Origin of the sequence: Streptomyces sp. NPDC020379, assembly GCF_044387105.1 — a bacterium.
GTDB lineage: Bacteria > Actinomycetota > Actinomycetes > Streptomycetales > Streptomycetaceae > Streptomyces.
The window spans coordinates 1-165,825 of the sequence record NZ_JBIRVR010000011.1; the positions used below are offsets into that span (position 1 = coordinate 1).

The window sequence follows — 165,825 nt, forward strand, 5'->3', positions numbered from 1 at the left end:
CACTGCGGGCAAGACGCTTCATCTCCACCACAGTCAGGGCGACCGGCTGACCGGGGGCAGCGGTCTTGATCTCCCGTGCCAGCGTCAGGGCCTTCTCCAGTTCCGGACGTTCCTTGACGCGGGTGCTGATCTTCTCCGAGAAGACGCGGGTGCACTGAGCACCCGACAGCACGTCCAACTGACTCTGGAGCTCCTGGCCGACCGTGGAGCAGCGGGCGTATCCGATCCGGATCGCTGCGCCCGGCGTCGCCTCGCTCGCCTCCGGCACGGCCTCACCCTCCACCCACGGCTTCCCGGGGTTGCGGTCCGCTGGAGTCTTCACGGCCAGTTCCGCCTTGAGCGCGGGCACCAGAGTGAAGCGGCCCGTGTGGTAGTTCACGGCCACCCTGCCCGTGGACGTACGGCAGGGGCTACCAGCAGGGACACCGCACTTCGGGCAGCCATGGCGCTCCGTCAGGTCGGCAGGTGTAGCGGTGGTCGTCGTCATGACCAGAACGTCTCATAAACGTGTCTCTAAAGATAGATCCGAGACGAATCTTTTGAGACGAGTTTCGAGACGGTGAAGCAGGGGTGAAACGGACACGCCTGCGTCTCACCTCCGGCGTCTCATTAACGATGGTTTCTGAGACACCCTGGCTCGCTCACGCTGTGCCACGCGCACCTGTCCCGGCCTCCGTGTCGGCACGGCCTGCGCGCTCCCCCTGGGGGTAATGCCTGCGTCGGTCCCGCCAGGACCCACCGGGGGTGCCTTCCCCGGACCCTGTACGGGTTTGGGTTTTCTTCCTACAGGGCCCCACGAGAGGGCCTCTTCTGCTCTCGCGGGCTCCTCTGTCGCCACCGCTCGCTCAGGCCGTCCCCCGCTATGGCCTGGACCGATGGATTGCCTGGGCCGGATGACTCCCCCAAGGAGTCAAGACGGACCAACTTGCTATGAGCACTGAGAAAGCCCCCGGGCTTCTGGCCCAGGGGCTACTCACAACTTCATACTCAGCTCTTCAAACTCACTTCTAAGAGCTCCTTACTCCGCTCTTAGAGCTCAAAACTTATTACTTACAGCTTAGTCCCCGCTCCAGCGGGGGAATGAGGTCCCCAGGGCCCTTGAGCAAGCCGGTTCCTGCGGCAGTTCTGCAAGTCCCACGGCGACGCCGCCGAGAAGGGGTCGTTGCCGAAGGGATTGCCGGGGTCCGGGCAGTCTCCATCGGGGTGCACCGGGCACCGATCAGCCTTGACTTGGGGAGGGGCTGGTGCGGCAGGCTCCCGCTTCGGCTCGGACGGCACGGGCCCCGCTTCCTTGGTCGCCTGCCTGGGATTTCCGGGCTTCGTGTCGGCCGTGGTCAAGGTCTCCCCTATGACGGCATCCTCAAGCCCCTCGTACTTGCCTTCCAAGGCCACAGGGAACGACAGCCTCAGTCGGGCGGCACGACCCTGCTTGCCCTGCTGTGTGAAGAAGACAAGCCGGGTCAGGGTGTCCCGGGCCTGCTTCCCTGGGACGTCCTTCGTGTTGTAGCCCAGCAACTCGGCAACCTTCGCGTCTCCGATGAACGTCATACCGTCCCGGCCGTTCACGTGCCGGAGCAGCACAAGGGCCCAGAGAAGGTGTTGGCGCTGGAACTTCGGCGCCTGCTCAGCTATCAGGCCGCCGGGGCCAAATTCATTTATGAGGGCCCGGGACCACGCCTCCTTGACGTCGTGGGTAGCCACGAGGAACCGGCGCGGGTACACAGTGTTAGACATGCTTTCCTTTCCACGCATCGACCGCTAGATAGCCTGCTTGTGGCCGAATGCCTGAACCTTGACATCCAGGTTCTCGGGTATGTGTTGAATGATTCCGTCGGGGCTCATGTACACCCGCACACCTGCATCCATCAGTAGTGCTCGTCGGCCCTGATCGTCCATTCGGTAATACGCTTCGGCGTAATACTCGCCTGTAGGTTCCTCGACCCACTCCGCCGCACGTTGCGGCAGGGCGGCGAGGATCTTTCGCTGAGCCGCTAGGGCCTGAATGCGCTGCTGGTACTCGTCTTCGCCCCCGGGGTAGTCGTAGTACCCCTGGTCCTTTTCGGCGCGGACGTCAGTCATTCCCTTCACAACCACGGCCAGTTCCTCGGAGTGGTCCTCACCGGGGATGAACTTTCGAGTCGTCACAGGAACGTCACCGAGGTAATCAATCGCGGTGACATAGACGACGCGTTCCACGTACGCGGCTTTGAAGGTGAACCCTGCGCAGGCAGGCTTGCCGGTCTTACGCACGCATCGGTAGTACTCGTATTCCTTCCCCTTGGACGTGTTGACCACTCGATAGAGCCTGTCCTGGCATCCTCCGCAATACACGATGCCCAGCAGGGGCGCGGCATTATGCGAACGCTCCTTAGTGCGGGAGCGCTTGTCCAGGGCCACCTGAATCTGTGTCCATTCTTCCGGGGTGAAGATCGGGTCCGCGATGCGGATCGGCTTACCGTCCTCACCTCTGGCTACCCGTCGCGTCTTAATGCTTCGCCCGGCGAGCTTGAACCCTTGCGTCGCCTCGGAGCGCATTATCTTGCCGATGCTGGATTGATTCCATTCGTTGCGCGGCGGAGTCTTTCGCTTGCTCCGAGAGTCTGGCCCCTGGTTCTCATAAACATGCGTTGCGGGAGCGGGGGCCCACACCTTCGTGAGAGTGTCGGCAATCTCCCACAGGCTCTTGCCGTCGAGCAGTAGCTTTCCCATTGCTCGGACCACGGCTGACGACACGGGGTCGATTGCCAGTTTCTTTCCGCCCTCGGGGTGCGGAACTACCTGGAAGCCGTAGGGGGGCTGGCCGCCAGCCCAACGATCGCGGGTTCGCAGGTACCTGTGCGCTCCGCTCGTCCGGTTCTTGATGCGCCGTAGCTCCATCTCTGCGAAGAGGGAGGCCAGCATCAGGAAGACCTTGGCCATCATCGTGGCGAAGCTGTCCGCGTCCCCCTGGAAGTCCAGGGTGATGCCGTCGTCAGTGAAGACCAGGATCTTCCGTTCCTGTTCGGCCCAGTGGGCAACATCGGCACAGTCTTTGGCCGAACGGAAGGCGCGATCCACCTTGGCGAAGATCATGGCGTCCCACTCGTGAGAGCGCTCCTTGAGCCACGGCCCGAGGTCGGGGCGGTCCCAAGGGCTGATCGTGGCGGACACGTCGAGGTCTTGGAACTCGCCGACGACTTCCCACCCCGCCTCCAGGGCGTGGCGCTCGCCCGACTCCCACTGAACCTTGTGGGAGACCTTCCCCTTGCCCTTCATCTCAGAGACTCGGGCCCCAACGACGGCGCGCACCTTCGCCGGACTGTCGATCTTGATCATGTGATCATGCTCCACGCTGGCCATGGCCACGGCATGGGCCGGAAGTCCCTGGTTGGTAAATCCGGCTCGATGCGGTGGCGGATCGACTATCACGTGGCGACGCCGGGGCTGGCGGAGCGGGCGTTGAAGGCTGTGGTGGAGCGGGCCGCGAGCCATGATCTTCGGTGGTCGGACCATGCGCCTGTCACGGCGGTGTACGGGCTCTAGCCCGGCGAGAGGGTGCGCCCGCGCCGTGCGCCATGGGGGGCGGTGCGCGGACGGGGCTCAGCTCGATTCACCTTCTGCGCCCTCGCTCACGACATGTCTGCCGAACCCGCCAGGGCCGGCGATCCGAAGGGTCCTCGCATGCCGCACTTCGACACCGGGCACGGCTGGTTGAGGTACACGTTCGCGCGGCGGGCCGAGGACCCGCGGATTGTTGTGGAAGAGGTCTTCCGGCAGTGACCGGTCCACACGCGGGACGGTGAGTGTTTCTGTGCTCGCGCCGCAGACCGGGGCTGGCTGGGCGGGGCTGGGGAACAGGCCCGCCGCCGGGGGCACCCCCCGGACGGAGTCCGGGGCAGCCACTCACCCGCACCCCTCAGCCGTCTCCGCCGCCCACCCCGCCAATTCCGCCCGTACCCCCCGGTCCATCGCCAGGGAGACCTCCGCCTCCACCACCGCCTTGGCGATCGGGCGGAGGCGGTCCAGGGCCTCCGTCACCCGGGCGGTGTCGCCCGGGGGCGCCCCGGCGAGGACATGGGTCCGGATCAGGGCCGTGAACGTCTCGGCGAGTGCGTCCGCGTGGGCGCGGACCTCGCGGCCGGCGGCGAGGATCGCGGAGAGGGGGACGCCATGGCGGATCAGGGCCGTGGAGGCGTCGAGGAGGCGGCGGCTGACGTGGACGAGTTCGTCGCCGTCGACGCTGAGATAGCCGATGTCGAGGGAGGCCGCGAGGTTCTCCGGGGTGACCTCGCCCTCGAAGCGGCCCGCGAGTTCCTCGGGCGTGAGCCGTACGGGGGTCTCCTCGGACCACGGCGTGCCCAGCGCGCCGCCCAGGCCCGGGAGTTCACCGGCGTGGCGGCCGTGCTCGAAGGCGGTGAGCAGCTCCGCTATCCCGCCGAGGGTGTGGCCCCGCTCCAGCAGGGCGCCGATCGTGCGCAGCCGCGCGAGGTGGTGCGGGCCGTACCACGCGATGCGGCCCTCGCGGCGCGGCGCGGGGACGAGTTTCTTCTCGCGGTAGAAGCGCAGGGTGCGTACGGTGATGCCGGCGGCCTCGGCGAGCTCCGCCGTGCGGTATTCGCGCTGCGCGCTGTCGTCCGTGGTCACGCGGGCAGCCTAAGCGCTCCAGGCCCGGATTTCCGGAGGTGCGACCGTCGGTAACTTCCTTGCCACGCACCCCTATCGCTCACGCGGGCCGCTACCTTACGCTCACGACTGCGCCAGTGAACGCTGGCGCGATGGAGCGGCTTGGGGAGGCGGCGGCATGGCCGAGCACGAGCGCCAGCGCGAACACGTACGGGTGGCGGTGATCGGGTCCGGATTCGGCGGGTTGGGTGCGGCGGTGCGGCTCCGCCGCGAGGGCATCACCGACTTCGTGGTCCTGGAGCGCGCCGGTTCCGTCGGCGGCACCTGGCGGGACAACACCTACCCCGGCTGCGCCTGTGACGTGCCCTCCCACCTCTACTCCTTCTCCTTCGCCCCCAACCCCGCCTGGCCGCGCAACTTCTCCGGCCAGCCCCACATCCGCGCCTATCTGGAGCGGGTCACCGACACCTTCGGCATCCGGCCCCATCTGCGCTTCGACTCCGAGGTGCGGAGCATGCGCTGGGACACCGGCCGCCTGCTGTGGGAGCTCGACACCGCCTCCGGTCCGCTCACCGCCGACGTCGTGGTCTCCGCGGCCGGCCCGCTCTCCGAGCCGCGGATCCCGGACGTGCCGGGCCTGGACACCTTCCCTGGCAAGGTCTTCCACTCCGCCCGCTGGGACCACGACTACGACCTGCGGGGCAAGCGCGTCGCCGTGGTCGGCACGGGCGCCTCGGCCATTCAGATCGTGCCCGAGATCCAGCCGGACGTACGGCGGCTGACGCTCTTCCAGCGCACCCCGGCCTGGGTCGTGCCGCGCGCCGACCGCAGGATCAGCGGGGCCGAGCGGTGGCTGCACGCCAAGGTGCCCGCCAGCCGCGTGCTGCGCCGCGGAGCGCTGTGGGGGATAAGGGAGCTACAGGTCGGCCTGTTCACCAAGTGGCCCTCCGAACTCCGCTTCGTGGAGCGGCTCGCGGCCTCCCACCTGCGCAAGGCCGTCAAGGACCCGGCGCTGCGGGACGCCCTGACCCCCCGTTACCGCATCGGCTGCAAGCGCATCCTGCTCTCCAACGACTACTACCCCGCGCTCACCCGCCCCAATGTGGACGTGGTGACGTCCGGGCTCGCCGAGGTGCGCGGTTCCACGCTGGTCGCCGCCGACGGCACGGAAGCGGAGGCCGACGCGATCGTCTTCGGCACCGGCTTCCAGGTCACGGAGCAGCCCATCGGCAGGATGGTCACCGGTGCCGACGGCCGTACGCTCGCCGAGGCGTGGAAGGACGGGATGACCGCGCTGCGCGGCGCCACCATCGCCGGCTTCCCCAACTTCATGATGGTCATCGGCCCCAACACCGGCCTCGGCAACAGCTCGATGATCCTCATCATCGAGTCGCACCTGAACTATCTCATCGACTACCTGCGGCAGTTGGAGATCCTCGGCGGTCCCTCGCACAAGGCGGCGCTCGACGCCCGCCCGTCCGCGGTGGGCGCCTGGAACCGCAGGCTCCAGGCGCGGCTTGCGCGTTCGGTCTGGAACACCGGCTGCGACAGCTGGTATCTCGACGCGGCCGGGCGCAACACCACCGTCTGGCCCGGCTCCACCGCCGAATTCCGCAAGGTGACCCGTCAGGTGGACCTCATGGAGTATCAAGTGCTGCGCGTCCCCGACACCGCAGGCCGCACCCGCGCCGTCGCGGAGGCCGCCCGATGAGCCGCGTGTCGCTGGAGGGACAGGTCGCCGTCGTCACCGGAGCCGCGCGGGGCATCGGCGCCCAACTGGCCCGCAAGCTCTCGGCCCGTGGCGCACGGGTGGCGCTGGTGGGCCTGGAGGAGGGCGAGCTGCGCCGCGTCGCGGACTCGCTCCACGAGGACGCCGCCCACTGGTACGCCGACGTCACCGACCACGCGGCCATGACGTCGGTGGCCCGTGAGGTCAAGGCCCGCTTCGGCAAGGTCGACATCGTGGTGGCCAACGCCGGGGTCGCCACCGGCGGCCCGCTGGAGGACTCCGACCCCGACGCCTGGCGGCGCGTGGTCGAGGTCAACCTCGTCGGCAGCGCCGTCACCGGCCGCGCCTTCCTGCCCGTACTCGCCGAGAGCCGCGGCTATCTGCTCCAGATCGCCTCCGCGGCCGCCTTCTTCCCGGCGCCGATGATGACCGCCTACTGCGCGTCGAAAGCGGGCGTCGAGGCATACGCCCACTGCCTGCGCGCCGAGGTCGGCCACCGCGGCGTACGGGTCGGGGTCGGCTATCTGACCTGGACGGACACCGACATGGTGCGCGGCGCCGACCAGGACGAGGCGATGCGTGAGATGCGCTCACGGCTGCGCGGGCCCGCGGGCCGCGTCCACCCCCTGGGCCCGGCCGTCGACCGGCTGGTCGCGGGCATCGAGCGGCGCTCCGCGCACATCTACGCACAGGGATGGCTGCGCGCCATGCAGCCCGCGCGCGGCCTGCTGCCCGGCCTGATCGCGACGTTCGCCTCCCGCGAGCTGCGCCGCCTCGGAGAGCGGACTCCCCTGCCGCGCCAGGGACTTGTGGGCGCCGGGGGCGCGGCCGACGAGAAGGCCCGCGCGGGCCGTAGCGGAGGGTAGTCGTACGATATGCGGCGCGTGAGGGGGCGTGCCACGCTGTTCCGGGGGCGGATCGACGCCCTCCCACACCCCCCACGAGGAGTGAACAGCATGGGCATCAAGGACGAGATGCAGGAGAAGGCGCAGCAGGCGAAGCAGAAGATGCAGGGCAAGCAGGACGCTGCGCGGCAGCGGGGGCAGAGCGAGCAGGAGCAACTGCGTCAGCGGGCGGAGCAGGCCAGGCAGCAGGGCCAGCAGTCCTTCGACGACATCCAGGACGATCTGGATGACCGCACCTGACCGCTGCGCGCTCGGCGAGGCGGGTTCCAGGGGTTCGCCCCTGGGGCTCGCTTTCGCCTTTCTCGCCTGCGGCGGGCTTTGTTCCCCTACCCCGCCCCTTCCCGAAACCGGGGAGACCCCCGGACCCCCAGCGCCCTTCGGGCGCGTCCTCAAACGCCGGACGGGCTGAATTGTGCGGACCGTAGCCAGCACATTCAGCCCGTCCGGCGTTCGGGAAGGGGCGGGGCTGGGGAAAAGCCCGCCGCAGGCGCACCCCGCCCCCCCTACCGCGGCGGAAGATCAGGCCGTCGCAGATCCGGCGCTCCCGAATAATCCGGCGGCTCCGCGCAGCCATGGCGTTCCAGCAGGTCGAGAGCCAGCCGCACCGCGTCGTCCATCTGCTTGTGGCGGCCCTCCGCCCAGTCCAGCGGGGTGCGGTCGATCTCGATGTCCGGTTCCACGCCGTGGTTCTCGATGCCCCAGCCGTACGCGTCGAACCAGGCCGCGTTCATCGGGACGGTGATCGCCGAGCCGTCGCCGAGGCGGTGGCGGCCGGTCATGCCGACGACGCCGCCCCAGGTGCGCAGGCCCACGACCGGGCCGATGCCCTGGAGCTTGAAGGCGGCGGTGATCATGTCGCCGTCGGATGAGGTCATTTCGTCGGCGATGGCGACGACCGGGCCGCGGGGCGCGTTGCTCGCGTACGAGACGGGCTGGGCGTCGCGTGTGAGGTCCCAGCCGACGATGGTGCGGGTCAGCTTCTCCACGACCAGCTCGCTGATGTTGCCGCCCGCGTTGCCGCGGACGTCGACGATGAGCGCCGGGCGGGACATCTCCATCCGCAGGTCGCGGTTGAACTGCGCCCAGCCGGAGCCGCCCATGTCGGGGATGTGGAGGTAGCCGCACTTGCCGCCGCTGAGTTCGCGCACGACCGCGCGCCGCTTGGCCACCCAGTCCTGGTAGCGCAGGGGCCGCTCGTCGACGAGCGGCACGACGGCGACCCGGCGGGCGGGGCCCTCGCCCTCGGCGGGCCGGAAGGTCAGCTCGACGGTGGTGCCGCCGGCCGCCGCCAGCAGCGGGTACGGGCCCGCCACCGGGTCCACGGGCCGCCCGTCGACGTGGGTGAGCGCCGAGCCCTCCCGGATGCCGGAACCGGCCAGCGGGGAGCGGGCCTTGGAGTCGGAGGAGTCGCCGGGCAGGATGCGCCGGACGGTCCAGGAGCCGTCCTTGTCGTGCACGAGGTTGGCGCCGAGCAGGCCGATGGCGCGCTGGTAGTGCGGCGGGCCCTCGTTGCGGCGGGCGGGGACCACGTAGGCGTGCGAGGTGCCCAGCTCGCCGAGGAGCTCGCGCAGCAGGTCGGCGAACTCGTCGGGGGTGGCGACGCGTTCGACGAGCGGGCGGTACTGGTCGAGGACCGCGTCCCAGTCGATGCCGCACATCTTCGGTTCCCAGAAGTACGCGCGGACGATCCGGCCCGCCTCCTCGTACGCCTGCCGCCACTCGGCCGCCGGGTCCACGTCGTGCAGGATGCGCCGCATGTCGATATAGACGGTCGAGTCGGGGTCGCCGACGTCCCCCGAGGGCACGGCCCGCAGCTCGCCCTCGTCGTTGACGACCAGGCGGGTGCCGTCGCCGCTGACCGCGAACCAGTCGAGGGAGCTGGTGAGTTCGGTGCGCTTGGCCTTGGCCAGGTCGAAGTGTTCGAGCGTGGGGCGGCCCGAGGTGTCGGCGGGGTTGGCGAAGGTCTCGCCGAGGGCGCCGGAGATCGGCCAGCGCAGCCACACCAGGCCGCCGCCGCTGACCGGGTTGAGCGCGGAATACTTCGACGCCGCGACCGGGAAGGGCGTCACCCGGCTCTCCAGCCCCTCCACCTCGATGAGCGTCGAGCCGTCGCCGCTGCCGCCGTTGTCGTCGGAGTCGAGCCCGCCGGCCGCGGGCCTGCCCTCCGTCGTCAGCGCGAAGGGCGAGGGCGTCGCCGAGGACAGCGGCACCAGATAGGGGCGGCAGCCCAGCGGGAAGGAGAGGTCGCCGGTGTGCACGTCGTAGACCGGGTCGAAGCCGCGCCACGACAGGAAGGCCAGATAGCGGCCGTCGCGGGTGAAGACGGGCTGCTCGTCCTCGAAGCGGCCGTTGGTGACGTCGACGACGGTCCGGTCGGAGAGCCTGGCGATCCTGATCTGGCGCAGCGAGCGGCCGACGCCGGGGTGCGACCAGGTCAGCCACGCGGAGTCGGGGGAGAAGGCCAGGTCGCGGACGGGGCCGTTGGCGGACCGGACGAGTTCGAGTACCTCGCCCTGCCGTTCCGGGGCGTCCTCGGCCGGGACGTCCACCAGCAGCAGCCGCCCGTCGTGCGCGGCCACGGCCAGCCGCTCGCCGTCGGGGGAGGCGATCAGCTCGTGCACCCGGCCGATCCGGCCCGCCGCCAGCCGCCGCGGCTCGGCGGGGCCGGCGGCGCGCGGGAGCTGGGCGATCTCGATCGCGTCCTCGCCCTCGGCATCGGTGACATAGGCGACCTGGCCGGTCGAGCCGAGCATCTCCGGCAGCCGGACCCGCACGCCCGGGGTGTCGGCGATGGTCCGCGCCGGGCCGTCGCGGTGCGTCAGCCAGTAGAGGCTGCCGCGGACCTCGACGGCGCTGGCGCGGCCGGTGGTGTCCACGGCGAGCGCCTCGACATTGCTGGCGGCCTGCACCTGGTACGGCCGCCGCCCGGCCCGCGGCCCGCCCAAGCGCACCGCCAGCTTGCGCGGGACGCCCTCCGGGCCGAGGTCGTCCACCAGCCACAGCTCGCCCGCGCACTGGTAGACGACGCGCGAGCCGTCGGTGGCGGCGTGCCGGGCGTAGAAGTCGGCGTGGTCGGTGTGGCGGCGCAGCCCGGTGCCGTCGGGCAGGCAGGAGTAGAGGTTGCCGACGCCCTCGTGGTCGGAGAGGAAGGCGACGCGGTCGCCGACGAACATCGGCGAGTCCAGGTGGCCGCGCAGGTCGGGCACCAGTCGGGTGCCGTGCAGCCACAGCCGTCCCGTGGCACCGCCGCGGTAGCGCTTCCAGGCGGCGGGCTCGTGCGGTGGCTTGCCCGTCAGCAGCAGCGTGCGCTGCCCGGCCCCGCCGATCGCGATGTCCGAGGCGGGCCCCCATGGCAGCCGTCCGCCGGGGCTGCCGTCGGTGGGCAGCCGGTAGGCCCAGGAGAAATAGGAGAAGGGCTGGCCGTGCGAGGAGACGGCGAGGATGTCGCACCGGCCGTCCTGGTCGGGGGGCGCCCAGCCGCAGACGCGCGCGTCGCCGCTGCCCCAGTAGGTGAGCCGCCGCGCGGGCCCGCCGGCCACGGGCGCCAGGTGGATCTCGGGGTCGAGGCTGCGCCAGGTCGTGAAGGCGATGTGCCGGCCGTCGGGGGAGAAGCGGGGGTGCCCGACCCGGGTCCGGTCGACGGTCAGCCGCCAGGCGCGGGCGGCGTCCCGCGCGCCGTCGGCGCCGAGGGGGGCGATCCAGAGGTCGTCCTCGGCCGTGAAGCAGAGCAGATCTCCGTGCAGATGAGGGAACCGCAGATACGCATCACTCACCTCCTCATCGTTTCGGCCCCGGGAGGCCACGGCAACTCGGTCCGGGACACGGTGCCCGCCGGCGGCTTCGCCGGAGGGGCCGCGCCGCCTCGGGGCCGCGCCCCGGGCCCCTCGGCACGCTTCGCGCGTCGTCCTCGATCGCCGGACGGGCCGATATACGCGGACCGCAGCCGCTCATCCGCGGGCCCCGGGCGGTGGCCGGGGAAGTCCGAGGACACGCACGCGCCCGGAGTGACGGAGAACACCATCGAAACGACGTCGTTTCGATGAGGCGGCACGTACGCTCGTGGTGTACGAAACCGTTTCGTTCCGGCACGCCCGGGACCGGGGCGGCTTACGTATCCGCGAGTCGGACACCCACGTGAGCCCGGAGGGAGTGACGCGAGCCGATGGACAGACCCGAGCCGACGGCGCAGCGCCGCACCCGGCTGACGCCCGAACGCGAAGGCGAGCTCTACGGCGCCGTCCTGGAGATCCTGCGTGAGGTCGGCTACGACGCCCTCACCATGGACGCCGTGGCGGCCCGTACGCGCTCCAGCAAGGCGACCCTCTACCGCCAGTGGAGGGGCAAGCCCGAGCTGGTCGCGAGCGCGCTGCGGCACCAGAAGCCGGTCGAGGTGTCGGCCATCGACACCGGCACCGTGCGCGGTGACCTCCAGGCCATGCTGTGCGTCGCCGACGACGCGCAGATGGAGAAGGACGCGGCCCTCATGCGGGGGCTGGGCCACGCCGTCCACACCAACCCCGATCTGCGCCGCGCGCTGCGTGAACTGCTGATCGAGCCCGAGCTCGAGGGGCTCCACGCGATGATGCGGCGCGGCGTCGAGCGGGGGGAGATCGCCGCCGACAATCCGGCGCTCGACTACGTCGGGCACATGATGATCGGCGCGTTCGTCACCCGCCCCCTGATCGAGGGCCGGACGCCGGACTGCGTGTATCTGGCCGACTACATCGACGCCGTGATGGTCCCCGCACTCGGCCTCTGATCCCCACCACCTCTCACCTGACGCGCCGCTCTCGTCGTCGGGCCGATACCTCACGCCCTGTTCCGCCCCATCTCGACACGACGGGAGCACAACGCCTCGTGGCCACGTTCCTCTACAGACTCGGCCGGCTCGCCTTCCGGCGCCGCTGGTACGCGGCACTCATATGGGTGCTGCTGCTGGTGCTCGCCGGCACGGGCGCCGCCACCGCCTCCAAGTCCACCAACAACGACTTCTCCATCCCCGGCACCGAGGCGCAGGCCGCCTTCGACCTGCTGGAGCAGCGCTTCCCCGGCCAGACCCCGGACGGGGCCGCGGCCCGTGTCGTCTTCAAGGCCCCCGACGGCCAGAAGATCACGGACGTGAAGAACCAGGCCGCGGTCGAGAAGGCCGTCGCGGAGCTCGCCGGCCCCCAGGTGGGCTCGGCCGCCAACCCCTTCAAGGCGAACGCCGTCAGCAAGGACGGCACGACCGCGTACTCCTCGGTCAGCTACAAGGCCAAGCCGCAGGACCTCACCGACGCCTCCCGCGACACCCTCAAGGACGCGGCCCAGCACGGCCGCGACGCCGGGCTGACCGTCGAGATCGGCGGCAGCGCGCTCCAGACCATGCCCGAGGGCGGCTCGGAGATGATCGGCATCGCGGTGTCCGCGGTCGTCCTGCTGATCACCTTCAGCTCGCTGGTCGCCGCGGGGCTGCCGCTGCTCACCGCGATCATCGGCGTCGGCATCGGCGTCTCCTCGATCACCGCGCTCGCGCCGGTGCTCGACCTCTCCAGCAACACCTCGACGCTGGCCATGATGATCGGCCTCGCGGTCGGCATCGACTACGCGCTGTTCATCGTCTCCCGCTACCGCGCGGAAGTGGCCGAGGGCCGCGAACGCGAGGAGGCGGCGGGCCGGGCCGTCGGCACCGCGGGCTCCGCGGTGGTCTTCGCCGGCCTCACCGTGGTGATCGCGCTGGCCGGCCTCGCGGTCGTCAACATCCCGATGCTCACCAAGATGGGCCTGGCCGCCGCCGGCACGGTCGCCATCGCCGTGCTCATCGCGCTCACCCTCATCCCCGCGCTGCTGGGCTTCGCGCCCCGCAAGGTGCTGGCCCGCAAGGACCGCAAGCGCGACGGCCGCCCGGCGGCCACCGACAAGCCGAACATGGGCACCCGCTGGGCCCGCTTCGTGCTGCGCAAGCCCGTCTGGGTGCTGGCCGCCGGTGTGCTCGGCCTCGGCGCGATCGCCGTGCCCGCGGCCTCGCTCCAGCTCGGCCTGCCCGACGACGGGGCGCAGCCCAGGAGCAGCACCCAGCGCAAGGCGTACGACATGCTGGCCGACGGCTTCGGCGCCGGGTTCAACGGCCCGCTGATGATCGTCACCGACGCGGCGAAGGCGAGCGACCCCAAGGCCGCCGCCGACACCGTGGTCAAGACCATCAAGGGCATGGACGACGTCGCCATGGTCACCCCGGCCGCCTTCAACAAGGCCGGTGACACCGCGACGATCACCGTGGTGCCCAAGTCCAAGCCGACCGGCACGGAGACCGAGGACCTCGTCCACGCGATCCGCGACAAGGGCGGCAAGATCACCGCCGACACCGGCGCCAAGGTGCTCGTCACCGGCTCCACGGCGATGAACATCGACGTCTCGCAGAAGCTCAACGACGCCCTGCTGCCCTATCTGGCACTCGTCGTCGGCCTGGCCTTCCTGCTGCTGATGGTCGTCTTCCGCTCGGTGCTCGTCCCGCTCAAGGCCGCCCTCGGCTTCCTGCTGTCCGTGGTCGCCGCCCTCGGCGCGGTCGTCGCGGTCTTCCAGTGGGGCTGGCTCGGCTCGCTCTTCGGCGTCGAGGAGACCGGCCCGATCATGAGCATGATGCCGATCTTCATGGTCGGTGTGGTCTTCGGTCTCGCGATGGACTACGAGGTCTTCCTCGTGACCCGCATGCGCGAGGCGTTCGTCCACGGCGAGCGCCCCGGCCAGGCGGTCGTGACCGGCTTCAAGCACGGCGCCCGCGTCGTCAGCGCCGCCGCCGTCATCATGATCAGCGTCTTCGCCGGCTTCATCGGCTCCTCGGAATCGATGATCAAGATGATCGGCTTCGGCCTGGCCATCGCCGTCTTCTTCGACGCGTTCGTCGTCCGCATGGCCATCGTCCCCGCCGTCCTCGGCCTGCTCGGCAAGGCCGCCTGGTGGCTGCCCGGCTGGCTCGGCAAGATCCTCCCGAACGTCGACGTCGAGGGCGAGCAGCTCCAGAAGCAGCTCTCCACCCCCTCCGGCGACCCCGACGAGAAGCGCGAGCTGATCGGCGTCTGACCGCCCGCCGCGCACGCGAGGCCCGGCGCGGGCCCCCGACCCCAGGGGCCCGCCGCCGGGCCTTTCGCGCCCCCGGAACACCCCCGCCCGCCTGTGGGCTGCGCCATGCGAGGGAACCGTTGGTCCCCGTACGGGCGTTTTCTCTAGTCCACACACCGTGTGGGCGCGATAGGGGGCGCGTGTGATGGAAAGGGCTCCGCGTTGAACCTGCTCGATGTGCTTCTCATGCTGATCGTCGTCGCCTACGCCGTATCCGGATTCCGGCGTGGCCTGATCGCCGGCCTCGTGCTGTTCGCGGGCTTCCTCGGGGGCGCCGTCCTCGGCGTCTGGGCGCTGCCCTATGCCCTGGAGCCCTTCGAGGCCGGCACCTCGGCCGCGGCCGTCGTCGCCGTCCTGGTCGTCCTCCTGCCCGCCGCCCTCGGGCACGCGCTCGCCGGGCGGCTCGCCTGGCGCCTGCGCCGCCATCTGACCTGGGCACCCGTGCGCGGCGTCGACGGCATAGGGGGCGCCGCCGTCAACTCCCTGGCCGTCCTCCTCGTCGGCTGGGTCGCCGCGAGCGTCCTCGTCTCGGCGAACTCCACCCTCCTCACCCGCGAGATCAAGGACTCCGCCCTGCTCGGCGCCGTGCAGAAGGCCATGCCCGAGCAGGCCCCCACCTGGTTCAGCCGCACCACCGACGCCCTCGCCGGGGCGGGCTTCCCCCAGGTCTTCAACCCCTTCGAGAACGAACCCGCCACCGGCGTCGCCAAGCCCTCCGGCGACGCGGTCACCCCCGCCGTCGGCCGCGCCGCCCGCGAGAGCGTCGTCAAGGTCGAGGGCGTCGCCGACGTCGGCGACGGCCGCCGCGGCCAGGAGGGCAGCGGCTTCGTCTACGCCTCCCACCACGTGATGACCAACGCCCACGTCGTCGCCGGGGTCGGCAGCCCGACCGTGCGCGTGGGCGGCGTCGGCCGCTCGTACCAGGCCAAGGTCGTCCTTTTCGACCCCCGCACCGACGTCGCCGTCCTGGACGTGCCCGGCCTCGACGCCCCCGTCCTGCCCTTCGACAAGAGCGCCAAGCGCGGCGACGCCGCCGTCGTCGCGGGCTTCCCCGAGAACGGCGGCCTCGACCTGCGCGCCGCGACCGTGGCCAACGAGGTCCGCGCCAAGGGCCAGGACATCTACGGCGACGGCGTCACCACCCGCACCGTCTACTCCCTGCGCTCCACCGTCCGCCCCGGCAACTCCGGCGGCCCCCTCCTCACCCCCTCCGGCAAGGTCTACGGCGTCGTCTTCGCCCGCTCCACCTCCGACCCGGAGACCGGCTACGCCCTCACCGCCGGCCAGGTCGCGGCGGCCGCGGACCAGGCGCGCACGGCCACGGCCCCGGTGAGCACCGGCACCCGGGCGGCCCTGTGAGTCAGACCGCCGTGCGTTCGAGCAGCTGCTCGTCCTCCTCCAGCAGCCGGGCCGCCATCGCGTCCAGCGCCCGGTCGAGGAGGGCGCGGTCCTCGGGGTCGCCGACGTCCCAGTCCTCCAGCCGGCTCGACAGCCAGGACCGCCACGCCGCGCCCAGCCGCTCGATCTCGGCCTCGCCCGCGGCCGTCAGGAACAGCCGGTCGCCCTCGGCACGCGCGTAACCGGCACCGGCCGTACGGGCGAAGGCCGGTTCGAGGACCTCGGGCGGCATGCGGTGCGCGAGCGCCACCGAGGAGAGCGTCGCCTCGCCGCGCACCCGCAGCCGCCAGTGGATCTGGCCCAGCGTCCACGCCTCGGCGGGCCCCAGCGGGCTGCCCGACTCGGCCAGGACACGGCGGCTCACCGGCGGGCCGTGCTCCTTGCGCATCACGCTCGCCACGGCCCGCTCCAGCTGCCGCTCCGCCTCGGCGGAGTCCGGGGCCGCGAAGCCCTCGCCCATGTCGGAGGCCCCGGCCCGGGCGCTGTCCCGCAGCGGCACCTCCTTCAGGAACCACGCCACGACGAAGCCCGCGAGGGCGACCGGCACGACCCAGAAGAAGACGTAGTTCACGGTGTCCGCGTAGGCGTCGATCACCGGCGCCGCCTGGGCGCGGGTCAGCTGCCCCAGCCCCTGCGGGCTCTGCACCGCGGCGGGCGGCACCCCCGGGGACCGCAGCAGCGCCTGCGCCAGGTTGGGCCGCAGCTGGTTGGCGTAGAGCGTGCCGAAGACGGCCGTGCCGAAGGAACTGCCGAGCGTACGGAAGAAGGTCACGCCCGAGGTCGCCGTGCCCAGCTCGTGGTACGCCACCGTGTTCTGCACGGCGATCGTCAGCACCTGCATCGCCAGCCCGATGCCGACGCCCAGGACGAACATATAGAGCGACTCCAGCCAGGGCCCCGACGACGCGTTCATGGTCGACATCAGGAAGAGGCCGAGCGCCATCACGGCCGTACCCGCGATGGGGAAGGCGCGGTAGCGGCCGGTGCGGCTGACCACGATGCCCGAGAGCATGGACGCGCCCAGCAGCCCGGCCACCATGGGCAGCGCCCGGACGCCGGACATGGTGGCGGAGACCCCGTCGACGTACTGGAGATAGGTCGGCAGATACGTCATCGCGCCGAGCATCGCGAAGCCGACGATGAAGCTGAGCACGGAGCAGACGACGAAGACGGGGTTGCGGAAGAGGTGCATGGGCAGCATGGGCTCCCGGGCCCGCAGCTCCACCAGCACGAACAGCCCCAGCAGCACCAGCGACCCCGCGAACAGGCCGATGATCACGGCCGAGCCCCACGCGTACTCGTTGCCGCCCCACTCCAGGCCGAGCACCAGCCCCGAGGCGCCGAGCGCGACCAGCACGATGCCGAGGTAGTCGATCACCGGCCGGACCGCCGAGCGGACGACCGGGATCGTACGGGCCGCCATCGCGACCATGACGATCGCGACGGGCACATTGACGTAGAAGCACCAGCGCCAGGTGGCGTGGTCGGTGAAGATGCCGCCGAGCGTCGGCCCGACGACCGTGGTCACACCGAAGACGGCGCCGAGCGCGCCCTGGTACTTGCCGCGCTCGCGCAGCGGGATCACATCGGCGATCAGCGCCATGGCCGTCACCATCAGCCCGCCGCCGCCGATGCCCTGGAGCGCGCGGGCGGCGATCAGCATGAGCATGGAGTTCGCGGCGCCCGCGAAGACCGAGCCGCCGACGAAGACCACCGCGCTCAGCTGGAAGACGACCTTCCGCCCGAAGAGGTCGCCGAACTTGCCGACCAGCACGGTCGAGACCGTCTCCGCCAGCAGATAGGCGGTCACCACCCACGCCATGTGCCCGCCGCCGCCCAGGTCCGCGACGATCGTCGGCAGCGCGGTCGAGACGATGGTCTGGTCGAGGGCCGCGAGCAGCATGCCGAGCACGATGGTGACGAAGACCAGATTGGTGCGGCGCCTGCCGAGCTCCGGCGGCGCCGGGACGTCCGCCGTGGGCTGCGCGGTGGCCGTGGGCATCGGCGGGCCTCCTTGGGATCTCCCCGATCTCCCCCGGAGCTTCAGCATTCGGCCATCCGCGCGCTCCCGCCACCGCTGACGGCGCGCGGGTGACGGCGGCGTGGGTGCCGCCTCAGCCGGTGGTCACCTCGGCGGCCGCCTCCGCGGGCTGGACGTTCCCACTCCACTTCTCCTCGACGCGGGCCGTCTTCCAGATGACCAGGGCGAGCACCCACGTGGCGAAGAACAGACCGACGATCACGAAGCCGACCGTGTTCAGGTCCAGGCCGCCGATCCAGTCCCAGAACGCCCCGTGCAGGCCGAGCTTGTCGGCGATCAGGCCGAGCAGCTCGACCGTGCCGATGATCAGCGCCACGGCCACGGACAGCGCGGTGATGGTGAGGTTGTAGTAGACCTTGCGCACCGGCTTGGAGAAGGCCCAGCCGTAGGCGAAGTTCATGAACGAACCGTCGATGGTGTCCAGCAGCGACATCCCCGCCGCGAACAGGACGGGCAGGCACAGGATCGCGTACCACGGCAGGCCGGACGCGGCGCCGGAGCCGGCCAGGACGAGGAGCGCGACCTCGGTCGCGGTGTCGAAGCCGAGACCGAAGAGCAGGCCCAGCGGGTACATCTGCCACGGCTTGGTGATCGACTTCATGACCCGGCCGAGCAGCCGGTTCATCAGCCCGCGGTTGTTCAGCTGCTCCTCCAGCGCCGCCTCGTCGAAGTGCCCGGCGCGCATCTTGCGGAAGACCTTCCAGATCCCGGCCAGGACCACGAGGTTGAAGATCGCGATGAGGTAGAGGAAGGCGCCGGAGACGGTGGTGCCGATCCAGCCGGTGACCTCGTGCAGCCCGGAGTTCTCGTCCTGCACGGGCCCGGCCAGCGCCTTGACGCCGAGCGACAGCAGGAAGGCCAGGGCGAAGACGACGCTGGAGTGCCCGAGCGAGAACCAGAAGCCGACGGACAGCGGACGCTTGCCCTCGTGCATCAGCTTGCGGGTGGTGTTGTCGATCGCGGCGATGTGATCGGCGTCGAAGGCGTGCCGCATGCCGAGCGTGTACGCGGTGACGCCGATGCCGATCCCGAAGGACTTGGTGCCCAGGCTGTAGTGCTCGGGCGCGACGATGGCCACCAGGACGAACCACCCGACGACGTGCAGCGCGAGGATGAAGGCGGCCATGCCACCCATCCGCCGCCACTCGGCGCCCGTCATCACACCGGTGATTCGCTGCCAGCGGGACAGCGCTGGGTCCTGGGCGACGGCGGTGGTGGAGACCATGGTGGCCCCTTCCTGATGGTGCGCAAATGACGGCACACGGTAGGCGCACCAGATCAGTAGCTGCAACCTTTGTGCAGCAGCGGACGGAAGCGCGGCGCCCCGTCAGGGGCGCGGGGCCGTGACATCGCGCGGCTCCACCGCGTGGGCGCGAGCACCCCTACCGGGCGGACGGCCGATGTGGGACGCGCCCCACCAGGGGCGCGGGGAACTGCGCGCCAAGCCCCCACCGGGCGGGCGGCCGAACGACGAACCCGCCCCGTCAGGGGCGCAGGGCTCAGCCCCCGGACGACCCGCAGCCAAAGGCAAACCCGCCCCCACCAGGGGCGCGGGGAACTGCGCGAGCAACCCCCACCGGGCGGGCGGCGAACGATGAACCCGCCCCGTGAGGATCCGCACCCGACGGCAAACCTGCCCCCACCAGGGGCGCGGGGAACTGCGCGACAAGCCCCCACCGGGCCGGCGGCCGACGATGAACCCGCCCCCGTCAGGGGCGCAGCGCTCAGCCCCGGACGACCCGCACCCGACGCCAACCCCAAGGGGCCTGGGAGGCGAAGCCCCCGGAAAGCAGGGAGCCCGGAAGAACGCCCCGATCCACCCCGGTCTACGCGCATTGAGCACGGCACGGCACCATGGTGGGAGCCCTTACACAGATCAGACGGTGGAGCAGGAGACAGCGGTGGACGCCCAAGGCACGGTGGCGGACGGTTTTGAACCGGTCCGGGACGCCTTCGCGGAGAACTTCGCCCGGCGCGGCGAGCGCGGCGCCGCCGTGACCGTCTACCGGAACGGACACAAGGTCGTCGACCTCTGGGGCGGCACCAAGGACGCCGACGCCGACCCCGACGACTCCTCCGCCCAGCCGTGGGAGCAGGGCACCGCCCAGATCGTCCGCTCCGCCACCAAGGGCGTGGCCGCCGCCGTCCCCCTGCTCCTGCACCAGCGCGGCCTGGTCGACCTGGACGCGCCCGTCGGCACGTACTGGCCCGAGTTCAAGGCGGAGGGCAAGGAGCGCGTCCTCGTCCGCCACCTCCTCTCGCACCGCGCCGGCCTGCCCGTCCTCGACACCCCGCTCACCCCGGCCCAGGCCATCGACGGCGTCAGCGGCCCGGCCGCCCTCGCCGCGCAGGCGCCCGCCTGGGAGCCCGGCACCGCGCACGGCTACCACGCGCAGACGTACAGCTGGCTGCTCGGCGAGCTCGTCCTGCGGGTCACCGGCCGGACCGTCGGCGCCTGGGTCGCCGACGAGATAGCCGCGCCCCTCGGCGCCGGCCTGTGGATCGGCCTGCCCGCCTCCGAGCAGGCGCGCGCCGGGCGGATCGCCGACGTCGGGCCGCCCGCCGACCCCGCCACGGCGGGCCTGCGGATGCGCCCCAAGAAGGCCGTCTCCGACGCCTACGGCGACCCGGCCTCGCTCACCCGTCGCGCGTTCGCGGCCATCGAGCCCCAGGCCGACGAGAACGACCCCGCCTACCGCGCCGCCGAGCTCCCCGCCTCCGCGGGCGTCGCCACCGCCGACGGCCTGGCCCGCTTCTACGCCTCGCTCCTCGGCGACCTCGACGGCGCGCGGCGGCTGTTCGCCCCGGCGACGCTGACCCTGGCCCGCACGGAGGAGTCGGCCGGCCCGGACCGCGTCCTGGTGGTGGGCACCCGCTTCGGCCTGGGCTACATGCTGCACGGCGCGGCCTCCCCGCTGCTGGCCCCCGGCTCCTTCGGCCACCCGGGCCGCGGCGGCTCCCTCGGCTTCGCCGACCCCGAGTCGGGGATCTCCTTCGGCTACGTCACCAACGGCATGCAGAAGAACGTCACCGCCGACCCGCGCGCCCAGGCGCTCGTCCGCGCGGTGGCGCTGAGCCTGGATCCCGGACCGCGGGCCGATGAGCGGGCGCGCGCCCTTTCCTTCTCAGAGGCCCGATCTCTGAGGCCCGGCCTCTGAGGCTCAACGGCAACTCCGAGGACAACGCGGCGTCGCTGCGCCGAGGGTCCGCCGCCGGCCGGAAGCGAATGCCGCACCCCCCAGCGGGTAGCGATCCCGCATGGCAGCAGCACGCTTCGACGGCTACGCCGTACTGATCACCGGCGCGGGCCGCGGCATCGGCGCGGCGGCCGCGCGCCGGTTCGCGGGCGAGGGCGCGCGGGTCCTCGTCACCGACCTGGACGGCGAGCGCGCCGCGAAGGCGGCCGCCGCCCTGCGCGCCGACGGGCTGGCCGCCGAGTCCTCCCCCTGCGATGTCGCCGACCGTACGGCCGTCGAGGCCGCCGTCGCCACCGCCGTCGACCGCTTCGGCCGGCTCGACGTCCTCGTCAACAACGCCCTGTCCTGCCACCCCGACGAGCGGTACGTCGAGGACACCTCCGACGAGGACTGGTTCCGCGACCTCGACATCACGCTGACCGGCGCCTTCCGCTGCGTACGTGCCGCGATGCCGCACCTCGCGGCGGCGGGCGGGCGCGGCTGCGTCGTCGGCGTCGGCTCGGTCAACGCCGAGCGGGACTTCGGCAACCACGCCTACAGCGCCGCCAAGGCGGGCCTCGCGAGCCTCACCCGCACGCTGGCCGGGCACTGCGCCGCGCGCGGCGTACGCGTCAACCTCGTCGCACCGGGCACCGTCCACACCCCCAACTGGGACGGCCGCGAGGACGTGTTGGAGCGCGCCGCCGCGCACTATCCGCTGGGCCGCGTCGGCCGCCCCGAGGACATCGCCGCCGCCGTCGCCTTCCTCGCCTCGCCCGACGCGTCCTGGATCACGGGCGTCACCCTGCCGGTGGACGGCGGCCTGCTCGCGGCCGACCCGGGCCTGAAGCGGGCGATCTGCGGCGGGTAGGCCGTTGCCACGGCATCGGCCAGGGCGCCTTAGGGAGCGGCCGCCCGGTCTCCGGGAACGTCTTCCGATCGGACAGCACAGCCGCCCAGCCCCTGGCGGCCTCGGCGCGCTCGGCCCCGTCCGCGAGATTCTCGTGGGTCAGGAGCGGAGATGTCCGGCCGCCCGGCGGGAGAACGGGGGTTCGTCGAAGTACGCCACGGCGGCGAGCGCTTGCGCGCCGCGCTCGGCCAGCGGGTGGGGAGGGTGGGAAGTCTTCTCCTCGTTCTTTTCCTGGGAACGGCCGACGGCCCGAACGGTCGGCTCACCGACGGACGGTTCCTCGGCAGTCGGTCGTCCACCGTGCACCGCTGCTGCCGCCTCGTCCGCCGTCAGCGGCACGTTCGACACCAGCTGCGGCCGGGACCACCGCCCGTCCGCCCCCTGGCGGCGCCACTCGTGGACATACCCCTCGGCGATCAGCTCCCGCTTGGCCCGCATGAACGCCGTCTTCTTGATCCCGGCCCGCTTCGCCGTCTCCGACAGCGGCTGATCCACGCCGTCGGGCAGCGACAACTGCCAGGTGAGCAGCCGCACGGCTTCGGCGGACAAGCCGGGGATGAGGGATGATGTCGTTCGACACCTGGGTGAGGAAAGGAAGGCACCCGCCGCCCGGAGAACCCCGCCTTCGCCCTCTCGGACACACCCCCGATGCAGACGGCCCACTGGCTCCTGAAACCGGCCCGGCTCATCCAGGGGACCTGGACCGGACACCAGGGCGCCGCAGGGTGGCTGGCCGACCGGCTGGCGGAGCACGCGGCCCGGTTCTTGTCCCCGCAGGACAGATACGACGTCTCCGCCGTCGCGGAACGGCTCGCACGGGGCGGCGACGTCTCGTGCGGCCACTATCTGACACGCCCGTCGTTCTTGTCGGTGGCCCTGGTGACATGCTCCCCGAACCGCGCCGTCCCCGAGCTGGCCTGCCCGGCGCGGGCGCCCGAAAGCAGCAGGCTCGCGCTCCCCCGGCTGTCCCCGGGACGAGGGGATGACGAGGGGATGAGGGGTCCTGGGCGGGCCTCCCCCCAAACCCCCCGCGCGCCGTCCCCAGCACTCCCACAGGCCCGTTCCCTACGATGGCGCGGTGACCAGTGACACCGCTACCCAAGCCCGGCAGGGCCCGACCGCAGACGAGTGGCAGCCTCCGTGGCAGCGCAGACTCGGGCGGTTCGGCTATGCGCGCGGGCCGCAGCCGGACGTGCGGGAGCGGCTCGTGCCGGCGTTCCCCGAGCCCGGTACGCGGGTGTGGGAGCGGCTCGGCGCGGGGCCGGGGAAGGCGCGGCTGCTCGCGCGCTGGTCGGGGTGGACCGGGCCGCTGGCCGTCGCCCTGTTCGCCGGAATCCTCCGCTTCTGGAACCTCGGCAGCCCCAAGGCGGTGATATTCGACGAGACGTACTACGCGAAGGACGCCTGGGCCCTGTGGAAGTACGGCTACGAGGCGAAGTGGCCGGACAATATCAACGACCGGATCATCGCCGGTCACGACCAGATCGCCGACGCCCCCGGCTATGTCGTGCACCCGCCGATGGGCAAGTGGGTCATCGGCGTCGGTGAGTGGCTGTACGGGCTGAACCCTTTCGGCTGGCGTTTCATGGTCGCGGTGCTCGGCACGCTGTCGGTGCTGATGCTGTGCCGCATCGGACGCCGCCTCTTCCGCTCCACCTTCCTCGGCTGCCTCGCGGGCGCCCTGCTCGCCGTCGACGGCCTGCACTTCGTGATGAGCCGCACCTCGCTGCTCGACTCGGTGCTGATGTTCTTCGTGCTGGCGGCCTTCGGCTGCGTCCTGGTGGACCGCGACAAGGCGCGGGCCCGCCTCGCGGCCGCGCTGCCCGTGGACGAGGACGGGCTCGCCCGCCCGGACGCGGGCGTCGGCGGCGGCCTGCGGCTCGGGTGGCGGCCGTGGCGGATCGCCGCCGGTGTCTGCCTCGGGCTGGCCTGCGCCACGAAGTGGAACGGCGCCGTCTATCTGGCCGCCTTCGGCCTGCTGACCGTGCTCTGGGACATGGGCTCGCGCCGCGTCGCCGGCGCCCGCCACCCCGCCCTGGCCGCGCTCCGGCGCGACACCCCGTGGGCGTTCCTGGCGACCGTGCCGGTGGCCCTGGCCGTCTACCTCGCGTCGTGGACCGGCTGGTTCGCGGGCAGCGGCACGTACAGCGAGAAGGAGGGCTGGCAGCACAGCGGCTTCTACCGGCACTGGGCGGAGACCAGCGGCGGTTACAGCACGGACGGCTTCCTGGCCGGTGTCCTCAACCCGCTGCGCAGCCTGTGGCACTACGAGCACGAGGTGTGGAGGTTCAACACCAACCTCTCCTCGCCGCACACCTATCAGTCCAACCCCTGGAGCTGGCTCGTCCAGTCCCGCCCCGTGTCGTACTTCTACGAGTCCCCGGCGCCCGGCACCGACGGCTGCCCCAAGGACGCGGCCGACAAGTGCGCCCGCGAGGTGCTCGCGCTGGGCACGCCGCTGCTGTGGTGGGCGGCCTGCTTCGCGCTGCTGTATCTGATCTACCGGTGGGGGTTCCGGCGCGACTGGCGCGCGGGCGCGGTGCTGTGCGCGGTCGCGGCGGGCTATCTGCCGTGGTTCATGTGGCAGGAACGCACGATCTTCGTCTTCTACGCCGTCGTCTTCGTGCCGTTCCTGTGTCTGGCCCTGGCGATGATGATCGGGGCGATCCTCGGGCCGCCGGGCTCCACGGAGCGGCGCCGGGTCCTCGGTGCGATCGGCGCGGGCACGCTGGTCCTGCTCATCGCCTGGAACTTCGTCTACTTCTACCCCCTCTACACCGGCCGCCCCATCCCCATCGAGGCATGGCGCAACCGGATGTGGTTCGACTCCTGGATCTGACGGCGGTCCGACGGCGGTCCGACAGCGATCCGACGGCGCCGTACATGACGGAGTGTCAGACACGGAGCGGTGGATTCCGGCCATCCCCGCCCCTGCTGTCACCGCAGTCCCGTAGAGTCCCCATGCAGAGGTTTTAATCACCTGATTAAAACTGTTGGGTGGGGACCTGTAGGGGGATGGGACATGCACAAGGGAGCGAAGGTCGCGATCGGGGTCGTGGCCGCGGCGATGGCGGGGGCCGCCGGGCTCGGCGCGTACAACGTCGTCAGCGCGGTGACCGACGCCTCGGGCGGCCAGGCCGAGGCGGCGCCCGTCAGGACCGGGCCGCCCACGGACACGGAGGTCGACAGAACGGCGCGCGACTTCCTCGCGGCCTGGGAGTCGGGCGACGCGAGCAAGGCCGCGGCCCTGACCGACAACGCCGCGGCGGCCACCACCGCCCTCACGGGCTACCGCGAGGCCGCCCACATCGAGAAGGTCAGCTTCAGGCAGGGCAGCGCGACGGGCACCAAGGTGCCCTTCTCCGTCACCGCCGAGGTCGTCTACGGCAAGCAGCGCTCCACCTGGACCTACGACTCCTCGCTCGCCGTCGTCCGCGGCCGGTCCACCGGAGCCCCGCTCGTCGACTGGCAGCCCACGGTCGTCCACCCGCGGCTCGCCCAGGGCGAGTCGCTCGCCACGGACACGAGCTCCGCCCCGCAGATCACCGCCGTCGACCGCGACGGCACCACGCTGGACGCCAAGGACTATCCCTCGCTCACCTCCGTACTGCCGGAGCTGAGCAAGCGGTACGGGCAGAAGGCCGGCGGCGAACCGGGCGTCGAGGTACGCGCCGTGGGCCCCGTCGGCTCCGGCGCCGCCCCCAAGACCCTGCACGTCGTCTCCAAGGGCAAGCCCGCGCAGCTGCGTACGACCATCGACGCGGCCGCGCAGCGCGCCGCCGAGAGCGCCGTCGACCGGCAGACCGACGCCTCGGTCGTCGCCGTCAAGCCCAGCACCGGCGAGATCCTGGCCGTCGCCAACTCGAAGAAGACCGAGTTCAACGCGGCCCTCATGGGCCAGACCCCGCCCGGCTCCACGATGAAGATCATCACCGCGGCGATGCTGCTGGAACAGGGCAAGGCCACCCCGGACAAGCCGGTGCCGTGCCCGAAGTACGCCACCTACGGCATGAAGTTCCACAACGTCGAGGAGAGCGAGAACCCCGGCGCCACCTTCGCCCAGGACTTCGCCGCCTCCTGCAACACCGCCTTCATCTCCTTCGCGGGCGAGGTCCCCGACGGCGCCCTCAGCGCCGAGGCCAGGGACGTCTTCGGCCTCGGCCAGGAGTGGAAGACGGGCCTGCCCAGCTACGACGGCAGCGTCCCCGCCGACCCCGACTCCGGCAAGGCGGCGGCGATGATCGGGCAGGGCCGGGTGCAGATGTCACCGCTGAACATGGCCTCGGTCGCCGCGACCGTACGCGCCGGATCCTTCCGCCAGCCCTACGTCGTCGCGCCTTCTCTGGACGACCGCCGCCTGGCCCAGGCTGCCCGCCCGCTGCCGGCCACTGTCGCGCGGCAGCTGCGGTCGATGATGCGCCTCACCGCCGTCTCCGGGACGGGCCGCCGGGCGATGTCGGGGCTGGGCGACGACATCGGGGCGAAGACGGGGTCGGCGGAGATCGATGGTCAGCCGAAGCCGAATGGCTGGTTCGCGGGGTATCGGGGGGATGTGGCTGCGGCGGCGGTCGTTCCGCAGGGTGGTCATGGCGGGGATTCGGCGGGGCCGATCGTGGCGGCGGTGCTCAGGGCTGGTTGATCTTTTGTTTTCGGCTTTCCGCCCGCGGCGGGCTTTTCCCCGGCCCTGCCCCTTCCCCCGCAACACGGCTTCGCCGCGTTGTCCTCAATCGCCGGACGGGCTGATATCCAGCCCGTCGGGGGCACCTCTGGGGGAGGTAGCGGGGGGAGGCGACGGCGGGTCAGCCGGGGGCTGGGGCACGCGCCCCCACGCGGCGGAGCCGCACATCAGATGCAGCGGGAAGGGGCGGGCAGGGGAAAGCCCGCCGCAGGCGCCGGCCGACCCGCGGTCGACAACGCCCGGGCCCCCCGACCGTGACCCGGACAACAGCGGCACCCCCACCCACCCCACTAGCGTCCCCCACATGAACCCCCCGCCTCAAACAACCGCATGACCCCCGCCGTAGCCACAGCGGTCCTCATCGCGGCGATCGCACACGCCAGTTGGAACGCCATAGCCCACGGCATCCGACAACAACTCCTCGCCTTCACCCTCGTGGGCACCGGCGGCGCCGTCTGCGGCCTCGCGATGCTCCCCTTCGTGCCGACGCCCGCCGCGGCCGCGTGGCCGTACCTCGCCGCGTCCGCCGTCCTGCACGTCGTCTACCAACTCCTGCTCATGCGGTCCTTCACGCTCGGCGACTTCGGGCAGATGTACCCGATCGCCCGCGGCAGCGCCCCGCTCGCCGTCACCGTGCTCGCGGCGGCCTTCGCCGGTGAGGTGCCCGGCGGGTGGCAGCTCGCCGGGGTCGCCGTCGCCTCGGCGGGGCTGGTCGGGGTCGCCCTGTGGGGCATCCGCGGCAGCGGTACGCGGCCGCACTGGCCGGCGATCACCGCGGCCCTCGCCACGGGCCTGGCGATCGCCTCCTACACGGTCGTCGACGGTCTCGGCGTCCGCGCCTCCGGCTCGTCCCTGGGCTACATCGCCTGGCTGATGATCCTCGAAGGGCTCGCGATCCCCGCCTACGCGCTGTACGCCCGCCGCGACCTGCTCACCGCCCTCCGCCCTTACGCGGTACGGGGGTTGCTCGGCGGCCTGCTGTCCGTCTTCGCGTACGGCCTGGTGCTCTGGGCCCAGACCCGCGCCGAACTCGCCCCCATCGCCGCCCTCCGCGAATCCTCGATCATCGTGGGCGCGGCCATCGGCACGATCTTCCTCAAGGAACGCTTCGGAGCGCCACGCGTCGCGGCGGCGGGCCTGATGGTCCTGGGCATCGGCTTGATGCTCACGGGCTAGCCGTTTCAGCCCGCTGGGGGCACCCCCGGACGGAGTCTGGGGGGAGGCAATGGCGGGTCAGCCGGGGGCCTGGGGCACGCGCCCCCACGCGGTGAAGCCGCACACCAGATGCGGCGGGCAGGGGCGGGCAGGGGAAAAGCCCGCCGCAGGCGCAACCCACCCGCACCTCCCGCCGCGGACGGCCGCCACCCACCCCGCCCCACCCCTGAGAGGATGGACGCGTGACCGGAACGCTCGTACTCGCAGGTACCCCCATCGGTGACGTCACAGACGCACCCCCCCGCCTCGCCCAGGAACTCCTCGCCGCCGAAGTGATCGCCGCCGAGGACACCCGCCGGCTGCGCCGCCTCACCCAGGCGCTCGGCGTGCACACCACCGGCCGCGTGGTGTCGTATTTCGAGGGCAACGAGTCGGCCCGCACGCCCGAGCTCGTCGAGGCGCTGGCCGGTGGTGCGCGGGTGCTGCTGGTGACCGACGCGGGGATGCCCTCCGTCTCCGACCCCGGCTATCGCCTGGTCGCCGCCGCCGTGGAGCGGGACATCAAGGTCACGGCCGTGCCGGGGCCCTCCGCGGTGCTGACGGCGCTGGCGGTGAGCGGGCTGCCGGTGGACCGGTTCTGCTTCGAGGGGTTCCTGCCCCGCAAGGCGGGCGAGCGGCTCGGGCGGCTGCGCGAGGTCGCGGACGAGCGCCGGACGCTGGTCTATTTCGAGGCGCCGCACCGGCTGGACGACACCCTCGCCGCCATGGCCGAGGTGCTGGGCGCCGATCGCCGCGCCGCGGTGTGCCGCGAGCTGACGAAGACCTACGAGGAGGTCAAGCGCGGCCCCCTGAAGGAGCTCGCCGCCTGGGCCGCCGAGGGCGTGCGCGGCGAGATCACCATCGTGGTCGAGGGCGCCGCCGAGCCCGGCCCGCAGGATCTCGACGCGACCGAGCTGGTGCGCAGGGTGCGGGTGCGGGAGGAGGCGGGGGAGCGTCGCAAGGAGGCCATCGCGGCTGTGGCCGCGGAAGCAGGCCTACCCAAACGAGAGGTGTTCGATGCCGTCGTGGCGGCAAAGAACGCCGCCCGGCCGGGCCCATCGGCGGGTAAAGGACTATCGTGAAAAGCAAAGCTTAGGCCGCGTGGCCAGGCACTTTGGATAGTGCGCCGCCAAGTTTGCCCCAATTCGGGACAGGGCTGCTGCGTTACCGCCGGGATAGGCGTTCCCTGTACGTGGGACGTCCGATCCCGGAGATAACTTGTCCTCAGGACAAGAGGAGCTGCCATGAGCGAGATCGCAGGAACCTCGAACGGTGTCCGGCCGATAGCCACCCGGCCCCCGGTGCCCGCGCAGGGTGCGGCCGAGCCTGCCCACGAGTCGTATTCCTTCGCGTGCATGCGATGCGGGCACGGCTGGGAGCAGTCGTACGAGATCCAGCACCACACCGACGCCGAGGGCCGGCCCTTCGTGGTCTATTACGCGGACGGCGCGCGCGTTCCGTCGCCGCTGACCAACCCCACCTGCGAGAACTGCGGCGAGCACGTCGTGCGCATCATGCGCTCCGGTCGGGTGTCCAAGATCGCTGACGTGCTGCACACGCCGGCGAAGTCGGCCGTGCCGGCCGGCGGCCAGGCCCCCGCGGGCCCGCTCGCGGCCGCGCCGGGTGAGTCCTCCGGGACGCCGGAGGACGGGCACGAGCACCACTGGCACCTGTCGGACCTGCTGCACCCCTTCCACCACCGGAAGTGAGCGCTCCCCGCCGCGATCTCTAGAATCGCGTGCATGGCGGCAACAGCATCGAACAGCGGCAACTCCGGCGGCAAGCGGAATCAGAACGACAAGGACGTCCCTCCGCCGCTCCCGGAGCCGCTGGCGGTGCCCGTCGCCGACTCCCACACCCACCTGGACATGCTCCCCCAGCTGCCGCTGGGAAGCGCCGCCAGGCCCGTCGAGGAAGCCCTGGCCAAAGCCGCGTCCGTCGGCGTGACCACGGTCATCCAGGTCGGGTGCGACGTGGCGGGCTCCACGTGGGCGGCCGAGACGGCCGCCGCGCACGAGAGCGTCTGGGCCGCGGTGGCCCTGCACCCCAACGAAGCCCCCCGGATCGTGCTCGGCGACCCCGACGGCTGGTCCCGGCAGGGTGCCCGCGAGCCCGGCGGCGACGCCGCCCTGGACGCGGCCCTGGAGCAGATAGACGCGCTGGCCGCGCTGCCGCACGTCCGAGGCGTGGGCGAGACGGGCCTGGACTACTTCCGCACCGGCCCCGAGGGCATGGCCGCCCAGGAGCGCTCCTTCCGCCGCCACATCGACATCGCCAAGCGGCACGGCAAGGCCCTGGTCATCCACGACCGCGAGGCTCACGACGACGTCCTGCGGGTGCTGCGCGAGGAGGGCGCGCCCGAGACGGTCGTCTTCCACTGCTACTCCGGCGACGCCGAGATGGCCAAGGTCTGCGCCGAGGCGGGCTACTACCTCTCGTTCGCCGGGAACGTCACCTTCAAGAACGCCCAGCACCTCCGTGACGCGCTCGCCGTGGCCCCGCTCGACCGGATCCTGGTGGAGACCGACGCGCCCTTCCTGACCCCGATGCCGTATCGCGGACGGCCCAACGCGCCGTACCTCATTCCGGTCACTTTGCGCGCGATGGCCGGCTACCGCGGCATCGCGGAGGACGCCCTGGCCACGGCGGTCGCCCAGAACACCGCAAGGGCGTTCGGATACTGACGCATGAGTGTGCGACACAGTGTGATGATCTGACTTTGGAGAGTGACCGCTCCTCCGCTACAGTCCCGGGCCGATAGCTCGACCCAGGGGAGTGTCGCGTGACTCATGCACCGGGCAGCCCCCGTGCCGCACGTCGCGGTGCGCCGGAAGCACCGCCGCTTTACGACCTGTACAACCCGTACGAGTCCGCCACGCCGTACGGCGCCTACGCCCCGTACGTGCCCTACGACGTGCCCGACGACGACCGCTACGGGATATACGAGCCGCCGGTCACCGGCCCCTACGACCCCTTCCTGCCCGAGCCCCGGGAGGCCGGGCCGTACGAGCCGCAGGACCTCCACGACGTCCAGGACCTGCCGCACCTGCCCCGCCAGCCGCTCGCCCCGCAGGCCCCCGACGAGCCCGCGGCCGACGCCCAGGACGCCCCCGAGGCCCCCGTCGCCTCCGGGCCGTCCCGCGGGGCCTCCCGGCGGGCCGCCGGGAGGCGCAAGCGGGCCGGTGAGCGCCCCGACGCCCTGCGCAAGCTGCTCCCGCAGGCCCTCGTGGTGGCCTTCCTCGCCGGCGGCACGTCCTCCTTCATCGCCGCCGACAAGACCGTCCGGCTCGACGTCGAGGGCAAGACCCGCACGCTGCACACCTTCGCCGACAACGTCGACGAGCTCCTCGCCGACCAGCACGTCCCCCTCGGCGAACACGACGCCGTCACCCCCGGCCACCACCACGGCCTCACCGGCGGCGACGAGATCTCCGTCCGCTACGGCCGCCCCGTCGCCCTCACCCTCGACGGGCAGCACCACCAGGTGTGGACCCACGCCCGCACCGTCGACGGCGCCCTGCGCGAACTCGGCGTACGGGCCGAGGGCGCCTACCTCTCCACCCCCCGCACCGCCCCCATCTCCCGCCACGGCCTCGACCTCGACGTGCGCACCGAGCGCACCGTCACCTTCATGGCCGACGGCCGCGAGCGCACCATCCGCACCAACGCCGCCACCGTCCACGAGGCCCTTGAGGCCGCCGGCATCACCCTGCACGGCCAGGACACCACCTCCGTGGACCCCGACAGCTTCCCCCGCGAGGGCCAGACGATCTCCGTCATGCGGATCACCGGCACCGAGGAGGTCCGCGAGACCCCCATCGACTTCGACACCGAGCGGCACGACGACGCCACGCTCTACAAGGGCACCGAGGTCGTCTCCCAGCGCGGCGAGAAGGGCGTCGAGCGCACCACCTACGCCCTGCGCATCGTCAACGGCGTCAAGCAGAAGCCCACCAAGCTCTCCTCCGAGACCGTCCGCGAACCCCGCACCGAGATCATCAGGGTCGGCACCAAGCCCCGCCCCACCAGCGTCCAGGGAGCCGAGGGGCTCAACTGGAGCGGCCTCGCCCAGTGCGAGGCTGGCGGGCGGCCCGACGCCGTCGACCCCTCGGGCACCTACGGCGGCCTCTATCAGTTCGACGTCCGCACCTGGCAGTCCCTCGGCGGCAACGGCCGCCCCCAGGACGCGCCCGCCTCCGAGCAGACCCTCCGGGCCAAGAAGCTGTACGTCAGCCGGGGGGCGACCCCGTGGCCCGTGTGCGGCCGTAAACTTCACGGGTGAGCTCCAGCCCCAGCACAGACGACTCCGGCGCCCTGCTCGGTCCCGCGGACATCCGCGAGCTGGCCGCAGCCTTGGGGGTACGCCCCACCAAGCAGCGCGGCCAGAACTTCGTGATCGACGCCAACACCGTCCGGCGCATCGTCCGGACCGCCGAGGTGCGGCCCGACGACGTCGTCGTCGAGGTCGGCCCCGGACTCGGGTCCCTGACCCTCGCCCTGCTGGAGGCCGCCGACCGGGTCACCGCCGTCGAGATCGACGACGTCCTCGCCGCCGCCCTCCCCGCGACCATCGCCGCCCGGCTGCCCGCCCGCGCCGATCACTTCGCACTCGTGCACAGCGACGCCATGCACGTCACCGAACTCCCCGGCCCCGCGCCCACGGCCCTCGTCGCCAACCTGCCGTACAACGTCGCCGTGCCCGTCCTGCTCCACATGCTCGCCCAGTTCCCCACCATCGAGCGCACCCTCGTCATGGTCCAGGCCGAGGTCGCCGACCGCCTGGCCGCGGCCCCCGGCTCCAAGGTCTACGGCGTGCCGTCCGTGAAGGCCGCTTGGTACGCCCATGTGAAGCGGGCCGGGTCCATCGGGCGCAATGTCTTCTGGCCGGCGCCGAATGTCGACTCCGGGCTTGTGTCCTTGGTGCGGCGTGAGAAGCCGATCGAGACGACGGCGAGTCGGGCTGAGGTGTTCGCGGTGGTGGACGCGGCGTTCGCGCAGCGGCGTAAGACGCTGCGGGCGGCTCTGTCCGGTTGGGCGGGGTCCGCGGCGGCGGCGGAGGCGGCGTTGGTCGCGGCCGGTGTTTCGCCGCAGGCGCGGGGGGAGTCGCTGACGGTGGACGAGTTCGTGGCGATCGCCGAGCACAAGGTTTAGCGGTTTCTTCTGCGGGTTGTGTGTGGCTGGGGTTCGGGTGGCCTCAATCGCCGGCCGGGCTGGTTTGTGGTGCCGGTCTTTTCTTTTCAGCCCGTCCGGCGCTTGAGGACAACGCGCGAAGCGTGTTGCGGGGGTCTGGGGCGCAGCCCCCCCACGCGGCGGAGCCGCATATCAGATGCAGCCGGGAAGGGGCGGGGCTGGGGAACAAACCAGCCCGTCCGGCGTTTGAGGACGCGGCCGCAGGCCGCCCCCGCCGCAGGCGGCAACGAGCATGATGAGGCACCCCCCCAACGCGGCGGAGCCGCAGACGCACCCGGCCGCACCCCGGGGCGCGAGCCCCAGCCAGGAACCCGCCGATAGCATCGACTCCCACACCGACCCGAGGAGCCAGCCGAAGTGACCGCCGTCACCGTCCGCGTACCCGCCAAGGTCAACGTCCAGCTCGCAGTGGGCGGCGCCCGCCCGGACGGATTCCACGGCCTGGCCAACGTCTTCCTCGCCGTCGGCCTCCACGACGAGATCACCGTCGAGGAAGCCGACACCCTGAAGATCACCTGCGCGGGACCGGACGCGGCGCAGGTCCCCCTGGACGCCACCAACCTCGCGGCGCGCGCGGCGCTCGCACTCGGCGCGCGATATGGACGCGAGCCCCGGGTCCACATCCACATCGCCAAGGACATCCCCGTCGCGGGCGGCATGGCCGGCGGCAGTGCCGACGGCGCGGGCGCGCTGCTCGCCTGCGACGCGCTGTGGGGTACGGGCGCCTCCCGCGAGGAGCTGCTCGACATCTGCGCCGAGCTCGGCAGTGACGTGCCCTTCAGCCTCGTCGGCGGGGCCGCGCTCGGGCGTGGCCGGGGCGAGATCCTCACGCCGCTGCCCGTCGGCGGCACGTTCCACTGGGTCTTCGCCGTCGCCGACGGCGGGCTCTCCACGCCCGCCGTCTACGCCGAGTGCGACCGGCTGCGCGTCGCCTCCGGTACGGGCGCCACCTCCGCCGACGTACCCGAACCCGAGCCCACGCCCGCCCTCCTCGAAGCCCTCCGCACCGGCGATCCGCTCGCCCTCGCCGCCTCGGTCTCCAACGACCTCCAGGCCGCCGCCGTCTCCCTCCGCCCCTCCCTCTCCGCCACCCTCGCGGCCGGTACGGACGCGGGCGCCCTGGCCGCCATGGTCTCCGGCTCCGGCCCCACCACCGCATTCCTGGTACAGGACGCCGAATCCGCCGAGAAGGTCGCCGACGCCCTCCGCGCCTCCGGCACGTGCCGCGCCGTACGCGTGACCTCCGGCCCGGTCCCGGGTGCGACCGTGCTGTAGCCCGTTCACCCGTGCGGGCAGAATTCCTTCGAATTGGTCCTGTATGCGGCTTGCCCGTGCCTAGCCTCCGTTGGTACCGACGAGGTACGAAGGGCAAGGGTGCTGGCATGGGTGATCACTCGCAGCCGCCGATGGCATGGCGGCTGTCCGGAAACCAGGTCAAGCTGTGGCGGGTCGAAGCGAACATCTCCCGTGAGGAGTTGGCGGAAGAATCCGGCTACGGCGCCGAAACCGTGAAGTCCATGGAGCAGGGGAGGCGTCGGCCCACTCAGCATCTCCTGGAGATCGCCGACGAGTTGTGCGGTGCCAAAGGGAAGTTGGCGGCTGTCCATCCGTACCTGGAGCCGGAGAAAGTCGCCAGCCGCGCGCGTGAGTACATGGAGATCGAGGCGGAGGCGATCGCCTTCCACTGGTACGAGGTGCTGCTCATCCCCGGCCTCTTGCAGACCGAGGATTATGCGCGAGCGCTCCTGTCCGGTCGCTATCCCCCTGTGAGTGACGAGCTCGTCGAGATGCGCGTAGTGGCTCGCTTGGCGCGCCAAGACCTTCTGCGTAAGCCGACCACGGTGTTCAACTTCGTGATCCATGAGGTGGCTTTGCGGGCCGCGTTCGGTGGGCCAGATGTGATGAAGCGTCAGCTCGCGCGTCTGGTGGAGGAGGGGATGGCGCGCAACATCTGCATCCAGGTGGTCCCCATCGGTTCCACCATCGGGTGCGAAGGCTCGTTCACCGTGCTGGAGACCGCCGAGCATCGGTATTACGGGTATCAGGAAGCACAGCTGATGAGCAATCTGCATGCCGACCCAGAGATGGTGAGTGTCCTCATCAAGCGTCATGCACTGCTTCGTGCGCACGCGCTCAGCCCAGAAAAATCGGCCCAATTGATTAGAAAGGTGTCAGAGGAACTGTGAGCGCATGGTTCAAGTCCAGCTACAGCGATAACGACGCCGCAGCATGCGTCGAAATCTCGACCCTCTCCCACACCGTCCACATACGTGACTCCAAGCGCAAGGACGGACCCAGAATCACCATAGGCGCCCACGCCTGGGCAACCTTCATCACGTACGCCGCCGCGAGTGACGGGTAGGGCTACCCCCACCCTCACTCACCTGCTGTTCCCATGGGCCGGAACCCCGCCGCTCCCTAGCGTGGATCCGTAACCAGGACAGTGAGCGAAAAGGGGCGTGGCCGTCGATGATGGGGAAGCTCGCAGCGAGATCGCTGCGGTATCGAATAGGCGGATTCACCGCCACCTTCCTCGCTCTCTTCATCGGCGCCACGCTCGTCATGGCGTGCGGCGGGCTGATGGAGACCGGTATCCGGAACAACGTCCCGCCGCAGCGCCTCACGGGCGCGGACCTGCTCGTCACCGGTGACCGTACGCACGAGGTGCGGACGGGCAAGAAGCACAAGAAGAAGACCACGGTTCTCCCCGAACGGGTCGGAATTCCCGCCGAGTTGGCCGAGCGAGTACGGGCCGTGCCCGGGGTCCGTACGGCCGTCGGGGAGCGCACCTTCGACGCGGCGGTGCTCACCAAGGAGGCCCCCGCGAAGGCGGAGGCGCACGGATGGGAGTCGGCGGCGCTCACGCCGTACGCGCTGACCTCCGGCAGCGCCCCGGCCGGGAACGAGGTCGTCCTCGACGCGGGGCTCGCGCGGCGGGCGGGGGCCGGCGTGGGGGACCGGGTACGGATCGCGGCGCACGGCGGCTCCGCCGCGTACCGCGTGAGCGGTGTGGCCACCGCGCGGGACGTGCCCCGGGCCACGCTGTTCTTCTCCGCGTCCGACGCGGTGACGCTCTCCGGGCGGCCGGACACGGTCGCCGACATCGCGGTCACCCTCGCGCCGGGCGCGGACCGGGACACCGTGCGCAAGGGCGTCGCCGAGGCCCTCGCGGGGCAGCGCGTCAGCCTGTTCACCGGCGACGACCGCGGCGCGGTCGAGCACCCGGAGGTGCTCCAGGGCGGCGAGGACCTGGTCGCGCTCTCGGGGCCGGTCGGCGGGCTGGTCGTGCTGGTGGCGATGTTCGTCGTGGCCGGTACGGTCTCGCTCTCCGCGCAGCAGCGCGGCCGCGAACTCGCGCTGCTGCGGGCGATCGGCACGACCCCGCGCCAGCTGCGGCGCATGCTGCTGGGCGAGACCCTGATGGTCATGCTGCTCGCCGCGGCGGCGGCCTGGCCCGCGGGGCCGGTGGTGGGGCGGTGGCTCTACGGGGCGCTGGTCGACAGCGGCATGATCGCGGACACGGTCGAGTTCAGCCAGGGCTGGATCCCGGCGATGCCGGCGTACGGGGCGCTGCTGCTGACGGCCGTGGCCGGCAGCCTGCTCGGCAGCGCGCGGGCGGTCAAGGCCAGGCCCGTGGAGGCGCTGGGCGAGGCGGCCGCGCCGAAGGACCGGCTGCATCCCGTACGCATCGCCGCGGGGCTGCTGTTCCTCGCGGGTACGGTCGCGCTGGCGCTGGTCACCGCGCTGGTCCTGCGCGGCCCGATGGCCGCGAGCACGGCGGGGCCGACGGTGATGTGCTGCGCGATCGGGCTGGCACTGCTGGGACCGTGGTTCACCAAGGCGGTCACCGTCCTGCTCCACTGGCCCGTACGCCTCCTCGCCGGCGCCTCCGGCAGGCTGGCCGTCCTCAACTGCCGCGCCCGCGCGGCCAGGACGGCGGCGATCGCGACCCCGGTGATGCTGGCCAGCGGCATCGCGACCGGCATGCTCTACCTCCAGACGACCACGGCGGCCGCGACGGACAAGGCGTTCACCGAGAACCTGCGGGCCGACGCGGTGATCACGACGGCGGCGGGCGGCGTGGACCCGGGACTCCTCGCCCGCGTACGCGCCCTGCCGGGCGTCACGGCGGCCGGCGCGTACGTCACGAGCACCGGCTACACCGGCGGCGACCCCAAGGGCCTGCCCTTGCAGGGCGTCAGCGCGGACGCCGTCACCCGGACCCTCGCGACCGAGGCGACGGCGGGCAGCCTGCGCGACCTGCGCGGCGCGGCGGTCGCCCTGCCCGAGAGCGTCGCGCGCCACATCCACCGCACGGTGGGCGACAGCATGCGGCTGCAACTCGGCGACGGCTCCGTGGCGGACGTACGCGTCGCCGCCCTCTTCACGCCCCGCGAGGGCTTCGAGACGCTGCTCACCAGCGCGGAACTCCTCGCTCCGCACACGACGGCGGGCCTGCCCTCGCAAATCCTGGTCCGAACCGCTCCGGGCACGGACCTCTCCGCTGTCGCGGGTCCCGGCGTGAAGATCAGCGGCCGCGACGCGGTAGTGGCCGCGCACGCGCGCGGCGGCCGGACGCAGGCGTCGGTCAACTACCTGGTCATCGCGATGCTCGTCGGCTACACGGTGCTGTCCGTGGTGAACACCAACGCCGTCTCCGTGGGCAACCGACGGGGTGAGCTGGCGCTCCAGCGGCTTGTGGGAGCCACGAGGCTCCAGGTGCTTCGGGTGATGGCGGTGGAGGCGTTGTTCGTGGCGGGGGTGGGGCTGGTGCTGGGGGGTGTCGCGGCGGCGACGGCGCTGGTTCCTTTCGGGGCGGCGGTCTCTTGTGGGGTGGCCGGTCCGGCGGCGATCTGGCTCGCGGTGGTGGGCGGGGGGCTCGCGGTGACCCTGCTTTCTGTTCTTGGGCCGACGGTCTGGGTGCTGCGTTCTCGGCCGGTGGAGGCGGTGGGGTAACGGTGCGGCGGGAGCGCTCTGCGGGCGCGTCCTCAAACTCCCCCAGCTACCTCCCCAGACTCCGTCCGGGGGTGCCCCCAGAGGTGCCCCCGACGGGCTGAGTGCGAACCCTGATGCGGATACGTCCCGCACTCGCTCTCCGGTGGGAGGGGGTGGGGCTGGAGGGTGGGGTTCTGGAACGCGGTGCGAATTCGGGGCACTCCATACGCGAAACGGCACCCGCACCGCGTTCCAGGTCCCCAGCCCGGAAGACCCACCCCCGGCACCCACCACAAACCAGCCCGGCCGGCGCTTGAGGCCACCCCACCGAAAGCACAAACAACCCGCACCCGGCAACGGACCCGCACCCAGAAGCAGGGGCAGCAGCCTGCCCAACCCGCTCCGACTACCCTGGAAAGCCGATCACCCAAAGGAGCGGAATGGCCACCAACCTCGTCAATCTGGAAGCCGTCGAAAAGGTGTACGGCACACGTGCCCTCCTCGACGGCGTCTCCCTCGGGGTCAACGAGGGCGACCGGATCGGCGTCGTCGGCCGTAACGGCGACGGCAAGACCACGCTCATCCGCATCCTCGCCAAGCTGGAGACGGCCGACAAGGGCCGGGTCACCCACGCCGGCCACCTGCGCCTCGGCGTGCTCACGCAGCACGACTCGCTCGACCCGAAGGCCACGGTCCGGCACGAGGTCATCGGCGACATGGCCGATCACGAGTGGGCGGGCAACGCCAAGATCCGGGACGTGCTGACGGGCCTGTTCGGCGGCCTGGACCTGCCCGGTTTCGAGGGCGGTCTGGACACGGTCATCGGCCCGCTGTCGGGCGGTGAGCGGCGCCGCATCGCGCTCGCGAAGCTGCTGATCGCGGAGCAGGACATGATCGTCCTGGACGAGCCGACCAACCACCTCGACGTGGAGGGCATCTCCTGGCTGGCGGCCCACCTGCGGGCGCGCCGCTCGGCGCTGGTGTGCGTGACGCACGACCGCTGGTTCCTGGACCAGGTCTGCACCCGCATGTGGGACGTGCAGCGCGGTGACGTGCACGACTACGAGGGCGGGTACAGCGACTACGTCTTCGCCCGGGCCGAGCGGGAGCGGATCGCCGCGACCGAGGAGGCCAAGCGGCAGAACCTGATGCGCAAGGAGCTCGCCTGGCTGCGGCGCGGCGCCCCGGCGCGCACGAGCAAGCCGCGGTTCCGCATCGAGGCGGCCAACGAGCTGATCGCGGACGTACCGCCGCCGCGCGACACCGCGGAGCTGATGAAGTTCGCGAACAGCCGGCTCGGCAAGACGGTCTTCGAGCTGGAGAACGTCTCCGTGCAGGCCGGCCCCAAGGAGCTGATCAAGCACCTGACCTGGCAGCTCGGTCCGGGCGACCGCATCGGTCTGGTCGGCGTGAACGGCGCGGGCAAGACGTCGCTGCTGCGCGCGCTCGCCGAGGCGGCCCGTACGCAGGGCGAGCAGCAGCCGGCGGCCGGGAAGATCGTCGTCGGCAAGACGGTCAAGCTCGCGTACCTCTCGCAGGAGGTCGGCGAACTCGATCCCACGAAGCGGGTCCTGGAGGCCGTCCAGCAGGTGCGGGACCGGGTCGACCTCGGCAAGGGCCGGGAGATGACCGCCGGGCAGCTCTGCGAGAAGTTCGGCTTCACCAAGGAGAAGCAGTGGACGCCCGTCGGCGACCTCTCCGGCGGTGAGCGCCGCAGGCTCCAGATCCTGCGCCTGCTGATGGACGAGCCCAACGTCCTCTTCCTCGACGAGCCGACCAACGACCTCGACATCGAGACCCTGACCCAGCTGGAGGACCTCCTCGACGGCTGGCCCGGCTCCATGATCGTCATCAGCCACGACCGCTACTTCATCGAGCGCACCACCGACCGTGTCTACGCCCTCCTCGGCGACAAGGCCCTGCGGATGCTGCCGCGTGGCCTCGACGAATACCTTGAGCGGCGGCAGCGGGTCATCGAGGCTGCTGCGCCCGCTGCCGCTCCGGCTGCCGCCGCGGCTCCCGCGAAGTCCGCGAAGTCCGCGAAGTCCGCGAAGTCCGCGAAGTCCGCGGGGGACGCGCGGGCGGCGAAGAAGGAGCTTCAGAAGATCGAGCGGCGGCTTGACCGGATCTCGGACCAGGAGACGAAGCTGCACGCTTCGATCGCGGAGCGGGCTACTGATTTCGCCGCTGTGGCGAAGCTTGACGCGGAGCTGCGGGAGTTGGCGGGGGAGCGGGAGGAACTGGAGCTGCGCTGGCTGGAGTTGGCTGAGGACGCGTAGCGGTTGCTTGCGCCTTGCGGTGGTTCGCCATTGTCTTCTGCGGGTCCGTTGTGCTTTCGGTGGGGTGGCCTCAAGCGCCGGCCGGGCTGGTTGGTGGTGGGTGTCGGGGGCGGGTCTTCCGGGCTGGGGACCTGGAACGCGGTGCGCTGCGGGTCATGCGCATGGAGTGCCCTGAAATCGCACCGCGTTCCAGAACCCCACCCTCCAGCCCCACCCCCTCCCGCCGGAGGGCAAGTGCGGGGCCTCCCACCGGAGGGCGAGTGCGGGACGTGTCCGCTTCAGGGTTCGCATTCAGCCCGTCCGGCGCTTGAGGACGCGCCCGCAGGGCGCTCCCGCCGCAGGCGGCAACGGACCCGCAGTCGGGGGTCTGGGGCAGCGCCCCAGTTTCGGGAAGGGGCGGGGTAGGGGAAGAAGCCCGCCGCAGGCGCCGACCGGCCGCGCCCGGGGGGCTGAGGCACGTGCCCCCCCCCACGCGGCGGAGCCGCACATCAGACGCAGCCGGGAAGGGGCGGGGTAGGGGAAGAAGCCCGCCGCAGGCGCCGACCGGCCGCGCCCGGGGGGCTGAGGCACGTGCCCCCCCACGCGGCGGAGCCGCACATCAGACGCAGCCGGGAAGGGGCGGGCAGGGGAACAAGCCCGCCGTAGGCGACAACCGGTCCACACCCAGAGGCCGGGAGCCCGCCGCACGGCGCATGGCCGGAAACCGCCCCGGCGAAAGACCTCGCAACGGTCTCGTCACGGCAGACCCCGAACCCCGGTAACCGCACCTGAGCCCCCGGAATCGGGTGATACAAAAGACATCCGCTCGCCTGCCGCCCGACTGGCGGGATGCGCGCCCGATTCGCTCCTTCCCGGTGGAATTTCGGTCGTTTTCGGCCATGGTCACCGGGAGCGCGGGGGAGAACGGACGGGTGCCGCACCCGCGTAAAGAGGAAAGCTGATGTCACAGCCGCCCCAGCCGCCCAACCAGCCGCCAGGGGTTCCCCCGGCGCAGCCAGGCGGAGGCTTCGGAGCGCCGAACCCCTCGTACGGCTACCCGCCGGCGCCGCCGCAGGGCGGGCCGGGCTACGGCTACCCACCGCCGGCCGCCCCACAGGGCCCGCCGCAGACACCTCCGCCCCCGCCGCCGAGCGCCCCGCAGGGCCCGCCGCCGGCCGGCTACGGCTACCCCGGCCGGCCTGGACCGCCCCCCGGTGCGCCGCAGGGATTCGGCGCCCCCCAGCCGCCGCAGGGATTCGGCCAGCCCGGCACGGGACAAGGCCTCGGCGCGTACCCTCCCGGCCCTCCCGGCCCCGGCAACGGCAACGGCAATGGCGACGGCCGCGGAAAGCAGCGCATGGCGGTCATCGTCTCCGCCGCCGTCGCCCTCGTACTCGTCGTCGGCGGTGGCATCTGGTACGCCGCTTCCGGCAGCGGCGGCAAGGACGATCAGGCCAGGAAGGGCAGCGACAGCTCCCAGACGGGCGGTGGCGGCAACAGCGGGCCCAAGCCCAAGACCGTCGACGGGAAGCTGCTGTTCAGCGTGCCGTCGCAGGACGTCAAGGACATGGTCCACGCCCAGGGCATGTGGGCCACCGACCAGGTGGTCGCCAAGTCGGACGTCTACAAGGTCACCGGCTACGGCCTGTCCGGCGGCAAGAAGTGGGAGATCCCGGTCGACGGCGCGATCTGCTGGGCCAATCCGCAGGCCACGGCCGACGGCAAGGCCGTCATCTTGGTCAGCGACGGCAAGCAGACCGATGACAAGCCCTACGGCGGTCCCTGCACGCAGGTCGTCGCCCTCGACCTCAACAAGGGCACCAAGCTCTGGCAGAAGACCGCCAAGACCGGCGACAAGGACATGACCTTCAGCGAGGTCACCATCGGCGGCGGCACCGTCGCTGCGGGCGGTCCCACCGGTGGCGCCGCCTGGACGCTGGACGGGGGCAAGGAGCTGTGGAAGCCCAAGGACGGTGACGACTGCAAGGACGCCGGTTACGGCGGCGGCGACAAGCTCGTGGCCGTACGCCGCTGCGGCGACTACCAGCGGCCGCAGCTGAGCATCCAGACCCTCGACCCCAAGTCGGGCGGGGTCAAGTCCGAGTTCAAGATGCCGATGGGCCTGGACTACCCGCACATCGCGTCCACCGATCCGCTGGTCGTGGCCGTCTCCGCGGGCGACTCCACCGGCAACGGCGCCTCGGACTTCATGGTGATCGACGACAGCGCCAAGGAAGGCAGGCTGAAGTCGAAGATCTCCACGGGCAACGGCGAATACGAGCCCAAGTGCCCGGCCACGGAGGCGGAGGGCTGCACGAAGATCTCCGTCACCAAGGACACGCTCTACCTCCCGACCAAGCAGCACTCCTCGGGCGACTCCGACCAGCCCGGCCAGGTCAACGAGATCATCGCCTTCGACCTGAACTCCGGCCAGACCAAGGGCAAGACCGAGGGCGTACCCGGTGCCCAGCTGATGCCGCTCGGTGTCGACAAGGACGGCTACGCGATCGCCTACCAGAACGCCACCTACAAGGGCGGCGGGCAGGTGCTGCGCATCGACCCCAAGACGTACAAGGCCGATGTGCTGCTGAAGAACGGCGACGATTCGGCCAAGGTCGAGCAGGACCTCTCCCCGCAGTTCAAGCAGGGGCTCTGGGTGCAGGGCCGGCTCTTCCTCGGCTCGGACTTCGTCCACAAGCCGACCCCCGGCCTGGACCGCGAGAACCTGATGGCGGTGTTCGGCGGAAGCTGATCCCACCGGGCGGAACGGCCGGTACCGGAAGTTGACGCCGGGGCCGGCCGGACCTCCTGGCGTAGCGCCCGTGCCGTAGTCGTTTCCGATCGCTTGACGCACGATGAAGCACGCTGAAAGTCGTATCCCTGCCCGTCACGCCTCCGTGCCTGAACGATCCGTTTCAGTCTCGAAGTACACGTGATTGGCAGGGATTTCGGCATTCCGGGGGACTTCTCACCGGTAAGGGGCGCGGAACGTCGAACAAGCGTGTAGCTTCCGGGGGACAAGAGGGCCGACGAGAGACGTACGCGGGCGACAGGGGGCAAGCGCATGGGCGTGCGGCTCATGGTGGTCGACGACCACCGACTGCTGGCCGAGGCGCTTGCCTCGGCCCTGAAGCTGCGCGGACACCGGGTGCTGGCCGCGGCGGCACCGAGCGCGGGCGCGGCCGACCTGGTGGTCAGCCGCGCGCCCGAGGTGTGCCTGCTGGGCACCGCCGCGCCCGCCGAGCCGGGGGCCTTCGACCCGGTCGTGCGGATCAAGCGCGAGCGGCCGCAGGTGGCCGTCGTGGTGCTCGGCCCGGTGCCGAGCCCGCTGGGCATCGCCGCCGCCTTCGCCGCGGGCGCCTCCGGCTACGTCCGGCACAACGAGCGCATCGAGGGCGTCGAGCGGGCCATGATGAAGGCCCGCGCGGGCGAGGCCGCGGTCGACCCGCAGTTGCTCCAGGGCGCCTTCGCCGAGCTCCTCAACCCCGCCGCCCAGCCCGACGACGAGGGCGCCCGGCTGCTCCAGCTGCTCACCCCGCGCGAGGTCGAGGTGCTCGTGCGGGTCGCCGAGGGCGAGGACACCCGGCTGATCGCGGCGGGCATGGGAATAGCTCCCAGCACCGCGCGCACCCACGTGCAGCGCGTCCTGATGAAGCTGGGCGTGGGCTCCCGGCTGGAGGCGGCGGCCCTCGCGGCCCGTACGGGTCTCCTGGACCGCGCGGCGGGCGCCACCGCCGCCGCCCCCGGGGTCACGGGCCGCGTCATCCCTCCGCGTCCTCAGGCGGGGCCGCGGGGCGGAGCCTGAACCACACCAGGAAGAAGACCCCGAGCGCCAGCATGCCCAGGCCCGTCCAGAGGTTGATGTTGATGCCCTGGGCCTTGTCCAGGTCCGCGTCGGAGGCGGCGAGCCCGGCGCCGGTGACGATCACGCCGTACACCGCGAACAGGGCCCCGATGATCAGCCGCAGGTCGAACAGCCGTTGTTTGCGCTTCACGACAACTCCTCGGGCGGGTCAGAAGGAGAACGGGACGTAGCAGGCGGCGGCGAGGACGACGGCGCCCCAGCCGAGCAGGGCGGGCCTGCGGTACCACGCGTCGTCGCCCTCGGCGGGCGGCTCGGGTACGCCGGGCGCGGTCGTGCCGTAGACGAACCCCGCGAGCGACGCGAGGGGCGCGGGCTCGGTGGCGTAGGAGACGGCCACCGTCACCACCGCGCCGACCGCGAACGCGACGATCGCGGAGACGAAGTTGGCGCCCTGGTCCGAGGGGATCGAGACGACGCCCTGCTTGTACAGCCAGAAGTAGTTGAGCATCGCGGCGGCCGTGCCGGACAGCAGCCCCCAGAAGCCCGCCGCGGCCGTGGCCCGCTTCCAGAACATGCCGATGATGAAGACGCAGAACAGCGGCACGTTGAAGAACGAGAAGAGGGTCTGGAGGTAGTTCATGATGTTGCTGAACGACGAGGCGATGAAGGCCGTCCCCATGCCCGCCAGCACCCCGATCGCGGTCACCCACCGTCCGGTCGCCAGATAGTGCGCGTCGGGGCGGTCCTTGCGGAGGTAGGCGGCCCAGATGTCGTTGGTGAAGACGGTGTTGAAGGACGAGACGTTGGCCGCCATGCCCGCCATGAAGGCCGCGAGCAGCCCGGTGACCGCGAGCCCCAGCACGCCGTTCGGCAGCAGGTCGCGCATCAGCACGGGGATCGCGTCGTTGTAGCTCAGATCGCCGCCGGGGCGGCCCAGGGCCGGCTCCATGGCCGCGGCTATCAGGCCCGGCAGCACCACGGCGAGCGGGATGAGGAGCTTGGGGAAGGCGGCGATGAGCGGGGTGCGCCGGGCGGCGCCGAGGTTCTTCGCGGACAGCGCGCGCTGCACCTCGGCGAAGTTGGTCGTCCAGTAGCCGAAGCTGAGCACGAAGCCCAGACCCAGCACGATGGTCAGCCAGTTGGCGCCCAGCGGATTGGAATGGCCGATTCCCGTACCGCCCCAGGCGCTCAGGTAGTCGTCGCCGTGGCCGGCCTTGAGCGTGTGGGACAACCCGTGCCAGCCGCCCACCCGTTGCAGGCCCACGACCGTGAGCGGGATCAGCGCGGCGAGGATGACGAAGAACTGGAGCACCTCGTTGTAGATCGCCGAGGAGAGCCCGCCCAGCGTGATGTACGCCAGCACGAACAGGCCCGCCACCACGATCGCCACCCACTGCGGCCAGCCCAGCAGCGCCTGGAGCACCAGCGCCAGCGCGTAGAGGTTGACCCCGGCGATCAGCACCGACGACACCGCGAAGATCGCGGACGACAGCAGGTGTGAGGACGGCCCGAAGCGGTGCAGCAGGAACTCCGGTACGGAGCGCACCTTCGAGCCGTAATAGAAGGGCATCATCACCAGGCCCAGGAAGACCATGGCCGGTATCGCGCCGATCCAGTACCAGTGGACCGTGTACGCGCCGTACTGTGCGCCGTTGGCGGCCATGCCCAGGATCTCGGTGGCGCCGAGGTTGGCGGCGACGAAGGCCAGGCCGGTCACCCAGGCGGGCAGTGAGCGGCCCGAGAGGAAGAAGTCCAGGCTGGTGCGGACCGAGCGGCGGGCCGCGAAGCCGATGCCCAGGACCACGGCGAAGTACAGGGCGAGGATCGTGTAGTCGAGTCCGTTGACGGGAAGGCGCAGCCCTTCGGCCAGTTCGCGCATGGGTCACCTCAATCACTCGCTGTTGACGGCGTTGTTGGGTCATGCTTCCTTGTGTTGAGTTGTGTGTGAAGGTGTTCGGACTGTTCGGTGAGAGAGGTTCCGGATGAAGCGGACGGCCACCCGGCTCGCGGACGGGCGCGAGCTCTTCTACTACGACCTCCGCGACGACACCGTGCGCGACGCCCCCGACCGGCGCCGCCTCGACGCCGTCGCCAGCGCCTCCGAGGTCCGCCGCGACCCCTTCCTCGGCGACAGCGTCGTCATCGCCTCCCACCGCCAGGGCCGCACCCACCACCCGCCGCCCGACGCCTGCCCGCTGTGCCCCTCGCGCGACGGCCGGGACACCGAGATCCCCGCGGCCGACTACGACGTCGTCGTCTTCGAGAACCGCTTCCCCTCCCTCGCCGGGGACTCCGGCCGCTGCGAGGTCGTCTGCTTCACCCCCGACCACCACGCCTCGTTCGCCGGCCTCGACGACGAACGGGCCGCGCTCGTCCTCGCCGCCTGGACCGACCGCACCGCCGACCTCGCCGAACTCCCCGCCGTCGCCCAGGTCTTCTGCTTCGAGAACCGCGGCCGCGAGATCGGCGTGACCCTCGGCCACCCGCACGGCCAGATCTACGGCTACCCCTTCACCACCCCGCGCACCGAGCGCGTGCTCGCCTCCGTGGCCCGGCACCACGACGAGACCGGCGGGCAGAACCTCTTCGACGCCACCCTGGCCGCCGAGCGCGCCGACGGCCGCCGGATCGTCCTGGACACCGAGCACTGGACGGCCTACGTGCCGTACTCCGCCCACTGGCCGTACGAGGTCCACCTCCACCCCCGCCGCCGCGTCCCCGACCTGCGCTTCCTCGACGACGCGGCGCGCACAGAGTTTCCACAGGTCTATCTGGAACTGTTGCGGCGCTTCGACCGGATCTTCGCCGGGCGGGAAGGCGGGGAGAACACGGCACAGGAGCCCACGCCGTACATCTCCGCCTGGCACCAGGCTCCGTTCCGCCACCCCCGCAGGAGTGAATTCGCCCTGCATCTGGAGCTCTTCACCGTCCGCCGGGCTCCCGGCAAGCTGAAATTCCTCGCCGGTTCCGAATCCGGCATGAGTGTGTTCATCAACGACGTGCCGCCCGAGGCCGCGGCCGAGCGACTGCGAGAGGTAGCGAGCACATGAGCACATACCTGGTCACGGGCGGCGCCGGATACGTCGGCAGCGTGGTCACCGCCCACCTGCTGGCCGCCGGCCACGGCGTGACCGTCCTCGACGACCTCTCCACCGGCCACCGCGCGAGCGTCCCCGACGGCGCCCGCTTCATCGAGGGCCGCGTGCAGGACGCCGGGCGGTGGCTGGACAGCTCCTACGAGGCGGTGCTGCACTTCGCCGCGTACTCCCAGGTCGGCCAGTCCGTCGCCGACCCCGAGCCGTACTGGCGCAACAACGTCGGCGGCACCGCCGACCTCCTCGCCGCCATGCGCGACGCGGGCGTGCGCACCCTCGTCTTCTCCTCCACCGCCGCGGCCTACGGCGAGCCCGCGGCCGTCCCGATCACCGAGGACGCCCCCACCGCCCCCACCAACCCCTACGGCGCCACCAAGCTCGCCGTCGACCACATGATCAGCGGCGAGTGCGCGGCCCACGGCCTGGCCGCCGTCTCCCTGCGCTACTTCAATGTCGCGGGCGCCCACGGCCACCACGGCGAGCGGCACGCGCCCGAGACCCACCTCATCCCGATCGTCCTCCAGGTCGCCCTCGGCGAGCGCGAGTCCGTGGCCGTCTACGGCGACGACTACCCCACCCCCGACGGCACCTGCGTCCGCGACTACATCCACGTGGCCGACCTCGCCGAGGCCCACCTCCTCGCCCTCTCCGCCGCCCGCGACGGCGAGCACCTGATCTGCAACCTCGGCAACGGCAGCGGCTTCTCCGTCCACGAGGTCATCGAGACCGCCCGCAAGGTCACCGGCCACCCCGTCCCGCAGACCGCCGCCGCGCGCCGCCCCGGCGACCCCGCCGTCCTCGTCGCCTCCGCCGAACGGGCCGCCGAGACCCTCGGCTGGCGCCCCCGCCGCACGGAACTGGCCGAAATCATCAAGGACGCCTGGGAGTTCGCCCGGCGGGCGGCCGCCGAATGAGCGCCCACACCACGGCCGAAGCCTTCGAGCGGGCCTTCGAACACCCGCCCGCCGGGATCTGGGCCGCCCCCGGCCGGGTCAACCTCATCGGTGAATACACCGACATCAACGAGGGGTTCGTGCTCCCGCTCGCCCTCCCGCACACCGTACGGGCCGCCGCCGCGCCCCGCGCCGACGGCCGGCTGCGCCTCCACCGGGGCGACGACCCCCGCGCCGGCTGGGCCGAACTCGCCCCCGCCGAGCTGGAACCGGGCCGCACCACGGGCTGGGCCGCCTACCCCGCCGGGGTGCTGTGGGCCCTGCGCGAGGCCGGACACGAACTCGGCGGCGCCGACGTCCAGATCGACGGCGACGTCCCGCAGGGCGCCGGCCTCTCCTCCTCGGCGGCCCTGGAGTGCGCCGCCGCGCTCGCCCTCGCGGGGACGGCCGGGATCGCCCTCACCCGGCAGGAGACCGCCCGCGTCTGCCAGCGGGCGGAGAACGCCTTCGTCGGCGTCCCCTGCGGGATCATGGACCAGACCGCGTCCGTGAGCTGCGTCGCCGGACACGCCCTCCACCTGGACACCCGCGACCTCACCCACCGCCAGGTGCCCTTCGACCCGGAGGCCGCCGGACTGCGGCTGCTCGTCGTCGACACCCGCGTGAAGCACGCGCTGGCCGACGGCGCGTACGCGAAGCGGCGCGCCGGTTGCGAGGCGGGGGCCCGCGCGCTGGGCGTACGCGCGCTGCGCGATGTGCCCCACGACCGCCTGAAGGACGCCCTGGACCGGCTGCCGGACCCGGGGATACGGGCGCTGGTGCGCCACGTCGTCACCGAGAACGAGCGCGTCCGGCAGGTCGTCGCGCACCTCGACGCGGGCGACGTCCGGGCCGTCGGACCGCTCCTCGACGCCGGGCACGCCTCGCTCCGCGACGACTTCCGGGTCTCGTGCCCGGAGCTGGACCTGGCGGTCGCGGTTGCGAATTCCGCGGGCGCGCTGGGCGCGCGGATGACCGGCGCGGGGTTCGGGGGATCGGTGGTGGCGCTGGCGCCGGCGGAGCGGGCAGCGGATGTGGAACGCGCCGTTCTGGATGCCTTCGCGCGGGCGGGCCACGCCCGGCCGCGGGTGTTTGCGGTGGTGGCGGGGGCGGGCGCCCGTCGCCTGGCGTAGGCCGGGTGCGAAAACCGGCGGGTAGATGGACAACATCGAGTCGTTCCATGTCGTTCGCTGCCCCAATACCGAACAGAAAGCTCACCATAAACACGCGGGTCAGGCAGTTTTGCCAATCGGCTTCCGTCGCCGGACCCCGGCCGTACGCTGATGCACAGCGCCGGTGGGGGCCGACGCTGATCAGGGGGCGAGACAGTCAGGTACGACGCCCGGGGGCGGGGTAGTAGTCATGGCACGGCGGCGGCCGTGCGCGCGTGGCGACCCCGGCACCGGGCGCCGTACCCGCACTGCCCGCCTACCCGGGACATGGGGGTGGCTGTGGCACGAATTCGGGTTCTGGTGGTCGACGACCACCGCATCTTCGCCGAGTCGCTCGCCGCTGCCCTCGCGGCCGAGCAGGATGTGGACGTCTCGGCGGCCGGCAGCGGTCCGGCGGCGATGCGCGCCCTGGAGCGCGCGGCGGGCGAGGGGCGTCGCTTCGACGTGCTCCTGATCGACGCCGATCTGGGCACGGTGGCGGCGGACGGCGTGCCGGGGCAGCGCGTGCCCGGCCAGGAGGGCACGCCCACGGAAGGCGCCGTCGACGGGATCTCCCTGGTGGCGGGCGTCCGCAGCGGCCAGCCCGCCGTGCGGACGGTGGTGCTCGCCGAGCGGGACGACCCCAGACGGGCCGCCGCCGCGCTCCAGGCGGGCGCGGGCGGCTGGGTGGCCAAGGACTGCTCGCTGTCCCGGCTGCTGGCCGTCATCAGGGGCGTCCTGCGCGACGAGACGCACCTGCCGCCGGCCCTGCTCACCGGGGTGCTGCGGGAGCTCACGGCCGCGCGCAAGCACCGCACCGAGAGCGAGCGGCTCGTGGAGTCGCTGACCCCGCGCGAGCGCGAGGTGCTGCGCTGCATGGTCGCGGGGCTGGGCCGCAAGGCCGTGGCCGAGCGGCTCTACCTCTCCCCGCACACGGTGCGCACGCACATGCAGAACGTGCTGGGGAAGCTGGGCGTGCACTCCACGCTCGCCGCGGTGGCGCTGGCCCGGCGGGCCGGGGTGGGCCCGGTCGACCTAGCCGGGCACATTGTCGAACGGGGCGGTCAACTGACGTAGCAGATCGGCCAGTTCGCGGCGCTGTCCGCCGGGCAGCCGGGCGAGGATGGCGCGCTCCTGGGCGAGCAGCCCGGCGAGCGCCTCGTCGGCGTGGTCGCGGCCCTCGGCGGTGAGCCGCACCAGCACGCCCCGGCGGTCGTTGGGATCGGGCAGCCGCTCGACGAGGCCGCGCTTGGCGAGCCGGTCGATGCGGTTGGTCATGGTGCCGGAGGTGACCAGCGTCTGGGTGAGCAGCTGGCCGGGGGAGAGCTGATAGGGGTCGCCCGCGCGGCGCAGGGAGGTGAGCACGTCGAACTCCCACGGCTCCAGCTGGTGCTCCGCGAAGACCAGTCGGCGGGCCCGGTCGAGGTGACGGGCGAGCCTGCTGACGCGGCTGAGCACCTCGAGCGGTTCCACGTCGAGGTCCGGGCGCTCGCGGCGCCACGCTGACACAAGTCGATCGACCTCGTCCTCCATGACGATCAGTGTAGTTGGTCTGTCGACATGAAGTCTCTTGACGTCAAGAGACCTCGGGGCGGATGCTGGATTCATCGGCGTACGGAACCCGTATGTACGGGGCGCCTCGCGCCCCCTGCCCCGTACGCGCGCCCCTGTCTGGAGGCTTCACCCATGACCAGCGCACCCACCTGGGACCCGCGGCAGTATCTCCGCCACGCAGGCCACCGCACCCGCCCCAGCCACGACCTCCTCGCCCGCGTCCCCGAGCTGCCCGGCGACCCCGCCCGCATCGTGGACCTCGGCTGCGGCCCCGGCAACATCACCGCCCTCCTCGCGGAACGCTGGCCCGGCGCCCGGATCACCGGACTCGACAGCTCCGCGGAGATGCTCGCCGAGGCGGAGCGCGTCGCCGGCGGCGGCCGCGTCGACTTCGCCCGCGTGGATCTCGCCGACTGGACCCCTTCCGGGCCCTACGACCTGATCTTCTCCAGCGCGACCCTCCAGTGGCTCCCGGGCCACGCGGACCTCTTCCCCGCCTGGGCGCACGCCCTCGCCCCCGGCGGCACCTTCGCCTTCACCGTCCCCGGCAACTTCACCGCCCCCAGCCACGTCCTGCTCCACGAACTCTGCGAAAGCCCACGCTGGCGCGACCGGCTGGGCGGCCTCCGCCGCGCGGGCCACGTCCTGGAGCCGGGCGCATACCTGAACCGGCTCGCGGGTCTCGGTCTGTCCGTGGACGCGTGGGAGACGACGTACGTCCAGCTCCTGTCCGGCCCGGATCCCGTCCTCGACTGGACGAAGGGGACGGCGCTGCGGCCGGTCCTGACGGCGCTGGGCGACGACGCGGAGTCGGTGGAGGAATTCCTCCGGTCGTACGGGGCGCTGCTGCGCGAGGCGTATCCGGTGGGGGAGCGGGGCACGGTCTTCCCGTTCCGGCGGATTTTCGTGGTGGCGCGGCGGGAGGGCTGAATTTTCTCCCCCGGCCCCGCCGGGAAGGGGCGGGGCCGGGAAAAAGCCCGCCGCAGACGCGAACGCACCGCACCCGGCAGCGCCCGCCGCCCGCTACGCCCTCCGATGCCCCACAAGCCGAGGCTTCGGCTCCAGCCCATCCAGCCCGTGCCACGCCAGATTCACCAGATGCGCCGCCACCTCCGCCTTCTTCGGCTTGCGCACGTCCAGCCACCACTGGCCCGTGAGGGCGACCATGCCCACCAGGGCCTGGGCATAGAGCGGGGCCAGCTTCGGGTCGAAGCCGCGGGCCTTGAACTCCAGGCCCAGGATGTCCTCGACCTGGGTGGCGATGTCGCTGATCAGGGAGGCGAAGGTGCCCGTGGACTGTGCGACGGGCGAGTCGCGGACGAGGATGCGGAAGCCGTCCGTATAGGTCTCGATGTAGTCCAGCAGGGCGAAGGCCGCCTGCTCCAGCAGCTCCCGCGGGTGCCCGGCCGTCAGCGCGCCCGTCACCATGTCGAGCAGCTGCCGCATCTCGCGGTCCACCACCACCGCGTAGAGCCCCTCCTTGCCGCCGAAGTGCTCATAGACCACCGGCTTGGAGACCCCGGCCTTCGCCGCGATCTCCTCCACCGAGGTGCCCTCGAACCCCCGCTCGGCGAAGAGTGCGCGACCGATGTCCAGCAGCTGCTCGCGGCGCTCCGCGCCGGTCATCCGCACCCGGCGGGTGCGCCGGGTTCCCGGAGCAGGGGTCCGGGTCTTGCCACTGGTGGAATTGCTGGAATCGCTGTCGGTCGCCACGCTGTCAATCATGCCGCGTGAACGGCGCTTTCCTTCCGCCGGGAGTCGATGCGGTCCGCGTCGGGCCAGCGCACGTCGTACGCCCAGCCCGCCTTCTCCAGCCAGCGGATGATGCGGGCGCTCGAATCCAGCTGGCCCTTCAGCACGCCGTGGCGGGCCGAGGTCGGGTCGGCGTGGTGCAGGTTGTGCCAGGACTCACCGCAGGAGAGCACCGCCAGCCACCACACATTGCCCGACCGGTCACGCGACTTGAAGGGGCGCTTGCCCACCGCGTGACAGATGGAGTTGATCGACCACGTCACATGGTGCAACAGCGCCACCCGCACCAGTGAACCCCAGAAGAACGCCGTCAGCGCACCCTGCCATGACCACGTCACCAAGCCGCCGACCAGCGGCGGGATCAGCAGCGACACCGCCGTCCACAGCACGAACTGCCGCGACACCCGCCGGATCGCCGGGTCCTTGATCAGATCCGGCGCGTACTTCTGCTGCGGCGTCTGCTCCTCGTCGAACATCCAGCCGACATGCGCCCACCACAGACCCTTCAGCAGCGCCGGCACGGTCTCACCGAACCGCCACGGCGAATGCGGATCGCCCTCGGCATCCGAGAAACGGTGATGTCTGCGGTGATCCGCCACCCAGCGCACCACCGGACCCTCCACCGCCATCGACCCCATGATCGCCAGGGCGATCTTCAGCGGCCGCCTCGCCTTGAACGCCCCGTGCGTGAAATGCCGGTGGAAACCGATCGTGATGCCATGGCAGCCGATGTAATACATCACCACCATCAGCCCGAGATCGAGCCAGCTCACCCCCCAGCCCCATGCCAGCGGGACGGCGGCCACCAGGGCCACGAACGGAACGGTGATGAACAGCAACAGCGCGATCTGCTCCACCGAGCGCTTGCTGTCACTGCCGAGAGTGGCGGACGGGAGCGGCGTTTCCTGGGCCTTCGGCGCGTCTTCGATCACGTCGGGGCTTGCGGTCATCAGATCCCTTAAGGGGGCTCGGGGCAAGGCTACGGGTCCGTAACCTACGGCTACGTAAGTATCGCAGGGCAGGGCCTGGGAGCAAGAGGGCTGTGGACAACCGCGCGTCGGGCGGCGACCTATGCTGGTCACCGTCGGACAGCGCGGTCCGCAAACCCTCCAGACGTGCCAGAAACTCTGCAAGGAGCCGCACCTGTGAGCAGTGCCGACCCCACCAGCATCGCCGCCGAGGAAACCCCGCGGAACGACGCCGAAGCACAGCGCAGCGCCGCCCTGCGCGCCGACATCCGGCGCCTCGGCGACCTCCTCGGCGAAACCCTGGTCCGCCAGGAGGGCGAAGACCTCCTCGACCTCGTCGAGCGCGTCAGGGCCCTCACCCGCACCGACGGCGAAGCCGCCGCCCGGCTCCTCGGCGACACCGATCTGGAGACCGCGGCCAAGCTGGTCCGCGCCTTCTCGACCTACTTCCACCTCGCCAACGTCACCGAGCAGGTGCACCGCGGCCGCGAGCTCCAGGCCAAGCGCGACGCCGAGGGCTCGATACTCGCCCGCACCGCCGACCAGCTCAAGGACGCCGACCCCGAGCACCTCCGGCAGACCGTCGACCACCTCGGCGTACGCCCCGTCTTCACCGCCCACCCCACCGAAGCCGCCCGCCGCAGCGTCCTCAACAAGCTCCGCCGCATCGCCGAACTGCTCGACACCCCCACCGGCGCCACCGGCGACAAGCGCCGCACCGACCTGCGCCTCGCCGAGAACATCGACCTGCTCTGGCAGACCGACGAACTCCGCGTCGCCCGCCCGGAGCCCACCGACGAGGCCCGCAACGCCATCTACTACCTCGACGAGCTCCACGCGGGCGCCGTCGGCGACGTCCTGGAGGACCTCGCCGCCGAGCTCGACCGCGTCGGCCTCGCCCTGCCCGCCACCACCCGCCCCCTCACCTTCGGCACCTGGATCGGCGGCGACCGCGACGGCAACCCCAACGTCACCCCCCAGGTCACCTGGGACGTCCTGATCCTCCAGCACGAGCACGGCATCACCGACGCCCTCGAACTCGTCGACCTCCTCCGCAGCGCCCTCTCCAACTCCATCCGCAACAGCGGCGCCACCGAGGAACTCCTCTCCTCCCTCCAGCGCGACCTCGAACTCCTCCCCGAGATCAGCCCCCGCTACAAGCGCCTCAACGCCGAGGAGCCCTACCGCCTCAAGGCCACCTGCGTCCGCCAGAAGCTCATCAACACCCGCGAACGCCTCGCCCGCGACACCCCCCACCAGGAAGGCCGCGACTACCTCGGCACCGGCGAACTCCTCGCCGACCTCCAGCTCATCCAGGACTCCCTGCGCGCCCACCGCGGCGGCCTCATCGCCGACGGCCGCCTCGAGCGCGCCCTGCGCACCCTCGCCGCCTTCGGCCTGCACCTGGCCACCATGGACGTCCGCGAACACGCCGACGCCCACCACCACGCCCTCGGCCAGCTCTTCGACCGGCTCGGCGAGGAGTCCTGGCGCTACGCCGACATGCCCCGCGACTACCGCCGCAAGCTCCTCGCCAAGGAACTCCGCTCGCGCCGCCCGCTCGCCCCCACACCCGCACCCCTGGACGCCGGCGGCCGGAAGACCCTCGGCGTCTTCCGCACGATCAAGAAGGCCCTGGAAGGCTTCGGCCCCGAGGTCGTCGAGTCCTACATCATCTCCATGTGCCAGGGCGCCGACGACGTCTTCGCCGCCGCCGTCCTCGCCCGCGAGGCCGGACTCCTCGACCTCCACGCCGGCTGGGCCAAGATCGGCATCGTCCCGCTCCTGGAGACCACCGACGAGCTCAAGGAAGCCGACCGCATCCTCGACGAGATGCTCGCCGACCCCTCCTACCGGCGCCTCGTCGCACTGCGCGGCGACGTCCAGGAGGTCATGCTCGGCTACTCCGACTCCTCCAAGTTCGGCGGCATCACCACCTCCCAGTGGGAGATCCACCGCGCCCAGCGCCGCCTCCGCGACGTCGCCCACCGCTACGGCGTACGGCTGCGCCTCTTCCACGGCCGCGGCGGCACCGTCGGCCGCGGCGGCGGCCCCACCCACGACGCGATCCTCGCCCAGCCCTGGGGCACCCTCGAAGGCGAGATCAAGGTCACCGAGCAGGGCGAGGTCATCTCCGACAAGTACCTCATCCCCGCCCTCGCCCGCGAGAACCTGGAGCTGACCGTCGCGGCCACGCTCCAGGCATCCGCCCTGCACACCGCGCCGCGCCAGTCCGACGAGGCACTCGCCCGCTGGGACGCCGCCATGGACACCGTCTCCGACGCCGCCCACGGCGCCTACCGCCGCCTGGTCGAGGACCCCGACCTGCCGGCCTACTTCTTCGCCTCCACCCCCGTCGACCAGCTCGCCGAGCTCCACCTCGGCTCCCGGCCCTCCCGCCGCCCCGACTCCGGCGCCGGCCTCGACGGCCTGCGCGCCATCCCCTGGGTCTTCGGCTGGACCCAGTCCCGCCAGATCGTCCCCGGCTGGTACGGCGTCGGCTCCGGCCTCAAGGCCGCCCGCGAGGCCGGACTCGACAACGTCCTGGAAGAAATGCACGAACACTGGCACTTCTTCCAGAACTTCCTCTCCAACGTCGAGATGACCCTCGCCAAGACCGACCTGCGCATCGCCCAGCACTACGTCGACACGCTCGTCCCCGACGAGCTCAAGCACGTCTTCGACACGATCCGCGCGGAGCACGAGCTGACGGTGCAGGAAGTCCTGCGCATCACGGGCGAGCGCGAACTGCTCGACTCCAGCCCGGTGTTGAGGCAGACCTTCCACATCCGCGACGCGTATCTCGACCCGATCTCCTACCTCCAGGTCACGCTGCTGCACCGGCAGCGGCTCGCCGCGGAACGGGGGGAGCCGGCGGATCCGACGCTGGCGCGGGCGCTGCTTCTCACGGTGAACGGGGTGGCGGCGGGGCTGCGCAACACCGGCTGAGGCGGCGGGGTTTTCCCCCGGCTGCGGGTTTCGTTGCCGCCTGCGGCGGGAGCGGCCTGCGACCGCGTCCTCAAACGCCGGACGGGCTGGAGATCCAGCCCGTCCGGCGTTTGAGGACAACGCGGCGAAGCCGTGTCGCGGGGCCTGGGGCGCAGCCCCAGGCAAAAGAGTGCCCCGCTACGAGTTGTACGTCCCCTGCGCGCGCTCCAGACCGTCGACGATCAGCGTCTCCACCGCATCCGCCGCCCGATCCACCTCGAACGCCAACTCCTTGCGCTCAGGCGACGAGAAATCCTTCAGCACGAAATCCGCCACCTGCATACGACCCGGCGGCCGCCCGATGCCGAAACGGACCCGGCAGTAATCAGGGCCCATCGCCTTCGTGATCGACTTCAGGCCGTTGTGGCCGTTGTCGCCACCACCCAGCTTCAGCCGCAGCTGGCCGAAATCGATGTCCAGCTCGTCATGGACCGCGACGATCCGCTCCACCGGCACCTTGTAGAAGTCCCGCAGCGCCGCCGTCGGCCCGCCCGACAGATTCATGAACGACATCGGCTTCGCGATGACCACCCGGCGGCTCGACGGCCCCGGCGCACCCAGCCGGCCCTCGACCACCTGCGCCCGCGACTTGTGCGCCTTGAACTTCGCCCCCAGTCGCCCGGCCAGCAGGTCGGCCACCATGAAGCCGACATTGTGGCGGTTCGCCGCGTACTCGGGGCCCGGGTTGCCCAGCCCCACGATCAGCCAAGGGCTCGTGTCGTCCGTCATCCGAACATTCTCCTCCACAGCCGACCGCCGCCCCACTCGAGGGGAGTGGGACGGCGGCGGGAAAAACGAGGGAAGGGCCTGGATCAGGCCTCGTCGCCCGCGGCCTCGACCGGGGCCTCGGTCTGGGCGGCCAGCACCTGGAGGACGACGGTGTCGGCGTCGACGGCCAGGGAGGTACCGGCCGGCAGGACGACGTCCTTCGCCAGGACGGAGGCACCGGCCTCGAGGCCCGCGATGTTCGCGACGACGGCCTCGGGGAGGTGGGTGGCCTCGGCCTCGACGGGCAGGGTGTTCAGGACGTGCTCGAGCAGGTTGCCGCCCGGGGCCAGCTCGCCCTCGGTGTGGACCGGAACCTCGACCGTGACCTTCTCGCCCTTGGCGACGACCAGCAGGTCGACGTGGACCAGGAAGCCCTTGAGCGCGTCACGCTGGACGGCCTTGGGGATGACCAGCTCGGTGCGGCCCTCGATGTCCAGGGAGAGCAGGACGTTCGGGGTCTTGAGCGCCATCATCATGTCGTGGCCCGGCAGGGTCACGTGAACCGGCTCGCCACCGTGACCGTAGACAACAGCCGGAACCTGACCGGCGACACGGGCGCGGCGGGCGAAGCCCTTGCCGAACTCGCGGCGGATCTGTGCGGGGATCTTGACCTCGGACATGCGCACTCCTCGTAGAAAAGCAAAAGGATCTGACGGCCGTTACCCGGCCCACGACAGACCTGCTACGAAGAGCGCGTCGATAACGGACCGCCGCACCCAGAAAAGTGCGGCCTCCCTCGCCGAGCAACTTGTGCAGTGTACCCGGCGGGGAGGCCGCCCAGAAATCGATCAGTCAGCGCGTGACTTACGCCTGCTCCTCGAAGAGGCTCGTCACCGAACCGTCCTCGAAGACCTCACGCACCGCGCGCGCGATCGTCGGCGCGATCGACAGCACCGTGATCTTGTCCAGCTCCAGCTCACCCGGCGTCGGCAGGGTGTTGGTGAAGACGAACTCGCTCACCTTGGAGTTCTTCAGCCGGTCCGCGGCCGGACCCGACAGCACACCGTGCGTCGCGGTCACGATGACATCCTCCGCACCGTTCGCGAACAGCGCGTCCGCGGCGGCGCAGATCGTGCCACCCGTGTCGATCATGTCGTCGACCAGGACACACACCCGGCCCTTCACATCACCGACGACCTCGTGCACCGTGACCTGATTGGCGACATCCTTGTCACGGCGCTTGTGCACGATCGCCAGCGGCGCGCCCAGCCGGTCGCACCAGCGGTCCGCCACGCGCACCCGGCCGGCGTCCGGGGAGACGACCGTCAGCTTGTCGCGGTCGACCTTGGCGCCCACGTAGTCCGCGAGGATCGGCAGCGCGAACAGGTGGTCCACCGGGCCGTCGAAGAAGCCCTGGATCTGATCCGTGTGCAGGTCGACCGTCAGGATCCGGTCCGCACCCGCCGTCTTGAACAGATCGGCGACCAGACGCGCCGAGATCGGCTCACGGCCGCGGTGCTTCTTGTCCTGGCGCGCGTAACCGTAGAAGGGCACGACCACGGTGATGCTCCGGGCCGAGGCCCGCTTCAGAGCATCGATCATGATCAGCTGTTCCATGACCCACTTGTTGATGGGAGCCGTGTGGCTCTGCATCAGGAAGCAGTCGGCGCCACGCGCCGACTCCTGGAAGCGGACGTAGATCTCGCCGTTGGCGAAGTCGAATGCCTTGGTCGGGACCAGGCCGACGCCCAGCTGGTGCGCGACCTCCTCGGCAAGCTCGGGGTGGGCGCGGCCGGAGAAGAGCATCAGCTTCTTCTCGCCGGTCGTCTTGATCCCGGTCACAGCACAGTCTCCTTGGATGTCGCTTTGTGTGCGCTTATCACGGTACGCCCCGCACGACGCGCCCGTGTCACGGTCACTGTTCGGCGTCGGTCTCCCGACCGTCCTGCTGAGCGGCGGAAGCGGCCTGTGCGGCTGCGCTTCCCGGGCGCTTACGAGCCACCCAGCCCTCGATATTCCGCTGCTGTCCACGTGCGACGGCCAGCGAACCCGGGGGCACATCCTTGGTGATGACCGAGCCGGCCGCGGTGTACGCGCCGTCCCCGATCGTGACCGGAGCCACAAACATATTGTCCGAGCCGGTCCGGCAGTGCGAGCCGATCGTCGTGTGGTGCTTGTTCACACCGTCGTAGTTCACGAAGACGCTCGCCGCGCCGATGTTGGTGAACTCACCGATCGTGGCGTCCCCGACGTAGGAGAGGTGCGGCACCTTGGTGCCCTCGCCGATCACGGCGTTCTTCATCTCCACATACGCGCCCGCCTTGGACTTCGTCCCCAGCCGGGTGCCCGGACGCAGATACGCGTACGGGCCGACGTTCGCGCCCTCGCCGATCTCCGCGCCGTCCGCGACGGTGTTGTCCACGACCGCGCCCGCACCGACCGCCGTGTCCTTCAGCCGGGAGTTCGGGCCGACCTCCGCACCGGTGGCGACACGCGTCGCGCCCAGCAGCTGGGTGCCCGGGTGCACGACCGCGTCACGCTCGAAGGTCACCGTCACGTCGACCAGCGTCGACGCCGGATCCACGACCGTCACGCCGTCCATCATCGCCACACGCAGCAGCCGCTCGTTGAGCAGCTTGCGCGCCTCGGCGAGCTGGACGCGGTTGTTGATCCCCAGGATCTCCCGGTGGTCACCCGCCACGGCCGCACCCACCCGGTGCCCGGCCTCGCGCAGGATGCCCAGGACGTCCGTCAGATACTCCTCGCCCTGGCTGTTGTCCGTACGGACCTTGCCCAGGGCGTCGGTCAGGAGCTGCGCGTCGAAGGCGAACACACCGGAGTTGATCTCCCGGATCGCGCGCTGCTCCTCGGTGGCGTCCTTGTGCTCGACGATCGCGGTCACGGCGCCGGTGGCCGCGTCGCGGACGATGCGGCCGTAGCCGGTGGAGTCCGGGACCTCGGCGGTCAGCACGGTGACGGCGTTGCCGTCGGCGGCGTGGGTGCCGGAGAGGCGCCGCAGGGTCTCACCGGTCAGCAGCGGGGTGTCGCCGCAGACGACCACGACGGTGCCGTCGAGGGCGATGCCGCTGTTCGACAGCTCCTCCAGGCCCATGCGCACGGCGTGGCCGGTGCCGTTCTGCTCGTGCTGCACGGCGGTGCGGACGGCGGGGTCGATCTCGGCCAGGTGCGCCGAGACCTTCTCGCGCTCGTGCCCCACGATCACCACGAGGTGCTCGGGGTCCAGCTCGCGGGAGGCGGCGACGACGTGCCCGACGAGGGAGCGGCCGCAGATGGCATGGAGGACCTTGGGGGTCGCCGACTTCATGCGGGTGCCCTCACCCGCTGCGAGGACGACGACGGCTGCCGGGCGGTTGGCGCTCACGGGTGTGCCCTTCGGCTTCGGGTGGTGGACATCCGAAGGATACCGGTGTGTTTGAAGGCCGAAACGCGGGCGGGTCCTGACCTGGGGGTCAGGACCCGATGTCGTCCAACTTGTGAGCTCCCGGGGAAGGAATCGAACCCTCATTCAATGGACCAAAACCATTTGTCCTGCCATTAGACGACCCGGGATGGTTCGTCCGTTATGTCCGACTCTCTGGATCGGGCACACGCGCAGCCACCACTATGCCGTACCACCAGCCTTCGATGCGACGGTATAGGTCAGCACTTCCCAGCACGCGGACCGCGAGGCATCCCCGGTCGTCCTCCCCGACGTTCTTGCGGACGGTCTTCGGGTTGTGCTTTTTGAGGGTCGTTTTGCCGAAGGTTCCGATGCCGTTGCCGACGCGCTCGGCCCAGAAGTGCTCCGTGCCTGTGATGTCGGCCGACTCGTGGACCATCACGTGTGAACCGGAGGCGGTCGTCGTCGACGCCGAGCAGGCGAAGCCAGGCCAGGTAGAGGTCGATCATGTCGGGGTCGCTGTTGACGAAGATGACGCGCTCGCTCGGTCGGTGGGTCTTTCGCTTGGAGCCCTCGGCCCAGTAGAGGCCGACGCCGATCAGGAAGAGCTCGCGATCCGAGAGTCTGCCTATCTCGCCCCTCGCGGCGTTCTGGGTCTCTTGGCGTTCCAGGTCCCGGGCCTGGCGGATCGGCCCCCACCGTGCTTCGGCCATCGCGCGGCAGTGCTCCTGCACTCGCCGCGTCGGCTTCGGCAGATCCCTCACCCAGAGCGACACCGAGCTCTTCGCCACCCCCGGCTCCGCGACGATCTCGTCGTACGTCCTGCCCGCCAGCCGTAGCTCCCGGGCGCGTGCCTGCGGTTCCTTCTTCGCTTGCGTCATGCACCCAGCGTCATCGCTCATACGCGCATATATGGCGAAAGCCCATCCCATTCAGCGGTTCGAGGGAAACCTGTGCCTTTCGCCTTCGATCGCGCGCCCCCCGTGCTCCCGCGCGGGCAGGAAAACCGGTGGCGGGCGCCCGTAGTCTGGGTGGTATGACCACAACGGGGGCAATCGCGGAGGCGGGCGCGCGGGGCGCGCCGGAGGGGCCGTGGTGGTGGGGGCGGCGTCGGGGTTTCGTGCTGGACGTGACGCTCGCGCTGTTGTCGGCGCTGGAGTGCGCGCTGGAGGGGATCGGTTTCGCGCGTGACGCGGGGCTGCCCGCGGCGGTCGGTTTGGCCATCGGGCTGCCGGCCGGGGCGTCGCTGCTGCTGCGGCGGCGGTGGCCGATAGCCGTGGTGCTGGTGTCGATCGCGATCACACCGGCCGAGATGGGTTTCCTGCTGAGCGTCGTCGGGCTCTACACCCTGGCGGCGTCCGACGTGGCGCGGCGGCTGACGGTGGTGCTGGCCGGGGTGTCGGTGGCGGGCACGTTCGCGGTGACGTTCGTGCGGTTCGACCAGGACATGTCGCAGGACGGCTATCACCCGGGCCTGTGGCTGACCGTGTTCTTCTCGGCGCTGATGGCGCTGGGGCTGTGCGCGCCGCCCGTGCTGCTGGGGCTGTACGTGAGGGCGCGCCGCCGGCTGGTCGAGAGTCTGCGGGAGCGGGCCGACGGTCTGGAGCGGGAGCTGGCGCTGCTGGCGGACCGGGCGGAGGAGCGGGCGGTGTGGGCCCGTAACGAGGAGCGCACGCGGATCGCGCGGGAGATGCACGACGTGGTGGCGCACCGGGTGTCGCTGATGGTGGTGCACGCGGCGGCGTTGCAGGCGGTGGCGCTGAAGGATCCGGAGAAGGCGTCGAAGAACGCGGGTCTGGTCGGTGACATGGGGCGGCAGGCACTGACGGAGCTGCGGGAGATGCTGGGGGTCTTGCGGACGTCGTCGGACGGTTCGGTGGCCGCGCAGTCGTCGGCGGCGGATTCGCAGCGGTTGGCGGAGGTCGCCGCGGTGGCTTCGGCGCGGGTGTCGGAGAGTGTGGCGGTCGCCGGGGCGGTGGAGGAGGCCGTGGCCGGTGAGGGTCCGTGTCTGGACGGGCTCGAGGATCTGGTGGGTCTGTCGAGGGCGGCGGGCATGGTGGTGGAGCTGTGTGTGGAGGGTGAGGAGCGTTCGCACGGCGCGCGGGTGGAGAGCACGGCCTATCGCGTGGTGCAGGAGGCGCTGACGAATGTGCACAAGCACGCGCCGGGTGCGAAGGCGGTCGTGCGGCTCGCCCACCGGGAGGGTGAGGTGGCGCTCCAGGTGGAGAACGGGCCTTCGGACGGTGGCGCGGATGTCGGTCTGCCGAGCGGTGGCAATGGCCTGGTGGGGATGCGTGAGAGGGTGTCGGCGCTTGGTGGGGTCTTTGTGGCTGGTGTGACGGATGTGGGTGGTTTCCGGGTCTCGGCGGTGATCCCGTCGGGGGAGGGCCGGATGGCGGCCTGAATCAGGCCGGATATCGCCCTGCTTTTGGCTGGATGTCGACCCCGGTGAGGGTGGTGTGGCGCGCCTGTGCCGGGCTCTACGCGCGCGGTCCCGCCGACAGGCGGGAGGGGCGGGCGCCGGTGACGAGGGTGCCGATGGCGCGGTCGATGTCCGAGCCGAGATACCAGTCGCCGCTGTGGTCGAGGCTGTAGACCCGCCCGTGGGTGTCGATGGCGAGCAGCGCCTGCCCGTCCGCCTCCTGGCCGAGGGGGCACACCTCGGCGCCCAGCGCGCGGCCGAGGTCGGCGACGGTGCGGGCGAGGTGCAGGCCGTGCAGCGGGTCGATGTGGAAGGGCGTCGGCGCGATGTGGCGCCCGGGTCCGGGGGCGGTGATGTGCAGCCCGCCGAATTCGGCCCACGCCTCGACGGCCGCGGGGAAGACGGTGTGCCGGTGGCCGGCCGGGGAGGTGTGGGCGCGCAGCGCGTCGGCCCAGTTCTCGGCGGCCTTGATGTCCCAGCGGCCGGGCTGCCAGCCGGCCTCGCGGAGAGCGGCGTCGACGGCGACGGGGAAGCGGGTGGCGGCGGTGCGTTCGAAGGCGCGCATGGGTCAGCCCTTGCCGTTGGTCGGGGCGGCGGGGTCCACACTCCGTACGCCGAAGTGGGCGAGGAGGGCCGTGCAGGAGCGGCAGGGGGCGGCGTAGCCGCCGTGCCGGGGGTCGCCGTCCTCGCGGATGTGGCGGGCGGTGAGCTTGGCGTGTTTCAGGGCGCGTTTCGCCTCGCTGTGGGTGAGCGGTTTGCGGGCGGCGCGTTTGCTCCGGCCCGCTTCGAAGACGCCGAGGTAGCGGGTGAGGAGCACGGCCTCGGGGCAGCGGCCGGTGAAGCGTTCGCGGCGGTCGCTGGTGAGCGTGTCGAGGAAGTCCTGGACGAGCGGGTGGAGCGTCGGCGGCTGGTCGGCCTTGCCCGCGGTGCAGGTCAGGGTCTCGCCGCGGACGGAGAGCGCGGCGGCGACGGCGGGCAGGATGCCGTCGCGGCGGTGGAGCAGCGCCGGCGGTCTGTCCGCGTCGTCGGTGGCGCTCCAGCTGAGCCGGGGATCTCCGGGTGCGGAGGCGCGTTCGTCCACGGGCTGGCGGTCCTGAGTCGTGTGCATGGTGGTTCTTCCCTCCCGTGCAATCCCCCTGTTGCGGGGATCAGCCTGCCAAATGGGATGGCGGGTGTGGAAGTCAGGTCGGGGTTGGGTGCGTGCCGTGTGGTGTTCATGTGTCGTGTGATCACTATGGGATGCGGTGCCGGGGGACGGCCGCCGGGGCGGGGGCGGCGTGGCGCGGTGCGTGCGGTCCGCTGCGCGGTGCCCGCCTCGCCGCAGCGCATAGGCTGTGCCGAACGGGGTGTTCTCGGCCATGGGGACACCGACCGGCCGGGCCGCCCCGTGGCGCGGCCGGTGGCCCGGTGGCCCGCGGTGTCCGCCGCACGTGTCCTGGGCGTCAGGTGACAGAGTCAGCAGGGGGCATCCGCCATGACGACAGGTCGGCTCGGGCAGCACGCCGCGCCACCGAACACGGCCTATGCCGGGCAGGTCGTGCACTTCCCGGATCCGGTCCGTGCCGCGCGCTATCCCAAGGGCGTACGGGTGGACGAGGACGGTTTCCCGGATTTCTCGCCGTACGCGCGTGCGGCCGCTGAGATCGCGGAGCCGCCGGAGGGCTTCGGTGTCGACGAGCTGCGGCTGACGGACTATGTGTCGGCGAACGCCGCGCAGCACGCGGCCGGGCACGAGTTGTGGGCGAGTCTGCCGAGCGTGGCGACGCCGCACGGCTGGACGTGGCACCACGTGGCGGGCACGCGGCGGCTGGAGCTGGTCCCGGTCGAGGTGAAGGCGCTGTTGCGGCATCACGCGGGGCTGGCGACGGCGGCGGTGGACCAGGACAAGCGGGGCACGCGGCCGTTGCAGGAGACGCGTCCGGTGCACTTCGCGCTGCCGCAGCGGGATCTGGCGGTGACGGAGGAGCAGGTCCAGGGCGTCGAGGAGGATCTCGGTTACCGGCTGCCGGGGGCGTACCGCGCTTTTCTGAAGGCGGCGGGCGGCTGTGCGCCGGTGGGTGCCGCGCTGGACGCGGAGCTGGGGCTCCTGATCGACCAGCCGTTCTTCACGGTGCGCGACGACGCGGCCGTCAACGACCTGGTCTATGTGAACAAGTGTCTGCGTGACCACTTCACCAAGGACTATCTGGGTGTCGGCTTCGTGCAGGGCGGTGTCCTCGCGGTGAAGGTGAAGGGCGAGTCGCCCGGCACGGTGTGGTTCTGTCCGTTCGACGATGCCCGTGACCGGGACGGCTGGACGGTGCAGGAGCGGGTGGAGCGGTTGCTGCTGCCTTGTGGTGAGGACTTCGACGCGTTTCTCTCCCGGCTGGCCGGTGGCCCGCCGGAGCTGGAGACGGTGGCGAACCTGATGGTCGACGGTGGCTTCGCGTACGCCGTCCCGGTGGAGGGGTGAGCGCGGGATGGTGACGTTCGCGCAAGCACAGGAGCGCGCGGAGCGCTGGGTCAACGGCGGTGTGCCGGCGTATCAGCACCGTGAGGTGCGGGTGCGGGAGTTCGACCTGGGCTTCGTGGTGTGGGCGGAGGACCGCGAGGACGGCCCGACGTCGGACGGCGGCCGGGCCCGTCTGGTGATAGCCCGGGACAGCGGCGAGACGACGCTGTGGCCGGGGCTGCCGGTGGGTGAGGTGATCCGCCGGTACGAGGAGGAGTACGGGGCCGTGGACGAACAACTGCCGCCGCCGGACGGGGCGCCGCCGAAGCGGCTGGACCTGGAGGCGACGTCCTTCCTGCTGAGCCCGCCGCAGTGGCTCCAGGACGCGGCGGACGCGATCGGCATCCCGGACCGGCGGGCGTCGGCTTCGGGCACGGCGTCCGGTACGCGGGGCGACCGGCCGGCCTCGGCCTGGTCGGACGCGACGTCGGCGCCCGGGACGGATTCGTCCGAGGGCAGGGGAGTGGCGTCGGGGGCCGCGGGTCCGCCTGCGGCGGGCGTGGGCCAGGGTGGCGCCGCTGTGGCGCAGGGTTCGCCGGATGCGGTCGTGCCTGCGGTGGCCGCGACGGATGAGGCCGGTGCTTCGGGCGCGGGTGCGAACGGCGCTGCTGCGACGGCGGGTTCCGGTGGGTCGGCCGGTTCGTCGGCCGGCGCGTCGGCTTGGCCGGATGCTTCTGCTGCGTCAGGGGCGGATGCGCCTGCGGTGGGTACGGCCGGCACGTCGGGCACGGGCGGTGGCGCCGCGGGTGCGGCTTCTGTACCGGGTGCCGGTGCGGCGGCGGCCGCTGCGGGGCCGGACGGTGCCGGCAGGGCTGGGGCCGGTGCGTCCGCATGGCCGGATGCTCCCTCCGCGCCGGGTGCGCCTGCGGCTGCTTCGGGCCCGGAGCGTGGGGCTACGGGCAGCGCGTCCGCTTGGCCCGACGCTCCCTCCGCGTCGGAGACGGATTCCGCTTCCGTGTGGCCGGACGCGGGCGCGTCCTCGGCCACGGGCGGGGCCGCCGACGCCTCGGCGCCGCCTTGGGCCGACGCGAACGCGGACGAGGACGACGGGGACCGTTCCGTCGGGCTGCCCGCCACGGTGCTCGCCCCCGCCCTGTCGGGCGCGGACGAGGACGACTTCCCGGCGCCCGCGGTGGGGCCCGAGGCCAAGACGGCGCTGATGCCGGCGGGCAGCGCGCTGCCGCGTACGGCGATCGCCCCGGCGCTCGAGGACCCGGCGGGTCCGGGGGCGTCGGCCACAAATGGGCCGGCTCCGGCCGCTCCGCCGGCTCCGGCCGCTCCGCCGGTTCCGGCCGCGGGGCCGCGGCCTCCTGGTGTGCCCGGCCAGCCGCCCAACGCCCCGGGTGCGCCGGGCACTCCGGGCACCGGTGCGCCCGTACCGCCCGGTCCTCCTGGTGTGCCCGGTGCGCCTGGTGCGCCTGGTGCCGGAGCGGCGCACGCGGCGGCCACGATGCTGGCCGAGCCTGGTGTGCCCGGTGCTCCGGGCGTGCCTGGTGCCCCCGCTGCTCCGGGTGTTCCGGCAGCCCCTGGTGCCCCTGGTGCTTCGGGGCGGGCGGGTGCGCGTGGGGCGCACGTGCCGCATGCTCCTGGCGCTCCCGGTGTTCCGGGGCAGCCTCCTGGGCCGCCTCGGGCTCCTGGTGCCCCGGGCTCCGCTCAGGGCCCGGCCGCCCCGCAGCCTCCGGGTGCCCCCGGAGCTCCCCAGCCCCCGGGCGCCCCGCAGGGCCCCGGTGCCGCGTACGCCGCGACGATGCTGGCCGGTCCGGGCACTCCCGGCATGCCCGCCGCCCCGGGCGCTCCCGGTGTTCCGGCGGCTCCCGGCGCACCCCAGCATCCCGGCGCCCCGCAGGGACCCGGTGGGGTGCACCACGCGGCCACGATGCTCGCCGGGCCCGGTACGCCGGGCGTCGGCGTGCCGCACGCTCCCGGTGCTCCGGGCGTTCCCGGGCAGCCGCCCGGTGTGCCCGGCGCGCCCGTGCACCACGCGGCGACGATGCTCGCGGGCCCCGGCGCTCCCGGTGCCCCGCAGGGACCCGCCGCCCCGCGGGGTTACGGCTATCCGCCGCAGCCCGCCGGGGTGCCCACCGTGGGGCCCGGCTATATGGCCGTACTGCGCTACCGCGCCGCCGACGGTTCGGAGCAGCAGCTGATCCGGCGCAGCGCGCCGGGGACGCCGCACCCCGAGTGGCAGATCTTGCACGAGCTGCGGGCGATGAATGTGCCGCCGCAGCAGGTGCTGGAGCTGCACACGGAGCTGGAGTCCTGTGATCTGCCGGGCGGTTACTGCGCGCGCATGGTGCGGGAGACCTGGCCGCAGGTGCGGATCAGCCACACCGCCGCGTACGGCCGGGACCTGCCGACCCGGCAGCAGGGCATGCGGCATCTGATTGAGCATCAGGGCGAGCTGCACCAGGTGGCCGACGGCCCGGCGCGGCCGGCGCCGAACCGGGTGCCGCTGTCGGGCTCGGCCCAACTGCCGCCGGTCGGGCCGGATGTCATCGCCCGGGAGCTGGCGGAGTCGTTCGGTCCGCAGGGTGTGTTCCGGTTCGAGCAGCGCGCGGTCTCGCGGCAGGGCGTGCCGGACGTCGTGGCGCAGACGCTCGTGTGGGCGGGCCTGCCGGTGGACCTCGGCCCGTTCTTCTGGGGCCAGGCGCAGCCCGGCCGCCCGGTGCCGACGCTGGCGGAGCTGGCGGCGGAGCGCGGGGTGCGCCCGGCGCCGGACGCGGGCTCGTATCTGGTGGTGGGCAGTGACTACGGCCGTCAGCTGTGTGTGCAGTACGGCACGGCGCACATCGTGGCCGTGCCGATGGAGGCGGGGGCGGACGGTGGTTCCGTGGCGCCGCAGTTCGTCAACACGAGCCTCCCTCAGTTCGTTCGCTCTTTGGCGCTGCTCGGCAAGATGTGGCGCTGGCGCTACGGTCTGACGCCGGAACAGGCCGGCCGCTGGACCGTGGACTTCCAGGAGCAGTTGGCGGCGCTCGACCCGGCCGCCCTGGCGGCGCCGGAGAATTGGTGGGCGGTGCTGGTGGAGCAGATGTGGGACGGTCTCTTCTAGGGGCCGGCCGATGTGTCGACGGCGCGGGGCGTTCGACCCTTGGACGAAGGGGCGGGCGCCCCGCGCCGTCGGTCGGCACAACCTTGCGGGAGGAAGCGGGCGGAGTGTCGGGTTCTGGGCACTCGCGCCGTACAGGAATGATGTGCGCCGGACCGCGTCATTCGGTTGTCCGGGATATGAGGGGCTTCGAGGATGAGTTCATCGGTATCTCCTGACGGTTTCACCGTGGTACGGGGCCGTGGTTACCGCCCTGAACAGGTGGACCGTGCCCTCGTCGAGTGCGAGCGGCGCCGTGACGAGGCGTGGGAGCGCGCGGCGCGGCTGACGGTGCTCGCGCGCGAGATGGAGGACGAGGTCGCGCGGCTGCGGCAGTTGGTGCAGCAGCTGCCGCCGCAGACGTACGAGTCGCTGGGCCACCGCGCGCAGGGCCTGCTGTTCACGGCGCAGGCCGAGGCGGCGGGCCTGCGCGAGCGGGCGGAGGCGGAGGCGACGTCCCTGATGGACGCCGCCGACGCGCACGGGCGGGCGGTGCGGGACGCCGCGCACGCGTACGCGACCGAGGTCCGCGCCGAGGCGGAGGACTGGGCGCGGCAGGCCGGGCTGGCCGCGCTGTCCGTCGCCGACGACGTGCGCGCCGTCGCCCAGCGCGAGGCGAAGGCGCGCCGCGTCGAGGCGGTGACCTCGCTGAAGGAGATGCGCGAGCGCACCGCCGACGCTCTCGCCGAGCAGGAGAAGGACCACGCGGAGCGCTGGGACGCGGCGGGCCACGAGATCGCCGAGCACGAGGCCGCGCTCGACGTCCGCGTCGCCGCCATGGAGGAGTACGGCCGCAACGCCCTCGCCGAGGCCCAGCGCCGCTACGCGGAGGCGGAGGAGGCGGCTCGCCATGGGCAGGAGGACGCGGAGGCCCAGGCCGCCGCTCTGATCGCGCAGGCCCGTGTCCGCGAGGAGCGGATTGTCCGTGACACGGAGCGGGTGCTGCGTGAGCATGAGGAACGGCGGGAGGAGTTGCGATCGCATATGGCGCATGTGCGGCATTCTTTGGCGGCGCTTACGGGTAAGCCGGTGGCTGACGCGGCGGATTGATGTGGGTGCGGGTGCGTTGCCGCCTGCGGCGGGGGCGCCGCGCCGGGTTCGCCGTTGTCGGGTGCGGGGTGTTTGTGCCTTGCGGTTCGGGTGGCCTCAATCGCCGGCCGGGCTTGGTTTGTGGTGGGTGCCGGGGGTGGGTCTTCCGGGCTGGGGACCTGGAACGCGGTGCGCTGCGGGTCATGCGCATGGAGTGCCCTGAAAACGCACCGCGTTCCAGAACCCCACCCTCCAGCCCCACCCCCTCCCGCCCGGAGGGCAAGTGCGGGCTGTATTTCAGCCCGTCCGGCGATTGAGGACAACGCGGCGAAGCCGTGTTGCGGGGGCCTGGGGGCTTGCCCCCAGTTTCGGGAAGGGGCGGGTAGGGGAAAGAGCGCCGCAGGCGCCACGGGCCCGCACCCGGAAGACCGGTGGGGCCCGTGTCGCTCGCGGCTAGGACGCCTTCACCGTCAAGTGGATTATCAGCTCCTGCCCGTCCGCCGTCGCGATCCGCAACGTATAGGGCCCAGGGTTCGCGTCCGCGAACAGCTCCGGCAGGGTAACCGACCCCTTCTCGTCCGTCGGCCCGAGAGTGATCGTCCGTACCGCCTTGCCGTCCTTCTTGAAGTAGGGCCCGATGGCCCTCGGCGTCTTCTCGTCCGCCGCCAGAACGGTCGCCGTCATGCCGGTGACACCCGCGAGCGGCGTCTTGTCCTTGGCGAGCGTCCGGACCTGGATCGCGCCGAAGGTGCCGGAAGGTGCGGGCATGGGCGGCTTGTCGCCCACGAGCACCACGGACTGCACAGGCATCGGCTTGACCGTCGCCGAGAAGTCGATCGGTGTGATGTCCCGGCCCTCGACGGTGGCGCGCACGAAGAACTGGCCCGTCTGGTCGTTCGCGATGACCACCGGTGCGATGGCGGTGCCGTCCGGGCCCGTGGTGGCGGTGGCGAAGACAGCGTCTTTTCCGTCGAAGTGGGCCTTGGCGGGGGCCAGGATCTCGAAGCGCACGTGCGCCCCCGCCACCGGCTTTCCGCCGTCGGTGAGAGCCCGTACGCGCGCCCGCTCCGTGAACGTCTCGCCCACCGTCGCCGACCACTGCGCGGCCCCGACCCGCTCCAACTGGGCGGCCGTGGGCGCAGGAGGCGTCGGCTTCGTCGGCTCCGAGGGCTTCGACGGCTTGCTCGGTTCGGACGGCTTCGGCTTGCCCGGGGTGCTGGGAGCGCTCGGCTTCTGGCTGTGCTGCGGCGAAGGCCGCGACGTGCCAGGAGTGCTGGGCGAGCTGGGTGCGCTCGGCGAGCTCGGTGTGTTGCCCCCCGGGAACCGCGGAGCGGAAGGGCTGCCCGAGGGGTCCGGCAGTGCCGCGACATCGCCGTTCTGGTACGCGCGCATCCACGCGACGACGCTCTTGACGTACGCGCGTGACGGGTTGTAGCTGAGGATCGCCTTGTCGAGATCCCCCGGCTTGTTCATGTCCCGGCCGCCCGCGCACAGATAGCGGGCGGTGCCGAGGGCGGCGTCGTAGATGTTGTTGGGGTTCTTGTAGCCGCCGTTGCCGTCCGCGCCGATGTGCTTCCAGGTGGACGGTATGAACTGCATGGGGCCGACGGCGTGGTCGTACTGCGTGTCGCCGTCCCAGAAGCCGCCGTCGGTGTCCCGGACCAGGGCGAATTCGCGGCCCGTGAGCGCGGGGCCGAGGATCGGCTTGTCGGTGGTGCCGTCGGGGAGGAGGTGGGTGCCGTAGATGGTGCCGTGCTCGGACTCGACCTTGCCGATGCCGGCGATGAGCTGCCAGGGGATGTGGCAGTCGGGCAGCTCGGTGCGGGCCTGGGCCTCGGCCTTCTTGTAGGCGTCGAGGGCGGTCGCGGGGATGCCGGTGGAGCCGTCGGGTTTGTCGCCGCCCGCGCCGGGCGTGCCGGGGAGGCCGCCGGGGGAGTGGGGTCTGAGGTCGGGCAGCGTGAGGTTGGGGGTGCCGTGGGGCAGCGACTGGGGGTTGTCGGGGCCCGGGGTCGGCTCGTCGGCATCGGCGGTGTGGTGCGGGGGGCTGACGCCGACCGCCGCGGTCAGGCTGGCGACGAGCAGGGCCGTGCACAGGCCCTGCCGGGAGACGCTCGCGGCGCGCGTGGGAAGAATCTTCACGGGCTGCTTCCTTCGAAAGACCGGCGGCCGGTTCGAAGGGGTGGCACGTCGCCCCCCTCGACCATCAAAGCCGAACACTAATTCCCTCTGACCGCAATTGTCTTGCCGCGGGCCAGGCTTCACGCATTCTCCGCGCTTCGTTTCCCCCCGGTGATCTCCCGATGAGCGAAACCGCCCGTATTGCGTATGCTTCGTCCGCTTATATGCGGTTGTCGACCCTGAGGGCGGGGGCGGGCGCAACGGAGCGACCCCTAGGGGATGTTCCCGCACGCCTCCTCCTCGCCCCCGCCCCGCGGTCGTACCGCAGCAGGAGGAACGCCTCCAGATCGCTCCCTAGCCTTTTCCTGACGGCCGGAGCGCGGAGGTGGGGGTAGCCCCACCTCGAAGACACATACAGCCACCAATGTGGCCGTGGCCGGATTCCAGCAGGCTGAGCAGGTACCTCAGTGACGCGCGCAGCAGGGCGCAGCGGACACCGCAGACATAGGAGATCCACCGTGACAACCGCCGTATCGATTCCCAGGACCGGGGGCAGTGGAGGGCATGCGGCCGTCGCGGCGAGGGCCCGTCAGGTCGTCAAGGCGTACGGCGCGGGGGAGACCCGGGTCGTGGCGCTGGACCATGTCGACGTGGACATCGCCCGTGGGCAGTTCACCGCGATCATGGGCCCGTCCGGCTCGGGCAAGTCGACCCTGATGCACTGTCTGGCCGGTCTCGACACCGTCACTTCCGGCCAGATCTTCCTCGACGAGACCCAGATAGTGGGGCTCAAGGACAAGAAGCTCACGCAGCTGCGCCGGGACCGGATCGGCTTCATCTTCCAGGCGTTCAACCTGCTGCCGACCCTGACGGCGCTGGAGAACATCACGCTGCCCATGGACATCGCGGGCCGTAAGCCGGACCGCGCGTGGCTGGACCGGGTCGTCGAGACCGTGGGTCTGGCGGGGCGTCTGAAGCACCGGCCCAACCAGCTCTCCGGCGGTCAGCAGCAGCGGGTGGCCGTGGCGCGTGCCCTCGCGGCCCGCCCGGAGATCATCTTCGGTGACGAGCCGACCGGGAACCTCGACTCGCGGGCCGGTGCCGAGGTGCTCGGCTTCCTGCGTCAGTCGGTGGACGAGCTCGGCCAGACCATCGTCATGGTCACCCACGACCCGGTCGCCGCCTCCTACGCGGACCGGGTGCTGTATCTGGCCGACGGCCGGATCGTCGACGAGATGTACAGCCCGACCGCCGACGCGGTCCTGGAGCGCATGAAGCACTTCGACGCCCGCGGACGGGTGTCGTGACCATCTTCAAGACCTCCGTGCGCAACTTCCTCGCGCACAAGGGACGCATGGCGCTGTCCGCCGTCGCCGTCCTGCTGTCGGTGGCGTTCGTGTGCGGCACGCTCGTCTTCACCGACACCATGAACGCCACGTTCGACAAGCTCTTCGCCTCGACCGCCTCGGACGTCTCGGTCAGCCCCGAGAAGGACGACGACGCGCAGCAGACCGGCAAGCCGCAGACCCTGCCGGCGTCGCTCCTGGGGAAGCTCTCCAAGGTCGACGGTGTCGCCGGGGTGGAGCCGCACGTCACCAGCCAGCAGATCACCGTCGCGAACCGCGACAACGAGAGCCTGAGCCCCAGCTCCGGCGCCCCCACCGTGGGCACCAACTGGGACGAGGGCCAGAAGAAGTCCGTCGAGATCACCAGCGGCCATGAGCCGCGCGGCGCGGGCGAGGCCGTCCTCGACTCCGACACCGCCGACAAGCACAAGGTCAAGACCGGTGACACGCTCCGCGTGATCGCCGCCCCGGGCGACTTCACCGTCAAGGTCGTCGGCATCGCCACGTACCGGTCGACCAACCCCGGTGCCGCGGTCCTCTACTTCGACACCGCGTCCGCCCAGGCCCGGCTGCTGGGCAGCACCACCGTGTACAGCGGCTACGGCCTGACCGCCGCCTCCGGCGTCAGCGACGAGCAGCTCAAGGAGCGCGTCACCGCGGCCATCGGCACGGGCTACACCGTGCACACCGCCGCGGAGACCAAGGAGGAGAACAAGAAGGACATCGGGTCCGTCCTCGACGTGCTGAAGTACGCGCTGCTCGGCTTCGCCGGCATCGCCGTCCTCGTCGGCATCTTCCTGATCGTCAACACCTTCTCCATGCTGGTCGCCCAGCGCACCCGGGAGATCGGCCTGATGCGGGCCATCGGCTCCGGCCGCGGACAGGTCCTGCGGTCCGTGCTGGCCGAGGCGCTGCTGCTCGGCGTCGTCGGCTCCGTCCTGGGCATCGGCGGTGGCATCGCGCTGGCCGTCGGCCTGATGGAGCTCATGGGCTCCCTGGGCATGAAGCTCGACATGGGCGAGCTGACCGTGAAGGCCACGACGCCGGTGGTGGGCCTCGCGCTCGGTGTGATCGTGACCGTGCTGGCCGCCTTCCTGCCCGCCCGCCGGGCCGGGAAGATCTCCCCGATGTCCGCCCTGCGCGACGCGGGCACCCCGGCCGACGGCAAGGCGGGCAAGGTGCGGGCCGCCATCGGCCTGGTCCTGACCGGCCTCGGGGCGCTCGCGCTCGTCGCCGCGGCGAACGCGGACAAGGCGACCGCCGGCGGCGGCCTCATCGCCCTCGGTATCCCGCTCACCCTGATCGGCTTCGTGGTGGTGGCCCCGCTGCTGGCCGGGCTGGTCGTCCGCGTGATCAGCGCGGTCGTGCTGCGGGTCTTCGGCCCCGTAGGCCGGCTCGCCGAGCGCAACGCGCTGCGCAACCCGCGCCGTACGGGCGCCACCGCCTCCGCCCTGATGATCGGCCTCGCGCTGGTCGCCGCCCTGTCGGTCGTCGGCTCCTCGATGGTCGCCTCGGCCACGGACCAGCTCGACAAGTCGGTCGGCGCGGACTTCATCATCCAGGACCAGGGCGGCAACCCGATCACCCCGGCGACGGAGAAGGCCGTCACCTCGGCCGGTCACGTCGACCACTTCACCCGCTACGTCGGTGTGGTCGCCAAGATCACCACGCCCGACGGGAAGACCGGCACCGAGCGGCTCAACGCGACCGACCCGACCTACCCGGACGACCTCCGCTCGGAGACCGTCCAGGGCAGGCTGAAGGACGCGTACGCCAAGGACGCCATGTCCGTGCCCGAGGGCTACGCCAAGGACCACGGCATCAAGCTCGGCGACCGGCTGACCGTCGTCATGACCGGCGGCCGGCCCGCCGAGCTCAGGGTCCGCGCGATCACCTCGGACGACACCAGCATCGACAAGGGCGCGATGTACCTCGACATCGCCACCGCGAAGAGCTACCTGCCCGCCGACAAGATGCCGCTGACCGGCATGATCCTCGCCAAGGCCGCCGACGGGCAGACGAAGGAGGCCGCCGCCTCCCTCAAGGCCGCGGTCGAGGGCTACCCGCAGATCAAGGTCCGCGACCAGTCCGACTACAAGAAGCTGATCAAGGACCAGATCGGCCAGCTGCTCAACATGATCTACGGGCTCCTCGCCCTCGCGATCATCGTGGCCGTCCTGGGCGTCGTGAACACCCTCGCCCTGTCGGTCGTCGAGCGGACCCGGGAGATCGGCCTGATGCGCGCCATCGGCCTCTCCCGCCGTCAGATGCGCCGCATGATCCGCCTGGAGTCGGTGGTCATCGCCCTCTTCGGCGCCCTCCTCGGCCTCGGCCTGGGCATGGCCTGGGGCACCGTGGCCCAGAAGCTCCTGGCCCTGGAGGGCCTCGGGGTGCTGGACATCCCCTGGCCCACGATCATCACCGTGTTCATCGGCTCCGCTGTGGTGGGCCTGCTGGCCGCGCTCGTCCCGGCGTTCCGGGCGGGCCGGATGAACGTCCTGAACGCGATCGCGACGGACTGACCGACGGGCAGACCTCTGCCCCTTCCGCCGGGCCCGGCCCGAACGCGCCACGGGGGTGCGCGTTCGGGCCGGGCCCCCCCTTTTTCCGAGGGGGGACAAGCGCACAAGTGCCCGCCCCAGCAGGGTGATTCGCGCTCGGAAGGGTCAATCGGCGGCGCGGGAGCGGCTAGGTCGTCGACAGGCGCACCGCGGTGCGCTCCCCTCCACGAGGAGTCCCCTTTGAGTCTCGGGCTTCTCGCCCAGGGGGCCCGATCCGGGTCTCCTCCGGAGCGGCCACCGGCAACGGCCGCACCTGTAGGCGGGGAGCGTCCGTGGGACGCCACCGCAAGAAGCCCCTGCACGAGCGGATCACCGCGGTGATCCGGGAACTGTGGAGGTGGATGCGGGGTGGGTGACCGTCCGAACCAGTCCGCCCCCAGATGTACTAGGGGCGGACTGACGGTTCCCGACTCGGTCCTCGTCCGCGGACTTGCCCTCCGTGGGCGGGGACCACTCCACAGTAGCGCTCCGCGCTCCGCCGCGTCAGCCCACCGGCCCGGGCGGGAACCACGCGTCCCCTAGGGAGGACCTCGTCCCGCGGGCCGAGACCCCGGCGGTGATGTCGCGCCGACAATGGACTTCTTCACCTGATCGTGTCTCGGCAGAAGTCCCAGCAGAAGGAGCCCCCAACCGCCATGGCCCGCCGCCTCGTTCCCCTCGTCGTTCTCTCCTGCGCGGCAGCGGCCGTGCTGACCGCCGGCTGTTCGGTGATCGACGGGCCGACGAAGAGGGCCGAGCGGACGTACACGCTCGACGGCGAGGTCAAGGTCGTCGACGCCGCGACCAACGGCGGGAGCATCACCGTCGTCCCCATGGAGGGGAGCGGGCCGGCGCGGGTGACGGAGAAGTACGAGTACAGCAGCCAGGAGCCCGACCCCCGGCACAGCCTGAAGGACGGCCGCTTCACGCTGGAGCGCGACGACTGCGGCGGGTCGGACCACCGGTGCACCGTGAACGTCGAGGTGCTCGTGCCCCGCACGGCCGCCGTCGACCTGCGCACCAGCGGCGGGAACATCACCGTGCGCGGCACGTCCGGTGAGATCGCCGCGCACACCAGCGGCGGTGACGTGATCATCGAGGACTCCGCGGCGCGGAAGGCGACGGCGCGGACGAGCGGGGGGAACGTCACGGCGACCTTCACCCGCGTGCCGGACTCCGTGGACGGCCGCACGCAGGGCGGCGACGTCAGGATCCACGTGCCCCGGGACTCCTACGCGGTGGAAGCCTCGACACAGGGCGGCACGCGCAAGGTCACGGTCCCCACGGACGACCGCTCCGCGCACGGGATCAAGGCGCACACACAGGGCGGGGACGTCACGGTCTCGCCGTCGTAGCGCGCCCGGTACCTGACGGTCGTCCGGCAGCAGCGGCTGTACAACGTCCAGGTCACCGCCTGGCCCCTTTGACCGGGCGTGCGGTCCGGCCGCGGCTGTCAGCCCCCCGTCGTACGCTGGGAGCCAGCCCCGGCCCGTCATCCACGCGTCGGGCCGTTCGCGTTGCCCACCCCCGGGACGGAAGCCCTTCATGAGTCTGCACGGTCTGCTCGACGCCGTCGTCAATGATCCGGCGCTCGCCGAAGCGGTGAAGGCCGCCTCCGACGGCCACCGGCCGCACGTCGATCTGGTCGGTCCGCCCGCCGCGCGGGTCTTCGCCGTCGCCGCGCTCGCGCGGGAGGCCCAGCGGCCCGTGCTGGCGGTGACCGCCACCGGGCGGGAGGCGGAGGATCTGGCGGCGGCCCTGCGCTCGCTGCTGCCGCCGGACGGCATCGCGGAGTATCCGGCCTGGGAGACGCTGCCGCACGAGCGGCTCTCGCCCCGTTCGGACACGGTCGGCCGGCGGCTCGCCGTGCTGCGCCGGCTGGCGCACCCGAGCGCGGACGACCCGGCGGCGGGCCCGGTCAGCGTGGTCGTGGCGCCCGTGCGCTCCGTGCTCCAGCCGCAGGTCAAGGGGCTCGGCGACCTGGTGCCCGTCGCGCTGCGCGCCGGGCAGAGCGCCGACCTCGGCGAGGTGACCGAGGCGCTCGCCGCCGCCGCGTACGCCCGGGTCGAACTGGTCGAGAAGCGTGGTGAGTTCGCGGTCCGCGGCGGCATCCTGGACGTCTTCCCGCCGACGGAGGAGCACCCGCTGCGGGTGGAGTTCTGGGGCGACGACGTCGAGGAGATCCGCTATTTCAAGGTCGCGGACCAGCGGTCCCTGGAGGCCGCCGAGCACGGCCTGTGGGCGCCGCCCTGCCGTGAGCTGCTGCTGACCGACAGCGTGCGCGAGCGGGCCGCCGCGCTCGCCGAGGAGCACCCGGAGCTGGGCGAGCTCCTCGGCAAGATCGCCGAGGGTATCGCCGTGGAGGGCATGGAGTCCCTCGCCCCCGTCCTGGTGGACGACATGGAGCTGCTGCTGGACGTCCTCCCGGCGGGCAGCATGGCCGTCGTCTGCGACCCGGAGCGCGTACGCACCCGGGCGGCCGACCTCGTGGCCACCAGCCAGGAGTTCCTCCAGGCGTCCTGGGCGGCGACGGCGGGCGGCGGCGAGGCGCCGATCGATGTGGACGCGGCCTCCCTGTGGGGCATCGCGGATGTCCGTGACCGTGCCCGCGAGCTCGGCATGATGTGGTGGTCGGTCAGCCCCTTCGCGGCCGACGAGGAGGGCGACGGCGACACGCTCAAGCTGGGCATGCACGCCCCCGAGACCTATCGCGGCGACACCGCCCGGGCCCTCGCGGACACCAAGGGCTGGCTGGCCGACGGCTGGCGCACGGTCTTCGTCACCGAGGGCCACGGCCCGGCCGCCCGCACGGTCGAGGTGCTGGGCGGCGAGGGCATCGCGGCCCGGCTCGACGCCGACGTCGACGGCCTCTCGCCGTCCGTCGTGCACGTCTCCTGCGGCAGCCTCGACAACGGCTTCGTCGACCCCGGCCTGAAGATCGCCGTGCTCACCGAGACGGATCTCTCCGGCCAGAAGTCCGTGAGCAAGGACCTGGGCCGGATGCCGGTCCGCCGCCGGAAGACCATCGACCCGCTGACGCTCCAGGCCGGTGACTACATCGTCCATGAGTCGCACGGTGTCGGCCGCTACGTCGAGATGGTGCAGCGCACGGTCCAGGGCGCCACCCGCGAGTATCTGCTGGTGGAGTACGCCCCGGCCAAGCGCGGCCAGCCCGGCGACCGGCTCTACATCCCCACCGACCAGCTGGAGCAGGTCACGAAGTACGTCGGCGGGGAGGCGCCCACCCTGCACCGCCTCGGCGGCGCGGACTGGACGAAGACGAAGGCGCGCGCGAAGAAGGCGGTCAAGGAGATCGCCGCCGACCTGATCAAGCTGTATTCGGCGCGCATGGCCGCCCCCGGCCACACCTTCGCCCCGGACACCCCCTGGCAGCGCGAACTGGAGGACGCCTTCCCGTACGCGGAGACGCCCGACCAGCTCACGACGATCGCCGAGGTCAAGGAGGACATGGAGAAGTCCGTCCCCATGGACCGCCTGATCTGCGGCGACGTCGGCTACGGCAAGACGGAGATCGCGGTCCGCGCGGCCTTCAAGGCGGTGCAGGACGGCAAGCAGGTGGCGGTGCTGGTGCCCACCACGCTGCTGGTGCAGCAGCACTTCGGGACGTTCTCCGAGCGCTACTCCCAGTTCCCGGTCAACGTCCGCGCCCTGTCCCGCTTCCAGACGGACACCGAGGCGAAGGCGGTGCTGGAGGGCCTGCGGGACGGCTCGGTCGACGTCGTCATCGGCACGCACCGGCTGTTCTCCTCGGAGACCAAGTTCAAGGACCTGGGCCTGGTCATCGTCGACGAGGAGCAGCGCTTCGGCGTCGAGCACAAGGAGCAGCTGAAGAAGCTGCGCGCCAATGTGGATGTGCTGACGATGTCGGCGACGCCCATCCCCCGCACGCTGGAGATGGCCGTCACCGGCATCCGGGAGATGTCGACGATCACGACGCCGCCGGAGGAGCGGCACCCGGTGCTGACCTTCGTCGGGCCGTACGACCAGAAGCAGATCGGCGCGGCCATCCGGCGCGAGCTGCTGCGCGAGGGCCAGGTCTTCTACATCCACAACCGTGTGGAGTCCATCGACCGGGCGGCCGCGCGGCTGCGGGAGATCGTGCCGGAGGCCCGGATCCGGACGGCGCACGGGCAGATGGGGGAGAGCGCGCTGGAGCAGGTGGTGGTCGACTTCTGGGAGAAGAAGTTCGACGTGCTGGTCTCCACGACGATCGTGGAGTCGGGCATCGACATCTCCAACGCCAACACCCTGATCGTGGAGCGCGGTGACAACTTCGGCCTGTCGCAGCTGCACCAGCTGCGCGGGCGCGTGGGCCGCAGCCGTGAGCGGGGTTACGCCTATTTCCTGTATCCGCCGGAGAAGCCGCTCACCGAGACCGCGCACGAGCGGCTGGCCACCATCGCCCAGCACACGGAGATGGGCGCGGGCATGTATGTGGCGATGAAGGACCTGGAGATCCGCGGCGCGGGCAATCTGCTGGGCGGGGAGCAGTCGGGTCACATCGCGGGCGTGGGCTTCGACCTCTACATCCGCATGGTCGGCGAGGCGGTGGCCGATTACCGCGCGTCTTTGGAAGGCGAGGGATCCGCGGGGGAGGAAGCGCCGCTGGAGGTGAAGATCGAGCTGCCGGTCGACGCGCACGTCCCGCACGACTACGCGCCGGGTGAGCGGCTGCGCCTCCAGGCGTACCGGGCGATCGCCTCGGCCAACAGCGAGGAGGACATCCGCGCGGTCCGCGAGGAGCTCACCGACCGCTACGGCAAGCTGCCGGAGCCGGTGGAGAATCTGCTGCTGGTCGCGGGGCTGCGGATGCTGGCGCGCGCGTGCGGCGTCGCGGACATCACCCTCCAGGGCGCGAACGTGCGCTTCGGCCCGGTGGAGCTGCGGGAGTCGCAGGAGCTGCGGCTGAAGCGGCTCTATCCGCGTACGGTCATGAAGCCGGCGACGCAGCAGATCCTGGTGCCGCGCCCGGCGACCCGCCCGATCGGCGGCAAGCCGCTGGTGGGCCGGGAGCTGCTGGCGTGGACGGGCGAGTTCCTGACGACGATCCTCGGGTCGTGACCCGGGCCGTGACGTGAGCGGCGCGGGCGGCTACACGCGCTGGAGCACGGCGTAGCCGCCGTCGCTGCCGAGGAGGGCGTAGCGGGCGCCGGGGTGCAGTTTCTCGGCGTCGGCCACGAGGTCGGCGGGCGGTCTGCCGTCGAGGACGTGCTGGGCGACGTAGTCGGGGGTGATGCCGCGGGTGTCGCCGATCCAGAAGACGCGGCAGCGGCCCGCGAGCCGGCTTATGGGGCCGACGTCGGACTCGACGGTGGCGTCGTCGGGTATGCGGGCGAGGAGTCTCTCGGCGGCGTGCACGCTCTCGGGCACGCGGTAGGTCTCGCCCTGGGTGAGGGAGTAGAGGGGCAGCGAGGCGGTGAGCGCGAGGGCCGCGGCGAGGACGGCGCCGGGCAGGTGGTGCGCGTAGGAGCGCAGCCAGGGCCGCCGGTCGCGGTGCGCGCCGGTGAGCGCGTCGGTGAGGGCGATGAAGACGACCGGCATGAGGACGGCGCTGTAGTGCCAGTCGGTGTTCCAGTAATGATCGTCGTGGGAGACGAACCGCCAGCCCAGGGTGGGCAGGGCGACGATCAGCACGGGTGAGCGCAGGGCGAGCAGCCCGGTGGTGGGCAGCAGGGTCCACAGCAGGGTGCGGACCGCGGAGTCGAGGGGGATGACGGGGGCGGGGCCGCCGTCGCCGTCGCCCTTGAGCTTGTTCCAGTAGTCGTACGCGCCGCCGCTGTTGAAAGCCGGGATGATCACGCCGAGGGTGAGGGCGGTGGCGGCGAGCCCGAAGGCGAGCAGGCCCGCGGCGAGGGCGGTCGCGCGGGTGTCGCGGGCGGTGCCGGTGCGCTTCCGGTCGCCGCGCAGCCGGATGAGGATGAGGGCGCCGATGGCGGCGGCGGTGATGCCGAGGTCCTCCTTGACGAGGACGAGCGGCGCGGCCCACCACACCGCGGCCCGCCAGCGCTTGCGGACGACGGCTTCGAGGGAGAACGCCAGCAGCGGCATGGCGAACGCGATCTCGTGGAAGTCGAAGTCGACGGCCCGCTGGACGCCCCAGGAGAGTCCGTACGCGATGCCGATGGCCAGCCCCCGCTTGCGGCCGAGCAGCCCGGCGGCGAGCCGGGTGACGGGTATCGCGGAGAGGGCGAACAGCGCGGCCTGGACGACGAGCAGGGTGACGGGGGAGGGGAAGAGCCGGTAGAAGGGCGCGACGAGCGCGGTGACCGGGCTGAAGTGGTCGCCGAGGATATTGGTGCCGGGGCCCTTGAGGTCGGCTATGGGCGCCTGGAGGTGGGCGTAGCCGCGTATGGCCTGTTCGAAGATGCCCAGGTCCCAGGACATGGTGAGCATCCTGCGGTGCCGGCACACGGACAGCGCGGTGAAGAGGACGAAGAGGGCGCCGGCCAGCCAGTACGGGTCGAGCCGGGGTGCGCGCGGGCCGGTGGTGCGGGGCCGGGTGGCGGGTGCTTCCTCGGCCGCGCGCCGGGCGGGTGCCGGTCCGGTGGCGGCTGCGGCCGGGTCCATGCGCGTTCCCTCTTCTTCTCCGGTGGTTTCCTCCCCGGACGTCCCGGGGCCTCAGTGAAGTGTCCAGGATGCCGCGCGCGCCTGTGGCGGCTGCCGGAAAGTTCCGTGCGGGGACCGTCGGGGGCGGGGCCGTCCTCCTGGGAAGGACGAGGGGCCGCCGCGTCCGGTTCGGTCCGATCCGGCCGGTCTCGGTGCGGTGTCGCCCGCCGTCAGGCGGTCTTCTTCCAGTCGGCGCAGCCGCTGGTCTTGAAGTACGCGTCCTGGGGGGTGATCGTCACGATGCCGCTGCCGGTGACGTTCTCGTTGGCCTCGATGGAGTCCGTGCCGTGCAGGGCGTCCTTGTCGCGTTCCCAGTAGCAGCCGGACTTGTTGCCGTCGGCCTTGTAGGTGCCGGGGGCGATGTCGACGCCGACGCGGTACATGCCGTTGCCGGGGACCTCGCTCTTCGGGGTGCCGGTCTTCTCGTCGGTGACGAGGTTCCAGCCCTTGCAGCCGCGGGTCTTGAAGACCTTGTCGTCGGCGCCGAGGGTCACGTAGCTGGAGCCCACGACGTTGTCGTTGGCGAGGATCGAGTCCAGTTCGCCCTTGGAGTCCTTGGCCCGCTCCCAGTAGCAGCCGAGCTTGTTGCCGGTGGAGCGGTAGGTGCCGGGCTTGACGTCCTTGCCGACCTGATAGGTGCCGCTGCCGGACATGTCGGCCTTCTTCTTCGCCTTGTCGCCGCCCTTGTCCGCGGCCTTGTCCGTGCTCTTGTCCGTGGCCGTCCCGGTGGCGGTGGTCTTGTCGTCCCCGTCGCTCCCTCCGGCCGCCGCGCTGCCGATGGCGACGACGGCGACGATCGCGCCCGCGGCGGTGAGCACCTTGTGCCGGGCGAACCAGTTGCGCTGCTTCTGAGGGTGGGCGTGGTGAGCCATCACTGACACCTTTCGGCGTGGAGAAGTTCGTGAACCGATGGGTCAATGACAACAGAAGCTGTGAACCGAGTCAACAATGTTCACGGTGATGGATCGGTTCACGTCTGTGAAGGGGTCGGTCCGGGGTCGCGGGTATGCTCGACGCCACAGCGAATGGCTCGGAGACGATGGGGAGGAGCCCGGTGCCGGACAGCGCAGCCGAGGTGACCGCGGCCGGGATCGCCCGGCTGGCCGGAGTGGGCCGGGCGGCGGTCAGCAACTGGCGGCGCCGCCACGCCGACTTCCCGCAGCCCGTCGGCGGCACCGAGACCAGCCCCGCCTTCGCCCTCGCCGAGGTCGAGGACTGGCTGCGCCGCCAGGGCAAGCTCGCCGAGGTCTCCCCGGACGAGCGGACCTGGCAGCAGCTCACCGGCCACCCCGCCGGAGCGGCCACCGCCCTCCGGCACGCGGGCGCCGTCCTCCTCCTCGTCCGCGACCGGCCCACCACCTGGCTCGAACTGGCCGCTCTCGGTGACGCCGCGCTGGCCGAGGAGCTGCCCGCCGCGCTGGACGCCGTGCTCACCGCCCGGCTGGGCGAGGACCACCCCGTCGCCCTGCCCACTGCCGCCGAACTGGCCGCCTCCACCGCCCTCGTGCGCGGCGCCGCCGAACTCGCCGCGCAGCGCGGCGCCGGTGGCGTCTACGAGTTCCTGCTCGGCCGCCATCTCGATGCCAACCCCCGGCAGTACACCCTCACCCCGCAGGGCCCAGCCGAGCTGATGGCCGCCCTCGCTCTGGGCGCCGGCCAGCAGGGGCAAAGCGGCGCCGTCCTCGACCCGGCCTGCGGCACCGGCGGCCTGCTGCACGCGGCGGCCGGCACCTTCGGGGCCACGGCCGTCCACGGCCAGGAGCTCGACCCCGACCTCGCCGCGCTCACCGCGCTCCGCCTCGCCCTGCGCACCGACGCCCCCGTGCGCGTCCACGCCGGCGACAGCCTGCGCGCCGACGCCTTCACCGGGACCGCCGCCGACGCCGTCCTGTGCCACCCGCCCTTCAACGAGCGCAACTGGGGCCACGAGGAACTGGCCTACGACCCCCGCTGGGAGTACGGCTTCCCCGCCCGCACCGAGTCCGAGCTCGCCTGGGTCCAGCACGCCCTCGCCCGGCTGCGCGACGGCGGCACCGCCGTCCTGCTGATGCCCCCGGCCGCCGCCTCCCGCCGCTCCGGCCGCCGCGTCCGCGCCGACCTGCTGCGCCGCGGCGCCCTGCGCGCCGTCGTCGCCCTGCCCGCCGGTGCCGCCCCGCCCTACGGCATCCCCCTGCACCTGTGGGTGCTGCGCCGCCCCGACGCCCGGCAGTCGCCCGCCCCGCACGTCCTGCTCGTCGACACCGCGGGCGCCGCGCCCGCGCCCACCGCCGCCGCGGGCCGCGACAAGCTGCCCTGGCAGGCGGTGCGGAGCGCCGTGCTCGACGCCTGGGCGGACTTCGACCGCGACGGCACCGTCCCCGAACAGCCCGGCCGCTGCCGCTCCCTGCCCGTCATCGACCTCCTCGACGACGACGTGGACCTCGCCCCCGCCCGCCACCTCCCGCCGCCCGCGCCCGGCGGGGGCACCGCCGAGCTCGCCGACGTCCACGACCGGCTCACCCTCGCCCTGCGCCGCACCGCCGAACTCGCCCCCGGCCGGCCCGCCGACCCCGCCGGTCCGGCCCGCTGGCCCACCACCACCGTCGGTGAACTCGCCCGCGCCGGAGCCCTGGTGCTGCGCGCGGGCGGCCCCGGCACCACGCCCGGCCCCGGCGAGGCGGCCCCGCCCGTCCTCACCGACCACGACGTGAAATACGGAGGCGCACCCTCCGGAACCCTCCCCGAGGGGCCGGCCGAGGAGCCCGTCCTCCTCCGGCGCGACGACGTCGTCGTGCCCGTGCTCGGCGACGTCACCGCCGCCCGCGTCGTCGACGAGGCCACCGCCGGAGCCGCCCTCGGGCGCGGGCTGTTCCTGCTGCGCCCCGACCCGGCCGCCCTCGACCCCTGGTTCCTCGCCGGATTCCTGCGCGGCACCGCGGGCCGCCGCCAGGCCAGCAGCTACGCCTCCACCGCCACCCGCCTCGACGTCCGCCGCCTCCAGGTGCCCCGCATGCCCCCGGCGGACCAGGTCCGCTACGGTGAGCGCTTCCGCGCGGTCGCCGCCTTCGAAGAGGCCCTGCGCCAGGCCGAACGGCTCGGCGAGCACCTCGTCCAGGGGCTCTACGACGGGCTGGCGGACGGCACCGTCCGGCCGGAGTGATCTGTTACACCGTCCGATCCGTACAACTGGGGCGGCCTCGCCGGAGTCGTAGATAGGCTCAGGTACAACCAGGACCCCAGGAGCAAAGCAATGAACGGCCCAGGCCACACGCCGCCTCGGCGCCCCAGCAGGGCGACAGTGATCACCATCCGGGTGGTCGTCGTCGTGCTCACCGTGTGCACCGTGGGAGTCCTGTGCTGGGTCCCGGTGCTCCGGCTCGCCATCATGCGCCGACGGGCCCAGGACTGGGCGCTGTTCTGGGCCGTGCTGGCCGCGTCCGTCGGGCTGTTCTCGCTGATGCGCAAGTCGCTGTCCGGCACCGGCTGGGACGACGCGGGACTGGCCGGCCTGATGCTCCTCGCCGCGGCCACGCTCACCCTCTACATCCGCACCGACGTCAGGATCCAGCGCGAAGCGGGCGCCGGGCCGGCCGGCCACGCGCACTCCCAGCAGCCCCGCGACCCCTATGTCCACCAACAGCTGACGCAGCCTCAATACATGATGCCCCCTCAGCCCATGGCCGCCCCCCGGAACATGGACGAACCGCGCTACGCCGCTCCCCAGCCCCCGCCCCCGCGCCGCCCCCGGCACGCGCGCCCGCGGCCCACGCCCGAGTCGGCGCAGGCCGTGACCATGGACCAGGCGCCCCCGGGGCCCCGGCAGCCCGGCCCGCCGCAGCCCCCGCCGCGGCCGCACCGGCCCCAGCGCATCGACCAGGTGCGCGCCGAGCTGGACGAACTCAGCGATCTGCTCCGCAGGGAGCCCCGGGACCGCAGGGAGCACGAGCGGTGAACGGCCGGGTCATCGCCGGACGCTATGAACTGTCCACCGTCATCGGCCAGGGCGGCATGGGCCAGGTCTGGACCGCCTACGACCGCCGCCTCGACCGCCGCGTCGCCGTGAAGCTGCTGCGCCCCGACCGGATGGCCGGGACCGAGGGCGCCGACGAGATGCGCCGCCGCTTCGTCCGCGAGTGCCGCGTCACCGCGCAGGTCGACCACCGCGGTCTCGTCACCGTCCACGACGCGGGCAGCGACGGCGAGGAGCTCTATCTCGTCATGCAGTACGCCCCGGGCGCCGACCTCGCCGACCACCTCGCCGAGCACGACCCCTATCCCTGGCAGTGGGCCGTCTCGGTGGCCGCGCAGCTGTGCTCGGTGCTCTCCGCCGTGCACGCCGTGCCCATCGTCCACCGCGACCTCAAGCCCCGGAACGTCATGGTCCGCCCGGACGGCTCCGTGCTCGTACTCGACCTCGGTGTCGCGGCCGTCCTGGACACCGACACCACCCGCCTGACCCGCACCGGCTCACCCATCGGCAGCCCCGCCTACATGGCCCCCGAACAGGCCATGGGCGGCGCGGTCGGCCCGTACACCGACCTCTACGCGCTGGGCGTGCTGCTGCACGAACTCCTCAGCGGCGAGGTGCCGTTCGCCGGGTCCACCGCCCTCGGCGTGCTGCACCGCCACCTCTACGAACCGCCCATACCCGTGCGCAGGCTCCGCCCCGAGGTGCCGCAGGCGCTCGAAGACCTCGTCCTGCGGCTGCTCGCGAAAGACCCGCTGCACCGGCTCGCCGACGCCCAGGAGGCATACCGCGCCCTCGCCCCGCTGCTGCCCGTGCCGGGCGCGGCGGCCGCCCCGCCGTCCGGGCCGATGAACCCCACCCGCCCCTTCCTCCTGCCGCACGCGCCCTGGCCCGAGCGGGCCCCCGCCGCCTTCGCCCCCGCGCAGCCCGCCGCGACCGCGCTCGCCGGCCCGCCGCCCCCGGCCGCCGGCCCCGACGTCGCCGAGGCCGTGGAAGAGGTCAAGCGCCTGCTCGACCAGGGCGGCATCACCCAGGCCGTCGACCTCCTCGGCGCGATCCTCCCGGCCGCCGCGGCGGAACACGGCGAGCGCTCCACGGTCGTACGGACCCTGCGCAAGCAGTACGCCGCCACCTTGATGGACGACGGCCAGTACCGCCGCGCCCTGCCCGAACTGCGGCTGCTCGCCCAGGAGTACGCCCAGGACAGCGGCCCGCACGCGGCCCGGCAGGTGCTGCGCTTCCAGTACGAGGCCGCCCAGTGCCTGGAACAACTCGGCGAAGCCGTCGCCGCCCTGACGGAGTACCGCGCGCTGCTCCCGCTCTTCGAGAACCACCCCGACGACCCCGCCACCCCGCTGGAGATCCGTCGCCGGACAGGCCATCTGCTGCTGTCCCTCGGCGACCGGCAGGCCGCGCACGACACGCTCGCCGCCCTCCTCCACGACGCGGAACGGCTGCACGGACCGCACCACCCGCTGCCCGCCGAGATCAGGCACACCCTCCAGTGGCTGGGCCGGATGAGGGCCTGAGACAGGGCCGGACACCTCAACCACCCGCGAATCGTTGGTCGTACGGGTGGCCCGGATCACAGGGACTCCTTACCATCGATCACCACCAGGTCCAGGTACCGAACGATCTCTGCCGGGAGGCTCCATGATCCGCCGAAGGACCGCGCTCTCCGTCTCCGCCGTCGCCCTCCTCGCCGCGGCCCCCGCCCTCACCGCCTGCGGCTCCGCCTCGCACCCGGGCGCCGCGGCCGTCGTCGGCAAGGACCGGATCACCGTCACCCAGCTCCAGAGCCAGGTCTCGGACGTACGCGACGCGCAGCGGTCCTCCCCGCAGGGACAGCAGCTCCTGGCCAACAGCGCCCGGCTCGGCCAGGACACCCTCATCCGGCTCATCCAGTACCGCATCGTCGCGCGCGCCGGCGCCGACAACGGCATCGACGTGAGCCGCCGCGAGCTCCAGGAACAGCGCGCGGCCGTCGAGCGCGCGAACGGCGGCGCCGACGCGGTACGCAACCGCTTCCTGACCCTCGGCATCGCCCCCGACCAGATCGACCAGGCCCTGACGATGGACCTCACGCGCGCGAAGCTCGACGCGAAGTTCGGGACGGCGCGCACGAACGACATCCTCATGCGGACGTCCGACGCGATGCGGGTCGATGTCAACCCGCGCTACGGAGTCTGGGACGCGAAGCGGGGGACGGCGCAGCCGCTGCGGGAACCGTGGCTGAGGCCGGAGCCGCAGGCTGTTCCCCCGGCGTAGTTCTCCTCTGCGGGTTGTGTGTGGTGGGGGTCCGGGTGGCCTCAAGCGCCGGCCGGGGGTGCGCCGGTCTTCAATCTTTTAGCCCGTCCGGCGTTTGAGGACAACGCGCGAAGCGTGTTGGGGGGCCGGGGTCTCCCCGGTTCCGGGAAGGGGCGGGCAGGGGAAAAGGCCAGCCGCAGGCGCCCACCCACCCGCAGCCGGGGGCCTGGGGCATGCGCCCCAGTGCGGGAAGGGGCGGGGCCGGGGAAAGGCCCGCCGCGGGCGGCAACGGCGGCGCACCGGCCCAAAAGAACCGCACCCAGCGGAAAGCGTACGCTCGACCCGTGAACGACTCCGGCCGCATCATCCTGCTCACGACCAGCCACCGCGTAGCCCCCGGCCTCCTCTCCTGGCCCGCCTGGGAAGCCCTGCGCCAAGCCGATCGCGTGCTCTGCGCCGACCCCGCCCACCCCCAGCTCCCGTACCTCAGGGAGGCCGGCGTCGACGTGGAGCACGCCACCGCCACCGCCCGCGAGCTCGTGGACCACTGCGTGGCGGGCGGCGGCCGGGACGTCGTCGTCCTCACCACCGCCGAGGGTGACTCCGCGCTCACCGACGGCCTGGCCCGGCTCGCCGGCTCGGGGCGCGAGGACATGCCGGCGCTGGAACTGCTGCCCGGCGCGTACGACCTGCCCGGCGCCCGCCTCCTCGACCTCGTGCAGGTCATGGACCGGATCCGCGGGGCCTGCCCGTGGACCGGCATCCGCACCCACGAGGACCTCGCGAAGTACGGGCTGGAGGAGATGTACGAGCTCCTGGAGGCCATCGAGACCGGTGACCGGGAAGCGCTGCGCGAGGAGCTCGGCGATGTGCTGCTCCAGGTCGTCTTCCACGCCCGGATCGCCCAGGACGACCCCGACGAGCCGTTCTCCGTCGACGACGTGGCGGGCACGATCGTCGACAAGCTCATCCACCGCCACCCGCACGTCTTCGGCGAGGAGAGCGCCGAGACCCCGGAGGACGTCAAGGCGCACTGGCTGCGGACGAAGGCGGACGAGAAGCGCCGCGACTCGGTCACCGAGGGCGTCCCGCTGGGCCAGCCCGCCCTCGCCCTCGCCGCGAAGCTGGCCTCGCGGGTCCGTACGGAGGGCATCGACGTCGCCCTCCCGGCCGGCGAAGGCGTCGGCTACGAACTGCTGGCCCTGGCGGCCCGGGCCGAAGCGGACGGCGTGGACCCGGAGACGGCGCTGCGCGCGGCGGCCCGCACCTACCGCGACGCGATCCGCGCGGCGGAGCGCGCGGGGTAGTGCCGGGCCCGGCCGTGTGAAACACCCGTTCGGCCTAGATGTCGACTTGTCCTGGGGGTCGGGGGGTACCCGAGTTCCATGCGTATCGAGTACACCGACCTCGCCGCCCCCGACTGGCTCGGGGGCATCGTCCAGTTCATCGTCGGCATCTGCGTCGTCGCGCTGCTGATCCTGGCGGTCGTCTACGGCTTCCGGAAGCGTGACAAGGAGCCGCCCCCGCCGTCCCAGCCCCAGCGACGCCAGGGCGCCTGGCAGACCCGTCAGGAACACGACACGGGCCCGGAGTCGCCCGACCACGGTCCGGGGCACAACGACGAGAACGGTGTGATCGGCTATGTCACCGAGCACCGCGAATCCGATGAGCTCCACCCCGAGGCGGAGGGGGAGCGCGTCCTCCCGCACGAGGTCAGGAACCCCGGCAGCCACCCGGAGGAACTCACCGAGGAGCGCAAGAAGTGGAACCCGGGCGGCAGTGGCGGCTTCGGCAGCGGCGGGGGCGGTCACACGTAGGCCCCGCCGGGCGGGCCGGGACCGGTGGGTCAGCCTGGCCCCGGGCCCGTCCTTCCGGCTCCTCGGCCGCGCCGGGAGGGTGACCCGGGCGGGCTCGGAGGCCCGTCGGCACCGGCCGGATCCAGCCCGTCCGGCGGGTGAGGACACCGCCGCGCGGCGGTGGTGCGCGCGACACCACCCGCGCAACGGCCGCCCCGGCCCCAGGTAGCGTCAGTGGACGTGCACGACATCACCCCCGCCGCCATCCCCCCGCTCTTCACCTGGGAATTCGCCGCCGACCCGTACCCCACGTACGCCTGGCTCCGCGAGAACGCCCCCGTCCACCGCACCGCGCTCCCCAGCGGCGTGGACGCCTGGCTGGTGACCCGCTACGCCGACGCCCGGCAGGCGCTCGCCGATCAGCGGCTGTCGAAGAACCCCGTGCACCACAGCGAGTCCGCGCACGGCAAGGGGAAGGTCGGCATCCCGGGCGAGCGCAGCGCCAATCTGATGACGCACCTGCTCAACATCGACCCGCCGGACCACACCCGGCTGCGCCGGCTCGTGTCCAAGGCGTTCACGCCGGGGCGCGTCGCCGAGTTCGCGCCGCGCGTCCAGGAGCTGACCGACGGGCTCATCGACGACTTCTGCGCGCGGGGGAGCGCCGACCTCATCCACGAGTTCGCCTTCCCCCTCCCCATCTATGCCATCTGCGACCTGCTCGGCGTGCCGGCCGAGGACCAGGACGACTTCCGTGACTGGGCGGGCATGATGATCCGCCACGGCGGCGGCCCGCGCGGTGGCGTCGCCCGCGCGGTGAAGAAGATGCGCGCCTATCTCGCGGAACTGATCCACCGAAAGCGGGAGAACCCCGGCGAGGACCTGATCTCGGGTCTGATCCGGGCAAGCGACCACGGCGAGCACCTCACCGGGAACGAGGCCGCGGCGATGGCCTTCATCTTGCTTTTCGCTGGTTTTGAAACAACTGTGAACCTGATCGGTAACGGTCTCCACGCCCTCCTGCGCAATCCCGGGCAGCGCGAGCGGCTCCAACTGGCCCTCGCCGAAGGGGACGAGAGCCTGCTCGCGACGGGTGTGGAGGAACTGCTGCGGTACGACGGCCCGGTGGAGCTCGCCACCTGGCGGTTCGCCAAGCAGGAGCTGGTGATCGGCGGTCAGCGCATCGCCGAGGGGGACCCCGTGCTCGTGGTTCTCGCGGCCGCCGACCGGGACCCGGAGCGCTTCACGGAGCCCGACACCCTCGACCTCTCCCGGGCCGACAACCAGCACCTCGGATACGGGCACGGCATCCACTACTGCCTGGGTGCCCCGCTGGCCCGGCTCGAGGGCAGGACCGCGCTCGCGACGCTGCTGCGCCGCCTCCCTGACCTGCGGCTTTCTGTCGATCCGGAGGAATTGCGGTGGCGCGGCGGGCTCATCATGCGCGGACTGCGCACCCTGCCGGTCGAGTTCGAGGCGCATGCCGGATGACCCTGCGTCAACCGGCGTGACCACCGCGTGACCCGCGCTACACCGGCTTGTGACTGAAGGGGCCGGTGGCTATGTTCGACCACCATATTCGCCGTCACACGAGAGGCCATCACATGCGCTCCGGGAACGGTCGACATCGTCGCCCCCGTCAGGTACCCGCCGTCGTGGTCGCAGCGGGGGTGACGGGGTCGGCCCTCGCCATGCCGCTGCTCGCGGCCACCGGCGCCGGCGCCGCCGACGCCCCCACGTGGGACCGCGTCGCCCAGTGCGAGAGCGGCGGGACGTGGAGCACCAACTCCGGCAACGGCTCCTACGGCGGGCTGCAGATGACCCAGGAGCTGTGGGAGCGGTACGGCGGCCGCGCGTACGCCCCGCGCCCCGACCTCGCCAGCCGTCAGCAGCAGATCGCCGTCGCCGAGGAGGTCCTGAACGCCGGTGCGAGCACCTGGCAGGCGTGCGGCTCCGCCGCGGGCCTCACCAAGGACGGCAAGGCCCCGGAAGTGACGCCCGGCAGCACCAAGGCGCCGACGCGCGACGCACCCGCGCCTGGTGCACCGGAGCGCACTCCCTCCGCACCCGCGACGGGCGGCTCCGCGCCGTCGGACTCCACCGCTTCCCCGGCTGCCCCGGCCTCACCGTCCGCAAACCCGGACGCGACGCCGGACGCGAAGCCTTCCTCCGGGACCCCTTCGCCCTCCACGAGCGACAAGCCCGAGAGCGGCAAGCACCGCAAGGACCCGGGCAGCCCGACGACCGGCCCGACGACCGGGCCCACGGGCGACCCCACCCAAATCCCCACGTCGGGCGCGCCGTCCACGCGGAAGCCGGCCGACCCGTCCACCGGCACGCCGGGATCCGCGGACTCCGCGTCCCCGCACGCGCCGTCCACCGGCGGCCCGGCGGAAGGCTCCGGTCCGGACTCCGGTCCCGCTTCCGGTCCGGGCTCGGGCAAGCACCGTGCCGAGCCGCCGCGTTCGGACGACGAGGGCCGCGCCTCGCGCGGCGGCGAAGACGCCCGTACGGACAGGCCCGCCGCCGGGGATTACACGGTGCGGCCGGGTGACAACCTGTCAGTCATCGCGGAGGCCCACTCCGTTAACGGTGGGTGGCAATCGCTGTACCAGCGGAACGAGAAAGTTGTCGGTTCCGATCCCGATTTGATACTTCCTGGTCAGCGGCTTGAGGTCGGCAAATAGACCGACAGTTCGGGGGGAATGTCCGTTCCAGTCGAAAGTGAGACATGGGTCTCGTTGAACTTCCGCGGAACGGCCCCCTCCAAAACTTGGCACACCCGCTCCCACCTGCGGAAATGCCAGGTTTCTATGGGTAACAAGAGGCAACTGTGGCTGGAAAGAGGGGTTTGAACCCGTCGGCCCGGAGTGCTTACCGTCATGACCGCTCGCCAAAGCGAGCACCACGGTCGCCACGCCGAATCCTGCCGGCGACCGGCGGAGTCGTCGCGCAAGCGCCGTAGGCAGGAGCGGGGGAACCAAGGTAGGCGCCGGAACGAATCCACCGGTCGGTGACCGGAGGATCCGGGACGGCTTGGGGTGAAGCCGAGTGTGCTCGCACACGAGGCCGGGCGAACTCACAGCCCGAACCCGACAGCTCACCTCGTAGGCGTCGGTGAGGAAACGACTCATGTCCAAGGGCAAGCACCGTCGTCCGTCCAAGGCCGTCCGCATCGTCACGCTCGCCGGTGTCACCGGCGCCGCGGTCGCGGCCCCGCTGATGATCGCGACCTCCGCGAACGCCGCCTCCGTCTCCACCTGGGACAAGGTCGCCCAGTGCGAGTCCGGCGGTAACTGGTCCATCAACACCGGCAACGGTTACTACGGCGGCCTGCAGTTCTCGCAGTCCTCCTGGAACGCCGCCGGCGGCCAGAGCTACGCCGACCGAGCCGACCACGCCAGCAAGTCCCAGCAGATCGCCGTCGCCGAGAAGCTCCTCGCCATGCAGGGCCCGGGCGCCTGGGGCTGCGCCGTGTCCGGCATGACCCCCGGTGGCTCGGGTGCCGGCGCGGACACCTCCGGCTCGGAGAAGGCCGACCGCGGCACCTCCACGAAGTCGCACGCCGACCGCAGCGAGCGCCAGGCCGCGCCGAAGAAGACCACCCCGAAGCACGCCGCTCCGCAGGCGCAGAGCTCCGACGAGGACGAGTCCGAGGCCGCCCCGGCCCCGAAGCAGACCGCGCCGAAGCACGCCGCCCCGAAGCCCGTGCAGAAGGGTGACGGCGAGTACCAGGTCAAGGAAGGCGACACCCTCGGCAAGATCGCCGACGCCAACAAGGTCAAGGGCGGCTGGGAGAAGCTCTACGACCTGAACAAGGACGTCGTCGCCAACGCCGATCTGATCTTCCCGGGCCAGCAGCTGCACCTCAGCTGATCCGGTGGGTGCGGCGGTTCTCACCGCCGCACCCGATCGCTCACAGCGACACCGCCCCGCTCCGCCGCGAACCCCGAGCCGCGCTGGAGCGGGGCTTCGCCGTTCGCTCCCGGAACTGGGGGCAAGCCCCCAGACCCCCCTGCAACACGGCTTCGCCGCGTTGTCCTCAAGCGCCGGACGGGCTGAATGGCGCACTCAGATCAGCCAAAACCAGCCCGTCCGGCGCTTGAGGACGCGGCCGCAGGCCGCTCCCGCCGCAGGCGGCAACGGACCGCACCCAGAAGACCAGAAGCGAGCCGCAGGCTTCACCGTTCAGCGAAACATTGCCGCCATTCGCCCCGTGATCATCGCGTTTGTGCCATTTTTCGGTCCATGAGGCGTCCCGACGGCAGAGCGACCCCCCGCCGCCCGTTAGGCTCGTGCTCGCAGAACTCCAGACACACACGAAGGAGACCCTCGTGCCGTCCATCGACGTCGTCGTAGCTCGCGAGATCCTCGACTCGCGAGGCAACCCCACGGTCGAGGTCGAGGTCGGCCTCGACGACGGCTCCACGGGCCGTGCCGCCGTGCCGTCCGGTGCCTCGACCGGTGCCTTCGAGGCCATCGAGCTCCGTGACGGTGACAAGAACCGTTACCTCGGCAAGGGCGTCGAGAAGGCCGTGCTGGCCGTCATCGAGCAGATCGGCCCGGAGCTCGTCGGCTACGACGCCACCGAGCAGCGCCTGATCGACCAGGCGATGTTCGACCTGGACGCCACCGACAACAAGGGCTCGCTCGGCGCCAACGCCATCCTCGGCGTCTCCCTCGCCGTCGCGCACGCCGCGTCCGAGGCATCCGACCTGCCGCTCTTCCGCTACCTGGGCGGCCCGAACGCGCACCTGCTGCCCGTTCCGATGATGAACATCCTCAACGGTGGGTCGCACGCCGACTCCAACGTGGACATCCAGGAGTTCATGATCGCCCCGATCGGCGCGGAGTCCTTCTCCGAGGCCCTGCGCTGGGGCGCCGAGGTCTACCACACCCTCAAGGCCGTGCTGAAGGCCAAGGGCCTGTCCACCGGCCTCGGCGACGAGGGCGGCTTCGCCCCGAACCTGGGCTCCAACCGCGAGGCCCTCGACCTCATCCTCGAGGCCGTCAAGCAGGCCGGCTACACCCCCGGCCAGGACATCGCGCTCGCGCTGGACGTCGCCGCCTCCGAGTTCTACAAGGACGGCTCGTACCACTTCGAGGGCAAGTCCCGCTCGGCCTCCGAGATGACGGACTACTACGCCGAGCTCGTCGCCGCGTACCCGCTGGTCTCCATCGAGGACCCGCTGTTCGAGGACGACTGGGACGGCTGGAAGACCCTCACCGAGCGCCTCGGCGACAAGGTGCAGATCGTCGGCGACGACCTGTTCGTCACCAACCCCGAGCGCCTCGGCCGCGGCATCGAGGAGGGCGCCGCCAACGCCCTGCTGGTCAAGGTCAACCAGATCGGTTCGCTGACCGAGACCCTCGACGCCGTCGAGCTGGCCCAGCGCAACGGCTTCAAGTGCATGATGTCGCACCGCTCCGGTGAGACCGAGGACGTCACCATCGCCGACCTCGCCGTCGCCACCAACTGCGGTCAGATCAAGACCGGCGCCCCGGCCCGCTCCGAGCGCGTCGCGAAGTACAACCAGCTGCTGCGCATCGAGGAGATCCTCGACGACGCCGCGGTCTACGCCGGCCGCAGCGCCTTCCCGCGCTTCAAGGGCTGACACCCGCCGGGGGACGGAAACCCCCGTGCGATATCCACAGCCTCACCACGTCCCCGGCCACGGTCCCGTACCGTGGCCGGGGACGTACGTTCGCAGGCGAGGCTGTCGAGGGACCACGGGGAGGCGAAGTGGCGGGTGACCGGTTCTCGACCGCGGCCAGACTCAAGGCGCTGGTGCGGGGCCCGCGGGCCCGGGTCTACCGCGCGCGGACCCGCCGCCGGGGCAGGCTCACCGGGCGCGCGGCGCTGCTCGCGCTCGTCGTCTGCTCCCTGGTCGTCGCCCTCGCCTATCCCATGCGCCAATGGGTCACCCAGCGCTCGGACATCGCCGGTCAGCGGCAGCGCACCGAGCAGGCCCGCAAGCAGGTGCAGCGGCTGCTGGACGAGAAGGCCCGCCTGGAGGACCCGGCGTATGTCGAGCAGCAGGCCCGCGAGCACCTGCACTACCTCCGCCCCGGCGAGACCGGCTACAGCGTGGTCGACGGCAGCGGCACCGCCCGCCGCCCCAAGGACCAAGGCGCCGCCGACCGCCCCTGGTACAGCAATCTCTGGGACGGCGTGGACCAGGCCGACGCCTCGGACGCCCCGGGCGCCGGCCGCTGACCGCACCCCCGCACCGAGCTTCACCGAGACCTCCACCGAGACCGAGTACGAGCGAGCACATGGACACCCCTCCTCCGAAGACCGAGCCCACCGAGCCCACCGACGCGGATATCGCGGCGTTCAAGGAGCAGCTGGGCCGCCCGCCGCGCGGGCTGCGCGCCATCGCCCACCGCTGCCCGTGCGGCAACCCCGATGTCGTCGAGACCCAGCCGCGGCTGGAGGACGGCACGCCCTTCCCGACGCTCTTCTATCTGACCTGCCCGCGCGCGGCCTCGGCGATCGGCACGCTGGAGGCGGACGGCGTCATGAAGGAGATGACGGAGCGTCTGAAGACCGACCCGGAGCTCGCTGCGGCGTACGAGAAGGCGCACGAGGACTACATCACGCGCCGTGACGCGATCGAGGTCCTGGAGGGCTTCCCCAGCGCGGGCGGCATGCCGGACCGCGTCAAGTGCCTGCACGTGCTCGTGGGTCACTCGCTGGCCGCGGGCCCGGGCGTCAACCCGCTGGGCGACGAGGCGATCGCCATGCTGCCCGAGTGGTGGGCCAAGGGCCCGTGCGTCAACCCGTGCGGAGGCGAGGAGAAGTGACCCGCGTAGCCGCTGTCGACTGCGGCACGAACTCCATCCGGCTGCTCGTCGCCGACCTCGACCCGGCGACCGGTGAGCTCACCGAGCTGGACCGGCGGATGCGGATCGTCCGGCTCGGCCAGGGCGTGGACCGCACGGGCCGGCTGGCGGACGAGGCGCTGGAGCGCACGTTCGCCGCGTGCCGGGAGTACGCGGAGGTGATCCGCGATCTGAAGGCCGAGCGGACCCGCTTCGTGGCGACCTCCGCGTCCCGTGACGCGGAGAACCGCGAGGAGTTCGTGCGCGGGATCGTCGCGATCCTGGGCGTGGAGCCCGAGGTGATCAGCGGTGACCAGGAGGCGGAGTTCTCCTTCACCGGCGCGACCAAGGAGCTCACCGGCCGCGACGACCTGGACAAGCCCTTCCTGGTCGTGGACATCGGCGGCGGCTCCACGGAGTTCGTCGTCGGCGACGACCACGTCCGGGCGGCGCGCAGCGTGGACGTCGGCTGCGTCCGGATGACCGAGCGTCACCTCGCGGCGGACGGCGCGGTCGCCGACCCCCCGGCGGCCGCCGGGCTCGCCGCGATGCGGGCCGACATCGACGCGGCGCTGGACCTCGCGGAGGAGTCGGTGCCGCTGCGCGAGGCGCGCACCCTCGTCGGCCTGGCCGGCTCGGTCACCACGGTCGCGGCCATCGCGCTGGGGCTCGCGGAGTACGACTCGGCGGCGATCCACCACGCGCGGATCCCCCTGGAGAAGGTCCGGGAGATCACGGACATGCTGCTGGCGTCGACGCACGAGCAGCGCGCGGCGATCCCGGTGATCCACCCGGGCCGCGTCGACGTGATCGCGGCGGGCGCGCTGGTGCTCCGTCGCGTGATGGAGCGGGCGGGCGCCGAGGAGGTCGTGGTGAGCGAGCACGACATCCTGGACGGCATCGCCTGGAGCATCGCCTAGAGAAGGTCGCCGAAGGGTCGCGCAGGGGCTCCTGAGGGCCCCTGCGGGGCCTTTCGAAGCCTCTGCGGGAGCCCCTGCGGAGGAAAGTTCGTGAAATCCTTCACATGAAAAAACGAGGCGTCGCACAAGCCGATGCGCCGTTGTGCCCCGTTTGGGTCGTTCCAAACGTTCGGCAGCCGGATACCGGGCGGTATCTGTCGAGTTAAAGAGACGCTTATGCGAGCTGCCGTACGGCAGTGGTCTACCCCTCGGCGGAGCCGCAAGGCCAGTTCAGCAGGGGTCTTCAACGCGCGTGTCCACGCCGTGGTTCCCTCGGGGTGCTATGGCATGGGTCACGGGGGCGGCGGAGTGTAGCAGACCCCTCCCCACTCCTTGTGAAGGGGCTCACGAGCACCCCCGTCCGGAGTGCTGGATACTCGAAACATGAGCACCACGGAGCGTCCACGGATCCTCGTAGTAGGCGGTGGGTACGTCGGCCTGTACGCGGCGCGCCGCATCCTTAAGAAGATGCGGTACGGCGAGGCGACCGTCACGGTCGTCGACCCGCGCTCGTACATGACGTACCAGCCCTTCCTCCCCGAAGCAGCTGCCGGCAGTATCTCCCCCCGCCACGTCGTGGTGCCGCTGCGACGCGTGCTCCCCAAGGCGGAGGTCCTCACCGGCCGCGTCACGACCATCGACCAGGACCGCAAGGTAGCCACGATCGCGCCGCTCGTCGGCGAGGCGTACGAGCTGCCCTTCGACTACCTGGTCGTCGCGCTCGGCGCCGTCTCCCGTACCTTCCCGATCCCCGGCCTCGCCGAGAACGGCATCGGCATGAAGGGCATCGAGGAGGCCATCGGCCTGCGCAACCACGTCCTCGAGCAGCTCGACAAGGCCGACTCGACCACCGACGAGGAGATCCGCCGCAAGGCGCTCACCTTCGTCTTCATCGGCGGCGGCTTCGCCGGCGCGGAGACGGTCGGCGAGGTCGAGGACATGGCCCGCGACGCCGCGAAGTACTACCCGAACGTCAAGCGCGAGGACATGCGCTTCGTTCTGGTCGACGCCGCCGACAAGATCCTCCCCGAGGTCGGCCCGAAGCTCGGCGCCTACGGCAAGCAGCACCTCGAGAGCCGCGGCGTGGAGATCCACCTCTCCACCTCGATGGACTCCTGCGTCGACGGCCACGTCGTGCTGAAGAACGGCCTCGAGGTCGACTCCAACACGATCGTGTGGACCGCGGGCGTCAAGCCCAACCCGGCGCTGGCCCGCTTCGGCCTGCCGCTCGGTCCGCGCGGCCACGTCGACACCTCCGAGACCCTCCAGGTCCAGGGCACCGACTACATCTGGGCCGCGGGCGACAACGCCCAGGTCCCGGACATGGTCGGCCGCAAGGCGGGCAACGAGAACGCCTGGTGCCCGCCGAACGCCCAGCACGCGCTGCGCCAGGCCAAGGTCCTCGGCGACAACGTGGTCTCGGGCATGCGGGGCTTCCCGCAGAAGACGTACGAGCACGCCAACAAGGGTGCGGTGGCGGGTCTCGGCCTCCACAAGGGCGTCGCGATGATCGTCATGGGCAAGATGAAGATCAAGCTCAAGGGCCGTCTCGCCTGGTACATGCACCGTGGTTACCACGGCATGGCCATGCCGACCTTCAACCGCAAGATCCGCGTCTTCGCGGACTGGACCCTGGGCATGTTCCTCAAGCGCGAGGTCGTCTCGCTCGGTGCCATGGAGAACCCCCGCGAGGAGTTCTACGAGGCCGCCAAGCCCGCCCCGCAGATCAAGAAGGACGCTCCGGCCGACAGCACGAAGGCCAAGGCTTCCTGACCTCGGCTCACCGCCGCGCGCGCCGCGGTCAATACGCCGAAGGGCGTCCACCAATCCGTGGGGTGGACGCCCTTAGGCGTATCCGGTGACACAGTGCCGTTCTAATCTGACAGAACGGGACTACCGGCCCTGCTCTTGATGTTTAGGTGTCAGTTGAACGTTTCTCCTGACCTTGCATCATGGAGGTGTGCGACATGGCCGACGCCGCTCGACGGCTCACCACGCTCGTGGAAGACGTACTGGGAGCGCCGCTCCCCGTCCGGATCCGCGCCTGGGACCGCAGCGAGTACGGCCCGCCGGGCACCCCCGCCCTCGTCATCCGCCACCGCCGCGCCCTGCGCCGACTGCTCTGGAAGCCCGGCGAGCTGGGCCTGGCCCGCGCCTGGGTCGCGGGTGAGATCGATGTCGAGGGCGATCTCTACGAGGCGCTCGACCTGCTCGCCGGCACGCTCTGGGAGCGCGGCGAGGACTCCGGCCGCAAGAGCGGCCTCACCGCCCTGCTGACCGCCGTGCGCGACCCGCGCCTGCGGGCCGCGGCCGCCACGCTGGCCAAGCTCGGCGGCCCCGGCCTCCCGCCCCGCCCGCCGCGCGAGGAGGCCCCGAGGACCGGCGGCCGCCTGCACACCCTGCGCCGCGACAAAGAGGCCATCAGCCACCACTACGACGTGGGCAACGCCTTCTACGAGAAGGTGCTCGGCCCCTCCATGGTCTACTCCTGTGCCTACTGGGAGAGCCCGGAGGGCACTCTTGAGGACGCCCAGCGGGCCAAGCTCGACCTGGTCTGCCGCAAGCTCGATCTCCAGCCCGGACAGCGGCTGCTGGACGTCGGCTGCGGCTGGGGCTCGATGGTGCTGCACGCGGCCCGGGAGTACGGCGTCAGCGCGGTCGGCATCACCCTCTCCGAGGAGCAGGCCGCGTACGGCCGCAAGCGCGTCGCCGAGGCCGGGCTCGCGGACCGCGTCGAGATCCGGGTGCAGGACTACCGCGAGATCGCCGACGGCCCCTTCGACGCCATCTCCTCCATCGGCATGGCCGAGCACGTCGGCTCCGTGCGCTACGCGGAGTACGCCGCCGACGTCCACGCCCTCCTCAAGCCCGGCGGCCGGCTGCTCAACCACCAGATCGCGCGGCGCCCGCTGATGGACGAAGAGGGCTACGAGACGGACGAGTTCATAGACCGCTACGTCTTCCCCGACGGCGAGCTGGCCCCGGTGGGCCGGACCGTCGCGCAGCTGGAGGAGGCCGGCTTCGAGGTGCGCGACGTGGAGGCCATCCGCGAGCACTACGCGCTGACGCTGCGTCAGTGGGTGCGGAACCTGGAGGCCCACTGGGCCGAGGCGGTGCGCCTGACCTCCCCGGGCCGGGCGCGGGTCTGGCGTCTCTACATGGCGGCCTCCGCCCTCTCCTTCGAGCGCAACCGCATCGGGGTGAACCAGGTCCTGGCCGTCCGCACGCCGGAGTCGGGCGCGTCCGGTATGCCGCTGCGCGCGCGGGACTGGCGGCGGTAGGCCCGTAACCGGTGTCCTCGACAACGCCGGACGGGCCGGTTCTCGGCTGAGCTCAGCCGAGAACCGGCCCGTCGGGGTCTCCCGGGGCTGCCCGGAACTACTCCGCCTTGATGGCCGAGAGCATGTTCAGCCGCGCCGCCCGCCGCGCGGGCCAGAGCGCCGCCAGGATGCCGACCAGCGCCGCCATCAGCAGGAAGACGGCCATCCGGCCCCAGGGCAGGACCATCTCGTAGGTGCCGAGGCTCTTGCCGATCAGCTCACCGGCCGCCCAGCCGAAGAACACGCCGAGGCCGACGCCGAGCACGCCGCCGAAGAGCGAGATGACCAGCGACTCCAGCCGGACCATGCGCTTGACGCCCTTGCGGTCCAGGCCGATGGCGCGCAGCATGCCGATCTCCTGCGACCGCTCGAAGACGGACATCGCGAGGGTGTTGACGACGCCGAGGACGGCGACGATCACGGCCATGGCGAGCAGCCCGTAGAGCATGTTGAGCAGCAGGCTTATGGCCTTGGCGATCTCGTTGGAGATGTCCTTCTTGTCCTGGATCTGGATGGCCGGGTTGTCACCGAGGGCCGTGCGCAGGGAGTCCTTGGCCGACTCGCTCGCGCCGGCCTTCGTCTTGACCATGACCTGCTGGTCGTTGACGACGCTCTGGTGCGGGGCGAGGGTCTTGGTGTCGACCATGATGCCGCGCATCAGCTCGTTGCCCTTGTAGACGCCCGAGACGGTGAGCTTGCCCCGCTTGCCGTCCTCGAAGGTGGCGTCGACCGTGGAGCCGAGCTTCCAGCCGTGGGACGTGGCGGTGCTCTCGTCGACGACCGCCTTGCCGGCGGTGAGGCCGTCGAAGGATCCGGCGGTGAAGTCGAGCCGGGTGAGCTCCTTGATGCTCTTGCCGTCGACGCCGGTCAGCTGCTCGTGGTCGCCGTCGATCCGGGAGGCGGACATCCGCAGCGGGCTGCTGGCGGTGACGCCGGGGGCGGTCGCGAGCTTCTTGGCGACCTCGGGGGAGAGCGGGGTGTGGGAGGCCATGGAGACGACGTAGTCGGCCTTGATGGCGGAGGTGGCCATCTTGTCGATGGCCTGCTGGACGCTGCCCGCGATGACCGTCAGGCCGGTGATCAGGGTGAGGCCGATCATCAGCGCGGAGGCGGTCGCGGCGGTGCGGCGCGGGTTGCGGACCGCGTTCTGCCGGGCGAGCTTGCCGGAGATGCCGAAGAGGCGCAGGACGGGCGCCGCGGCGGCGATCAGCGGGCGGGAGAGCAGCGGGGTGAGCACGAAGACGCCGATGAGCAGCAGGCCCGCGCCGAAGCCCATGACGGCCTTGCCGTCGCTCATGCCGGTGGAGGCGAGGACGGCGGCGATGCCCGCGCCGGACAGCAGCGCGCCGATGGTGTTGCGCACGACCAGGGAGCGGGTGGTGGCGACGGCGTGCACGCTGTTCATCGCGGCGACCGGCGGGATCTTCGCGGCGCGGCGGCCGGGCAGCCAGGCGGCCAGCATGGTCACGACGATGCCGACGACCAGGGAGGTGACGACCGTGCCGGGGGAGATGACGAGCGGGCCGTCGGGGACGGTGGCCCCGGCGCCGTTCATCAGGGAGCGCAGGCCCGCGCCGATGCCGATGCCCGCGAGCAGGCCGGTGACGGCGGCGACCGCGCCGACGAGGAACGCCTCGATGAGCACCGAGCGGGTGACCTGGCCGCGGCTGGCGCCGACGGCGCGCATCAGGGCCAGTTCCTTGGTGCGCTGGGCGACCAGCATGGTGAAGGTGTTGGCGATGATGAAGATGCCGACGAAGAGCGAGATGCCGGCGAAGGCCAGCATGCCGGTCTTCATGCCGCTCATGCCCTGGGCGATCACCTTCGCCTGGTCGTCGGCGAGCTGCTGGCCGGTGGTGGCCTCGGCGTCCTTCGGCAGGACCTTGCCGAGCGCGTCCTTCAGGGCGTTCTGCGAGGTGCCGGGGGCGGCCTTGACGTCGATCTCGCTGAACTCGCCGGGCTGGGCGTAGAGCTTCTGCGCGGTGGCGGTGTCGAAGAGGGCGAGGCTGCCGCCCGCGGAGACGTTGCCGTCGTCGGTGGTGAAGACGCCGGTGAGCTTCTTCTCCAGGACCGGGCCGTCGACCGAGAGGCGGACGGTGTCGCCGACCTTGTAGCCGCCGCGGTCGGCGGTCTTGGCGTCGAGGACGAGCTCGTTCGCGTTCCGCGGGGCGCGCCCGTCCTTCAGGGGATAGCGGGAGTCCTTGCCGTCGGCGCCGGGGTAGTAGTTGGCGCCGGCGGAGTTGAAGCCCTCGCCGACGAGCTTGCCGTGCTTGTCGGCCACCGCGGCGAAGCCGGTGACGGTGCCGGTCGCGGAGCCGGCGCCGGGCACCTTGCCGGCCTGGTCCAGCAGGTGCTGGGTGAGCTTGGGGGCCTCACCGGGGTTGCTCTTGTCGCGGTCCGCCGTGTGGGGCCGGATCGCGACGTCGACGTGGTCGAAGCCCTTCTGGGAGCTCTTCTGGAAGGCGTCCGAGATGGTGTTGGTGAAGACCAGGGTGCCGGAGACGAAGGCCACGCCGAGCAGCACGGCGAGTACGGTCATCAGCAGCCTGGCCTTGTGCGCGAGCACATTGCGCAAGGCGGTACGGAACATGGTCAGTCAGTCCTGTGGGGAAGCCCCTCGCCACCGTGGGGCGGGCCGGGGGAAGCTGGGGTGGGCCGGAGCGGGAGCGGGGCGCTCAGCTCGTACGGCCCTTGGCGTCGAAGCGCTTCATGCGGTCGAGGACGGTGTCGGCGGTCGGGCCGTACAGCTCGTCGACGATGCGGCCGTCCGCGAGGAAGACGACGCGGTCGGCGTAGGAGGCGGCGACGGGGTCGTGGGTGACCATCACGACGGTCTGGCCGAGCTCACGGACGGAGTTGCGCAGGAAGCCGAGGACCTCGGCGCCGGAGCGGGAGTCGAGGTTTCCGGTCGGCTCGTCGGCGAACATGATCTCGGGCTTGCCGGCCAGCGCGCGGGCCACGGCCACGCGCTGCTGCTGACCGCCGGAGAGCTGGTTGGGCCGGTGCTTCAGGCGCCCGGAGAGGCCGACGGTGTCGACGACCGTGTCCAGCCACTTCTGGTCGGGCTTGCGGCCGGCGATGTCCATGGGGAGCGTGATGTTCTCCAGGGCGGTCAGGGTCGGCAGCAGGTTGAACGCCTGGAAGATGAAGCCGATCTTGTCGCGCCGGAGGCGGGTGAGCTTCTTGTCGCCCAGCGAGGTCAGCTCGGTGTCACCGATGCGGGCGGAGCCGCGGGAGACGGTGTCGAGGCCGGCCATGCAGTGCATCAGCGTGGACTTGCCGGAGCCGGAGGGGCCCATGATCGCGGTGAACTCGGCCTGGCGGAACTCCACGGAGACCGAGTCCAGCGCGACCACCTGGGTCTCGCCGTGTCCGTAGACCTTGGTGAGATCCGTGGCGTGGGCCGCCACCGCGGTGGGGCGGGCGGCGGTCTGGACGCCGAGGGGGGAGCTGGAGGGTCGCACGGTGGAGCGCTCCGATCGGGACGGGGTGCGGGGGACTTATCCCATCGTCCGGTGCGGATCGGCCCCGGGGATCAGCCCCAGCTCCCGTTCCCGGGACAGACCACGGAGGTATCCGGGGGCGGCCGTCTCCTCCTTGGGTATGACGAGGACCCTGGCCGGACGGCGGCGAGATTGCGACAATTCCGGTCGGTGCCGGGGGTGAGGCACGGAGCAGGGGGTATCGGCCCGTGGCATGTGCCTTTGACGTGGTTCTTGCGCTGATGCTCCCTCAGTTGCCAATAAAATAAGACAACCTCGGGTCCTCGTTCCGCTGTTTGGGGGGCGCTCCCGGGCTAGGCTCATCCTGCTCTCCTTGTACAGAGAGGCTCGCGCGCCTACCCGCTCGCACGCCCGAGAGCCCTGCCCGGATGGTGGAATGCAGACACGGCGAGCTTAAACCTCGCTGGCCCTTCGGGCCGTGCCGGTTCAAGTCCGGCTCCGGGCACTCTTCTGCTCCATGGCGCCCACTCTCCGTAGGGAACCGACTGCCCCCGGTTCTCGTTCTCCTCCTGTGGCAGGGGAGAAAAGATCGTCCCCCGGTACGAGCTCATTCCTTTGCCTACCCATTACCCTGGTTCGCAAGGCCGCGCACGGTGGCCATGGAGGAGTGAGATGAGGAGCAGCAACCCGGTCTTCTCGCGAGGGTTCCGCGACAACAACGGCTACGCGGGCTTCACCGCCGGGCCGCAGGCCGGGACCGCGGCCCAGGGCAGCCCCTACGCGAGCAATCCCTACGCACAGCCCACCAACCCCTACGCACAGGGCGGCCCGGACCTCCGGCAGGGCGCCCCCGCGCAGCCCGGCCGGATGACGATGGACGACGTCGTCATGCGCACGGGCATGACGCTCGGCCTGGTCATCCTCGGCGCCGCCTTCGGCTGGGCCACCGACCTGTCGCCGGTGATCGGCTTCGGCGCCGCCATCGTCGCCGCGGTGCTCGCCATCGTCCAGACGTTCAAGGCCAAGCCCTCCCCGGCGCTCATCCTGGGCTACGCCCTCTTCGAGGGCGTCTTCCTCGGCGTCGTCAGCAAGGCGTACAACAATTACGCGGACGGCGCCGCGGTGCAGGCGGTGCTGGGCACGCTGGCGGTCGCCGTCGGCACGCTCATCGCCTACAAGTCCGGTCTGATCCGGGTCAACAACCGCTTCTACCGCGTGGTGACGGCCGCGGCCATCGGCTTCTTCCTGCTGACGATGGTCAATCTGCTGTTCGCCGCCTTCGGTGGCGGTGACGGCCTCGGCCTGCGCAGCGGCGCGCTCGGCATCGGCGTCGGTGTCATCGGCGTGCTGATCGGCGCGGCCTATCTCGCGATGAACTTCAAGGAGATCGAGGACGGCGTGCAGTACGGCGCCCCTCGCAACGCCTCCTGGACGGCCGCCTTCGGTCTGACCATGTCGCTGGTGTGGATCTATCTGGAGATGCTGCGCCTGGTCTCCATCCTCCAGGGCGACGACTGACCCCACGGGGCCGGTCCGCGGTGACCGACGAAGGGCCCGGGATCCACCTGACAGGTGGATCCCGGGCCCTTCGCCGTGGGTGCCCCGTTGCGCGCCGTGGTGTCGGTGGATGGGCCGGGCATTGCGTACGTCCGCTACCGCAGCTTGCGTGCCGCCCGCCGGAGGTCGTACTCGTGGACTATCGCTTTGGCGTGGCCGTAGGCGAGCTCGTGCTCTCCGCGCAGCCAGCTGACCTTCTCCTCGAAGCGGAGGAGAGAGGGGCCCTCGTCGACCGTGCGCAGCCAGTCGGCGACTTCGCGGCCGGTGCAGTGAGGGATTCGGGAGAGCAGATTCCGGTGGGTCTCGTCGGAGAAGACGTGGGACATCGGCGCCTCCGGACGCGTCGGATGATGGTCCTTCCTGTCACCGTGCCTGAGTGTTCAGTCATTGGCAACAGTCCGTCCACAGCGCATAGGCTCACGGCGTGGATGATGTGACGCCTCTTCTGGCCGCCGTGGACGGTTTCGCCGACCGGCTGCGTGCCCTGCCGCAGTCCCGTCTGAGCAGGGGAGCCGCCGCGGAAGCGCTGGCACTCGCTCGTGAGTTGGCGGCGTGGGCCCAGCGGATCGAGGAACCGGAGGCCGGCGAGCCGAGGGAGATGCCGGAAGCGGGCATGTTCGCGGTCGCCGACCAAGTGGCCGTCGCCGGTCACGATTTGGCCGAAGCGCTCACCGCGAACGGCGGGAAGCCGCTGCCCGAGGGGGTCGGGGCGGCCGAGGCGACGGCACTCATCGAGGCGGCGGCCCAGCGCTGCGGGCTCTGATCCCGCCGTCGGCTACAGCGAGGCGATGACGCGGTCCGCCAGGACGTAGATCTTCTCCGTCGCGCAGCCGAACGTCAGGGTGTAGGCGCCGGACACCCCGGAGCCGCCCAGCAGCACCGGCGCGTCCCCGGCGCGGAGCGCGTCCGCGAGGCGCTCGGCGGTCTCGCGGTGGCCGGGGGTCATGCAGATCGTGGTGCCGTCGGCGAAGACATAGACATCCAGGGTGCCGAGCGGGCCGGGGCGCACGTCGGTGAGCGGGACGCGGTCCTCCGCGAGCTCGCCGAGCCGCTCGACGGTGTTCTCGTGGTCGCCCACCAGCGGCATGGGCGAGAAGTCGGGGTGCGAGGGGTGGCGGCGGCGCGCGGCCGCCAGCTCCGGGGACTCGGCCGCCTCGGACTCGGCCGCCGCGTCGAGCGGCTCCAGCCCGACGAAATCCGCCTGCCGGGGCAGATAGCCGCCGTACGGGCCCTCGGGGGCGAGCAGGTCGTCACCGAAGCCGGGCAGCCCGCCCAGCAGCGACGGGGCGTCGGCGGCGGTGCTGAGGTCCCGGCTCTCCTGGGCGGCCCAGAACGCGCGGGCCTCGGCCAGCTCCCGCTCCCGCTCCTCGGCGAGGGCATCGGCGACGGCCGCCCGTATCTCGGAGATCTCCACCGCGGGCGCCGTGCGCGCCGCGGGCACCGGGGCGACCTCGCGCCGGTCCGCGCCGGCCGCCTCGCGCCGGTTCGCACCGGCGGCGGCCGCGAGGTCGGCACGCAGGGCGCTGATCTGCCGGCGGAGGCCGCGCGTGCTGTACAGGGCGGCGGCTCCGGCGGCCGTCGCCGTGGCAGCGGCCAGCAGCAGGGCAAGGTTCATGGCGCTCACTGACGTACTCCCGGTTGCTATGGATCCCCCAGATTCCTACCTCAGGTTGACGCCCCGCGCCGTACGGCCCCAGTGCGAAACGTCATGAAACGGACGGGACTCAAGTCCTTGACGTTGTGCCTTCAACATCCCTGACCTGGGGAAACGAATCGCCCTTAGGACGCAGGTCACATCCTGGGGGCGATTCGGTCACGTTCACATACGGAATGCGGCGTGACGGTTCCTGATCAGCTCAGCCGCTCGTGTTTTCGGAGCGTCTTCGCTTCGCCTTCGCTGCGGGCAGGTGCCGCGCTCGCCACGCGGCGGAGCCGCATATCGACTGCGCCGCGCGACCCCTACCCTCCGCTGCGGCTCAGCTCAGCCGCTCGTGTTTTCGGAGCGTCTTCGCTTCGCCTTCGCTGCGGGCAGGTGCCGCGCTCGTACCTCGCGCGACCCCTACCCTCCGCTGCGGCTCAGCTCAGCCGCTCGATGACCATCGCCATGCCCTGCCCGCCGCCCACGCACATCGTCTCCAGGCCGAACTGCTTGTCGTGCCACTGGAGCGAGTTGATGAGCGTGCCCGTGATGCGCGCGCCGGTCATGCCGAAGGGGTGGCCGACCGCGATCGCGCCGCCGTTGACGTTGACCTTGTCCAGGTCGGCGCCCAGCGCGCGGTAGGAGGGGATGACCTGGGCCGCGAACGCCTCGTTGATCTCGATCAGGTCGATGTCACCGATGCCGAGCCCGGCCCGGCGCAGCGCCTGCTCGCTCGCCTCGACCGGGCCGAAGCCCATGATCTCGGGGGAGAGGGCGGAGACGCCGGTGGAGACGATCCGGGCGAGCGGGGTCAGGCCCAGCTCGCGCGCCTTGGTGTCGGACATGATCACCAGGGCGGCGGCGCCGTCGTTCAGGGGGCAGCAGTTGCCCGGCGTGATCAGGCCGTCCGGGCGGAAGGAGGGCTTGAGGCCCTGCACGCCCTCCAGCGTCACACCCGCGCGCGGGCCGTCGTCCTTGCTCACGACCGTGCCGTCGGGGGTGGTGACCGGGGTGATCTCACGCGCCCAGAAGCCCTTCTTGATGGCTTCCTCGGCGAGGTTCTGCGAGCGGACGCCGAACTCGTCCATCTCCTGGCGGGAAATCCCCTTCAGGCGGGCGAGGTTCTCCGCGGTCTGGCCCATCGCGATGTACGCGTCCGGCACCAGGCCGTCCTCGCGCGGGTCGTGCCACCCTTCCCCGCCCTGCTCGGCGCGGGCGGCCGTACGGGCCTCGGCCTCGGCGAAGAAGGGGTTGTGGCTGCCCGGCATGCCGTCGGAGGTGCCGTGCACGCTCCGCGAGACCGTCTCGACGCCCGCCGAGATGAAGACGTCGCCCTCGCCGGCCTTGATCGCGTGCAGTGCCATCCGCGAGGTCTGGAGCGAGGAGGAGCAGTAGCGGGTGATCGTGCAGCCGGGCAGGTGGTCCATGCCCATCTGCACGGCCACGATCCGGCCGAGGTTGTGACCCTGCTCGCCGCCGGGCAGGCCGCAGCCGAGCATGAGGTCGTCGATGTCGCGCGGGTCGAGCTCGGGGACCTTCGCGAGAGCGGTCCCGATGATCGTCGCGGTCAGGTCGTCGGCCCGCATGTCCTTCAGCGAGCCCTTGAAGGCGCGACCGATCGGGGAGCGGGCGGTTGAGACGATCACGGCTTCGGGCATCACGGCTCCAGGGGACGTGAGGGGGCTGGACTCTGATGGAAGTTACCCGCGCGTAGGGCTGGGGTCACGTGGGCTTCGCTGTGATGCGGAACTCTTTTCCAAGCGTACGCTCAGGCCGCTGGGCCGTGGTCGACGGCGAGGGGCGAATCCGGGCCTCGCGTGGGGGCACCGCCCCAGGCCCCCCGGGCGCGGGGGTCCGTTGCCTCCCCCGGACTCCGTCCGGCGATCGAGGACACCGCCGCGCAGCGGTGGTGCGGAGGGAGGGCGGCCTAGCCGCGGGACGCGCGGGACCACATGTGGTGCGGAGTCGCCTCCGTGTGAGACGGCAGGCGGCGCCGTTTGCGGTGTTTCAGCAGGGCCCAGCGGCCGCGGGCCGCCGTGACCTCCGTGCCGCCCTCGGACGCCGCTTCCGCCGCCGCGCGGGCGACCGGCAGGATGCCCTCGCGGCGGGCCGCGTCCGGGCGCTCCTCGTCCTCCGGCCAGAGGCCGAGCGCCGCGCAGAGCGTGGGGAGGACGGCCATGGCCGCTGTCGCGTACCCCTCGGCGGAGGGGTGGTAGTTGTCCGGACCGAACAGCTCCCGGGGGTTCTGCTCGAACTCCGGCCCCAGCAGCGCGCCCAGCGAGACCGTACGGCCGCCGGCCTCCAGCACCCCTATCGTCTGCGCCGCGGCCAGCTGCCGGCTCTGCCGCCGGGCCAGCCAGCGCAGCGGCTGGTAGACCGGCTCGATCGTGCCGAGGTCCGGGCAGGTGCCCACCACCACCTCGCTGCCCGCCTCACGCAGCCGGCGGACGGCGTCGGAGAGCAGGCGTACGGAGCGGGCGGCGGGCATCCCGTGGGTGACGTCGTTGGCGCCGATCATGATCACGCATACGTCGGGGGCGCGGACGCCCTCCTCGATCAGCAGGGTCACCTGCCGGTCCAGGTCGTGGGACTGGGCGCCGGAGAGCGCCACGTTACGCAGCTCCACCGGCCGCTCGGCGACCGCGGCGAGCCCGGACGCCAGCAGGGCGCCGGGCGTCTGGCGGGGCCGGTGCACGCCCTGGCCCGCGGCGGTGGAGTCGCCGAGGACGCCCAGGAGCAGCGGCTCGCGGCCCAGCCGGTGGACGAACGCCGAGCCGTAGCGGCCATCCGCGTGCGGGGGCGCCTCGTGCAGGCCGCCGACGATCCTGCGGGCGAGCCGGGCCTCGGTGAGCAGGACGCCGAACGCGGTGGCGCCGAGCAGGCCGATGCCGCCGCCGCCGTATGCGGCGGCGGCGGCGATGCGGCGGGCTGCGCGTGCCCTCGACATGGACATGGTCCGCTCACCTCCTGCTGCTGGTTCTTTCCCCTGCCGCGGGGCTTTCCGAAACGGGGGCGCGTGCCGTTGCCGCCTGCGGCGGGCTTTTCCCCAGCCCCGCCCCTTCCCGCACTGGGGCACATGCCCCAGGCCCCCGGCTGCGGGTGGGTGGGCGTCTGCGGCGGGCTTTTTCCCCTACCCGCCCCTTCCCGAAACTGGGGGCAAGCCCCCAGACCCCCAGCAACACGCTTCGCGCGTTGTCCTCAAACTCCCCCAGCTAACGCTGGGAGGTGCCCCCAACGGGCTGAAAGAGAAGACGGGCGTGCCCCACCAGCCCGCACTCGCCCTCCGGTGGGAGGGGGTGGGGCTGGAGGGTGGGGTTCTGGAACGCGGTGCGTCGTCACGGCGCTCAATACAAAGCACGGTGCCCGCACCGCGTTCCAGGTCCCCAGCCCGGAAGGCCCGCCCCCGGCACCCACCACAACCCAGCCCGGCCGACGCTTGAGGCCGCCCCACCGAAAGCACAAACAACCCGCACCCGGCAAGGAAGATCACCCGCACACAACCCGCCCAGCGCGGACGCGCATAGGCTGGACACACGGGCACGCGACCGACCGCTAGTGCCCCCGACCGCGGAGATCACCGTGCAGTATCACGATTCGATGATCGAGCTCATTGGCAACACCCCGCTGGTGAAGCTCAACAACGTGACCGAAGGCATTCAGGCCACCGTCCTCGCCAAGGTCGAGTACCTCAACCCCGGCGGCTCGGTGAAGGACCGTATCGCCGTGCGGATGATCGAGGCCGCGGAGAAGTCCGGTGAGCTCAAGCCGGGCGGGACGATCGTGGAGCCGACGTCCGGCAACACGGGTGTGGGTCTGGCGATGGTGGCCCAGCAGAAGGGCTACAAGTGCATCTTCGTCTGCCCGGACAAGGTGTCCATGGACAAGATCAACGTGCTGCGCGCCTACGGTGCCGAGGTCGTGGTCTGCCCGACCGCCGTCGACCCCGAGCACCCCGACTCGTACTACAACGTCTCCGACCGCCTCGTCCGTGAGACGCCCAACGCCTGGAAGCCCGACCAGTACAGCAACCCCAACAACCCGCGGTCCCACTACGAGACCACCGGTCCGGAGATCTGGGAGCAGACGGAGGGGAAGATCACCCACTTCGTCGCGGGCGTCGGCACCGGCGGCACCATCAGCGGCACCGGCCGGTATCTGAAGGAGGCCAGCAAGGGTGCGGTCAAGGTCATCGGATCCGACCCGGAGGGCTCGGTCTACAGCGGCGGTTCGGGCCGGCCGTATCTGATCGAGGGTGTCGGCGAGGACTTCTGGCCGACCGCCTACGACCAGGCCGTCGCGGACGAGATCGTTCCGGTCTCCGACAAGGACGCCTTCCAGATGACGCGCCGCCTGGCCAAGGAGGAGGGCCTGCTGGTCGGCGGCTCCTGCGGCATGGCCGTCGTCTCCGCGCTGCGCGTCGCCGAGCGGCTCGGCCCGGACGACGTCGTCGTCGTGCTGCTGCCGGACAGCGGCCGCGGTTACCTCAGCAAGATCTTCAACGACGAGTGGATGGCCAACTACGGCTTCCTGGAGGAGGGCGGCGCGACCGCCCGCGTCGCCGACGTCCTCAAGCGCAAGGACGGCGAGCTCCCCTCGCTCGTGCACATGCACCCCGAGGAGACCGTCGGCGAGGCCATCGAGGTGCTCCGCGAGTACGGCGTCTCGCAGATGCCCATCGTCAAGCCGGGCGCGGGGCACCCCGATGTGATGGCCGCCGAGGTCGTCGGCTCGGTCGTCGAACGGGAGCTGCTGGACGCGCTGTTCACCAAGCGCGCCTCGCTCTCCGACCCGCTGGAGAAGCACATGTGCGCCCCGCTGCCGCAGGTCGGCTCCGGTGAGCCGGTCTCGGGTCTGATGGCCGTGCTCGGCGGCGCCGACGCGGCGGTCGTGCTGGTCGAGGGCAAGCCGAAGGGCGTGGTGAGCCGGCAGGACCTGCTCGCCTTCCTCGCCGAGGACGCGTCCGCCGCCGCCAAGTAGCCCAGTCCCGCGGGTCGTCGTGCGGGGCACCGCCGCTTCGCGGCGTTGTCCTCGATCGCCGGACGGGCCCGGTTCGAGCCGTGCGCCGTCAGGTGAACGGCAAGAGGCGCGTGCGGCCCGTAAAGGGTACGTATGTGTCACGCGCCCGCAGCACGGACTTAACAACGGCCCGGCATAGTGAGGGGTGTCGGCAGGGAGCACGCTCCCGGGCCGGCACCCCGAAGCGGCGGCAGGACTTCCGGAGCGGCTCCCGGACTCCACAGCCGTCCGGATACGGAGGACCGGCCCAGGCCGGGGCCCGTGTCCTCGCGGGGACCGCCGTCGTCCCGACCCCGGCCCAGGCCGGGGTACGGCGGCCCCCGCGCTTCCCGCTCTGCACGGGGCCGCGCCCGGTGGTGGCTCGTTGCCCGGGCGCGGTCTTCAAGGTCCCGGTTGCGCGGACCACATCAGCCGGCCCGGCCCGTCCGGCACCTGAGGGCACCGCCGCGAAGCGGTGGCGGAGGAAGCGTGCGGCCCGCGGAGAACCGCTACTTCCGGTCGGAGTCCGGCTTACGCCGCCCCGGCCAGGGGAACGACCCTGAGGAATTCACGGCGTTGACGCCCACGATGCCCGCCCAGCACACCACCAGGCCCGCCAGATGCGTGTTCGCCACGGCGATGGCCGTGAGCGGGATCGCCAGCACCAGGGAGATCGCGGCGAAGCCGAAGCGCTCGCCGAACCTGCCGTCGCCCGGGCCGGCCGCGCCGGGGCGGGCCCCGCGGGCGACGCTCATCTGCGCCTCGGCGAGGTGCCTGCGCACCCGCCGGTCGATCGCCTCGTCGAGCTTGTGGTCGACCTTCTCCAGGAAGCCGTCGATCAGCTCCGGCTCGTAGTCCGGACCCAGTTCCCTGCGGGTCTGGAGCGTCGCTTCGAGCTCCTTGCGCAGCTCGGGCTTGAAGTCGGGGTCATGGGCCGTCATGCCTGTGACGATACGGTCGGAGCCGCCCCACCGTCGCTGGGGCTAGCACCCGTATCCGCAGTGGGGGATGTCCCCGGCCCCCGGGCCGCCGCCCCCGTGGAAGGAGCAGTACGTGCACGGACCGACCGTACCCCTGCTTGCGTCCCTCACCGCCGGGACCGATTCCGCCGATGCCCTCACCGTCGCCGGCCGCCCCTGCTCGCGGGAGGAACTGCTGGGCGCCGCCCGGGCGGTGGCCGCCCGCGTCGCCGGCGCGCCCTGCGTGGCCGTGCGGGCGGAGGCCACGCTGGAGACCGTGGCGGCCGTCGTGGGCGGGCTGCTCGCCGGGGTGCCCGTGGTGCCGCTGCCCCCGGACGCGGGGCCCGCCGAACGCGACCACATCCTGCGGGACTCCGGTGCCGCGCTGGTCCTGGGCACCGGCGCGGACGTCCCGGTCGGCATACGGGACCGGGCCGACTGGACCGGCCCCGAGGCGGACCCCGCCGCCACCGCCCTGATCCTCTACACCTCCGGCACCACGGGCTCGCCCAAGGGCGTCGAGATCCCGCGCAGCGCCGTCGCCGCGGGCCTGGACGGGCTGGCCGACGCCTGGCAGTGGACCGCCGAGGACACCCTCGTGCACGGCCTGCCGCTGTTCCACGTGCACGGGCTCGTTCTCGGCGTGCTGGGCGCGCTGCGCACCGGCAGCCGCCTGGTGCACACCGGCCGCCCCACTCCGGAGGCGTACGCGGCGGCGGGCGGCAGTCTCTACTTCGGCGTGCCGACCGTGTGGTCCCGCGTCGTACGCGACCCGGCCGCCGCCCGGGCGCTGGGCAAGGCGCGGCTGCTGGTCTCGGGCAGCGCCGCGCTGCCCGCGCCCGTCTTCCGCGACCTGGAACAGCTCACCGGGCAGCGGCCCGTCGAGCGCTACGGCATGACGGAGACCCTGATCACCCTCTCCACCCGCGCCGACGGCGAGCGCCGCCCCGGCTCGGTGGGCCTGCCGCTGCCGGGCGTGCGGACGCGCCTCGCGCGGACCGAGAACGGCATCGGCGAGCTGGAGCTGTGCGGGCCGACCCTCTTCGCCGGCTACCTCGGCCGCCCGGAGGCGACCGCGGCGGCGCACACGGAGGACGGCTGGTTCCGTACGGGTGACATCGCCACCGTCGAGCCCGACGGCATGCACCGCATCGTGGGCCGCGCCTCCACCGACCTCATCAAGTCCGGTGGCTACCGCATCGGCGCGGGCGAGGTCGAGAACGCGCTGCTCGACCACCCGGCCGTGAGCGAGGCCGCTGTCGTGGGCGTCCCCCACGAGGACCTCGGCCAGGAGATCGTCGCGTATGTCGTGGCCGACGGTGTGAGCGAGCAGGCGCTGATCGACTTCGTGGCCGGACACCTGTCCGGCCACAAGCGGCCGCGCCGCGTCCGCTTCCTGGAAGCGCTGCCGCGCAACGCGATGGGCAAGCCGCAGAAGAAGCTGCTTCCGCCCGTGTGAGCCACGCGCCCGCCCCGGGCCCTGCATAATTCCATGCAGAGCCCGGGATCGGTGAATGGCCGAGGTGGTCCGGGACCGCGCACCGCCGACGACCGATGGAGGGCCCGATGAGCGACAACGGAGGCGAACCCGAAGCCACCGCCCGGCTGCAGAAGCTCTTCGAGGGCCACCGGCTGACCCCCACCCAGCGGCGCATCGCCCACTGCATGGTGCGGCGCTCCGCCGACGCGCCCTTCCTCTCCAGCGTCGAGCTCGCCGAGCTCGCCGGGGTCAGCCAGCCCTCCGTGACCCGCTTCGCGGTCGCCCTCGGCTTCGACGGCTACCCCGCGCTCCGGCGGCACCTGCGCGACGTCGTCCCCGCCGCCGCGACGGACGGCGACAGCTCGTACAACGAATACCAGCAGGCCGTCCAGGCGGAGATCGACAACCTCCGCCACCTCTCCTCGCTGCTCGCCGACCCCGGACCCGTCACCCGCGCCGGGCGGCTGCTCGCCCGCTCCCGGCCGCTGCCCGTGCTCGGGCTGCGCGCCGCCACCGCGCAGGCCGCCGGGTTCGCCTACTTCGCGCGCAAGGTCCACCCCGACGTGCGGCTCCTGGACGAGGGCGGCACGCTGCTCGCCGACCGCATCGACGCGGCCGTACGCGCCGGGGCGAGCACCCTGCTGTGCTTCGCGCTGCCCCGGCACCCGCGCGAGGTCGTCGAGGCGCTGGAGTACGCGCGTGGCGAGGGGCTGACGGTCGTCACCGTCGCGGACTCCACCTTCGCCCCCGTCGCCCGCCACAGCGACCTCCTCCTGCCCGCCGCCGTCGGCACCGGCCTCGCCTTCGACACCGCCTGCGCGCCGATGCTCCTGGGGCGGGTGCTCCTGGAGTCCATGTGCGACGCGCTGCCGGACGCGCAGGCGCGGCTGGAGGAGTTCGACGCGAAGGCGGCGGCGCGGGGGCTGTTCGTGGAGTAGGTCAGTGCTCGCGGACCATCTCCGGGAAGCGGGCCGACGGGCCGTCCAGGAGATGGTCGTCGTGGCCCTTGAGGAAGCGGTCGAAGAACGACACCACGTACGCGCGCTCCGCAGCCACCGCCCGCTCCGGCCGCACGGACCCGATGTCCTTCCCCAGCTGCTCCGCCGTCAGCGCGCCCCGCCCGGCCAGCGCGGGCAGCAGGGAAGGCGCGTCGGTGTACGAGCCGTGCTCCGCTCCCGCCATCTTCCACTCCGCCCGCCAGCCGCGCGCGTGCTGCCGGAACGACGTCCACGACGCCCGGTTGTCGGCCGCCCCCGCGCCGTCCGAGCCCAGCAGGAGGAACGGCCGGCCGACGCCCTCGCGCGCGACGCTGCTCAGGGTCCGGCCGGAGGCGTCCGGCAGCGGGAAGTCCATCTGCCCGTCCATGTTGACGCCCGCCTTCACCCGGCGGTCGTCGTGCGTCGTCTGGGCCGCGGTGAACCCGCCCGCGGACTGCCCGGCCATCCCCACGCGCCCCATGTCCATCGAGCGCCCCAGACCGCGCGGCAGGCCCGCCCGCCACTTCGCGTCGTCCAGCGTGTCCAGGACGAACCGGGCGTCGCCCACCCGGGCCCCCATCGCCGTCCGCAGTGTCTCGTCGACCTTCTCCACCGGCGCGCCGGCGAGGGCGGGCAGCACGGACTCGGCCAGCCGGCCGCCGGGCAGGCGCACTTCGGACGCGTCGTAGGTGTGGTCGACGGTGACGACCACATAGCCGCGCGAGGCCAGCTCCTCCACGAGCCCGGTGTTCCAGGTGCGGGGGTCGCCCAGGCCGGACGAGTACAGCACCACCGGCAGCCCCCGGCTCCCGCGCGCCACGGGCGCGTCCACGCGCGCGTGCGTACGCGTGGCGGCCCAGTCGGCGGCGCCCGCTTTGACTCCGTAGTTGAAGACGGCGGCGCCGCGGGCGGAGCCGAAGTGTGCGGCGGAGAGGCTGTCCATCTGCGGGGCGTCACCGCTTTCATCCGCCGGATAGAACAGACTGACCATCACCTCCCGGTCGCCCCGCTTCCACGGGTCCTCGCGGCCGGTGTCCACGAGATGCCGGGTGGTCGTGCCGACGGCGTACGGGCCGGTGGGGGCGGGCAGTGCTTGCGCTTGCGCGTGCGCTCGGGGGGCGGGGGCGAGGGCGCTCAGGAGTGCCGTCAGCGTGAGCGCTCCCGCGGCGAGGAGGGCTCGCCGCTTCAGTCCTTGCTCCTGCACGGGCTCTTGCGCGGGATCTTGTACGGGGTCTTGTACGGCCATGGTTTTCGGCCCCCTTCTGCGGTGCTCGCCGGTGCGGCGAATCTAGGGGGTGGGCGGGGGTGGAGTCGTCATACGGCGGGGCCAAGGGGTGGGTGATACCTGGGTACGACTTTCTTGTGGGGGCGGGTTGTGTGTGGTTGGGGTTCGGGTGGCCTTGTCCTGTGACGGTGAAGACTGCGGATTGAAGCTTCACTTTGCGGGGGATCTTGCGGGTTGAAGAGTTACCTTGCGGCGATGGGTGGGGTTAGCTGGTCGTGGTCCGTGCGTTAGAGGTTCTGCCCGGCGGTTCGGCCGGGCCACCGGCGACCGGGTTCGAGGTCGCGTACGTCGCCCCGGACGGCTCGGAGTTGCGGCGGCCGTTGGCGGATGCGTGGGCGGTGCCGTTCGAGCACGCCCTCCCCGTACGCGTCTTCGCGTCGTACCGCCGGCAGCGGAACCTGCCGGGTCTGTGGTGGTCGGCGACGACGGGCGGGCACGTCGGGTACGAGTCCTGGCTGGAGCGGGACCAGGTGATGCTGCTGGACTTCGATCCGGCGGTGGTGGGGATCTCCTCGCAGCCGTTCTGGCTGTTCTGGTCGGCGGCGAACGGCCGGCCGGTCTCGCACGCGCCGGACTACTTCGCCCGCCGGGACGACGGGACGGCCGTGGTCATCGACTGCCGTCCGGCCGACCGCCGCGGCCCCCGGGACCGTGCGAAGTTCGAGGCGACGGAGACGGCCTGCGCCGAGGTGGGGTGGGAGTTCCGGCTGCTGGGCGCCCCGGACCCGGTGGTGGTCCGCAACGTCAGGTGGCTGGCGGGCTACCGGCACCCCCGGCACCGGGTGGAGCCGGTAGCCGCGCGGCTGCTGGAGGTGTTCGCCGAGCCGCTGCCGCTGATGGACGGGGCCGCGGCGGCGGGTGAGCCGCTGGCGGTGCTGCCGGTGCTGTTCCATCTGCTGTGGTCGCATGAACTGGTGGTGGACATCTCGGTGCCGCTGCACAGCGCCTCGCTGGTGTCGCCGGGGGTGGGCTGGTGACCGCGGGCGGGGGCTCGGTGCTGCGGCCGGGCGACTGGATCACCTTCGACGGCGGCGAGCACCAGGTGGTGGCGCTGGCCGGGACGGCGGTGCGGCTGCGGTCGGCCGACGGGGCGGAATCGGTGGTGCTGGCTTCCTACTTGATGGCGGCGCCGGACTTCGCTGTTACCGGGGCCGAGCCGCTGCCGCAGGTGGAGCCGTTCGGGCTGCTGGAGACGCTGCCGGAGCCGGTCCGGGCGGCGGCGGTGGAGTGGGAACGGCACGTGGCGGAGGTGGAGACCGGGCTGCCGCCCGGCGCCGAGCCGGGCACACCTGCGCGGGACGAGTACGACCCGGCGACGCGGTCGCTGACCGAGCGGATGAAGGCGAAGGCGGCCGAGCTGGGGGTGAGCCTGCGCACGGTGGAGGGCAAGCGGTCGCGCTACCTGAAGCAGGGGGTCTGGGGGCTGGTCGATCAGCGCACGACCCGGCAGTGGGAGGCCACGGGACGGGCGGACGCCCGGCTGGTGGCCGCGATCCGCGAGGTGCTCGACGGCGAGACGCACGTGTCGACCGGGACGCGGTCGCGGCTGATCCGCCGCGTGATCAAAACCGTGGAGGCCACGCACGGCCAGGGGGTGGTTCCGCTGCCGAGTACGCGGACGCTCTACAAGCTGATCGATGCGCTCTCCACGGGGCGGCACACCTTCGGGTCGGCGGTCACGCGGCGGCAGACGGCGAACCGGCCGACGGGACCGTTCACCCCGACGTTCGCCGACCGCCCGGGCGAGCAGGTGCAGATCGACTCCACCCCGCTGGACGTGATGGTGGTCCTGGACTCGGGGGTGACCGCTCGCGCGGATCTGACGATCGCGGTCGATGTCGCCTCCCGCACGATCTGCGCGGCGGTGCTGCGGCCGATGGGCACCAAGGCGGTGGACGCCGCGCTGCTGCTGGCGCGCATGCTCGTCCCGGAGCCGATGCGGCCGGGCTGGTCCGCGTCACTGCGGATGGCGGCGTCACGGATGCCGCATGGGCAGTTGCTCGACATCGACGCGCGGATGGAGCAGGCCGCCGCGAAGCCGGTGATCGTTCCGGACACCGTGGTCATCGACGGCGGGAAGGTGTTCATCTCCGACACCTTCCTGCGGGCCTGCGAACGGCTGGGCATCTCCGTCCAGCGGGCGCGTCCGCGCACGCCTACGGACAAGGCGATCGTGGAGGCCACGTTCTCCGCGATCAACACGCTGTTCTGCCAGCACCTGGCCGGCTACACCGGCCGGGACGTCACCCGCCGCGGCGAGCGTGTCGAACAGGCCGCGGTCTGGACGATCCCCGAACTCCAGGAACTGCTGGACGAATGGCTTCTGGCCGGGTGGCAGACCAGGCCCCATGACGCTCTTCGCGACCCGTTCAGGCCGGGGAAGGCGATGTCGCCGAACGACAAGTACGCCTCCCTGGTCGCGGCGGCCGGCTACCTGCCGCTGGTGCTGCGCGGGGAGGACTACCTGGAGCTGCTGCCGGTGGCCTGGCGGGCCATCAACGACTACGGCATCCGCATCGGCCACCGCACCTACGACGCGGCCGAGCTGGGGCCGTGGCGGCGGCAGCACTCCGGGCATGCGGCCAAGAGGGGCCTGTGGGAGGTGCACTACGACCCCTACGATCTCTCCCGCGTCTTCGTCCGCACTCCGGGCGGCTGGATCACCGCCCCGTGGGTGCACCTGCCCCTGGTGAACGCGCCGTTCGCGGACTTCACCTGGGACCACGCCCGGCGCCTGGCCGCCGCTGCCGGTCTGGACGACGCCAACGAGGCAGCGGTCGCCCGCGTCCTGGACGCGCTGCTGACAAGGGCGGAGCACGGACCGGATGTCCGCTCCGCCCGCGTGATCGGCCGCACCCGGGCCGCCGCCGCGCTCCCGGCACCCGCCGCGCCGCCCGAGACCGAGAACCGACCCGACCCCGAGCCGGACTCCGCGGCGGCGTCACCGTCTGCGGAGGTGGTGCCCTTCGGGGTCTTCGACGCCCACGCCGAAGCTGAAAGGTGGCTATGAGCACGACCTCCCTGTCCGGGACGCACACGGACACGGACGAGCAGGCCCCGCCCGATTCCCCGCTGACCACAAAGGAGGGCTGGCGCGGTTACGTCGAGCACGAGAGCATCCCGCCCCGGCTGCTGACCGCCGCCGAGCGGGCCGCCCTGACGGGTCGGGAACGGGCGAGGGAAGACGAGCGGCGGCGGGAGTATCACGCGGACCTGCCGCTGGTGAACACCCCGACGATCCGGAAGGTGATCTCCACCGCCCGGCTGCTGATCCAGCTCAACCGCCACCAGGTCTCCGCCCGCCGCGGCGTGATCCTCTCCGGCGCCTCCGGCACCGGCAAGACCACCGCGCTCACGCAGCTGGGCCGCGCGCACGAGCTGGCCATGCGCAAGCGCCACCCGCGCGACCGCACACGGCTGCCGGTCGTCTATGTCACCGTCCCGCCGGCCGCCACGCCGAAGATGCTCGCGATGGAGTTCGCCCGCTTCTTCGGGCTGGCCTTCCAGACCCGGGCCACCCTCACCGACATCGTGGACGCCGTCTGCGCCACCGCCGCCCACGTCCACGTGGACCTGGTGCTGGTCGATGAGCTGCACAACCTCAACCTCGGTTCCCGGGCCGGGGCGGAAGCCTCCGACCAGCTGAAATACTTCGCCGAGCGCCTGCCCGCGACGTTCGCCTACGCGGGCATCGACATCGAGAGCCAGGGCCTGTTCGCCGGCACCCGCGGCCGGCAGATCGCCGGGCGGTTCGTCGTCATCCCCGCCGCCCCGTTCTCCTACGCCACCACCACCGACAAGGACGCGTGGCGGGGCCTGGTCGGCACGCTGGAGTCCATGCTCCGCCTCCACGAGCACGCGCCCGGCACGCTCACCGCGATGAGCGACTACCTCTTCCACCGCACCGGCGGCATGATCGGCAGCCTGTCCCAGCTCCTGCGCGGGGCCGCCGTGCTGGCCATCGAGGACGGCAGCGAGGCCATCACCGAAGAACTGCTGGAGCTCGTCCCGATCGACTTCGCGGCCGAGCAGTCGCAGCAGCTCACCGCTCCGGCAAAGACGAACCGGCGGCGGAGGCGCGCGGCCTGATGCTCCCACGCACGCTGCCCGACCCCGTTCCGCCCGCCCGGCACGAGGTCCCCCCGTCCTACATCAGCCGCCTGGCCACCCTCCACGGCCTGGACAGCCACCACCTGTGGTGGCAGGTCACCCAACCCGCCTATCCCGGCGCCTCCCGCCGCGTCGTCGTCCCCGAACGGCTCGCCGCGCTGACCGGCCGCAGCGTCCACGCTCTGGCCGGGGCGATGCCGGAACTGCGCGACCCGCCGCCGAACTGGGAGATGTTCCGCCACCAGCCGCAGACCGGCTGCCACCTCTGCGACGCCCGCCACCCTGGCGGCAAGGTGGTCCGGCTCCTGCCCCACCACACCTACGTCTGCCTGCGGCACGGCACCTGGATCGGCCCGCCCGACGTCGACCATCCCGCCGTCGATCTCACCCGGTTCCCGGAGATCATCGACGCCCAGCGGCGCCATCTGCTCCTTCTGCGGCGCTACGGCTGGGCCGCCACCTACGACGCGGTGCTGACCGCCCTGATGATCTGCGCGCACATTTGGTACGGCGAGGGACGCGGGCTCACCGACGTGCGCGGCGTCTGGAACACCTGGGACAGCCGCGTCCACCACCTCATCCCGTTCGACCGGAAGAAGCAGGACTACGTCGGCTACAGCACCTCCCGGCTGTTCGCCGTGGTCTATCCCGAAGCCGTCGCCCTGGCCCCACTGATCGCCTCGCCCTACTGGCGACGGCTAGCCGCCGGCACCGACGCCGAGCAAGCCCGGTTCCTCGCCGAGGCCGCCCGGCGCGTCACCTACCCCTACAACGAACCCGACCGCGGCGGCGACGCCGTCGCCCACTGGGCCCTCGCCGACTCCTGGCGACCGCCCAGCCGGCCCCTGACGACCTACACCCCCGGCAGGACCCGCGGCACGCTTCCCGTCATCTCCGCGAACCGGCTCGCCCGACACGAGAAAAGCGCGATGTGGTTCAGCCGAAGCCGCCGGAACCAAGGCCGCACGCTCCTCTTCCACGGCCACCTCAAGCCCGTCCTCCTGCGCGACCGCGAACCCCAGTACGTGAAGTGGGAGGGGACGATCTGGCACAGCACGCGCACCGACGACCAGATGAAGGAACAAGCCGAGAGGGACCGCCGGAAACTCGAAGGCGCAGCCCCTCGCCTGCCGTCTCAGCGGCAGCAATCCGCAAGATCAAAAATCAAACACCGCCCCGACTGCCCGCTGGCGAATCGTTCGGCATCCAGGTAGTCACCGGGGACGTCCGCAAGGCCGAACTGCAACGGACACCGATGGCTCTGTTTCTCCTGGGGATTGAGCTTGGGGGCGGTGTCGGACGACGTCAGAGCGTCGGTGGCTGACGACACGAGATGTCGGTGGTCAGCGACACGAGGTGTGTCAGCGCGCGTCGCCTAAACGGCGGCCGCCGAGCGTGCTCGGCGTCACGGCGATCTGGTCTCCCCAGCGGGTGGGGTGCGGGGGACAGTTGCGTCATGAGTGACGGGATGACAGGGGCGCTCCGGCCGCCGAGGACGACATGGGAGTACGCCGTCAGCGCGGCCGACCGACTGCTGCTCTGGCACGCGGAGAACGGCCACCAGGACGCCGGCGAGGAGTCGCTGCGCTTGCAGACGGCGGTGGTGCTCGCCGCGGCGATCCACCGGTGGGCCAGCGACGCGCAGCAGGACGGCCCGGCGGTCGCTTCGGCGCCGCTGACCGTACTCGCCGAGCTGCTGCGCGAGCACGCTCTTCAGCTGCTGCAGGAGTGCCCGGCCCCGGCCGACTGCGGGGGCGAAGAACGCGCCCGGCTCCTGGACTCCGACGAGGCCTTCGAGCACGCACGGCGGACCGCCGTTGCCACCGTGCAGCACCACCTCGACGACGCCACGGGCATCATCACCATCGCCGACCGGCGACGGGTCTTCCACGCGGCAACCGTGCGTGCGGGCCTCGGTCTCCTCGCCGACGAGGCCGAGGACTACTGACTCCGCAAGGTCTGGCCAAGGGACCGCCCATGGATATCGCCACCCACCGTTGGGCCGCCGAGAGCCGCCGCAGCTGACCCACACCGACAAGGAGACCTTCATGCAACCGCCGATCGACATGTCCGATCCGCTCATCCGCACCGCGCTCCAGGCAGTCCGCCGCCACCTCGCCACCACCGAGGCCGCGCTCTCCGAGCCCGACCCCCGCCAGGCCGCGAGTGCGCTGTCCGCCTCCGCTCACGAGGCGCACGCCGCCCTCGCGGCCGCCGGCCTCGCCGACCTCCCTGACGGCACCCTGCTCGGTCTCATCGCCCGTCTCGACGCCCCCCAGCCGTAACGAGCGAAAGCCCCCGACAGCGGCCCGTCGGGGGCTTCAAGAGAGAGTCGCCGTCAGAGAGCGGCGATGATCAGGGCGGCGATCCCGAGCCACAGTACGTGCCAGACCTGGTCGATCTCGAAGGCGCCGGTGCCGGGTCCCGTGGCGGCTTCGGCGTCGCCGGGCTTGCGGACGACGGTGCAGTGGGTGACGTAGCTGCTCTTGCCGATCGCCTCGATCAAGCGGAGGAGGGTGAACCTTCTGTCCGCCCAGTAGTGCGAGAGCAGGTCCAGGGTGCCGCCGACGACGAGGCCGAGGGCTGTGACCGGAAGGTGAAGCACCACGACGACTGGGGCGAGGACGAGGGCCTTGGTGAGGGTGAGGGTGGTGACGTGGCGGGCGCAGGCGAGCCGTGCCGGCCAGCCGGGGCCGCCCTTCGCTGCGGCTTGTGCGGATGTCTGGGCGACGTGGTCGCCGAGTAGGTGGCCTATGTAGAGGGCGATAAAGACGGCGGCGAAGACGGCCGCGGTGACGGCGGTCTCGGTGTCGTGCATGCTGGGGTCCTCCCGGACTGCGTGATGGTGGTTCAGGGAACCTGGGGCGGCCGGTGGCTCTGGCTGGGCGCCGGCCGCCCCGTCGTGCACTCGTCTCGATCCTGGCGCTGATGCGCGAAGCGTTGTGTTCCGGAGGACCGTTACGAGTGTGGCGGTCGCCACTCGATGCCGCTGTCCTGGCCGGAGGGCCGGGGGACGACCGAGAGCCGGATGGTGCCGCCGTCGTCGAGCCGCTGGAGTTCGATGGCGTGGAAGACGCCGTCGGAGGTGCCGGTCGCATCGGCGTCGATCGCGCTTGCGGGAAGAGTTATCGAGCCGCCGTGGTGCATGAGCACCGCGATGAGCATGGCGTGGGACATTTCCTCAGGGGTGCGGTTCGTCAACGAGGTCTTCTCCTCATCTGAGTGATGCGTCGGACCGGCGGGGGCCATTTCACGGTTAGGCGTGGTGTCTCAGGAGGTTGATCCCACGGTCTTGCTGAGGATGTCGGCGTGGTCGAACGCGAGCGGCGGCAGGTCGCTCAGGGGCCACCACTGGGCGTTGGTCGCATCGTCGCCGGCCTCGACGATCGTTCCGGGGATGACGGTCAGGTGGTAGGCGACGGTGACGTACCTGCCGCGCGGGTCGCGGTCGGGCTGGTCGAACGTGCCGATCTGGTCCAGCTCTTCCGGTGCTGCGTGGATACCGGCCTCTTCGGCGAGTTCACGGGCAGCGGCGGCGCGGCTCGTCTCGCCTGGGTCGACGTGACCGCCGGGCAGTGCCCACTGGCCCTTGAACGGATCCCAGCCGCGTTCGATAAGCAAGACGTATCCGTCGGTCGTGGTGACGACGACGTCGGCGGTGTAGCGGATGGTCTCGAAGATCTCGGTCTCGGTCATGGCACCTCTTTGGTTTGGTCAGTCGGGTTGGTTTGAGCGAGTTTCGGTACGCGCCTCACGAGGGCTGGTACCGGCCGTCAGTGATCGCGGCCGTGGCACCAACCTCCTGCGACAGCACAGTTAGGCGACGGGGCTTTGCCCGTCGCGGTGGGCGTATTCCTGCCGGACGTAGGGGCGGGCGCTCGGGTCCCATTCGATGGAGCCCGGGCCGATCGGACCGCGTACGTACTGGGGGTGGAGCCGGTCGTAGCGCATGAGTTCCTGCGAGGCGCGCACCGCGTCGGAATGTGCGTCGTCGCTGTGCAGCTCGTCGAGATGAATCCGGTCGGCAAGTGCAGCCCGGCGCAGCAGAAAGTCCCGGTAGGCGCCCGCGTCGCCCTGGTGCCGCGTTCCGTCCGAGATGAGTCCCATAAGGGCTGCGGCTTCGTCGGTGATGGCGGGGGCGTCTTTGTAGGCGTCTTCCGGCGGTGGGGCGTCGAATCCGGCGCCGGTGACCGGGTCAGGCATTGCCGTCTCCGTCGGTGAAGTAGAAGAGGCCCGCTTGCGCGCGGCCGAGGGCATTGTCGAGTTGCCGGGCGTGGTGAGCGGCGGCATAAAGCGCGTCGACGGTTTTGCGGACGTGGGTCTCGGTGTCGGTGTCCGAGCCGGTGTAGGGGCGGAGCCGGTTCTCGTGGTGCATGCGGGCGACGGCGGCCGCGGTCTCTTCGTAGGCGGCGGCCTGGTGCTGGGCGGCGCCCACCAGCTCGCCCAGCGCGGCGTACACGTCCTGGCTGTGGGCCGGGGGGTGGGTGCGGGTGTGGCGGAGGAGGTCCAGCACGGCGGTGCCCACCGCCTGGGCGAGGTCCGTGGTTGCGGCTGTGGCGGTCGGCTGGGTGATCACGGGGGTGGTCATGATCGCGTCTGTCTCCTGGTCGTGCGGGAGGGACCGGCCAGCGGTCTCCCGGTTGATCGCCATGGGGTGGGTGGAGGTGGTCATGAGGCGCCGATCCACAGCAGGGCGAGGGCGAGGACGGCGAGGCCGATGCGGCCCCACCACGGCAGCGGCGTCCACCACCACCAGGCGGCGGTGCCGGCGCCCGCGCCGAGGGCGAGGAGGACCAGGCGCTGGAGGCAGTCGCCGCCGGCGGCCATGTCGGCCCGGATCTCCTGGATCTGGTGGGTGCGAGCGTTCATCTCCTGCTGGAGCTGCGCCCGGGTGATGGCGTCGTCGGCGGCGGTGTTCTTGAACGTCTCGCTGTACATGTGGCGTTCCGCTTCGAGGCGTTGGATGGCCTCGTCGGGGGTCTCGCTCGGCATGTGTTCCCCTCCCTGGGTGTTGACGGTGTGTAGCGGCGGGGCGGGGCGGCCCCGCCCCGCCGCTGAGAAACCCCCCGGTCGCGCCCCCACGGGTGGAGGGGCGGCGGGGGGATGGCGAGGGGCGGGGCCGCCTCGCCCCGCCCCGCCGCTACAGCAGGTGACTTACGGCTTCGGCTCGACCGGCACGCGGTACTTGGTGTACTGGCCGGAGCCGTCGCGTTCCGCTTCGCCCCTGTCGGCCCAGCTCTTGCACCAGTCCCGCACGGTGCGGACGGCCACCTCGTACCCCTCTCCGCTCAGGCGCTCGTGGAGCTTCTTCGGCTCCAGCCCTGCCCGCCCGGCGTCCCGCAGCAACTCCAGCGCGCGGTCTTTCGGGGCCCGGGGCAGGGGGGCCGGCGCCTGCGGGGTGCCGGGCACGATGGGTGCCTTGAGGGGCTCGCCGGTCTGCCGGATCACCGTCTCGAACCCGTCCTCGTCCCCGGCCGTGGCGGCGGGGGCGGGGGGCTGGAGGACGTAGTCGCCGCCGTTGTCCGCGTCGGCCGGCGGGCGGGTGGCGCCGCCGTCGATGACGTACAGCCGCGGACGGCCCGGCTCGACGGCCGTCACCGGCACCGGGGTCGCGGCCGCCGGAGTGGCCACGGCGGGTGCCGGGGCGGGGGTGGGCTTGGCTGCGGCCAGGGCGGCGTCGGCGGCGGCGAACGCGTCGGCCGCCGAGCCTCCCGCCGAGGCGATGGTCTTGGTGGTGGTGATGGTGGCGGAGGTGTCGGAGTCGTCCATGTCGGCCCACGCGTCGGACTCCACGATCGCGGTGGCCGACATGGTGCCCGGCTGCAGCAGGGCGGCGGCGTCCTCGGTGAGAAGGCCTTCCTGGAGTTCCTCGGGGTAAAGGCCGGGCAGGGTGCGCGCCCACCGTGCTCCGTAATAGGCGCCGGCCGGGACGGAGGCGGAAATCTTGTCGAGGACGGGGCGCCGGTCGGCGACCGCGTTGCAGATTTCCGCGATGCTGGCCGGGTCAAGGCGGAAACCCTTGAAGGGCCGGATGGGGTGTTTCTTGCCCCACATGTGGAATCCCGATCCCGGGTAGGGGGCGTCATTCGGGTCGAGCATCGCGAACCCGGGGAAGAGGTAGCTGAGTTCCTCGGGGTCGGTGACCGTCATACCGATGCGCAGCTTGGCCTGCTTCTTCATCGCGGCCGAGATGGTGTCCTGTGTGGCGCGCAGGCCGCAGATCAAAGCCCGTACGCGCACCGCGCGCCCGACATTGATGACGCCGTCCAGCAGATCCTTGATGTCCTGGGGAAGCTGGGCGGTTTCGTCGGTGACGATGACAATGGCCGGGACGTCCGCCGAAACCGGCAGTGTGTCCATGTTCTTCGAGCGCATGAGCCGCTGATACCGCGTTTTGCGGGAGGCGATGATCTGGTTGGCCATGCGCAGCATGATCCGGGCCTCATCCGCGGTATTCGCCGTCCAGTCCACGACCGAAGCCGCCGCAGTGCCCTCGGTCGCCCACGGGGTGATCCAGGGCAGGGAAATACCGGCGCCGGTGATGTCGACGTGCCAGATCAGCACGTCGGGCATCCGCGACAGCGAGGCGTTGACCCCGTGCAGCTGGTTGGTTTTCCCCGAGTCCGTCTCGCCGATGAGCACACCGCAGTCGCCCAGCAGCGAGGCGGGCACGTCGGTGCCGTCGGAGAACAGGCCGATCGGGAATTCCTCCGTGATCGTCAGTTCGCTGTAGTCGTCCGGGTAGGGGATGAGGTCGGCCATGATGTCGCGGGTCGTGACGCGGATGAGGGCCTGGCCCCGGTGCGCGCCCTGGATGACCTCGACGCCGCAGCCGGGCGGCAGCCGCAGGTCGCTGGCGAGGGCGTCCTTGTGCTGGGCGACATGCTGGACGATCGCGCCGCCGGGGAGCTCCACCGGCAGGGTGTATCCGGCGTCCCTGGGCCACTCCTCCAGGTCGGGGCAGTGCACGCCCTTGATGCCGGTGATGCGCTCGAGGCGCTCCTCCCATTCGAGGGTCTTCTCGTGGATGCGGCGCTGCATCAGCAGGTGGGCGCGTCGTTCCTTGCGGCCGCCCTCGGTGCGGGTCATCGCCCGGTTGACCAGGCCGAGGAACGCCGCGAGCGAGGCGCCGAAGGCGATGCTGCCGCCGGTGAGGGGGCCGACGAGGGCCCAGGAGCACCAGGTTCCGCCGGCCAGCCAGGAGGCGGCCCGGACGGCCAGGGCCGAGTTGGTCACGTTCTTGCGGACGTCGAGGATGCCGCCTCCGACGGCGGCGGCGAGCGCGAGCTCCAGCGGGCTGTTCGGCGGGAGCGCGGCGACGTCGGCGTCGACGCACAGGCCGGCGGCGGTGATGGCGCTCGCGACCAGCGTGGTCTCGCCCGGGCCCAGACGCGGGCCCCAGTCCCATGTAACAGACATGATCAGTTCCCTCCCCTTGCGTTTTGGCTGGTCAGACGTTCCACATGGCTTCGCTCGCGGGACCCTTCCTGGGGTTCTCGTGCCTGCTCAGGTCCTTGGCATGCAGGGTGCGGAAGAGCTTGAAGACGTCCATGGCCTCGCTGGCGGCGGAGGCGAGCATGCGCGCGAGGGTGGCGATCATGTCGGTGACGGAGTCGTCCACCGGGTAGGAGTCGCGGGTGCGGGTGTGCAGCACCTCGACCGTCGCGGAGACCGCCTCCAGCGCGACCGGCAGGCCGGCGTACTCGCGGCCGACGCTGATCATGTCGTCGGGGGTGTAGGTGGCGTAGACGATGGCCACCGACTGGGACTGCATCACGAAGTGGGAGGGCTGGAAGGCGGTGCCGCCACTGCCGGGGACGACGCCGATGTTCCACATCCGCTCGCCGGGCTGGCCGTTGCGGGGGGACTCGTGGCGGGCGAGGTCGTCGGCGTGCACGGTGCGGAATTGGGGGTTGATCTGCTCGGCGTAGTCGGCGGCCTGCATGACCTTCGTGTAGACGCCGACCAGGGCCTGCACCAAGGGCTTGAGCACCGGGTACTTGGTGTCGGTGTTGATCGCCAGGGCCTTGACGGCCTGGCCGCACTGGCGGATGCCCTCCGGCAGCCCGGCGTACTCCGCGGCGACGGCCATCATCGACGGCGGCATGTACCGGGTGTAGCTGTCGCGCAGGTCCTCGCAGGTGCGGGTGAGTACGGACATGGCGCTGATCCCTCCGGGGGTGATGGCCCCGCCGCCGGTCGTGGTGGCGGGGGCGGTAACGGTGGCGGCGGCGCCCCGGACGGGGACCGGGACCTTGCCGGTGATCGCCGCTATGCGCTGGTTGCGGGCGTGCTTGGCCTGGGCCCGGCCGTACAGGCGCGCCCAGATCCGGCGGGCGGTGGCGGGCCCCCACGTGTAGGCCGGGTTCCCCGCGCCGCGCCGGGGGAAGAAGAGGCGCTTGAGCGTGACGAGCATGCCGATGGCGACACCGGGCGGCGTCAGCAGGGCCCCGGTGAGCCCGGAGGCGGCGCCGGCCAGGCCCACGCGGGCGCCGTGCGGGATGTTCCGGCGGGCGGCGGCGCGCCACGGGCCCGTGCGCTTCCACCAGGCGCCGAAGCGGCGGTTGATCCGGCGGCGGCGCAGCCGGGTGCGGGCCCGGGCGCGCACCAGCCGGGACAGCAGCGCCCGAGCGCGGGCGCTGCGCTGACGGGCCGTGCCCCCACCGGCGGCCTGGCCGCCGCCCTGGGCGCCCCCGGCCTGGCCCTTGGGCTTCTTGACGAGCGAGACCTTGCCCGGTGTGCCCGCCGTACCGCCGCCCTGGCCTGCCTGGCCCCCACCGGCCTGCTGGCGCCGGGCGGCCCGTCCGAGCGCCGCCCGGGCACCGGCCATCCCGCGCTGCCACCGGCCCCGGACCCCACCACCGGCTCCCCCGGCGCGGCCTCCCGCAGAACCACCGGTTCCTGCGGCGCCACGGCCACCCGTTGCCGCGCCCGGACGGTTCCCGCCCTGCCCCGCCGTGCCCTTGGCGCCCGCCCGACCGGCGGCCGCTGCCCCGGCCGTGCCGGTGCTGCCGGTCGCGGCCGATCCGCCCGCGCCCGCGGCCGCGCCGCGCCGGCCCCGGCGCCCGGCCCCGCTCCCAGCAGTGCCCGTGGTGCCGGTGGTGGTGCCGGTCGTTGCCGCACCACCACCGGCGGCGCGGCGGGCGGCGCCGCGGACAGCACCGCGAAGCCCGCCCCCGTAACCGCCGTGGCCGCCGTAGCCGCCGGTCCCGGTGCGCCAGCGGCCCAGACGGCCGCCGGTCAGCCCCCACAGCCCGCCGCTGGTGTTCGCGGCGCGGCCGCCGCCGGTCCGGGTGCGTCCGGCGGCCCGGCGGCGGCCCGCACGGACAGAGGTACGGGTGGCCCGGTGGGCGCCGTAGGCGGCGACTCCGCCCTCGGCGACGCCGGTCGCCACGGCTCCGGCGATGCCGGCCGCTCCGTAGGCGAGGGAGACGGAGGCGACGACGGCCGAGGCCGTAGTGGCCAGGATGGGCACGGCGCGGACCGTGGTGGTCGGCTCGGTGGCGGCATCGTCGCTGGTCGAAGGGTCGGGGGCGGGGTCGTCGGCGGGCCGGATGATGATCTGCGGCGCCATCAGGTCGGCGTCGTCGGTAGGGGGTGCTGCCGCGGTGCGTTGTGCCATGACGAGTCTCCATCGGGTGAAGAGCGGGCCGGGGGCGAGCAGAGGGGCCCCCGGCCCTTGTGCATGGGGAGCAGGAAGGTGCAGGCGGTGCAGGTGGGGGACAGTGATCATCGCGTCACCCCGTGTGTTGCTGTGAGACGAATTCGAGCCGCAGTGGCCGGAATGGCCGGATGAAAGCGGCCTTCGGGTCGTGGCCGTCAGGTCCGGGCGAGCTCGCGCTCCTCGGCCTGCTCGGCGCGGGCCTTTGCGTGCCGGAGCAGCGGGCCGGCCGCCACCTTGCGGATGCGGAACTCGCGGGCCACGGCCGCGACCGTGGGCGCCTTCTCGTTGTTGCGCTTGGCCTTGTCCAGCAGCTCGACGAGCGCGGGAACCAGGTGCCGGTACCGATCGGGAACCGACGCCTCGGCGTCGTCCTCGTCCGGTTCCCGGTCCGTGTCGGACGGCGCCTCGGTCTCGGTCTCCGGCACCGGGGACTCCCCCTCGTCGGCCGGTTCCGGGGCCTCGCCCGGCCCGGTTCCCGGGTCGTCCCCGTCACCGGTTCCGGCGGTTCCCGCAGACGGTTCCCACGGCGCGCCGGGCCCGGTTCCGGGCTGCGTTGCCTCGTCGCCGGGAACCGGTTCCCGGCGGCCGGCGGAACCGGTTCCCGCCGGAGACGGGCCGTCAGCGCCGGCGGCGTCCGCGGCGGTTCCCGCCGATGCGTCGGCGGCGGGAACCGCCGGGTCCGGCGTGGTGCCGGGAACCGGTTCCCCGGAGGGTGCGGAAGGCGGTTCCGACCCGGTTCCCGTCTGGGCGGGAACCGCTTCGGCGCCCGGGGCGGGAACCGTCTGCTCGCGGGTACCGGGGGCCGGGTCCGGCAGGGTCGCGGTGACGCGCAGCCGGGGGGCTCCCAGGGCCGGGACGGCACCGACGGGAACCAGTTCCCGGACGGTCTCCTCCTCGGCGGGCTCGCCGACGGGAACCGGCTGCGGCTCGGGTTCCCGAGCGTCGCCGCCGTCGGCGGGAACCGGGCCCCCGGTGGTCTCCGGAGCGGCGCCCGGGGCGGTGTCGGCACGCGGTTCCCGGGCGGGAGCCGCCGCTGCGGGAACCGCGCCCGGAACCGGTTCCGGGTCGTTGTTGTGGTCGGCGGGTGCCGGTTCCCCGGCAGCCTCGGCTGCGGCCTGCGAGGGCTCGCTGGCGGCCGGGTCCGGGGCGGGGGCCGGGGGAGCGGGAACCGGTTCCGGACCGGGGGTGTGCTCGCGGTTCCCGGCGGTGGTCACCGGTTCCGGCTGGGGCGCCGGAGCGTCGGACGGGGCGGGGTCGGTGGTGCCGGTGATGGTCTTCACGTCGGCGAAGAGCCTCCCTCCAGGGGCGGGGGCGGGCAGGGGCAGGCCGCGCTGGGCCAGGCGCTCGGCGGCCGACAGCGGCGTGCTGCGGATGCGCTGGTCGGCCGTGGTCCACTGCTGGCGGACCTGCTGGGCAAGCTCATGGGCGGCCGGATCCTGGCGCTGCCACGGCGAGACCGTCTTGAGCTCGAGCAGGGCCTCGGCGTGCCGGGCAACCGCGAGGTCGGCCAGGAGCACGTCGATCGGGTCGGTGCTGGCGACGGGCGGCCGCACGCCGGCCTCGCGCAGCGCGGTGCGCAGCTCGGCCAGCAGCGCGGTGCGCCGCCTCTTCTGCCGCCGTGCCTCGCGCTTCTCCCGGCGGTCGCTGGCCTCCGTGCTGATGGCGGGGAGTCCGGCGAGCTGCTCGACGAGCTCGGTGGCGTGGGCCAGGGCACGGTTGCGGGCGATGGTCTGGGCGTCCTGGTCGAGGTCGGCCAGCCCGAGCCGGGCCAGCACCTTGTCGCGCAGGGTGCGCACCAGGCGCTCGGCGACCTGCTCGGCCTCCGGGTCACGCTCCTGCAGCTCGGTCAGCACCGTCTTGTGCATCGCGATGGCCGCGCCGATCGGGCCGAAGATGGTCCGGACGGCACCGCCACCGACGCCGAACTCCGAGAAGGCCGGCACGCACAGCAGGCTGGAGAGGACCCACACGCCGATCCCGGCGCCGCCGCCCACGGCCTTCTTCCCCTTCTCGCTGCCGAGGAGCTGGTGGCGGGCGAAAAGGGCCATCGCGACCAGCAGGATCTCCGCGCCGCCGAACACCGCGATGCGGGTGGCGATGACGTCGATGTGCAGGTGATCGCGGGCGTAGCGCCAGGAGGTGTCGATGGAGGCCCCGGAGCAGCCCAGGGCCGCCAGGATGCCGAAACGCACGGCCAGCGGCTTGCTGCCCAGGTACGTGTCCCACAGGCGCCGAAGCCACCAGACGACGGCGGCCACGAGGACCAGGAGCAGGACGACGGCGGCCAGGGTGGGCCAGGGGTTGGCGGTGGCCCAGCGGGTGATGGGGTGAGTGGTCACCGGCCGCCCCCCATCGTGCGGGGGGCGGTCCGGGCGGCTCCGGAGCAGGTCATCCGGGGCTTCTCCTAACGGTGGTGCTCAGTGGTGGTGGCTTCCGTGAGGTCCTCACGCGGGTCGGGCGAGCGCGGCGGCGGGCCGCCGGGGCGGCGCATCAGCGCGCCCCCGACCCCTTGCAGGAACGGCAGGAGACCCAGAACTGGCGGAAGGTCGTGCCGTCGCTGTGGGTCTGCGTCGAGCCGCCCTCGCCGCCGCAGTCGGGGCAGGGCCTCGGCTCGTATCGGCAGACGACGCCCTGCGGCATGCTCTGACGGGCGCTCACGCCGCCCGTCCCCGGCCCGAACCGGCGGCGAAGGCCTGGGCGACAGCGGCCGGCAGGTGGGGGGAGGGGAAGGTCTCCACGTCCGGGGCGGTGATGCGCACCGCGATACGGCCCTCGCCCATCTCGCCGACCGCCCGGACGAGCCCCGTCTCGGGGTAGGACAGGCCCGGCGCGCCGAGGCTGGAGGCCAGCGGCCCCATCAGGCCGGCGGTGCCGCGCTCCAGCGTGATGTCGGCGGTGACGGAGCCGTCCTCCACGGTGAGGCTGAAGGCCACGCCGACCTGGGCCAGGCTGGTGACCTTGTCGATCAGCGGCACGGCGGTGGCGATGGCGTCGGCGATGTCGTGCACGGCCCCCTCGGGGCGTACGGGCATCACGGCGTGCGTCATGATGGTCATTGCGGACTCCTGTCGTCGTAGGTGGCAGTCCGTGCTGGCCCCCGGCTCACACCCGGGGGCCTTCTTCGTTCTGCGGCAGCCGCACGCCGGGGAAGCAGATCTCCCCTGGTCAGCACGGACACCTCAGACCGACCCACCATGTCTGTCATACCTGTCATGACAGGCCGTGGTGGCAGGCATGACCGTAGACGGTGAACTGGCACACCGTCAACATCCCTGCCATGGCAGGCCGATTGTGCTGGGCCTACGACGGAGCCTCGGGGCTGAAATCACGTCAGCGACTGCACCAAGTGCGGGCGTCAGGGCTTGCATGCCTGCCATGACAGGCTGGTACGGTCTGGGTTATGCCCACCAACCGACCACGAGGGACCGGCAATCCTCCGCCGACCGTCGAGAGCGTCACCGCAGAGATGCGTCGGCGCGTCCTCGACGGCGAGTTCCGCCCCGAGGGCGACGCTCCCGCCTACCTGCCCAGCGCCCGCGAGCTCTCGGAGCACTACGGCCTCAGCCGGCAGGCCATCGGCCGGGTCATCGGCGCGCTCAAGGCCGAGGGCCTCATCATCAGCCGCCCCGGCGTGGCCGCCTACGTCCGCCACGTGCAGCCCGTCGAGTTCCCCATGCACGTCTTCGAGCGGGGCCAACGGCGCGACGACGCCGACCGCGGCGTGGACGACTGGAAGGCGGCCATAGAGGAGCAGGGCCGCGTCCCCTCCCAGGACACCCCGCAGGTCACCGTCGAGCGCGCCCCCGACGACATCGCCGCCTGGCTGCGCCTGCCGCCCCGCACATTCGCCGTCGTCCGCCGCCGACTGCGCCGAGTCGACGGCGAACCATGGCAATTGTCCGACTCCTGGTTCCCGCACGCCGTCGCCATGGACACCCCCCTCATGGAGGAACGCGACGTCACGATGCCCGGCGGCGTCCTGGCCAACGTCCACGAGAGCCGGTACCGCCAAGCGCGGGTACGCGACGAGATCCGCTCCTGGAGCCTGACCCCCCAGGAGAAGCAGCGCCTGGGCCTCGACCAGGACGTCACCCTCCCCGCCACCCGGCACACCCGTATCGGCTACGCCGCCGACGGCATGCCGGTCCGATGCATGGTCACCATCGCCCCCGGCGACCGGAACGTACTCGTGTACGAGATGGAGGTCTGACGGCATTGAGGACGATTCGCCCGGCTACGGTCGCCGACATGCCCGACCTTCGGCAGCTCCGCGCCGAGGCCGAGACCTGGCTCGCCGCCGCCGGCATCGACCAGTGGCGCGACCCATCCACCCGCCCGGCTGCCCTGGCGAAGTGGGAGGCCAACATCCGTGACGGCCGGACCTGGGTCATCGACAACGACGACCGCACCGGCCTGCTCGCCACCGTCACGCTCGCCCCGCCCGATCGCGACTTCTGGCGCGACGCCGACGCCCCGGACTCCGCCGTCTACATCGCGAAGCTCATCACCGGCCGCCAGGCCAAGGGCGAACACCTCGGCGGCCGCATCCTCGACTGGGCCGGTTCCATCGCCTGCGACCGCGGCCTTCCCTGGGTCCGCCTGGACTGCTGGCGTGACAACACCAAGCTCCAGGACTACTACCTCCGCGCAGGGTTCCGGCACGTCCGTACCGAAGCACCCACCCACCGGCTGTCCGGCTGGATGGCACAACGCCCCGCCTCGGTTGTTCTGTATCCGGGGCAAGACCTCACAACCGCCGACACTCCGGTCTCGGCGCTCTGACCGCTTCCCTGGGCTCCGAGGGAGGAAGATGTCCCCGCAGAACGCGAACAGGCCCCCCAGAGGAGGGCCTGCCGATCGCGTCGCCGGTTGTGGTGGTCGGCGCCGTGATCCAGCACCTGAGATGGAGGTGCCTGCGATGCACAGCAGGCTACGCGTACGCGCTGACAGCGCGCTATCGAGGCTCGGCGACACGCCGCTTGTTTCCCGCGCTGCGGGCGCTTCCACAAGATCGCTCCCGGAGAACGGGATCTCGGAACCTCAGCCCTGGAAAACGCGTTCACACACATCGCACGCGTCGTGGAAGATCGCCCGATGCGCCATGTGCGCCGGGTACCAGGACATCCCCGGTTCACCAAACCGGGGGAAGGGCTACAGGATGTTGTCCATGCACGTACGCGCCCCGTAACGCCAAGGGCCGCCCTGCTGCCAACAGGACGGCCCTCGACTCACTGCTCCGACTCAGTCTCTGGCCTCACGAGCCACACAGCGCCTGAGTCGTACGTCGGCGGTAACGCCGGGCTCCCGACCCACGATCGGGCCCGGTCACCGCTGCCAGGGTAACTGGCGAGCCTGGGTTTTCGCAGCACCGCTCATAGGCCCGTCCGGTTGCCTGGTGGCGTTCCACCGGCGTGCGGCTCTCTACCCCATTGGGAGAGATCGCACCCCATGCACCACCTGCCGTACCGCCCTCTCCGGCTCACCTCCGCGGAGCCCGCGACGGTAACCGTCCCGGCCGCGTACGAAGACGCCGTGACTACGACTTCTGAGCTGAATCGCGGCCTGAGCTGCGCAAACGATGGTGTCCGCTTCGGCGCGTACAACGCCTGCGTGACTATGACCCCGGCGTCCTCGTGCGCCCTCCCCGCCCTGTCCCTCCCGGCCGCGCCGGCGGTGTCCCGATGAGCTCGCCCAAGCGTCCCAAGACCTCGGCGGCCACTCCGGACCAGGTGGTCGAGCTGTACGGGCCGGACAACGACGGCTGGTACGACACCCGCGTCATGGACTGGATCGCCCTGTGCGAGCAGCTCAAGGACGGCGAGGTCCGCGGCTACCTCGTGCTGCGCGGCCTGGTGGTGGACAAGTTCAAGAACCACGTGCGCGTGCTCACCCTGCAGCTGCTGTGCGAGCTGATCCCCAGCCCGAGCGGCGGCCCGAGCAGCCTCACCCGGATCCGGGGCATCCTCGACGGCCTCACCAAGGTCGGTCTGGTGACCACGCCCGAGGGCCAGCCCATCAAGACGTCCTCCCGCGCGAGCGCCCTCACCAAGACGCTCCGTATCCGCATCAACGACTCGGCACCGGCCGACTACGAGGGCTGGCGGAACTCCGAGGACAAGCTCAAGGCCCTCGGGACGGCCCTCGCCGACCTGGTCGAGGAAGGCACCGAGGAGGCTGCCGCAGCGGCTGACCAGCAGGCTTCCGAAGCGGGTCGGAAATCCGACCCGGGGGGTGCAGCGGGTCGGATTTCCGACCCGTCGGGTCGGATTTCCGACCCACGGGGTCGGGAATCCGACCCGCTCACGGGTGGTGACCTGCAGGAACGCGATCTTCCTCTGGTGTCTTCCTCTGGATCTTCTCTCTCTCCCTCCGCAGAGGACGCAGCGGCAACGCCGGTCCCGGCTGAGGCGGAGACGACGACGAGAGAGACGGCTTCGCCGGAGGACAACCCCGTTCCTGTTGCTGCCGAGGTGCCCGCGCCCCGCGACGGCCACGGCGACGGGCAGCGTGCGGAGCTGCTGGAGATGCTGCTGGGCCTGCCCGGCCGGGACCGGATGAACCGCGAGGAGGCGGCCGACATGCTGCTGCCGCTCGCCGTCGATGCTCTGGCGGTGGGCTGGACGGTCCCGAAGTTGCGCAGTCACCTGGCCCGCGGCTGTGACCCGGACCGGGTCTTCAACGTGGTGGCGGTCTACCGGAGCCACCTGAAGAAGCTCCCGCAGGTCCCCGCCGGTGCGGGTGGTCACCCGGCGGCGGCCGCGCCGGAGTGCTCGAAGTGCAACGGGTCCGGCCTCGCCGAGGATCCGGAGACCTTCCTGCCGGTCGGTCCGTGCGAGTGCCGCATGGCTCCCGCCCTCGCGTCCTGACCCCGTACGACAGCAGCGGCCGGAGACCTTGCCCGGTCCGGCCGCTGCCCGAATCCCGTGAACGGAGATCCACCATGAGCGTAGCCATCCCCGGCCCCGCCGCCTCCGGCGAGGACCTCGACCCGCGGCACTTCGAGCGCGTCCCGCCGCAGGACCTCGAGGCCGAGCAGTCCGTCCTCGGCGGCATGCTGCTGTCGAAGGACGCCATCGGCGACGTCGCCGAGATCCTGCAACCCGCCGACTTCTACCGGCCGGCGCACGAGACCGTGTTCCGCGCGATCCTCGACGTCCACGGCAAGGGCGAGCCCGCCGACCCGATCACGGTCGCGGCCTACCTGACCAAGACCGGCGAACTGGCCAAGATCGGCGGCGCGGCATACCTCCACACGCTGGTCCAGCAGGTACCCACGGCGGCGAACGCCGAGTACTACGCGGAGATCGTCTACGCGGCCGCCGTCGCCCGGAACCTGGTCGTCGCGGGCACGGCCATCGCTGCCAGCGGCTACGCCCGCGACGGCGACACCGACGAGCTGGTCGAGCGCGCGCAGGAGCGGCTGTACGGCGTGGTCCGCCACCGCGGCGACGAGTCGCTGATGGACGCCTCGGAGGGCCTGGACGACACCTTCGACGACATCGAGGCGGCCGGGAAGCGCAAGAAAGGCGAGCTCACCGGCGTGCCGACCGGTTTCACTGACCTCGACAGCCTGACCCTCGGCCTCCAGGAGGGCCAGCTCATCCTGATCGCCGGGCGCCCGGCGATGGGCAAGTCCACCCTCGGCCTCGACTTCGCGCGGGCGGCGAGCCTCAAGCACGGGCTGACCACCGCGTTCTTCAGCTTGGAAATGAGCCGCAAGGAGCTCCACATGCGGCTGCTGTCCGCCGAGGGATCCGTCGCCCTGCACCACATCCGCTCCGGCCAGCTCGACGACGCCGCCTGGAACCGGATGGCCAAGGCCAAGGCCAAGATCGACGCGGGGAACCTGCTCCTGGACGACTCCCCGGAGCTGACTGCCATGTCGATCCGCACCAAGGCCCGCCGGCTCAAGCAGCGTGGCCAGCTCGACCTGGTCGTCATCGACTACCTCCAGCTGCTCCAGTACGGCGGCGGTCGCCGTCCGGAGAGCCGCCAGCAGGAGGTCTCCGACATCTCCCGCCAGCTCAAGCTGATGGCCAAGGAGCTGGAGCTGCCGGTCATTGCGCTCTCGCAGCTCAACCGCGGGCCCGAGCAGCGCACCGACAAGAGGCCGCAGGTCTCCGACCTGCGCGAGTCGGGCTCGCTGGAGCAGGACGCGGACGTGGTGATCCTGCTGCACCGCGAGGACCAGTACGAGAAGGAGTCCCCGCGCGCGGGCGAGGCGGACCTGATCGTCGGCAAGCACCGCAACGGGCCGACCTCGATCGTCACCACCGCCTTCCAGGGCCACTACAGCCGCTTCGTGGACATGAACCGCACCTAAAAATCGCACAAAAGTACGCATATCGCTCATTCTGTGCAGTGCCGCTCGGGCCCCCCGCTTGAGCCCGCGACACTGGCCGGTCCGGGTGGCAGGCTGCCGCTCGTCTAGTCACGCAGACCGTTGCCCCGGCCTTTCCGGCCGGGGCAACGCCCGTTCCGGCGTCCGGCCCCGGGCGGTGCCGGCGGGCTGAGAGGATGGTGGGGTGAGCGAGCTGGATGAGCTGAGGCATCGGGTCGACGCCCTGGAGGGCGAGGTCGAGCGGCTGCGCGAGGAGAACGCGGCGACGCGGACCCTGGCGAGCATGGCCGACCGGGACGTCGCGGAGATGCGCACGTCGCTGCGTGCCCACACCCAGACCCTCAACGCGCTGCGGGAGACCCAGCTGGAGCAGGGCCGTGCCGTGCAGGGCATCGCGGAGGCCGTCGGCGGTCTCATCGCGGGCCAGGCGGCGCTCGCCGACGCCGTCGCCGGCCTCACGGCGGGCCAGGCCGAGATGCTGGAGCAACTGCGCCGCCTCACCGCCGACCGTGACCGTCACGACGACGACGGCGGGAAGCCGTAGCCCGGCACCCCAGAACAACTAACAGGCCCCTGCGGGCCCGACTCTCAGGTGATGCCCACGGCCCGCGCCGTGGGCATCACCCCTGTTCAGAGCACTTCTCGGCACCGTTCCGGCGTTGTCGATCTTGCCCCCGGCGCCCTGCTGGCTGGGCGTGTGGCGCCCGCCGAGGACGGCGGGAAGCCCGGAAACCCACTGGTCATGTCCCGGACGGGCCCGGACTGTCAAGAGCGCAAGGGCCTGTTAGTTATCGGTCGGAGAGGGCGCGGGGCGCGTCACCCATTCGGGTGACGCGCCCCGCGCTGCGGTGGCTGAGGCCCGTGTGTTCGAGAACAGAAAGAAGGAGCCCCTTCGGGGCGCGACCTACACAAGCAGGGGCTCGCGCCTCTATAAGGCCGTCTGCGCCCCTTGCGGCCGATCATGGGACGGGAATGGCTCGTGGGGTGTGTTCGGCGCTCTGCGCCCCCGTTACGCCTCTTCTCGGGGCTGCTCCGGGTGATCACCTCGTTCGCGCCGCACGGTCCACCGGCCACCGCCCCACCCCCGCCGGACGCCGGGCTCTCGGCAAGGACCGCGTCCAGCAGCAGCTGGCGCAGCCCGAGCACACGCACCTCCAGCTCGCGGCCGAAGTACCCCAGCGCAACCCGCGGCTCCCCCGCCCGCTCCGCACGCCGGCGGGCCCGGTACGCCGCGTCCCGGCAAAGCCGCGGCCGCGAGCAGTACCGGCGACTCGGCGAGCCCTCGCCCAGCGGCCGCCCGCACCAGGCGCAGCGGCGCGGCAGCGTCCTGTCGTCCATGAGCGGACCGTACGGCCGCTGCGAGCCGACAGCCCAGCCCCCGGAGCCACGGCCAGCCTGCTCCACGCGCGTGCGTGGGACGGTCTCACGAGTTCCACGGACGTACCTTTCCGCAGCTCAGAAGCCCAGGACCCGAGTCTCACGGGCACCGGCCGCCGGGCGGCCGCCAGCCGACAGCGACCGGGGGGTAGGGGGTATTTGGTCTGGTTCCTAGTAATCACGCCTGGTCCACCGACGACCGGTAAACCGGCGCCTGGTCCACCGACGCCTGGAAACCCGTCACCGGTGCCCGACTGTTGGACCTGTTAGGTCCAACAGGTCCGATGCCTCTTCACCTGCGATTTTGCCGCGCTCCCGCGCCTGCGGCCTCTACAGAGGGGTGAGGTGCGCGGCCCGGTCCAGGGCCCGCAGCAGCTCGGCGTCCCACCCGGCCCGCGGGACGTCGAGGGCGGGCAGGGTCGCCGTGCTCAGCGCGGCGAGCTGGACCCGGTGCTCGATGCCGTGGCGCCACGCCTCGCGCCCGGCCTCGCGGGCGGCGACGCGCATCTGCAGGCCGGTGGTCGCATCGTCCTGGGCACTCGGGAGCCCGGCGAGGTCGCGGCCGGCCACCTCGACCGCGTGCAGCAGGCGCGCGGCACGCTCGGCGTCCGGGGCGGGCGGGGCGACCAGCACCACGCCCGGCTTCACGCCACGGCGCAGCTGTTCCATCCGCTCCGGCAGGGGACTCCAGCCCACCTCGCCGCCGAGGTCGACGTTCACCTTGGCGACGGCGGCGCTGTAGGCCCGGCCGACGCCACGCGGCTGGAGCGCCGTGCCCGCGGCCCGGTACTCCGGCTCCTGGTCCTCGACGACGCCGCCGTGGTTGCCCCGGACGGACACCCACAGGTAGTCGGCCGCCCCGGTCACCTCGCGCATCAGCAGCCTGCGCACCTGGAGCCACCGCTGCAGTGCGGCCCGGGTCGCCGCCGACAGCACGAAGATCTCGGTCGTCGGCTGGTAGGCGGGGCCCGCGCCCTGGGGCCGCCGGCGGACCCGCACTTCTTCCAGCCCCGGCGAGAGGTCGTCCAGGCGCATCGCGCAGAGCTCCCCCACCCGGCCGCCGGTGTCCAGCACCACCGAGGCCAGGGCCAGCATGCGCACCCAGCGCGGATAGCCCCGGGTGAGGAGCCCGCCCTCGACGGTCCAGCCGGTCCGCCGGCCGATGTAGTCCGAGAGGGTCTGGAGGCTGGCACGGAGCTGGCCCTGCCGCCCACGGTCCACCGGCGTCTTCAGCGGCAGCACCTCGCGCACCCGCAGATGGACGACGGGCAGGCCGAGGACGCGCTGGAGCATCACCATCACATCCGAGCGCACCAGGGCCGTCCGCTCGCTGGTCGGCCTGACCTCGCCCCGGGCCCGCAGCTCCCCGGCCAGGGCCAGTTCCTCGTACGCGCGCAGCGACTCCTCGGCGAGCACGTCCTCGAGGTCGGCCTCGGTCGTCAGCGGGTGGCCGGGGTGGCGCAGCCCGCGGACCAGCTCGCGGGCGTGTGCCCGGATCTGCCGCTCGCGCGCCTCGGAGGGCGCCTCCGCACACGCCTCCTCGACCGCCGTCTTGAGCTCCGGCATGTCGTCGAGCACATCGGGGGCCTTCATCACGGGGGCACACGGTAGCCACCCGCCAGCGTCCTGTACGCCAAAACCAGAATTGGACCCGTTGGGGTCAATGGGTCCAATAGCCGCTGAACTGCTGGTTCTCCGCCGCGTGCAGCCGGTCAACAACACGGTGGGAGACTCCTGCGGTGACCGCCGACATGCAGCAGCCGGCCCGCCGCGGCCTGGCGAACTTCTACGACTCCGACGCGATCGGCGCCGGACTCAGCGACTACCAGAGCGTGCCCGTCCCCAAGGGGCTCCTCCGGCTCGTGGCCCGCATCCTCACCGACGACGACGTCCCGAAGAGCAACAAGGAGAAGGCCGCCCAGATGCTGGAGGGCATAGTCGCCCAGACGCCGTCCCCCTGACCCCCGCCGCCCTACCACGCCCGCCTGCCGCCGCCCGCGCATCCCGCCAACGGGCGGCGGCAGGCTGTGGCCGAGGGCTAGGCTCGCCCGGCGACTGCAGCCATATGAGAGGAACGCGGCGATGGCCGAGCGGATCTGGCACCCCATCAGCAAGCTCGAATTCTTCATCGAGCACACCCGCGGCTGGGTCGCCGACTCGCGCGAGAGCCTCGCAACGTACGAAGAGGCCCGGGACAAGCCGCACGTCCTCACCGATGCCGACGTAACACGCATCAAGAAGGTCTTCACCGAGCAGGACGAGAGCCTGACCCTGTTCGAGGAACAGTCGGCCGCCTGGGGCCAGCTCCCGGACCTCAGCCCCTCACGGCGGCAGAAGCTGCAGATCCTCAACGACCAGCTCGCCGAGCTGCGCAAGATCCGCGGACAGGTCCTCGAACTCGCCGAGCACCTGTCCGCGCACACCATCGACAAGGTGATGGCAATGAGCGACATGGAAGCCGGCCTTCACTTCCTGGCGCAGCAGACGAAGAGCTAGGCACCACATAGACCCAGCTCACACGCCATCAGACCTGTTGCCCCTAACACCCCCAACCCCCCTCACGAGGGGACTACGCCAACCTCCTCGTGTCACTCGTCCGGGGGATCGACAGGGCTCTGCGGCAGCAGGACGATCCGCAGAAAGCCAGTGGGGGCCGGTCGCCTGAGCGCGGCCGGCCCCGCGCGCGTCCGTGGACGCGCACGCGAAGGCAGGGTCCGCACCGGGCGACCGGTGCGGACCTCCAGCCCGCAGGCCCGGAAGCTCCTCCTGGGCGACGGAGGGAACGACGTCGGCCCCCGGTGCCTCGTTGTGCCGGGCATGACGCCCTCCAGCACCGGCGAGGCCACAACGGCCGCCCTCGCCCTCCCGGCAATCCTGCGCAGCGGCCACCGCCGCATCACCCACGTGAGCGCGGAGCTCCTCGACGCGCTCACCCCGTACGTCCGTGCCGGCTCCGAGTCCGAGCGCAGCGCCGTCCTGGCGTCCCTCCTCGCGCTCACCACGGACGTGGACGCGGACGGCCAGGAGACCACCGAACCCCACCTCACGGGAGGAGCGCCCATCGACTGCGCGCTCGTCCCGGCACTCGGCGAGGGCGTGCGGCTGCACCTGCTCGCCGACGGCGGGTTCCTCGCCGCCTTCGTCCACGAAGCGGTCCCCGACCGGTGAGCCCCCGCCACCCGGCTTGGTGCGCCAGCACGTGCCTGGGGTCCTGCCTGATCAGGCAGGACCCCAGGTTGGACCTATTGACCCCAATGGGCCTAACTGGCTCTGACCTGGCCTAACCCTGTATCGGGGGGCCGGTCTTCAGCCGCTGGTTCGGGCGCTCGGGATACCGCTCGCCCTCGTTGTAGATGGCCTCCGCATCCCGGACCGCCGTCAGGATCGCGGCCTCGACGAACGCGCTGAGGCTGACCGGCGGCTCCTCGACCCGCAGGTCGCGCTGCATCCCGACGACGGTGTTCCGCAGCCGCTCCAGCAGCTCCTGGCTCACGTACGCCGGGACCTTGGTCTTGCTGCCTGCGACCTGCTGGCCGCCGAGGAGCTTGCCGAGGATGGCGCTCCCGCCGGCTGCTGCGCCGCCGCTGCCGTTCGCGGCGGCCCCCTTGTTGCCGAACGGCTTGCTCACGCTGCGGCCCCCTTCACGGGCAGGAGGAGACGAGCGAGCTGGTCGTAGTCGCTCGTAGTGGATGCGGTGGGCGCGAAGGCCCGGACGGGCACGCCGTGGTCGGCGCACTCGGCCACCCGCACGTTGCGGCGAGCGGTGGCGACGATCGCCTCGGGGTAGTCCTTGCGCAGTTGCGCGGCGACCTTCCCGGCGTACCGGCTCTTGTCCCAGGACGTCATCACCGCCGCGGCCACCGACAGCTGCGGGTTGGCGTCCTCCTGGACGGCCCGGATCGTCTGGTGCAGCTCCCGCAAGGCCTTCTTGTCGAGCGCGCCGACCCGCAGCGGGACGATGACCTCGTCTGCGGCGATCAGCCCGTTGATCGACAGCTTCCCGAGGGCGGGCGGCGCGTCGATGATCGTGATGTCGACGTCCGCCTTCGACTTGCGGATCGCGGAGCGCAGACTGCCGTCCCGGCCCGCCTTGGGGTCGTACTCGACCGTGCCCAGGTGCGCGCCGCTCGGCACGATGTAGAGGCCCTGGACGGTCGTCTCGTACGTCGCCTCGTCCAGCGGCTGACGGCCGAACAGGACATCGGTCAGCGTGTACCGCTGGGACTCGATGATGCCGTCGTAGCGCGGCAGGAGCCACTCTCCGGACAGGGAGGCTTCCTGCGGGTCGGCATCGATCACCCGGACCGTGTAGCCCATGGCCACCCAGGCGGCCGCCAGTTCCACACTGGTCGTGGTCTTGCCGGCACCGCCCTTCTGGTTGATGCAGACGTATGTCCGGTGCTGGCCGATGAACGCCCGGGGGAGGTTGCCGATCGACGGAGGGACGAAGATCTGGGCGCGTAGCTCGCGGTTGTAGTCGATCCGGTCCAGCGCCGCCTCCAGGGCGGCGTCGTCGTCGAGCAGCTCGATGAACTCGTCCACGCGCCAGTCGCGGACGACGTCCAGCGTGTCCGACCTGGGCGCCAGCGGCCCCAGGGTGATCATGGACATACGTCTCTCCTCATCAAGATCGACCCTCTCCGTCCTTCCCCCTCCGGTGTTTGTGCAGCCCAGACGGTATCCGACCTGTTGGGTCTAACAGGTCCTACCCCCCTCGATCGAGGGACGCCCATCGTGTCCGGGCAGGTCGGCGCCCGCCCCGAGAGCGAGTTCGAGTCGGGCGCTGAGAGCCGCCCAGTCCGTCCCCGTCTCGGCGGGGCCGGCGTCGTCGGGCGCGTCGAACGGATCGCGGCCGACGGCGCGCTTGCCGTACTCGTCCGGGAACAGCCGCTCCAGGAGCCAGGCGAACGCCCGCCAGTCGGGCGGGGCCCGGCGCACCGTGGTCTCCTCGACGGGCACACCGGTGACCGGGTCGCGGAACCTGCGGGTCCGGGACGAAACGACGAAGCCGCCGGCCCCGGCCTGCTGGATGCGCCGGACAGCACGCGCCGCGGCGGTTGCCCGAGCCTGCGCGATCCGCCCGTACAACGTGGCGAACGGCTCCTCCTCGGGACACGGAGCCGCCCCCGCAGCGCGGGCCGCCGCCTCGGCTCTGCCGCGTGCCAGCCACCGGAAGACGGTGGCGCGGTTCACCCCGGCCCCCTGGGCCGCCAGGCCGACGGAGACACCGAGGCCGGTGAGCTCGACCAGGCGCTCCTCGACCTCCGGGGTCAGGAGCAGCGGCCGGTGGGCCGGACGGGGGCGGGACAGACGGCGAGACACAGCGGGGAACCGTAGGGCAGCACGCTGCACAACGTCGCGCCCTCTACGCGCGCGCACGCGTAGAGGAGTCGCATAAGTGCAAGAACCCCGTCGAGAACCTGCTGCTCACCAGCAGTTGGACCCATTAGACCCAACAAGCCCGAGGGGGCGCACTGACCGTTTTCCTAATGCGACAGTTTCGCCAGTTTCGCCTTGTGCAGTCCGGACAGTTTCCGCCCAGGGGCGGGTGGCCGCCCGGCGCCCGAGGCGGCCGACGCGATCGCGCTCACCGTTCCGAGCGCCTGCAAGCCGTCCTCGCACAGGCCGCCGACACTCCGCCCGCCGAACTCCCTGCCCCCGCCCCGTCCTCCTCCGCCTGATACTCCCGATCCCCCGTCACACCCACCCCACCCGCCACGAATTTGTACTCTGCTGCCCTTCCCCGTACTTCCACGCTGTCCCGCACACCCGCTCCGACCTCCTGACCACCTGAGATGAACCCACCCACTTTCTGAGGGACGAGGGGAGTGGGTGGGTTCATGTCTGGGGGGCAGGACGCGCAGGTCGGAGCGGGTGTGCGGGACAGCGCCTGTCGCACCCTGGTTTACAGGTGCGTTTACACCCTGGTCGGCCGCCGGGAGTTGTCCGCCGGCGAACTCCGGAGTTCCCCCCGCCGTCCTCTCCCGGACGGATCTCGCGTGTTCCGCATCCCGCTGTCGGCGGTAGGCGGTACCGTGCTGTGCACGGCCCCTCGCACGGGCCGAAGCCGGCCTCAGCCCATGACTGGGAGCGATCTGAGGCGAAGGTGCCAGGACTGGACGGTCCCAGTGCATCAGTGCGGAGAGCACCACCGAGTTGGTCATCACCAACGCACTTCCGTATGCCCGCGCAGCGCCACGTTCTCCGCGCGTGCATCGGGTCATGGGTAACCGCTGCACGCCACCGAGGAGAGAACTCGTGGTCAAGTCGCACGGCAAGAAGCAGCGCGCGAAGAACCGTTCGCGCCGTACCGGAGCCGCTCACGCATCGGCGGCCGCGAACGCCGTCCACCGGCACGAGCCGCTGCCCGACATGGCGGTCCTCGAGGACCTCCCGCACCGCGCCGGTCGGGAACTCGACGCCGAACTCGCCGCTCGCCTCGTCGCCGCCTGCCGGGGACGCTGCCAGCCCTGTCAGCGGACGCTGGCGAAGAAGCTCCGCACCGAGCAGCGGCCGACCCTCGTCGCGCTCGCCGCGGCGATCTACGCGACGCTGCCGAGCCCCGGGTTCGTCGCCTCGCCCACTACCCGGGCGTGGGCGCCGCTCGCGCGGGCCGGGAAGACGGACCCGGCCGCGGCCGCCGAGGCCCTGGCCTCCGTGGAGGCGATGGACGACGCGTCCGCCTCCGACCTCCTGGAGGACGCCCTCGACCACTGGGCCATGGGCGGGGCCTCCGCCGAGGAGATCGCCGACATGGTCAAGGTCGTCCCCGGCGCCCCTCCGCGCCAGCGGCCAGCCGACCCGATGGACGCCTTCCGCAAGGCCGGGGTGAAGGTGGTCACGCTCGACGACCTCGACCTGGGCGACGTCGACACCTACCACCTGGCCCCGAACTACGGCGTGACGCTGATGAAGACGACCACGCCCGACGACCAGCCGATGCCGATGCTCGTGCTGTACCCGGAGACCGAGGGCGCCGGGATCGAGGACCTGGAGGCCCGCACCGACTGGGAGCACTGGGGCCTGCACGGGATGCCGGACATGGACCCGCGCTGGCGGGTACGTGCCCGGATCGCCGACCGCTCCCTGCGGGGCCTGGTCCACGTCGGCCCGGACGGCGAGGACGACATCGAGCTGTGGCGGGCCGCCGAGACCGTCAGCCTGCCGGAGCACTGGTGGGACCTGCTCGACCGCGTCCAGCACGTCCTGGTCGCCGGGCCCGTGAAGACGCCCGAGGACCCCGGAGCCCTGCAGAGCGCGGGCGACGCGGGCGAGCTCCTGGCCGTCGTCGCCCGCGTGGCGTTCACCTGATGGCCACCCGTACCCGCCGCGAGCGGACCGAGCGCACGTACCTGCCCGGGATCGCGGACGTACGGATCTGTGGCGACGAGGCGACCGTCCAGGCCGTCCTCGACGCCCTGAAACGCACGTTCCGCACCACGACCGCCCGGACGTACGACGGCGGCCAGCGTGCCTACCTCCAGCTCGACATCGACACGGACTGATCCCTCCTCATTTCCGGTCAGAAATGTGGAACTCCCCAGGTCAGGGACCACGGGCCCGGCGCCGTCCTGCGCGCACGCCCCCGCACCACGGGGGCGCTGTCCGCGCCGGGCGGTGCCGGGGGAGCGAAGGCCGGCGGCCCCCGACCCTGGGCCTCACCCAAGGAGACGACTTTGTACTGCGATCCACGCCCTCATGAGGCGCCGCCGCTGATCGAGGCGATAGCCGTGTGGGGGTGGGCCGTCGAGCACGGCGGCATCCCGCTCGACTACGCCGCCGGCATCCTCGCCGACCACGACTGCTACGTGGAGTACTCGGGGGTGCCCGACCCCACCGAGAACGAGCGCCGGACATGGGCCGCCGAGGACCTCGCCAACTGGGAGGACGTCATCGTCCGGATGGACTGGCCCGGCGACGACGCGATCGACGAGGAACGCTGGGACCAGGGCGCCGACTGGAAACTGCGCGAATACCTGCTGCGCTGCCACGGCCTCGACGAGAGCCCCGAGAACACCGAGGAGCTTCTGCTGCGCCACTGCCGGGAGCAGATCGCCGAGTGCGAGCGCCAGCTCGCCGACCAGACCGACACCCGCACCGACGAAGGGAACTGACGTGACGGACACCCACGAGACCGCCGCCGAGACGGACACCACCGGCCTGATAGAGGGCAAGAACATCACCCTGGACGAGCTGGCCGTGGAGCTCGCCGGGATCGAGCTGCGGCTGCGCCAGCTGGCCCGGGCCGCCGAGGTTCCGGCCACGCCGGTGGAGCTCGCGGACGTCATCAACTCGCTGCGCTCCACCGCGTCGACCGTGCGGGAGACCAGCGACCGGATGGGGTTCCTCGCCCGCATCGTCGAGGGCGACGTACCGCTCGCCACCACCTTCCCCAGCGGCGACCCCTGGGGCACAGCTGCGCGGGGGACGGACCGCAAGGACTTCGGCGGCCCGGCGATCGTGCCGACCGTCTGGCAGCTAGTCCGGCTCGCGCAGGACGCCAAGCTCGCGTCCGCCGAGGGCGCCGAGGGGCGGGAAACCACGACGTACCCGGAGGCGATGGCCGGTATCGGCATCGGCTGGGAGTCCAAGGCCGCATCCTCGCGCCGGCGTCGCGAGCGGGACGCCGAGGTGGCGGTCGAGGTCCTGCGGCTGACGTGTGAGAAGTGCGGGGCGGGCGACGGCCAGCAGTGCAAGACGGCCAAGGGCTGGCCCGCCGACAAGGCCCACGTCGGCCGCCAGCGGCAGGCAGAGGCGACGGTGGACGAGCGCCTGGGATACCTCGGGTCGAACCCGGTCGCCGTCCCCGAGGCCCTGTAGACCCGCCGACAGACCCGCTCACGAAACCGCAGACGGGCCCCTGTTAGACCTATTAGCCCCAACAGGTCTAACAGGCCCCGTCCTCGGCCGTGCGCGGGCGTCGGTGTTCTGTGCGTATGCCCTGGTAGCCCGGCCCCAGCCCGCGTCGCCTCGGCGGTCTGCGCGGTGCGGGCACCGCCGCGGTGACGGGCTCCGGGGCGCGGTCGTCCACGGCAATGCCCAGGCTGCGGCGGGCGTCGCCGGTCGCGACCGCCACCACGGCGAGAGCCTGCGCGACGGCGTCGTCCCCAACGCTGCCCAGGGCCTCAACGAGGGTGTCGATCGCATCCAGCGCGTCCTCGGCGGCCGCCGTGCTCCAACCGCCCCGGACAGTGGCGTCGGCAAGGTGACAGGCAGTCTCGGCAGCCTGCTCGGCTCGGTGCTCGACCCCGGGCGCGGCCCGTCTCAACGACTCCATCGACCGTCCCGATGATGCGCCCGCCGATGTTCCTCGGCGGCAACTGTCACACGGCGCCTCTTCTCGACACCTCTACGGAATGAGAGGGGTTTTCCGCCGGGAGGCCCCGCGATCCTTCCCGAGGAGCACCGCCGTGTACGACAACACCGATATCGACCGCGAAGACACTGCACGCGACCAGGCCAACGAACCGTCAGCCTCCAGGCACGCGTCCGGTGTCGCCTCCGGTCCAACGTCGCCCTCCAGCCAGACTGACGAAACCGCAGGTCAGAGCCCGGTCAAGGGGCCTGATCTGGAGCAGGACACCTCTATCCCTGCCCTCGTTCCGACTCCTGCCGCTCCGAGGAAGCTCACTTCGACCGCCCAGACCCGGGGCCTGGTGATGCTGACGCTGTCCCGCGTACGGATCGCCACCGCGCAGCAGATTGCCCTCGTCGTCACCCGCAACGGCCTCGGCATCGGTTACGTGCTGCGCGCCCTGCGCGACCTCCAGGCGCTCGGGCTCGTCGGCCACGGACGGCACGGCCGGGAGAAGGTATGGCACCTGACGGTCACCGGTCAGCGGGCCCTGCAGGAGGGCGGCGACTTCCCGGTCCGCCCCCACGCGGCAACCGGCGAACGAGCCATAGCCGCCGGCCTCGCAGCCCACGGCCTGGCCGTCACCGACGTCATCACCCGCTGGGGCGGCACGCTCGTCGACTGGGAGGTCGAGGTCGACCACACCATCGACAAGGCCCGCAGGGTCGTCTCCGACGCCGTGCTGTTCCGGCCCTCGCGCGGCGCCGAGGCGACGTTCCTTGAAGTCGACCGGTTCACCATGAGCCCGTCCCGCCTCGCGGCGAAGCTGTACACCTACGAGGCGTACTCGAAGGCCACCTACCGAGAGGGCGAGCGCGGGACAATCGGCTCCACGAAACAGCTGTGGCGCCAGCGGTACCCGCACAGCACGCTCTTCCCGGTCGTCCGGCTCGTCCTGGCCGGCGCCGATCCGGAGCTCCTGGAGAAGCGGATCACCGCCTTGGAGAAGCGGGTCCGCGGCATCAAACTGCGAGTCGACGTGGCCGTGCTGCCCGAGCTGCTCAAGCACGGTCCGGCCGAGTGGAAGTGGCGAGCCATCGGCCAGAGCGACGAACAGGCGGCCGCCCGCCGAGCGGCGTGACCGGGCCCGACCGGGGTCGTTGAACGAAACGTTCGTATCTGTGCACACCGGGGCCGCGGAGCATGAAGCTCCGCGGCCCCGCGTGCTGCCGTGGCCGTAACGCCACGCCCGCCTGACCCTGTTGGGCCTATTAGACCCAACAGGCCCAACAGCCTGCGAGCTGGGAGGTCATCAAGACTCAGGCGGCTCCTGCGGCTGCCACCCGGTCGGCGTAGATCCGGTGAGCCTTGCGCCCGGCCGGGCTCGCGCCGTCGGCGGCGAGGCCAGCGCACTGCGCGAGCACGGCTTGGTGGACCGTGAGCGGAGCGGTGACGCGCACCGAGTAGCCCTGCCCCCGACGGATGGTCCGACCGCCGTGCAGCGCGTCACGGATCGTGGTGTCCGCGGTGTTCTGCAGGTACTCGGCGAGCAGGCCGGGGACGTCGATGGTCGCCGTGGGGTCCGGCTCGGGCTCCTGGTCCTGGTCCTCGCCGGTGGCGGCATGACGCGGTGCCGCCGTGACGCCGTCTTCCAGGAGCAGCCCGAGGTCGTCGGGCACATCGCGGGCCCTGGCAGCATCGAGCGCGCGCCGGACGGTCTTGGGCGCGATGCCGTACTGCCGCGCGAGGGCTTTCACGGCGGCGCCCTCGCGGTACGCCTCCACCAGCTCGACGACCTCGCCCTCGTCGAGCGCGGCCGGACGCCCGAGCCGCTTCCCGGCGGCCTCGGCCGCGGCGACGCCCTCCTTGGTGTTCTCCGAGATCATGTCGCGCTGGAACTCCAGCACGGCCGCGAGGACCTGGACGATCATCTTGGTGCCCGGGTCGTCCGAGGCGAGGTCGATGCCGGACAGCAGCCCGGACTCCACCCGCAGGTGCAGGCCGCGCCGGATGAGGACCGGCCGCAGGGCGATGATGTCCGCGACCGACCGGAAGAGGCGGGCGGCGTCGGCGATGCGGATGGTGTCGCCGACGGCGGCCTCGTCGAGCAGCTTCTTGAAGCCCGCGCGGTACAGGGACAGGACGCGGCTGGAGGTCGCCGGGTCCTCGTAGGCCGGGGCGCCGGCGGCGAGCAGCGCCGCCAGGGCGTGCCGCTGCCGGGCGGCGGTCTGTTTGTCCGTCGAGTGCCGCAGGTACAGGCGGTCAGTCATTGACGGGCGGCCTCGTCGTCGCCCAGCTCGGTGAGGGCGAGCATGGCGGCGTGCTGGTCCGGGTTGAGCCCGAGAGGACGATTCTGCCCGTGCTCGACGTCGCGGAGGTAGAGGTTGTGCTGCCCGTCGGCCCACTCGCGCAGCAGGGTCCGGGCGGCGTCGGGGGAGACGTCCAGGGCGGCGGCGACCTCGTTCCAGGTGGCGCCCAGCCCGATCGCCTCACGCACCCGCACCCCGCGGCCGGCCTCGATGTCGCGGCGCATCGACTCGCGCAGGGCGATGACCGCGAGGGCGTCGCCAGCGTCGCCACGCTCGACCTCGTACTTGAAGTCGGCGGGGAGCGCGATGTTCATGAGCCGGTCGTTGTGCTCGGTGTGCTTATCGATCTGCCACGCGAGAGGGGTGGCGACCGGGACGTCGTCAGGGCGGCGGATGGTCAAGGACTTCCAGTGCTGGTGCTCGTGAACGGTCACGGCTCTCCTTGATTCGGTAGGTGGTGCTCGGCTGGTCAGGCTGCGTGCAGGCGGTCAGTCGAGGGTGCCGGCCTCCCACCGGTCGAAGCCCCGCTCGCGGAGGTGCAGCCACTCCTGGCGGGAACCGATGATGCCCTCGGCCCAGTCCATGGCGTTCTCGATGTCGACGTTCTCGTCGTACGGGTGGAACTGCGTGTGGCACTCGACGATGGACTCGCCGGTCTCCTTGATGCCGGTGAGCTCCCATCCTCGGACGTCGATGTCGATCCAGTCCGGGACGAGTTTGAAGCGCGGAAACGGCATGGGTTCCCCACCCCTTCGTCGGCCGGGCCGTGGTGGCTCCGGCGTTCAACGAACAACCTAGGGGGCGAAATAGGGGGGCGCAAGTACGGAATGGAATCCATTGGATCGCCACCCCAGAACGACCGCCTTTCAGCCCGTTTGGCCGATTCGGCGGATTGGATCGGCTACAGGGGGCGTAAACGACCGTTTCCGCCCCCTCGGGTGAACGGATCAACACCCGGGGCGAATGTCAGCTTCAGACTGACAAAGTCATGCCGTCAGCCCTAGGCTGACAACGTGACGACGAATGACACGGCTCCGGCCGACCCGCCGCACCCGTTCACCGAGGCCGGGCTCGCCCGCCTGATGCTCTCCGACGCCTACCGGGAAATCGCCGAGTCCGCGCTCGGCGGGATCTCGCCCGGCTCCGACAGCTATGCCCATCCCGGCGAGTTCGTCGAGCAGGCCCTGCGCGCGGTCCGCAGGGCCGAGGAGGCCCTGCGCTGGGCCGTGGTCTACGAGCGGGAGCGCGGCACGTCCTGGGACGACATCGGCGAGGCGCTCGGGCCCATCACCCGCCAGTCCGCGCACAAGCGGTTCGCCGACCAGGTCGAGCAATGGCGCGCACCGCTCGACGAGCCGGAGACCGTCCGCCTGAACGGCACCCCGGAGGACCCCCGCATCCCCTACCCGGCCAGCAACCCCGAAGAAGCCGCCGAGCTCCTCGACAGCTGGCTGCGCGACCACACCGCCCCGCACGACTCCTGGGCCCGCGACGACCGGCCGGTCAGCGGCCACCTGGAGAGGCACAACACCACCTCCGCACTGATCATCACCAGCAACTACACCGCCCGGCTCCTGAAGGACCAGCTGGTCCCCGACCCGCACAAGCAGGCCGACGCCGCCGACCTGCACGCCGACCTGCTGGAACGCCTGGCCCGCGAGGGCGACGCCCCAGCCGAAACCCCGGACTGGATCGCAAAGGACCGTGCCCGCGCCAAGGCCCTGCGCCAGACCCCCGGCAACGGCGTGACGTGGGAAGCGATGGAAGACCCCGGTCACGGGCGGGACTGACGCCGCCGATTCCACCCCCTCAATTGATTGGACCGCCTGCTCATCCCTCGCGGATCACCTCGGATTGCACGGCGGGCACCCCTTGACCACCCGCCGTGCAAGGGATTGGTCAAGGGGTCACGGCCCTGGAACTGCAGGGCCCGCCAGCGATTCCTGATCACAGCCACAGGTGAAGGGGCCGCACTGCTTGCGGAACCACATGAGGTCAGCCATCGGCAGGTCCTGCATCTGGTCGGCGAGGACCTGGCCCTCGTCGTCGACCCTCGCGAACGGGGCCTCGTACTTGGTGCTGCACCTGGAGCACCGGGCGTCGAAGTAGTACGAGATCTCACCGTGCCGGGCGGTCGGGATCACGGGGTACCGGGTGCCGCCGTCGTGCAGCTGGACGGTGAAGCCTTGAGCGCAATTGCAGGACATGGAGGGGATGCTCCCAGCAGCCTGGGGGTCGCCGGCCCTCACTGTGCGACGCGTAAGGGCGATGCCGAAGGTTGACAGCGCGGCAAAGACCCCGAGAACGCCAGTTGCCCCCATTAGATCTAATGGGGGCAATAGTCGCTGAACTGGCAGTTTCCTGCTAAGGAGCGGGACTTATGGTCGCGATGGCGGGAGAAGTTCGCGGAGCATGACGTCGAAGGTGGGGGAGTCGTCGAAGGGTTTCGACGAGCCGACGCGGGTGTATCCCCACCGTTCGTACAGGGCACGCACCTTCGGGTGGGTGGTGTCGACGGTGAGGGTGACTCTGGTTTCGGTGCGGAGTGCGAGCAGGGCGTCGTGGATCTGCACTGCGGCCCCGGTCTTGCGCCGTTTCTGGGTGACCATCAGTTCGGAGAGGGCGAAGGTGCGCATGCCGTCCTCGCGGGTGGCGGCCTCGCTGAGTCCGGCCACGTCCTTCCACCAGGCGCTGCTGGCGGCCAGGGGGGCGCCGTAGGCGTAGCCGACGGCTTCGGTGCCGTCGTAGCCGATGACGCAGGAGAAGCCGGGGCGGGCGGACCAGTGGTCGACGAACCAGGAGAAGCGTTCGCGGGTGTTGAACTCGCTGGTGCTGTCGGCGTAAGCGTCGTCGTGGATGTCGAGGAGCAGGGTGCGGATGCCGGCGATGCCGTCGGGTCCGTACGGGCGCAGGTCGAGGGTGGGCAACGGCGCTCCCTATCGGTAGGTGTGGTGGGTGTAGCCGCGGGCGGCGGGGCTGTCGCTGGTGGCGGTGAGTTCGGCGGAGAAGTCGTCGAGCATGACGCGCAGCCGGCTGCTGCCCGGCGCGGTGCCGCCCAGCTTTTCGGCGGTGCGGGCGGTGACGACGGCCAGTGCGTCGTCGCCCTGGCGCAGCTGGGCGAAGGCCAGTTCGACGTGGTACAGGGCGCGGTTGCGGGCGAGGGTGTCGGGCAGGCGGGCCAGGGCCTGGTGGGCCCATGCCTCGGCTTCGGCCGGGCGGCCCATGGTGAGCGCGCTTACGCACATCAGGCCGTCGATTTCGCCCTCACCGTAGAAGGTCATCCATTCCGGGCGCCGCTGCTCGGGGGCGTTGTCGAGTGTCGTGCGGGCGCGTTCGAAGGCGCGCATGGCCTGGGTGTGCTCGCCGAGGGCGGCGTGGGCGAGACCGGCGCGGGAGTGGGCGAGACTGGCGCACAGCGGGTCGCGGCGGGCCGCGGTGGTTGCGCGCATCGCCTGGGCGGAGGCGAGGGCGTCGGTGCGCCGGTCCTGCTGGGCGGAGAGCATGCTGCGCAAGTTCCACACGCGGTACTGGACGATTCCGTTGCTGGACAGGCCGGCCAGGGCGGTGGCGCGGTCGAGGTGGGCGGCGGCCTGCTGGGGCCGGCGGCCGTCGATGGCCATCCACGCGGCGGTGCTGGCGGCGTCGGAGGCGACGGCGTAGAGCATGGAGCGCACGCGGGTGGTGGCGGAGTGGCTGTTGACCAGGGTGATGGCGCGCTCCGCGTAGGTGAGCGCGGCGGTCTCCAGCTGGCGGGTGCCGCCCAGGGCGTGGTCGGCGGAGTCGAGCCGGGCGACCTTGGCGTGCAGACGCGCGGCGTCGTTGACGCCCACGGTCCATGGGGCCCCTGACGCTGCGCCGGCCGTTGGGGCGGCGGCAGCGATGACGGTTCCGGTCGCGGCGGTGCAAAAGGTGCGGCGCAGCATGGGGTCCTCCTCCGTGGGTGTGGGGGCCGTCGGGGGCGGGGCGGAGAACCCGAGGTCGGCGGCGGGACAGCCGAACACTGTCTCGAAAGCCAGGCGCAGGCGCATCTGCGGACGGCGGGTTTTTCCGGTCAGCAGGTTGCGGATGTGGCGGTCGGAGACCGTGCCGCGCTTGCCCGTGATGCCCAGCAGGGCATCGTTGAGGGCCTCGGCTAACTCGTGCTGCTTGTAGCCCCGATCGGTCATCCGTGCTCGGAGGCTGGTGTTCTCGCCCACCAACTCACCGTAGCCCCAGTGTGGTTGAGGTCACACGGACCGATGGTCAAAATTTCCGGTCCCGTGCCAGCAGATGACCGGCGGTTTTTCCTGTCGCCGCACGCCGGGGGCTCGTTCACTGAGTATCCGCCGCCCATGGGTGGGAGGTCCCGTCTCCCCTCCTGGCCGCCTCCCTCACCGGGCGGCATCGCAGCGCGGCGGGCCACCGAGGTGGTGATCGACCCCGGCGGTCCGCCGCATCCCTTCTGACTCGGAGAGCTGGGCACATGACCACCACTCCCGCCCGCGCAGCCACGACGGCCGGTCACTACGTCGCCCATATCGACGGCCCCGACAGCACGGTGCCGATCGATGTCGAGCGGATCCGCAGGACCATCGACGACGCGAAGCGCCCGGTCGTGGAGGGCACACCCGTGGACCCCGATGCGAGCGCCCAGACCATGGCGGAGCTGGCCGGACATGTCGCGCTGCTGCTCGGGCCCGCTGAGGCCAGATACCACGCTCTGCACCCGGACGGCGCGCCGTACCACGGGCTGATGGCGAACGACTTCGACGCCCTGCGGCGCCGCCTGGAATACGAGCGGCCCAGCCCGAAGGACTTCCCGCTGAACGCGATGGTGTGGCTGGCCGATCTCGGCCGGAGCTGCCAGACGCTCCTCGACCTCGCCACCTCCGGGCAGCCGGCCGATGAGCAGCGCACCGAGGTGAACGCATGAGCGACGACCACCCGTTACGGGCCGTACTCGCCCTGCTCGCCCTCGGACTGGCCGGGCCGACGGCCGCGCTCCACCAGCAGATCGGCGGCCTCCTCGACGGACCCGCCGATCGCCCGGCACCGGTCGTGACGGCCCCGGACACCGGCACGGACGACGGCTGACGCCCCGTGCCCTGCAGACTCCCGCCCCCTCCCCGGGGCGGGTTACCGCGGAGGACGGGCACCAGGCCCTCCTCCCCGACAACACAGGAGATCTCAATGCCCGACAACACCGCCAGCACCGCCCCCTCGGGCGGGCTTCTGCGCTCGAAGAAGCTGATCGACGCGGCGCGGCGGCAGGACGCCGTGCCGGGCGACGGCGGCGGCACCGGCAAGTCCGACGGCAACGACTGACACCGGAACCGAGGGACGAACACGCGATGACCGCACCGCGCATCGCGGAGCGCCTGGGCGAGGACTTCCTCGCCCAGGCGTTACACCGCGACTACCGCCACCTGCCCGGCGCCGTCGAGGTGGCCGGGCTGCTGACCTGGGACGCGCTCAACCAGATCCTGGCCACCCACCGGCTCCAGCCCCCGCGGCTGCGCCTGACCCGCGACGGCGAGACCCTGTCGGCCCTGGCCACCAGCGCGCCGGAGGTCACCCGGCGCCACGTCGTGTGGCACCGGCTCCACCCCGCCCCCTTGCACGCCCAGCTCGCCGACGGGGCCTCCATGGCCCTGGACAACGCGGACGAACTCCACCGGCCGCTCGGCGAGGTCGCCGAGGAGCTGGAGCGGCTCTTCCGCACCCGATGGCAGGCGAACGTCTACGCCTCCTGGACCGCGACCGAGGGCTTCGGCTGCCACTGGGACACGCACGACGTCGTCGTCCTCCAGCTCGACGGCGCCAAGCGGTGGCGGATCTACGGCCCGACCCGGACGTACCCGTTGCACCGTGACACCGACGCACCGCAGCCGCCGACCGGCGAACCGGTCGCGGACCTCGTGCTGCACCCCGGTGACCTGCTCTATGTGCCGCGCGGCTGGTGGCACAGCGTCAGTGCCGACCAGGGCACCAGGTCGCTGCACGTCACCTACGGCGCCCAGCCCCACACGCCCTCGGACCTGCTGCACTGGGTCTGTGACCGGCTCGTCGCGCACGAGGAGTTCCGCACCGACCTGCCGCTCCTGGCGTCGCCCGAGGAACAGGCGGCGTTCGTGGCCGGGGTGCGCAAGCTGGTGGCCGAGCAGCTGGACGACCCCCGGCTGATCGCCCGGTACGCCGAGCACCAGGACGGGCAGGCCCTGGGCCGGATGGCTCCCAGCCTCCCCTACCTGGACAGCGTCCCGGCCGACCACCGGCTGCGGGTGCGGATGACGACGGCCCGCGCCGTGCTCACCCTCGACGAGGACGCGGCGCATCTGGCAGCAGCGGGCAGCGTCTACGAGTTCGCTCCGGCCGCCGGTCCCGCTCTCCAGGCGCTCGCCGGGGGTGGCGAGCACACGCTGGGGGAGCTCGCGGACGCCGCGGGCGTCGGCGTGGACGACATCGCCGCCCTGGTCCGTGAGCTGGTCGAGGGCCAGGCCGTCGCCATCACCGGGACGGCCCGGTGAGCCCCGCTCTGGGCCTGGGGACGTACAGGGTGCGCGCCGTGAGGGATGCGGCGCGCACCGCCTGCTCCCAGGGCGCGGCGTGGGTGGACACCGCCCCCAACTACGGCCGGGGCCGCGCCCAAGTGGAGCTCGGCCCGGTCCTCGGCGAGTTCCCCGCGGTGAAGGTCTCCACGAAGACCGGGTTCTTCACGCCGGAACAGGCGCAGGCGGCGGTGACGGCCGGCGTGCTGCCCCAGGGCCAGGCTGCGGCCGGGTACAGCCTGGCGCCGGGGTTCGTCCGGTGGCAGGTCAAACGGTCGGTCCGTCAACTCGGCCGGACGCCGGATGTGGTGTACGTGCACAACCCCGAGCGGGCCGCCCCGCACGTGCCCCACATCCACGCCCGGCTGCGGGACGCCTTCGTCGTCCTGGAGGAGCTGGCCGACGCGGGCCACATCGGCGGCTACGGCGTCGCCACCTGGGACGGCCTCAAGCACGGCGTACTCACGGTCCCCGGGCTGGTGCGGCTCGCCGAGCAGGCCGCCGGCTCCGACCGGCACGGCCTCGTCGCGCTCCAGCAGCCGGTCAACCTCGTGGACGACATGGTGATCCGGCAGGCCCTCGACGGGAAGGGCCCGCTCGCCGAGGCCCACGACCACGGGCTGATGACAGTCGGGGCGGCTCCACTGCGCGGCGGTGAGCTCCTCGACATGGCGACGGACGAACTCGCCGAGTTCGTCCGCCCCGGACTCTCGCCGGCCGCGGCCTGCCTGCTGGTCGCCGCGTCAACTCCGAGCCTCGATGTCGTCCTCGTCTCCGCCAGCAGCCCCGCGCACTGGGCCGGAGCGCGGGACACCCTCGCCCTACCGTTGGGGGCCAAGCGACTCAGGGAGATCACCGATGTACTCGCCGCCCCCTGACCCCGACACCGCACACCGCATGCGCGCCCACCACGACCGTGCCGCCCGCGCCCTCGGCGTCCGCCTCGACGACGGCACCGAGTTCTGGGGATGGGCCGGGCGCACCCTCGGCCGCGGAGGCACTGCCACGGACGGGCGCCGCGTGTGGCTGCGCCTGCTCACCGCCCCGGAGGCCAAGGCCACCGGCAAGTTGTGGGAGGGCAACCGGACTGCGGAGAAGGCGTTCGGCGCCCTTGGGGGGCGTCGGCCCGAACTCCTCGCCGTCCAGGACGCCAGGGAGGCCGGGGTCGTGTACCGGGCCGAGCTCAGCGCCCACCTCGATATGCCCGTCATCTCCTCCGATCCTGTCCTGCGCAGCCCCGCTAGCCTGTCGCCCGGGTGGTGGGGGAGCCTGCACACCGCGCTCCGCACGGTCACCGACGCCACCACCGACCGGATCGCAGTCCGGCGCGAGTACCTCGAACGGGCCCTGCCCCAATTCGTCGAGGTCCCCGCCCCGGAGACCATCGACTGGGTCGTCGTCCACGGGGATCTGCACTGGGCGAACCTCACCGGTCCCAGCCTGCGCATCCTCGACTGGGAGGGCTGGGGCCTCGGGCCTCGGGGGTACGACGAATCGACGTTGCTCGCCTACAGCCTGCTGCAGCCCGACATCGCGAACCGCGTCCGAGAGTGCTTCCCCCAGCTCGGCAGCCCGGCCACGTGGGCAGGCGAAGCGACCATCGTCGCCGAGCTCCTACAAACAGTGTCCCGTGGCGACAACCAGGAACTGGCCGGGCCTCTGCGCATGTGGGCCGAGCGGTTGCGCAGCCGCGCCCGGGTCTGCAGCACGCCGCATCAGACCTGTTAGACCCAACGCCCCCAATATTCCCGGGCAGCCCGGCACCCGGTCTCCCCGGGAGACGGTTCGCTCGCTGCCGAACGCCTTCTCCACACCGGCGGACAACCTGGTGACACCGCCAGGCGGCCACACATCCCGCCGGGGTGGCTTCCTCCCCCTTCCTCCTACCTTGAGTTGGAGACGAAGAGGCCACCCACCGCCCGACCTTCAACGCGCTGACCTGCGCCGTGTCCGGAACGTCCGCCGAGTTTGGTCGAGCACCGCCTTCTGGACCTCCTGCACGACCTTGGCGGCGGACCACGGGGACCAGGCCCCGGTGCTCCCCGGCGCGTACGGGCGTGCGCCACGACGATGCGGTTTCGCGCCGGGGAGTATCGGGGGGAGCGGGGTCGCGGGGCCGGCGAAGGCCCCGCGTACCACCGGTCTCAGCCCTGGTTCTTGACCGTCGCCTGCGGCCTGACAAAGAAGGGGCGCGCGGGTTATCTGGCCAGACTGACCGGCAGACGAGGGCGCCCCCTCCACGACGTACGTGGAGGGGGCGCCGAAGTCGCTGTTGCGGGGGCTACAGGCCGAGTCCTCCGCCGCGCGACGGGCCGCTGTAGCGGTCGGGGTCGTACGCGGCGGCGCTGCGCTCGGCCGCTTCCCGGGCGGCTTGCTGCTGGGCACGGTGCTCTGCGGCGGCCCGGCGGGCGGCGGCGGTGCGCTCCTTGATCTCCTCGGCCATCTGCTCGGGGCTGAGGCCGGCGCGGAGGGTGGCCTCCTCGCGCAGCCCGGCCGCCTTGTTCGTCTCCTTGTCCTGGGTGCGGCGGTGGGCCTGCGCGGTCTTGGTCAGATAGGCGTGCTGGTCGACGTCGGCACGCTCCAGCCTGACGAGCCGGGCGGGCAGCGCGGCTTGCTGCTCCTTGAGGTGCTCGCCGAGGCGGTGCACGTTGATGGGGGCGTTACCGCTGAGTTCCCGGAGGGCGTCGCGGGCCTGCGTGCGCAGGGTGTTCGCGTCGCCGCGCAGCTTGTTCATCTGCTCGCGCAGGACCGCGATCTCCTCGGTCCGCTCGGTGATCTGGTCGCGCAGGGTGTCGGCCTCCTTCTCCAGGCGGCCGCGCTGGAAGGTCACCGCGCTGCGCTTGAGCTTGGCCTGGGCTCGTTTGCTGCTCTCCTGCCCGATCTCCTCGCGGTTGGTCGCGTACATCGCGCTGATCCGCTTGTCGATCCGCGCCGCCTCCTGGTCGGCCTTGTCGGCGCGGCGCAGCTGGTCGGCAGCCAGCTCGGCCTTGCCGACCAGGTCGCCGTACTGGATGCGGGCGGGTGACTCGTCGGTGCCCAGAACCGCGGCGAGGTCGGCGGCGCGCTGCTCGAAGCGGCTCGCCTTGGCGGCCGCGTCCTGGGCCTTCTCGTCCGCGGCCTCGGCGTACCGCTCCAGGTTGGCCGTGGCGACGTGCCCGTGGGGGCGCTCCGTCCACGGGGTGACCGGCTCCGCCTCGGGCTCGGGTGCCTGCTCGGGGCGGGAGGCGTAGCCGATGGCGAGCAGTTCGTTGACGCGGGCGTGGGTGTCCGGCGGGGTGGTGTGGTGGCCCTCGCTCCCGTCGGCGACGGCCGGGGTGGGCGCGGCGCCGTCGGTGCGCTGCTGCTCGGCCTGCTCCTGAGCCTCGCGGTGGGCCTGGAGCTGCGGCGGGATGATGCGGGCCTCCCCGGCCGGGAACGCCCGAGTCGAGCGCCGTACGGCCTCCTGCTCGGGGGTCTCCGCGCCGAAGTGCTCGGCTCGGGCGTGGGCGAGTTCGTCGGTGACCATGACGTCGTCGCCGTCGCGTTCCAGCAGCCGGCCGTACGCCGCGACCGCGCGGTCCAGGCGTTCGCGTTCGGTGCGCGGGGTGCCGAGGCGGGCGCGGGTGGGGTGGTCCTCGAGGTCGTGCAGCGGCAGGAACAGGTGGGACTCGATGCGGGCGCGGGAGAGCGCGGGGTAGAGGGAGTGGGCGTCGGCGTGCAGGCCGTAGGCGAGCGCCATGTCCGCGGTAAGTCCCTGCGCGGAGCCGATGGTCATGGCGTAGCCGTGGGACAGGCGGCCCTCGGCGATGTCGCCGGGGGACATCCATGCGGACTGCAGGACGGGGCCGTCGGGGGTGGGGCGGCGCCATTCGACGAGCACGCCCTGGTCCTGGCGGACGTCGAGCACGATGCCGCGGTAGCCGTTGAGGACGTCGACGGCGTTCGGGTCGCGGCGGGAGCGGTAGTCGTTGCGGCGGATGTGCACGAGGTCGCCGGGCGCGAAGTGGATGCGGGCACCGCCGGTGACGGCGAAGGGGCGGCCCTGGGCGAGTTCGCCGGAGGCGACCAGGGCGGCGCGGGCGCCGGCGTTGAGGGTGGCGACGTCCGCGCGGCGGGCGGCGAGCAGCAGCAGATTGGCGACCTGGCCGTGCGGGTCGCCCTGCCACCAGGTGCGGGCCTGCGTCCAGGCGTCGAGCATCGCGGTGAGGGCCTCGGTGGAGGTCTGGGCGGCGTGGACGTGGCCGTGCTCGGCGAGCTGGGAGAGCGCGCTCGTACGGGCGCCGTCGCGCCAGGTCTGCAGCGCCGCGCGCTCGACGACGTCGCGCTGGCGCCGGTTCTCGGTAAGGACCAGGCCGTCGACCAGTTCGTGGATGCGGGCGAAACCGCCGCCGATACCAACGGCCCTCAACTGCATCGGGTCGCCGACCCCGGCCACCTTCGTGCCGGTTTCCGCGGCGTGCCGCAGCAGCACGGCGAGCGCACGGTCGTCGACCATGGCGGCCTCGTCGATGACGAAGGCGCCGACACCGTGCAGGCCCTTGCCGCCGCTGATCTCGCGCGTCCACGCGGCAATCGTCTGGCTCTCGATGCCCGCCTCCGCAGCCAAATTGGCGGCGGCCACAGCGGCCGTGGACGCGCCGACCACGCGCAGGCCGGCGGCCTCCCACCCGGTGCGCGCCGCGTTCATCAACGTGGTCTTGCCCGCACCCGCGACACCGATGACGGCGTCCGCGCCGTGCCCGGCAGTCAGCAGGCGCATCACGACCGCGCGCTGTTCGCTGCTGAAGGCGAACCCCTGGGCCGCCTCCGACGTCGACACCGCGAGTTCGGCGGCCGCCGTGGTGAGCTGCGCGAGGCCTGCGTCCAGGCCGGCCGTGGCGCAGTCGATGATGGTCTGCTCCGCCTCCACCACGGAGGTGTGGGTGTACCGCTGGCGGTTGCTCTGGTGGTGCCGGTCGGAGTCCGCCAGGCGTACGGCGTGGCCGTCCTCAGCGAGCACCGCGTCGGTCAGTTCCACCAGCTGCTCGCGGCTCGTCAGGTACGGCACCGCAGCCGCGGCGGCCGCCAGGACGTGCGTACGGGAGACCGCCTTTTTCGACGCGGTCAGCCCGTGCTCGGCGTCCCAAATCTGTACGGCGATCTCGTGGGGCGAGGGCATGCGCGGGCCTCCGCCGGAGGCGACCGACAGCGCCGGTCCGTCGTCCGGTCCGGGCAGCGCCGCCGACACCATCGCGTCCACGGCGGCCTCGCCGCCGAGCACCGCGGCGGCACGCGTGCGCCAGTTTTCCCGGGGCGCCGCCTCGTCCTCGTTCTTCGCCTCCGCCGTGGCACGCGCGGCGGCTTTCTGCTGGTCGCGGGAGGCGCCCTCACCGACGTGCTCGATGATCTGCTGGTGCCGCTGGGAGAAGGCGGTGCGCACCTCGTCGTGGATGCCGACGAGCTCCCACGCGCCGGTCTCCGTCGACCGCTCGAACCGCGCGCCGTGCTTGTCGATCAGGCGGGCGCGCAGCCGCGCCTCGGCGATTTCGTTGATGACACGGGCGTGCCGGTGCAGGTCCTCCGCGCCGGCCGCGATCGTCCGCCACTTGCCGTCCGCGCAGCGCGCCATGTGCGCGATGTTCACGTGGACGTGCAGGTGCGGGTCAGCGACCGCGCCCTTCACCGGACGCGCGGACCGGTGCAGTGTCGTCCAGCCCAACAGGCCCGAGGTGGATATCCGCTCGGCGCGCTGGCCGTCGCCGTGGTGACCGGCCATGCCGTACGCCGTCCACTCCTCCAACGACTCGACGGCCTCGCCCACCGACGCCATCCACGCCGCCTCGACCGCCTCCGACAGCTCCTCGTTCGCGAGCGCGTACGCCGCGCTGATCGACTTCGGCAGATCGAGGACGATGTCCACGCCGCGCAGACCGACATCGACATGGTGGTGCTGCCAACGCCGCGCCTTCTCAACGACGCCCGCGCCGTACAGCGCGTCGGCGTCAAGGCCGGCGGCGGACGCCAGGCGCTCGACGTCCGCGACGGGCAGCAGGTGCTGCTCGCCGTCGCGCACGATGCCTCGCTCGGCACGCGCGAACCGCTTCGCCAACCTGTCGTTGCCGAGGTACTCGGCGGCGGATTTCCCGTCCGCGGCCGCCACCTCGTTGACGGCGTCGACGAGCACGCGGGCGGTGAGTTTTCCGCGCGGGTCGAGCGCCTTCTTGCGCTTCACCAGCTGCTCGCCGGTGCGCCAGTCCCGGCCGTCCATCAGCGCACGCGCGGCGTCCGGATCGACCGTTCCACCGGCGACGAGACCGAGCTCCGCCAGGCCGCTGCCGATCCACCGCAGATCGCGCTCGGCGGCGAGCCGGTACTCGACCTGTGCGTCGGCCGCCACGTCGCAGCCGCAGCCCTCGGCGAGCCGGTACTCCACCTGCTCGGGGGCGTAGATGCCCGTCGCCCAACCCACCGACACCCACCCCCCTTTACCCCTTTTGTCCGACCGGCGGACCATGATCATGTATCGGAGATACCTGGAGTGCTATAGCACTTGTAGGTAGACAGACGGATCAAGGACTCGTGGGGTTCCCGATTGTCCTGTGACGGTGAAGACTGCGGATTGAAGCTTCACTTTGCGGGGGATCTTGCGGGTTGAAGAGTTACCTTGCGGCGATGGGTGGGGTTAGCT

General features: G+C 71.9%; 138 protein-coding genes, 2 tRNA genes, 1 pseudogene and 1 riboswitch. Of the genes and pseudogenes, 86 read left to right on the forward strand and 55 right to left on the reverse strand.

What is annotated here, in order from left to right:
• The 3 genes from ACH427_RS16230 to ACH427_RS16240 form a co-directional block, all read right to left on the reverse strand.
• On the reverse strand, nucleotides 1-487 hold a 487-nt coding region (locus ACH427_RS16230), incomplete at its 3' end, for a recombinase family protein (protein ID WP_398870112.1).
• 563 nt (nucleotides 488-1,050) lie between these two features.
• On the reverse strand, nucleotides 1,051-1,734 hold the full coding sequence (locus ACH427_RS16235; protein ID WP_398870113.1) for a hypothetical protein: 684 nt from the start codon (nucleotides 1,732-1,734) through the stop codon (nucleotides 1,051-1,053).
• A 24-nt stretch (nucleotides 1,735-1,758) separates the two neighbouring features.
• Nucleotides 1,759-3,315, reverse strand: coding sequence for a recombinase family protein (locus tag ACH427_RS16240; protein WP_398870114.1), 1,557 nt, complete (start codon nucleotides 3,313-3,315; stop codon nucleotides 1,759-1,761).
• 75 nt (nucleotides 3,316-3,390) lie between these two features.
• Between ACH427_RS16240 and ACH427_RS16245 the strand changes: the two are divergent.
• Nucleotides 3,391-3,522 (forward strand): annotated as a pseudogene (locus ACH427_RS16245) (exodeoxyribonuclease III); the annotation flags it as partial.
• A 360-nt stretch (nucleotides 3,523-3,882) separates the two neighbouring features.
• Here ACH427_RS16245 and ACH427_RS16250 read toward each other — a convergent pair.
• Nucleotides 3,883-4,623, reverse strand: coding sequence for a MerR family transcriptional regulator (locus tag ACH427_RS16250; protein ID WP_398870115.1), 741 nt, complete (start codon nucleotides 4,621-4,623; stop codon nucleotides 3,883-3,885).
• Nucleotides 4,624-4,780: 157 nt separating this feature from the next.
• On the opposite strand from ACH427_RS16250, the gene ACH427_RS16255 reads away from it, so the two are divergent.
• The 3 genes from ACH427_RS16255 (at nucleotide 4,781) to ACH427_RS16265 (ending at nucleotide 7,476) form a co-directional block, all read left to right on the forward strand.
• Nucleotides 4,781-6,313 (forward strand): flavin-containing monooxygenase, encoded by a 1,533-nt coding sequence (locus tag ACH427_RS16255; protein WP_398870116.1) that lies wholly within the window; start codon nucleotides 4,781-4,783, stop codon nucleotides 6,311-6,313.
• Nucleotides 6,310-7,197, forward strand: coding sequence for an SDR family oxidoreductase (locus ACH427_RS16260; protein ID WP_398870118.1), 888 nt, complete (start codon nucleotides 6,310-6,312; stop codon nucleotides 7,195-7,197). Before ACH427_RS16255 ends, ACH427_RS16260 begins: the two co-directional genes overlap by 4 nt.
• A gap of 90 nt (nucleotides 7,198-7,287) precedes the next feature.
• Nucleotides 7,288-7,476 (forward strand): hypothetical protein, encoded by a 189-nt coding sequence (locus tag ACH427_RS16265; protein WP_398870119.1) that lies wholly within the window; start codon nucleotides 7,288-7,290, stop codon nucleotides 7,474-7,476.
• Between the two features lie 263 nt (nucleotides 7,477-7,739).
• Here the strand turns inward: ACH427_RS16265 and ACH427_RS16270 are convergent, their stop codons facing one another.
• The gene (locus ACH427_RS16270; protein WP_398870120.1) at nucleotides 7,740-11,009 is read right to left on the reverse strand and encodes a S41 family peptidase; all 3,270 of its coding nucleotides are present in this window, start codon (nucleotides 11,007-11,009) and stop codon (nucleotides 7,740-7,742) included.
• Nucleotides 11,010-11,398: 389 nt separating this feature from the next.
• Here ACH427_RS16270 and ACH427_RS16275 point away from each other — a divergent pair, with 389 nt between their 5' ends.
• The 3 genes from ACH427_RS16275 (at nucleotide 11,399) to ACH427_RS16285 (ending at nucleotide 15,693) form a co-directional block, all read left to right on the forward strand.
• The gene (locus tag ACH427_RS16275) at nucleotides 11,399-11,995 is read left to right on the forward strand and encodes a TetR/AcrR family transcriptional regulator (protein WP_398870121.1); all 597 of its coding nucleotides are present in this window, start codon (nucleotides 11,399-11,401) and stop codon (nucleotides 11,993-11,995) included.
• Nucleotides 11,996-12,093: 98 nt separating this feature from the next.
• Nucleotides 12,094-14,295, forward strand: coding sequence for an MMPL family transporter (locus tag ACH427_RS16280; protein ID WP_398870122.1), 2,202 nt, complete (start codon nucleotides 12,094-12,096; stop codon nucleotides 14,293-14,295).
• Nucleotides 14,296-14,496: 201 nt separating this feature from the next.
• On the forward strand, nucleotides 14,497-15,693 hold the full coding sequence (locus ACH427_RS16285; RefSeq protein WP_398870124.1) for a MarP family serine protease: 1,197 nt from the start codon (nucleotides 14,497-14,499) through the stop codon (nucleotides 15,691-15,693).
• A gap of 1 nt (nucleotide 15,694) precedes the next feature.
• Here ACH427_RS16285 and ACH427_RS16290 read toward each other — a convergent pair whose 3' ends face one another.
• Together ACH427_RS16290 and ACH427_RS16295 are read right to left on the reverse strand one after the other, a co-directional pair.
• On the reverse strand, nucleotides 15,695-17,734 hold the full coding sequence (locus ACH427_RS16290) for a DHA2 family efflux MFS transporter permease subunit (protein ID WP_398870125.1): 2,040 nt from the start codon (nucleotides 17,732-17,734) through the stop codon (nucleotides 15,695-15,697).
• Between the two features lie 112 nt (nucleotides 17,735-17,846).
• Nucleotides 17,847-18,932 (reverse strand): HoxN/HupN/NixA family nickel/cobalt transporter, encoded by a 1,086-nt coding sequence (locus ACH427_RS16295; RefSeq protein WP_398870306.1) that lies wholly within the window; start codon nucleotides 18,930-18,932, stop codon nucleotides 17,847-17,849.
• Between the two features lie 724 nt (nucleotides 18,933-19,656).
• Here ACH427_RS16295 and ACH427_RS16300 point away from each other — a divergent pair.
• Together ACH427_RS16300 and ACH427_RS16305 are read left to right on the forward strand one after the other, a co-directional pair.
• Nucleotides 19,657-20,931 carry a serine hydrolase domain-containing protein gene (locus ACH427_RS16300; protein ID WP_398870126.1) on the forward strand — a complete coding sequence of 425 codons (1,275 nt, stop codon included), beginning with the start codon at nucleotides 19,657-19,659 and terminating at the stop codon, nucleotides 20,929-20,931.
• Between the two features lie 100 nt (nucleotides 20,932-21,031).
• Nucleotides 21,032-21,820: an SDR family NAD(P)-dependent oxidoreductase gene (locus ACH427_RS16305; protein WP_398870127.1), complete on the forward strand. Its 789-nt coding sequence runs from the start codon at nucleotides 21,032-21,034 to the stop codon at nucleotides 21,818-21,820.
• A 138-nt stretch (nucleotides 21,821-21,958) separates the two neighbouring features.
• On the opposite strand, the gene ACH427_RS16310 is transcribed toward ACH427_RS16305, so the two are convergent.
• Nucleotides 21,959-22,408 carry a hypothetical protein gene (locus ACH427_RS16310; RefSeq protein WP_398870128.1) on the reverse strand — a complete coding sequence of 150 codons (450 nt, stop codon included), beginning with the start codon at nucleotides 22,406-22,408 and terminating at the stop codon, nucleotides 21,959-21,961.
• A 529-nt stretch (nucleotides 22,409-22,937) separates the two neighbouring features.
• On the opposite strand from ACH427_RS16310, the gene ACH427_RS16315 reads away from it, so the two are divergent.
• From ACH427_RS16315 to ACH427_RS16385, 15 genes are all read left to right on the forward strand, one after another.
• Nucleotides 22,938-24,698: a dolichyl-phosphate-mannose--protein mannosyltransferase gene (locus ACH427_RS16315; RefSeq protein WP_398870129.1), complete on the forward strand. Its 1,761-nt coding sequence runs from the start codon at nucleotides 22,938-22,940 to the stop codon at nucleotides 24,696-24,698.
• A 183-nt stretch (nucleotides 24,699-24,881) separates the two neighbouring features.
• Nucleotides 24,882-26,498, forward strand: coding sequence for a penicillin-binding transpeptidase domain-containing protein (locus ACH427_RS16320; RefSeq protein WP_398870130.1), 1,617 nt, complete (start codon nucleotides 24,882-24,884; stop codon nucleotides 26,496-26,498).
• 369 nt (nucleotides 26,499-26,867) lie between these two features.
• Complete coding sequence (locus ACH427_RS16325) at nucleotides 26,868-27,713, forward strand: EamA family transporter (protein WP_398870131.1); 846 nt, start codon at nucleotides 26,868-26,870, stop codon at nucleotides 27,711-27,713.
• A gap of 221 nt (nucleotides 27,714-27,934) precedes the next feature.
• Nucleotides 27,935-28,813, forward strand: a complete 879-nt coding sequence (gene rsmI, locus ACH427_RS16330) for a 16S rRNA (cytidine(1402)-2'-O)-methyltransferase (RefSeq protein WP_398870132.1) — start codon at nucleotides 27,935-27,937, stop codon at nucleotides 28,811-28,813.
• 162 nt (nucleotides 28,814-28,975) lie between these two features.
• Entirely contained in the window at nucleotides 28,976-29,440 is a 465-nt protein-coding gene (locus ACH427_RS16335; protein ID WP_398870133.1) for a hypothetical protein, read from the forward strand.
• 33 nt (nucleotides 29,441-29,473) lie between these two features.
• On the forward strand, nucleotides 29,474-30,415 hold the full coding sequence (locus ACH427_RS16340; protein WP_398870134.1) for a TatD family hydrolase: 942 nt from the start codon (nucleotides 29,474-29,476) through the stop codon (nucleotides 30,413-30,415).
• A gap of 98 nt (nucleotides 30,416-30,513) precedes the next feature.
• Nucleotides 30,514-32,013, forward strand: a complete 1,500-nt coding sequence (locus ACH427_RS16345; RefSeq protein ID WP_398870136.1) for a ubiquitin-like domain-containing protein — start codon at nucleotides 30,514-30,516, stop codon at nucleotides 32,011-32,013.
• Nucleotides 32,010-32,882, forward strand: a complete 873-nt coding sequence (gene rsmA / locus ACH427_RS16350; protein ID WP_398870137.1) for a 16S rRNA (adenine(1518)-N(6)/adenine(1519)-N(6))-dimethyltransferase RsmA — start codon at nucleotides 32,010-32,012, stop codon at nucleotides 32,880-32,882. Before ACH427_RS16345 ends, rsmA begins: the two co-directional genes overlap by 4 nt.
• A gap of 396 nt (nucleotides 32,883-33,278) precedes the next feature.
• Nucleotides 33,279-34,196 carry a 4-(cytidine 5'-diphospho)-2-C-methyl-D-erythritol kinase gene (locus ACH427_RS16355; protein ID WP_398870138.1) on the forward strand — a complete coding sequence of 306 codons (918 nt, stop codon included), beginning with the start codon at nucleotides 33,279-33,281 and terminating at the stop codon, nucleotides 34,194-34,196.
• 107 nt (nucleotides 34,197-34,303) lie between these two features.
• Nucleotides 34,304-35,107, forward strand: coding sequence for a helix-turn-helix domain-containing protein (locus ACH427_RS16360; RefSeq protein WP_398870139.1), 804 nt, complete (start codon nucleotides 34,304-34,306; stop codon nucleotides 35,105-35,107).
• Nucleotides 35,104-35,283, forward strand: a complete 180-nt coding sequence (locus ACH427_RS16365) for a DUF397 domain-containing protein (protein WP_398870140.1) — start codon at nucleotides 35,104-35,106, stop codon at nucleotides 35,281-35,283. The genes ACH427_RS16360 and ACH427_RS16365 overlap by 4 nt, the downstream gene beginning before the upstream one ends.
• A 107-nt stretch (nucleotides 35,284-35,390) precedes the next feature.
• A complete protein-coding gene (locus tag ACH427_RS16370; protein WP_398870141.1) occupies nucleotides 35,391-37,877 on the forward strand; it encodes an ABC transporter permease in 2,487 nt (828 codons plus the stop codon).
• 419 nt (nucleotides 37,878-38,296) lie between these two features.
• On the forward strand, nucleotides 38,297-40,135 hold the full coding sequence (locus tag ACH427_RS16375; RefSeq protein ID WP_398870142.1) for an ABC-F family ATP-binding cassette domain-containing protein: 1,839 nt from the start codon (nucleotides 38,297-38,299) through the stop codon (nucleotides 40,133-40,135).
• A gap of 1,336 nt (nucleotides 40,136-41,471) precedes the next feature.
• Complete coding sequence (locus tag ACH427_RS16380) at nucleotides 41,472-42,866, forward strand: hypothetical protein (protein ID WP_398870143.1); 1,395 nt, start codon at nucleotides 41,472-41,474, stop codon at nucleotides 42,864-42,866.
• A 312-nt stretch (nucleotides 42,867-43,178) separates the two neighbouring features.
• Nucleotides 43,179-43,919 carry a response regulator transcription factor gene (locus ACH427_RS16385; RefSeq protein ID WP_398870145.1) on the forward strand — a complete coding sequence of 247 codons (741 nt, stop codon included), beginning with the start codon at nucleotides 43,179-43,181 and terminating at the stop codon, nucleotides 43,917-43,919.
• Here ACH427_RS16385 and ACH427_RS16390 read toward each other — a convergent pair.
• Both ACH427_RS16390 and ACH427_RS16395 read right to left on the reverse strand, forming a co-directional pair.
• A complete protein-coding gene (locus ACH427_RS16390; protein WP_398870146.1) occupies nucleotides 43,876-44,109 on the reverse strand; it encodes a hypothetical protein in 234 nt (77 codons plus the stop codon). The two genes, ACH427_RS16385 and ACH427_RS16390, sit on opposite strands and share 44 nt — an antisense overlap.
• A gap of 18 nt (nucleotides 44,110-44,127) precedes the next feature.
• Nucleotides 44,128-45,798 (reverse strand): sodium:solute symporter family protein, encoded by a 1,671-nt coding sequence (locus tag ACH427_RS16395; protein ID WP_398870147.1) that lies wholly within the window; start codon nucleotides 45,796-45,798, stop codon nucleotides 44,128-44,130.
• A 103-nt stretch (nucleotides 45,799-45,901) separates the two neighbouring features.
• On the opposite strand from ACH427_RS16395, the gene galT reads away from it, so the two are divergent.
• The 4 genes from galT (at nucleotide 45,902) to ACH427_RS16415 (ending at nucleotide 50,174) form a co-directional block, all read left to right on the forward strand.
• Nucleotides 45,902-46,969 (forward strand): galactose-1-phosphate uridylyltransferase, encoded by a 1,068-nt coding sequence (gene galT / locus ACH427_RS16400; RefSeq protein ID WP_398870148.1) that lies wholly within the window; start codon nucleotides 45,902-45,904, stop codon nucleotides 46,967-46,969.
• Nucleotides 46,966-47,928, forward strand: a complete 963-nt coding sequence (galE, locus tag ACH427_RS16405) for a UDP-glucose 4-epimerase GalE (RefSeq protein WP_398870149.1) — start codon at nucleotides 46,966-46,968, stop codon at nucleotides 47,926-47,928. The genes galT and galE overlap by 4 nt, the downstream gene beginning before the upstream one ends.
• A complete protein-coding gene (gene galK, locus ACH427_RS16410) occupies nucleotides 47,925-49,079 on the forward strand; it encodes a galactokinase (RefSeq protein ID WP_398870150.1) in 1,155 nt (384 codons plus the stop codon). Before galE ends, galK begins: the two co-directional genes overlap by 4 nt.
• Before the next feature lie 318 nt (nucleotides 49,080-49,397).
• Nucleotides 49,398-50,174, forward strand: a complete 777-nt coding sequence (locus ACH427_RS16415) for a LuxR C-terminal-related transcriptional regulator (protein WP_398870151.1) — start codon at nucleotides 49,398-49,400, stop codon at nucleotides 50,172-50,174.
• Here the strand turns inward: ACH427_RS16415 and ACH427_RS16420 are convergent.
• On the reverse strand, nucleotides 50,133-50,630 hold the full coding sequence (locus ACH427_RS16420) for a MarR family winged helix-turn-helix transcriptional regulator (protein WP_398870152.1): 498 nt from the start codon (nucleotides 50,628-50,630) through the stop codon (nucleotides 50,133-50,135). The genes ACH427_RS16415 and ACH427_RS16420 overlap by 42 nt on opposite strands.
• Nucleotides 50,631-50,783: 153 nt before the next feature.
• Here ACH427_RS16420 and ACH427_RS16425 point away from each other — a divergent pair, with 153 nt between their 5' ends.
• Nucleotides 50,784-51,581, forward strand: a complete 798-nt coding sequence (locus tag ACH427_RS16425; protein WP_398870153.1) for a trans-aconitate 2-methyltransferase — start codon at nucleotides 50,784-50,786, stop codon at nucleotides 51,579-51,581.
• Nucleotides 51,582-51,674: 93 nt separating this feature from the next.
• On the opposite strand, the gene ACH427_RS16430 is transcribed toward ACH427_RS16425, so the two are convergent.
• Both ACH427_RS16430 and ACH427_RS16435 read right to left on the reverse strand, forming a co-directional pair.
• Nucleotides 51,675-52,376 (reverse strand): TetR family transcriptional regulator, encoded by a 702-nt coding sequence (locus ACH427_RS16430; protein WP_398870155.1) that lies wholly within the window; start codon nucleotides 52,374-52,376, stop codon nucleotides 51,675-51,677.
• A complete protein-coding gene (locus ACH427_RS16435) occupies nucleotides 52,373-53,353 on the reverse strand; it encodes an acyl-CoA desaturase (RefSeq protein ID WP_398870156.1) in 981 nt (326 codons plus the stop codon). Before ACH427_RS16435 ends, ACH427_RS16430 begins: the two co-directional genes overlap by 4 nt.
• A 195-nt stretch (nucleotides 53,354-53,548) precedes the next feature.
• Between ACH427_RS16435 and ppc the strand changes: the two genes are divergently transcribed.
• Nucleotides 53,549-56,320 (forward strand): phosphoenolpyruvate carboxylase, encoded by a 2,772-nt coding sequence (gene ppc / locus ACH427_RS16440; protein ID WP_398870157.1) that lies wholly within the window; start codon nucleotides 53,549-53,551, stop codon nucleotides 56,318-56,320.
• 177 nt (nucleotides 56,321-56,497) lie between these two features.
• Here the strand turns inward: ppc and pth are convergent, their stop codons facing one another.
• From pth to ACH427_RS16470, 6 genes are all read right to left on the reverse strand, one after another.
• On the reverse strand, nucleotides 56,498-57,088 hold the full coding sequence (pth, locus tag ACH427_RS16445; RefSeq protein ID WP_398870158.1) for an aminoacyl-tRNA hydrolase: 591 nt from the start codon (nucleotides 57,086-57,088) through the stop codon (nucleotides 56,498-56,500).
• An 83-nt stretch (nucleotides 57,089-57,171) separates the two neighbouring features.
• Nucleotides 57,172-57,747 carry a 50S ribosomal protein L25/general stress protein Ctc gene (locus tag ACH427_RS16450; protein ID WP_398870159.1) on the reverse strand — a complete coding sequence of 192 codons (576 nt, stop codon included), beginning with the start codon at nucleotides 57,745-57,747 and terminating at the stop codon, nucleotides 57,172-57,174.
• A 184-nt stretch (nucleotides 57,748-57,931) separates the two neighbouring features.
• Nucleotides 57,932-58,909 carry a ribose-phosphate diphosphokinase gene (locus tag ACH427_RS16455; RefSeq protein ID WP_116212181.1) on the reverse strand — a complete coding sequence of 326 codons (978 nt, stop codon included), beginning with the start codon at nucleotides 58,907-58,909 and terminating at the stop codon, nucleotides 57,932-57,934.
• A gap of 73 nt (nucleotides 58,910-58,982) precedes the next feature.
• Nucleotides 58,983-60,449, reverse strand: a complete 1,467-nt coding sequence (glmU, locus tag ACH427_RS16460) for a bifunctional UDP-N-acetylglucosamine diphosphorylase/glucosamine-1-phosphate N-acetyltransferase GlmU (RefSeq protein ID WP_398870160.1) — start codon at nucleotides 60,447-60,449, stop codon at nucleotides 58,983-58,985.
• 117 nt (nucleotides 60,450-60,566) lie between these two features.
• Nucleotides 60,567-60,637 (reverse strand) — tRNA-Gln (locus ACH427_RS16465).
• 90 nt (nucleotides 60,638-60,727) lie between these two features.
• Entirely contained in the window at nucleotides 60,728-61,348 is a 621-nt protein-coding gene (locus ACH427_RS16470; protein ID WP_398870161.1) for a hypothetical protein, read from the reverse strand.
• A gap of 155 nt (nucleotides 61,349-61,503) precedes the next feature.
• Between ACH427_RS16470 and ACH427_RS16475 the strand changes: the two genes are divergently transcribed.
• Nucleotides 61,504-62,871, forward strand: coding sequence for a sensor histidine kinase (locus ACH427_RS16475; protein WP_398870162.1), 1,368 nt, complete (start codon nucleotides 61,504-61,506; stop codon nucleotides 62,869-62,871).
• A gap of 76 nt (nucleotides 62,872-62,947) precedes the next feature.
• Here ACH427_RS16475 and ACH427_RS16480 read toward each other — a convergent pair whose 3' ends face one another.
• Together ACH427_RS16480 and ACH427_RS16485 are read right to left on the reverse strand one after the other, a co-directional pair.
• Nucleotides 62,948-63,454: an SUKH-3 domain-containing protein gene (locus ACH427_RS16480; protein ID WP_398870164.1), complete on the reverse strand. Its 507-nt coding sequence runs from the start codon at nucleotides 63,452-63,454 to the stop codon at nucleotides 62,948-62,950.
• 3 nt (nucleotides 63,455-63,457) lie between these two features.
• Nucleotides 63,458-63,997 carry a YwqJ-related putative deaminase gene (locus ACH427_RS16485; RefSeq protein ID WP_398870165.1) on the reverse strand — a complete coding sequence of 180 codons (540 nt, stop codon included), beginning with the start codon at nucleotides 63,995-63,997 and terminating at the stop codon, nucleotides 63,458-63,460.
• A gap of 366 nt (nucleotides 63,998-64,363) precedes the next feature.
• Here ACH427_RS16485 and ACH427_RS16490 point away from each other — a divergent pair, with 366 nt between their 5' ends.
• On the forward strand, nucleotides 64,364-65,341 hold the full coding sequence (locus tag ACH427_RS16490; RefSeq protein WP_398870166.1) for an HNH endonuclease: 978 nt from the start codon (nucleotides 64,364-64,366) through the stop codon (nucleotides 65,339-65,341).
• Nucleotides 65,342-65,413: 72 nt separating this feature from the next.
• Here ACH427_RS16490 and ACH427_RS16495 read toward each other — a convergent pair whose 3' ends face one another.
• Nucleotides 65,414-65,725 carry a hypothetical protein gene (locus ACH427_RS16495; protein WP_398870167.1) on the reverse strand — a complete coding sequence of 104 codons (312 nt, stop codon included), beginning with the start codon at nucleotides 65,723-65,725 and terminating at the stop codon, nucleotides 65,414-65,416.
• On the opposite strand from ACH427_RS16495, the gene ACH427_RS16500 reads away from it, so the two are divergent.
• Both ACH427_RS16500 and ACH427_RS16505 read left to right on the forward strand, forming a co-directional pair.
• Entirely contained in the window at nucleotides 65,607-68,432 is a 2,826-nt protein-coding gene (locus ACH427_RS16500; protein WP_398870168.1) for an SUKH-4 family immunity protein, read from the forward strand. The genes ACH427_RS16495 and ACH427_RS16500 overlap by 119 nt on opposite strands.
• A gap of 258 nt (nucleotides 68,433-68,690) precedes the next feature.
• Nucleotides 68,691-69,518, forward strand: coding sequence for a cellulose-binding protein (locus ACH427_RS16505; RefSeq protein WP_398870169.1), 828 nt, complete (start codon nucleotides 68,691-68,693; stop codon nucleotides 69,516-69,518).
• A 432-nt stretch (nucleotides 69,519-69,950) separates the two neighbouring features.
• On the opposite strand, the gene ACH427_RS16510 is transcribed toward ACH427_RS16505, so the two are convergent.
• Nucleotides 69,951-71,636: a lytic transglycosylase domain-containing protein gene (locus ACH427_RS16510; RefSeq protein WP_398870170.1), complete on the reverse strand. Its 1,686-nt coding sequence runs from the start codon at nucleotides 71,634-71,636 to the stop codon at nucleotides 69,951-69,953.
• Between the two features lie 497 nt (nucleotides 71,637-72,133).
• On the opposite strand from ACH427_RS16510, the gene ACH427_RS16515 reads away from it, so the two are divergent.
• The 4 genes from ACH427_RS16515 (at nucleotide 72,134) to mfd (ending at nucleotide 80,583) form a co-directional block, all read left to right on the forward strand.
• Nucleotides 72,134-72,922, forward strand: a complete 789-nt coding sequence (locus tag ACH427_RS16515; protein ID WP_398870171.1) for an ABC transporter ATP-binding protein — start codon at nucleotides 72,134-72,136, stop codon at nucleotides 72,920-72,922.
• Nucleotides 72,919-75,483, forward strand: coding sequence for an ABC transporter permease (locus ACH427_RS16520; RefSeq protein WP_398870173.1), 2,565 nt, complete (start codon nucleotides 72,919-72,921; stop codon nucleotides 75,481-75,483). Before ACH427_RS16515 ends, ACH427_RS16520 begins: the two co-directional genes overlap by 4 nt.
• A gap of 674 nt (nucleotides 75,484-76,157) precedes the next feature.
• The gene (locus ACH427_RS16525; RefSeq protein WP_398870174.1) at nucleotides 76,158-76,856 is read left to right on the forward strand and encodes a DUF4097 family beta strand repeat-containing protein; all 699 of its coding nucleotides are present in this window, start codon (nucleotides 76,158-76,160) and stop codon (nucleotides 76,854-76,856) included.
• Nucleotides 76,857-77,046: 190 nt separating this feature from the next.
• Nucleotides 77,047-80,583 carry a transcription-repair coupling factor gene (gene mfd, locus ACH427_RS16530; protein ID WP_398870175.1) on the forward strand — a complete coding sequence of 1,179 codons (3,537 nt, stop codon included), beginning with the start codon at nucleotides 77,047-77,049 and terminating at the stop codon, nucleotides 80,581-80,583.
• Between the two features lie 30 nt (nucleotides 80,584-80,613).
• Here the strand turns inward: mfd and ACH427_RS16535 are convergent, their stop codons facing one another.
• Nucleotides 80,614-82,089 carry a DUF2079 domain-containing protein gene (locus ACH427_RS16535; protein ID WP_398870176.1) on the reverse strand — a complete coding sequence of 492 codons (1,476 nt, stop codon included), beginning with the start codon at nucleotides 82,087-82,089 and terminating at the stop codon, nucleotides 80,614-80,616.
• Nucleotides 82,090-82,298: 209 nt separating this feature from the next.
• Nucleotides 82,299-83,000 (reverse strand): hypothetical protein, encoded by a 702-nt coding sequence (locus ACH427_RS16540; RefSeq protein ID WP_398870177.1) that lies wholly within the window; start codon nucleotides 82,998-83,000, stop codon nucleotides 82,299-82,301.
• Between the two features lie 167 nt (nucleotides 83,001-83,167).
• On the opposite strand from ACH427_RS16540, the gene ACH427_RS16545 reads away from it, so the two are divergent.
• The 15 genes from ACH427_RS16545 to ACH427_RS16615 all read left to right on the forward strand — a co-directional run bounded on the left by ACH427_RS16545 (nucleotide 83,168) and on the right by ACH427_RS16615 (nucleotide 101,182).
• Nucleotides 83,168-85,267 (forward strand): N-6 DNA methylase, encoded by a 2,100-nt coding sequence (locus ACH427_RS16545; protein WP_398870307.1) that lies wholly within the window; start codon nucleotides 83,168-83,170, stop codon nucleotides 85,265-85,267.
• A gap of 90 nt (nucleotides 85,268-85,357) precedes the next feature.
• The gene (locus ACH427_RS16550) at nucleotides 85,358-86,059 is read left to right on the forward strand and encodes a hypothetical protein (RefSeq protein WP_398870178.1); all 702 of its coding nucleotides are present in this window, start codon (nucleotides 85,358-85,360) and stop codon (nucleotides 86,057-86,059) included.
• A 56-nt stretch (nucleotides 86,060-86,115) separates the two neighbouring features.
• Nucleotides 86,116-87,603: a protein kinase gene (locus ACH427_RS16555; RefSeq protein ID WP_398870308.1), complete on the forward strand. Its 1,488-nt coding sequence runs from the start codon at nucleotides 86,116-86,118 to the stop codon at nucleotides 87,601-87,603.
• Nucleotides 87,604-87,727: 124 nt separating this feature from the next.
• Nucleotides 87,728-88,342 (forward strand): SurA N-terminal domain-containing protein, encoded by a 615-nt coding sequence (locus ACH427_RS16560; RefSeq protein WP_398870179.1) that lies wholly within the window; start codon nucleotides 87,728-87,730, stop codon nucleotides 88,340-88,342.
• A gap of 212 nt (nucleotides 88,343-88,554) precedes the next feature.
• Nucleotides 88,555-89,628 (forward strand): nucleoside triphosphate pyrophosphohydrolase, encoded by a 1,074-nt coding sequence (locus ACH427_RS16565; protein WP_398870180.1) that lies wholly within the window; start codon nucleotides 88,555-88,557, stop codon nucleotides 89,626-89,628.
• Between the two features lie 78 nt (nucleotides 89,629-89,706).
• The gene (locus ACH427_RS16570) at nucleotides 89,707-90,138 is read left to right on the forward strand and encodes a DUF6479 family protein (protein ID WP_398870181.1); all 432 of its coding nucleotides are present in this window, start codon (nucleotides 89,707-89,709) and stop codon (nucleotides 90,136-90,138) included.
• Between the two features lie 219 nt (nucleotides 90,139-90,357).
• Nucleotides 90,358-91,608, forward strand: coding sequence for a cytochrome P450 (locus ACH427_RS16575; RefSeq protein ID WP_398870182.1), 1,251 nt, complete (start codon nucleotides 90,358-90,360; stop codon nucleotides 91,606-91,608).
• Between the two features lie 164 nt (nucleotides 91,609-91,772).
• Nucleotides 91,773-92,804, forward strand: a complete 1,032-nt coding sequence (locus tag ACH427_RS16580) for a transglycosylase family protein (RefSeq protein WP_398870183.1) — start codon at nucleotides 91,773-91,775, stop codon at nucleotides 92,802-92,804.
• A 293-nt stretch (nucleotides 92,805-93,097) separates the two neighbouring features.
• A riboswitch (cyclic di-AMP (ydaO/yuaA leader) is annotated at nucleotides 93,098-93,246 on the forward strand.
• A gap of 3 nt (nucleotides 93,247-93,249) precedes the next feature.
• A complete protein-coding gene (locus tag ACH427_RS16585) occupies nucleotides 93,250-93,993 on the forward strand; it encodes a transglycosylase family protein (protein ID WP_398870184.1) in 744 nt (247 codons plus the stop codon).
• Nucleotides 93,994-94,451: 458 nt separating this feature from the next.
• Nucleotides 94,452-95,732, forward strand: coding sequence for a phosphopyruvate hydratase (gene eno / locus ACH427_RS16590; protein WP_398870185.1), 1,281 nt, complete (start codon nucleotides 94,452-94,454; stop codon nucleotides 95,730-95,732).
• A gap of 128 nt (nucleotides 95,733-95,860) precedes the next feature.
• Nucleotides 95,861-96,334, forward strand: a complete 474-nt coding sequence (locus ACH427_RS16595) for a septum formation initiator family protein (protein WP_398870186.1) — start codon at nucleotides 95,861-95,863, stop codon at nucleotides 96,332-96,334.
• A 59-nt stretch (nucleotides 96,335-96,393) separates the two neighbouring features.
• Nucleotides 96,394-96,924 carry a DUF501 domain-containing protein gene (locus ACH427_RS16600; protein WP_361525475.1) on the forward strand — a complete coding sequence of 177 codons (531 nt, stop codon included), beginning with the start codon at nucleotides 96,394-96,396 and terminating at the stop codon, nucleotides 96,922-96,924.
• A complete protein-coding gene (locus ACH427_RS16605) occupies nucleotides 96,921-97,862 on the forward strand; it encodes an exopolyphosphatase (protein ID WP_398870187.1) in 942 nt (313 codons plus the stop codon). Before ACH427_RS16600 ends, ACH427_RS16605 begins: the two co-directional genes overlap by 4 nt.
• A 423-nt stretch (nucleotides 97,863-98,285) precedes the next feature.
• Nucleotides 98,286-99,674, forward strand: coding sequence for an NAD(P)/FAD-dependent oxidoreductase (locus ACH427_RS16610; protein WP_398870188.1), 1,389 nt, complete (start codon nucleotides 98,286-98,288; stop codon nucleotides 99,672-99,674).
• Nucleotides 99,675-99,868: 194 nt separating this feature from the next.
• Entirely contained in the window at nucleotides 99,869-101,182 is a 1,314-nt protein-coding gene (locus tag ACH427_RS16615; protein WP_398870189.1) for a class I SAM-dependent methyltransferase, read from the forward strand.
• A gap of 97 nt (nucleotides 101,183-101,279) precedes the next feature.
• Here ACH427_RS16615 and ACH427_RS16620 read toward each other — a convergent pair whose 3' ends face one another.
• Nucleotides 101,280-103,811: an ABC transporter permease gene (locus ACH427_RS16620; RefSeq protein ID WP_398870190.1), complete on the reverse strand. Its 2,532-nt coding sequence runs from the start codon at nucleotides 103,809-103,811 to the stop codon at nucleotides 101,280-101,282.
• A gap of 85 nt (nucleotides 103,812-103,896) precedes the next feature.
• The gene (locus ACH427_RS16625; protein WP_398870191.1) at nucleotides 103,897-104,685 is read right to left on the reverse strand and encodes an ABC transporter ATP-binding protein; all 789 of its coding nucleotides are present in this window, start codon (nucleotides 104,683-104,685) and stop codon (nucleotides 103,897-103,899) included.
• 401 nt (nucleotides 104,686-105,086) lie between these two features.
• Between ACH427_RS16625 and ACH427_RS16630 the strand changes: the two genes are divergently transcribed.
• Nucleotides 105,087-105,169 (forward strand) — tRNA-Leu (locus tag ACH427_RS16630).
• Nucleotides 105,170-105,336: 167 nt separating this feature from the next.
• Nucleotides 105,337-106,182: a Bax inhibitor-1/YccA family protein gene (locus tag ACH427_RS16635; protein WP_398870192.1), complete on the forward strand. Its 846-nt coding sequence runs from the start codon at nucleotides 105,337-105,339 to the stop codon at nucleotides 106,180-106,182.
• A 134-nt stretch (nucleotides 106,183-106,316) separates the two neighbouring features.
• Here ACH427_RS16635 and ACH427_RS16640 read toward each other — a convergent pair whose 3' ends face one another.
• Nucleotides 106,317-106,547 (reverse strand): DUF4287 domain-containing protein, encoded by a 231-nt coding sequence (locus tag ACH427_RS16640; protein WP_361525495.1) that lies wholly within the window; start codon nucleotides 106,545-106,547, stop codon nucleotides 106,317-106,319.
• Between the two features lie 98 nt (nucleotides 106,548-106,645).
• On the opposite strand from ACH427_RS16640, the gene ACH427_RS16645 reads away from it, so the two are divergent.
• Nucleotides 106,646-106,984, forward strand: a complete 339-nt coding sequence (locus tag ACH427_RS16645) for a hypothetical protein (protein WP_398870193.1) — start codon at nucleotides 106,646-106,648, stop codon at nucleotides 106,982-106,984.
• Nucleotides 106,985-106,996: 12 nt separating this feature from the next.
• On the opposite strand, the gene ACH427_RS16650 is transcribed toward ACH427_RS16645, so the two are convergent.
• The 3 genes from ACH427_RS16650 to ACH427_RS16660 all read right to left on the reverse strand — a co-directional run bounded on the left by ACH427_RS16650 (nucleotide 106,997) and on the right by ACH427_RS16660 (nucleotide 110,813).
• Nucleotides 106,997-107,845, reverse strand: coding sequence for a hypothetical protein (locus ACH427_RS16650; protein ID WP_398870194.1), 849 nt, complete (start codon nucleotides 107,843-107,845; stop codon nucleotides 106,997-106,999).
• 452 nt (nucleotides 107,846-108,297) lie between these two features.
• Nucleotides 108,298-109,518 (reverse strand): acetyl-CoA C-acetyltransferase, encoded by a 1,221-nt coding sequence (locus ACH427_RS16655; protein WP_398870195.1) that lies wholly within the window; start codon nucleotides 109,516-109,518, stop codon nucleotides 108,298-108,300.
• Between the two features lie 269 nt (nucleotides 109,519-109,787).
• Nucleotides 109,788-110,813, reverse strand: coding sequence for an SGNH/GDSL hydrolase family protein (locus ACH427_RS16660; RefSeq protein ID WP_398870196.1), 1,026 nt, complete (start codon nucleotides 110,811-110,813; stop codon nucleotides 109,788-109,790).
• Between the two features lie 626 nt (nucleotides 110,814-111,439).
• Here ACH427_RS16660 and ACH427_RS16665 point away from each other — a divergent pair.
• Nucleotides 111,440-112,837: a cystathionine beta-synthase gene (locus tag ACH427_RS16665; RefSeq protein WP_398870197.1), complete on the forward strand. Its 1,398-nt coding sequence runs from the start codon at nucleotides 111,440-111,442 to the stop codon at nucleotides 112,835-112,837.
• A gap of 527 nt (nucleotides 112,838-113,364) precedes the next feature.
• On the opposite strand, the gene ACH427_RS16670 is transcribed toward ACH427_RS16665, so the two are convergent.
• Nucleotides 113,365-113,796, reverse strand: coding sequence for a hypothetical protein (locus tag ACH427_RS16670; RefSeq protein WP_398870198.1), 432 nt, complete (start codon nucleotides 113,794-113,796; stop codon nucleotides 113,365-113,367).
• 112 nt (nucleotides 113,797-113,908) lie between these two features.
• On the opposite strand from ACH427_RS16670, the gene ACH427_RS16675 reads away from it, so the two are divergent.
• Together ACH427_RS16675 and ACH427_RS16680 are read left to right on the forward strand one after the other, a co-directional pair.
• On the forward strand, nucleotides 113,909-115,273 hold the full coding sequence (locus ACH427_RS16675) for an acyl-CoA synthetase (RefSeq protein ID WP_398870199.1): 1,365 nt from the start codon (nucleotides 113,909-113,911) through the stop codon (nucleotides 115,271-115,273).
• 107 nt (nucleotides 115,274-115,380) lie between these two features.
• Nucleotides 115,381-116,232: a MurR/RpiR family transcriptional regulator gene (locus ACH427_RS16680; RefSeq protein WP_398870200.1), complete on the forward strand. Its 852-nt coding sequence runs from the start codon at nucleotides 115,381-115,383 to the stop codon at nucleotides 116,230-116,232.
• Between the two features lies 1 nt (nucleotide 116,233).
• Here the strand turns inward: ACH427_RS16680 and ACH427_RS16685 are convergent, their stop codons facing one another.
• Nucleotides 116,234-117,517 carry an alpha/beta hydrolase family protein gene (locus tag ACH427_RS16685; protein WP_398870201.1) on the reverse strand — a complete coding sequence of 428 codons (1,284 nt, stop codon included), beginning with the start codon at nucleotides 117,515-117,517 and terminating at the stop codon, nucleotides 116,234-116,236.
• 254 nt (nucleotides 117,518-117,771) lie between these two features.
• Between ACH427_RS16685 and ACH427_RS16690 the strand changes: the two genes are divergently transcribed.
• From ACH427_RS16690 to ACH427_RS16715, 6 genes are all read left to right on the forward strand, one after another.
• Complete coding sequence (locus ACH427_RS16690; protein ID WP_398870202.1) at nucleotides 117,772-118,533, forward strand: TnsA-like heteromeric transposase endonuclease subunit; 762 nt, start codon at nucleotides 117,772-117,774, stop codon at nucleotides 118,531-118,533.
• A complete protein-coding gene (locus ACH427_RS16695; protein ID WP_398870203.1) occupies nucleotides 118,530-120,566 on the forward strand; it encodes a Mu transposase C-terminal domain-containing protein in 2,037 nt (678 codons plus the stop codon). Before ACH427_RS16690 ends, ACH427_RS16695 begins: the two co-directional genes overlap by 4 nt.
• Nucleotides 120,563-121,645, forward strand: a complete 1,083-nt coding sequence (locus ACH427_RS16700) for a TniB family NTP-binding protein (protein ID WP_398870204.1) — start codon at nucleotides 120,563-120,565, stop codon at nucleotides 121,643-121,645. The genes ACH427_RS16695 and ACH427_RS16700 overlap by 4 nt, the downstream gene beginning before the upstream one ends.
• Nucleotides 121,645-122,880 (forward strand): hypothetical protein, encoded by a 1,236-nt coding sequence (locus tag ACH427_RS16705; protein ID WP_398870205.1) that lies wholly within the window; start codon nucleotides 121,645-121,647, stop codon nucleotides 122,878-122,880. The genes ACH427_RS16700 and ACH427_RS16705 overlap by 1 nt, the downstream gene beginning before the upstream one ends.
• A gap of 242 nt (nucleotides 122,881-123,122) precedes the next feature.
• Nucleotides 123,123-123,614, forward strand: a complete 492-nt coding sequence (locus tag ACH427_RS16710; protein ID WP_398870206.1) for a hypothetical protein — start codon at nucleotides 123,123-123,125, stop codon at nucleotides 123,612-123,614.
• A gap of 100 nt (nucleotides 123,615-123,714) precedes the next feature.
• Complete coding sequence (locus tag ACH427_RS16715) at nucleotides 123,715-123,951, forward strand: hypothetical protein (RefSeq protein ID WP_398870207.1); 237 nt, start codon at nucleotides 123,715-123,717, stop codon at nucleotides 123,949-123,951.
• 53 nt (nucleotides 123,952-124,004) lie between these two features.
• Here ACH427_RS16715 and ACH427_RS16720 read toward each other — a convergent pair whose 3' ends face one another.
• From ACH427_RS16720 to ACH427_RS16760, 9 genes are all read right to left on the reverse strand, one after another.
• Complete coding sequence (locus ACH427_RS16720; protein WP_398870208.1) at nucleotides 124,005-124,484, reverse strand: DUF3307 domain-containing protein; 480 nt, start codon at nucleotides 124,482-124,484, stop codon at nucleotides 124,005-124,007.
• A 140-nt stretch (nucleotides 124,485-124,624) separates the two neighbouring features.
• Nucleotides 124,625-124,867: a pRL2-19 gene (locus ACH427_RS16725; RefSeq protein ID WP_398870209.1), complete on the reverse strand. Its 243-nt coding sequence runs from the start codon at nucleotides 124,865-124,867 to the stop codon at nucleotides 124,625-124,627.
• Nucleotides 124,868-124,936: 69 nt separating this feature from the next.
• The gene (locus ACH427_RS16730; protein WP_398870210.1) at nucleotides 124,937-125,362 is read right to left on the reverse strand and encodes an NUDIX domain-containing protein; all 426 of its coding nucleotides are present in this window, start codon (nucleotides 125,360-125,362) and stop codon (nucleotides 124,937-124,939) included.
• A gap of 120 nt (nucleotides 125,363-125,482) precedes the next feature.
• The gene (locus tag ACH427_RS16735; RefSeq protein WP_398870211.1) at nucleotides 125,483-125,869 is read right to left on the reverse strand and encodes a hypothetical protein; all 387 of its coding nucleotides are present in this window, start codon (nucleotides 125,867-125,869) and stop codon (nucleotides 125,483-125,485) included.
• A complete protein-coding gene (locus ACH427_RS16740; protein WP_398870212.1) occupies nucleotides 125,862-126,338 on the reverse strand; it encodes a hypothetical protein in 477 nt (158 codons plus the stop codon). Before ACH427_RS16740 ends, ACH427_RS16735 begins: the two co-directional genes overlap by 8 nt.
• Complete coding sequence (locus ACH427_RS16745) at nucleotides 126,335-126,658, reverse strand: hypothetical protein (RefSeq protein WP_398870213.1); 324 nt, start codon at nucleotides 126,656-126,658, stop codon at nucleotides 126,335-126,337. Before ACH427_RS16745 ends, ACH427_RS16740 begins: the two co-directional genes overlap by 4 nt.
• A 162-nt stretch (nucleotides 126,659-126,820) precedes the next feature.
• Nucleotides 126,821-129,085, reverse strand: a complete 2,265-nt coding sequence (locus ACH427_RS16750) for a DNA translocase FtsK (RefSeq protein WP_398870214.1) — start codon at nucleotides 129,083-129,085, stop codon at nucleotides 126,821-126,823.
• 31 nt (nucleotides 129,086-129,116) lie between these two features.
• On the reverse strand, nucleotides 129,117-131,288 hold the full coding sequence (locus tag ACH427_RS16755; RefSeq protein WP_398870215.1) for a hypothetical protein: 2,172 nt from the start codon (nucleotides 131,286-131,288) through the stop codon (nucleotides 129,117-129,119).
• A 197-nt stretch (nucleotides 131,289-131,485) separates the two neighbouring features.
• On the reverse strand, nucleotides 131,486-133,669 hold the full coding sequence (locus ACH427_RS16760) for a hypothetical protein (RefSeq protein ID WP_398870216.1): 2,184 nt from the start codon (nucleotides 133,667-133,669) through the stop codon (nucleotides 131,486-131,488).
• A 74-nt stretch (nucleotides 133,670-133,743) separates the two neighbouring features.
• On the opposite strand from ACH427_RS16760, the gene ACH427_RS16765 reads away from it, so the two are divergent.
• Nucleotides 133,744-133,977: a hypothetical protein gene (locus ACH427_RS16765; RefSeq protein WP_398870217.1), complete on the forward strand. Its 234-nt coding sequence runs from the start codon at nucleotides 133,744-133,746 to the stop codon at nucleotides 133,975-133,977.
• Nucleotides 133,978-133,984: 7 nt separating this feature from the next.
• Here ACH427_RS16765 and ACH427_RS16770 read toward each other — a convergent pair whose 3' ends face one another.
• Nucleotides 133,985-134,386: a hypothetical protein gene (locus tag ACH427_RS16770; RefSeq protein WP_398870218.1), complete on the reverse strand. Its 402-nt coding sequence runs from the start codon at nucleotides 134,384-134,386 to the stop codon at nucleotides 133,985-133,987.
• Between the two features lie 344 nt (nucleotides 134,387-134,730).
• Here ACH427_RS16770 and ACH427_RS16775 point away from each other — a divergent pair, with 344 nt between their 5' ends.
• From ACH427_RS16775 to ACH427_RS16795, 5 genes are all read left to right on the forward strand, one after another.
• Nucleotides 134,731-135,540, forward strand: coding sequence for a GntR family transcriptional regulator (locus ACH427_RS16775; protein WP_398870219.1), 810 nt, complete (start codon nucleotides 134,731-134,733; stop codon nucleotides 135,538-135,540).
• A 38-nt stretch (nucleotides 135,541-135,578) separates the two neighbouring features.
• Nucleotides 135,579-136,112: a GNAT family N-acetyltransferase gene (locus ACH427_RS16780; RefSeq protein ID WP_398870221.1), complete on the forward strand. Its 534-nt coding sequence runs from the start codon at nucleotides 135,579-135,581 to the stop codon at nucleotides 136,110-136,112.
• An 899-nt stretch (nucleotides 136,113-137,011) separates the two neighbouring features.
• Nucleotides 137,012-138,196: a hypothetical protein gene (locus ACH427_RS16785; RefSeq protein ID WP_398870222.1), complete on the forward strand. Its 1,185-nt coding sequence runs from the start codon at nucleotides 137,012-137,014 to the stop codon at nucleotides 138,194-138,196.
• Nucleotides 138,193-139,653, forward strand: a complete 1,461-nt coding sequence (dnaB, locus tag ACH427_RS16790; RefSeq protein WP_398870309.1) for a replicative DNA helicase — start codon at nucleotides 138,193-138,195, stop codon at nucleotides 139,651-139,653. The genes ACH427_RS16785 and dnaB overlap by 4 nt, the downstream gene beginning before the upstream one ends.
• A gap of 202 nt (nucleotides 139,654-139,855) precedes the next feature.
• Complete coding sequence (locus ACH427_RS16795; RefSeq protein WP_398870223.1) at nucleotides 139,856-140,215, forward strand: hypothetical protein; 360 nt, start codon at nucleotides 139,856-139,858, stop codon at nucleotides 140,213-140,215.
• 1,163 nt (nucleotides 140,216-141,378) lie between these two features.
• On the opposite strand, the gene ACH427_RS16800 is transcribed toward ACH427_RS16795, so the two are convergent.
• The gene (locus tag ACH427_RS16800) at nucleotides 141,379-142,641 is read right to left on the reverse strand and encodes a hypothetical protein (protein ID WP_398870310.1); all 1,263 of its coding nucleotides are present in this window, start codon (nucleotides 142,639-142,641) and stop codon (nucleotides 141,379-141,381) included.
• Nucleotides 142,642-142,787: 146 nt separating this feature from the next.
• On the opposite strand from ACH427_RS16800, the gene ACH427_RS16805 reads away from it, so the two are divergent.
• From ACH427_RS16805 to ACH427_RS16815, 3 genes are all read left to right on the forward strand, one after another.
• Nucleotides 142,788-143,009: a hypothetical protein gene (locus ACH427_RS16805; protein WP_398870224.1), complete on the forward strand. Its 222-nt coding sequence runs from the start codon at nucleotides 142,788-142,790 to the stop codon at nucleotides 143,007-143,009.
• Between the two features lie 121 nt (nucleotides 143,010-143,130).
• On the forward strand, nucleotides 143,131-143,544 hold the full coding sequence (locus tag ACH427_RS16810; protein WP_398870225.1) for a hypothetical protein: 414 nt from the start codon (nucleotides 143,131-143,133) through the stop codon (nucleotides 143,542-143,544).
• A gap of 321 nt (nucleotides 143,545-143,865) precedes the next feature.
• Entirely contained in the window at nucleotides 143,866-144,216 is a 351-nt protein-coding gene (locus ACH427_RS16815) for a hypothetical protein (RefSeq protein ID WP_398870226.1), read from the forward strand.
• A 112-nt stretch (nucleotides 144,217-144,328) separates the two neighbouring features.
• Here the strand turns inward: ACH427_RS16815 and ACH427_RS16820 are convergent, their stop codons facing one another.
• From ACH427_RS16820 to ACH427_RS16830, 3 genes are all read right to left on the reverse strand, one after another.
• Nucleotides 144,329-144,676, reverse strand: coding sequence for a hypothetical protein (locus ACH427_RS16820; RefSeq protein WP_398870227.1), 348 nt, complete (start codon nucleotides 144,674-144,676; stop codon nucleotides 144,329-144,331).
• Entirely contained in the window at nucleotides 144,673-145,659 is a 987-nt protein-coding gene (locus ACH427_RS16825; RefSeq protein WP_398870228.1) for a ParA family protein, read from the reverse strand. Before ACH427_RS16825 ends, ACH427_RS16820 begins: the two co-directional genes overlap by 4 nt.
• A gap of 84 nt (nucleotides 145,660-145,743) precedes the next feature.
• The gene (locus ACH427_RS16830) at nucleotides 145,744-146,370 is read right to left on the reverse strand and encodes a hypothetical protein (RefSeq protein WP_398870229.1); all 627 of its coding nucleotides are present in this window, start codon (nucleotides 146,368-146,370) and stop codon (nucleotides 145,744-145,746) included.
• A gap of 936 nt (nucleotides 146,371-147,306) precedes the next feature.
• Between ACH427_RS16830 and ACH427_RS16835 the strand changes: the two genes are divergently transcribed.
• The 4 genes from ACH427_RS16835 to ACH427_RS16850 all read left to right on the forward strand — a co-directional run bounded on the left by ACH427_RS16835 (nucleotide 147,307) and on the right by ACH427_RS16850 (nucleotide 149,868).
• On the forward strand, nucleotides 147,307-148,359 hold the full coding sequence (locus tag ACH427_RS16835; protein WP_398870230.1) for a hypothetical protein: 1,053 nt from the start codon (nucleotides 147,307-147,309) through the stop codon (nucleotides 148,357-148,359).
• The gene (locus tag ACH427_RS16840; RefSeq protein WP_398870232.1) at nucleotides 148,359-148,553 is read left to right on the forward strand and encodes a hypothetical protein; all 195 of its coding nucleotides are present in this window, start codon (nucleotides 148,359-148,361) and stop codon (nucleotides 148,551-148,553) included. The genes ACH427_RS16835 and ACH427_RS16840 overlap by 1 nt, the downstream gene beginning before the upstream one ends.
• Before the next feature lie 171 nt (nucleotides 148,554-148,724).
• A complete protein-coding gene (locus tag ACH427_RS16845; protein WP_398870233.1) occupies nucleotides 148,725-149,162 on the forward strand; it encodes a hypothetical protein in 438 nt (145 codons plus the stop codon).
• Nucleotide 149,163: 1 nt separating this feature from the next.
• Nucleotides 149,164-149,868 (forward strand): hypothetical protein, encoded by a 705-nt coding sequence (locus ACH427_RS16850; RefSeq protein WP_398870234.1) that lies wholly within the window; start codon nucleotides 149,164-149,166, stop codon nucleotides 149,866-149,868.
• 67 nt (nucleotides 149,869-149,935) lie between these two features.
• Here ACH427_RS16850 and ACH427_RS16855 read toward each other — a convergent pair whose 3' ends face one another.
• Entirely contained in the window at nucleotides 149,936-150,325 is a 390-nt protein-coding gene (locus tag ACH427_RS16855) for a hypothetical protein (RefSeq protein ID WP_398870235.1), read from the reverse strand.
• 382 nt (nucleotides 150,326-150,707) lie between these two features.
• Between ACH427_RS16855 and ACH427_RS16860 the strand changes: the two genes are divergently transcribed.
• On the forward strand, nucleotides 150,708-151,484 hold the full coding sequence (locus tag ACH427_RS16860; protein ID WP_398870236.1) for a replication-relaxation family protein: 777 nt from the start codon (nucleotides 150,708-150,710) through the stop codon (nucleotides 151,482-151,484).
• A gap of 178 nt (nucleotides 151,485-151,662) precedes the next feature.
• Here the strand turns inward: ACH427_RS16860 and ACH427_RS16865 are convergent, their stop codons facing one another.
• The 3 genes from ACH427_RS16865 to ACH427_RS16875 are packed head-to-tail and all read right to left on the reverse strand — an operon-like array spanning nucleotide 151,663 to nucleotide 153,389.
• Nucleotides 151,663-152,613 carry a recombinase family protein gene (locus ACH427_RS16865; RefSeq protein ID WP_398870237.1) on the reverse strand — a complete coding sequence of 317 codons (951 nt, stop codon included), beginning with the start codon at nucleotides 152,611-152,613 and terminating at the stop codon, nucleotides 151,663-151,665.
• Entirely contained in the window at nucleotides 152,610-153,086 is a 477-nt protein-coding gene (locus ACH427_RS16870) for a hypothetical protein (protein WP_398870238.1), read from the reverse strand. The genes ACH427_RS16865 and ACH427_RS16870 overlap by 4 nt, the downstream gene beginning before the upstream one ends.
• A 54-nt stretch (nucleotides 153,087-153,140) precedes the next feature.
• On the reverse strand, nucleotides 153,141-153,389 hold the full coding sequence (locus ACH427_RS16875; protein WP_398870239.1) for a hypothetical protein: 249 nt from the start codon (nucleotides 153,387-153,389) through the stop codon (nucleotides 153,141-153,143).
• A gap of 276 nt (nucleotides 153,390-153,665) precedes the next feature.
• Here ACH427_RS16875 and ACH427_RS16880 point away from each other — a divergent pair, with 276 nt between their 5' ends.
• Entirely contained in the window at nucleotides 153,666-154,442 is a 777-nt protein-coding gene (locus ACH427_RS16880; protein WP_398870240.1) for a hypothetical protein, read from the forward strand.
• 117 nt (nucleotides 154,443-154,559) lie between these two features.
• Here ACH427_RS16880 and ACH427_RS16885 read toward each other — a convergent pair whose 3' ends face one another.
• The 3 genes from ACH427_RS16885 to ACH427_RS16895 form a co-directional block, all read right to left on the reverse strand.
• Nucleotides 154,560-154,859, reverse strand: a complete 300-nt coding sequence (locus ACH427_RS16885; RefSeq protein ID WP_398870241.1) for a hypothetical protein — start codon at nucleotides 154,857-154,859, stop codon at nucleotides 154,560-154,562.
• Nucleotides 154,860-155,030: 171 nt separating this feature from the next.
• Entirely contained in the window at nucleotides 155,031-155,579 is a 549-nt protein-coding gene (locus ACH427_RS16890; protein WP_398870242.1) for a GNAT family N-acetyltransferase, read from the reverse strand.
• Between the two features lie 9 nt (nucleotides 155,580-155,588).
• Nucleotides 155,589-156,848: a hypothetical protein gene (locus tag ACH427_RS16895; RefSeq protein ID WP_398870243.1), complete on the reverse strand. Its 1,260-nt coding sequence runs from the start codon at nucleotides 156,846-156,848 to the stop codon at nucleotides 155,589-155,591.
• A gap of 266 nt (nucleotides 156,849-157,114) precedes the next feature.
• Between ACH427_RS16895 and ACH427_RS16900 the strand changes: the two genes are divergently transcribed.
• From ACH427_RS16900 to ACH427_RS16925, 6 genes are all read left to right on the forward strand, one after another.
• Nucleotides 157,115-157,564, forward strand: a complete 450-nt coding sequence (locus tag ACH427_RS16900) for a DUF6415 family natural product biosynthesis protein (protein WP_398870244.1) — start codon at nucleotides 157,115-157,117, stop codon at nucleotides 157,562-157,564.
• On the forward strand, nucleotides 157,561-157,725 hold the full coding sequence (locus ACH427_RS16905; protein WP_398870245.1) for a hypothetical protein: 165 nt from the start codon (nucleotides 157,561-157,563) through the stop codon (nucleotides 157,723-157,725). The genes ACH427_RS16900 and ACH427_RS16905 overlap by 4 nt, the downstream gene beginning before the upstream one ends.
• A 96-nt stretch (nucleotides 157,726-157,821) precedes the next feature.
• Nucleotides 157,822-157,956: a hypothetical protein gene (locus tag ACH427_RS16910; protein WP_398870246.1), complete on the forward strand. Its 135-nt coding sequence runs from the start codon at nucleotides 157,822-157,824 to the stop codon at nucleotides 157,954-157,956.
• A 26-nt stretch (nucleotides 157,957-157,982) separates the two neighbouring features.
• Nucleotides 157,983-159,158 (forward strand): cupin domain-containing protein, encoded by a 1,176-nt coding sequence (locus ACH427_RS16915; RefSeq protein WP_398870247.1) that lies wholly within the window; start codon nucleotides 157,983-157,985, stop codon nucleotides 159,156-159,158.
• A 38-nt stretch (nucleotides 159,159-159,196) separates the two neighbouring features.
• A complete protein-coding gene (locus ACH427_RS16920) occupies nucleotides 159,197-160,057 on the forward strand; it encodes an aldo/keto reductase (RefSeq protein ID WP_398870248.1) in 861 nt (286 codons plus the stop codon).
• Complete coding sequence (locus ACH427_RS16925) at nucleotides 160,038-160,907, forward strand: phosphotransferase (protein ID WP_398870249.1); 870 nt, start codon at nucleotides 160,038-160,040, stop codon at nucleotides 160,905-160,907. The genes ACH427_RS16920 and ACH427_RS16925 overlap by 20 nt, the downstream gene beginning before the upstream one ends.
• Nucleotides 160,908-161,460: 553 nt before the next feature.
• Here the strand turns inward: ACH427_RS16925 and mobF are convergent.
• The gene (gene mobF / locus ACH427_RS16930) at nucleotides 161,461-165,612 is read right to left on the reverse strand and encodes a MobF family relaxase (RefSeq protein ID WP_398870250.1); all 4,152 of its coding nucleotides are present in this window, start codon (nucleotides 165,610-165,612) and stop codon (nucleotides 161,461-161,463) included.
• Between the last annotated feature and the right edge of the window lie 213 nt (nucleotides 165,613-165,825).

What these genes read in the sequence shown, in the direction of transcription:
- ACH427_RS16235 (WP_398870113.1), bottom strand. Translation starts at nt 1,734, where the DNA reads ATGTCTAACACTGTGTACCCGCGCCGGTTCCTCGTGGCTACCCACGAC.
- ACH427_RS16240 (WP_398870114.1), bottom strand. Translation starts at nt 3,315, where the DNA reads ATGATCAAGATCGACAGTCCGGCGAAGGTGCGCGCCGTCGTTGGGGCC.
- ACH427_RS16255 (WP_398870116.1), top strand. Translation starts at nt 4,781, where the DNA reads ATGGCCGAGCACGAGCGCCAGCGCGAACACGTACGGGTGGCGGTGATC.
- ACH427_RS16260 (WP_398870118.1), top strand. Translation starts at nt 6,310, where the DNA reads ATGAGCCGCGTGTCGCTGGAGGGACAGGTCGCCGTCGTCACCGGAGCC.
- ACH427_RS16265 (WP_398870119.1), top strand. Translation starts at nt 7,288, where the DNA reads ATGGGCATCAAGGACGAGATGCAGGAGAAGGCGCAGCAGGCGAAGCAG.
- ACH427_RS16275 (WP_398870121.1), top strand. Translation starts at nt 11,399, where the DNA reads ATGGACAGACCCGAGCCGACGGCGCAGCGCCGCACCCGGCTGACGCCC.
- ACH427_RS16290 (WP_398870125.1), bottom strand. Translation starts at nt 17,734, where the DNA reads ATGCCCACGGCCACCGCGCAGCCCACGGCGGACGTCCCGGCGCCGCCG.
- ACH427_RS16295 (WP_398870306.1), bottom strand. Translation starts at nt 18,932, where the DNA reads ATGACGGGCGCCGAGTGGCGGCGGATGGGTGGCATGGCCGCCTTCATC.
- ACH427_RS16305 (WP_398870127.1), top strand. Translation starts at nt 21,032, where the DNA reads ATGGCAGCAGCACGCTTCGACGGCTACGCCGTACTGATCACCGGCGCG.
- ACH427_RS16320 (WP_398870130.1), top strand. Translation starts at nt 24,882, where the DNA reads ATGCACAAGGGAGCGAAGGTCGCGATCGGGGTCGTGGCCGCGGCGATG.
- ACH427_RS16325 (WP_398870131.1), top strand. Translation starts at nt 26,868, where the DNA reads ATGACCCCCGCCGTAGCCACAGCGGTCCTCATCGCGGCGATCGCACAC.
- ACH427_RS16335 (WP_398870133.1), top strand. Translation starts at nt 28,976, where the DNA reads ATGAGCGAGATCGCAGGAACCTCGAACGGTGTCCGGCCGATAGCCACC.
- ACH427_RS16340 (WP_398870134.1), top strand. Translation starts at nt 29,474, where the DNA reads ATGGCGGCAACAGCATCGAACAGCGGCAACTCCGGCGGCAAGCGGAAT.
- ACH427_RS16360 (WP_398870139.1), top strand. Translation starts at nt 34,304, where the DNA reads ATGGGTGATCACTCGCAGCCGCCGATGGCATGGCGGCTGTCCGGAAAC.
- ACH427_RS16370 (WP_398870141.1), top strand. Translation starts at nt 35,391, where the DNA reads ATGATGGGGAAGCTCGCAGCGAGATCGCTGCGGTATCGAATAGGCGGA.
- ACH427_RS16375 (WP_398870142.1), top strand. Translation starts at nt 38,297, where the DNA reads ATGGCCACCAACCTCGTCAATCTGGAAGCCGTCGAAAAGGTGTACGGC.
- ACH427_RS16380 (WP_398870143.1), top strand. Translation starts at nt 41,472, where the DNA reads ATGGCGGTCATCGTCTCCGCCGCCGTCGCCCTCGTACTCGTCGTCGGC.
- ACH427_RS16385 (WP_398870145.1), top strand. Translation starts at nt 43,179, where the DNA reads ATGGGCGTGCGGCTCATGGTGGTCGACGACCACCGACTGCTGGCCGAG.
- ACH427_RS16395 (WP_398870147.1), bottom strand. Translation starts at nt 45,798, where the DNA reads ATGCGCGAACTGGCCGAAGGGCTGCGCCTTCCCGTCAACGGACTCGAC.
- galT (WP_398870148.1), top strand. Translation starts at nt 45,902, where the DNA reads ATGAAGCGGACGGCCACCCGGCTCGCGGACGGGCGCGAGCTCTTCTAC.
- galE (WP_398870149.1), top strand. Translation starts at nt 46,966, where the DNA reads ATGAGCACATACCTGGTCACGGGCGGCGCCGGATACGTCGGCAGCGTG.
- galK (WP_398870150.1), top strand. Translation starts at nt 47,925, where the DNA reads ATGAGCGCCCACACCACGGCCGAAGCCTTCGAGCGGGCCTTCGAACAC.
- ACH427_RS16420 (WP_398870152.1), bottom strand. Translation starts at nt 50,630, where the DNA reads ATGGAGGACGAGGTCGATCGACTTGTGTCAGCGTGGCGCCGCGAGCGC.
- ACH427_RS16425 (WP_398870153.1), top strand. Translation starts at nt 50,784, where the DNA reads ATGACCAGCGCACCCACCTGGGACCCGCGGCAGTATCTCCGCCACGCA.
- ACH427_RS16430 (WP_398870155.1), bottom strand. Translation starts at nt 52,376, where the DNA reads ATGATTGACAGCGTGGCGACCGACAGCGATTCCAGCAATTCCACCAGT.
- ACH427_RS16435 (WP_398870156.1), bottom strand. Translation starts at nt 53,353, where the DNA reads ATGACCGCAAGCCCCGACGTGATCGAAGACGCGCCGAAGGCCCAGGAA.
- pth (WP_398870158.1), bottom strand. Translation starts at nt 57,088, where the DNA reads ATGACGGACGACACGAGCCCTTGGCTGATCGTGGGGCTGGGCAACCCG.
- ACH427_RS16450 (WP_398870159.1), bottom strand. Translation starts at nt 57,747, where the DNA reads ATGTCCGAGGTCAAGATCCCCGCACAGATCCGCCGCGAGTTCGGCAAG.
- ACH427_RS16470 (WP_398870161.1), bottom strand. Translation starts at nt 61,348, where the DNA reads ATGACGCAAGCGAAGAAGGAACCGCAGGCACGCGCCCGGGAGCTACGG.
- ACH427_RS16475 (WP_398870162.1), top strand. Translation starts at nt 61,504, where the DNA reads ATGACCACAACGGGGGCAATCGCGGAGGCGGGCGCGCGGGGCGCGCCG.
- ACH427_RS16480 (WP_398870164.1), bottom strand. Translation starts at nt 63,454, where the DNA reads ATGCGCGCCTTCGAACGCACCGCCGCCACCCGCTTCCCCGTCGCCGTC.
- ACH427_RS16485 (WP_398870165.1), bottom strand. Translation starts at nt 63,997, where the DNA reads ATGCACACGACTCAGGACCGCCAGCCCGTGGACGAACGCGCCTCCGCA.
- ACH427_RS16490 (WP_398870166.1), top strand. Translation starts at nt 64,364, where the DNA reads ATGACGACAGGTCGGCTCGGGCAGCACGCCGCGCCACCGAACACGGCC.
- ACH427_RS16495 (WP_398870167.1), bottom strand. Translation starts at nt 65,725, where the DNA reads ATGCCGATCGCGTCCGCCGCGTCCTGGAGCCACTGCGGCGGGCTCAGC.
- ACH427_RS16525 (WP_398870174.1), top strand. Translation starts at nt 76,158, where the DNA reads ATGGCCCGCCGCCTCGTTCCCCTCGTCGTTCTCTCCTGCGCGGCAGCG.
- mfd (WP_398870175.1), top strand. Translation starts at nt 77,047, where the DNA reads ATGAGTCTGCACGGTCTGCTCGACGCCGTCGTCAATGATCCGGCGCTC.
- ACH427_RS16535 (WP_398870176.1), bottom strand. Translation starts at nt 82,089, where the DNA reads ATGGACCCGGCCGCAGCCGCCACCGGACCGGCACCCGCCCGGCGCGCG.
- ACH427_RS16540 (WP_398870177.1), bottom strand. Translation starts at nt 83,000, where the DNA reads ATGGCTCACCACGCCCACCCTCAGAAGCAGCGCAACTGGTTCGCCCGG.
- ACH427_RS16545 (WP_398870307.1), top strand. Translation starts at nt 83,168, where the DNA reads ATGGGGAGGAGCCCGGTGCCGGACAGCGCAGCCGAGGTGACCGCGGCC.
- ACH427_RS16550 (WP_398870178.1), top strand. Translation starts at nt 85,358, where the DNA reads ATGAACGGCCCAGGCCACACGCCGCCTCGGCGCCCCAGCAGGGCGACA.
- ACH427_RS16555 (WP_398870308.1), top strand. Translation starts at nt 86,116, where the DNA reads ATGGGCCAGGTCTGGACCGCCTACGACCGCCGCCTCGACCGCCGCGTC.
- ACH427_RS16560 (WP_398870179.1), top strand. Translation starts at nt 87,728, where the DNA reads ATGATCCGCCGAAGGACCGCGCTCTCCGTCTCCGCCGTCGCCCTCCTC.
- ACH427_RS16565 (WP_398870180.1), top strand. Translation starts at nt 88,555, where the DNA reads ATGCGCCCCAGTGCGGGAAGGGGCGGGGCCGGGGAAAGGCCCGCCGCG.
- ACH427_RS16570 (WP_398870181.1), top strand. Translation starts at nt 89,707, where the DNA reads ATGCGTATCGAGTACACCGACCTCGCCGCCCCCGACTGGCTCGGGGGC.
- ACH427_RS16585 (WP_398870184.1), top strand. Translation starts at nt 93,250, where the DNA reads ATGTCCAAGGGCAAGCACCGTCGTCCGTCCAAGGCCGTCCGCATCGTC.
- ACH427_RS16600 (WP_361525475.1), top strand. Translation starts at nt 96,394, where the DNA reads ATGGACACCCCTCCTCCGAAGACCGAGCCCACCGAGCCCACCGACGCG.
- ACH427_RS16610 (WP_398870188.1), top strand. Translation starts at nt 98,286, where the DNA reads ATGAGCACCACGGAGCGTCCACGGATCCTCGTAGTAGGCGGTGGGTAC.
- ACH427_RS16615 (WP_398870189.1), top strand. Translation starts at nt 99,869, where the DNA reads ATGGCCGACGCCGCTCGACGGCTCACCACGCTCGTGGAAGACGTACTG.
- ACH427_RS16620 (WP_398870190.1), bottom strand. Translation starts at nt 103,811, where the DNA reads ATGTTCCGTACCGCCTTGCGCAATGTGCTCGCGCACAAGGCCAGGCTG.
- ACH427_RS16635 (WP_398870192.1), top strand. Translation starts at nt 105,337, where the DNA reads ATGAGGAGCAGCAACCCGGTCTTCTCGCGAGGGTTCCGCGACAACAAC.
- ACH427_RS16640 (WP_361525495.1), bottom strand. Translation starts at nt 106,547, where the DNA reads ATGTCCCACGTCTTCTCCGACGAGACCCACCGGAATCTGCTCTCCCGA.
- ACH427_RS16655 (WP_398870195.1), bottom strand. Translation starts at nt 109,518, where the DNA reads ATGCCCGAAGCCGTGATCGTCTCAACCGCCCGCTCCCCGATCGGTCGC.
- ACH427_RS16660 (WP_398870196.1), bottom strand. Translation starts at nt 110,813, where the DNA reads ATGTCCATGTCGAGGGCACGCGCAGCCCGCCGCATCGCCGCCGCCGCC.
- ACH427_RS16670 (WP_398870198.1), bottom strand. Translation starts at nt 113,796, where the DNA reads ATGACGGCCCATGACCCCGACTTCAAGCCCGAGCTGCGCAAGGAGCTC.
- ACH427_RS16680 (WP_398870200.1), top strand. Translation starts at nt 115,381, where the DNA reads ATGAGCGACAACGGAGGCGAACCCGAAGCCACCGCCCGGCTGCAGAAG.
- ACH427_RS16685 (WP_398870201.1), bottom strand. Translation starts at nt 117,517, where the DNA reads ATGGCCGTACAAGACCCCGTACAAGATCCCGCGCAAGAGCCCGTGCAG.
- ACH427_RS16700 (WP_398870204.1), top strand. Translation starts at nt 120,563, where the DNA reads ATGAGCACGACCTCCCTGTCCGGGACGCACACGGACACGGACGAGCAG.
- ACH427_RS16705 (WP_398870205.1), top strand. Translation starts at nt 121,645, where the DNA reads ATGCTCCCACGCACGCTGCCCGACCCCGTTCCGCCCGCCCGGCACGAG.
- ACH427_RS16710 (WP_398870206.1), top strand. Translation starts at nt 123,123, where the DNA reads ATGAGTGACGGGATGACAGGGGCGCTCCGGCCGCCGAGGACGACATGG.
- ACH427_RS16715 (WP_398870207.1), top strand. Translation starts at nt 123,715, where the DNA reads ATGCAACCGCCGATCGACATGTCCGATCCGCTCATCCGCACCGCGCTC.
- ACH427_RS16720 (WP_398870208.1), bottom strand. Translation starts at nt 124,484, where the DNA reads ATGCACGACACCGAGACCGCCGTCACCGCGGCCGTCTTCGCCGCCGTC.
- ACH427_RS16730 (WP_398870210.1), bottom strand. Translation starts at nt 125,362, where the DNA reads ATGACCGAGACCGAGATCTTCGAGACCATCCGCTACACCGCCGACGTC.
- ACH427_RS16735 (WP_398870211.1), bottom strand. Translation starts at nt 125,869, where the DNA reads ATGCCTGACCCGGTCACCGGCGCCGGATTCGACGCCCCACCGCCGGAA.
- ACH427_RS16740 (WP_398870212.1), bottom strand. Translation starts at nt 126,338, where the DNA reads ATGACCACCTCCACCCACCCCATGGCGATCAACCGGGAGACCGCTGGC.
- ACH427_RS16745 (WP_398870213.1), bottom strand. Translation starts at nt 126,658, where the DNA reads ATGCCGAGCGAGACCCCCGACGAGGCCATCCAACGCCTCGAAGCGGAA.
- ACH427_RS16750 (WP_398870214.1), bottom strand. Translation starts at nt 129,085, where the DNA reads ATGTCTGTTACATGGGACTGGGGCCCGCGTCTGGGCCCGGGCGAGACC.
- ACH427_RS16755 (WP_398870215.1), bottom strand. Translation starts at nt 131,288, where the DNA reads ATGGCACAACGCACCGCGGCAGCACCCCCTACCGACGACGCCGACCTG.
- ACH427_RS16770 (WP_398870218.1), bottom strand. Translation starts at nt 134,386, where the DNA reads ATGACCATCATGACGCACGCCGTGATGCCCGTACGCCCCGAGGGGGCC.
- ACH427_RS16775 (WP_398870219.1), top strand. Translation starts at nt 134,731, where the DNA reads ATGCCCACCAACCGACCACGAGGGACCGGCAATCCTCCGCCGACCGTC.
- ACH427_RS16780 (WP_398870221.1), top strand. Translation starts at nt 135,579, where the DNA reads ATGCCCGACCTTCGGCAGCTCCGCGCCGAGGCCGAGACCTGGCTCGCC.
- ACH427_RS16785 (WP_398870222.1), top strand. Translation starts at nt 137,012, where the DNA reads ATGAGCTCGCCCAAGCGTCCCAAGACCTCGGCGGCCACTCCGGACCAG.
- ACH427_RS16800 (WP_398870310.1), bottom strand. Translation starts at nt 142,641, where the DNA reads ATGAAGGCCCCCGATGTGCTCGACGACATGCCGGAGCTCAAGACGGCG.
- ACH427_RS16810 (WP_398870225.1), top strand. Translation starts at nt 143,131, where the DNA reads ATGGCCGAGCGGATCTGGCACCCCATCAGCAAGCTCGAATTCTTCATC.
- ACH427_RS16815 (WP_398870226.1), top strand. Translation starts at nt 143,866, where the DNA reads ATGACGCCCTCCAGCACCGGCGAGGCCACAACGGCCGCCCTCGCCCTC.
- ACH427_RS16825 (WP_398870228.1), bottom strand. Translation starts at nt 145,659, where the DNA reads ATGTCCATGATCACCCTGGGGCCGCTGGCGCCCAGGTCGGACACGCTG.
- ACH427_RS16840 (WP_398870232.1), top strand. Translation starts at nt 148,359, where the DNA reads ATGGCCACCCGTACCCGCCGCGAGCGGACCGAGCGCACGTACCTGCCC.
- ACH427_RS16855 (WP_398870235.1), bottom strand. Translation starts at nt 150,325, where the DNA reads ATGGAGTCGTTGAGACGGGCCGCGCCCGGGGTCGAGCACCGAGCCGAG.
- ACH427_RS16860 (WP_398870236.1), top strand. Translation starts at nt 150,708, where the DNA reads ATGCTGACGCTGTCCCGCGTACGGATCGCCACCGCGCAGCAGATTGCC.
- ACH427_RS16865 (WP_398870237.1), bottom strand. Translation starts at nt 152,613, where the DNA reads ATGACTGACCGCCTGTACCTGCGGCACTCGACGGACAAACAGACCGCC.
- ACH427_RS16875 (WP_398870239.1), bottom strand. Translation starts at nt 153,389, where the DNA reads ATGCCGTTTCCGCGCTTCAAACTCGTCCCGGACTGGATCGACATCGAC.
- ACH427_RS16885 (WP_398870241.1), bottom strand. Translation starts at nt 154,859, where the DNA reads ATGTCCTGCAATTGCGCTCAAGGCTTCACCGTCCAGCTGCACGACGGC.
- ACH427_RS16900 (WP_398870244.1), top strand. Translation starts at nt 157,115, where the DNA reads ATGACCACCACTCCCGCCCGCGCAGCCACGACGGCCGGTCACTACGTC.
- ACH427_RS16905 (WP_398870245.1), top strand. Translation starts at nt 157,561, where the DNA reads ATGAGCGACGACCACCCGTTACGGGCCGTACTCGCCCTGCTCGCCCTC.
- ACH427_RS16910 (WP_398870246.1), top strand. Translation starts at nt 157,822, where the DNA reads ATGCCCGACAACACCGCCAGCACCGCCCCCTCGGGCGGGCTTCTGCGC.
- ACH427_RS16915 (WP_398870247.1), top strand. Translation starts at nt 157,983, where the DNA reads ATGACCGCACCGCGCATCGCGGAGCGCCTGGGCGAGGACTTCCTCGCC.
- ACH427_RS16925 (WP_398870249.1), top strand. Translation starts at nt 160,038, where the DNA reads ATGTACTCGCCGCCCCCTGACCCCGACACCGCACACCGCATGCGCGCC.